This is a genomic window from Streptomyces sp. DS1-CR2 (assembly GCF_055760475.1).
Genome location: NZ_CM147085.1, coordinates 3,310,531 through 3,541,216 on the forward strand (window position 1 = coordinate 3,310,531; position 230,686 = coordinate 3,541,216).

Consider the following 230,686-nt stretch of genomic DNA (forward strand, 5'->3'; position numbering starts at 1 on the left):
ACCGGTGCGTCGGCGAAGGCGGCGTACGCCATCCCCGTGAGCACCTCGAAAAAGGAAAGCCGGAATTCCTCTTTCTGGTCGACCATCTCCACATACGGGGCGATGTCCCGATAGGTCTCGATGAACCGCTCGTAGTCGATCGGCGCGCCGTCGAGACTGATGCGCTCGGTGATCGACTGAACGTGCGGCGACGTATAACGCCCCGTACGCAACTCGAATGCGCCGAGAAGTGCCTCGATCATGCGGGCCGTGGACGTCTTGCCGTTCGTCCCCGTGATGTGGATCGAGGGATAGGCGCGCTGCGGGTCGCCGAGCACGTCCATCAGAGCGGCGATGCGCGAGACGGACGGCTCCAGCTTGGTCTCGCCCCACCGCCCCGCGAGCTCGGTCTCGACCTCTCGCAGGGCCTCGGCCACCTCGGGGTCCTGCGGCCGCGCGGGCACGCCGTCCCCCTGCGGAGCACCCCCCTGCGTGCGGAGGGTACGACTGCCGGCCTCGATCAGTGCCAGATCGGGGTCACGCTCGGTCTCGGCGTCCACGATGTCGTCGAAGCCGTCGGATTCGCCGCTGTCGCGCGGGGGGAGCTCACTCACACAAGCCAGTCTACGGAGAACCACCGACAAGGCCCGGCCCGCACCCCACCCGGCAGGTCAGGGACTCTCGGCCCGTCTGTTTGGGGACCTTGGTCCCTCCGGACCACGGCATCACCCTGCAAACTTGGCGATCACGGACATAGGCATCGATCTCGGCACCGCCAACACTCTTCTCTCCGTACGCGGCAAGGGGATCGTGCTCAATGAGCCCTCAGTCGTGGCGCTGCAACAGAACAAGACAACCGTCGCCGTGGGCACGGACGCCAAGGAGACGCTCGGCCGGACCCCGGGCTCCATCACCACGGTCCGCCCCCTTCGCGACGGTGTGATCAGTTCCCGGCCTGGACCTGCGTATGGCTCAGGCCACAGGCATCCCGGTCTTCCCGGCCGAGGCGCCGCTGGACGTGTGGCGCTGGGCTGCGGCAAGTGCGTGGAGGACTTCGACTCGCTCCAGCGCCGCCTCACGGCGGCGTAAGCGGCCCGAACGGAAGGGTGCGTGGGGGCCACGAAGAGCTGACCCGAACCGGGGACGCCGGGAGAGCCCCCGGCGCGGTGCGCCCCCACCCCCGTACGGAGAAGGTCCAATCGCACCATGTGGTACGCACACAACCCCGGCCGCCGCACACTCCAACTCCTGGGCGACGGCGCCGCCCTGCTGTGGATTGCGCTGTGGGCAGCGGCGGCGCTGGCGGCGCACCGGCTGGCACAGCTGGCGTCCCAGCCGGCCCAGCACCGCCCCCGTATCCCGCTCCTCGGCAGCTCGGTGGACGGAGCGCTGCGGGGCGTGGCCCACGCGGGCGACAGGATCGTGAGCGCGGCACCGGCCCCGCAGAGCCCGGCGGCCGCACAGGCGCTCGCGGTCCTGGGCGCGGTGGCGCTCTTCGTGATCCCGGTGGGCCTGATGCTCACGGTGTGGCTGCCCCGCCGCATCCGCTGGACGCGCCAGGCCGCGGCAGCGCAGGAGCTGGCCTCGACGGCGGACGGCCGTGAACTGCTGGCGCTGAGAGCGCTGTTGCGCCCGCTGGACGAACTGGCGGCGACGGCGGAACAGCTCCCGGCCGCCCCCGGCGGAACCCCGGACCAGGACCCGGACGTGGACCCGGACCGGGAACTGGATCCGGACCTGGACCTGGACGTCCTCCCGGATCCCGGCCCCGGCTCCCTCGCGAAGGGCTGGCGGGAAGCGGACCCTGTGGTGCTGGACGCGCTGGCGGACGCGGAGCTGCAACGCCTGGGGCTGCGTGCATAAAGCCCCCGGCACCCAGGGAAACGCGAAGGCCCCCCGGAACCAAGAGGATCCCGGGGGGCCTTCACCACACATCAGGCACGTCGGGCGCGTCAGGCCTGAGGCAACCGGTCCAACTGCTGCTGGATACGGGCGATGTCCTCGTCCGCCTTGGCGAGGCGCCCGCGGATCTTGTCGACGACGGCGTCCGGCGCCTTCGCGAGGAACGCCTCGTTGCCCAGCTTGCCCGTGGCCTGGGCCTTCTCCTTCTCGGCGGCGGCCAGATCCTTGGCGAGCCGCTTCCGCTCGGCCGCCACATCGATCGTGCCGGACAGGTCGAGCGCGACCTGCGCACCGGCGACCGGCAGAGTCGCGGTGGCCGAGAACGCGTCGCCCTCGGGCTGCAGCCGCAGAAGCTGCCGGATGGCGGCCTCGTGCGGGGCGAGCGCGGTCCCGCCGAGGTCGAGCCGGGCCGGCACGCGCTGACCGGGCTGCAGGCCCTGGTCGGCACGGAAGCGCCGGACCTCGGTGATGACCTGCTGAAGCGTCTCGATCTCGCTCTCGGCGGCGGCGTCGCGGAAGCCACCCGGTGCGTCAGCACCAGGAACAGACACAGCCTTCGGCCACTCGGCGATCACGAGCGTCTCGCCACCCGTCAGTGTCGTCCACAGCGTCTCGGTGACGAACGGGACGATCGGGTGCAGCAGACGCAGCGTCACATCGAGGACCTCGCCGAGCACGCGGCCGGAGACCTTAGCCTGCTCGCCGCCCTCGAAGAACGTCGTCTTCGACAGCTCGACGTACCAGTCGAAGACCTCGTCCCACGCGAAGTGATAGAGGGCGTCGGAGAGCTTGGCGAACTGGAAGTCGTCGTAGAAGGCGTCGACTTCGGCGACCGTCTTGTTGAGCCGGGACAGGATCCAGCGGTCGGTCGCCGTCATCTCCTCCCGCGCCGGCAGCGGGCCCTCGACCGTGGCGCCGTTCATCAGCGCGAAGCGCGTCGCGTTCCAGATCTTGTTGGCGAAGTTACGGGAGGCCTGGACCCAGTCCTCGCCGATCGGCACGTCGACGCCCGGGTTGGCGCCCCTGGCCAGAGTGAAGCGCAGGGCGTCGGAGCCGTACTTGTCCATCCAGTCCAGCGGGTTGACCGTGTTCCCGAACGACTTCGACATCTTCTTGCCGAACTCGTCGCGGACCATCCCGTGGAACGCGATCGTGCGGAACGGCGGCTGACCGTCCATCGTGTACAGGCCGAACATCATCATCCGGGCGACCCAGAAGAACATCAGGTCGTAGCCGGTGACCAGGACCGAGTTCGGGTAGAACTTCTCGAGGTCCGGGGTCTGCTCGGGCCAGCCGAGCGTGGAGAACGGCCACAGGCCGGAGGAGAACCACGTGTCGAGGACGTCGGTGTCCTGCGTCCAGCCCTCGCCCGTGGGCGGCTGCTCGTCGGGACCGACGCAGACCAGCTCGCCGTCCGGGCCGTGCCAGACCGGGATGCGGTGGCCCCACCACAGCTGGCGCGAGATGCACCAGTCGTTGAGGTTGTCGACCCAGTCGAAGTACCGCTGCGACATGTCGGCCGGGTGGATGTCGACCCGGCCGTCGCGGACCGCGTCGCCCGCGGCCTTGGCGAGAGTCTCGACCTTGACCCACCACTGCAGCGACAGGCGCGGCTCCAGCGTCGTCTTGCAGCGCGAGCAGTGGCCGACGGAGTGGACGTAGGGGCGCTTCTCGGCGACGATCCGGTTATCGGCCCGCAGGGCGGCGACGATCGCGGAGCGCGCCTCGAAGCGGTCCAGGCCCTGGAAGGGGCCGTGGACGGTGATCACACCGCGCTCGTCGAGGACCTGGATGGACTCGAGGCCGTGGCGCTGGCCGATGGCGAAGTCGTTCGGGTCGTGCGCCGGGGTCACCTTGACGGCGCCGGTGCCGAACTCCGGGTCGACGTGCGTGTCGGCGACGACCGGGATGGTCCGGTCGGTCAGCGGCAGCTTGATCTGCTTCCCGATCAGGTGGGCGTAGCGCTCGTCGTCGGGGTGGACGGCGACGGCGGTGTCACCGAGCATCGTCTCCGCGCGGGTGGTGGCGACGACGATGGTGTCGTCACCCTCGCCGTACTTCATGGAGACGAGCTCACCGTCGTCGTCCTGGTAGTCGACCTCGATGTCGGAGATGGCCGTGAGACAGCGCGGGCACCAGTTGATGATGCGCTCGGCGCGGTAGATCAGACCGTCGTCGAACATCTTCTTGAAGACGGTCTGGACGGCACGGGACAGACCCTCGTCCATGGTGAAGCGGTCGCGGCTCCACGCCAGTCCCTCACCGAGGCGCCGCATCTGGCCGGCGATCTGCCCACCGGACTCGGCCTTCCACTCCCACACGCGCTCGACGAAGGCCTCGCGGCCCAGGTCGTGGCGGGACTTGCCCTCCTTGCCGAGTTCGCGCTCGACGACGTTCTGCGTGGCGATACCGGCGTGGTCCATGCCCGGCTGCCACAGCGTCTCGAACCCCTGCATCCGCTTGCGGCGGGTGAGGGCGTCGATCAGCGTGTGCTCGAAGGCGTGGCCCAGGTGGAGCGACCCAGTGACGTTCGGCGGCGGGATGACGATCGTGTACGCCGGCTTCTCGCTCTTCGCGTCCGCCTCGAAATACCCGCGCTCTACCCAACGCTCGTACAACGGCCCCTCTACCTCGGCCGGCGCGTACTGGGTCGGCAGTTCGGTGGTGGGCGCTGTCTGCTGCTGAGTGTTCTCGGTCACGGGCTCAGTTTAGAGGCGTGGCAGGGGTGCCCCGAAACCGGATTCCCGTGCGACGCGGCGGCCGCCCCTGCCGTCTGGAACAACCTTTCAACAACCTGGCACCGATCCGCCCCCGGGTTCCCCACACACGGTCACCTTCCGCCAGGATGTTCGGAACGCATAAGCATCGGGAGGGAACCCCAGAAATGAGCTACAACCAGCCGGGCCCGTACGGCGGGCAGCAGCCTCAGCAGCCCGGACCCTACGGCCAGCAGCAGCCGGGCCCCTACGGGCAGCAGCCCCCGGCCGCGCCCCAGCCCGGCTACGGCTACCCGCAGCAGGCCCCGCAGGGCGTGCCGCCGCAGCAGCCTCAGCCCCCGTACGGCCAGCCGCAGCAGCCCCAGTACGGCCAGCAGGGCGGCTACAGCCAGCCCCAGCAGCCGGGCCCCTACGGCCAGCAGCCGCAGGCCCCCTACGGGCAGGTCCCTCCGCCCCCGCCCGGTGGCGGCAAGAAGAAGACGGGCCTGATCATCGGCGCGGTGGCCGTGGTCGCGGCGATCGGCGTGGGCGCGTACTTCGTGTTCGGCGGGGGCGGCTCGTCCGTGGCGGACGACGGCCCGCACAAGCTGACGACGCCGGCGACGGTGCTCGGGGAGTACAAGAAGTCGGCGAGCGGCGACGACTCCAGCATGAGCGACAAGGACGTCAAGGACGCCGAGAAGAACGGCGTCAAGAACGCCCAGGGCGTCGGCGCGGACTACCAGGCCGGAGACAAGACGAACCCGCTCGCGGCCAAGTACCTGAAGTTCATCGGCGTGTACGGCGAGATCTCCGACCCGGAGAAGGTCGTCGACGGGATGTTCGCCGAGATGAGGACGAAGTCTTCGGCGGACGACTCCGACACCGGCAAGCTGGTCGGCAGCCCGCAGAACTTCGACTCCGACGGCGCGGTGATGAAGTGCCAGGAAACGAAGGTCAAGAACGACACGCCCAGCAGCGGCGAGACCTCCTCCGCTCCCAAGGAGATGTCGATGCCGGTCTGCATCTGGGGCGACCACAGCACGCTCGGCATCGTCATCCCCGTCGACCTGGCGACGGCCATGACGGGCAAGAGCGCGGATCTGCAGAGCGCCGCTGACACGGCGACCAAGCTCCGCGCCGAGGTCCGCGTCAAGTCCTGACCTCGCACAGCACGGAAGAAGGGCCCCGGTCACCAGACCGGGGCCCTTCCCACTTCTCCGTACGCGCTGCGGCTTACGCCTTGTGGTTACGCCGACTTCTGCTCGCCGCTGCCCGATCCGCGGGCGTCCCGCGGGATCAGCGTCGGGTTCACGTTCGAGTGAACGGCCTCTGCCGTGATGACGACGCGGGCCACATCCTTGCGGGAGGGGACCTCGTACATCACGGACTGGAGGACTTCCTCCATGATCGCGCGCAGGCCGCGCGCGCCGGTGCGGCGCAGGATGGCCTGGTCGGCGATGGCCTCCAGGGCCTCGCGCTCGAAGTCCAGCTCCACGCCGTCGAGTTCGAAGAGGCGCTGGTACTGCTTGACCAGGGCGTTGCGCGGCTCCAGGAGGATCTGGAGGAGCGCCTCGCGGTCCAGGTTGTGGACCGAGGTGATGACGGGGAGACGGCCGATGAACTCGGGGATCATCCCGAACTTCACCAGGTCCTCCGGCATGACCTCCTGGAACTGGTCCTTCTCCTCCAGCTCGCGCTTGGAGTGGATCGTCGCGCCGAAGCCGATGCCCTTGGCACCCGCCCGCGACTCGATGATCTTCTCCAGGCCGGCGAACGCGCCGCCCACGATGAACAGCACGTTCGTCGTGTCGATCTGGATGAACTCCTGGTGGGGGTGCTTGCGGCCGCCCTGGGGCGGGACGGAAGCCGTGGTCCCTTCGAGAATCTTGAGCAGGGCCTGCTGGACGCCCTCACCGGACACATCGCGCGTGATCGACGGGTTCTCGCTCTTGCGGGCGACCTTGTCGATCTCGTCGATGTAGATGATCCCGGTCTCGGCCTTCTTGACGTCGTAGTCGGCCGCCTGGATCAGCTTCAGGAGGATGTTCTCGACGTCCTCGCCCACATAGCCGGCCTCCGTGAGCGCCGTCGCGTCGGCGATGGCGAACGGAACGTTCAGCATGCGGGCCAGGGTCTGGGCCAGGAGGGTCTTGCCCGAGCCCGTGGGGCCCAGAAGCAGGATGTTGGACTTCGACAGTTCGATCGCGTCGTCACGTCCCTGGGCTCCGCCGTTCTCACCGGCCTGGACCCGCTTGTAATGGTTGTACACAGCGACCGAGAGGGCTTTCTTCGCGGCCTCCTGGCCGACGACATACCCCTCGAGGAACTCGTAGATCTCGCGAGGCTTGGGAAGTTCTTCCCAGCGGACCTCGCTCGTCTCCGCGAGCTCTTCCTCGATGATCTCGTTGCAGAGGTCGATGCACTCGTCGCAGATGTATACACCGGGGCCTGCGATGAGTTTCTTGACCTGCTTCTGGCTCTTTCCGCAGAACGAGCACTTGAGCAGATCGCCGCCGTCACCGATGCGTGCCACGAGGTGCTTCCCCTTCGCCTGGGAGACGCTCGTGTAAGCGGCTCCTGGTGCCTGTATCCGACGGTACCTTGCCGGGCCCCCCGTTCGGGCCCCCCTTGGCACGGTTCACTTTGACGTGAAGCGTGCCAAGGAGCGGCAGACGATACAGCGCTGCGTCACGCGGCCGCGGAGTTGTCCATCTTCCGGGTGGAGATGATCTGGTCGATCAGGCCGTACGCCAGGGCGTCCTCGGCCGTAAGGATCTTGTCGCGCTCGATGTCGTCGCGGATCTTCTCGATCGGCGTCGTGGAGTGCTTGGCCAGCATCTCCTCGAGCTGCTCACGCATCCGGAGGATCTCGTTCGCGGCGATCTCCAGGTCGGAGAGCTGCTCACGGCCGGTGCCGCCGGAGGGCTGGTGGATCAGGACGCGGGCGTTCGGCAGCGCCATGCGCTTGCCCGGCGTACCGGCGGCGAGGAGCACGGCGGCCGCGGAGGACGCCTGGCCCATGCAGACCGTCTGGATGTCCGGCTTCACGAACTGCATCGTGTCGTAGATGGCCGTGAGGGCCGTGAACGAGCCGCCGGGGCTGTTGATGTAGATGGAGATGTCACGGTCCGGGTCCATCGACTCCAGGCACAGGAGCTGCGCCATGACGTCGTTGGCGGACGCGTCGTCGATCTGCACGCCGAGGAAGATCACGCGCTCCTCGAAGAGCTTCGCGTACGGGTCGTACTCACGCACGCCCTGCGAGGTGCGCTCGACGAAGCGCGGGATCACGTAGCGGTTGTCGACCTGCGGGCCGGTGTACAGACCGCTGCCGGGAATGTTGTTCATGGTCGGTGTTCCGTCCTGGTGAGGTGGGCTGGGATGACCGCGTAACCGGGGTTTCAGGCCCCGGTGCCGCCGCCGCCCGGAACACCCGTAGCGGCACTGATGATCTCGTCGATGAGGCCGTACTCCTTGGCCTCTTCGGCGGTGTACCAGCGGTCGCGGTCACCGTCACGGATGATCGTCTCGACGGTCTGCCCGGAGTGCCGGGCCGTGATCTCCGCCATGCGCTTCTTCGTACGCAGCAGGTACTCGGCCTGGATCTTGACGTCCGAAGCCGTACCGCCGATGCCGGCGGATCCCTGGTGCATCAGGATGTCCGTGTTCGGAAGGGCGAAGCGCTTGCCCGAGGTGCCGCCGGTCAGCAGGAACTGGCCCATGGAGGCGGCCATGCCCATGCCGATGGTGACGACGTCGTTCTGGATGTACTGCATGGTGTCGTAGACCGCCATGCCGGCCGTCACAGAACCGCCGGGGCTGTTGATGTAGAGGTAGATGTCCTTGTCCTGGTCGGCAGCGGCCAGGAGGAGCATCTGGGCAGTGATCTTGTTGGCGATCTCGTCGTCGACCTGCTGGCCTAGGAAGATGATGCGGTCGTTGAGCAGTCGGCTGTAGACCTGGTCGCCGAGGCCACCACCGAGGGACGGCTCACCGGCGGCGGAAGGCATCAGATTCGTCACGTATCCACCTGCTCGTCTCTGACGGCAACGCGCCGTCTCGCGTCTTATCCGGAGGGCCGGGGGCCCGCACCTGCACACCGCCCTTCGGCGGCGGCTGCGGGGACTCATCTGCCCTCGTATTCATGGACCCTAACGCGCGGGCCCCTTCGGTGAATCCCGCAAAGGGAACTGTTCGCTGTGAGCGCATGTTGCGCCCCGCCAGGGGCGCGGGGAACTGCGCGGCAGTTCCCCGCCGGGCAGCACCGGGAAACCAAGCGGGAAAGGGGCGGGCCCCCAGGGTGCCGCGAGGCGGCGTCCTGGGGGCCCGTGAAGCGTGCGGAGCCGGGATCGGCTCAGGCCTCGTTCTTGTCCTCGGCCTCGGCGGAGGCGTCCGCCTCGACGGTCTCGCCGGCGGCAGCCGACTCGTCCTCGTCGTCCTCGAGGTCGACGATCTCGCCGTTCGTGTCCTTGACCGTGGCGGCCTCGACGACGACCGCGAGGGCCTTGCCGCGGGCGACCTCGCCGACCAGCATCGGGACCTGGCCGCCTTCGACGACGGCCTGGGCGAACTGGTCGGGGGACATACCGGAGGACTGCGCGCGCCGCATGAGGTGCTCGGTGAGCTCCTCCTGGTTGACGTTCAGCTTCTCCTTGTTGACGAGCTCGTCGAGGACGAACTGCGTCTTGATGCCCTTGACGGCCTGCTCGGCGGTCTCGGCGTCGAACTCCTCGACCGTCTTGCCCTGGATCTCGAGGTACTTCTCGAGGTCGAGGCCCATCTGGCCGAGCTGGTGGTGCTCGAGATTGTGCTTGCGGGTCTTGACCTCGTCCTCGAGCAGCTTCTCGGGAACGGGGACCTCGACCAGCTCGAGCAGCTTCTCCAGGACGCGCTCCTGGGCCTGCGTGGCCTGGTCGTACTGCTTCATGTTCTCGAGGCGCTTGCGGCTGTCGGCCTTCAGCTCGTCGAGGGTGTCGAACTCGGAGGAGAGCTGCGCGAACTCGTCGTCCAGGGACGGCAGTTCACGAGAGGCGACCTGGGTGACCTTGACGGTGACCTCGGCCTCCTTGCCCTCGGCGGAGCCGCCCTTGAGCTCGGAGGTGAAGGTGGCCTCGCCACCGGCCTCCAGGCCCTTCACGGCCTCGTCGATGCCCTCGAGGAGCTCGCCCGAGCCGATCGTGTACGAGACGCCGGACGCGACGCCGTCCTCGAGCACCTCGCCGTCGACCTTGGCCTCGAGGTCGATCGTGATGACGTCGCCGTCCTCGGCGGCCCGCTCGACCGGGGAGGTGGAGGCGAAGCGCTCACGGAGCTGCTCCACCGACTTCTCGACGTCCTCGTCGCTGACCTCGATGGCGTCGACCTCGACCTCGATGCCGGAGTAGTCCGGAATCACGATCTCGGGACGGATGTCGACCTCGGCGGTGAAGTTCAGCGTCTCGCCGTCCTTCAGCTCCGTGATGTCGACCTCGGGCTGGCCCAGCACGTTGAGCTCGGCCTCGTTGACCGCTTCGGTGTAGAACTTCGGAAGCGCGTCGTTGACGGCCTCCTCAAGCACCGCACCGCGGCCGAACCGCTGGTCGATGACGCGGGCAGGGATCTTGCCCTTGCGGAAGCCCTTCACCGTGACCTGCTGGTTGATCTTCTTGTACGCCGCGTCGAGGCTGTCCTTGAGCTCCTCGAAGGGCACCTCGATGCTGAGCCGAACCCGGGTCGGGTTCAGGGTCTCCACGGCGCTCTTCACGGTTCGGTCTCCTTGGGGGCTGACTTCTGGGTTCCTGCCCGGTTAAGAGACACACGGGCACGCAGCTTGCATAGTAACGGCAAGCCGGAGCCGTCCCACAACGCGATCTTGAGGAGGCGCTCAACCGCTTGAGACGCTGCTGTTGCGACGCTGGTCGGGGTGGCGGGATTTGAACCCACGGCCTTCCGCTCCCAAAGCGGACGCGCTACCAAGCTGCGCCACACCCCGTCGGTGCGAACGTAGGGTACATGCACGCGGCCGGTGCGGCTCCCGCATTGCGAGCGGTGTGAATGCGGTGTGCGGCGAGGGTCGGGGACCCGCTACGATGCTTCCCGTTGCCGCGGTCACCGACCTGCGGCGCGAACTGTGCGGGCGTAGCTCAATGGTAGAGCCCTAGTCTTCCAAACTAGCTACGCGGGTTCGATTCCCGTCGCCCGCTCTTGATGGCCCCGGGCCCGGTTCTCATGAACCGGGCCCGGGGTTTTTCACATCCTGGGCGGGACAGACTCCCGAGCGGTCAGAACTGGATCGAGTTGATCGTGTCCGCTATCGAGTTCAGGAACCTCTGGATGTCGTCGGCCATTCCGGTCGAGGCCAGGAAGAACCCGAACAGGACCGCCACTACGGCAGGTCCGGCCTTGATCGACCCTCCCCGGATCAGCACCACGAGAATGATCGCCAACAGCAGTACCACTGACAGCGAAATGGCCACACTGATCACACCCTAGGTCGGTCCGCTCTCCCGGCCCGGGGGGTACGACCCCGCACACCCCCGCCAGAACCATCGTGCCACCAACACGGCCCCCGTATGCGGCGGGTGACGCATCGTCGGCCACTCCCCTGCGGCGGCGCGCCGGCCCCGCACCCGTGGGGCACATGATCAGCGCGTGTCCCCCGGGCAATTTCGCGGGTTCCTGTGGCCGGTAATTCGGCCTGATCGTTTCCATGCACACACAGCACGTCCACATCGTGGGCACGCGGGATCACGCATGTGTTGTTCGTCGTCAATTCGAATTGTCGCGGGGGCCACATCCGAGGTGGTCGAGTGCGGCCGATATGCACTATTTAATCAGGATGAGAGTGGTCATAACGGACTCATCTGGATGCCTCCCGAAGTCCCGTCGGAAGACCTGCGAAAACTTCGCCATCGCTATGCCGACTTCTCCGAATCGGGGGTACTCGCGCGGTAAGGAGGATTTGGCGTGAGGGTTTTACGAAATACCGCGGGCGCCGCTAAGGTGCCTCAGATGTTCCGCGCTGCCCCCACCCGAGCCCCGCTCCCTGCGGCACAGACGGCCCCCGCCCATCAGCCACCGAGTACGGCAGCCGCTCCCCCCACAGCGGCCGCCAAGCCCGCGAAACAGCGGGACGCATTCTTCGACAACGCCAAGTACCTGGCCATCGTGCTGGTCGCGATGGGCCACTCCTGGGAACCACTGACGGATCACAGCCGCGTCGCCGAGGCGCTCTACATGACCGTCTACACGTTCCACATGCCGGCGTTCATCGTGATCTCCGGCTACTTCTCCCGCAGCTTCGACATGCGGCCCGACCGGCTCCGCCGGCTCATCACCGGGGTCGCGGTGCCCTACGTGATCTTCGAGGTCGCGTACACCTTCTTCAAGCGCTGGGCGGACGACGATCCGACGCAGCCCTTCAGCCTGCTCGACCCCTGGTATCTGACCTGGTTCCTGGTCGCCCTGTTCGTGTGGCGGCTCACCACTCCGCTGTGGAAGATCGCCCGCTGGCCGGTGCCGCTCGCGGTCGCCATCGCCGTACTCGCCTCCGTCTCCCCCGACATCGGCGACGACCTCGACCTCCAGCGCGTCCTGCAGTTCCTCCCCTTCTTCGTGGTCGGCCTGTTCCTGAAGCCCGAGCACTTCCAGCTGGTGCGCCGGCGTGAGGTGCGGATCCTGTCCGTGCCGATCTTCGCGGCGGCCCTGGTGCTGGCCTACTGGGCCGCTCCGCGGATGACGTCGGCGTGGTTCTACCACCGCGACAGCGCGCAGGAACTGGGAGCGCCGTGGTGGGCCGGTGCCGTGATGACGTTCGCGCTCTTCGGCTGCTCGGTCGTCCTCACCGCATGCTTCTTCGCGTGGGTGCCGCGGCGGAAGATGTGGTTCACCGTGCTGGGCGCGGGGACGCTGTACGGCTACCTGCTGCACGGCTTCATCGCGAAGGGCTCGCGGTTCTGGGGCTGGTTCGACGACTACGCCTGGCTGCACAAGCCGCTGGGCGAGGTGTTCGTGACGGTCGTTGCGGCCTCCCTGATCACGGCCTTGTGCACTCCCCCGGTCCAGCGCATGTTCCGGTTCGCGATGGAGCCGAAGATGGAGTGGGCGTTCAAGAAGGACGCGGCCGAGGTGGCGCGGGATCGTGGGCAGGTCCGCGCCTGAGGGTGCCGTCGCCGTTGGCCGGGTGCTCGGGTGCGGGTGTGGGTGCGGGTGTGTGAGGGCTTGTCGCGCAGTTCCCCGCGCCCCTTATAGGGGCGCGTTGCCTACGGGGTTTCGTTGATACCCAGCAGGGCCCTCACCCCCGCGTACTTCCTTGTCAGGCGGTCTCTCGTCGGTGCATCCAGAGCCGCCAGGCGGGTGGGGTCGGCGTTGTGGGCCAGGTCCGACTGCTTCACAAGCAGCGCGCCAGGAGTGGCCAGAATTCGTTGCGCGTAGGCCTCTTGAGGCTCTCTGGGGCGCTTGGTGAGGGCGAGGACGACGGCCTTCGTGCGGTCCGTGAGGTCCGCCGCGGCCAGCCACTGCGGCGACAGCACGTCGTCCTCGACCGCGTCGTGCAGCCAGGCCGCCGCGATCTGCTCGTCGTCGCCGCCCCGGGCGCGTACACCTTCGGCGACCGCCTCCAGGTGTTCCGCGTAGGGGCGTCCGGCCTTGTCCGTCTGGGTGGCGTGGGCCCCGCGTGCCAGGGCCTCCACCTCGGCGAGGGTCAGCATGCGGCCGACCCTACGGCCTGCGCAGGGCCGCCCGGGCCGGGAGCGCGGTCGCGGCCAGACCGAGGACCAGGAGCGCCTCCCATCGGTCATGTGCATGGCCTGGCGGGGATGACCGGATTCGCTGTCTCGAACGTACGGATCGAGGGGCCTTGCCGACCACGAGGGCCGCCTGACGAAACGGGGTGGGGAGACCTCCACCCCGGACCCCGAAATGGTTTGGTAAGCTAACTATTGACGCGTTCTTGACTCTCTCTTGACCTGAGCCGGCCATCTGACCAAGCCAAGAACGGAAGGAACGGACCCATCGGACATGCAGACACCTTGATAGCCATGGGCGGCGCCTTTCTCGCCGCCGCCGTCCTCGCCCGCCTCGGCGGACGCATCGGACTCCCCACCATCCCCCTGTTCATCCTGGCCGGGATCCTCCTCGGTCCGCACACACCCGGCATCGTGCTCGTCGCCGACCCGCACGACCTGGAGATGCTCTCCGCGCTGGGCCTGGTCCTGCTGCTCTTCTACCTCGGCCTCGAATTCCATCTGGACGACCTCAAGACCGGCGGCCGGAAGATGGCCGTCGCCGGGGGGACGTACCTCGCGCTGAACGTCGGCGCGGGCCTCGGCTTCGGATTCGCCCTTGGCTGGGGCACCTCCGAGGCCCTGGTCCTCGCCGGGGTCCTCGGCATCTCCTCGTCGGCGATCGTCACGAAGGTCCTGGTCGACACCGGCCGCCTCGGCAATCCGGAGACCAAGCCGATCCTCGGGATCATCGTCGTCGAGGACATCTTCCTGGCCCTCTACCTGGCCGCGCTCCAGCCGATCCTGTCCGGCGCGGACAGCCTGGCGTCGGCGGTCATGGACGGCGGCAAGGCGTTCGGCTTCCTCCTGCTGCTCGCGCTCGCGGCGCGCTTCGGGACCCGCATCGTGGGCCACCTCTTCAACACCAAGGACGACGAGCTCCTCGTCATCTCCTTCCTCGGCGCGGCCGTGTTCGTCGCCGGGGTCTCCGAGTGGTTCGGGGTCGCGGACGCGATCGGCGCGTTCATGGTCGGCCTGATGCTCGGCTCCACCACGTCGGGCGAGCGCATCCGCAAGCTCGTGCACCCCCTGCGGGACGCGTTCGGCGCGATCTTCTTCTTCGCGTTCGGCCTCTCCATCGACCCGGGCGACCTGCCGACGGTGCTGTGGCCGGTCCTCGCGGCCGTCGCGGTGACGCTGGTGATGAACGTGCTCGCGGGCCTCGGGGCGGCGCGCGTGTACGGGTTCGGGCCCGGCCCCGCCGCGAACATCTCCACGACGCTGCTCGCCCGGGGCGAGTTCGCCCTGATCCTCGCCACGATGGCGGCGGGCGCGGGCCTGGACGAGCGGCTGTCGCCGTTCATCGCGGGTTATGTACTGCTGCTCGCCGTCCTCGGACCGATGGCGGCGGGCCGCTCGCAGTGGCTCGCGCGGGTCCTTCCAGGGGGGCGGGCGGATGGGGCGCCCCTCGAGGAGCGGGTTGGGGCCGGCGTGTGACGGCTACACGCCGTGGGGGCTGATCCTTCGCTCCCGGGCGGGGCAGGCCGTCGTGGCCGGTCGCGCAGTTCCCGCGCCCCTGAGATGCGCACTTCGTGCGCCCTCTCAGCGGCGCTGTTGAGGCTGCGGCGCAGCCGCATGCCTTAAGGGGCGCGGGGAACTGCGCGACCAGCCACCGAAGACCCGCGCCCGGCGACGAACCGGCACCCGGCAGAAGAGAACCCGTGTCCGGCGCCCCCGCGGAGCGTCACGCGTCCCGGCAGATCAGCAGCAGCGCGCGGTCGTCGTTGACGTCCTTGGCCACCGCTTCGATGAGGTGCCAGGCCGCGCCGTGGAACCCGCCCGAGACATAGCGGTCCGCCTCGCCGGTGAGGCGGTCGATGCCCTCGGCGATGTCCCGGTCGGACGTCTCGACCAGGCCGTCCGTGAAGAGCATCAGGACGTCGCCGGGGCGCAGGGAGCCCTTTATGGAGTCGAACTGGGCGCCGTCGTAGACGCCGAGGAGCGGGCCCTCGGCGGCCTTCTCCTCCCAGCGGCCGCTGCCCGCGCTGAGCTGGAGGCCCGGCGGGTGCCCGGCGGAGAAGAGTTCGTAGTCGCCCGACTCCAGGTCGAGGACGAGGTGGATGGACGTGGCGAAGCCCTCGTCCCAGTCCTGACGGAGCAGATAGCCGTTGGCGGCAGGCAGGAAGGCGTGCGGCGGCAGGGAGCCGAGGAGCCCGCCGAAGGCTCCGGACAGGAGCAGGGCTCTGGAGCCCGCGTCCATGCCCTTGCCCGATACGTCGGTGAGGACCGCCTCCAGGGTGCGGCCGCCGTTCGTACGGGCCGCGACCACGAAGTCGCCGGAGAAGGACTGGCCGCCGGCCGGACGCAGCGCCATCTCGCGGTGCCAGGCTTTGGGCAGCTGCGGCAGCTTGCTCTGTACGCGGATGCGTTCGCGCAGGTCGAACAGCATCGTGCCGCCGCGCCGCCAGGGCACGCCGACCCGGCTGCGGAACTGGGCGATGAGCAGCCCGAAGAAACCGCAGGCCGCCACGACCAGGACAGTGCCCGGGGTGACCCGGGCGGCGCCCTCCGAGTACGGGCCGAGCCTGACGGACTCCACGATGAGCGCCGCCGCGGCGGCCGCGTACAGGCCGAGGAGGCTGGCCGGGCGCAACAGCAGTCCGCCCGCCACGATCGGCAGGACGAGCGCTGTCGGGGAACACCAGACCGAGTTGAGGAGGGTGCCGCAGGCGATGACCGGGACCGTGAGGAGCAGGCCCACCAGGGCGACCCAGTCGGAACCGTCGCCGCGGAAGTAGTCGACACCCGATTTGCGCAGGCCGATGCGGGCCCGGTGAAGTCTCATCTTCATCCGGGCCGGAAACGTCTCGGCTTGCGCGCGTCGTCCTGCCATTGCTCGTGGACCTTATCCATCGGGCCAGGGGCTTCGCACGGGAGGTCCCACTTGTCCCTCTTCCGGTCACCCCCCGGCGCCTTCCGGCACCTTCCGCGGGCGGGGAAAATCTCTCGCCTCGTCCGCGACGTCCTGGTAGGGATGCCTTATGACGATGGACGTACGGGTGCTGCGCCGGAACGACTGGCACGAGTGGTACGCGAAGCTGGAGCTGGCCTTCGGAGGGGTCCCCGAAGCGCCCGAGGAGCGCGCGCTGTGGGACGACCTCACGGAGTTCGACCGGTCCATCGGCGTGTGGGACGGCGACCGGTGCGTGGGGACGGCGGGAGCATTCACGTTCGGGGTGACGGTGCCGGGCGGGGCCCGGATCCCGGCGGCGGGCGTCACGATGGTGTCCGTCGCGGCGACGGACCGGCGGCGCGGGGTCCTGACGTCGATGATGCGGCGCCAGCTTGACGACGTACGGTCCTGGGGCGAGCCGCTCGCCGTGCTCACCGCGTCCGAGCCCGCGATCTACGGCCGCTTCGGGTACGGGATCGGGACGCGGCAGGCGAGCGTGGAGATCGACTCGACGCGGGTGCGGATCAACGCTCCGGCGGGCACGGACGACGTACGGCTGCGGTTCGCCGACGTCGCCGAGGCCGCCGCCGCGTGCGAGGCCGTGTACGTGCGGACGATCGGCACCCGGCCCGGCATGCTCGCCCGCAGGCCCGGCTGGGAGCGGCTGCCGCTGCTCGACCCGCCGTCGGAGCGCGAGGGCGCGTCGCCGATGCAGTGCGTGCTGGCCGAGCGTGACGGCGAGACGGTCGGCTACGTCCGCTTCCACAACAAGCCCGAGTGGGACGCGGCCGGGCCCAAGGGCCGGATCACGCTCCGCCACATCGACGCGCTCGACCCGGCGGCGTACGCGGCGCTGTGGCGCTTCCTCCTGGACATCGACCTGACGTCGACCGTCCAGGCGCGCAACCGGCCGGTGGACGATCCGCTGTTCTCCCTGGTCAGCGACATCCGGCGGTGCCGGGTGCGGCTGCGGGACTCCCTGCACGTACGGCTCGTGGACCTCGGTGGCGCGCTGGAGGCCCGCACGTATCAGACGCCGGTCGACGTCGTCCTGGACGTGACGGACGAGTTCTGTCCGTGGAACGCGGGGCGGTGGCGGCTGACCGGGGACGCCAAGGGGGCGTCCTGCAAGCGCACGGGGGACAGCGAGGACACAGCCGATCTTGCCCTGTCCGTACGGGAGTTGGCGGCGGCCTACCTCGGCGACACGTCGCTGGCGGCGCTGGCGGCCGCCGGGCGGGTGCGGGAGCTGCGTCCTGGCGCGGTCGACGAGGCGGCGCTCGCGTTCGGGTCTGTCGTGGCGCCCTGGCTGCCGCACGGATTCTGAGCGGGCGGGGTGTGGCGGGCGCCGGTCAGCGGGGCGGCTGGCACCTCGGGCACCAGAAGAGGTTGCGGGCCGCGAGTGACGCCGTGCGGATCTCCGTGCCGCACAGATGGCACGGCATCGTGGCCCGCCGGTAGACGTACACCTCGCCGCCGTGGTCGTCCACGCGCGGCGGGCGGCCCATCGCCTCGGGGGTGTGCTCCGGGCGGACGGTGTCGATGCGGTTGTGCCGGACGCCCTCGCGCATCAGCGCCACCAGGTCCGTCCAGATCGCCGTCCACTCGTCGGGCGTGAGGTCCTTGCCCGGGGTGTACGGGTCGATGCCGTGCCGGAAGAGGACCTCCGCGCGGTAGACATTGCCCACGCCGCCGATCACCTTCTGGTCCATGAGCAGCGCGGCGACGGTGGTGCGGCTGCGGGAGACACGGCGCCAGGCGCGGTCCGGGTCGTCGCCGTTCCTGAGCGGGTCGGGGCCGAGGCGGTCGTGTATCGCCTGCTTCTCGGCGTCCGTGATCAGGGCGCAGGTCGTGGGGCCGCGCAGGTCGGAGTAGTGCGTGTCGCTCAGCAGGCGCAGACGGACGGTGTCCGTGGGGGGCGGGGCGGGGGTCTCTCCGAGGGCGTACTTTCCGAAGAGGCCCAGGTGGATGTGGATCCAGCCGGTTTCCGCGAAGCCCAGGAAGAGGTGTTTGGCGTGGGCCTCCGCGGTGTCCAGGACCAGGCCGTCCAGGAGGGCGGCGCTGTCGGAGAACTTGCCCTGCGGGCTGCGGACCCTCACCGGCCGGCCGGCGAAGCGCTCCGCGTGGTCCTGGGCCAGGCGGTGGATGGTGTGGCCCTCTGGCACGGGTCTTTTTCTCCTGGGGTTGGTGGGGGCAGGCGTGGGGGGATTTCCTCCCCCAGCCCGCCCCTTCCCGGCCGTATCAATATGCGGCTCCGCCGCGTGGCCTGGGGCTCTGCCCCGGACCCCGCTCCTCAAACTCCCCCAGACTCCGTCCGGGGGGACCCCCAAGGGGCTGGGGGTGCTCGAGGGGCTGAATCAGCCCTGCGGGTGGTGGGCCGGGATCGGGGGGAGGTCGCCCGTCTCCTCGTAGCGCGACAGCATCTCGATGCGGCGCGTGTGACGCTCCTCGCCCGAGTACGGGGTGGAGAGGAAGATCTCGACGAACTTCGTCGCCTCTTCCTGCGTGTGCATGCGGCCGCCGATGGAGACCACGTTCGCGTCGTTGTGCTCGCGGCCCAGCGCGGCGGTCTGCTCGCTCCAGGCGAGGGCCGCACGGACGCCCTTCACCTTGTTCGCGGCGATCTGCTCGCCGTTGCCCGAGCCGCCGATCACGATGCCGAGGGCGTCCGGGTCCGCCGCCGTGCGCTCCGCGGCGCGGAGGCAGAACGGAGGGTAGTCGTCCTGGGCGTCATAGATGTGGGGCCCGCAGTCGACGGGCTCGTGGCCGTGGGCCTTGAGCCATTCGACGAGGTGGTTCTTGAGTTCGTAGCCGGCATGATCCGAGCCGAGGTACACGCGCATGGGTCCGAGTGTGGCACGTCCCACCCAGGCACGGCGCGGTCGGGTCGTTGTCGCCGTTCGTTTACGGGCAAACGTCTCGGAGTCGAAAATCACGATACGGAGTCAGGTCTTCCGTCCGGTACGTCCCTGGGTTTGAATGCGTGGGCTCGTGACCCGAGACTTAAGGATTCGTCCATGACCTCGCAACCCTCCCTTGCGAAGGCCGACCAGGCGCCCCACAATCCTGGAGATTCACAGCCTGACGACGGTCAGACCGGAAACAACGGTCCCGACCAGCTGAAGGCCGGCCTCAAGAACCGACACCTGTCGATGATCGCCATCGGCGGCGTGATCGGCGCCGGCCTCTTCGTCGGCTCCGGCTCGGGCATCGCCAAGGCCGGACCCGCCATCCTCGTCTCGTACGCACTCGTCGGCCTGATGGTCGTCATGGTGATGCGGATGCTCGGCGAGATGGCCGCCGCACGGCCGTCGTCCGGCTCCTTCTCCGCCTACGCCGACCAGGCGCTCGGCCGCTGGGCGGGCTTCTCCATCGGCTGGCTGTACTGGTTCTTCTGGGTCGTCGTCCTCGCGGTCGAGGCCACCGCCGGCGCGGTGATCCTCAACGGCTGGGTACCGGCCGTGCCGCAGTGGGGCTGGGCCCTCATCGTGATGGTCGTCCTGACCGCGACGAACCTGGCCTCGGTCGCCTCGTACGGCGAGTTCGAGTTCTGGTTCGCGGGCATCAAGGTCGTCGCGATCGGCGGGTTCGTGATCATCGGCCTGCTCGCCGTGTTCGGCGTGCTGCCGGGCTCGGACAACCCGGGTGCCGGGTTCGCACACCTGACGGACGCGGGCGGATTCATGCCCAACGGCGCCGGGTCGATCCTCACCGGCGTCCTCATGGTCGTCTTCTCCTTCATGGGCAGCGAGATCGTCACGCTGGCCGCCGGCGAGTCCGAGGACCCGCAGCGTGCCGTCACCAAGGCCACGAACAGCGTGATCTGGCGCATCGGCGTCTTCTACCTCGGCTCGATCTTCATCGTCCTGACGCTGCTGCCGTGGAACGACAAGTCGATCGCCAAGGACGGCTCGTACGTCGCGGCCCTGAACTCGATCGGCATCCCCCACGCCGGTCAGGTCATGAACGTCATCGTGCTGACGGCCGTGCTGTCCTGCCTGAACTCCGGCCTCTACACCGCCTCCCGCATGGCGTTCTCGCTCGGCCAGCGCGGTGACGCGCCCAAGGCGTTCGCGAAGACGACCAGGAACGGTGTGCCGCAGGCCGCGATCCTCGGATCCGTCGTCTTCGGCTTCGTCGCCGTCTGGTTCAACTACCAGTGGCCGGACACCGTCTTCAACTTCCTGCTGAACTCCTCCGGCGCCGTCGCCCTCTTCGTCTGGCTCGTCATCTGCTTCACGCAGCTGAAGATGCGCGGCATGATCCTGCGCGAGCAGCCCGAGAAGCTCGTCGTGAAGATGTGGCTCTTCCCGTATCTGACGTGGGCCACGATCGCGATGATCTCGTTCGTGCTCGTCTACATGCTCACCGATGACTCGGGCCGCGAACAGGTCGTCCTGTCGCTGCTCGTGGCGGCCGTGGTGGTCGCTGTCGCGCTCGTGCGCGAGCAGGTGCAGAAGCGGAAGAAGGTCTCCGTCTGACCCTTCCGGGCCCTCCCGGAAAGGTGTCAGCAACAGCTCGTCCTGCGGCCCGGCGACGCCGGGTACGACGAGGAACCTGCCGGTTTCCGGACCGGTTTCGCCCCAGCGGCCCGACGTCATCTTCGCGGCAACCTCCGCCGATGACGTCGTGGCCGCTGTCGCGTACGCGGCCGGTGCCGGACTGCCGGTCGGTGTGCGGGCCGCCGGGCACGGGCTGCCCGGCGGCTTCCAGGGCGGCGTGCTGGTCTCCACGCGGCGCATGGACGAGGTCGTGGTGGACGGGGCGGAGCGCTCGGCGCCGGGCGCGGGCAGGGTGTCGTACACGCTGGGCGGCGAACTCGGCATCCTGGCACGGGAGTTCGGTACGCGGCCGGTCACGCGCGTCGTCACGGGCCTGGAGATCGCAACGGTGCCGGACGCCCGCCTGTACTGCAGACGCGGAAGAGGCTCGCCGATGTGAAGGCCGCGTACGACCCGGCGAGCCTCTTCCGGAGGAACTACACCCTCTGACTCGGGGCTACTTGTTGGCGAACTTCCAGGCGGTGGGCAGCACGCCCATCGCCAGGGCCGCCTTCACCGCGTCGCCGATGAGGAACGGGGTGAGGCCCGCGGCGACCGCCTGCGTGAGGGTCATGCCGGTGGCGGCGGCGAGGTAGGGCACACCGACCGCGTAGATGATCGCGGAGCCGAGGACCATCGTGCCCGCGGTGCGCAGGACCGAGCGGTCGCCGCCGCGCCGGGCGAGCGCGCCCACGACGGTGGAGGCGAGCAGCATGCCGATGACGTAGCCGAAGGAGGCGCCGCCCGCACCGGAGGTGCCCTGGGCGAACCACGGCATGCCGGCCATGCCGACGAGCGCGTACACGGCGAGGGAGAGGAAGCCGCGGCGGGCGCCGAGCGCGGTGCCGACGAGGAGCGCGGCGAAGGTCTGCCCGGTGACCGGGACCGGGGAGCCCGGCACGGGCACGGCGATCTGGGCCGCGATGCCGGTGAGGGCGGCGCCGCCGAGCACGAGCGCGATGTCGCGGGTGCGCGAGGCGGGCAGCAGGTCGGCCAGGACCTTGCCGGGGCGGGTGGAGACGGCAGCCGTACTCATCGGGACTCCGCGGGGGTGAGGGCAGGTGGGGACACCGTGACGCTATCCCAGGGGCCGATCGCCGATCACGGTCACTGCTCGACAAAGGGTGACGGCGGGTGTTGGTCGGGTCTGCACAAAGCGCGCCGCGTATGCGCGAGTTGGCGTGATGCTCGTCACTGGCGCCAGCGCCGAAACGGCCCGTTTTCCACCCGGGGCCGGTCGCCGGGGAGACTGTAGGTTCCCGCCAAAACCCGCGCGAGCCAGAGACCACCCGGCACCACCACCAGGACCGGCGTCACCGACGTGGGCGAACTGCGCGCGCGGCGTGCCTGAACCTTCACGATGTGTGAGCGTCGTGTCCGTATACCGGTCAGCTGTTCCCTGTACCCGGTGCCGCTGCCCAGACTGTGGACCTTTCCCCGTCTCGGCTAATGAACAGGGCACATCCATGTCTCGGACGTCCGCGCCGTCGCCCGTCGACGCGCAGCCGATCGATCAGTCGCCGGCCGAGCCGTCGCTGTCACGCGGTCTCAAGCAGCGTCACCTCTCGATGATCGCGCTCGGCGGTGTGATCGGCGCCGGCCTCTTCGTGGGCTCCGGAACCGCGATCGCGGCCGCCGGCCCGTCGATCATCCTCGCCTACGCGATCTCGGGCGCGCTCGTCATGCTCGTGATGCGCATGCTCGGCGAGATGGCCGCCGCGTATCCCGCCTCCGGCTCGTTCTCCGTGCACGCGGAGAGGGGCATCGGCCCGTGGGCCGGCTTCACCGCGGGCTGGTCGTTCTGGTTCCTGCTGTGCGTGGCGGTGGGCCTGGAGGGCATCGGCGCGGCGGGCATCGTGCACGGGTGGCTGCCCGGCGTGCCCGAGTGGGCGCTGGTCGCGCTGTTCATGCTGCTGTTCACCGGCACGAACCTGGCGGCCGTGAAGAACTTCGGCGAGTTCGAGTTCTGGTTCGCGACGCTCAAGGTCGGCGCGATCGTGCTCTTCCTCGTCATCGGCGTACTGGCGATCCTCGGCGTCCTGCCCGACGTCTCCGCGCCCGGCATGGACAACCTCACCGGCCACGGCGGCTTCATGCCCAACGGCACGGAGGGGCTGATCGTCGGCCTGCTCGCCTCGGTCTTCGCGTACGGCGGTCTGGAGACCGTCACCATCGCCGCGGCCGAGTCCGAGCACCCGGTGCAGGGTGTCGCGAAGGCGGTCCGCACGGCGATGTGGCGCATCGCGCTCTTCTACGTCGGCTCGATGGCCGTCGTCGTGGTCCTGCTGCCGTGGACGGCGAAGGAGATCCCGACCAAGGGCCCCTACGTCGCCACGCTCGACCACCTGGGCATCCCCGGCGCAGGCCAGATCATGAACGTGGTCGTTCTCATCGCGCTCCTGTCCGCCATGAACGCCAACATCTACGGCGCCTCCCGCATGGCGAGCTCGCTGGTCGCCCGCGGCATGGGCCCGAAGGCGATCGGCAAGGTCACCGGTGGTGTGCCGCGCGTCGCGGTGGCGCTCTCCGCCGTCTTCGGCTTCGTCTGCGTCCTGCTCAGCTACTGGCGCCCGGACGACGTCTTCGCCTGGCTGCTCAACACCATCGGCGCGATCATCCTCGTCGTCTGGTTCTTCATCGCCTTCTCGCAGCTGATCCTGCGCCGCAAGCTGGAGCGCGAGGCCCCGGAGAAGCTCGTCGTGAAGATGTGGGCGTACCCGTACCTCACGGTCCTGGCGCTCGTCGCGATGGTCGTCATCTTCGTCCTGATGGCCCGCGAGCACGACACACGCGTGCAGCTGTACTACACGGGCGGCCTGACGATCGTGCTCGCGATCGTCGGCTACGTACGCCAGAAGGCGGCGGAGTCGCGGGCCATCGACTGACCGCCACATTCAGCGCACGTGAGGCCCCGGGCAGATGCCCGGGGCCTCACACATTTGGCCATCTACACGCTCCGCCAACTGCCCCGGAGCGTTGCCGCCCAGGACTTGCACAGCGGGCGCGTCACTGGGTGTCACACGTCGCTTGCGTCCAGCCCCGCATGGCGGGACAGAGGTGATTGACTGCACCCCGCGCCAACACGATCAACACCCCTTGTGAACCGGGTCCACCGGCATGTCGGAGTTGTGCCTTCGAGGGCTCCCGCGTGGGAGCCCCAACATAGCGCATACCAGGGCGAGTTGACCAAAATCGCAGGGTGGGACGGACTCATTGCGCCGTAGGTGGCCGTGCGCACGGGGTAATCGGCCGGGGGTCCGGGGGTCGTCCCCCGGAAAGACGCAGCAAGGCCCAGCTGACCAAGGCCGCCGCGACGACGCAGGGCTCCGGCTGGGGCGTCCTCGCGTACGAGCCGGTGAGCGGGCGCCTCGTCGTCGAGCAGATCTACGACCACCAGGGCAACGTCGGCCAGGGCTCGGTCCCGATCCTGGTCTTCGACGCGTGGGAGCACGCGTTCTATCTCCAGTACAAGAACCAGAAGGTCGACTTCATCGAGGCCATGTGGCGCGTCGTCAACTGGCAGGACGTCGCAAAGCGGTACGCGGCCGCGAAGGACCGGGCGTTCAACCTGCTGATCGCCCCCTGAGCCCCTGAAGCGTCCCGCCTCGTGATCGTCTTCTCAACCTTCGCGACGGCGGGCGGACAAAAGAAAGACCCCCCGCGAGGACGTGACTCGCGGGGGTCTTTCGGTAGCGGCGCCTCCGGGGGATGGTGTCGGCATGTCAAAGCTGCCCTGTCACACCTGCGACTCCCGGGAATCGCATCGCTCGCTGACGCGGGACGAGAAGGACTGGCTCAAGAATCGCCTCGTGAGGAACAACGTCGACGACTGCGTGATGTGCGAGGCACCCGGCTGCAGGCACGTCCGCACCGGCTTCAAGCAGTGCGTCGGCAGCCGTGACCTTCATATCCGCATCCCCGAGCCGGACTGAACTCAGTCGAAGACCGGCCCCTGCGTCCGCGTGCGCTTGATCTCGTAGAAGCCGGGGACCGAGGCGACCAGGAGCGTGCCGTCCCAGAGCTTCGCGGCCTCCTCGCCCTTGGGGGCAGGGGTGACGACCGGGCCGAAGAACGCGACCTGCTCGCCGTCCGCGCCGGGTACGGCGATGACGGGCGTGCCGACGTCCTGCCCGACCTTGTCGATGCCCTCCTTGTGGGAGGCGCGCAGCTCGGGCTCGTACTTCGTGCCGTCCCAGTGGTCGAGGAGGGAGGCGGGCAGGCCGACCTCGTCGAGGGCTGCGGCGACTGCTTCCTTCGTGGGGCCCTCGCCGCCGTTGTGGATGCGCGTGCCGAGCGCGGTGTAGAGGTCGCCGAGGACCTCCGCGCCGTGCTCCTCCTGTGCGGCGATGACGACGCGGACCGGGCCCCAGGCCTTCGTCTCCAGGAGCTCGCGGTACTCGTCGGGCAGGTCGTCGAGCTTGTCCTCGTTCAGGACGGCGAGGCTCATCAGGTGCCACCTGACCTGGATGTCGCGGACCTTCTCCACTTCGAGGACCCACCGTGAGGTCATCCAGGCCCAGGGGCACAGGGGGTCGAACCAGAAGTCGACGGGGGTCTTCTCGGACATGGTTCTCCTCGTGTATTCCGTGTCGTTGACTCACCACCGCAACGTCCCGCACGGGCCTGCCATTCCCGGCTGTCAGGCGTCAGGGGCACATGGCAGGATCGGTCCTGTTCGCACCACAAGTGCAGCCAGTCGAGTCACAAGGGAGTGCCGCCCGTGCCCGGAGAGAATCTTTCCCGCGACGAGGCCCGCGAGCGGGCGGGCCTGCTGTCCGTCGACGGGTACGAGGTCCAGCTCGATCTGCGGTCCGCGATCGGCGAGACCGAGGGCGAGGGTCCCCGGACGTTCCGCTCGGTGACCACGATCCGGTTCCGGGCCACCGAGCCCGGCGCCGCGACCTTCGTGGACCTGATCGCGCCGTCCGTGAACGCGGTGACGCTGAACGGCGAGGACCTCGACACGGCGGCCGTCTTCGACGGGACGCGGATCGCGCTCGACGGCCTGGCCGCCGAGAACGAGCTGGTGGTCGACGCCCAGTGCGCCTACAGCCGCACCGGCGAGGGCATGCACCGCTTCGTCGACCCCGAGGACGGCGAGGTCTACCTCTACACGCAGTACGAGCCCGCCGACTCGCGGCGCGTGTACGCGGGCTTCGAGCAGCCCGACCTCAAGGCGCCCTACCGCTTCAGCGTGCAGGCTCCCGAGGGCTGGACGGTCTGGTCGAACGGGGTGGGGGAACTCGTTGAGGGTGTCTGGAAGTTCGCGGAGACGAAGCCGATCTCGACGTACATCACGGCGATCGTCGCGGGCCCGTACCACTATGTGACGGAACTCTACGAGCGGGTCTTCGAGGACGGTACGAAGCTGGAGATCCCGCTCGGCGCGATGTGCCGCAAGGGGCTCGCGAAGCACTTCGACGCGGACGACGTGTTCCTGGTGACGAAGCAGGGGCTCGACTTCTTCCACGACCACTTCGACTACCCGTACCCCTTCGGGAAGTACGACCAGGCGTTCGTGCCGGAGTACAACCTCGGCGCGATGGAGAACCCGGGCTGTGTCACGTTCCGCGAGGAGTTCATCTTCCGCGGCAAGGTGACGCAGGCGTCGTACGAGCGGCGCGCGAACGTCATCCTGCACGAGATGGCGCACATGTGGTTCGGCGACCTCGTCACCATGCAGTGGTGGGACGACCTGTGGCTCAAGGAGTCCTTCGCGGACTTCATGGGGACGTTCTCGATGGTCGAGGCGACGCGCTTCACCAACGGCTGGATCACCTTCGCCAACAACCGCAAGGCATGGGCGTACCGCGCCGACCAGCTGCCCTCCACGCACCCGGTCACGGCCGACATCCGCGACCTGGAGGACGCCAAGCTCAACTTCGACGGGATCACGTACGCGAAGGGCGCGAGCGTCCTGAAGCAGCTCGTCGCCTACGTGGGGCGCGAGGCGTTCCTCGAAGGCGCGCGGCGCTACTTCAAGCGGAACGCGTACGGGAACACGCAGCTCGGCGATCTGCTGTCCGTCCTGGAGGAGACCAGCGGGCGCGACATGGCCACGTGGTCGCGGGCGTGGCTGCAGACGGCGGGCGTCAACTCCCTCACGCCGCAGGTGACGTTGAGCGCCGAGGGCCGGATCACCGAGCTGGCCGTGATCCAGGAAGCCGCCGAGTCGCACCCCCAACTGCGTCCGCACCGCGTGGCGGTGGGCCTGTACCGCCGCTCCGCCGAGGGAGAGCTGACGCGGTACGCGCGCGCGGAGGTGGACGTCGAAGGACCGCGCACGGTGGTGTCCGAGCTGGCCGGCGAGGAGGCTCCCGAGCTGGTCCTGGTCAACGACGACGACCTCACTTACTGCAAGATCCGCTTCGACGAGAACTCGCTGGCCGCCCTGCGCGAGCACCTCGGTGACATCACGGACCCCCTCGCGCGCGCCCTGTGCTGGTCGGCGCTGTGGAGCCTGACGCGGGACGGGCTCATGCCCGCGCGTGACTTCATCGGCCTCGTGCTGCGATTCGCCGGGCGCGAGAGCGACATCGGCGTCCTCCAGATGCTGCACACCTGGGCGAACTCGGCGGTGACGCACTACGCGGCGCCCGAGTGGCGCGCCGAGGGCAGCCGGCAGCTCGCCGAGGGCGCCCTGCGGGAGCTGCGGTTCGCCGAGCCGGCCAGCCAGAACCAGCTGACGTGGGCGCGGTTCTTCGCCTCCGTCGCGTCCGCCGAGGCCGATCTCCAGCTGCTGCGCGGCCTGCTCGACGGCACCGCGAAGATCGACGGGCTCGATGTCGACCAGGAGCTGCGCTGGCAGTTCGTGCAGGCCCTCGCCTCCACGGGCGCGGCCGACGAGTCGGTGATCGACGCGGAGCTGGCGCGCGACGACACCGCCTCCGGCAAGCGGCACCAGGTGCGCTGCCTCGCGGCGCGCCCGTCCGCGGCGGTGAAGGCGCAGGCCTGGGCGCAGGTCGTCGAGTCGGACGCGCTGTCGAACGCGCTCGTCGAGGCGACGATCGCGGGCTTCCAGCAGCCGGCGCAGCGCGAGCTGACCGCGCCGTACGCGGAGCGGTACTTCGCGGCGATCGAGCGCGTGTGGGAGGAGCGGTCCATCCAGATCGGCATGGACGTGGTGAAGGGTCTCTTCCCCTCGCTCCAGGACTCGCAGGGCACCCTCGACGCGACCGACGCGTGGCTGGCGGCGCACGAGGACGCGGCGCCCGCGCTGCGCCGCCTCGTCCTGGAGGCCCGCGACGACCTGGCCCGCGCCCTGCGCGCACAGGCGTGCGACGCGACGGCCGGGATGTAGCCCCGGCGAGCACAACAGGGCCACTGCGGCCGGGAGTTACCGAACGCGGGTACTTCCGGCCGTAACCCGGCGCCCGCCTGCCCTTCTCGGCAGTCGAACGCCCGTACTTTAGGGCAGGCTTGTCCCTTTTCGTCGACGGGCGTGTAACAGGGGTTAGGAGCCCGGGCGGCGCCGGGAATGGCCGGGTCATGAACCACAACACCCCGCTGTCCCCCCGGCCCCTCCAGCACCTCGACGACTCCCGGCAGCGCGTGCTGAGCGCCGCCCAGCTCAAGGCGCACGGGGTCAACTCCGCGGCCCTGAACGAGCAGTGCAGGCCGGGCGGCCCCTGGCAGCAGCTCCTGCCCGGCGTGTATCTGCTCCACCCCGGCCCGCCCACACCCGACGAGCGGCTGCACGCCGTCCTCCTGTACGCGGGTCGCCCCCAGACCCGTACCGCTGCCGCCGTGCCCACGCAGACCACCCCCGACCAGCCGCACCCCCCGCAGGCCGCGCCCCAGACCCCGTACGCCCACGCGATGGTCACGGGACTTGCCGCGCTCGCCCTGCACCGCTTCGTGTCCGTTCCGCCGCTGCTCTCCCTCGACCGGATCGACGTCCTGGTGCCGCGCACCCGGCGGCTGCGCTCGACCGGCTTCGCACGCCTCGTGCGCACTCACGGGATGCCGACGCCACAGCGGATCTCGGGGGTGCCGGTGGCGCCGGTGCCGCGCGCCCTCGCGGACGCCGTCGCCCAGCTCTCGGAGGCGGGGGCGGTGCGCCGCCTGCTCACCGAGGCCGTCCGCGACGGGCACTGCGAACCCGCCGCCGTGGTAAGGGAGTTGAACCAGGCCGGGCTCCTCACCCGCCCGCACGTCATCGACGCCGTGGACTCGCTGCTCGCCGAGGGGCGCGCCATCGCCGAGGACCGGATGTACGAGATGGTGCGCGAGTACGGCCTGCCCGACCCGCTGTGGCACGTGGACCTGCGCCTGCCCGGCGGGCCGCACCTCGGCGGTGTCGACGCGTACTGGCCGGACCAGGCCGTCGCCGTGGAGCTGGACACTTCCCCAAGCTCTCGGCTGCGCTCGAGCAGGGGAGGCCCCAACGCCCCCCGGCACGGGCTGCGCCCCGAGCTCCAGGAGGAGAGCGACGGCCCGGAGTGGTCCGAGTACGCCCGCAAGCGCGAGCACCTGGAGCGCCTCGGGATCACCGTCGTCCACATCACGCCGCGCAAACTGCGCGAGTCCCCCGAACAGCAGGCTACGGTCGTACGGACCGCGCTGATGGCGTCCGCGGACCGGGAACCGGCGGCGTATGTGATGGTGCTTCCGCGCTGAACACCGCCGGGGCCCGGGCCGCTCAATTCACCGTCTGTCTCGGCTACTTGGGGCAGAACTCGGCCTCGATGACAGCCTGGCTGTCGCCCGTCCAGTCGCCGTTGAAGTTGAACGCGAGGGTGTGGCGGCCGTCGGATGTGGTCACGGCGTCCGAGCTGGAGCCGTGGATGCCGCCGCTGTGGCCCCAGATCTCCTTGCCGCAGCTCAGCTTCTGCCGCATGAGGGCGAGACCGTAGCCGACCTCGGGCTCGCCCTTCCCCGTGGGCACGGGGACGGTTGTCTTCATCTCGGCGAGCTGTGCGGCGGGCAGCACCCGGCCGCCGAGGAGCGCCGAGTAGAAGCGGTTCAGGTCCGCCGAGTCGGAGATCATCTCGCCGGCCGACGAGGCGAGGGTCGGGTTGAGCTCCGTGACGTCGTACGTCTTCTTGTCCGGGTCGTCGGGGAACTTGGAGTAGGCGCGGCTCGCCGGGCGGGGCACGGTGACGGTGGTGCCGGGCAGGCTGGTGGCGCGCAGGTGGAGGGGCTCGATGACGCGGTGGCGGATCTCGTCCGCGTAGGAGTGGCCGGTGACCTCCTTCACGACCATGCCGGCCAGCACGTAGTTGGTGTTGGAGTAGTTCCAGGACGTGCCGGGCGCGAAGTCGGGCTTGTGGGCCATGGCGACCGACACGAGCTTGCCGGGTGACCAGGTGTCGTAGCGGTGCTTCAGGAAGCCGTCGCGGGAGAAGACGGTCTGCTGGAAGTCTTTGTCCGCCGTGACGTTGTAGATCCCGCTCGTGTGGTTGAGCAGCTGGCGGACGGTGATCTTCCTGCCGTCGTGACCGTGGCCGGTGACGACGCCGGGCAGCCACCGGTCGACGGTGTCGTCCAGGCTCAGCCTGCCCTCGGCCTCCAGCTGGAGGAGGACCGTCGCGACGAACGTCTTGGTGATGCTGCCGACGCGATAGCGGTCCCGGTCTCCGCGCGGGGTGTCCGTGCGCAGGTCACCGAGGCCCGAAGTGCCCTTCCAGGTCCCGTACTTGTCCGTCGCCTGCCCCGTCACCCCGGGCACGCCCGCCGCGACGGCGGCGTCCATGGCCTGCTGCGTCGCCCCGTGTCCGTCCTTGGCCGGCGCATCGGCGAGAGCGGGGGTCGCGAGCGCCCCCGCCGTCACCGACACCACTACGGCCACACCCACCAGGCCGGTACGCACTGACATCCCTTGTCTCCTTCGCCGATGTTCTGCAGCTGTGTGCGCTGCGGTCGACCTGGGGGACTCAGGTGTCACGGGCAGGGGTTGAGGACCATGATCGGGTTGGGCGGGATCAGGCCGTTCTCAGGCCTTGCATCTCAGGCCTCGCGTCTCAGGCCTTGCGAAGGACGAGTTCCGTGTTGCGGTCGCCGGGGGTGCCGGAGAGGGTGGCGCGGGATCCGGGGACATTGAAGGAGAGTTCGCGGTAGAGGGCCGCGAGACCGGTCTGGGTGAGGTCGCTGAAGTCGGTGCGGTGCGGGGCCGCGGACTCGATGAGCGTGGTGAACAGGGAGACCGTGCCGTCGTGGTTGTCGGTGATCTCGATGACGCGGGCCAGCTGCGGGAAGTCGACGTGGGACGCCGTCGAGATCTCCCAGAAGGAGCCGCCCTCGGGGCCCGCGTGCGGGGTGATGGCGTTCTTGTGGCTGTGGCCGTTGACCCAGGCCAGGACGCTCCGGTGGCGGCCGAGGAGCGCGAGGAGCTCGTCGCCGCCGTGCCGGGCCTCGCCGGGGTGGTGCGGGTCCTGGCGGAGATTGCGCATGGTCTTGCTGGTGTGGTGGCTGAAGACGAGGACGTGGGAGTCCCCGTTCTTCTCGTTGTCCTTGAGCGTGCGCTCCAGCCAGTTGAGCTGGGCCGTGCCGATGGAGCCTTCGTAGTGGCCGCCGGGGTCCGTCGTGTCGAGGCTGATGCCGAGGATGTCGTCCGAGACGCGGAAGGCGTAGTACTGGGTGCCCGCGTCGACGTTGGCCTGCGTGTAGCCGTGGCCGTGCGGGCCCGGGCCCAGGTGCGCCGGGTCGAGGTGGGCCTTGAGGTACTCGGCCGGGGTGAAGGGGGCGCGGGACTCGTCCGGGGTGACCGAACGCATGTGGCGCGCCTGGGACTTGAGGAGTTCCTTGAAGCCGTGACCCTTCGGGTCGCCGCCGCTCTTCACGTTGTCCCAGATCGCCTTGCCCGCGGAGTCCGGCAGCTCCATGAGCTTGCGCCCGCCCACCGCGAATTCGGCGAAGAAGGAGTCGCCGGGCGCGTAGCAGCCGCCGGGCAGCGCGTCGTGGTTGCCGACGGTCGAGTACCAGGGCAGGTTGAGCCCCGGGCTGCGCAGCTCAGCGATCGCGGCGTCCAGGAAGCCGTGGACGCGGGGGAAGCCGAGCTGCTTGTCGGCGTCGCGCAGGGCGGCGTCCGGGTGCCAGTACAGCTTGAGGCCGCTGTCCTGCACGCCTTCGTAGCGGCGCGGGTCGCCGGTGTTCGGGGTGATGCGGCCGCCGCTCATCGCCGTCAGGAACCAGTCCAGCTCCGACTTGGCGTTGTTGTCGGTGTTGTCGCCGGTCGTCATGACGAAGTGCAGGGGCGACGCGGTGACGGGCGCCCCGCGCAGCGCGTTGACCCGCTCCACGAGGGAGACCGCCCCGGCGACCGACAGGGACTCCTGGGGGCGCCAGGCGCTCGCGGTCTGCGCGCGCAGGTACTCGTAGCGCAGGGGGTGCTGTACGTCGACCAGGTGGAGGTCGGTGAACTGGACGAACGCGGCGAGCGCGGTGCGGCGGCCCTCACGCCCGGACTTGGCGGACGCGAGGTCGCCGCGGACGACGCGCTGCCAGGCGGGGCCGTCGCCGAGGCGCCGGTAGCCCGCGCCGGCCGGGGCCGCGGCGACGGATCCGAGGGTGGTGCCGCGCGTGTAGGGCGCGAGCGGGGCGGCCGGGGCCCGGCGGGAGACGGCGGCCGGGACGGGTGGCGCCGCGGGGCCCGCGGCCGCGCTGCCCGTGCCGGGGCCGAGTGCGTAGCCGATCCCGGCCGTCAGGGAGACGGCTCCGGACGCGGCGAGGAAGGTGCGGCGGTCGAGTGCCGAGGCGATGGAGGCGGCCTTGGCGGCGGTGGCTGAAGCAGCGGTGTCGGCGACAGAGCGTATGCGCGGCATGGCGCGGTCTCCCCGAGTGCTAACGCGTCGGCAGTGGTCGCGGGGCGCTCGCCGTGGCAGAACTACCCGCTCGTACTGGATCGTTGGCATCGGGGATGACCTGCGCGTTAACGCGGCGGCAACGGGCAACGCCGATCACGCCACGTGGATCACCGACCACCCTGCGCGGCCATGAACGCCTCTTGTGCCGTAGAGGAGCCGGTCACTCCGTGTTCACTTTTCGGGGAAGACGTGGCCTGCGGCGGGCCGCTCGCGCCACAGTTCGAGGCCCACGTCGACGAGTTCGACGCGGGCGAGACGGGGCACGTCGTCGAGGGCGTGCCAGGCGGCCATGTCGGTGGAGCCGTTCACTTCGTGGCGCAGTTCGCCGCCGGTGATCCGGCCCTCGTAGACGAGGCGCAGGCCGTGGAAGTCGGCGACGGCGCCGAGCTTGCGCGGGTAGCGGCGCAGGACGGAGTGGACGCCGAGGAGGGTGCCGGGTTCGACCGCGTAGCCGGTCTCCTCGTCGAGTTCGCGGATCACGGTGTCGTACGGGTCCTCCCCGTGGTCCATGCCTCCTCCGGGCAGCGTCCAGCGTCTGGTGCCGTCGCCGGCCACCCAGCGGGCGAGCAGCACCTGCCCGTCCCGTACGCAGACTGCGTAGGCCGCGACCCTCAGTTCCCTGTGCACACGGTGACGTTATGCGGTCCACGGCGGGTCGGGGTGGTGAACGTGCGGGTCGGTGGCGCGGCGGGCGGCTCTCCTCGTGGGGCGCGTGTGCCACACCCCGCTGTGCGCGATTCCCCGAACGCCCCGCTTTGTCCGTGATGACGTATGGCGGAAGTACGCCATGACCTGATCACGTCACGGGCAACTCTCCCCAAACAGGCGCCACTTACGTAAAGCTGAGCGGTCATCCGGCACCGAATTCCGGACCCTTTCCGACCTTTACGTACAGGGATGCTGATGACCCTCGATCCCCAGCGCGCACCGATATCCGGAGCGAGACGGGCGGCCCGGCTCGCGGCCGCGGCCGGCCTCGTCGCAGCGCTCACCGCAGCCGGGCCGATACCCCTGGCCTACTCCGCGGACACGGACACCACCCCGTCGGCCGACGCACCCGTCAAGTCGGCCGGTGACAAGCTCGGTTCGTCCGACGCCCAGCTCCTCGACCAGGCCGAGGCGTCCGGCGAGAAGAACGTGACCATGATGGTCGCGACCGCCCCCGGAGCGACCGAGCAGGTCGCGCACCAGCTCGACGCCGTCAAGGGCGGCTCCGTCGGCCGGACCTACGACAAGCTCGGCTACGTCCGCGCCACCGTGCCGACCGCCAAGGCGGACGCCGCGATCAAGGCGGCCGAGAAGCTCTCCTCCGTGCAGGGCATCGACCTGCGCCACGAGATCGAGCTCGACGACCCGACCCCGGCCGGCGACACCGCCAAGGGCTCGAAGGGCGCCGAGGGCTCGTACGCCGCGCCCGGCAAGTCCACCCCGGCGAAGAACCCGTACAACCCGTCCTTCGAGACGGGCGCCGTCGACTTCGTGCAGGACCACCCGAAGGCCGACGGCCGCGGCGTCACGATCGGCATCCTCGACTCCGGTGTGGACCTCGGTCACCCGGCGCTCCAGAAGACCACCACCGGCGAGCGCAAGATCGTCGACTGGGTCACCTCGACCGACCCGATCGTCGACGGCGACGCCACCTGGCGCGCGATGGTCACCAACGTGAGCGGCCCGACGTTCACGTTCGGCGGCCGGACCTTCAAGGCCGCGGCCGGCTCGTACCAGGTCTCGACGTTCAAGGAGTCCGCCACCACCGGCGGCGACGCCAAGGGCGACCTGAACCGCGACGGCGACACCACCGACTCCTGGGCCGTCCTCTACGACGCCAAGGCCGGCACGGTCACCGTCGACCTGAACGACAACGCAGACTTCACCGACGACACCCCGATGAAGCCGTACAAGGACGGCTACCAGATCGGGTACTTCGGCAAGGACAACCCGGCGACCGACGTCGTCGAGCGGATCCCGTTCGTCGTGGAGATCCGCAAGGACGTCCCGATGGACCCGTACGGCGGCGACTGGGTCGGCAAGAAGGCCGACTTCGTCAACATCGGCGTCATCGAGTCCGAGCACGGCACGCACGTCGCGGGCATCACCTCCGCCAACGGCCTGTTCGGCGGAAAGATGAGCGGTGCCGCGCCCGGCGCGAAGCTCGTCTCCTCGCGCGCCTGCACCTGGTCCGGCGGCTGCACCAACGTCGCGCTCACCGAGGGCATGATCGACCTCGTCACCAAGCGCGGCGTCGACATCGTCAACATGTCGATCGGCGGCCTGCCCGCCCTCAACGACGGCAACAACGCGCGCGCCTTGCTCTACAAGCGCCTCATCGACGACTCCGGCGTCCAGCTCGTGATCTCCGCGGGCAACTCCGGCCCCGGCGCGAACACCATCGGCGACCCCGGCCTCGCCGACAAGGTCATCTCCGTCGGCGCGTCCGTCTCCAAGGAGACCTGGGCGTCCAACTACGGCTCAGGCGTGACGAAGTCGTACGCCATGATGCCGTTCTCGTCGCGCGGCCCGCGTGAGGACGGCGGCTTCACGCCGACCATCACCGCGCCCGGCGCCGCGATCAACACGACGCAGACCTGGCTGCCGGGCTCCCCGGTCGCCGAGGCGGGCTACAGCCTGCCGGCCGGCTACTCGATGCTCCAGGGCACCTCGATGGCGTCCCCGCAGGCCGCGGGCGCCTCGGCCCTGCTGCTCTCCGCCGCGAAGCAGAAGCACATCGCGCTCACCCCGGCGAAGCTGCGCACGGCGCTCACCTCGACCGCGAAGCACATCAGCGGCGAGCAGGCGTACGCCGAGGGCTCCGGCCTCATCGACATCGTCGACGCGTGGGACTCCATCGAGGACGGCGCGAGCGCCCACACGTACACGGTGAAGGCCCCGGTCGACACCGCGATCGACTACGCGCTCAAGGACCCGGGCTTCGGCACCGGCATCTACGACCGCGAGGGCGGCCTCAAGGCCGGCCAGAAGAAGACCTACGACGTCACCGTCACGCGCACGTCGGGCCCGGACCGCGCGGTCCGCCACGAGCTGTCCCTCAAGAACAACTCGGGCTCCACGTTCCGCATCCTCGGCGACGACACCGTCTCGCTGCCGCTGAACAAGCCGGTCACCGTCAAGGTGCAGGCCGCGCCGAAGAGCGCCGGTCTGCGCAGCGCCGTCCTGGAGGTGGACGACCCGCGCACCGAGGGCGTCGACCAGCAGGTCATGGCGACCGTCGTCGTCGCGACGCCGCTCGCGAAGCCGTCGTACACGTTCTCGGACTCCGGCTCCGTGCAGCGCAACAGCACGAAGTCGTACTTCCTGACGGTCCCCGAGGGCGCCAAGTCCCTGGAGGTCGCGATGAGCGGCCTGGCCGACAAGAGCCAGACCCGCTTCATCTCGATCCACCCGTACGGCGTCCCCGTCGACGACACATCGACGCCGAGCTGCTACCCGAACTACAACCCGGCCAACACCTGCCGCCCCGACCTGCGCTCGTACGCGGACCCGCAGGCCGGTGTCTGGGAGATCGAGGTCGAGGCGCGCCGTACGTCGCCGCAGCTCGACAACCCGTACAAGCTGGACGTCGCCGTGCTCGGCGCGGCCTTCGACCCGGCCGTGCAGACCGTCCCCGAGGCCAAGGTCGGCACCCCGGCCGCCGTCTCCTGGAAGGTGACGAACCAGTTCGCCGCGCTCGACGGCAAGCTGAAGGGCGGTCCGCTCGGCTCGTCGAAGACGGCGCGTCCGTCCGTCAAGGAGGGTGAGACGCAGACCTCCACGGTCGTCGTCCCCGCGGGCGCCGAGCGTCTGGACGTCGCCATCGGCGGCGTCTCCGACAACGCCGCCGACCTGGACCTGACGGTCTACGACGAGAACGGCCGGCAGGTCGGGCAGTCCGCCGACGGCGACTCCGAGGAGGCCGTCAGCATCAGCAAGCCGGCCGCCGGCACGTACACGGTCGAGGTCGTGGGCTACTCCGTCCCGTCCGGTTCGACGGAGTACGACTACCGCGACGTGTTCTTCTCCCCGACGCTCGGCCAGGTCAAGGTCGACGAGGCGAAGTCCGTGAAGCTCGGCAACGGTGACACGACCCAGGTCACCGCCGAGGTCGTCGCCGCGGCCGCCGCGCCGGAGGGCCGCGAGTTCTTCGGCGAGGTGCAGCTCCTGAACGGGCGCGGCACGGTCGCCGGGCTCGGCAGCGTGAAGATCGAGAAGGTCACGCCGTAACGGTGACCGGGTAACGGCAGGGGCGGGCGTCCGTACGGGCGCCCGCCCTTTCCCGTCCCGTTCGTACGACGCGTCACACGCCCGGGCCGGGGGCCTTCGAGCACTTCAGGGCGCGGGAGCCGGGCAGCGCGTTGACGACCATGTCGCGCAGGGACGCGCGGTCCGCGGCTTTCGTGGCCCAGTTGTCCGGGTGCTCCCCGCCCTTGGGAATGCTGATCAGCGTGCGGTCGCCCGGCTTCAGTCGCGGGTCGACGTCATGATCCATCCGGAAGGTGACCTTCTCCGGTCCCTCGGCGGGCTTGTAGTAGCGGGTCGCGGTCAGCGTGATCGTGTCGCGTTCCGCGCCGGGCACGGGCTCGACCCGGACGACGGTGCCCTCGACGATGAGCCGCGAGCACGCCACGAAGCCCTCCGGCGTCACGTCCGCGCCCTGCTTCCCGCTGTCCGAGGCCCCGCGATGGTCCGCCGCGGACTTGTCGTCGGCGGCGCCCGGCGCGCCGGCGACGCCCAGCCATACGAGCCCGCCGAGCAGCGAGGCCGCGCACGCGGCGGCGAGCGCCCCGAAGGCGACGGCGAGGGGCCTGCGCCGGGGCCGCGGGGCGACCACCGGCGCGGGGCGCGGCCTTTCCCGCGCGGCCAGCGCGTCCCCGATCCCCCGCACCTGCTCCGCGAGCAGCGCGACATCGGCCACCGCGGCGGCATGCGCGGCCACCGCCCCGGGGTCGGCCGCGTCCTGATCGGGCAGCGGCTCCCCCGTGAGCGCCTGCATCAGCGCCCGGTCCTCGTGCTCCATGTCACACCACCTCCCCTTCGCGCAGCCGCGCCCGCAGCATCCGTACCGCCGTGTGCAGCCTGCTCTTGACCGTGCCCTCAGGGATGCCCAGCTCCTCGGCTATCGCCCGCACCGGGAGATCCGCGTAGAACCGCAGGACGACGACCTGGCGCTGGGTGTCCGGCAGCTCGTCCAGGCCCTGCGCCACGGCCAGCGAGAGGACCCGCGACTCGGCGCCGTCCTCCGCGCGCTGCTCCTGGCGCAGCGAGGCGAGGCGCTCCCCGAGCCGTTCCTGGCGGCGTCGGGCCCGGTGCCAGTCCATCGCGAGGTTCGAGGCGACGACGGCGGCCCACGCCGACACGTCGCGCGGTGCCTCGTCGCCCCGCGCGGCCCGTTCAAGGAGCCGCAGGCGCACCTGCTGCACGCCGTCCTGAAGATCGCCGTGCGGTACCCCGCCGAGCGACAGGACGGCCCGCACCCGGTCCTCCTGTGCGGCATCCAGCGGATCGGCCGCCTCCGCGCGGCGCGTTCTTCTGCGCAGCAATGCCCCTCCCCTCCCCCTGGCTCTCCCGCGTTTCCCCTAGGACGCCGGGACCGGGCGAAACGTTCGCACCGTGAGACAGGGATGAATGTGGCGTCCCGCACCTCGGACAATGGATTGGACAAGGCGGCCGGGGACAGACGCATCATGGAGCGGCACCCCCGCTGTTCTGTTCGTGTACGTACGGAGGAAACCCCTGTGAAGGTCGGAATCGTCGGAGCCACCGGTCAGGTCGGCACGGTCGTGCGCAAGATCCTCGTCGAGCGGGACTTCCCGGTGGACGAGCTGCGCCTGTTCGCCTCGGCCCGCTCGGCCGGGACGGTCATCGACGGTGTGACGGTGGAGGACGCCTCGACGGCCGACTACACGGGCCTCGACATCGTCATCTTCTCCGCGGGCGGCAGCACCTCCAAGGCGCTCGCCGAGAAGGTCGCGGCCCAGGGCGCGGTCGTGATCGACAACTCGTCGGCCTGGCGCAAGGACCCCGAGGTCCCCCTGGTCGTCTCCGAGGTCAACCCGCACGCGATCGCTGACCGCCCCAAGGGCATCATCGCCAACCCGAACTGCACGACGATGGCCGCGATGCCGGTCCTGCGTCCGCTGCACGAGGAGGCCGGCCTCGAAGCGCTGGTCGTCGCCACCTACCAGGCCGTCTCCGGCTCCGGCCTCGCGGGCGTCGCCGAGCTGCACGGCCAGGCGCAGAAGGTCGTCGCCGAGGCGGACAAGCTCACGCACGACGGCTCCGCGGTCGAGTTCCCCGAGCCGCAGGTCTACAAGCGGCCCATCGCGTTCAACGTGCTGCCGCTGGCCGGCTCCATCGTCGACGACGGTCTGAACGAGACGGACGAGGAGCAGAAGCTCCGCAACGAGTCCCGCAAGATCCTCGAGATCCCGGGCCTCAAGGTCTCCGGCACCTGCGTGCGCGTCCCGGTCTTCTCCGGGCACTCGCTGCAGATCAACGCCCGCTTCGCCCGTCCCCTCTCCGTCGAGCGCGCCACGGAGATCCTGTCCGGCGCCCCCGGCGTCGCGCTGTCCGAGATCCCGACGCCGCTCCAGGCCGCGGGCCAGGACGCCTCGTTCGTGGGCCGCATCCGTGGCGACGAGACCGTGGAGAACGGCCTGTCGCTGTTCGTCTCGAACGACAACCTCCGCAAGGGCGCCGCGCTGAACGCGGTGCAGATCGCGGAGCTGGTGGCGGCCGAGCTCAAGGGCTGACGCCCGCCCACCGCGGACGCGCGGCGGTTCTACCGCGACCTGCGCACCTCGAACTGGAAGCAGCCGTACTCCAGGGCCCGCACGTGGACGAGCGCCACGTGCGGGTCTTCGAACGCCTCGGCGAACGCCGCGTCGAAGCCGGCCGTCGTGTCCTCGGGGATCTCCAGGAGGCGCCCGCCGACGATGTGCCCCTCGGCGTCGTAGCGGCGCACGGTGCGCAGGGCGCCGGGCCGGTCGAAGGGGTAGCCGCCGGCGTCCGCCGCCGGTCCATCGCAGTCGTCGGCGTGGATGAAGACCGGGCCCTGCTCGTCGTACGCGCCCGGGTGCGCGCCCGTGGCCTCGCTCCAGCGCCGAAGCGGCGCGTACGAGACGAGCGCGATCCGCTCGCCGGGCTCGACGGAGCGCAGACAGCAGCGCAGCGGGGACCCTACGGCCGCGTCTTCGGTGGCGGTGAACGCGACGCAGGGGCGGCCCGCGTCGTCGGTGTCCCGCAGCTCCTTGAGAGTGGCCGGTGCGATGGGCTGTGCGGTGTACGTGGTCATGTACTCCAGGCTCGTCCCGCGCACGCGGGTTCACCGGCGGAAAACGGACATCGCGCTCTCCGCTTCCCTCGTGGAAGGATGACCGGAACGTCAAAAACGTAGACCGGATCTAGGAGATGACCGCGTGCCTGGCACCAATCTGACCCGTGAAGAGGCGCAGCAGCGGGCGAAACTGCTCGATGTCGAGTCGTACGAGATCGATCTCGACCTCTCGGGAGCGCAGGAGGGCGGCACCTACCGGTCCGTGACCAGCGTGCGGTTCGAGAGCGCCGAGGCGGGCGCCCACACGTTCATCGACCTGGTCGCCCCGGCGGTCCACGAGGTCGTCCTGAACGGTCATTCGCTCGATGTCGCCGCCGTGTTCCGCGACTCGCGGATCGAGCTCAAGCACCTGGAGGCGGGGCCGAACGAGCTGCGGGTCGTCGCCGACTGCGCGTACACCAACACGGGTGAGGGTCTGCACCGCTTCGTCGACCCGGTCGACCAGCAGGCCTATCTGTACACGCAGTTCGAGGTCCCGGACGCGCGCCGCGTCTTCGCCTCCTTCGAGCAGCCGGACCTCAAGGCCACCTTCCAGTTCACCGTGAAGGCGCCGACGGGCTGGACGGTCATCTCCAACTCCCCGTCCCCGGAGCCCAAGGACGACGTCTGGCGCTTCGAGCCGACGCCGCGCATCTCCACGTACATCACGGCCCTGATCGTCGGCCCGTACCACTCGGTGCACTCCTCGTACGAGGGCCCGGGCGGGCAGTCCGTGCCGCTCGGCATCTACTGCCGGCCCTCGCTCGCCGAGTTCCTCGACTCGGACGCGATCTTCGAGGTCACGCGGCAGGGCTTCGACTGGTTCCAGGAGAAGTTCGACTACGCGTACCCCTTCGCCAAGTACGACCAGCTCTTCGTGCCGGAGTTCAACGCGGGCGCGATGGAGAACGCGGGCGCGGTCACGATCCGCGACCAGTACGTGTTCCGTTCGAAGGTGACGGACGCGTCGTACGAGGTGCGTGCGGAGACGATCCTGCACGAGCTGGCCCACATGTGGTTCGGCGACCTCGTGACGATGGAGTGGTGGAACGACCTCTGGCTGAACGAGTCGTTCGCCACGTACACGTCGATCGCCTGCCAGGCGTACTCGCCGGACAGCCGCTGGCCGCACTCGTGGACGACGTTCGCCAACACCATGAAGACATGGGCGTACCGGCAGGACCAGCTGCCCTCCACGCACCCGATCATGGCGGAGATCCGCGACCTCGACGACGTCCTCGTCAACTTCGACGGCATCACGTACGCCAAGGGCGCCAGCGTCCTCAAGCAGCTCGTCGCGTACGTCGGCATGGACGAGTTCTTCCAGGGCGTGCAGGCGTACTTCAAGCGCCACGCATACGGGAACACGCGCCTGTCCGACCTGCTCGGCGCCCTGGAGGAGACCAGCGGGCGCGACCTGACCGCGTGGGCGAAGGCCTGGCTCCAGACGGCCGGCATCAACATCCTGCGCCCGCAGATCGAGACGGACGCGAACGGCGTCATCACGTCCTTCGCCATCCGGCAGGAGGCGCCCGCGCTCCCCGCCGGCGCCAAGGGCGAGCCGACGCTGCGCCCGCACCGCATCGCGATCGGCTTCTACGACCTCGATGACGACAGCGGCAAGCTGGTGCGCGTGGAGCGCGTCGAGCTGGACGTCACGGCCACCGAGCTGACCCAGGTCCCGCAGCTGGCCGGCAAGCGCCGCCCGGCCGTGATCCTCCTCAACGACGACGACCTGTCGTACGCGAAAGTCCGCCTGGACGAGGAGTCGCTCGCGTTCGTCACCGAGCACCTCGGCGATTTCGAGGCGTCCCTGCCGCGCGCCTTGTGCTGGGCCTCGGCCTGGGACATGACGCGCGACGCCGAACTGCCCACCAGCGCCTACCTGGAGCTGGTCCTCTCGGGCATCGGCAAGGAGACGGACATCGGCGTCGTGCAGTCCCTGCACCGCCAGGTGAAGCTGGCCATCGACCTGTACGCGGCCCCCGTGGGGCGCGATGCGGCGCTGGCGACCTGGACCGAGGCGACGCTGGCGCACCTGCGGGCGGCGGAGGCGGGCAGCGACCACCAGCTGGCGTGGGCCCGCGCGTTCGCGGCGACGGCCCGCACGCCAGAGCAGCTCGACCTGCTCGAGGCGCTCCTGGAGGGCACGCAGACCGTCGAGGGCCTGGCCGTCGACACGGAGCTGCGCTGGGCGTTCGTGGAGCGGCTCGCCGCGGTCGGCCGCTACGACGAGGCGGAGATCGCGGCGGAGTACGAGCGGGACCGGACCGCGGCGGGCGAGCGCCACGCGGCGACGGCCCGCGCGGCGCGCCCCACCGAGGAGGCGAAGGCGGAGGCCTGGGCGTCGGTCGTCGAGTCCGACAAGCTCCCGAACGCGGTCCAGGAAGCGGTCATCGCCGGCTTCGTCCAGACCGACCAGCGCGACCTTCTCGCCCCGTACACGGAGAAGTACTTCGCCGCGGTGAAGGACGTCTGGGAGTCCCGCTCCCACGAGATGGCCCAGCAGGTGGCGGTCGGCCTGTACCCGGCGATCCAGATCTCGCAGTCCACCCTGGACGCAACGGAATCCTGGCTCACCACAGCCGAACCGAACGCGGCCCTGCGCCGCCTGGTGTCGGAATCGCGGGCGGGCGTGGAGCGTGCGCTTCGTGCGCAGGGGGCTGACGCGTAGCACTCGCGGGCACAGCGCAAGGCGCCCGGCACCGGATTCCTCGGTGCCGGGCGCCTTCGCGTGTGCGAGTGATCAGCCGTTCAACTCGGCGTGACGGGTGCGCAGTCGGTCGCGGCCCGTTTCCGTCAGGGAGCCGTGCAGGCGCATCCGGGCTACGCCGCCGTCCGGGAAGGCGTCCAGGCGTACGTGGGTGGCTATGGCCTGGGCGGCGAGTGGGAAGCGGTGGAGGGTGTCGGGCTGGAGGCGGGTGCGGGGGATGATGTCGAACCATTCGCCCGTGTCGCCGTTGCGGCCGCTCAGGGCGATCCAGCCGGCCGCGTTCCCCTTCAGGTACGCCGTGTCGATCTCCACCGCACGGATCGCACCCTGCGCGGCGAGGCGGAAGCGGACCCAGTCGTTCGTGCCGTGCACCCGGCGCCTGCGGTTCTCCCAGCCGTCGTCCATCTTGCGGGACGTGCCGGGCAGGATGATCTGCGTCGGCGAGGAGTAGAACGTGTCGGACGCGTCCTCGTACGTGCCGCCGTTGAGGACCGAGAGCAGGTCGAACGTGCCGAGCAGGTCGAGCCACTCGGGGTCCGGGACCACCTCGCCGTGCACGCGCAGGCGGGCCACACCGCCGTCGGGGTGCTGGCAGAGGCGCAGGTGCGTGTAGCGGCGTTCCGACGTGATCGTGAAGCCGTTCGCCGCGTGGCCGCGCACCGGCGTCGGGGCGATCAGCTCCTCCCACTTCACGTCGGCCGCGGTGACGTCCTCGGGGCTCGGGGAGCCTTCCACGCACGCCGCCTGGACGCTGATGCGCTGCGGGTAGTTGCCGCGGAAGTGCGCGGTGTCCACGACGATGCCGCGGATCACGCCGGGCGCGCCGAGCCGGACGATCGCCCAGTCGTGGTCCCCGGGCGCGGGGAAGGGGGACTCGGCGGTGCCGCGGCGGCGGCGGGTCTCCCAGCCGTCCATGATCTTGCCCTTGTGCCCGAAGTGCTCGGGGTCGAACACCGCGGGCTCGCGGACGAGGAGGTTCTCGCGCTGGGCGAAGAACTCGTCGTTCGCGGCGATGACTCCCGCGCCCAGGCGCCGGTCGGCGAGGTCCACCAGCTCCGCGTAGCTCTCGGTGTCGCCGAAGTGGCGGTAGTCGGCGTACGGGTCGCCGCCGGAGTAGGGGGCGGCGTCGTTGGCGTGCGGGTCCTCGTGGGCTTCGAGCGGCGTGGCGTCAGATGTCGTCATGCGTCCACTGTCGGACCCGCCGAGCCCTTAGGTCCATCGAAACTTTTCGACATATACGTTCAGGTGAGCTGAACGGTCCGGGCCGATCTCAGCGCTCCGCGGCGGCTTCCCTCAGGGCTTCCAGCACCCTCGACACCCCCGGCGCCTCCTCCGAACCCCTGCGCACCGCCGCCACCACGTGCCTGACCGGCCGGTCCTCGCCCAGCGCGCACATCACGACGCCCTCCCGGCCCGCCGCCGCCATGCGCGGGACCAGGGCGATGCCCATCCCCGCCTCGACCATCGCCAGGATCGCCGTCCAGCCGGCCGCGCTGTGCGCCTGCTCGGGCACGAATCCGGCGGCCTCGCACGCGGCCCGCGTGATCTCCGACCAGGGTCCGGAACCGCCGAAGATCCAGTGCTCGCCGGCCAGCTCGGCCAGGCGCGGGCTTTCCGCTCCCGCCAGCGGATGCCCGGTGGGCAGGGCCACATCGAGCGGGTCGGCGAGGAGCGGCACCCGCGTGAACTTGGGGTCCCGCGCGGTGGGCGCGTGCGCGGCGAGCGACAGGGCCAGGTCCACGTCACCGGCCGAGAGCAGCTCGTACGCCTGAGCGGCCTCGGCCTCGCGCACGCGGACCGCGATCCCGGGGTGGGCGGTGCGCAGGGCGCGTACGGCGGGCACCACCAGCGCGGGCACGGCCGTGGAGAACGCGGCGACCCGCACCTCTCCCGACTCGCCCTGCAGATATGCGTCCAACTCCGCGTCGGCGCACTCCAGTTGGGCGAACACGGCTTCGGCGTGCCGCAGGACGAGGTGGGCGGCGTCGGTGAGGCGTACGCGCCGCCCGTGCGCCTCCAGGAGCGGCACGCCGAGCTGTTTGGCCAGGTTGGTCAGCTGCTGCGACACGGCCGACGGGGTCATGAGCAGCGCCTGCGCGGTGGCCGTGACGGTTCCCCGGTCCCGCAGGGCCCGCAGGATCGCGAGCTTCTTGATGTCCCAGTCGGTGGCGCGCATGGGGTCAACGTATCCGGGTCTCGCCCCGGGTCGCGGAGCCGAGGGCCACCCCCGCCAGGATCAGCGCCATGCACGCGATCCGCAGCCCGCCCATGGCCTCGCCGAGGGCCGCGTACGAGAGCAGGGCCACGCAGACAAGGAGCAGGCCGGCCAACTCGCCGACCTGCTGCAACAGTTGATGGCGGGCGCACAGCCCTCCTGATACCCGACCGAACCCCCGGATGCCCCGGCCCCGGCCGGCCGCCTATCCCCGGAACGCGTACGAGTCGATGCTGTCCGGGATACCGGCGGAGATGACGCCCCCGTCCACCGGCTCGTCGTCCGACGCCCAGGCCACGTAGCCGTCGGGGCGCACCAGGAGTGACGTGCGGCGGTCGCCCGCCCAGTGGGTGACGGCATAGCGGTCGCCGCCCTTGTCGTGGGCGCCCTCGGGGACGATCAGGACGAACGTGCCCTGACGCAGGGCCTCGTAGAGGCGCCCCTCCTTGAGGGCGACATCGGGGACGCGGGTGCCGACGAGGCGGTGCGCGCCGCGCGGGGCCGGGTAGGCGACGCCGATGCCGGTGAGCTGGCCGAGGAAGCGGGTGCGGGCGGGGCGGACGCGTCCGAGGAACGTGGTGAGGGCGGCGCGGGCCGCAAGCGTCCAGGGGCGGTTGGCCATCGCGAGCCTGACGATGCCGCCGCTGCTGCGCAGGACGGCCTTCCCGACGGGGTGGCGCTCGGCCTCGTAGGTGCCCAACAGGGCGTCTTCCGCACGCCCGTTGACGACGGCGGCGAGCTTCCAGCCGAGGTTGGCGGCGTCCTGGAGGCCGGTGTTCATGCCCTGGCCGCCGGCCGGGGTGTGGACGTGCGCGGCGTCCCCGGCGAGCAGGACGCGGCCGACACGGTACGCGGGCGCCTGGCGCTCGTCGCTGTGGAATCGGGACATCCAGCGGGCCTCGCGCATCCCGTAGTCGCGGCCGAGGGCGAGGCGGGTGACCTCCTTGATCTCGTCGAGGTCGAGGGGCGCGGACTCGGGGACGTTGCGCGCGCGGTTCCAGCCGATGACGCGGTAGTAGCCGTCGCCGAAGGGCGCGATGAAGGCGAAAGCGTCGCCCACGGCGTTGACCGTGAGGACGTTCTCGGGCTCCTCGGCGAGCTTCACGTCAGCGAGGACGACGGAGCGGATGACGGACTTGCCGGGGAACGGGAGGCCGACGCTCTCGCGCACGGCGCTGCGCATGCCGTCGGCCCCGACGACGTACGCGGCCCGCATCGTCGTCGGCTCACCGTCCCCTGTGCGGACTTGGAGCGTCACCCCGTCCGCGTCCTGGGTGAGGCCGGTGACCTCGGTCTCGTACGCGAACTTCACGCCCGCGTCGGTGGCGCGCAGCTGGAGCGCGGCCTCGACCTCGTACTGCGGCAGGACCAGGAGGTGGCGGAAGCGCGACGGGAGGACGGTCAGGTCGACGGCGAGGCGGCCGAAGAGCTGGAGCGTGTCGAGGGCCTGCCCCTTGGCCTCGATGCCGTCGGCGAGGCCGCGGGCGTCGAGCTGCTCCAGGGTGCGGGCGTGCAGGACGAAGGCCCGGGAGAGGTTACTGATCTTGTGGGGGCGCCGCTCGACGACGGTGACGGGGACGCCCGCGGCGGCGAGGTCGCCGGCCAGGAGCAGGCCGGTGGGGCCGGAGCCGACGACGATCACGGTGCGAGGAGCGGTGCCGTTCATGGTGGCCTCCTGGTGCCGTCGAGCTCAGGTCGGTTGTACCCGGTCACTCATTGCCAACGCTCGTTGGTCAACGTCTGTTGGCAAAGCTAGGCGCCCCGCTCTGGACTGTCAACAGGTGTTGGCCTACGTTTGTTGGCATGACAGGAACCACCCAGCAGGCACGCCGCTCGGACACCACCCGCACCGCGATCCTCGCGGCTGCCCGCGAGCGCTTCGCCACCGACGGGTACGAGCGGGCCACGATCCGCGCCATCGCCAAGGACGCGGCGATCGACCCGTCGATGGTGATGCGCTACTACGGCAACAAGGAGGGTCTCTTCGCCGCGGCCATCGACCTCGACCTGCGGCTTCCGAACTCCGAGGAGATCGCGGTGGCCGACATGGGCCGCACCCTCGTACGGCACTTCCTCGACCTGTGGGAGGAGAACGAGGTGCTCACCGCGCTGCTGCGCGTGGGCGTCACCAACGCCGCGGGCGCCGAGCGCATGCAGGACATCTTCAGGAAGCAGATACTGCCACTCGCCCTGCGCGTCTGCCCCGACCCCGCCGAGGCCCCGGTGCGGGCCGCGCTCTGCGCGTCACAGGTCCTCGGTCTCGCGCTCACCCGCTATGTGCTGCGCTTCGGCCCCGCCGTCGGGCTCAGCCGCGACGAGATGGTGGAGTGGCTGGCGCCGACCCTCCAGCGCTATCTGACGGCCGAGCGGCCGTAGGACACCCAGGCCGAACGTCGGCTGAACTCCCCCGGCCGGACGTCGGCCGAACTCCCCGGCCGGGCGACCGCGGAACGGACCGGGAACGCACCGAGGGCGCCCTCGGTGCGCGGTGCACACGAAGACGCCCTCGGCAAAGACGTAAGTGAGAGGTGCGGTGGTCAGCCCTGCTTCTGCGGCTTGCGGGACTTGTCACCGACCATCACGAGGCCGGCGATCACCAGGAACAGCACGATCGGCGCCACAACATAGAGGCCAAGGGTCTCGATGACGGTGAGGCCCTTACCGGGGTCGTCGCCGTCGTCGCGCGCCAGCGCGAGCGCGGGGGACGTCATGAGCAGCATCATCAGCGTCGTACCGGCAGCCAGGGCGCCGGCGCGCAGGGCGTTCTTCTTGTCCACGGTGCAAACGTAGCGAACACCTAAACGGGCCGCGCGCCCGGGGGTGCCGTACGGGGCAGTCCGGACCGCAGGACCTCGATCAGCGCGTGCGCCCTCGGCGAGGCCGTGAGCTCCTCGAAGGTGACCGGACGGCCGGTGGCGTCGGCGATCGGGAGCCGCCAGTTCGGGTACTCGTCCGAGGTCCCCGGCAGGTTCTGCGGGCGCCGGTCGCCGACCGCGTCGGGCAGCCAGACGCCGACCATGCGGGCCGGGGTGAGCAGCAGGAAGCGGTGGACGGCGCGGATCTCCTCCTCCTCGGACAGGCCCTGTCCCCCGCCGCCGGGCAGCAGGCCGAGGCGCGCGAACAGGGCGGTCCACTCGGCGACTTCCGCCGTGGCCTCGGCCTGTTCCCGCGCGAGCGGCCGCCCGAGGAGGCCGAGGCTGTCACGCAGCCGCACATGGTCGCCGGTCAGCCGGGCCGCGGTGGACGGCAGGTCGTGGGTGGTGGCGGTGGCCACGCAGTCCGTACGCCAGCGCTCCGGCGGCACCGGGCGGCCCGTGCCGTCCCAGTCGCGCTCGAACCACAGCACGGAGGTGCCGAGCACGCCGCGCGCGTGCAGGGCCTCGCGGACGCCGGGCTCGACCGTGCCGAGGTCCTCGCCGATCACCAGGGCGTCGGCACGGCCGGCCTCCAGGGCGAGTACGGCGAGCATCGCCTCCGCGTCGTAACGGACGTACACCCCCTCGGTGGGCGGCTGTCCGGCCGGCACCCACCACAGCCGGAACAGGCCCATGACGTGGTCGATGCGGACCGCGCCCGCATGGGCGAGCAGGCTGCGCAGGAGCGCGCGGTAGGGGGCGTAGCCGGCGGCGGCGAGCCGGTCGGGGCGCCAGGGCGGCAGACCCCAGTCCTGGCCACGGGAGTTGAAGGCGTCCGGGGGCGCGCCGATGGACATGCCCGCGGCGAAGATGTGCTGCTGGGCCCAGGCGTCGGCGCCCTCCGGGTGCACGCCCACAGCCAGGTCGTGGACGAGTCCGACGGGCATGCCCGCGTCGCGCGCGGAGCGCTGGGCGGCCGCCAGTTGGGCGTCGGTGAGCCAGGCGAGGTGGCTGTGGAAGTCGACGCGGTCCATCAACTCGGTGCGGGCGCCGGCCGTTTCGCTGGATCCGGGGTCGCGCAGGGGCTCGGGCCAGGTGTGCCAGTCGGGGCCGTGCCGCTCGGCGAGCGCGCACCAGGTGGCGTGGTGGTCCAGTTCCGCGCCCTGCTCGGCGAGGAAGTCCCAGTAGGCGGCGCGGCGGCCGGGGCTGAGCGGGACGCGCACGACGAGGTCGAGGGCGCGGCGCTTGAGGTCCCACACGGCGTCGCGGTCGATCAGGGCGCCCTTGCGCAGGACGCCGTCGCGCAGCCGGGCGGCCTCGGCGAGCAGTTCACGCACGCGGTCGCGGTCGGCGTCGGGCAGATAGGCGTACTCGGGGATGTCCTCGACGCGCAGGTGTACCGGGTCGGGGAAGCGGCGGGACGACGGGCGGTACGGGGAGGGGTCGGTGGGTCCTTCTCCGCGGGGTACGGCCGCGTGCAGCGGGTTGACCTGCACGAACCCGGCTCCGGCGGTACGGCCCGCCCAGGCTGCGAGATCGGCCAGGTCACCGAGGTCGCCCATGCCCCAGGATTTCGCCGACAGGAGGGAGTAGAGCTGCACGAGCAGCCCGTGCGTGCGTTCGCCCGGGGTGCGCATGCGCGGCGGGGCGACGATCAGGTGGGCGTCGGCCGTTGTCCCGTCGGGGGCGGTGGCCCGCAGCCGGTGGACGCCGAGGGGTACCGGTCCGGGTGGCCGCCAGTCGTCGACGCGTTCACCCTGCTCGGTGGACAGCTCGAGCGTCACACCTTCGGGTAATTCCCGCGCCCAGCCCGGGGCGGGCTCACCGGACCACAGCACGACCGTCGGCGGCAGCAGCCACGCCGCGGTCTCCGCCTCGCGCGCGGCCAGCGCGTCCCGTACGGACTCCGGGGTGCGCGCGTCGACACCGAGGGCGGCGAGGACGGCGACGAGCGCGGCGTCCGGGGCCTCGACCGTGCGACCGGGCGACGGCGAGTAGGACGGGGCGATCCCGTGCAGCGCGGCGAGCCGGGCCAGCGTCACCTAGGGCCTTCCGTTCGGATCGGGCTGGATCAGGGAGTGGGGTCTGGTGCGTGCAGCTGCAAGGCGGAGGAGGGAGTCGACGCGGAGCGTCGGCGACTGACGACAACGCCGCAGATGGGCGTGCCAGACCGCGCGAGCCCAGCATGATCCGAACGGAAGGCCCTAGGCCCCCGAGGCGTCCAGGCCCGCGACCGGACCCGAAGGGGTCGGCTCGCTCGTGAGGGGTGCTACGTCGATGAGGGCGGGCTCGCTGGTCAGCGGCTCCGTGTCGGCGAGGGGCGGCTCGCTGGTGAGGGGCAGTTCGGCGCCGAACGCGAACTCGTCCGGCAGCGGCAGGGCGGGGGCGGGCAGGATCACGTCCGCCTGTTTGGACAGGGCCGAGAGCAGAAGGTGCGCTGATGCGGCCATGAAGGCCTCCTTTTCGCGGTTCTTCGCGGGTCTTGTCGTCGATCTTTTCGTGGGCGACGGTCTCGGCAGCTCTACCCAGCGAACGCGGCGGCAGACATGAACGGCCCGACAACGTGTTACTGGTCACATTCTGTTCCATGGGCGGGACTCGGCCGGTGAGCGGCGCGAATCACCCCGTCCCGGTACTCCCGGCCGGGCAATTGCGGGCACACCGGCCACTCCCGTTGACACTCCGACTCGCCAAATGGTGGGCTCGGTTGCCACCCTGGGACACCCATGACCGGCCCCACCACCGAGCCGAGACCAACCGAGCCAAACCGAGACCAACCGAGACCAACGAGGAGTGAGCCGTGCAGCTCCGGCGCCACAGGAAGGGGGCGGCGGCCATCGCTGTCGCCGTCATCGCCAGTGCGCTCGGGGGAGCCTCCGGAGCGGTGGCGGCCCCGCCCGGGCCCACGCTCTCCACGGGTGACCGGGACAGCGACACGGGAACGCCCGCGGTGTGGCCCCGGCCGCAGTCGCTGCGTACCGCCCCCGGCGCGGAGTCCGTGACCGTGACCGACGAGGTCGTCCTCGTCACCGGCCGCGGCGCCGACCGGTACGCGGTGGACGCGCTGCGCACCGTGCTGCGCGGGGCAGGCGCCCGGCACATCACCGAGGTCGACGACGAGAAGGCCGTGCCCGGCGGTCCCACGCTCGTGGTGCGGATCGGCTCCGTGGCCGCCGGGACCGCGTCCGGTGACGGCTGGGGAGCGGCGGACGCCCGCCCCGGCCGCGGACAGGGCCTCGAGACGGCGCTCGGCGCTCTCGGCGCGTCGGCCCGCAAGGACCTGCCGTCCGGCGGGTACCGGCTCGCCGCCGGGCACACGGACGGCCGGGACACCGTCGCCATGGAAGGCGTCGGCGACGACGGCCTGTTCCACGCCGTGCAGACGTTCCGGCAGCTGGTGAACGGGCACAAGGTCGCCGGGGTCGTCGTGCGCGACTGGCCGGGGACGGCCGTGCGCGGCATGACGGAGGGCTTCTACGGAACCCCGTGGACCCGTGAACAGCGGCTCGACCAGCTGGACTTCATGGGACGCACCAAGCAGAACCGCTATCTGTACGCGCCGGGCGACGACCTGTACCGGCAGGCGCGGTGGCGCGAGACGTATCCGGCCGCCCAGCGCGACGACTTCCGGGCCCTTGCCGAGCGGGCGCGCGCCAACCACGTGACGCTGAGCTGGGCCGTGGCGCCCGGGCAGGCCATGTGCATGTCGTCGGACGACGACGTCAGGGCCCTGAACCGCAAGCTCGACGCCATGTGGGCGCTCGGCGTGCGGGCTTTCCAGCTGCAGTTCCAGGACGTGTCGTACAGCGAGTGGCACTGCGAGGCGGACGCGAGGACGTTCGGCTCGGGGCCGAAGGCGGCGGCGCGGGCGCAGGCGCGCGTGGCGAACGCGGTGGCGCGGCACCTCGCCGCGCGGCACCCGGGCGCGGGGCCGCTGTCGCTGATGCCGACGGAGTTCTACCAGGACGGGTCGACGGAGTACCGCGGGGCGCTCGCGGGCGGGCTCGACGACTTGGTCGAGGTGGCGTGGACGGGCGTCGGCGTGGTCCCGCGCACGATCACCGGGCGCGAACTGGCGGGCGCGCGGGCCGCGTTCGGCTCCGGGCACAGCCTCGTCACGATGGACAACTACCCGGTCAACGACTACGCGCAGGACCGCATCTTCCTCGGTCCCTACACGGGCCGCGAGCCCGCGGTGGCGATGGGTTCGGCGGCGCTGCTCGCCAACGCGATGGAGCAGCCCGCGGCCTCCCGCATCCCGCTGTTCACGACGGCGGACTACGCGTGGAACCCGCGCGACTACCGCCCGCAGGAGTCCTGGAAGGCCGCGCTCGACGACCTGGCGGGCGGTGACGCGCGCACCCGTGAGGCACTCGCCGCGCTGGCGGGCAACGACGCGTCGTCCGTGCTCGGCGAGGACGAGTCCGCGTATCTGAAGCCGGTGCTCTCCGGCTTCTGGGACTCGCGTACGAAGGTGCTCACCGACCGCGCGCGGTACGAGGCGGCGGCGAAGAAGCTGCGGGACGCGTTCACCGTGATGCGGCGGGCTCCGGAGCGGCTCGAGGCCACGCCGGTGGACTTCGAGGTGCGGCCCTGGAGCGACCAGTTGGCGCGGTACGGGGAGGCCGGGGAGACGGCCGTCGACATGCTGGACGCGCAGGCCCGCGGCGACGGGGCGGCGGCGTGGCGGGCGGCGCGGCTCCTGGAGCGACAGCGCGCCGGTCTGGAATCCCGTCAAGTCACCGTCGGCAAGGGCGTACTGGACCCGTTCCTCGACCGGGCGCAGAAGGCGTACGCGGCGTGGGCGGGGACGGGTCGCGCGGACGCGACGCGTGACGGGGAGGCGAAGATGCCGCGGGCGCGGCGGCTCACGGCGGTGACGGTCCTGGCCGACCCCGGCACCCACGGCACCGTGCAGGTCCATGTGCCGGGCGAGGGCTGGAAGTCCGTCGGCACGCTCACCGGCAGCGGGTTCACCGAACGCAGGCCGAAGGACGTGAGGGCGGACGCGATCCGGGTGTCCGGTGCCTCGAAGGGCGCCGTGCGCCATGTCGTCCCCTGGTTCGCGGACTCCCCCGACGCCTCGTTCGAGCTGGCCCGCACGGAGCTGGACGCGGAGATCGGCGGCGGCGCGCGGCGGGTCACGGCACGCCTGACACCGCAGCGGCCCGGCTCCGTGGAGGGGCGCCTCAGCGCGGAGGGCCCGCACGGCATCAAGGTGACGCTGCCCGCCCAGGCGACGCTCCCGCGCGGCACGCAGGTGAGCGCCCCGGTCGACATCGCGGTCCCGGAGGGCACCCCGGCGGGCACGTACGACGTGCCGGTCAGCTTCGCCGGCACGACGCGCACGGTGTCGGTGCGGGCGTACCCGCGTACGGCGGGCCCGGACCTGGCCCGCGAGGGCAGGCCCTCGTCCTCGGCCGACGAGACCACGGACTTCCCGGCGTCCGCCGCGAGCGACGGCGACCCCAAGACCCGCTGGTCGTCGCCCGCCGAGGACGGCGCCTGGTGGCAGGTCGAACTGGCGAAGCCGGTACGCCTCGGCCAGGTGGTGCTGCACTGGCAGGACGCGTACGCGAAGGGCTACCGCGTCCAGACGTCCGCCGACGGAAAGTCGTGGCGCACGGCCGCGACGGTGAAGGACGGCCACGGCGGCCGCGAGTCGGTCCGCATGGACGCCCGCGACACCCGCTTCATCCGGATCCAGGGCGACCAGCGGGCCACGCGGTACGGCTACTCGCTGTGGTCGGTGGAGGCGTACGCGGTCGCGGAGTAGGCCGAACCGGAATCTGACACCCCCACTTTCAGCACTCTCGGACGAAGACGCGACCAGCTATTTACTCAGTACATATACCGAGTACATACTGGCGATCATGAGCACCCGCCACATCCTTCTCGGGCTGCTCGCTGGAGGGCCGAGCCATGGCTACGACCTCAAGCGGCGCTACGACGAACGATTCCCGCAGGCCCGCCCGCTGGCCTACGGGCAGGTCTACACCACCCTGCAACGCCTGGTCCGCGACGGCCTCGCCGAGGTCGAGGGGACCGACTCCGACGGCGGCCCGGAGCGCACGCTGTACCGGTCCACCGAAGAAGGCGGCCGTGAACTCGCCCGGTGGTCCGGGGAGATCACCCCACCCGCACCCTTCGTGACGAACGAGATCTTCGCCAAGGTCGTCGTGTCGATCCTCGTCACGGCGGCGGACGAAAAATCCGGAGCCGCGGAGCCGGCCGACGCGGGCGCCCTCCTGAACGCCCAGCGCGCCGCCCACATGGCCCGGATGCGCGAGCTCACCGCGCTCAAGTCCGACCCCGGAGCCGATCTGACCACGGTCCTCTCCGCCGACTACGCACTGGCCCACCTCGACGCCGACCTGCGGTGGATGTCCACCACAGCGAGTCGGCTCACCACCCTGACCGCGGAGGTCAACGCAGCATGAGCACGCAAGCCGAGCAGCCGGCGAACGGGGCACCGATCCTCGCCGCCCGCGGCCTCACCAAGTTGTACGGGAAGAGCGAGGCCCTGCGCGGCGCCTCCGTCGACCTGCGCGCCGGCGAGATCCTCGCCGTCACGGGCGCCAGCGGCAGCGGGAAGTCCACGCTCCTGCACTGCCTCGCCGGGATCGTCCGGCCCGACAGCGGATCGGTGTCGTACGGCGGCGAGCAGATCGACCGGCTCCACGAGGAGCGGCTCAGCGAGCTGCGGCGCACGGACTTCGGCATCGTGTTCCAGTTCGGGCAGCTCATCCCGGAGCTGACGGTGCTCGACAACGTGGCGCTTCCGCTGCTGCTCGCGGGCACGAAGCGGGCCGCCGCGCACGCGCGGGCCGACGAGTGGCTGGAGCGGTTCGGGGTGCGCGCCCAGGCGGCCCTGCGGCCAGGCGAGATGAGCGGTGGGCAGGCCCAACGAGCCGCCCTTGCACGGGCGTTGGTGACCGGGCCGCGCATCGTCTTCGCCGACGAGCCGACCGGCGCCCTCGACTCCCTCGCGGGCGAGCAGGTCATGGCGGCGCTGGCCCGCACGGCCCGCGAGACCGGCGCCGCGGTCGTCCTGATCACGCACGACGCCCAGGTCGCGGCCTACGCGGACCGCGAGGTGCAGCTGCACGACGGGACGGTCCAGGGGACGGCCACACCGGCCACGGCGGTGCGCCATGATTTCTGAGACGAAGCCGGCGAAGAAGCGGCGGGTCGACAAAGGGTCGCTCCTCGGGGCCCTGCGCCTCGCCGTGCTGCTCATCCGGGGGTCGGACCGCCGCGAGTGGTGGCGGCTCTCGCTCACGGCGCTCGGCGCGTTCACGGCGACCGGGTTCGCGCTGCTCGCCGTCGCGCTCGGCTCCGTCCGCGGCTGGGTCCGCTTCCCGTACTGGAACGGTCTCCTGAACGATTCGGGCGCGCGCAGCGGTACCGTCACGGCCCTGCTCCTGTTGCTCATCCCGGTGCTCGGATTCCTCGGGCAGTGCGCCCGTATCGGCGCCGTGCACCGCGACCGGCGCCTTGCCGCGCTGCGGCTCGCGGGGGCCGGGCCGCGGCAGGTGCGGCGGATCGCGGCGCTCGAGTCGGGACTCGCCTGCCTCGCCGGTTCGCTGCTCGCCTTCGCCGCCTTCTGGGTGTCGGTGCTGCTGCTCGGCCGTTTCCCCGACGCGATCGCCTGGGCCGGTTTCGCCGCCGTCGTCGTGCTGATCCCCCTCCTGGCCTCCGGGGTGAGCCGCTTCGCGCTGCGCCATGTCGTGGCATCGCCGCTCGGTCATGTGCGGCGGGTACGGCCCCGGCGGGGTCCCGGCGCGCTGCTCGGGCTGTTCGCACCGGCCGCGCTGATCATCACGGGCGCCGCGCCCCTGGGGGGCCTGCGGTGGGGGATCGACTCGTTCCCGATGTTCGTGCTCGCCGCGGTGATCCTCACCGGTGCCGGATCCGTGTGGGCCGCGGGCTCCGCCGCCAAGGTGATCGGCCGCAGGCTCGCGGACCGTACCGAGAACCCGGCCGTCCTCATCGCGGCCGAGCGGCTGCGGGACGACCCGTGGGCCGCCGCCCGCACGCACGCGGCACTGCTCCTGGTCACGGTCGTCGGCGTCGGCTTCGTCGGCGTACGGGAGATCCTCGTCGACGACCTGGACCGGTCGCAGCGCGCGGGCACCCTGTGGAACAGGGGCTTCTACGACGCCGGGATCAACCTCGCCGGGGGCGCCGTCCTGATCGCGCTCGTGATCAGTCTCGCCGGGCTCGCGGTGGGCACGGCCGAGTCGCTCGCCACCCGGCGCAGGACGCTCGCCGCGCAGGCCGCCGCGGGCGTGCCGCACCACGTCCTGGCCCGCACGCTGCTCCTGGAGACGGCACTCCCGCTGGCCCCCGCGCTCGTCCTTGCGGGCATCGGCGGGACGGCCGTGTACGTGGCGTACGGGAGCTTCCTCGGCGAGAGCATCCCCCTGGTGCTGCCGCTGCTCGTGCCCTTCGCCGTGTACGCCGCATGCCTGGCGGCCGCCGCCACCTCCCTACCTCTGTTGCGGCGCTCGCTCCACCCTTCGGAGCTGCGGGTCGCCTGACCAGCGGGCCGCGCAACGGGGAAGCCGGGGGATACGGGGAAAACGGAGGGGCGCCCGGAACCGGAGTTCCGGGCGCCCCTCCTCGCACGTATCGCCTACTTCGACACGCCGCCCACGATGCGGATGCTCAACGACCGCGTACGCACCACGAGCCACAGCCGGCCTGGGCGTGAGCCCACTCAAGCGGGGGACGACATCAGCGCAGGGAAGCTGTGAAGTCGGCCCAGGCGGTGGGGGTCAGGCGGAGTATCGGGCTGTCGGGGTCCTCGTCCTTGGAGTCGCGGACGGCGACGGTTCCGGGGGCGTTGAGGGCGACTTCGATGCATTCGCCGCTGCCGCTGCTATAGCTGGATTTCACGAAATCGAAGCCGTTCATCAATGCATGTCCTTGCTGATGCTCTCCATGAGGCTGAGCGAGTCTCTGGGGGCCAGGCTCAGTCTTGCGGTTCGGTCGAAGAACGAGCTGTACGTGGTGGATTCGGCTTCGTTCTCGACCCACACCGTAGCCGCGATGCTGTCGACGTGGACCACGTCCACTGCCTCGGTTTCGGCGAAGGAGATGATGTTGAAGGAGCCCGCCATGCATGCATGGCCGCCTGCCCGAAACGGCAGTACTTGGACGCGCACATTGGGGAGTTGGGCTGACTTCCGCAGGTGCTGCAACTGTGCGCGCATCACCTCGGGGCCGCCGACCTGCTGCCGTAGCGCCCCCTCGCCGATCACCGCGTAGACCTGGAGTGGTTCGTGCCCTGACAGCCGGGCCTGGCGCTTCATGCGTACGCTCACGACCCCCTCGATCTCGTCCGGGTCCTGCCAGAGGCCCTCGCTGACTACGACTGCTCGCGTGTACTCGGGCGTTTGCAGCAAGCCGGGGACGAAGGCTTGCTGCCAGGTCCGGACGCCGCTCGCGATGTCCTCCATCGCGATGTACTCCGCCATCGAGCCCGCTTGCGGAGAATGCTGCCACCAGCCTTTGGCCTTGCGGCGTTCCCGGTCCAGCCGTGCGAGCCCGAGCAGCCGGCCAAGGGTCCTCGGATCGTCCATGCCATAGAACTCGCACAGCACGCGGATGTCCGGGTCCCTCATTGGTACCCAGCCCCGTTCCATCTTCACGATCTTCGTGCCGGTCGCGTTGATGGACTCGGCGGCCTGCTGTTGCGTCCTTCCCGCGGCATCGCGCAGGCGCAGCAGCTCTCCACCGAGCCTGCGAGCCAGGACAGTTGAGACCTGGCCCTGACGGGGCTGAGTTGATCGCATCACGGTCACAGTGTGTCCCACGGCCATCTATGAGTCGACGACTTTCACCCTCTCAGGAATATCTTCCTGAAGCTGATTGCGCTCAGAGCTACTGGATCGCTACGGTCAGTACTCAACCACCCACCCAGCGCAGCCAGTTGGCGGAAGCGCACCGCCCTCCCCGTACGCAGGAGCGGCACAGCCACCGCCAACTCGCCGACCACACAAGGAGACGCGAGCTCCATGGCCGAACCCGAGCCCGAACCTCACGCCGTACCCCGGCCCCCTTTACGCGAAGACGTGCTCGACTACACCCCGACCTCGCGCAGCGCCCCCCTCGCCCGCCGACGAACCGCGAGGCTCGTCACCGAGTGGGGTCACCCCGCCCGCGCGGGAGACACGGCACTCGTACTGTCCGAGCTGATGACGAACGCCCTCCTGCACGGCAGCCTCCGCGACCGCCTCATCCGCGTACGGGTCTCCCTGACTGCCGCCACGCTCTGTGTCGAGGTCAGCGACCCCAGGGGCGAACGCCTGCCAAGATCGCGTCCCGAGGACGGAACCCATCAGTTCGGGCGGGGGCTGCTCCTTGTCGGGGCGCTGGCCGACCGGTGGGGGTGCGAGCCGCGAAACGGCCCCGGCAAGACCGTGTACGCGGAGTGGCGTCTCAGTGACGGCACGTATCCGCCCGTGAGCGAGAGGGAGTGACAGGAATGGCGCTAGCGTGGGCACGTGCCGAAGCGGCACTCGATGAGCGGAAGGGGCGACCGATGACTGTGCCGTACGCGGACGGGGGCGCTCCGCTGATTCCCCGGCCCGAACTCACCCTTCCGGCGCTGCGCCAGGCCGTGGCGACCGTCGCGCCGTCCCGCCTTCCGGAGTTCTTCGAGGACCTTCAGAGGGCCTTCGTACGGGCCGGGGACGAGGACAGCGTGGTCCCGATCCGGATGTTCTACCGGCAGTGGGGCGTCATCGTCGAGATCGAACGCCACCCGGAGACGGCTCGTCGTCTGCATGCCGCCGAGCAGGCGGTGAACAGCCCGGACCCGGAGGAGCGCGATCGGGCCGTCCGCGAGGCAGGCGACATCGTGCGCGCCGCCCATCGCGAGGTAGCAGGTGGCTGACTGGCGCTGGGAGTGCTTCCGCGACGACATGCTGGAAGGCCTCCCTGGTGAGGCGCGAGCCGAAGCCGAACGGCTCGCCCTCGAGATCGCCGTACGCGAGTCCATGGTCTTCCTGGAAGGACCCGCCTACACGGGACCGGGTCCCAGTGTGCGTACCGAGAGCCGGGGGCCGCTCATGCTCGACTACCTGACAGACGTACGAGGGGAGCGGATCGTGCTGGTCCAGGTCACCTGGTTCGGCTGATCCGGGACCGAGCAGTTCCGCCCCTCGCCTGTCCCCGTGACGCGCCTACTTCGACAGATTCGGCGGCTGGATCGGGGAGGCCGCGAGGGACTGCGGGGACGTGCTCGACGCGTAGGCGGACGGGGCCGAGACGCCGGCCGTCGGGTCGGCGGTGGCCTCGTCGCCGGCCTGCAGGGGCAGGCGGCCCACGATGCGGATCCCGGCCTCGTCGAAGGCCAGCTTGATGCGCCAGCGCAGCTCGCGCTGCACGGTGAGGGACTTGCCGGGCATGGTCTTCGCCGAGACGCCGACGACCATGGAGTCGAGGAGCACGCTGTCCAGGCCGAGGACCTCGACCGGGCCCCACAGCATCTCGTTCCAGGGCTCGTCCTTGCTCATGGCGACGCCGACCTCGGTCAGGGTCTCCTTGACCTTGACCAGGTCCTCGTCCGAGCGGACGGTGACGTCGACGTTCGCGGTGGCCCAGCCCTGCGAGAGGTTGCCGATGCGCTTGACCTCGCCGTTGCGGACGTACCAGATCTCGCCGTCGGCGCCCCGCAGCTTCGTGACGCGCAGGCCGACCTCGATCACCTCGCCCGAGGCGACGCCCGCGTCGATGCTGTCCCCGACGCCGTACTGGTCCTCGAGGATCATGAAGACGCCGGACAGGAAGTCCGTGACGAGGTTGCGGGCGCCGAAACCGATCGCCACACCCGCGACACCCGCCGAGGCGAGCAGCGGGGCCAGATTGATCTGGAACGTGCCCAGGATCATCAGGGCGGCTGTGCCGAGAATCACGAAGGAGGCGACCGAGCGCAGCACGCTGCCGATGGCCTGCGAGCGCTGCCGGCGGCGCTCCACATTGACCAGCAGGCCCCCGAGCGCCGTGCCGTCGACGGCCTGCGCCGTGCGGTTCATGCGCTCTATGAGCTTGGTGATGGCGCGCCGGACGGCCACTCTGAGGACCACGGCGACGACGACGATGAGCAGGATGCGCAGGCCTATACCCAGCCAGGTGGACCAGTTCTGCTCGACCCAGCTGGCGGCGTTCGTGGCTTGCTCCTGGGCGTCCTTGAATGTGGCCGGGTCCGAGGACGGGTCGGACGCCAACAGGACGGACAAGATCACGGCAGAAACCTCCAGGCATAGCGGCCGCCCGCGAAAGCGAAGTTACGGGCAGACCCACCACACTAACGGGGCATTGTGTATGGATCGTTGTCATGTTCGAGGGAGAGGCGGTCCTCACCTGGGGATGAAGGGGATGTGGTCGAAAACACTCCCAGCCCGTTACCGGGACATGGTGGCGCTTGTGCAGGCCATGAGGGGAAACTGACTACAGATCGTCCCGGCGCGAGCCACGCGCCGCCGGCGTACAAGGAGGCATCCGTGCCGCATGTCCTGGTCCTCAACGCGTCGTACGAGCCACTCGGCGTCGTACCGCTCCGCCGCGCGCTCGTTCTGGTCCTCGAGAACAAGGCCATGTGCCTCGAGGAGTCCGGCGCCTATATGCACAGCGCAACCTGTACTGTCCCTGCACCCAGCGTGGTCCGCCTCAAGCGGTTCGTCCGGGTCCCTTACAGGGGGCCCGTTCCTCTGACCCGGCGGGCGCTGTTCGCCAGGGACGGCGGGCGGTGCATGTACTGCGGTGGCGTCGCAACCAGCGTCGACCACGTCATTCCCAAGAGCCGCGGCGGCCAGCACGCGTGGGAGAACGTGGTCGCGTCCTGCCGCCGCTGCAACCACGTCAAGGCCGACCGTCACCTGGTCGAGATCGGCTGGCGCCTGCGGCACAAGCCGGCCCCGCCGACCGGGCTCGCCTGGCGCATCATCGGGACCGGGCATAGGGATCCGCGCTGGCTGCCGTACTTGCAGCCGTTCGGCGCGGACGAGGCCCTGGCCCGGATCGAAGGCATTTCCGCCTGACCATCGATCCGGGTCTTCGCGTTTTTGGGCTCGCGTCACGAGGTGGCCGTACGTCGCCCGGCGTACGGCCACTACGCGTGCCCGGCGGGCCCGGACGGCGTGGGTAACGACTTGGCTGCCTGACGGCCGTCGGCTATTGACGCCCCCTTCACCCACGGCTTACGTTCCTCGCACATCAATAGGAAACCTTCCTAACAGTACTGCGAGGAGACAGGTCATGGCCGGTACGGCCCCGGGAATCCCCGGTACCCCGAGCGTCCTGCGCGCCATGAACGACCGCGCGGCCCTCGACCTCCTCGTCGCGCACGGCCCACTGACCCGCACCCGGATCGGAGAGCTGACCGGCCTGTCCAAGCCCACCACCTCCCAGCTGCTCAGCCGGCTGGAAGCGGTGGGCCTGGTGCGCACCACGGGCAGCCAGACCGGCCGGCCCGGGCCGAACGCCGTGCTGTACGAGATCCACCCCGGCGCCGCCCACATCGTGGCCGTCTCCGCTGACCCCACCGGGATCACCGCCGTGGTCGCCGACATCGCCGGCGCCGAGCGCGGCCGCTGCCGTATCGAGGCCGTCGCCGTCGCCGACGACGTGCGCAACCGCACCGCCCAGCTCGTCGCCGAGGCCTTCGACGGCGCCCTGCGGCGGGCCGGGCTCGGCCATGGCGACATCACGGCCACCGTGATCGGCACCCCCGGCGCCATCGACCCGCACACCGGCCAGCTCCGGTACGCCCCGCACCTGCCGGGCTGGCACTCGCGCACCCTGCTCGCCGAGCTCGCCGAGGTCCTCGGCACCCCGGTCTCCATCGAGAACGACGTCAATCTCGCCGCCATCGCCGAGCAGTACGAGGGCGCGGCGCAGGACCACGACGACTTCGTGCTGGCTTATGTCGACGAGGGTGTCGGCGCGGCGATCGTGCTCGGCGGCGTGCTCCTGCGGGGCGCGACCGGCGGCGCGGGCGAGATCGGCTACATGCCGCTGCCCGGTGCCCCGCTGGCGCGCGGCGGCGAGGAGGAGATCGCCGGGGAGGACGCGGGGGGCGGCTTCCAGAGTCTGGTCGCCGCGCCCGCCGTGCGGCTGCTCGCCGGGGGCACCAAGGACCTCGGCGAGGCCCTCGCCGACCCCGCCGTGCTCGACGAGGTGGCCCGCCGCCTGGCCACCGGGCTCGCCGCCGTCGTCGCCGTCGTCGACCCCGAACTCGTCGTCCTGTCGGGACAGGTGGCCCAGGCCGGCGGCGAGGCGCTGCGCGTCCGCGTCGAAGGCGAACTCACCGGGCTCGCCCTGCCGCGGCCCCAGCTGCGTATCAGCGATCTCGACGACGACCCGATCCTCACCGGCGCCCTGCGCTCGGCGCTCACCCAGGCCCGCGACATCGTCTTCGACACCAGCAACGTCTGACCCCGCTCCACTCTCCCTCCCCCCACTTCTCGCCACTTCCCCCAACTCCCGTACAGGTAAAGGACGTTCGCCATGCCGCGATGGCGTATACCCCTGCGTGCGCCCGTAGCGCTCGCCGCGGCCGGACTGCTGCTGTCCGGCTGCGCCAACCCGAGTGTCGGCAGCGCCGACGACGACCCGACGAAGCCCGTGACGCTGAAGTTCTGGCACGGCTGGTCGGCCCCCGGCGAGGTGAAGGCGATCAACGACTCGATCGCCCGCTTCGAGAAGCTCCACCCGAACATCAGGGTGAAGGCCACCGGGAACGTCACGGACGCCACCATCAACCAGGCCCTGCGGGCCGGCGGCGACGAGGCCCCCGACGTGGTGACCTCGTTCACCACCAACAACGTGGGCCAGTACTGCGACTCCGGCATGTGGGCCGACCTCGACCCGTTCATGAGGAAGAGCGGCCTCGACAAGGCGAAGGTCTTCCCCAAGACCCTCCTGGACTACACGAGTTACGACGGCAACCAATGCGCCCTGCCGCTGCTCGCCGACGCGTACGGGATGTACTACAACAAGGACGCGTTCAAGGAGGCGGGCATCAGCCGGCCGCCGCGGACCATGTCCGAGTTCGAAGCCGACGCCAAGAAGCTCACGAAGCGTGCGGGCAGCTCCTACGAGCGCGTCGGCTTCATGCCGAACTTCCGCCTGTACCAGAACAGCCCCGACCGGCTCTTCGCCCAGTGGGGTCCCACCTACTTCGACGCCAAGGGCGACTCGCGGCTCGCGAAGGACCCGGCGACGTACCAGTTCTTCGACACCGCCCACAAGCTCGTCGAGGCGCAGGGCGGCTACGACGCCCTGGAGCGCTTCCGCACGTCCTTCGGTGACGAGATGTCCACGCAGAACGCGTTCATGAACGGCAAGCTGGCGATGCACCTCGACGGCGAGTGGCGCGGCCTGATGATGAACGAGGCCAAGGTCGGCTTCGACTGGGGCGTGGCACCGCTGCCGGTCCCCGACGACCAGGCCGGGACGTACGGGCGCGGCTATCTCACCGGTACCGTCGCGGGCATCGCGCACAGCAGCAGGCATCAGAACGCGGCCTGGGAGCTGGTGAGGTTCCTGACCGCCGACACCGATCAGGTGGTCGGTTTCGCCAACGCGATCCACAACGTGCCGTCCACGTTCGCCGCCCTCAAGTCGCCGAAGCTGGACGCCGATCCGACGTTCCGCACCTTCGTGGACATCGCGCAGAACAAGAACAGCCAGGTCATGCCGCCCTCCACCAACGGCGGCATGTACGTCACCTCGCTGCAGGACTTCTCGTACTCGGTCGAGGCGGGCAAGGTCCACGACCTCAAGAAGGGTCTGCGCGAACTCGACCGGCAGATCGACGCCGACACCCTTCAGTCGAAGAACTGAGGAGCGGGAGTCCCCTCATGGCCTTGACACTGTCCAGTCCCGCGCGGCGCAGACTGCGTACGCTCGGCTTCCTCTCCCCCTGGCTGATCGGCTTCAGCGTCTTCTTCGCGTACCCGCTGATCGCCACCGTCTACTTCTCGTTCATGCACTACAACCAGATCCAGAAGCCCGACTTCGTGGGGCTGCGGAACTGGACGTACGTCTTCGAGCAGATGCCGCTGTTCGGCCCCGCCCTGTGGAACACGCTGTGGCTGGTCGTCGTGATGGTGGCCCTGCGGGTGGTGTTCGGGCTCTCCCTCGGACTGCTCATCACGAAGATCAAGACCGGCGCCGGCTTCTTCCGTACGGCCTTCTACCTGCCGTACCTGGCCCCGCCGGTGGCGGCGACCGTCGCCTTCGTCTTCCTGCTCAACCCGTCGACGGGACCGGTCAACGAGGTCCTCGCGCACCTCGGCATCACCGGACCGAACTGGTTCAACGACGCCGCCTGGGCCAAGCCGTCCCTGGTGATGCTCTCGCTGTGGGGCATCGGCGACCTGATGGTGATCTTCATGGCCGCGCTGCTCGACGTACCCAGGGAGCAGTACGAGGCCGCGGAGCTGGACGGCGCGGGCGCCTGGTCGAAGTTCCGGTACGTGACCTGGCCGTCGATCACTCCGATCGTGATGTTCGCCGTCGTCACCGGCGTCGTACAGACGATGCAGTACTACACGCAGGCCCTGGTCGCCGGAAAGATCGCCTCCGGCGTCTCCATCGGCCCCGGCAGCGTCATCCAGCCCGGCTACCCGGACCACTCGACGCTCACCGTCCCGCAGCTCGTCTACTCGATGGGCTTCCAGAACTTCAACACCGGCGCGGCGTGCGTCCTCTCGCTCGTGCTCTTCGCCATCGCCATGGCCGTGACCATGCTGCTCATGCGCAAGCGCTCGGGCCTGCTCGCGGCGGAGGACTGATCAAGATGACGACTACGACACTCAGCCCCACCCCGGCCGCGACTACGACACTCAGCCCCACCCCGGCCGCGGCTCCCGCGAAGGCCCCGCATGAACGCGGCCCCGCCGCCGCACGCGCCCGCCGCAAGCGCGTCCTGCACTGGATCGCCGTGCACAGCGTCGCGATCGCCGTCGCGCTGCTGTTCATCCTGCCGTTCGTGTTCGTCTTCCTGACGTCGTTGATGAGCGACAGCCAGGCGATGAGCGGCGACCTGTGGCCGGACTCCTGGCACTGGGAGAACTACAAGGCCGTCTTCGAGACCGACGGCTTCCTCGACTGGTGGAAGAACTCCCTGCTCTACGCGGGCCTCGGGACCCTGTTCACCGTGTGCTCGGCGATCCCCGTCGCGTACGCACTCGCCAAGTTCCGCTTCCGCGGCCGCCGGACGGCGATGATCCTCGTCATCTCGACGATGATGCTGCCGCCGCAGGTCATCGTGATCCCGATGTATCTGGTGTGGGCCCAGCAGTTCCATCTGTCGGGCACGCTGTGGCCTCTGATCATCCCGATGGCGTTCGGCGACGCGTACTCGATCTTCCTGCTCCGTCAGTTCCTCCTGACGATCCCGAAGGAGTACATCGAGTCGGCGAAGGTCGACGGCTGCGGTGAGCTGCGGACCCTGCTCAAGATCATCGTGCCGATGGCCAAGCCTGGCATCGCCGCGATCGCGCTGTTCCAGTTCTTCTACTGCTGGAACGACTACTTCGGGCCGCAGATCTACGCGGCGCAGAACCCGGCGTCCTGGACGCTGTCGTACGGTCTCGAATCGTTCAAGTCGGCACACAGCGTCAACTGGAACCTGACGATGGCCGCGACACTCCTCGTGATGGCGCCGGTCTGCATCGTCTTCTTCTTCGCACAGAAGGCCTTCGTCGAAGGCGTCACCCTCACCGGAGTAAAGGGCTGAGAACCGATATGAAGCTCGCTGTGGTCGGCGGAGGCTCGACCTACACACCCGAACTCATCGACGGATTCGCGCGGCTGAGGGACACCCTGCCGATCGAGGAGCTCGTGCTCGTCGACCCGGCGGCCGACCGTCTGGAACTGGTCGGCGGCCTCGCGCGGCGCATCTTCGCCAAGCAGGGCCACCCCGGAGTCATCCGTACGACGAGCGATGTGGACGCCGGTGTCGCCGGCGCCGACGCGGTCCTGCTCCAGCTGCGCATCGGCGGTCAGGCCGCCCGCAACGAGGACGAGACCTGGCCGCTGGAGTGCGGCTGCGTCGGCCAGGAAACGACGGGCGCGGGCGGCCTCGCGAAGGCGCTGCGCACGGTGCCGGTGGTCCTCGACATCGCCGAGCGGGTGCGCCGCGCGAACCCGAACGCCTGGATCATCGACTTCACCAACCCGGTCGGCATCGTGACCCGCGCGCTGCTCCAGGCCGGGCACAAGGCCGTCGGTCTGTGCAACGTCGCGATCGGCTTCCAGCGGAAGTTCGCGCGGCTGCTCGACGTGACGCCGTCCCAGGTCCACCTCGACCACGTCGGCCTCAACCACCTCACCTGGGAGCTGGGTGTCCGCCTCGGCGGCCCGGACGGCGAGAACGTGCTGCCGCGCCTGATCGGCGAGCACGGCGACGCCATCGCCGAGGACCTGCACATGCCGCGCGCGATCGTGGACCGCCTCGGGGTCGTGCCCTCCTACTACCTGCGCTACTACTACCAGCACGACGCGGTCGTGCGGGAGATGCGCACGAAGCCGTCACGTGCCTCCCAAGTCGCTGAGATGGAGCGGGAGTTGCTGGAGATGTACGGCGACCCGACGCTCGACGAGAAGCCGGAGCTGCTCGCCAGGCGGGGCGGCGCCTTCTACAGCGAGGCGGCCGTGGACCTGGCGGCGGCCCTCCTCGGGGGCGGTGGCTCCCCGCACCAGGTCGTCAACACGTACAACAACGGCACGCTGCCGTTCCTGCCCGACGACGCGGTGATCGAGGTACAGGCGGCGGTCGACGGCAAGGGCGCGACGCCGCTGGCCGTGCCCGCGCTCGACCCGCTGTACGCGGGCCTCATCGCGAACGTCACCGCTTATGAGGACCTGGCGCTCGAAGCCGCCCTGCGCGGCGGCCGCGACCGCGTCTTCAAGGCGCTGCTCGCGCACCCGCTGGTGGGCCAGATCGACTACGCAGAGCAGCTCACGGACCAGCTGATCGCCCACAACCGGGAGCACCTCGCGTGGGCCTGAGCTCTTCTGTGAACGGCTGGGTGCTGGCGATCGACGCCGGCAACAGCAAGACCGACGTCGCGGTGGTCGCGGCCGACGGCACCGTCGTCGGCGCGGCCCGCGGCGGCGGGTTCCAGCCGCCCAAGGTGGGCGTCGAGGCCGCCGTCGACGTGCTCGCCGAGGCCGTCGACCGTGCGCTCGCCGAGGCGGGCACGACCACGGTGGGACACGTCTCGGCGTGTCTCGCCAACGCCGATCTTCCCGTCGAAGAACGGCAGTTGGCGGCGGAGCTGCGCACGCGCGGCTGGGCCGCCTCCGTCGACGTACGCAACGACACCTTCGCCGTCCTGCGCGCCGGGCTCCTCAAGGACTCCGAGCCGCGCGGCGTCGCTGTCGTGTGCGGCGCCGGCATCAACTGCGCCGGGATGCTGCCCGACGGGCGCACCGCCCGCTTCCCCGCGATCGGCAAGATCTCCGGCGACTGGGGCGGTGGCGGCGGCCTCGCCGAGGAGGCCCTGTGGTACGCGGCGCGCGCCGAGGACGGCCGTGGCGAGAGAACCGCCCTGATGCGCTCCCTGCCCGCCCACTTCGGGCTGCCCTCCATGTACGCGCTGATCGAGGCGCTGCACCTGGGCCGCATCCCGATGGAGCGCCGGCACGAGCTGACGCCGGTGCTCTTCGCCACGGCGGCGGACGGCGACCCGGTGGCCAGGTCCCTGGTGGACCGCCTCGCCGAGGAGGTCGTGGCCATGTCCGCGGTGGCCCTGGACCGGCTCGGCCTGCTCGACGAGGAGACGCCGGTGCTCCTGGGCGGCTCGGTGCTCGCCGCGCGCCATCCCCAACTCGACGACCGGATACGGGAGATGCTCACCGCGCGCGCCCCGAAGGCGGTACCGCGCGTGGTCACCGCCCGCCCCGTCCTGGGCGCGGCTCTGCTCGGCCTCGACGCCGTGGGGGCGCCCGAGGACGTGCACGCGCGCGTGCGGGGGTATTTCGGGGGGTGAGCGGGCCCCGGCGGCACATGCCGGCACGACCGGCGCGCGGGGAGGGAACCGATCGGATGCGCCTCACGTGTTCAAGAGCAGGGGCTGCACGACGGCGTGCGAGGGGGCGGTCGGTCCGGTGTGTTCGCACGTCGATCCGAACAAGATCCAGTCAATGGCTGTGCGGATGTCAGTCCCTGCGGCAATACTTGCGGCCGTGCACCTTCGCCCGCGCTCCCCGCACGCCGGACGGAAGTGACGGACCGATGACCATGGGGGAGGTCGAGTGAACAACCCGCCGAACGGCAGCGCGGCGCCGCCGGGGACGGTCGGCGCGCCCACGATGCCGTCCGTGCCGCCGCAGGTACGGCCGCCGCACGCGCAGGGCCCCGAGCCCGCCGCGCCCGCGCGCGGCACCGCGTGGGCGGAGGGCGTCGACCGGGTGCGCGCCGCGGCGACGACGGAGCCGGGGCGCCTGCGCATCATCGGCGCCGTGCTCGCGCTGCTCGTCGTCGCGTTCGGCGCGGTCACGGCGTGGCAGATGACCGACCGCTCGGCCGCCGCGGACGATGTCCTGCACAGCAGCCAGCCCCTGAGCGCCGACGCGGCGGACATCTACCGCTCGCTCGCCGACGCCAACACGGCGGCGTCCAGCGGCTTCCTCGCGGGCGGCCAGGAGCCGGCCGAGACGCGGGACCGGTACGAGAGGGACATCAGGACGGCCGCGGCCAAGCTCGTGACGGCGGCGGCGAACTCGGACCCCGACTCCCCCTCCACGGCCGCCATTTCGAAGCTGAACAAGCTGCTGCCGCAGTACAAGGGCCTCATCGAGCGCGCGCGGGCGAACAACCGGCAGGGCTTCCCGCTGGGCGGCGCCTACCTGCGGTACGCGAACGAGACGATGCAGGAGCAGATGCTCCCCGCGGCCGAGGACCTGTACAAGAAGGAGAACGAGCGGCTCCGCTCGGACTACGACAGCGCCACGCCCTACCCCTGGGCCGCGATCGGCCTCGGCGTCGTCGCGCTCGGCGCTCTCGCCTGGGCCCAGCGGCGCACCTACCGCCGCACGAACCGCGTGCTCAACCACGGCCTGGTCGCGGCGACGGCCGCGTCCACGGTCGTCCTCCTCTGGCTCGTCGTCGGCCACAGCGTCGCCCGCGCGGGTCTCCACGAGTCGTACGACCACGGGGTCCGCTCGCTGAACGTGTTGCACGACGCCCGCATCGCCTCCCTCAAGGCGCGGGGCAACGAGAATCTGACGCTGGTCAGCCGCGGCGCCGAGACCGTCGAGGTGAAGGGCGTGCCCAAGGACGCCTTCGACGTGGACTACCAGAACCAGATGAAGACGCTCGCCACGAAGCTCGGGGACGCGACGAAGCTCGCCGACGACAGCAATGGCAAGCGGCCCGTCCTGGCCGCGGGTGACAACATGCGGGTGTGGCAGAACCGCCACAAGGACGCCCGCGAGCAGGACGACGCGGGCAACTACCAGGGGGCGCTCGACAAGGTGATCGGCTCCGAGCAGGACAAGCCGACCCGCGAGTGCTTCGACAACGTCGACAAGGAACTGCAGTCCGCCCTGACGCACGAGCAGGCGGAGTTCAAGCAGGCGGCCACCGACGGGCGCGGCGCGATGACGGGGCTCCCGGTGGGCGCCGCTCTGCTCGCCGTACTCGGCGCGGCGGGCGCCGTGCTCGGCATCGGGCGCAGGCTTTCGGAGTACCGGTGAGAGGGGGCGGGACAGCGATGAGCGCACGGCGTACGCGGATCAGCCTGCGTGGCTGGGGCGGGGTGGCGGCCATGGCGGTCGCCTGCGCCCTGACCGCGGTCTTCGCGCTGCTGCTCCCCCTGACGCGAGGCGCCGGCGGCGACGGCAGCACGGGCGTCGGCGGCCCCGGTGTGGCCACGGGCGTGCAGGCCGGAGCCGACGACTGCACGGAACCGGAGCGCAGCCTCTCGCCGTCCGGGAGCGAGTCGGGGGCGGCGGTCAAGGCCATCAAGAAGCGCGGCTACCTCATCGTCGGCGTCGACCAGAACAGCTACCACTGGGGCTACCGCGACCCGAACAAGAAGTCCAGCGAGCTCGAGGGCTTCGACATCGACCTGGCGCACGAGATCGCCCAGAAGATCCTCGGCGACCGCGACCTGATCCGGTTCCGCGCGATCCCGACCAACCAGCGCATCCCGGCGATACAGCACGGGAACGTCGACATGGTGGTCCGCACGATGACGATCAGCTGCGAGCGGCTCAAGGACGTCGCCTTCTCCACGGCGTACTTCCAGACCGGGCAGCAGGTCCTCGCGCCCAAGACCTCTTCGATCACGGGGTACGACAAGTCGCTCGCGGGCAAGCGGATCTGCACGGCAGCCGGCTCGACCGCCTTCGACCGGCTCGACGCGGACCGGAAGGCGGGCACGCTGGCCCCCGGCGCCGACATCTCCACGACGGTGCCGAACCAGCTGGACTGCCTCGTCAGGCTGCAGCTCGGCGAGGTGGACGCCGTGGTCACGGACAGCGCCCTCGCCGCGGGCCAGGCCGCGCAGGACCCCACGGTCGAGCTGAAGGGCACGCCGTTCACCAAGGAGTTCTACGGCGTGGCGATGAAGCGGGGCACGGACGACCTGGTACGCCGGGTCAACCAGGTCCTGGAGGACTTCCGCAAGGACGGCGGCTGGCAGGACTCGTACGACGCGTGGCTCAAGGACGGTCTCGGCGCGGCCTCCGGGCCGCCCGCACCGAAGTACAAGTAGGCCCGGCCGGGCGCTGCTTGCGGCACTTGCACAGCGGCGGCCGGCGGCAGCCGGTGGCATCGATGTGAACGGAGAGGTGATCGATGGGCGTCACGGGACCCCCCGGTCCGGTGATGGACCGGGACGAGGTGGACCGTGCGCTGGCGCGGCTCGGCGCGGAGCACGAGGCGATCGAGACGTCGCTGTTCGCCCTCCAGGACCACGCGGGCCGCAGGCTCCTCGAAGGCGCGCGGCTGACCGGCACCACGCAGGAGCGCTGGGCCGCCGCGGACCAGGCGATCACCCTGCTGTGGACGTACTTCGACGCGTACACGGCCGCCCTGCGCTCCGCCCGTGAGATACGGGCGCGGCGCCGCTGGTCGAGCCGTGAGGACCTCGTCGAGCTGACCGAGCTGCTGCGCGGCGAAGGCGTGACCGTCGCCGGAAGCGGACCCTCCACGCCCGCTTCGCTCACCGGTCCCGCCCGGCTCAGCGACCGGTTCACGCTCGCCGACCTGGTCGAGCGGATGAACGACCTGTACGCGAGCTCGCTCGACATGGTGGTCGCCGCGGACGCCGTCTGGTCGGCGCTGCCGGCCCGTATAGACCTCCTCGCCGCCGAGCTCGCCCGCACGCGTCAGCTCGCGCACTCCGTCGGCGTACGGCCGGGTGAGCATCCCTCGGGCGACGATCTGGAGCGGATCACGCACGCGCTGACGCGGCTGCGGGAGGACGTCGTGTCCGATCCGCTGGCGTACTGGCGTTCCGCGCCCGGCAGTTCGGCGCCCGGCGGCGGCCGGCCCGACACGACGGCGTACGACCGTGAGGCGCGGGCGCTGGAGGAGGTGCGCCGCGAGATCGACGCGGTGCTGACCGTGCGGCAGGACGCGGAGGTCCGGCTCGGCAGGCTGCGGGACGTCCTCTCGCGCGCCGACCGCACGCTCGCCGAGGCGCGGTCCGCGCGCGGCGAGGTCCTCGCCAAGATCGCCGCGTTCGAGGTGCCCGCGGTCAGCGGCCCGCCGACGGCGCTCCAGGAGCAGCTGGCGACGGCGGCCGAGTACCGGCGATCCGCCCAGTGGCACCGGCTCTCACCGCTTCTGGAGTCCCTGGAGACGAAGGCCGAGGACGAACTCCTGCGGGCGCGCGAGTCGTTGACGGAGGTCACACAGCCTCTGGCGGTCCGTGCCGAGCTGCGCGGCCGTCTCGACGCGTACAAGGCGAAGGTGGCGCGGCTCGGGTTCGCCGAGGACCCGCTGCTCGTGGAGCGTTACGACGCGGCCCGGCGGATGCTGTGGAGCGCGCCCTGCGATCTGCGCGCGGCCGAGGACGCGGTCCTGCGGTACCAGCGGGCGGCCGCCGACGTATTGGTCCCGCGGGTGCCCGAACAGGGCGGTCCCGCCGACCGGAGGGGGGAAACATGAGCGAGCAGCGGCAGTGCCAGCGTCCCGGGTGCGTGGGTTCGTACGAGGACGTGGGCGGCGGGGAGCTGTACTGCGACACCTGCGGTCTGGCCCCGGTGGTCTCGCCGACGGGCATGGTGGGGTCGTCACCGACGGGCATCACGGGCGGCGGCCGGGGTTCCAGCAGCTCGAGCGCACGCGGCAGTTCGCGGTCGTCGCGGGCCAGCTCGCGCTCCTCGTCGCGCTCCTCGCAGTCGCGCCGGTCGGTCTCGGGCCGGCTGTCGCGCTCCCTGTCGGGGCGGTCCGGTTCACAGGGGTCCCGGTCGGTGTCGGTGCGCAGTTCGGGCGCCTCGGCCGCGTCGTCGGGCCGCGGGCGCCTCGGCGTCGGCCTGGTCCAGGTGCCGGACGTGCCGCGGCCCGACCCGCGGGCGATGGTGCAGGAGAACCCCGAGGTTCCCGAGCGGAAGCGATTCTGCTCGCGCTCGGACTGCGGGGCGCCGGTGGGCCGCGCGCGCGGCGAACGCCCGGGCCGCACGGAGGGGTTCTGCACGAAGTGCGGCCACCCGTACTCGTTCGTGCCGAAGCTGCGTACGGGCGACATCGTGCACGGCCAGTACGAGGTGGTGGGCTGCCTCGCGCACGGCGGGCTCGGCTGGGTCTATCTCGCCGTGGACCGCGCGGTCTCCGACCGCTGGGTCGTCCTCAAGGGCCTCCTCGACACGGGTGACCAGGACGCCATGGCGGCGGCGATCTCGGAGCGGCGCTTCCTCGCCGAGATCGAGCACGCGAACATCGTCCGCATCTACAACTTCGTCGAGCACCTCGACCAGCGCACCGGCTCCATGGACGGCTACATCGTCATGGAGTACGTGGGCGGCAAGTCCCTCAAGGAGATCGCCAACGGGCGCCGCACCCCGACCGGCAAGCGCGACCCGCTCCCGGTCGAGCAGGCCTGCGCGTACGGGATCGAGGCGCTGGAGGCGCTCGGGCACCTGCACAGCCGCAACCTCCTGTACTGCGACTTCAAGGTCGACAACGCGATCCAGACGGAGGACCAGCTCAAGCTCATCGACATGGGCGCGGTCCGCAGGATGGACGACGACGAGTCGGCGATCTACGGGACCGTGGGCTACCAGGCGCCCGAGGTCGCGGACGTCGGCCCCTCGGTCGCCTCCGACCTGTACACGGTGGCGCGCACGCTGGCCGTCCTGACCTTCGACTTCCAGGGCTACACGAACGTCTTCGCGGACTCCCTGCCCGACCCCGACAGCATCGAGGTCTTCCGCACGTACGAGTCGTTCTACCGGCTGCTCGTACGCGCCACCGACCCCGACCCCGCCCGCCGGTTCGCGTCCGCGCAGGAGATGGCGGAGCAGCTCACCGGCGTACTGCGCGAGGTCGTGGCCCTCCAGACGGGCCGTCCGCGGCCTGCGCTCTCGACGCTGTTCGGGCCCGAAGTCAAGGTCACGGACACGGAGTTGTTCGCGCAGCTGACGGGCGATGTGTCGCGGTTCGGGGTGCGGGCGGAGCCGGTGCGGCGGAAGGGACGGGGCGCCCTCGCACCCGCCGGGGCGCGGGGGAGCGCGGCCGCCGCGCTGCCCGGCGCCCCGGGTACCCCTGGCGCCCCCGCCTCGTTGGTGAAGCCCCTCGACGCCGCCGCGACCGCGCTCGCGCTCCCCGTGCCGAGGGTCGACCCCGGCGACCCGAACGCCGGGTTCCTCGCGGGGCTCATGGCGTCCGCGCCGGGCGAGCTCATCACCGCGCTGCGCGCCGCGCCCGCCACCTCCTTGGAGCTGCGCCTGCGCGAACTGCGGGCCCGCCTCGAAATGGGTGAACTGGTCTCCGCCGCTCATGCGCTGGCGGAGCTGGAGGCGCAGCACCCGGACGACTGGCGGGTCGTCTGGTACCGCGGGGTCGCGGCGCTCGCGACCGGCGACCACACGAACGCGGCCCTGTCGTTCGACGCGGTCTACGACGCGTTCCCGGGTGAGCCCGCCCCGAAGCTCGCGCTCGGCGTGTGCGCGGAGGTACTCGGCCAGCTGGACAACGCGGCGGAGTACTACCGCCTCGTCTGGGCCACCGACCCCAGCTATGTGAGCGCCGCGTTCGGCCTGGCCCGGGTGCAGCTCGCCGCGGGCGACCGGCACGGCGCCGTGCGCACCCTGGAGTCCGTACCGGAGTCGTCGATCCACTACACGGCGGCCCGGGTCGCCGCGGTGCGGGCCAGACTGCGGCAGCGGATGGCGGAGGCGGCCGCCGCGCACGGGACGCTGCTCGACGACCTGACGGCCGCGGCGGGCCAGGTCGAGGCGCTGGACGGGTTCGGCCTCGACGCGGTGCGCCGGGAGCGGTTGTCCACCGAGGTCCTTGGCACGGCGCTCGACTGGGTACTCTCCGGTAGTCAAGGTTCCGCTCCGAGCCAGGGGCCCGTGAGGACGCTGGTGCTCGGAAACGATCTGGACGAGCGCGGGCTGCGTCTCGGCCTCGAGCGCTCGTACCGGACACTGGCCAGGCTCGCTCAGGTTGGCGAGGAGAGGATCGAACTGGTGGAGCGGGCGAACCGTTACCGTCCACGGACGTGGGTGTGAGTTGATGTCGCAGATGCCTCGGCCGACGGCCATGTCGACGTGCCCCAGCTGCGAGGAGCCCCTCGAGTCGGGTGACCGCTTCTGCGGCGCGTGCGGGTACGACCTGTCGGCGGTGCCGGCCCCGCCGGACGACCTGCCGACGGTCACCCTGAGCACGGACGGCGCGGTGCCGGCGGAGAATCCCGCCGTGGACTGGCCCTGTGCCCCCGAGCTCGACAGCTCCGACACCCCGGCGCCCGTGCATCTGCCCACCGACCTCCAGGGCACCGACTCGGGCGGCTCCGAACTGCCGTCGGCCGTGCGCTTCGACGGGGTACCCGAGCAGGCCGGTGAGTCCGCCGCCGGCGACTACACGCTGCCCGCCCCCGATCCCCGTACCGCGCCGCCCGAGTCGTTCGCGACCCCGCCCGCGGGCACGAAGCTCTGCGTGGCGTGCCGCGCCGGGCAGGTCGACCGGGACGGCTACTGCGAGAACTGCGGGCACGCGCAGCCGCGCGAGCGCGATCACATGGAGCAGGAACTGGGCGCGGTCGCCGCGGTCAGCGACCGGGGGCTGCGCCACCACCGCAACGAGGACGCGTTCGCGATCGCTTCGGCCGCGCTGCCCGACGGGACGCCGTCCGTCGTCTCGATCGTCTGCGACGGCGTCTCCTCGGCGACCCGCCCCGACGAGGCGTCCCTCGCCGCGTCGCGCGCCGCGAGTGAGGCGCTCCTGGAGTCCCTGCCGCGCGGCACGCATCCGCAGCAGGCCATGCACGACGCGATCGTCGTGGCCGCCGAGGCGGTCAACGCCCTGGCTCAGGAGCCCGGTTCGGCCCATGAGCACGCCCCGCACCAGAACGCGCCCGCGTGCACGCTGGTCGGCGCGATCGTCGCCAAGGATCTGCTGATCGTCGGCTGGGTCGGCGACTCGCGCGCCTACTGGGTGCCCGACGACCGCACGGCCCCCGCGGCCCGCCTCACCGAGGACGACTCGTGGGCGGCGCAGATGGTCGCGGCGGGCCTGATGAACGAGGCGGAGGCGTACGCGGACGCGCGCGCCCACGCGATCACGGGCTGGCTCGGCGCGGACGCCTACGAACTGGAGCCGCACACGGCCTCGTTCAAGCCGGACCGTCCCGGTGTGGTCGTGGTGTGCACGGACGGGCTGTGGAACTACGCGGAGGCCGTGGAGGAGATGGCCAGGGTCATCCCGGCCGACGCGGCGCACCGTCCGCTGCACAGCGCCCAGGTCCTGGTGGGCCACGCGCTCGACGGCGGCGGCCACGACAACGTAACAGTGGCCGTGCTGCCGTTCCCCGTACCGCCCGCGGGGGCAGGATCGGCGTAGACCGGGCGGCGCGGGGAAGTCGCCGGGTCGTCGGGGAAGTTCCACGGAGGTGCACGAAGGTGCAGGGGGGACCAACAACCATGGCCAAGTTCTCTAAGTCGAACGTTCCGCAGTTCTCGGTCGACGTCTACCAGAACGAGTTCCTGCCGGAGGGCGGCCGCGAGGTCAACGCAATCGTGACCGTGACGTCGACGGGCGGCGGCACGGTCGGCGGCGCGGTGGCCGCTGAGCAGTTCTACGCCGCGGGCCGGGGGGCCGACGCGGCGGTCGCGCTGATGGTCGACTGCTCGGGCTCGATGGACTACCCGCCGACGAAGATGCGCAACGCCCGTGACGCCACCGCCGCCGCGATCGACACCCTGCGCGACGGTGTGCACTTCGCCGTGATCGGCGGGACGCATGTGGCGAAGGAGGTCTTCCCTGGAGGTGGCCGGCTCGCGGTCGCCGACGCGCAGACCCGCGACCAGGCCAAGCAGGCCCTGCGCAAGCTGTCCGCGGGCGGCGGCACCGCGATCGGCACCTGGCTGCGCCTCGCCGACCGGCTGCTCTGGGCCGCCGACGTCCCCGCGTCCTCGGTGCGGCACGGCATCCTGCTGACCGACGGGCGCAACGAGCACGAGTCGCCCGAGGACCTGAAGGCCGCGCTCGACGCGTGCGCGGGCCGCTTCACGTGTGACGCGCGCGGCGTGGGGACGGACTGGGAGGTCAAGGAGGTCACGGGGATCGCCTCGGCCATGCTCGGCAGCGCCGACATCGTCGCGGACCCGGCGGGCCTGGCCGCCGACTTCACGCGGATGATGGAGACGGCGATGGGCAAGGAGGTCGCGGACGTCGCGCTGCGGCTGTGGACGCCGCTCGGCGCCGAGATCAAGTTCGTGAAGCAAGTGGCGCCCACCGTCGAGGAGTTGACGGACCGTCGCGTCGAGGCGGGGCCCCGCGCGGGCGACTACCCGACGGGTTCATGGGGCGACGAGTCCCGCGACTACCACGTCTGTGTACAGGTCCCGAACGCCGAGCTCGGCCAGGAGATGCTGGCGGGCCGCGTCTCGCTGGTGATCCCGGGGGCCGACGGCGGCGTGCAGAACCTGGCGCAGGGACTCGTACGGGCCGTGTGGACGGACGACATGACGGCGTCCACGTCGATCAATCCGCAGGTCGCGCACTACACGGGCCAGGCGGAACTGGCACAGGTCATCCAACAGGGTCTGGATGCCCGCAAAGCGGGCGATGCGGACGGAGCGACGGCCAAGCTGGGACGCGCGGTGCAGCTCGCCGCGGCCTCCGGGAACGCGGATACGGCCAAACTGCTCTCGAAGGTGGTGGACGTGGTCGACGCCGCGGAAGGTACTGTTCGATTGAAGGCCAGGGTCGCCGAGGCTGACGAAATGACCCTCGAGACCCGGTCCACGAAGACTGTCCGTGTCAAGAAGTGATGACGTAGCGAAGTAACGGAGGGGGAAGCGCCGACATGCCGACCTGCCCGAACGGACACCAGTCGGGTTCCGACGACTGGTGCGAGGTCTGCGGTCACCGCATGGCCGGTGCCGTACCCCCGCCCCCTCCGCCGCCGCCTCCGGCCGCCGGTTACGGCTACCCCCAGGGCGGCCAGACCCCGCCTCCCGGCTACGGCTACCCGCCGCCGGGGAACGCGGCGCAGCCCGCTCCACCGCCGCCCGGCGCCGGCGCCGAGCTGTGCCCGCAGTGCCGCACGCCCCGTGAGGGCGGCGCGCCGTTCTGCGAGGAGTGCCGGTGGAACTTCCTGACGAACACGGCCACGTCCTACACGCCGGCCGCGCCGAACCCTACGACTCCCGGCCCCGGTCAGGGTCAGGGTCCCGGTCAGGGCCCCGTCGGCCCGAACCCGGCGCTCCGCTTCCAGCAGCAGCCGCCCGGTCCCGGTGACTCGTTCGAGTACCAGGGCTCGCGGCCCTCGCAGATGAACCGGCCCGCCGAGCCGATCCCGCCGTTCGGCGGCGACCCGGCGCAGGGCCCGCCGCCCCCGCCGGGCCCCCGCACGGGTGGCGCCCCGCAGGCATTCCAGCAGCCGGGTCCGCCCGCCCCGCCCGCGTTCCCGCAGGAGACCGGCCGCCCGCAGGGTCCGCCGCCACCCTCGGGTCCCTCGGGTCCGTCCTTCGGCGGCGGTGACGACTGGGTGCTCTCACCCCCGTCGGCCCCGGCGCAGCAGGGTCCGGGTCCCGGTGCGACCGAGGCGCCGGGCGGCCCGCAGGGCTTCCCGCCGCCGCAGCAGACCCAGGCCCCTCAGGCGCCCCCGGGTTTCCAGCAGCAGCAGCCGGTTTCCTGGAGCGCGACGATCGGCCCGGACCGCGAGTACTTCATGGCGATGATGCACCGCAGCGGGCCCGAGGCCTCGGGCCTGAACCTGCCGGCGTACTCGCCCGAGCAGCAGCGCCGGCTCACCGGGAACCAGCTGACGATCGGCCGTCGCCGCCACTCCACGGGCGACACCCCCGACATCGATCTGTCGGTGCCGCCGGAGGACCCGGGCGTCTCGCATCAGCACGCGGTGCTGGTACAGCAGCCGGACGGATCATGGGCGGTCGTCGACCAGAACTCGACGAACGGCACCACGGTCAACGGCGGCGACGAGCCCATCCAGCCCTTCGTCCCCGTGCCGCTCCAGGACGGCGACCGGGTGCACGTGGGCGCCTGGACGACGATCACGATCCACCGGGGCTAGCACCCTCTGCATCTGCATCCGGTCTGTATCTGCGTCCGGTCCGGCATCTACATCCGGTCCGGCCGCAGTGACCAGGCGTACGGCCCTTCGGGGTCGTCCAGCCAGGCCCACTCGTGCTCGCCGCTGACCGTGATGCCGAACCGTTCCCGCTCGGGCCGTCCCTCCCGCTCCCACAGGGCGAGGGCCTCGTGCGGGTCGAGCCGGCCCGCGGTCAGCGAGAGCAGGAACCGGAACAGGTCGTCGGCGAGGACCCTGCGGGGCAGCCCGCCGATGTGCTGCACCGGTTCTTCGCCCTGCGTCGCTCCGCGCAGGGGCACGAAGTAGGCGGGCGTGTGCAGGAAGCGGCCCTCGGCGTGGCCGGCCTCGCGCACCGTGAGCAGGATCAGACCGGTCGCGAGGGGCGCCAGGATGCGCGCCCCTGGCCTGCACTGCGCGGGCCAGGCACTGGGCACGTTCCGCAGCGCGCAGGTCGCGATGATCCGGTCGTACGGGGCGTGCTCGGGACACCCGGTCGCACCGTCGCCCGTGACGACGGCCGGCCGGAAGCCCGCCGCGGCGAGGTGCCGGCGCGCGGTCTCGGTGATCTCCGGGTCCAGGTCGACCGTGGTGACGTTCTCGTCGCCTGCGCGGCGGGCGAGCAGCGCGGCGTTGTAGCCGGTGCCCGCGCCGATCTCCAGGACACGGTGCCCTTCGTGTACGTCCAGCTCGATGAGCATCCGTGCCATCAGGGACGGCTGGCTGCTGGACGAGACCAGTTCCCCGTCGCGGACCCGGGTGGCGAGCGGCTCGTCGGCGTAGGCGCCGCGCAGCCAGCGCTCCCGCTGCCGCGGGTCGGGGTCCTCGCGCCACAGCCGCCGATAGCCGGTCGGCGCCGGAAGGTAGTAGTAGGGCACGAACACATGGCGCGGGACCTGCTCGAACACCTCGCGCCAGGCGGGGTCGCCGTCGAAGGCCCCGCTCACGGCGATCTCCCGCACGAGCGCGGCCCGCGCCGCCTCGGCTCCCGCCTCCGGGTCCGTGCCCTGTGCGCCCATACGTCCACTGTGCTGTGCCCGGGACGTAAGAGCGAGCCCCCGTCCGGGGTGTACTCCGGTGCTGGAAGGGCAGGGCCGCCGGGCGGGTCGGCGGGCAGGGCCTAAGCCTCAAGTCCTCGTCCCGGTCGTCTGAGACGATGGACACATGCTGCATTTCCCGGGGGACCACCCCGGGGCCCCGGCCGGACAGGCATCGGGGTGACCCGAGCGAGAGTTGTGAGGCCCACCGACGTGACCGAGATTCCGCGCGGCACGCTCCAGGAGCAGACCTTCTACGAGCAGGTCGGCGGCGAGGAGACCTTCCGGCGCCTGGTCCACCGCTTCTACGAGGGGGTCGCCCAGGACCCGCTGCTGCGGCCGATGTACCCGGAGGAAGATCTGGGTCCGGCCGAGGAGCGTCTCACGCTGTTCCTGATGCAGTACTGGGGCGGTCCCCGCACCTACAGCGACAACCGGGGCCACCCGCGTCTGCGGATGCGGCACGCGCCGTTCACCGTGGACCAGGCGGCGCACGACGCGTGGCTGCGGCACATGCGGACCGCGGTCGACGAGCTCGGCCTGTCCGAGGAGCACGAGCACACGCTCTGGAGCTACCTGACGTATGCCGCGGCTTCGATGGTGAACACGGCGGGCTGACACGCCGCTGTCCGGTACGCCGTTATCCGATGCGGCGCCCCCGATATCCGGTTCGAACCCCTTCCCCAACTCCGTTCGCTCTGAAAGCATCCGGACAGACTTTCGGGGGATGTGCAGAGCGGGTACGGGGGCAGGGGTGTCGGGATTTGTCCTACTCAGGGTGCGCGCGCACCGGTTGCTCCTGACCGCTGCGCTTCTCGCGGTTCTGCTGACGGCGTCCGTTCTCGCGATGCTCAGCGCCTTCTCGGGCGCGATCGGTGACGCCGCTCTGCGCAGCAGCCTGCGCACCCGCGACGCCGCGACCACGGCGCTGACGGTCAAGGCCGATGTGCCCGCCGGGGGCCGCGAGGCGGCGGACGCCGCGGTCCGCTCCGGGGCGCGGGACATCTTCGGCGGGCTGCCGGTGAGCGTGCAGGCGCTGATGAGGTCGGGCCCGTACGCGCTGCCGCGCTCGCTCCAGCCGCCGGACGCCCGCTCCGGGAACCCCGACCTGACCCAGTTCGCGGCGCTGGAGCGCGGCGAGGTCCGCATCACGAAGGGCCGCGCCCCCGAGGCGGCGCAAGGATCCAAGGCACCACACGGATCCAAGGCGCCCGTCGAGGCTGCGCTCCCCGAGGCCGCCGCCCGGCAGCTGAAGCTGCACCCCGGCGACAAGCTCACGCTGAAGGACCGCTTCGGCGGCCCCACGGTGCCGGTCGTGCTCACCGGCGTGTATCAGCCCGTCAGGCCGACCGCCCCCTACTGGAAGCTCGACGACCTCGGCGGCCGCGGCATCCAGAAGATCTCCTTCACGACGTACGGGCCCCTGCTCGCCGACCCCTCCGTCCTCGCGGCAGGCCGGGTCTCCGCCGGGAAGTCGGCCTGGCTGGCGTCCGCCGACTTCTCGTCGGTGACGACGGCGGACATCGACGCGCTGCGCGCCGGCGCCCGCGAAGGCACCAAGGCGCTCCTGCGCGAGAAGGCGCTCGCCGGCACGACCGGGGTCAACACCTCGCTGCCGGAGACCCTCGACCGGGCGGAGCGCGCCCTGCTCGTCTCCCGCTCCACCCTCCTCATCGTCGCGCTCCAGCTCGTCCTGCTCGCCACGTACACGCTGCTCCTGGTCGCCCGGCTGCTGAGCACGGAGCGCGCGGGCGAGACGTGGATGCTGCGGGCGCGCGGCGGTTCGCGGGCCCGGGTGACCTCGCTCGCGGCGATCGAAGCACTGCTGCTCGCGCTGCCCGCGGCCGTGTGCGCGCCGCTCCTCGCGGGCCCACTGATCCGGCTGCTGTCCTCCTGGGGTGCCCTGTCGCGGATCGGGCTGCGGCTCGACGTGGGGGCGAGCCGCGGGGTGTGGCTCGTCGCCGTGGCGGTCGCGGTGGGCTGCGCGCTCGCCGTGACGGTGCCCTCGCTGAGCGCCGCAGGTCCCGAGCGCGGCCGCGCCAGGTCGCTGCCGGCGCCGCTGCGGGCGGGCGCCGACGTGGGCCTCCTGGTCATCGCGGCCGTGGCGTACTGGCAGTTGGACCGGCAGACGTCCGGTTCGGGCGCGCTCAGCAGCAACACCTCGGGCACCCTCGGCATCGACCCGCTCCTCGTCACGGCCCCCGCCCTGGCCCTGCTCGCCGGAACGGTCCTGACGCTGCGGCTGCTGCCGCCCGCCGCGAAGCTCGCGGAGCGGCGCGCGGCCGGCGGGCGCGGACTGTCGGCGGCGCTCGCGGGCTGGCAGTTCAGCCGCCGCCCGCTGCGCGGCGCGGGCCCCGTCCTGCTCCTCGTACTCGCGGTCGCCATGGGCATGTTGGCGATCGGACAGGGAGCGTCCTGGAACCGCTCGCAGGAGGACCAGGCGGACTTCCGTGCGGGCGCCTCCCTCCGCGTCCTCGCACCGGGAGGCGGGCTCGGCCAGGCCGGGATCTACGCGGCGGCTCCTGGCGTACGGGACGCGGCGCCCGCCGTGCGCGCCACGATGCCCCTGAGCGGAGGCCGGGAAGCGACGCTCCTGGCCCTCGACACGGCGCACGCCACGGACCACTTGATGCTGCGCGACGACCTGTCGGAGAAGTCCCCTTCGCGGCTGCTGTCATCGCTGCGCACCGGCGACGACGACCGCTCCCCCGGCGTCGTACTGCCCGCCGACGCGACCGGCGCCTCCCTCACCCTGCGCCTGAGCACGGCCGCCCGTCCGCACGACGCCTCGCCGTCCGATGTGAAGGGCAGCGTCACCGCGACCGTCGAGGACCGCTACGGAATCCCGTACCAGGTGTTCCTGGACGACCTGCCCGCCGACGGGCGCGCGCACCGGCTCCCCATGAGCCTCGGCGGGGGCGGCTCCATCTCCCTCGACCGGCCCGCGACCCCGCTGACCCTGACCGGCCTGGCCCTCGACATCGACCAGCCCGTCACCGAGACGGTGAAGCACCGCCTGACGTTCGAGGGACTGCGGTCCGTGAACGCGGCGGGGGCGCAGCAGTCGCTGAAGCCGGGCACGCGGTGGCGGGCGTCCGTGCAGGGAGGCGCGGAAGGAAGCGGTGACACCCGGCCCAGCGCCCCGGTGCTCGGGCGGCCGTCGGGCGGCCATGTGTCCGTCGGGTTCGACACCGGGCAGCTCGACCCGCTGCACATCCCGTTCGGGGCGCCGCCCAGCATGAGCGTCCGGCTCACCGCGAAGCGCCCCGCGGTCAAGGAGGTCACCGCCGTGGCCACCGACCGCTTCCTGCGCTCGTCCGGCGCGAAGGTCGGGTCCACCGTCGCGGTCCCCGTCAACGGCTCGCCCCTCAAAGTGCGGATCTCCGCGAGCGTACGCGCCCTGCCGACCACGGGACCCGAGGCCGGGGCCGACACCACGGCCGGGGCGGACACCGGCCCCAAGTCCGCCGACGGGGGCGCCCTGTTGCTCGATCTGCCCACCCTGAACCGGGCGCTCGCCGACCGGCACAAGGAGAGCGTCCTGCCCGACGAGTGGTGGCTGAGCAGCGAGCCCGGCCGCAGTGCCGAGGCCGCCGCCGCGCTGCGCGCCCGCCCCGACGCCGACCCGGCGCAGGTCGTCGTGCGGTCCGAGATCGCCGAGTCGCTGCGCGACGACCCGCTCGGCGCGGGACCGCAGTCGGCGCTCGCCGCGGCCGCCGTCGCCGCCGCCCTCCTCGCCGCGGTCGGGTTCGCCGTGAACACGGCGGGCTCGATGCGCGAACGCGGCGACGAGTTCGCGATCCTGCGGGCGCTCGGCGCGCCCCGGCGCCGGCTCGCCCGTCTCGTCGCCGCCGAGCAGGGCATCCTGGTCGCGCTCGCCCTCCTGGTGGGACTGGCCCTCGGGACGTTTCTCACGAGAGCCGTCGTGCCGCTGGTCGTACTGACCGGGCAGGCCGTCCAACCGATGCCCCGGGTCCTGGTCGAACTGCCGTGGGGGCAGGTCCTGTTGCTCCTCGCGGGCGTCGCGGTGACGCCCGTCCTGATCACCGCGGGCCTCGCCCTGCGCCGGCCACCGGACGCTGCCCTCACGCTGCGCCGCCAGGGGAGTGAGTGACATGACGCCACCGAACGTCGCCCCCTGGGTGCGCACCCGCCTGCGCACCGCGCCCGGCGCCGCCTGCGCGCTCGCCCTCCTGGTCGCCCTCACGTCGTGCCTGGCCGCCGTGTTCCCGCGCGCCGTCCAGGACTACGAGGACGCGGGCCTGCGCCACGCGGTCTCGGCCGCGGCACCCCAGCGCACCGTCCTCCAGCTCACCACCGCGGAGCCCGGCCTCGGACAGGAGCCGGGCACGCGGGACGAGATGATGCGCACCGAGTCCATGCGCGCCGTGTACGAGGAGATCGTCGACTCGCTGCACGCGCCGCTCGCCGTGGACAAGGCGCAGTCCTCGTACGGGCTGCGCACCACCACGCAGCTGAAGGCGGCCACCGACATGTGGCTGCCGCGGCCCGACGGGCTGCCCGCCGAGTTCACGCTCTCCGCGCAGAGCGGCCTCGCCCGGCACAGCACGGTCGCGGCGGGACGGCTGCCGCGCGCGACGGGCAAGGTCACCTGGGAGACGACCGAGGTGGAGGGCGCCGTGACGGCCGCGACCGCGAAGGCGCTGCACATCGAGCCCGGTTCGGTGATCCACGTGCCCGCCCTGATGAAGGGCAACGTGTCCGTGCGCATCACCGGTGTTCTGAAGCCGAAGGACCGCAAAGCCTCGTACTGGGCGGCCACTCCGCTCCTCGCCGCCCCGTCGCTGCGCCAGACCGAGACGAGACCTCCGTCGGATTTCTGGGTCGGCGGGATCCTCCTCGCGCCCGACGCGGCGCCCGCGCTGCTCGGCACGGCCGGCGACCCCGAGCAGTTCTGGCAGCTCGCGCCCGACCTGGGTTCCCTCGACGCGCGCACCATGCCCGCCCTCAAGTCCGCTCTCGCCTATACGAAGGACGGCCCGGGCCTGCTCGCGGTGCGCGGGGCCACGGGCGGCGACACCGAGGTCGCCACCGGCCTCGACGAGTTCATCACCGGCTACCAGGAACTGCGGTCCCGTATCGGCCCGGTCGTCTCCGTCGCCGCGTACGGCACCGGCACGGTCGCCTGCATCGTGCTCCTGATGGCGGGCGGCCTGGCCGCCGAGCGGCGCCGAGCCGAGTTCACCGTCCTGCGCTCGCGCGGCGGTTCGGTGCGCGGGCTCGCCGGGCGGCTGCTCGCCGAGACGGCGGTCGTGGCGGTGCCCGCGGGCGCGGCCGGACTCGCGCTCGCGCTGGTCGCGGTCCGGCACGGCCGCTGGCAGCCCGCCGTGCTCGCGGCTGCCGCGGTCGTCCTGCTCACCTGCCTGGCCCTGCCCCTGCGGGCCGCCGCCGCGCACCGCCGCGTCCAGGTGGGCGGCGCGCGCGACGACCTCGCCCACGCCCGCCCCTCGCGCCGCCGCACGGTCGCCGAACTCACCCTGCTCGTCCTGGCCGTCGCCTCCATCGTGGCGCTGCGCCGCCGGGGGACCGCCGACGGCGGGGACAGCCTGGTCGCGCTCGCGCCGGTCCTGGTCGGGGTCGTCGCCGCGCTCGTCCTCGTGCGCGTGTATCCGCTGCCGCTGCGCTGGCTGGCCCGCCCGGCAGGCCGGCTGCGCGGCGTCGTCGGCTATCTGTCGCTCGCGAGGACGGGCCGCGCGACGGCCGGTGCCGGTACGGCGGTACTCCCCCTGCTCGCGCTGCTCACGGCGCTGACGACGGCCGCGTTCGGCGGTTCGGTCCTCTCGGGGATCGATCACGAGCGGGACCGGGCGGCGGTCCTCGCTATCGGGGCGGACGCCCGCGTCGAGTCCGGCTCCGCGCTGCCCACCGCACTCACCGGACAGGTCAGGAAGATCCCCGGGGTGCGGGACATGTCGCCGCTCACGCTGCGGTACGACGCCGAGCCGGAGGACGGACGGCGCCAGGTGCCGCTCGCGGCCGTGGACACGGCGTCGTACGCGCGCCTGGCCGCCCGTACGGGCCTCGGGGCGTTCCCCGCCGGAGCCCTGACGACGAACGCCGCGCGGCCCGGCACCGCCGCGTCCCCGCTCCCCGTACTGGCCTCCCCCTCGATGCGGGACGTCTTCGGGACCGGGCCGTTCTCGCTGTGGATGGACGGCGAGGACGTCGTGCTGCGCATCTCCGAGGTCCGTACGACGACGCCCGCCCTGTCCGACGACTTCCTCGTGGTCGACAGGACGGCCCTGGCCCGCCGGGTCGGCATCGGCCAGAAGGCCAACGAGGACATCGCGTACCGCTACCTCCCCACCTCCCTCCTCGTCACCGGCGACCACATCGACGGGGCCGCCCTGCGCAAGGCCGCGGGCTCCCAGGTGTCGGTGCGGCTGCGCGCCACCGAACGCGCCCGGTACGTCGACTCGCCCCTCCAGACCGGCGCCGCCCGCGTCTACGCGGCGGCCGTCGTCATCGGCGCGGGCTACGCGGCCCTGACCCTGCTTCTCGCCCTGGCCCGCGCCGCCCCCGAACGCACCGCGCTCCTCGCGCGCCTGCGCACCATGGGCCTCACCCGCCGCCAGGCCCGCCGCCTCCTGATCCTCGAAGCGCTCCCCCAGGCCGTGCTCGCCGGGGCGGGCGGCGCCCTCACCGGGTGGGCCGCGATCCGGCTCCTCGCGGCGGGCCTCGACCTGACGGGGCTGGCCCTGGCGTCGGCGGGCGGCGGGGGCCCGGTGGCACAGCTGCGTACCGACGCCCCGTCGCTCCTGCTGCCCGCGCTGTGCGTCGTTCTGCTCGCCACGGCCGTGGCGGCCGGACAAGCCTGGTGGACCGGACGGCGGGGATTCGTACGGGAGCTGAGAGCGGGGGAAACGTCATGAACCGATGCGGGCAGCAGGTATACGACCACGACCTCACGGCAGCAAAAGGATCAGCCACGGCGAGGGCCGAAGGGACACCGGGAGAGACCTCATGACCACCAGCGACCCCACCCTCGCCGATCTCGAACGGCGCGCCGCGGACCGCCGCGACCGGCCCGCGTACGGCCATGACGCCCTGATCACCTGCGACCGGCTGGTGCGGATCTTCTCCACCGACGGCGTCGAGGTACAGGCGCTCCAGGGGCTCGATCTCCTGGTGCGCGAGGGCGAGTTGATGGCTCTGGTCGGCGCGTCGGGCAGCGGCAAGTCGACCCTGATGAACATCCTCGCGGGGCTCGACGAGCCGACGGCGGGAGCGGCGAAGGTCGCGGGCTGCGACCTGCTCACCATGGGCGCGAAGGAGCGCCTGCGCTACCGCAGGGACGTCGTCGGCTTCGTCTGGCAGCAGACGGCCCGCAATCTGCTCCCCTATCTGACGGCAGCTCAGAATGTGGCGCTCCCGATGCAGTTGAGGGGCGGCACCAGGCGCTCGCACAAGTCCCGACGGGCCGTGGAACTCCTCGATCTGCTGGGGGTCGGCGACTGTCGCGACCGGCGTCCGCAGGCGCTGTCGGGCGGCCAGCAGCAGCGCGTCGCCATCGCGGTGGCGCTCGCCAACGAGCCGTCGGTCCTGCTCGCCGACGAACCGACCGGCGAGCTGGACTCCCACACGGGCGAGCAGATCTTCGCCGCGTTCCGCACGGCGAACGAGGAGCTGGGCACCACCATCGTGATCGTCACGCACGACCAGACCGTCGCCTCCGAGGTCCGCCGCACCGTCGCCATCCGCGACGGCCGCACCTCGACGGAGGTCCTGCGCCGCACGGAGGTCGACGCGGCGACGGGCCAGGAGTCCCTGATCTCACGGGAGTACGCGATGCTCGACCGCGCGGGCCGGCTCCAGCTCCCCGCGGACCACACGCGGGCGCTGGGTATGCGGGACCGGGTGCTCCTGGAGCTGGAGGAGGACCACATCGGGGTGTGGCCGGACGACACCGAGCCGGGCTGATCCTGATCCGTACCGGGAGGCACGTGTCCGGCGCGGTCGGTCAGACGGGCGACACGGAGAGGCCGGAGATCCCGTTGCCGCGCCGCAGCGCCACGGAGCCGTAGGCCGTGCGCAGCCGCAGCCACGGGCCGCTGCTGAGAAGGTCGAGCGCGTCCCCGCGGAGGAATCCGAGGGACTGGGCCGCGTGGGCGGCCCGCACCGGAACCCCGGTGCCGCCGATGGTCCGCGACCAGATCTCGCGCCCGGTCCGGTCCAGTTCGGCGCGCGTGCGCGCGTCGGGAGCCAACGCGTCGACCCGCGCCTTGAACTCGGCGACAGCGGCCCGTACGAGCCCGCGTACGACGTCCACGTCCGGGAAGCCGGGAACCAGCTCCCAGCCGCCGCGCGGGGGCAGGACACCGGCCCACGGAGGACCGGTCACCGCGGCGGGCACGCGCGCGGTCCCGGCCCGCTCGTCGATCGACTCGAGCAGCTCACCGGCCGACACGGTCACGTCCAGCGAGCTGTCGAGCCCGTACTCGTACGGCTTCAGGAGGCGGGCCGTGCGGATCGCGAGTACCTCGAACGACGGTGGCCGCCCGAAGACGGCAAGGGTCTGTCCGCCGGCCTGGAGCCGCACGGCGGCGGCCCGGTCGTAGTGCACGAGCCGGCCGAGGAAGGCGGCGAGGTCCGCCCCTTCCCCGGCGTCGGCGAAGTGCAGCACGGGTGCCGTCATGCGGCCAGCGCCCCCGAGCCGCTGTCGGCACTGTCGTCCATGTACTCCTGGAGGTACGCCTTCTCCTCGGCGGTGATCCGCCGGGGCCGCTGCGCCTCCAGGTTGAACGGCACGACCACGGTCGAGGCCCGCACGTAGACCTGGTCCTCGTCCTTGATCTCGTACGCGATCGTGAGCGACGCGGCGCTGATCTTCGTCACCCACGATTCGATGGTGACCGGCGTGTGCCGGTGCACCAGCGGGCGTACATAGTCGATCTCGTGGCGGGCCACGACGGACCCGCCGGAGAACGACGGCGACCCGTCCCCGGGCGCCAGCTGGAACATGAAGTCGATCCGCGCTTCTTCCAAGTACCGCACGAAGACAGCGTTGTTGACATGCCCGAAGGCATCCATGTCCGACCAGCGCAGGGGGCAGGCGTAGATATGACGCACGATCAGCCTCGCGTCAGCTTCTTGTACGTGGCACGGTGCGGGCGCGCGGCGTCCGCGCCGAGGCGCTCGATCTTGTTCTTCTCGTACGACTCGAAGTTGCCCTCGAACCAGTACCACTTGGAGTCACCCTCGTAGGCGAGGATGTGCGTGGCGACCCGGTCCAGGAACCAGCGGTCGTGGGAGATGACCACGGCCGCGCCCGGGAACTCGAGCAGCGCGTTCTCCAGCGACGACAGAGTCTCGACGTCGAGGTCGTTCGTCGGCTCGTCGAGGAGCAGCAGGTTGCCGCCCTCCTTGAGCGTCAGGGCGAGGTTGAGGCGGTTGCGCTCACCGCCGGACAGGACGCCGGCCGGCTTCTGCTGGTCCGGGCCCTTGAAGCCGAAGGCGCTGACGTACGCGCGCGACGGCATCTCGACCTGGCCGACGTTGATGTAGTCGAGCTCGTCCGACACGACGGCCCAGAGGGTCTTCTTCGCGTCGATGTTGGCGCGGCTCTGGTCGACGTAGGAGATCTTGACCGTGTCGCCGACCTTGATCGAGCCGTTGTCCGGCGTCTCGAGGCCCTGGATCATCTTGAACAGCGTGGTCTTGCCCGCGCCGTTCGGACCGATGACGCCGACGATGCCGTTGCGCGGCAGCGTGAACGACAGGTCGTCGATGAGGACCTTGTCGCCGAAGGCCTTGGAGAGGTTCTCGACCTCGACGACGATGCTGCCCAGGCGCGGGCCCGGCGGGATCTGGATCTCCTCGAAGTCCAGCTTGCGCATCTTGTCCGCCTCGGCGGCCATCTCCTCGTAGCGGGCGAGACGGGCCTTGGACTTGGTCTGGCGCCCCTTGGCGTTGGACCGCACCCACTCGAGCTCTTCCTTGAGCCGCTTGGCGCGCTTCTCGTCCTTGCGGCCCTCGACCTTGAGGCGCGTGGCCTTCTTGTCGAGGTACGTCGAGTAGTTGCCCTCGTAGGGGAGCGCGCGGCCGCGGTCCAGCTCGAGGATCCACTCGGCGACGTTGTTCAGGAAGTAGCGGTCGTGGGTCACGGCGACCACGGCGCCCGCGTACTTGGAGAGGTGCTGCTCCAGCCAGTTCACCGACTCGGCGTCGAGGTGGTTGGTGGGCTCGTCGAGGAGCAGCAGGTCGGGGGCCTCGATGAGGAGCTTGCACAGCGCCACGCGGCGCTTCTCGCCACCGGAGAGGTTGTTGACGGGCCAGTCGCCGGGCGGGCAGCCCAGGGCGTCCATGGCCTGCTCGAGCTGCGCGTCCAGGTCCCATGCATTGGCGTGGTCCAGGTCCTCCTGGAGCTTGCCCATCTCCTCGAGGAGGGCGTCCGAGTAGTCGGTCGCCATGAGCTCCGCGACCTCGTTGAAGCGGTGGAGCTTCTTCATGGTGTCGGCGGCGCCGTCCTGCACGTTCTCCAGGACCGTCTTCGACTCGTCGAGCTGCGGCTCCTGCATGAGGATGCCGACGCTGAACCCGGGCGAGAGGTAGGCCTCACCGTTCGACGGCTGCTCGAGACCCGCCATGATCTTCAGCACCGTGGACTTACCGGCACCGTTGGGACCCACGACACCGATCTTCGCGCCGGGCAGGAAGTTCAGGGTGACGTCATCGAGAATCACCTTGTCGCCGTGCGCCTTGCGCGTCTTGCGCATGGTGTAGATGAACTCAGCCAAGAGAAACCGTCCGGCAATCGATGTGTGGGCAGATACACCCCATCTTGCCTGACGTCCATCCCCGGATGGAAACCGCGTGGCGTGCGTCACTCTTGGTGACGCTCCGGGTTCGGTCGGGGACGCATACGGCCCCGGCCGCCGTGGAGGCGGGCCGGGGCCGGCGTCGGGCGAGGTGGGGGTCAGTCCTGGGTCGGGGCCTTCTTCTTACGGACCAGGAAGACCGCGCCCCCGCCGATCACCACGAGGGCTATGGCGATGCCCGCGATCAGCGGGGTGGCGTTGGAGCTGCCGGTCTCGGCGAGGTCGCCGGCCTTGGTGCCGGTGCCGCCCACGGAAGCCGGGCTGGGCTGCGACGACGGCTGCTCGCCGACGCCCGTGGTGCTCTCGGTCTTGCAGTCGAGGACGCCCTTGAAGCGCTTCTCGAAGCCGTTCGGACCCTTGATCGTGAAGTCGTACGCCTGGTCCTCCTGCAACGGGATCGTCACCGTCTGCGAGGCACCCGCCGCGATCGTGTGCTCGAGGCCCATCAGCTTGAAGGTGAACGCCTCGTCGCCCTTGTTGGTCGCCGTGATGTCCACGCCGCCCTTGGCGCAGTTCTTCTGCGCCGACAGCGCGGGGGCCGCACCCTTCTTCGCCCAGTTCGCCGTGGCGGTCGCGGAGACCGTCGACTCGCTGGAACCGGCGAGAATCTGCGTCTGGCTGCGGGTCTCGGAGGCGAAGGCCCGGCCGACCGGCACGGTGGTCGAGGCCTGCACCGTCAGCGCGGCCGTGCCGTCGGCGGCGCCCTCGGGGACGTCGAAGAACAGCTGCCCGCCGTCGGCGGCGGACGTCACGGGCTTGCCGTCCTTGTCGACGACCTTCACCCCGCTGGCGGCCGCGTCGGCGGGCGGCGTCACGCTCACGCTGCCGGCGTTCGTACGGACCGTGACCGGGCCGAGCCGGTCACCGGCGCGGCCGGAGACGGCAGAGGGCTCCAGGTTCAGCGAGGCCTTCGGCTCGGCGAGGGACTGGGCGCTTTTCTGCAGGTAGTCGGCGAGCTTCTCGGCCGCGGGGCTGACCGCGTCCACGTCCGCGCCGTCCGAGTAGCGCCAGATGGCGACCTGGGTACCGGCCGCGGCGTCCTTCTCGGTGAGGCTGCCGGCGCCGGCCTTGCGGGCCAGCTCGGCGAGGTCGTTGACCTGGGGGTAGGAGTTCTGCAGGATCCAGCGGATCTTGCCCGCGTCCGCGTTCCCGTTCAGCGACGTGCCGCTCCAGGGGGTCTCCTGGTACTTGGCGTCCCGCTGGGTCGGGTTGTGGATGTCGATGCAGTACGTCTGCAGCGTGCCGCCGTTGTCGACGGACATCTCGAACAGTCCGGCGGAGACGGGCTGGTCCTTGCCGTTGTCGTGGATGACGGCCTGACCGTAGGTCTTGAGCCCGCCGATCGTGGCGGTCGCGCCACCCTGCTGCTGGGGGACCTCGTCCGCAGAGGCCGCACCAGCGCCGGATATCGCGACGGTGGCCACGAGTCCGGAGACCAGGGCCGCCGCGGCGAGGCGGGCGGCGCCCCGCCCGCGTGGGGTGACCGCCGACAACACAGATACCGCAGAGAACACAGAATTCCCCTTCAGGCGGGAGACATTGGCACGAGGGGGGTGACGTCCCGCCGACAGAACGATGTGTGAATCAGACGCTTGAGCAGACATCCGAAACAATGGCCCCGTGGGCTACGCCCGGCATACTAAGGAAGCGGCGCACCACAGTCCCCAGGTCAGAGCGGTACGAGAGCGATCCGACTCGGAATCGTTATCGCCGCTAATGATTGCGGCCCTGGCTTATCGACAAATCAACGGCACGGAACCGGTGTTCATTCGCAGATAAGCCGCACTTCGGGCCGCATTCGCCCCGCGACTCGGCCTGAGGGCTCAGCGGTCTGTTTCAGCCGACGGCGGCCGGTTCTCGCTGTTCAGTCTGTTCACTCTGTTCGTCCAGTTCACCCTGTCCACCCTGCTCACCCTGCTCCTCGGGTGCGCCATCCGCTTGCGGCTCGATCTCGAACGACGGCTCGTCGCCGTCCGGTTGGCGCCCCGGCCGGGTCTGCCGGCTCCGCCGGAACGCGGTCGTCCCGCGCGACAGGTCATGCCCGACGGCCGACGCCTGGATGTCCGCCGACGTCCAGTGCTGCCCGCCCCGCTCTTCGTCCCGCACCCGCAACCTCCCCTGGACCAGCACCGGTTCGCCAATGGACAGCGAGCCCTGCACGTTCGTGCCGAGCGTGCCCCACGCCCACACCGTGAAGAAGTTCGTGTGCCCGTCCACCCACTCGTTGCGCACCCGGTCGAAGCGCCGGGCCGTCGCCGCGAGCCGGAACCGCGCCACCGGCCCCTTCGGCAGCTCCCGGTACACCGGCGTCGTCGCGACGTTACCCACGACCGTCACCGTCATCTCGCTCATGTCGGTCCACCCCTCCCCTGCGCACGGACGCGTGCGGGCCCGTCCCGCACGGCCTCGTCCGTACCGCGTTCCCGGTCGGTTCCGGGCCGCGATCTCAGAGTGCCTGTGCCGGGACGAGCCCGCTGGTGCCTGTGTTCTACCGGCCAGTTGTGGAAATCCCCGTCACCCGGCCAGGTGGCGACTCACGTCCGCGGGGTCACCCCATCACCTTCACGTACTGCTCCCGGACCTCCCGGTACCGCAGCAGCTCGGCGGCCACCGGATCGAGGACGCGGGCTCGCCCGCACCCCGCAGCCGCCTCCCGAAGGCGCCGTTCCGCGTCGAGCCCGTAGCGCCGCGCCGGCCCCTTCGCCGCCATCCGGCACGACCACTCCACACACGGTCCGCCGATGATGCCGCACAGCATCAGCAGCACCGGCACTGCGAGATTCGGATCGAGAACCCCGATGATCTGCCCCAACAGCCATAGCCCGCCGATGACCTGAATGATCGTCATGGAGACCTGTGCGAGGACCGCGACCGGCCACCAGCCGGGCCTCGGCAGCCGAGGCGGCGGCGACCCCGCCGAGACCGCCAGGTCGTCGAGCGCCAGGTCGTCGAGCGCCTCCGGGAGCCCCTCGGCTCCCCGCGTCGCCGCCTCCCGCACCGCCTGTCCCCATGGCCGCGGCAGCCCCGCCGACGCCCGCTCGCCGACGATGCGCACCGCGTGCTCCACGCGCTGGCGCGCCGTCGCCTCGTCGTCGCAGGGCGAAGGCCTGACCGTCAGCGTGTCGCCCGGGCTGCGCCGGGACTCGTACCAGCGCCAGAGCCGCAGCCAGGGGGTGCCGCACGCCTTGTTGGCGTTGCGGCGCCAGGCGCGTTCGGCCGCCTGTCCCGCGGCCTCGGCGCCCACGGCGTCGGCGAGCCGGTCGGTGAACTCCTCGCGGGCGTCCTCGCTGAGCCCGCTCTTGCGTCCGGTCGCGTAGACGGGCCGCAGCCGCAGCGCCACCGCGTCGATGTCGGCCGCGATCCGGCGGGCGGCGGTGCCTTGTTCGCGCGTGAACTGGTCCAGGGACTCGCGCAGTTCATCGACGCCGTCGCCGGTGAGGGCGGACAGGGAGAGCACGGTCGCGCCCGGTTCGCCGTGCTCGCCGAGCGCGATCCCGTCCTCGTCGAGCAGGCGGCGCAGATCGTCGAGTACGAGGTCGGCGGCCTCGCCGGGCAGCCGGTCCACCTGGTTGAGGACGACGAAGGTGACCTCCGCGTGTCCGGCCAGGGGCCGCAGATAGCGCTCGTGCAGCATCGCGTCGGCGTACTTCTCGGGGTCGACGACCCAGATGACGGCGTCGACGAGCGCGAGGATCCGGTCGACCTGCTGACGGTGCTCGACGGCCGCCGAGTCGTGGTCGGGCAGGTCCACCAGGACGAGCCCCTTGAGGGGCGTGTCCACGTCCTGGGGACCCTGGCCCTGGAGCGGGCGGCGGCGCAGCCGGCCGGGGATCCCGAGCCGGTCGAGGAGCCCCGCGGCGCCGTCCGTCCAGCTGCACGCGATGGGCGCGGAGGTGGTGGGCCTGCGCAGTCCCGTCTCGGACAGGGGCACGCCCGCGAGGGCGTTGAAGAGAGTCGACTTGCCACTGCCGGTGGCACCCGCGATGGCGACGACGGTATGCCGGACGGAGAGCCTGCGCCGGGCGGCCGCCTCGTCGAGCACGTGGCCCGCCTCGGCGAGGACCGCGCCGTCGACGCGGGCCCGGGAGAGCCCGACGAGTTCGCGCAGCGCGTCGAGGCGCTCGACGAGCGCCGCGTCGGCGCCGTGCAGCTCGTCCTCATGGCCGTACGGGCCGGGTAGTGCCTCCACGTCGAAGACTCCGGAGTCCGCGACGCGCCGGGCGATGAGCCCGTCGTCCCAGGCGCCACCGTAGCCGTCCACGTCCTCCCGGGGTGGATCCACGCGCCCGGCCGGCTCCGTGCCATCGGCGTGCCCGGCGTGCCCGGCGTGATCGGTGTGATCGGTGTGATCGGTGTCGGTGTGGTCCGTGTGGTCCGTGACGGCGGTCACCGCGGTCACCTCTCCTTCTGCAGTACGGACAGCGCGGCGATCAGTTCGGCCTGGGACTCGGGATGTACGTCGAGTGCGTCGAGCGGCGCGAGCCTGCGCTCGCGCTCCACTGCGAGCACCTTGTCCAGGTATTCGGTGAGCAGCCGCCCGCCCCGGTCGCGCAGGCGCAGGGCTCCTTGGGCACCGATGCGTTCGGCGAGGCTCTCGCCGGCGCTGCGGGCGCGGTTCCCGCCGAGGAGGGCGGTGGCAAGGAGGGCGGCGACGAGTTCGGTGTCGGGCGGCGGAGTGGTGTCGAGGATGCGTACCTGTTCCTCCGCGTACTCCTCGAGCATGCGGCGCCAGCGGCGTACGGCGATGCCGATGCGGTGTTCCGCGGTCTCCAGGTCGGGGTCGCGGTCGGCGAGTCCGTCCGCGGCGCCCGCGGGGTCGCGGTGCCAGGCCTCGTCGATGCGTTCGTCGGCGGCGGTGACGGCGCACAGGAGGAGCGCGCCGAGGCTCTCGGTGAGCGCGTCGAGCAGTTCGGCCGGCGCGCAGTCGAGGGGGTAGCTGCGCCACCGCTTGAGGGCGTCCCCGGCAAGCACGCCGCCGCTCTGGAGCCGGGTGCGCACGCGCGCGTGCTCCTTCGCGTACGTCTCGTCGACGGTGGCGGTGAGGCGCAGGGCGGCGGCGTACTGGGAGGCGACGGCGCCCGCGAGTCCGGGGGTGCGGACCCGGAGGGAGTCGATGACTCCGTCGGCGGTGCGGGCGATGGCGGCGCAGCGAGCCGTGGGGTCCTGCACGCGGTGGCTGAGCCAGGCCCGCAGCGGGGCGACGGCGGTGGCCGGCAGGAGGCCGCCGCCGCCGGTGGACTCGGGCAGTTCGGGGACGGTGAAGCGCGGTACGTCGCCGAGTCCGGCCTTGGCGAGCAGGGCCCCGTACTGGCGGGAGACCTCGGCGACCATCTGGTGGGGCACGCGGTCGAGGACGGTGACGAGGGTCGCGTTGTTCTCCTTGGCGCTGCGCAGCAGGTGCCAGGGCACGGCGTCGGCGTAGCGGGAGGCGGTGGTGACCATGATCCAGACGTCGGCGGCGCTGATCAGCCGGGCGGCGAGTACGCGGTTGCGGGCGACGAGGGAGTCGACGTCGGGCGCGTCGAGGAGGGCGAGCCCGCGGGGCAGGTTGCCGGAGGTCTCGACACGCAGGACGTGTTCGTCGTCGTCGGCGGGGGCGGCGGCGCCGAGCTCGATGTCGTCGGGGCGGCGGGGCGTCCATACGCGGGTGAGGTCGGGCAGGACGCGGGCGCCGGAGAACCAGCGGTGGTCCTCGGGGTGGCACACGAGTACGGGGGTACGGGTCGTGGGCCGCAGCACACCGGCTTCGCTGACCTTCCGCCCGACGAGGGAATTGACGAGGGTCGACTTCCCGGCGCCGGTCGACCCGCCGATGACGGCGAGCAACGGGGCTTCGGGGTCTCTCAGCCGGGGCACGAGATAGTCGTCGAGCTGCGCGAGGAGCTCCACCCGGTTGGCACGCGCACGCGGCGCCCCCGGGAGAGGGAGGGGAAAGCGCGCGGCGGCGACACGGTCGCGCAGCGCGGAGAGTGCGTCGAGCAACTGAGGCCGTACGTCCAAGGTCACCACATGCGAAGAATGCCCAATTTTGGCGGCTTTCTGAAGCATATGGGCGTCTCTGCGCGCCGATGCGGCCCATCCGGTCCATGGGACGGAAGGGACGACTGGGGCGCAGGCATAACGAGTGCACAACACCCGGGGCGTGAGACGCCAAAAGCGGTGCAGGATTCGTACCTGCCTGCGATTATCAGGACCGCTTCACCGAACCTCCACATCGTGCCACGGAGGCGAAGCAGCAGGGACAGGGATCCGGGAGCCCTATCCTTGGTCCCGGCAAGGTCACGGATCTCCCCCACATCCGTCCCGAGCCACCGGCCACACACCGGCCCCCGTAGCTCAGTGGATAGAGCAGGCGCCTTCTAAGCGCTTGGCCGCAGGTTCGAGTCCTGCCGGGGGCACCTCTCATCAGCCCCACTTCGGTGGGGCCTTTCTGCTGCGCAGGGGGCGTACTGGGCGCGACACACGCAGAAGCCTCGCCCGCCCGGGAGATCGGGACTGGGGAGATCCCCGGCCGCTTCAAGCCGCCATGGATGTCCCGCATCTGCCAATCGACGCACCGGACGTAGGCGGCGAGCGGCACGGGGACGCCGCTGCCGGCCCACTCAGCAACGTGGGCTCGTCGCCTCACCCGCCCGCCCCGCGGAGTGCGACGTCACCGCAGCACCTCTGAGCGCAGTGCCGGTGCGGGCGCCGGCGGGGGCGGCGGGGCCGAGGACTCGCGAAAGCCGCACTTCGGCCACCAGCGGGCCAGTGGGGCCGGTGCCCACCAGGCCCACTTGCCCAGGAGTGCCATCGTCGCGGGCACCAGCAGGCCTCGTACGATCGTCGCGTCCACGAGGACCGCGATGACCAGGCCGACCCCGATCATCTTCATGAAGAGGATCGAGGAGGCCATGAAGCCGCCGACGACCACGACGAGCAGCAGCGCCGCGCTCGTGATGATCCGGGCTGTGCGCTGGACGCCGAGCGCCACCGATTCGACCGGGTCGCCACTCACCTCCCACTCCTCGCGGACGCGGGAGAGCAGGAACACCTCGTAGTCCATCGCGAGGCCGAACGCGATCGCCACCACCAGGACGGGGAAGTTGGCGTCCACCGCGCCGATCGGCTCGAAGCCGAGGAGCCCTGAGAGGTGGCCGTCCTGGAAGATCCACTTGATCGCTCCGAACGCGGCCAGGAGCGAAAGGAGGTTGAGGATCACCGACTTGAGCGGGAGGAGCAGGGAGCCGAAGGCCATGAAGAGGACCAGAAACGAGACGACGGCTATGAACAGGGCCATCCACGGGAGGCGGTCGCCGATCATGCCGACGATGTCGGCCCGGGACGCCGGCATACCCGTCAGGAGTGCGTCCGCGCCGGCCGGGGGCGCCGTGGCGCGCAGGTCGTGGACCATGCTCTGCGCGGCGTCGGACATGGCGTCCGGCTTGTAGCGGAGCGTGATGCGCGCGTCGTTGCCCTCGAACGCCGTGGGGGTCGCCGAGGCTACGCCGTCCACGTGGGCCAACTTGGCTGCGTAGGCCGTCACTTCGGCGCGGTCCACGGGGCCGGTGGAGCCCTGGATCACCGACGTCATGATCTGTGCGGGGTTTGTGCCGAAGTCCGACGCCAGTGACTTGCTGACCACCTTCGCGTCCGAGTCGGAGGGCAGCACCCACTCGCCGGGGCGTGCCCAGTTGACGCCCAGGAGCGGTGCGCCCAGTCCTACGAGGACGGCGACGATCGTCAGGGTGGAGATCAGCGGCTTCCGCATGACCGCGTGCGCTGCGCGGTACCAGCGGCCTTCGTTCTCCGGCTTGGCGTCGCGGTTCCTGCCGCCCAGCGGGATGCGCCACCTGTCGATGCTGTGCCCGGTGTAGCGCAGGAGGGCGGGCAGGAGGGTCAGGGAGCCGACCATCGCGAACGCCACTACGGCGACCGCCGCGTACCCCATCGAGGAGAGGAAGCGGGAGGGGAAGAAGGCCAGTCCCGCGAAGGAGATCGCCACGGCGATGCCGGAGAAGGCGACCGTGCGGCCCGCCGTCGCGGTGGCGCGCTCCACGGCCGTGTCGACGTCGGCGCCCGCGTGGAGTTCTTCGCGGAAGCGGTTGACGAGGAAGAGCGCGTAGTCGATCGCGAGGCCGAGGCCGAGGATCGTGATGACGTTGATGACCGCGCTGGAGATCTCGGTGAACATCGTCAGGACGCGGAGCACGACGAAGGAGCCCAGCGCCACGAACGAGCCGACGGCCAGCGGCAGGAGCGCCGCGATCGCGCCGCGGAAGATCAGGACCAGGAGGATCAGCAGGATCGGGACCGAGAGCATTTCGGCACGCGCGATGTCCGAGCCGGTGAGGGTGTTGACCTGGTTTGTCATCGCGGCGACGCCGCCGTAGCGGACGGTGACGCCGTCGGCCGCGAAGTCGTCCTTGATCTTCTCCAGCGCCTCGACCTGCTTCTGGTCGTCGTCGCTGGTGAACTGGACTGTGGCGTAGGTCTGTTGGTCGTTCTTCGATACGTAGGCGCTCGGTTTCTGGGTGCCGGGGTGCCAGAACGAGTCCAGGCGGGCGATGCCGGCACGCGGGACGTCGTCGAGTGCGGCACGGACTGCTGCGCCGAAGGAATCGACCGTGGCGCCCTCGTTCGTCGACTCGTACAGCACGATGAGGTCGTTGGACTCGCGGCCGAGCGAGCCGTCGAGAACCTTGTCGGCCTGGACGGACTCGCTGCCCGGGTCGTCGAAGCCGGCTCCGCCGGTGAACGAGCCGAAGACCCCGGTGCCCCACACGCCGGCGAACAGCGTGAAGACGGCTGCCGCGATGACCACCCATTTCCGGCGCCGTGCGGTGAACTTTCCGATAGCGGCAAACACTTCTTTCCCCCTGAATCAATCAAATGGCGTGTGGCAAACTTCTATGTCGCGTGACGTCGGCGCTGGTGGTCGGCGGTGGTCGGCGAAAATATATTTCGGCCCTCAGCACACGATTTCCGAGACTTCCAGGAAACGCGTGTCCGATATCCGCGTTACGGGGACTGCCCTATCCCCCCTTCGAAACATTGGCCGCCCGTGAGGTGGCCCTGCGCTGAGCGAGCGCCGCCACGGCGCCGACGGCGACCGACAGGCCGAGGCCTGTCGCGACGGAGAACACGGGGTCGTCGCTGACCGCCCCGCCGACGTAGCCCACGCCCACCGAACAGGCGGCCCAGACGACTTCGGCGAGCGCGGCGCCGATCGCGAACTTGTGGGCCGGGTAGCGCGCCGCACCGGCCGCGAGCCCGCCGAGGAGGCGCCCGCTGGGCAGGAAGCGGACGCCCACGACGAACGGGATGCCGCCGCGCTGCACCCGCCCCGCGGCCCAGTCGAACAGCTCGCCCCTGCGTCCGCGCCCCGCGGCGCCGCCGCGCACCCTGCGGCCGGCGAACCAGCCGAAGCGGTGGATGAGGACGTCACCGGCGAGCGCGCTGCCGGCCACCGAGAGCAGGACCAGGACGAGGGACATCTCGCCGCGCGCGGCGAGCATCCCACCGGTGATCAGGAGCACCGCGTTGGGCAGCAGGGGCGGCAGCGTGGTGACGGCGAGGATCGCGTACGCCCAGCAGGCGGCGCCCGACATCCGGGTGGACAGGCCGGACGTGAAGTCGACCCACGACACGAGTGAGGCGAAGTCCATCGGTCTCCCTTTCCCTGGGCCCGATGCCTCTTCGGAGGCATGTGCCGGGTCTTTGGTGAGGCGTGTCCCCAGGTCAGAGACCCACTGGCGGCGATGCGGGCAGCGGCTGGGCGTGTCCTGAGCTCCAACAGTAACCTATGCTATCGATAGTTTCACTATCACTAATGACCCAGGTGGCCATGACCGATGTGACGCTGTTCCTCCGAGAGTTCGCCCGCACCCGCCGGGACACCGGGGCCATCGCGCCCAGCAGTCCCCTGCTGGCGCGGACCCTGCCCCGCCATGTCATCCCCAGCCCGGGCCGCGCCCGCGCCGTCCTCGAGGTCGGCCCCGGCACGGGCGCCGTGACTCGGCGCATCAGGGCCTCGCTCGGCGCCCTGGACACCCTCGACCTCGTCGAGGCCAACCCCCGTTTCGCCGAGCTCCTGTACCGCGACTACGGCGGCGACGAGCGGGTGCGGCTGCTCACCGGGCTCGTGCAGGAGCACGAACTGGGGAGCTACGACACCATCGTGTGCGGGCTGCCGTTCGCCAACTTCGAGGCGGGCACGGTCGAGGACATCTTCGGCAGGCTCCTCGCGGCGCTGCGTCCCGGCGGCACCCTGTCGTTCTTCGCCTACGCGGGGATGCCGCCGCTGCGCCGGGCGTTCACGACGGGCGGGGCTCGCGAGCGGACCCTCGCGGTGCAGGCCGTCGTCGGACGGGCCCTGGACCGGCACCGGTTCCGCACGGAGACGGTGTTCGGGAATCTGCCGCCCGCCCATGTGCACCATCTGGCGCCGGTGGCGCCACTGCTGGCGTACGCCGGGTGAGCCGGCGGGGGCTACGCGCTGTGCTTGCGCCCGCCGCTGATCCGGCCGGAGGCGTCCTCCTGGGCGATTCGGCGCAGCGCCGCCATGGCCGCGTCGCCGAGGACCGTGCCGAGGACGACGCCCTCGACCTTGCCGTCGGCGCTCGGCACATCGGCGAGCGCGCCGAGCTCGGCGACGGCCAACTCCCCTGCCGCGGCCGCGTACTTGTCGAGCAGGGTGAGCAGGTCGCCCCGGTCGAGGTCGCGGTAGGTGAGCACGATCTGGACGAGCGCCTGCCAGCCCGGATTCTCCGGCTTCGCCGCCCAGCCGTGCCGGAGCACCAGCTCACGGACCTCGCCCTCGGCCCGCTCCCGGTCCTCGTCGGTGCCCCGCTCGACGGCGGCCCTGGTCACCGCGGACTGGGCGACGCCGAGCATGCCGTGGACCGTGCGGGTCGGGGAGTCGACCTCGGACAGGACGTCGCGTGCGGCCGCGATGGACAGGCCGCCGACCTCCAGCATGGCGCGGATCAGCTTGAGCCTGCGGACATGGGAATCGTCGTACGCGACCTGGTTCGGGCTGGTGCGCTCGCCCGGGGGCAACAGGCCCTCGCGCGAGTAGTACTTGATGGTGGGGACCGGAACTCCGGTACGCCGCGCCAGCTCTCCGATACGCATTCCACGAGGATACTGCGCTTTCCCCGCGGCGTGCTCCCCGCCGTCCACAGGAATACGAAGACGCTTTTATCGCTGTTAAATTCCCCCACCATCACACTTCCATGCGCCGCTGCGACGCTCATTCGGTAACGAACCCCCGTCCTCTCCGGAGATTCCTTCGGCGCCCGCCGAACTCATTTACCCGGTAGAGGGCCTCGATCTCCCGCTCGTACGCGGCCGCGACCGCATTCCGCTTGATCTTCCGGGAGGGCGTGAGCAGCCCGTTGTCCTCGGTGAACTCGCCTTCCAGTCTTCGCGCGCATGGAGCGGCAGTTCAAGCCGGAGACGGCGGGCTCGCTCCAGGCGCTGATCCGCTGGGCGGTCACGAGCGCCGGTGACCAGGAAGAGGCCGTGTACGGAGACGGCGATCGCGGACGGGGCCTGCACGGTCACCGAGGGCCGCTCGGACGCCACGCCCCGCGTCACGCTCGCCATGGGCGACGCGGACTTCCTGAAGCTGGTCTCGGGCAATCTGAGCCCCGTCATGATGTTCATGATGCGCAAGGTCAGGATCACCGGCGATGCCGCGCTCGTCGCGGGCCTCAACCGCTACTTCGACATCCCCAAGCCGTGAGTCCGCGGCCTACGAGTCCGCGGCCTACGCTGCCCGTGTGACTACACCACCACACGCGCACACCGACCAGGACCGGCTGATCTACGGATGCATGGGGCTGGGCGGGAGCTGGGATTCCGCACCCTTCCGGCCCTCCGACATCGACGCCGCCGAGGCCGCCGTACAGGCGGCCCTGGACAGCGGCATCACCGCGTTCGACCACGCCGACATCTACCGCGACGGCAAGGCCGAGGCCGTGTTCGGCGAGGTGCTCGCCCGCACGCCCGGGCTGCGCGGGCGCATCACCGTACAGACGAAGTGCGGGATCCGCCTCGCCGACGGCGACCGTCCGGGCGTGTACGACCTGCGCGGCGCCCGCATCGTGCGGTGCGTCGAGGAGAGTCTGGCCCGGCTGCGGACCGACCACGTCGACGTCCTGCTGCTGCACCGCCCCGACCCGCTGGCGGACCCGGGCGATGTCGCCAAGGCCCTCACCTCGCTCCAGGAGCAGGGCCTCGTACGGAGTTTCGGCGTCTCCAACATGAGTGCCCAACAGATCGCGCACCTCCAGTCCCACCTGGACTTCCCTCTCGTCGCCAACCAGCTGGAGATGAGCCTCAAGAGCCGGGACTGGGTGGAGGCGGGAGTGCTGGTGAACACGCCCGAGGCCGCCTCGAACGGCTTCCCGCTCGGCACCCTGGAACACTGCGCCGAGCACGGGATCCGCCTCCAGGCGTGGGGCCCGCTCGCCCAGGGCAGTTACACGGGCCGCGAGGCGACGCCCGCCGAGTACGCCACGGCTCGCCTGGTCGCCGACCTCGCCGAGAAGAAGAACACCACCCCGGAGACGATCATCCTCTGGTGGCTCCAGCGCCACCCGTCCCGCATCGCCCCGGTCATCGGCACCGCGAACCCGTCCCGCATCCGAGCCTGCGCCGACGCCGCCCGCCGCGCCCCCGAACTCACCCACGAGGAGTGGTACGAGCTGTGGGTGACGGCCCGGGGCGCGGCGCTCCCCTAGGGGGACGGGGGAGGGGCCCGCCGAGGCCGGAAGGTGATCGTCCGGAGATCTACGAGACGATGTCCTTGCGCCGGAAACCCCTGAAGGCCAGGGCGAACAGGATGACGGCGTACGTTACCGAGACAGCCGTCCCCTGGATCATGCCGCCCCACTCCGGGCGCGGCTGGATGGCGTCCGCCCACGCGAACTGCCAGTGCGCGGGCAGGAAGTCGCGCCAGTCGCCGAGTGCCGTCACCGCGTCGAGCACATTGCCCACGATGGTGAGACCGACCGCGCCGCCGACCGCGCCGAGCGGCGCGTCCGTCTTCGTCGACAGCCAGAACGCGAGCCCCGCGGTGACCAGTTGGGACACGAAGATGTACGCGATCACGACGAGCAGCCGCTGCGCCGCGGTGCCCGCGGAGAGCGCGCCGCCGGTCGGGATCTCCAGCGGGCCCCAGCCGTACGCGGCCGTGCCGACCCCGAGGGCGACGACGGGGAGCAGGACCATCGCGGCGAGGCTGAGGGCGAGCGCGACGGTGAGCTTGCTCCACAGGAGGCGGGCGCGGGGCACGGGCGCCGCGAGGAGGTAGCGCAGGCTGGACCAGCCGGCCTCGGAGGCGACCGTGTCGCCGCAGAACAGAGCCACGGGGATCACCAGCAGGAACCCGGCCGAGACGAACAGGCATGTCGCGGCGAAGTTGGCGCCGGACGCGGTGGCCGTGTCCATCAGCGTCACCTGGCCGTTGCGCGCGCCCGGGTCACCGCCGATGGCGAACGCGACGGTCAGGACGAACGGCAGCAGGGCGAGGACGGCGCCCATGACGAGCGTGCGGCGCCGCTTCAGCTGGCGTACCGCCTCGACCCGCAGGGGCAGGGTGCGGCGCGCGCGGTATCCGGGCGCAGCCTCTTTGGGCTCCGTGGACTCGACGAGCGCGGTCATCCGGCTTCGCCTCCGATCAGGGTCAGGAACGCGTCTTCGAGGCGGCGGTGCGGGCCGAGGGATGCGACCGGCACGTCCAGACGGACCAGCTCGACGAGGAGCCCGGCGGCGGCCGTCTCCCGGTCGGCGGAGGGTGGCATGAGGGCCGCGGACTGTGCCGGACCGTCGGGTGTCGCCGCCGCGGTCGCCGTGGCAGCCGCCGCCGGAACCGTCGCCGGGACGCCCGCGTGCGCGGGAGCCGCGAGCCGTACCAGGAGTCCGCCGTCCGCGCGGGCCGCCGACTCCACGTCGGGCAGCGCCTCCACCTTCTCCACCAGCGCGTCGGAGATGTCCGCCGCGAGGCCGACCAGGAGCGTGTCGCCGGCGCCGATGATGTCGGCGACCGGGCCCGCCTGCACCAGGCGCCCGCGGTCCATCACGACCAGGTGCGTACAGGTCTGCTCGACCTCGGCGAGGAGATGGCTGGAGACGATGACGGTGCGGCCCGCTGCCGCGTACCGGATCATCACCTCGCGCATCTCGCGGATCTGGGGCGGGTCGAGGCCGTTCGTCGGCTCGTCGAGGATGAGGAGGTCCGGCATGCCCAGCATGGCCTGCGCGATGGCGAGCCGCTGGCGCATGCCCTGCGAGTAGGTGCGCACCGCGCGGGCGAGGGCGTCGCCGAGCCCGGCGATCTCCAGCGCCTCGTCCAGGTGGGCGCCCTCGGCGGGACGGCCCGTGGCCGCCCAGTACAGCTCCAGGTTCTCGCGGCCGGACAGGTGCGGCAGGAAGCCCGCGCCCTCGACGAACGCGCCGACCCGCGACAGGACGGGCGCACCCGGCCTGATGGCGTGCCCGAAGACGCGGATCTCGCCGCCGTCGGGCCTGATGAGGCCCATGAGCATGCGCAGGGTCGTGGTCTTGCCCGCGCCGTTCGGCCCGAGGAGGCCGAGGACCTGGCCCTTGTCCACGCGGAAGGACAGATCACGGACCGCGTACCGGTCGGCGGACTTCGCGTACTTCTTGCTCAGGTCGGTGATCTGGAGCGGGACTTCGGCGAGGTCCGGGTCGGGGGCTCCCGCGCTCGCGCGGCGGCGGCCGGTGAGCAGCAGGGCGAGCGCCGCCAGGACGCCGGCGAGGGGCAGCCACCACACCCAGGCGGGCAGCGGCGCGGCGGCCGTCCGCACGGCGGGGGCGGTGGGCACGGACAGGTCGCTCTTGAGGGAGACGGTGTACGTGGCGGGGTGCGTCGGGGACGCGTAGCCGAGGTCCGTGGAGGACAGGACGAGGCGCAGCCGGTGGCCCTTCTGCACTTCGTGGTCGATGGCGGGGAGCGTGAGGGTGACGTCCTTGCCGCCGTCCGCTCCGGAGCCCACCACCCTTATGGGTGAGGCGAGTTGGGAGGGCAGCACGGGCTGGGACCCGCCGCCCGGCCCGACGTCGTACACCTTGCCGAACAGAACCGCGTCGTCGCTGTCGGAGGCGACGTGCACCGTCACCTTCGGGGACCCGGTGATGCGCAGGTCGTCGCGCAGGGGCGCCGAGTCGAAGCGGGCGAACTGCCCGGGGAAGTCGAGGGAGAGGCCGACGCCGAGGGAAGACAGCTGGCCGAGTCCACCGCCTCCGCCGCCTCCGAGCCCCGGCAGGTTCGAGATGGCGGGCGGGCTCGCGCCGGCGGGATTGGTGACGCGCTGCTCGCGCCCGGTCAGGGGCACGCGCCGGGGGTCGTTCGCGAGGCCCGGGTACGTGTCGCCGCTCGCGCCGCGCAGCTGGGCGGCGCCGTCGGTGGAGTCGATGCCTCCGGTGCGGGTGACGCGGAAGGCGGGGCCGGTGTCGGCGCCCTTGTCGTCCTTCAGATAGCGGTCGAACCAGGAGTCGACGCGGGCTTCGACGCGTCCGGTCTCCCGGTCTCCGCCGTCGTGCCCGCCCGCGATCCAGTCGACGTCGACGGGCGCGCCGTTGGCCCGGATCGCCTTGGCGGCGGCGTCGGCCTGGCCGAGCGGGAACAGGGAGTCGGTCTGGCCCTGCGTCAGGAGCGTGGGCACCTTGATGCGCTTGCCGACGGCGACCGGCGAGCGTTCTTCGAGGAGTGCGCGGGCCGCGGTGTCCGGCTTCCCGGCCTCGGCGACCCGCTCGTACATGCGGCACAGCTGCGGCTCGAACCGGTGGCAGCCGCCGCCGGTGTTGATGAAGAGCCCGGCCCAGAGCTTCTTGTAGACGCCCTGGGGGAACAGTGCGTCGGCGAGGTTCCAGTACGTGATCTGCGGGGCGATGGCGTCGACCCGGTCGTCGTATCCGGCGGCGAGCAGCGAGACCGCGCCGCCGTACGAGGCGCCGGTGACGCCGACGCGCGGGTCGCCCTTCTTGTCGAGCTGGACCTCGGGCCGCTTCGCCAGCCAGTCGATGAGCCGGGACGCGTCGGCGACCTCGCCCTTCGGGTCGTTGAGCCCGATCTTGCCGGTGGAGCGGCCGAAGCCGCGCGCCGACCAGGTCAGCACGGCGTATCCGTCGCGGGCGAGGTCCTCGGCCTGGGCGCGCAGCTCGTCCTTGCTGCCGCCGAAGCCGTGGGCGAGCAGGACGGCGGGGCGGCGCTCGGAGCCGGGCGTCGTGAAGTACGACGTGTCGATCCTGGCTCCGCCCGTGTCCATCATCGTGTCGCGGCGCTGCACGGGGGGCGCGTCGTCCGAGGCGGCCGCGGCCGTAGCCATCGATGGACCGGCGCCCGCGAGCACCACGACGGCAGCGGCGGTGGCCGCCCACCGCCGCTGCCTGGCCCGCGGACCGGTCAGTCGTAGATCCATGCGTCAACGGTACGGGCGACTGCCGACAACGGGGGCAGCCCCCGGTCTGAACCGCCGGACCTCCCTGAGGAGTAGGGTCCCGCCTCCGTGTACACCGCTCGTGGTACGAAGCGTCATGACGCGAGGCCCCGGTCCCGGCCACGCGAAAGGGCGCGCGGCCCCGGAAGAGTCCGGTCCCGCGCGCCCCTGCGTGCCGGTTGAGGTCAGGCCTGAACGTCCTGCGTGTCCTGCTCGTCCTCGGGGATCGACACCAGCCAGCGGGTGTCCTTGCGCGGCCGCAGGTAGAGCGCCCAGTAGAGGGTGGCGACGGCGGTGATGCCACCGGTCCACAGCAGGTAGGAGACCTCCTGCTGGCTGAGGATGTAGGCGAGTACGGCGATCAGGACCACCGGCACCGCGGGCCACAGCGGCATGCGCCAGGCCGGCTGGTCGCGGTGGGAGCCGCGGCGGGCGAGCAGGGCGGCGACGGCGACCAGGAGGTACATGCCGGTGACGGAGACGCCGGTCACGCCGTACAGGGTGTCGAGGTTGACGAAGCACAGGGCCGCGCCGGGCACGCCCACGACGAGGGTCGCGACCCACGGGGAGCCGAAGCGGCCGAGCTTGGAGAGCGCGTTGTTGACCGGCTCGGGCCAGGACTTGTCGCGGGCGGAGGCGAACAGGACGCGGGAGTTCTGGATGACCATGACGATGCCCGCGTTGATGATCGCGAGGGCGACGCAGAGGCTGACGAACGTGCCGACGGCGGAGTTGGACCAGGCCTCGACCATGCCGCTGATGTCGCCGCTGGTGAGGGTGGCGAGGTCGGGGGCGCCCATGGTGATGGCGACGACCGGCACCAGGATGACCACGGTGGAGATGGCGAGGGTCAGGAGCACCGTGCGGGCCACGTTGCGGCGCGGGTTCTCCAGCTCCTCGGAGAGGTAGACCGCGGTCGAGAAGCCCTGCGTGATGAAGAGGGCGATGGCGAGCCCGGAGATGATCAGCATTGCGGTGACGGTGTCGGTGTGGCCGCCCGCCCCGGTGACGTGCAGGTCGACGAGGGATCCGGCGCCGCGCTCGGAGTGCGAGAAGCCGAGGACGGCGACGACTCCGGCGGCGATGACCTCGAGGACGAGGAAGATGCCGGTGATCCAGGCATTGGCGCGCAGGTCGAGCAGGCCCGCGAGGGTGGCGAGGAGCATGACGCCCGCTCCGGCGCCGGCGGCGGGCAGGTGCACGAGCGGGGCCAGGTAGTCCGCGGTGCCCATCGCGATGACGGGCGGCACGATCATGACGACGAGCAGCGAGAGCACGAAGACGAGCCAGCCGGCGAGGCGGCCCGCGAGCGTCGACACCATGGCGTACTCGCCGCCCGCACTGGGGATGAGGGTGCCCAGCTCCGAGTAGCAGAACGCGACGGCTATGCAGAGCAGCGAGCCGATCCCGATGGTGAGCGCGGTGGCGGTGCCGAGCGAGGAGAAGAGGTCGGGGACGACCACGAAGAGCGTGGAGGCGGGCGTCACGCACGAGAGCGTGAGCAGGGTGCCGCCGACGACGCCGATGGAACGCTTGAGCTTCTGGGGACTGGCCGTGTTGCCGAGGGGAGCGAGGGGCTCCTCGGCGACGGTCGTGGGGCTGGTGCGAAGCGTGTCGGACATTGAGGGAGCGGTTCCGATCGACTCGTGCGGCAGATGTTTCCGATACTCGGGCCGGGAGCGCTATCGCCTCCGAAGGGCTGTCGCGATGGGGGGTTGTTCATCCGCTCCCGGCGCGTCATTGCACCCTGCGAAATCCGGAACGTCAACGGCCGTTTAGCTGCGGATTCCGCACCGGGCTCTTGATCCAACTACGGCCACTTCCAAGCCGGTTCGACGCAACAGATGGATTCCATCAGGTAGCTCGGATTAATGACCTTGCTTTCTCAGGTGAACAGACGGCTTCGGCTGGGACATCCGATACATCCCCTACGTACGGGAACCGCAGCCCCCGCCCCGAAGTCCGTCCGAATCTGTCCGCACTCCGGACACTCTCCCGGCGCCCCGGGCACATACAGAGGCACATACAGAGGTGCATATACGAGGTGCACACAGAGGTGCCCCGGCCGCGCTGCACAGCGGCCGGGACACCTGGTACTGCTGTGACCTCAGTGGTTGCGCGGGAAGCCCAGGTCCACGCCCGCGGGGGCGTCGGACGGGTCGGGCCAGCGCGTGGTGACGACCTTGCCGCGGGTGTAGAAGTGCGTGCCGTCGTTGCCGTAGATGTGGTGGTCGCCGAAGAGCGAGTCCTTCCAGCCACCGAAGGAGTGGTAGCCCACCGGGACCGGGATCGGCACGTTCACGCCGACCATGCCCGCCTCGATCTCCAGCTGGAAGCGGCGGGCGGCGCCGCCGTCCCGGGTGAAGATCGCGGTGCCGTTGCCGAAAGGCGAGGCGTTCATGAGCGCCACGCCCTCCTCGTACGTGTCGACGCGCAGGACGCACAGGACCGGGCCGAAGATCTCGTCCCGGTACGCCTTGGCGGTCGTGGGGACGCGGTCGAGCAGGGAGAGGCCGATCCAGTGGCCGTCCTCGTGGCCCTCTACGCGCAAGCCGGTGCCGTCGAGGACGACCTCGCAGCCCTCGGCCGCGGCGCCGGTGACGTAGGACGCCACCTTGTCGCGGTGCGCGGCGGTGATGAGCGGGCCCATCTCCGAGGTCGGGTCGTTGCCGGGGCCGATCTTGATCTTCTCGGCGCGGTCCTTGATCCTGGCGACGAGCTCGTCGGCGACGGAGCCCACGGCCACGACGGCCGAGATGGCCATGCAGCGCTCGCCCGCGGAGCCGTACGCGGCGGAGACCGCCGCGTCGGCGGCGGCGTCCAGGTCGGCGTCGGGCAGGACCAGCATGTGGTTCTTGGCGCCGCCGAGCGCCTGCACGCGCTTGCCGTTGGCGGAGGCGGTGGTGTGGATGTGGCGGGCGATCGGGGTCGAGCCCACGAAGGAGACGGCCGCGACGTCCGGGTGCTCCAGGAGGCGGTCCACGGCGACCTTGTCACCGTGCAGGACGTTGAAGACGCCGTCGGGCAGACCGGCCTCGGAGAGCAGCTCGGCGATCTTCATGGACGCCGACGGGTCCTTCTCCGACGGCTTCAGCACGAAGGTGTTGCCGCAGGCGATGGCGAGCGGGAACATCCACATCGGCACCATGGCCGGGAAGTTGAACGGCGTGATGCCGGCGACGACGCCGAGCGGCTGGCGGATCGACGACACGTCGACGCGCGAGGCGACCTCGGTGGACAGCTCGCCCTTCAGCTGCACGGTGATGCCGCAGGCCAGGTCGACGATCTCCAGGCCGCGGGCGACCTCGCCGAGCGCGTCCGAGTGGACCTTGCCGTGCTCGGCCGTGATCAGCTCGGCGATCGCGTCGCGGTTGGCGTCGAGAAGGGCGCGGAACTTGAAGAGGATCGCGGTGCGCTTGGCGAGGGACGAGGTGCCCCACGTCGCGTACGCGGCCTTGGCCGAGGCGACCGCGGCGTCGACCTCGTCGATGTCGGCAAAGGCGACCTGCGTCGTGACAGCGCCGGTCGCGGGGTCGGTGACCGGGCCGTAATTGCCCGAGACACCCTCGACGGTCTTCCCGCCGATCCAGTGGTTGACGGTCTTGACGTCGGTCGTCATGAGGGCAAGCTCCTTTGGGGTCCTACGGGTGTTCCGGGTGTTTCACAGCCGACGGCGCCGGGCGGTGACGTGGCGGTCGTACTCCTCGCGGGCCTTGACCGCCGACGGTCGCGTCGCTGTCTCGGCCACGGGCACATCCCACCACGCCTGGGCGGGGGGCGCGCCCGACACTGTGTCTGCCGTTTCGGTCTCCACGTAGACACATGTGGGGCCGTCCGCCGCGCGCGCCGCCGCGAGGGCTTCCCGCAGATCGCGGACGGTTTTCGCGCGCAGCACCGTCATGCCGAGGCTGGCCGCGTTGGCCGCGAGGTCGACGGGCAGCGGAGCGCCCGTGTACGTGCCGTCGGCGGCCGGGAAGCGGTAGCCCGTACCGAACCCCTCGCCGCCCACGGAGGCCGAGAGCCCGCCGATGGACGCGTACCCGTGGTTCTGCAGGAGTACCAATTTGACCGGAATGTTCTCCTGGACGGCGGTGACGATCTCGGTCGGCATCATCAGATACGTGCCGTCGCCGACGAGCGCCCACACCGGGCGGCCCGGCGCGGCGAGCGCCACGCCGATCGCGGCCGGGATCTCGTAGCCCATGCAGGAGTAGCCGTACTCGACGTGGTACTGGTCACGGGACCGCGCGCGCCACAGTTTGTGCAGGTCACCGGGGAGTGAACCGGCCGCGTTGATCAGGATGTCGTCCTCGGTGACGAGTTCGTCGAGCGCGCCGAGCACCTGCGGCTGGGTCGGGTGCACCAGATCGTCGTCGGTCGTGAAGCAGGCGTCGACGCGGTACTCCCAGCGCTCCTTGTCGTCGGTGTACTCCATGACGTAGGAGGGTTCGGTGCGGTGGCCGCGGAGCCCGGCCGTGAGCTCCTCCAGACCCGTGCGTGCGTCCGCGACCAGGGGCAGGCCCGCCATCTTGTGGCTGTCGAAGGCCGCGATGTTGAGGTTGAGGAAGCGCACGGAGCCGCCGCCGAAGAGGGTGCCGGACGCGGTCGTGAAGTCGGTGTAGCGGGTGCCGACGCCGATGACGAGGTCGGCGGTGCGGGCGAGTTCGTTCGCGGTCGCGGTGCCGGTGTGGCCGACGCCGCCGACGTCCGCGGGGTGGTCCCAGCGCAGGGAGCCCTTGCCGGCCTGGGTGGACGCGACGGGGATGCCGGTCGCGTCGGCGAACTCCTTCAGCGCCTCCTCGGCGCGGCTGTGGTGGACGCCGCCGCCCGCGACGAGCAGCGGCCTGCGCGCGGCGCGCACCGCGCGGACGGCTTCGTCCAGCTCGCGCGGGTCGGGCGCGGGCCTGCGCACGCCCCACACCCGCTCGTCGAAGAACGCGTCGGGCCAGTCGTACGCCTCGGCCTGCACGTCCTGCGGCAGCGCGAGCGTGACCGCGCCCGTGTCGACCGGGTCGGCGAGGACGCGCATCGCGGCGAGAGCCGCGGGGATCAGTGCCTCGGGCCGGGTGATCCGGTCGAAGTAGCGGGAGACGGGGCGCAGGCAGTCGTTGACGGACACGTCGCCCGCGTAAGGGACTTCGAGCTGCTGGAGGACGGGGTCCGCGGGCCGGGTCGCGAAGGTGTCGCCGGGCAGCAGCAGGACGGGCAGGTGGTTGATGGTGGCGAGCGCGGCGCCGGTGACGAGGTTGGTGGCGCCGGGCCCGATCGACGTGGTCACGGCCTGCGCCGAGAGCCGGCCGCTCTGCCGGGCGAAGCCGACGGCCGCGTGCACCATGGCCTGTTCGTTGCGGCCCTGGTGGTAGGGCATGTCGTCGGCGTACTCCAGGAGGGCCTGGCCGATCCCGGCGACGTTCCCGTGCCCGAAGATGCCCCAGGTCGCGTCGATCAGGCGGCGCCGCTCGCCGTCCCGCTCGGTGTACTGCCGGGACAGGAACCGCACGAGCGCCTGTGCTGTGGTGAGCCGCGTCATCGGTATGCCTCCGTCAGGTGATCGGGGTGGAAGCAGATCCGCCACTCCCGTTCCTCGCCCGGTCCCGCCATCACGTTCAGGTAGTACATCGTGTGCCCCGGCTGCGCGATCGACGGGCCGTGCCACCCGTCGGGGACGAGGACCGCGTCGCCCGTACGGACCTCGGCGAGCAGGTCGGTGCCGCCGGGCCTGGACGGCGAGACGCGCTGGTACCCGTACCCGCCGGGCCCCTCGATCTCGAAGTAGTAGATCTCCTCCAGCTCGCTCTCGACGCCCGGCCGGTGCTCGTCGTGCTTGTGGGGCGGGTACGAGGACCAGTTGCCGCCGGGCGTGATCACCTCCACGGCGATGAGCTGGTCGCACTCGAAGGCGCCGGCCGCTGCGAAGCCCCGCACCTGGCGGGCGCTGGTGCCGGAGCCTCGGTGCTCGACGGGAACCTCCGGCGCGGGGCCGTAGCGGGCGGGGAGCTGACGCTCGCACTTCGCTCCTGCCAGGGCGAAGCGGCCTCCCGCGCCGGAGGCGATCTGCGCATGGGCGTCGCGGGGCACGTACGCGAAGTCGCTGACCCCGCCGAACACGCTCTCCCGGCCCAGCAGTTCGATGATCCGGCCTTGCGTACGCACCGTGCAACCACCTGTCAGGGGCAGCACGATCCATTCACTCTCGCCGGTGTCCAGATCGTGCGTTTGTCCGGGCCCCAGTTCGATCACTCGCAGCCCCGCACGGGACCAGCCGGCCCGCTCGGGGCCGACGGCCAGGGCGTAGGGCCCGTCGGAGGCGCTCCCCCGCGGCAGGTACGGGTTCATGGGGTCCTTCGCGTTCGTCACCGTCTCCTCCTACAGCAGCGACGCGGCGGTGTCGACCGCGCCCGCCACATCCCCGTCGGCCGGGTAGAGCAGCGAGCGCCCCACCACCAGGCCCTGAACGGTGGGCAGTTGGAGCGCGTGCCGCCACTTCTCGTACGCCGCGTCCTGGTCGTCCCCCACATCGCCGCCGAGCAGCACCGCGGGCAGCGTCGAGGTCTCCATGACGCGCGCCATGTCGTCGGGGTTGTCGGTGACGGGCACCTTGAGCCAGGTGTACGCGGAGCTGCCGCCGAGGCCGGAGGCGATGGCGATGGACGTGGTGACGGCCTCCGCGCTCAGGTCACTGCGCAGGGTCCCGCGCGCAGAGTCGCGCCGGCACAGGAACGGCTCGACGAACACGGGCAGGCGAAGCTCCGCCATCGCGTCGACGGCGCGGGCCGCGGACTCCATGGTGCGCAGCGAGCCCGGGTCGTCGTAGTCGATACGCAGGAGCAGCTTGCCGGCGTCGAATCGCAGCCGGTGCAGGTCCGCGGGCCGGTGTCCGGTGAACCGGTCGTCGAGTTCGAAGGAGGCCCCGGCGAGCCCGCCGCGGTTCATCGAGCCGAGGACGACCTTGCCGTCGAGCGCGCCCAGCAGGAGCAGGTCGTCGAGGATGTCGGCGGTGGCGAGCACCCCGTCGACGCGGGGCCGCGACAGGGCGAGGCAGAGCCGTCCGAGGAGGTCGGCGCGGTCGGCCATGGCGAAGGGCCGCTCCCCCACGGCGAGGGCGCCGCGCGCGGGGTGGTCGGCGGCGACGATCAGGAGGCGCCCGGCGTCGTGCGTGATCAGCGGCCTGCGCGCCCGCCGCGCCGCCGCCTCGGCGACGGCCTCGGGATGGTGGGCCCGCAGCCGCACCAGCTTCAGCGGATCGACGCTCACGCCCCGGCCGCTCCGCTCGGGAACGTGCCCCGGGCTGCTTCCGCCGACCTTGCCCGCACGGCTCATCGGACCTCTCCCGCCGTGAGTGCGGCCTCTACCTCTTCGGGGGTGGGCATCGCCGACGAGCATTCGAGGCGGGACGCGACGATCGCGCCCGCCGCGTTCGCGTACCGCATGACCTGCTCCAACTCCCAGCCGGCGAGCAGCCCGTGGCACAGGGCGCCACCGAACGCGTCGCCCGCGCCCAGTCCGTTGAGGACGTCGACGGGCAGCGGCGGCACCTCCGCGTAACCGCCGTCCTCACTCATGGCGAGTACGCCCTTGGGCCCTTGCTTGACGACGGCGAGGCGCACCCCGGCGGCGAGCAGCGCCCGGGCCGCAGCCGCCGGTTCGCGCTCGCCGGTGGCGATCTCGACCTCGTCGATGTTGCCGACGGCGACGGTCGCGTGGCGCAGGGCCTCGGTGTAGTGGGGCCTCGCCTGTTCGGGGTCCTCCCAGGCCGCGTCTCCCCAAAGCGTCGGCCGCCAGTCGAGGTCGAAGACGGTGATGCCCGCCTTCGCCCGGTGCGCGAGCGCGGCCAGAGTCGCCGAACGGCTCGGCTCCTGGCTCAGCCCGGTCCCCGTCATCCAGAACACGCGGGCCGCCCTGAGGGCGTCCAGGTCGAGTTCGGCGGCGTGGATCTCCAGATCGGGCGCCTTGGGCAGGCGGTAGAAGTAGAGCGGGAAGTCGTCCGGCGGGAAGACCTCGCAGAAGGTGACGGGCGTCGGCAGGCCCGGCACGGGGGTGACCCAGCGGTCGTCGACGCCGAACTCCCGCAGCTGCCGGTGGAGATACTCCCCGAAGGGATCCGCCCCGGTGCGGGTGACCGTCGCCGTGCGGCGCCCGAGCCGGGCGGCGGCCACCGCGACGTTCGACGACGAACCGCCCAGGAACTTCCCGAACGTGTCCACCTCCGCCAGCGGCACGCCCGTCCGCAACGGATAGAGGTCCACGCCGATCCGGCCCATCGTGATGAGGTCGTACGGCTCGCCGGGACTGGGCTGCATACGGATTCCCTTCGGCGGGGCGCGGGCCCCTTCGGCGGTCTCAGGCTCAGGTCTAGCCCTGCCACAAGACCCTGTCAACATTTTGTCCGGACATTCGGACCACGTCTTGACACTCGTCCGCGGCGCCCTGAAGGCTGGCTCCATGACGACGATGTCACCCCGTATCCGCATCGGCTCGGCACCCGACTCCTGGGGCGTGTGGTTTCCCGACGACCCCCGCCAAGTCCCCTGGCGGCGCTTTCTCGACGAGGTGGCCGAAGCGGGCTACGAGTGGATCGAGCTCGGCCCGTACGGCTATCTGCCCACGGACCCGGCCGTGCTCGCCGAGGAGACGGGACGGCGCGGCCTGAAGGTCTCGGCGGGCACCGTCTTCACGGGCCTGCACCGCGGCCCCGGCGTCTGGGACGCGACATGGGAGCACGTCTCGGCCATCGCGGACCTCACGCGCGCGACCGGCGCCGGGCATCTCGTCGTCATCCCCGCGTTCTGGCGCGACGACAAGACGGGCGAGGTCATCGAGGACTCCTCGCTCACCGCGGCGCAGTGGCGCGACCTGACCACGCAGACCGAGCGGCTCGCCCACGAGGTCCGCGAGCGGTACGGCCTGCGGACCGTCGTCCACCCGCACGCCGACACGCACATCGACTCCGAGGAGAACGTCGCCCGCTTCCTCGACTCCACGGACCAGGACCTCGTCTCGCTCTGCCTCGACACGGGCCACTACGCGTACTGCGGGGGCGACAGCGTCAAGCTCATCGAGACGTACGGCGAGCGCATCGGCTACCTCCACCTCAAGCAGGTCGACCCGGCCGTGCTCGCCGAAGTCCGCGCGGGCGGGATCCCGTTCGGGCCCGCCGTGGCGCGCGGCGTGATGTGCGAACCCCCGGCCGGGGAACCCGCGTTGGAGCCGGTCATCGCGGCGGCCCAGCGTCTGGACGTCGACCTCTTCGCGATCGTCGAGCAGGACATGTACCCGTGCGAGCCGGACCGCCCGCTGCCCATCGCCCGCCGCACCAGGGGTTATCTGAGGTCGTGCGGGGTGTAGGGATTCTTCAGGGGGCCGATCACCCCCGCGTACGCACCGTCCATGCGCCGCGAATGCGTCACTCGCGTCACAAACACCCTCTTCCTGTCACACATGTCCCGGATACGCGGGTCTTGCGTCACACCCCGTCGACAGCCCCTCGCCTCCGCTCTGGGCGGGTCGTTGTCCGGGCACAGGCTGACTGATCGCCAGCGTTTCGCGCCGCAGCTCCCCCGACGGCCATCCGAGCCGCCGCTGCGGCACCCGCAGCAAGGAGCCACAGATGACCGACCGAAGGCTCTGGTCGTACAAGGACATCGCCGCGCACATCCGGGTTCAGCCGGACACCGTGCGCTCGTACCGCAAGCATGGTCTGCTGCCCCCGCCGGACCACGTGGAGGCGGGAAAGCCGTACTGGTACGTGGACACCGTCCACGCCTGGGTCGCCTCCCGCCCCCGTAACCGCGGCCTCAATCAGTGACCACCCCACCGCACCGGCGCCGCCCCGCACGCATGCCACCGTGCGGGGAGGCGCCCGCGCTATTCGATTGCCGCGCGCGGCCGGCCCTGCGGACAATCCCCGGATGACCCAAGAACCCCTGGTTACCGGCTTCTCCGTCAAGCCGGTGCTGACCGGCGAGAAAACCGTCCTGCGGCCGTTCACCGCCGCGGACGCGGACACGATGGCCGAGATCATCGACGACCCGGAGGTACGCCACTTCACCGGGGACCCGTCGAACGAGCTCACCCTGGACTCCCTGCGCGCCTGGTACGGCTCACGCTCCGCGCAGCCCGACCGCCTCGACCTCGCGGTGACCGACCGCGCCACGGGCCGGCTCGTCGGTGAGGTCGTCCTGTACGACTGGGACCCGGTCCACCGCAGCTGCACGTTCCGCACGCTCGTCGGCCCCGAGGGCCGCGGCCGGGGCCTCGGCACCGAGGCGGTCCGCCTCATCGTGGGCCACGGCTTCGAGAGCCTGGGCCTGCACCGCATCGCCCTGGACCTCTTCAGCCACAACCACCGGGCCCGCCGCGTCTACGAGAAGGCGGGCTTCGTCGAGGAAGGCGTGGCCCGGCAGTCGGTACTGCGCGACGGCCAGTGGTACGACCAGACACTGATGTCGGTACTGGCCCCGGAGTGGGCGGAGCACGGCGGGCGGCCCTGACCAGGAGTCAGAGGGCTCAGGCCCACGGCTCGATGATCGTCACGCCCGCGCCCGGCGTCGTACCCATCGCTTCGAGCGCTGCGGGTGCCGCGTCCAGGGTGATCGTGGAGGTGACCAGGAGCTCCGGGCGCAGTGCCCCGGCGCGGACCGTCTCCAGCATCTGCGGATAGGCGTGCGCCGCCATTCCGTGGCTGCCGAGGAGTTCGAGTTCGAGGCCGATCACCCGGCTCATGGGGACGACCGGGTCCTGCGGCAGCAGGCCGACCTGCACATGGCGGCCCCGGCGCCGCAGGCCGCCCACCGAGGCGGCGCACGTGAGCGGTGAGCCGAGCGCGTCGAGCGACAGGTGCGCGCCGCCGCCGGTCAACTCCCGTACGGCGGCGGCCACATCGGGCACCTCGGAGGCGTTCAGGCAGTGGGCGGCGCCGAAGGTGCGGGCGAGGTCCAGTGCGGCGGGCGAGACGTCGACCGCGACGACCCGCGCCCCGCTCGCCGCCGCGATCATCACGGCGGACAGGCCGACGCCTCCGCACCCGTGCACGGCGACCCACTCACCGGCGGCCACCCGGCCCTGCGCGACGACGGCGCGGAACGCGGTCGCGAAGCGGCAGCCGAGCCCCGCCGCCGTCGCGAACGACAGCTCGTCCGGTACGTCCACCAGGTTCACGGCGGCGTGGTCCAGGGCGACGTACTCGGCGAAGGAGCCCCAGTGCGTGAAGCCGGGCTGGGTCTGGCGCTCGCACACCTGGTGGTCGCCGGCCGCGCAGGACGCGCAGGTGCCGCAGGCGCACACGAACGGGACGGTGACCCGGTCGCCCGGCCGCCGGTCCGGTACGTCGGCGCCCACCGCCTCGATCACTCCGGCGAGTTCGTGCCCGGGGACGTGCGGCAGCCGGATGTCGGGGTCGTGGCCCATCCAGCCGTGCCAGTCGCTGCGGCACAGGCCCGTCGCCTCGACCCGTACGACGACGCCGTGCGGCGGGGGCACCGGATCGGGCACCTCCCGGACCTCGGCCCGCTCCCCGAACTTCTCGAACACCACAGCCCGCATCGCCCTCGTGCCTCACTTCCGACCAGCCGTCACCCGACCGGACGAACGTACGGGTACGGTCACTCGCCCGCTACGGCCGCTCTTGGAGAAGTACCCCCTAGGGGTATACAGTCGTGAGCGTCAGGAGGTCCCGGGGATGCCCCGGCGCCTCACTCGCACGGTACGCCGCACGCCTGCGCAGTCCGGGACGCACGCGGCCTTCGACAAGGAGAACGACATGAGCGCCCAGAGCGAGCTCCCCCAGATCGGCACCGAGTCGTCCGGTTCCTGCTGCTCGCCCAGCGGTTCCTGCCACTCGGACGCCGCCGGGAGCGCCGAGGGAGCCGTCACCACCGTGTACCAGGTGACCGGCATGACCTGTGGCCACTGCGAGGGCGCGGTGTCGGACGAGGTCTCGGGGCTGGCGGGCGTCATGTCGGTGAAGGCCGTGGCCTCCACGGGACAGGTGACCGTGGTCTCCGCGGCACCCCTCGACGAGGAGGAAGTCCGGGCCGCCGTCGACGAGGCGGGCTACGAGCTGGCCGGCAGGGCCTGAGACTTCAGAGAGCGGAGGTGCGCGTACCGGTCGGGCGGCTGAGGCCTGGCGACCGGTTCGTCGTGCGCGACACCGTCGTACTCGACAAGACCGGCACGGTGACGAGTGGCCGGATGACGCTCCAGGACGCGTACGCCGCCGAGGGCATCGAGGAGAAGACGTTGCTGCGGCTGGCCGGGGCCGCGGAGCACGCCTCCGAGCACCCCGTCGCCCGTGCCGTCGCGGAAGGCGCCGCCGACCGGGCCGGAGCGCTGCCCGCCGTCAGCCGCTTCACCGCGCTCGCCGGGCTCGGTGTCCGCGGCGTGGTGGACCGGCACGACGTGCTCGTCGGCCGGGAGCGGCTCCTCGCCGAGCACGGGATCGCCCTGCCTCCCGCACTCGCCGCCGCCAAGACCGCCACCAAGACCGCCGCCGAGGCCGCGGGCCGTACCGCCGTCGCCGTCGCGTGGGACGGGGTGGCACGGGGTGGCACGGGGTGGCACGGGGTGGCATCACGGTCGCCGACGCGGTTCGCCCGACGAGCGCCCAGGCCGTCGCGGAACTGCGCGCGCTGGGCCTCACTCCGGTGCTCCTGACCGGCGACAACCGGATCGTCGCCGAGTCCGTGGCGCGGGCCGTCGGGATCGCCCAGGACGCCGCCTACGCGGAGGTCCTGCCACAGGAGAAGGTCGACGTGATCCGGCGCCTGAAGGCCGAGGGGCGCACCGTCGCCATGGTCGGTGACGGCGTCAACGACGCGGCGGCGCTCGCCACCGCCGACCTGGGGCTCGCGATGGGCATCGGCACGGACGCCGCGATCGAGGCGGGCGACCTGACGCTGGTGCGCGCGGACCTGCGCGTGGCCGCCGACGCGATCCGGCTCTCCCGCCGCACCCTCGCGACCATCAAGGGCAACCTCTTCTGGGCGTTCGGCTACAACGTGGCGGCGCTGCCGCTGGCCGCCGCGGGGTTCCTGAACCCGATGATCGCGGGCGCCGCGATGGCGTTCTCGTCGGTCTTCGTGGTGACGAACAGCCTCCGGCTGCGGATGTTTTCCTGAAGGTGAGGGTCCTTTTTCTGGAAGGACTTCACATCGCCCCTGCTCTGGCCCATCATCAAGGGGTCTTCACATTCGCCTCACATCACAACCGCAGCATTCTCACGTCCGAACCTCGATCTACATATGGGGTCTCTTGCGCACGATCAGGACATATGCAAGAGACGCAGATCACAGTGATCCGAACGTAACCATGTGAGGTCCTCGTGAGTCTAAGGAGGCGATGCAGGAACGTCTTGGGGGGCGTTTCTGTGTTGACCGGGGCCGTCTTGGGGGACGGACCCGACTGCGTTGGCCGGGACACGTGCCACGGAGAGCTTGAGCGGCCCTCCCGTGTACGCGTCCCGGCAGACCGCACCGCAGACGCCCGGACGGATCCCGTGGGGGGAATCCGCACCGGGACAAAGGAAAGCGCCCCGACTGCCGGCCCGTGGGGGGACTGGCAGCGGGGCGCTTTCCGCTTTTCCGTTTCTACGGAGCCGACAGGGCTCCGGGGTGCGCTGCGTGGTGTGCGGTCACGCAGCGCGGGGGGTGCGGTGTGAGGTCTCAGCGACCCTCGACCGGGACGAAGTCGCGCAGGACCTCGCCGGTGCTGTGCTGACCCGGAGGACAACCCCCGGACCCCCGGCCGAGGATCAGCGGGCCTCTACGGGGACGAAGTCACGCAGGACCTCGCCGGTGTAGATCTGGCGCGGGCGGCCGATGCGCGATCCCGGCTCCTTGATCATCTCGTGCCACTGGGCGATCCAGCCCGGCAGCCGGCCGAGGGCGAACAGGACCGTGAACATCTCGGTCGGGAAGCCCATGGCCCGGTAGATGAGGCCCGTGTAGAAGTCGACGTTCGGGTAGAGGTTGCGCGAGACGAAGTACTCGTCGGAGAGCGCGTGCTCCTCCAGCTTGAGCGCGATGTCGAGCAGCTCGTCGGACTTGCCGAGGGCCGAGAGGACATCGTGCGCCGCGGCCTTGATGATCTTGGCGCGCGGGTCGAAGGACTTGTACACCCGGTGGCCGAAGCCCATCAGGCGGACGCCGTCCTCCTTGTTCTTCACCTTGCGGATGAAGGTGTCGACATCGCCGCCGTTGGCCTGGATGCCCTCGAGCATCTCCAGGACCGACTGGTTGGCGCCGCCGTGCAGCGGGCCCCACAGCGCGGAGATACCGGCGGAGATCGAGGCGAACATGTTCGCCTGCGAGGAGCCGACCAGACGCACGGTGGACGTCGAACAGTTCTGCTCGTGGTCCGCGTGCAGAATGAGCAGCTTTTCGAGCGCGGCGACGACGACCGGGTCGAGGTCGTACTCCTGCGCCGGCACGGAGAACGTCATACGCAGGAAGTTCTCGACGTAACCGAGGTCGTTGCGCGGGTAGACGAACGGGTGGCCGATCGACTTCTTGTACGCGTACGCCGCGATGGTCGGCAGCTTGGCGAGCAGCCGGATCGTCGACAGGTGGCGCTGCTGCTCGTCGAACGGGTTGTGGCTGTCCTGGTAGAACGTCGACAGGGCGCTGACCACGGAGGACAGCATCGCCATCGGGTGGGCGTCACGCGGGAAGCCGTCGAAGAACCGCTTGACGTCCTCGTGGAGCAGCGTGTGCCCGGTGATCTCGTTCTTGAAAGTGGAGAGCTCGTCGACGGTCGGAAGCTCGCCGTTGATCAGCAGGTAGGCCACCTCGGTGAAGGTGGAACGCTCGGCCAGCTGCTCGATCGGGTAGCCGCGGTACCGGAGGATGCCCTGCTCACCGTCGAGATAGGTGATCGCGGATTTATAGGCGGCGGTGTTGCCGTATCCGCTGTCGAGGGTCACCAGACCTGTCTGGGCCCGGAGCTTCCCGATGTCGAAGCCCTTGTCGCCGACGGTGCTGTCGATCACCGGGTAGGTGTACTCGCCATCGCCGTACCGCAGTACTACAGAGTTGTCGCTCACGTCATCCCTCACCGACGTAGTGCCTCTTCTTCGAGGTGCCCTGACTGTCTCTACCATCCCCCACTTGGCCCAGCAGAGTGCACTCGGGGTCGACCATTGGGCCTATTCGCGGCACTGAGTGCCGCCAACCTGCTCATCCTGCCCCCTTCGCCCCGCTTCCGGAAACCCCGTGTGACGTTTCCGACTTATTTGATCGATCGAAAGTTACCAAACCGAAGGATGTGCCCCCGGAGAGCCGGAAACGGAGCGCTGTGCAACGCCTTCCCGCGGAGACCGTGCGCACCGCCTGGCCGAGCGCTTTGCGTGAACCGACGAGCACCACCAGCTTCTTGGCCCGAGTGACCGCCGTATAGAGGAGGTTCCTCTGCAGCATCATCCAGGCGCCGGTCGTGACCGGGATCACGACGCACGGGTACTCACTTCCCTGGGAGCGATGGATCGTCACCGCATACGCGTGAGCCAGCTCGTCCAGCTCATCGAATTCGTATACGACTTCCTCGTCCTCGTCGGTGAGTACGGTCAGCCGCTGCTCGTCCGCGTCGAGGGAGGTGACGACGCCGACGGTGCCGTTGAAGACGCCGTTCACCCCCTTCTCGTAGTTGTTCCTGATCTGGGTGACTTTGTCGCCCACGCGGAAGACCCGGCCGCCGAAGCGCTTCTCGGGGAGGTCGGGGCGGGCGGGCGTGACGGCTTGCTGGAGCAGGCCGTTGAGGGTGCCGGCACCGGCCGGCCCGCGGTGCATCGGGGCGAGGACCTGGACGTCGCGCCGCGGGTCGAGGCCGAACTTGGCGGGGATGCGGCGGGCGGCGACATCGACGGTGAGCCGGCCCGCCTCCTCCGTGTCCTCCTCCGCGAACAGGAAGAAGTCCTTGAGGCCCTGGGTGAGCGGGTGCTGACCCGCGTTGATGCGGTGCGCGTTCGTGACGACGCCGGACTCCTGGGCCTGGCGGAAGATGCGGGTGAGGCGGACCGCGGGGACCGGGCTGCCGTCACCGAGCAGGTCGCGCAGCACTTCGCCCGCGCCGACGCTCGGCAACTGGTCGACGTCGCCCACGAAGAGCAGATGGGCGCCCGGCGGCACGGCCTTGACCAGCTTGTTGGCCAGCAGGAGATCCAGCATTGACGCCTCGTCGACCACGACTAGGTCGGCGTCGAGCGGCCGGTCCCTGTCGTACGCCGCGTCACCGCCGGGCTTGAGTTCGAGCAGGCGGTGGACCGTGGACGCCTCCGCGCCCGTCAGCTCGGCCAGGCGCTTGGCGGCGCGGCCCGTGGGGGCGGCGAGGACGACCTTCGCCCGCTTGGCGCGGGCCAGTTCGACGATCGAGCGGACCGTGAACGACTTGCCGCAGCCGGGCCCCCCGGTGAGGACGGCGACCTTCTGCGTCAGGGCGAGCTTCACCGCCTCCTCCTGCTCGGGCGCGAGCTCGGCCCCCGTACGCCCCGCGAGCCAGGTCAGGGCCTTGTCCCACGCGACGTCCCGGAACGCCGGCATCCGGTCCTCGTCGGTGCGCAGGAGGCGCAACAGCTGGGCGGACAGGGAGAGTTCGGCGCGGTGGAAGGGGACGAGATAGACCGCGGTCACCAGCTCCTCCCCGCCTTCCGGGCCCGGCACCCGCTCCCGTACGACGCCCTCCTCCTCGCCCGCCAGCTCGCCCAGGCAGTCGATGACCAGGCCCGTGTCGACCTGGAGGAGCTTGACCGCGTCGGAGATCAGCTGCTCCTCCGGCAGGAAGCAGTGCCCCTGGTCGGTGGACTGCGAAAGGGCGTACTGCAGGCCCGCCTTGACGCGCTCCGGGCTGTCGTGCGGGATGCCGACGGACTGCGCGATGCGGTCGGCGGTGAGGAAGCCGATGCCCCAGACGTCAGAGGCGAGCCGGTAGGGCTGGTTCTTGACGACGGAGATCGACGCGTCGCCGTACTTCTTGTAGATGCGCACCGCGATCGACGTGGACACCTCCACGCTCTGGAGGAAGACCATCACTTCCTTGATGGCCTTCTGCTCCTCCCAGGCGTCGGCGATCTTCTTCGTGCGCTTGGGGCCGAGGCCCGGCACCTCGATCAGGCGCTTCGGCTCCTGCTCGATGATGTCGAGGGTGTCCAGGCCGAAGTGACGGGTGATCCGGTCGGCGAAGACCGGGCCGATGCCCTTGACCAGGCCGGAGCCGAGATAGCGGCGGATGCCCTGGATGGTGGCGGGCAGGACCGTCGTGTAGTTCTCCACGGTGAACTGCTTGCCGTACTGCGGGTGGGAGCCCCAGCGGCCCTCCATGCGCAGCGACTCGCCGGCCTGCGCGCCGAGCAGCGCGCCGACGACGGTGAGCAGATCGCCGCCACCGCGTCCGGTGTCCACGCGGGCGACCGTGTACCCGCTCTCCTCGTTGGCGTAGGTGATCCGCTCGAGGACCCCCTCGATCACCGCCATCCCTGGGTTCGGCATGAGGCGACCGTACCGGTGGGGTCGGACACCCGGGGAGCGGTGCCCTGATGACGGACTACAGGCCGCCCATGGGTTCGATGTCCACCTTGACGGGCGTGCCCCAGACCCGCACCACCTCGTAGTCCGTGAAGGCGTGGACCAGGCGGTACGCCGAGGCCGCGCGGGGCTCCCTGCGCTGGGCCGCGAGATAGTGCTCGGCCTCCCTGCGGTCGTGCCGCGGGGTGCCGCACAGCTGCCACACCTGGCCGTTCCACTTCTCGGGGAGCCAGCGCTGCTGGGGCTGCGGGCGGTCCTCCCGGATGCCGTACCGCGACATCGACGGGGCGTCCGCGGCCTCGCCCTGCCGGGGTCTGGCGGGGTACGCGCCGTTGATCTCGGAGCGGCGGGCGACTCGGCGGCGGGTCTCGCAGAGGAGGCACAGGTCCTGCGCGTTCTCGTCGACGGGGCCCGTCGGGTGCTCCGGGCAGCGGGTGGTGGGCGCGTCGCCCGTGACGGAGTCCTCGACGAGGTCCAGCGCGCGCTTCACGTCCGCGCGCATCTCGTGCAGCTTGCTGTCGGGCGTGTCGGTGCTGAGGCCCTCGCCGTGCTCGCCGAGGAGGCGCAGGGCCCGGCCGAGCGCGGTGAGCTGTGCGTGGTTCACGGGCGTGTGCCCCTTCCGTGCGGGTTGCGTGGCTGACTCCGCCAGCGTCTCACGCACCACTGACAGGGCCGTCCGGCGCCGGCCGCGAGCGCGGCGTACATCACGATCCGGTCTCGATAAGCGGAACGAGGGTTGCCAACAGCTCGTGTAATCGATTCCAATCCTCCGTGTAATCGATTCCATGAGGTGTCGGACCAGGTTTCGGATCCGTTCCGGACCAAGCAGCCACAAGGAGGTGGTCCTGCGATGGCGAGCATCAAGGACGTCGCCGCGGCGGCGGGTGTCTCCGTCGCCACGGTCTCGCGGGTGCTGAACAGCCACCCGTCCGTGAGCCCGGACGCCCGAGCACGCGTGCTCGGGGCCGTCGAGTCGCTCGGCTACCGCCCGAACGCCGTGGCGCGCTCCCTGCGCACCGCCCAGACCCGCACGCTCGGCCTGGTCATCAGTGACGTACTCAACCCGTACTTCACCGAGCTGGCCCGCTCCGTGGAGGAGGAGGCCCGCGCGCTGGGCTACAGCGTCATCATCGGGAACGCGGACGAACAGCCCGACATCCAGGACCACCACGTACGCACGCTCGTCGACCGGCGCATCGACGGCCTCCTCGTCTCCCCCACCGACGGCGGCTCGCCGCTGATGCTGGAGGCCGCCCGGGCCGGTACGCCGATGGTCTTCGTCGACCGCTGGATCCCGGGCGTGGACGTGCCCGTGGTCCGGTCCGACGGGCGCGCCGCCGTGCGCGACCTCGTGGCCCATCTGCACGCCCTCGGCCACCGCCGCCTCGCCATCATCGCGGGGCCCGCCGCCACCACGACGGGCAGCGAGCGCGTCGAGGCGTTCCGCGAGGCACTCGCGGCGTTCGGGATCGCACTGCCGGACGCCTACATCGGGCAGGGCGACTTCCAGGCGGACAGCGGCCGGCGCGCGACGGAGCGCTTCCTCGCCCTGTCCGAGGCGCCCGAGGCCGTGTTCGCCGCCGACAACCTGATGGCGCTCGGCGCGCTCGACGCGATCAGGGCCGCCGGGCTGCGCGTGCCGCACGACATCGGGCTCGCGGCCTTCGACGACATCCCCTGGTTCGTGCACACCGACCCGCCGGTGACGGCGATCGCCCAGCCGACCAAGGACCTCGGCCGGGCCGCCGTACGGGCCCTGATCGACCGCATCGAGGGCAGGCCCCCGCGGTCGGTGACGCTGCCGGCGCGTCTGGTCGTCCGCCGGTCCTGCGGCGAGGCAGGGGCCTTTGAGGCCCAGGCCCCGGCCTCCACGGCTCCCGCAGACACCCCCACCGCCACGACCTCAACGAGGAGGAACCCGTGAGCAACCCGGAAGAGCGGCCCGGCCAGGAGCCGGCCGAGCCGGCCGACGAGCTGCTGCGCATCGAGGGGATACGCAAGACGTTCCCCGGCGTCGTCGCGCTCGACAGCGTCGACTTCGATCTGCGCCGCGGCGAGGTGCACGTCCTGCTCGGCGAGAACGGCGCGGGCAAGAGCACCCTCATCAAGATGCTCTCCGGCGCCTACCGGCCCGACGCGGGCCGGATCGTCGTCGACGGCCAGGAGGCCCGTATCCACGGGGCGCAGGACGCCGAGCGTCTCGGGATCGCCACCATCTACCAGGAGTTCAACCTCGTCCCCGATCTGACGGTCGCCGAGAACATCTTCCTGGGCCGCCAGCCGCGCCGCCTCGGGATGATCGACCGCAAGAAGATGGAGGCCGACGCCGAGGAGCTGCTGCGGCGCGTCGGGCTGACGGTGTCGCCCCGCGCCCGGGTGCGCGAACTGGGCATCGCCCGGCTCCAGATGGTCGAGATCGCGAAGGCTCTGAGCCTGGACGCCCGCGTCCTGATCATGGACGAGCCGACGGCCGTGCTCACCTCCGAGGAGGTGGACAAGCTCTTCGGGATCGTGCGCGCGCTGCGCGAGGACGGCGTCGGCGTCGTCTTCATCACCCACCACCTGGAGGAGATCGCCGCGCTCGGCGACCGCGTCACGGTCATCCGCGACGGCAGGAGCGTCGGCCAGGTCCCCGCGTCCACCCCCGAGGCCGAGCTCGTACGGCTCATGGTGGGCCGCAGCATCGAGCAGCAGTACCCGCGCGAGCGGCCCCGGCTCGACGCCGCCGACGCCCCGTTGCTGCGGGTCGAGGGACTGACCCGCGACGGGGTCTTCCACGACGTGCACTTCGAGGTGCGGGCCGGCGAGGTCGTCGGCATCGCGGGCCTCGTGGGCGCGGGCCGTACCGAGGTCGTCCGTGCCGTGTTCGGCGCCGACCCGTACGACAAGGGCACGGTCGAGGTCGCGGGCGCGCGGCTGCCGCGGCACGACGTGAACGCGGCGATGGCCGCCGGGGTCGGGCTCGTGCCCGAGGACCGCAAGGGGCAGGGCCTCCTCCTGGACGCCTCCGTCGAGGAGAACCTGGGCCTCGTCACCCTGCGTTCGGCGACCCGCGCGGGCCTCGTGGACCGCAAGTCGCAGCGTGTCGCGGCCGCCCGCATGGCCGAGCAGCTCGGCGTGCGCATGGCCGGGCTCGGCCAGCACGTACGCACCCTGTCCGGCGGCAACCAGCAGAAGGTCGTCATCGGCAAGTGGCTGCTCGCCGACATCAAGGTGCTCATCCTCGACGAGCCGACGCGCGGCATCGACGTCGGCGCGAAGGTCGAGATCTACCAGCTCGTCAACGAACTCACCGCGGCCGGTCACGCCGTCCTGATGATCTCCAGCGATCTGCCGGAGGTCCTCGGGATGAGTGACCGGGTCCTCGTCATGGCGCAGGGCCGGATCGCGGGCGAACTCGCGGCCGGCGAGGCGACCCAGGACTCCGTGATGGCGCTCGCCGTCAGCACCGCGGCATCCCCGGCGACCCCGGCGTCCCCGGCAACCACCCCCGAACACAATGAAGTGGAGGGCTCCCGTGGCCACTGACACGCTCAAGAGCAGCAGGGCCGGCGCGGGTGGCCTGCGCCGCGTGCTGCTCGACAACGGCGCGCTGAGCGCCCTGGTCGTCCTGGTCATAGCGATGTCGCTGCTGTCCGGCGACTTCCTGACCACGCAGAACCTGCTCAATGTCGGCGTGCAGGCCGCCGTGACCGCGATCCTCGCGTTCGGCGTCACCTTCGTCATCGTCTCGGCGGGCATCGACCTGTCGGTCGGCTCCGTGGCGGCGCTGTCGGCGACGGTCCTCGCGTGGGCCGCGACCAGTGAGGGCGTCCCGGTGTGGATCGCCGTGATCCTCGCCGTCGTCACCGGTGTCGCCTGCGGATTCGTCAACGGCGCGCTGGTCTCGTACGGCAAGCTCCCGCCGTTCATCGCGACGCTCGCGATGCTGTCGGTGGGGCGTGGTCTGTCGCTCGTCATCTCGCAGGGCAGCCCGATCCCGTTCCCGTCGTCCGTCTCGCGGGTCGGGGACACGCTGGGCGGCTGGCTGCCGGTGCCGGTGCTCGTGATGATCGTCATGGGGCTGATCACGGCGCTGATCCTGGGCCGTACGTTCATCGGCCGGTCCATGTTCGCGATCGGCGGCAACGAGGAAGCGGCGCGCCTGTCGGGTCTGCGCGTCAAGCGGCAGAAGGTCGTCATCTACGCCCTGTCGGGCCTGTTCGCCGCGGTCGCGGGCATCGTCCTCGCCTCGCGTCTGACCTCCGCGCAGCCGCAGGCCGCGCAGGGTTACGAGCTGGACGCCATCGCCGCGGTCGTCATCGGCGGCGCCTCGCTGTCCGGCGGCGTCGGCAAGGCGTCGGGCACGTTCATCGGTGCGCTGATCCTCGCCGTGCTCAGGAACGGCCTCAACCTCCTTTCCGTGTCCGCGTTCTGGCAGCAGGTCGTCATCGGTGTCGTCATCGCGCTCGCCGTACTCCTCGACACCGTGCGCCGCAAGGCGGGCGCGACCCCGACAGCCGCCGGCGCCGGGTCCGGGCCGGGCGGCTCCAAGGGCAGACAGGCCGCCCAGTACGTGATCGCGGCCGTCGTCGCGGCGGCGGTCATCGGCGGCATCTCCCTCTGGAACAACGGCTCTTCAGGTACGTCGACCAAGCTCGGCCTGTCCGTCTCGACGCTGAACAACCCCTTCTTCGTACAGATGAAGGCGGGCGCGCAGGCCGAGGCGAAGAAGGAGGGCGTCAAGCTCACGGTCACCGATGCCCAGAACGACGCGTCCCAGCAGGCCAACCAGCTCCAGAACTTCACCAGTGAGGGCATGAGCTCGGTCATCGTGAACCCCGTCGACTCCGACGCCGTCGGTCCCGCCGTGCGCGGCGCCAACAAGGCCGGCATCCCCGTCGTCGCCGCCGACCGCGGCGTCAACAAGGCGAAGACGGCCACGCTTGTCGCCTCCGACAACGTCGCGGGCGGCCGCCAGGCGGCGAAGACCCTCGCCGACAAGCTCGGCGGCAGCGGGAAGATCGCGATCCTCCAGGGCACGGCCGGCACCTCCGCCAGCCGGGAGCGCGGCCAGGGCTTCGCCGAGGGCATCAAGGCGTACCCCGGCATCAAGGTCGTCGCCAAGCAGCCCGCGGACTTCGACCGCACCAAGGGCCTCGACGTCATGACGAACATGCTCCAGGCCAACGCGGGCGTCGACGGCGTCTTCGCCGAGAACGACGAGATGGCCCTCGGCGCGATCAAGGCGCTCGGCTCCAAGGCCGGCAAGTCCGTCGCCGTCGTCGGCTTCGACGGCACGCCGGACGGTCTCAAGGCCGTCGAGGCGGGCACGCTGTACGCGTCCGTCGCGCAGCAGCCGAAGGAGCTCGGCCGGATCGCCGTGCAGAACGCGGTCAGGGCGGCGAAGGACAAGGAGGTCGCACAGATGGTCAAGGTGCCGGTGAAGGTCGTCACCTCGAAGAACGTCGCGAGCTTCAAGTGACCGTCGCCAGTTCCACGTCGCCCGTCGAGAGCACGGAGAAACGGAGAAAGTGACAGCGATGCACGACTACGACCTGTTGGTGGTGGGGTCGGCCAACGCCGACCTGGTGACCGTCGTCGAGCGCCGCCCGGGCGCCGGGGAGACCGTCCTCGGCTCGGACCTCGCCGTCCACCCGGGCGGCAAGGGCGCCAACCAGGCCGTCGCCGCCGCGCGCCTCGGGGCCCGTACGGCGCTGCTCGCACGGGTCGGCGACGACGGGCACGGGCGGCTGCTTCTCGACTCGATGGAGTCGGCGGGTGTCGACCCGGTCGGTGTCCTCGTCGGCGGTGCGCCCACCGGGGTCGCCCTGATCACGGTGGACCCGTCCGGGGACAACAGCATCGTGGTGTCACCGGGTGCCAACGCCCGGCTCACCCCGCAGGACGTCAAGGCCGCGGGCAGTCTCTTCCAGGCGTCGCGGGTCGTCTCGGCGCAGCTGGAGATCCCGCTCGACACGGTCGCGGAGGTCGTACGGGCCCTGGCGCCGGGCAGCCGGTTCGTCCTCAACCCGTCCCCGCCCGCTCCCCTGCCCGCCGAGGTCCTCGCGGCCTGCGACCCGCTTATCGTCAACGAGCACGAGGCGCGGGTCGTGCTCGGAGGGGACGCCACCGGCGGGCCCGAGGACTGGGCGTCGGCGCTGCTCGCCCTCGGACCGCGCTCCGTCGTGATCACGCTGGGCGCCGAGGGCGCGCTGGTGGCCGACGGCACGGGGACGCGCCGCGTGCCGTCCGTCCAGGTGACGGCCGTGGACACGACCGGTGCGGGGGACGCCTTCACGGCGGCCCTGGCATGGCGGCTCGGCGCGGGCGAGAGCCTCGCGGACGCGGCGGCCTTCGCGGCCCGCGTCGGCGCGGCGGCGGTCACGAAGGAGGGCGCGCAGGCGTCGTACCCGACGACTGCCGAGGTCAGGGCGCTGTGAGGAAGGCCGGAATACTCAACCGCCACCTGGCCGGCGCGCTCGCCGAGCTGGGCCATGGCGACGGCGTGCTCGTGTGCGACGCGGGCATGCCGATCCCGGCGGGGCCGCGGGTCGTGGACCTGGCGTTCCGGGCCGGTGTCCCGTCGTTCGCCGAGGTCCTCGACGGGCTCCTGGACGAGCTGGTCGTGGAGGGCGGGACGGCCGCCGAGGAGATCCACGAGGCCAACCCGAAGGCGTCCCGCCTACTGACGGAACGCCTCCCGTCACTGGCCCACGTCCCCCACGAGACCCTGAAACACCTCTCACGCAACGCCCACCTGATAGTCCGCACAGGCGAGGCCACCCCTTACGCGAACGTACTGCTGAGGTGCGGGGTCTTTTTCTGAACAGCGGCCCGACATGAGTGGTACCGTTTATTGCACCACTCACCGGAACGGGGTACGGCATGTCGATAACCGCCAGCGAAGCCCGCAAGCACCTCTTCCCGTTGATCGAGAAGGTCAACGAAGATCACGCACCGGTGCACATCACCTCCCGCAAGGGCAATGCGGTACTCCTCTCCGAGGAGGACTTCGCCTCGTGGCAGGAGACGATCTACCTGATGCGCTCCCCGGCCAACGCCCGGCGCCTGCTGGACTCCATCCAGGAGGCCGAAGCGGGGAACGTCTCGTACCGCGAACTCGTCGACGTGGGGGATGACGAGTGAAGGTGGCCTTCACCTCACGGGGGTGGGACGACTACACGTACTGGGCGGAGAACGACCGCCGTATGACCCGGCGCATCAACAAGCTCGTCGCGGACATACTCCGTGATCCGTTCGACGGCGTTGGAAAGCCCGAGCCACTGCGGGGCGACCTCAGCGGCTACTGGTCACGCCGCATCGACGACGAACACCGCCTGGTCTACAAGGCCACCGACGGTGAACTCCTGGTCGTGCAGGCGCGTTACCACTACACGTGACCCGTAAGAGGGGCCCGGTCGCTCGACCGGGCCCCTCTTACGACGCCGTCAGCAGGCGTGGGCCGCGAAGCGTTCCGCTGTCTCCGCGAGGACTTCCCTGCCGTCCCTTGCCCATAGGGCGTCGTTGAACAGCTCCACCTCGACGGGCCCCGTGTATCCGGCGGCCTCGACAAGGCCGCGCCACGCGCGCATGTCGATCGCGCCGTCGCCGATCTGGCCCCGCCCGTTGAGGACACCCTCGGGCAACGGCGTGGTCCAGTCGGCCAGTTGGAACGCGTGCAGCCGCCCGCCCGCCCCCGCGCGCGCGATCTGCGCGGGCGCTCGGTCGTCCCACCAGATGTGGTACGTGTCCACGCAGACGCCGACCTGCTCGGCGGGGAAGCGCTCGGCCAGGTCGAGCGCCTGCGCCAGCGTCGACACGACGCAGCGGTCGGAGGCGTACATCGGGTGCAGCGGCTCGATCGCGAGCCGGACGCCCCGCTCGACGGCGTACGGGCCGAGCTCCGCGAGCGCGTCGGCGATCCGCTCCCGCGCGCCGTGCAGGTCCTTGCTGCCTTCGGGGAGGCCGCCGGAGACCAGGACGAGGGTGTCCGTGCCGAGGGCCGCCGCCTCGTCGACGGCCGCGCGGTTGTCCTCGATGGCCCGCACCCGCGCGTCCGGTTCGATCGCGGTGAGGAAGCCGCCCCGGCACAGCGTGGTGACGGCGAGCCCCGCGCGCCGTACGAGCTTCGCCGCGGCCTCGACCCCGTACGTCTGCACGGGCTCGCGCCACAGGCCGACACCCGGGACGTCCAACTCGACGCAGGCCGCCACGAGTTCTTCGAGGCCGAGCTGCTTGACGGTCATCTGGTTGAGGGAGAAGCGGTCGAGTGCGTGGCTCACTGGTCGACTCCGTACACGCTGAGCAGGGACTTCATCCGGGTCTCGGCGAGGGCGGGATCCGGGAACAGGCCCAGGCCGTCGGCGAGTTCGTAGGCGCGGGCGAGGTGCGGGAGCGGGCGGGCCGACTGGAGGCCGCCGACCATCGAGAAGTGGGACTGGTGGCCCGCGAGCCACGCGAGCAGGACGACGCCCGTCTTGTAGAAGCGGGTCGGCGTCTCGAAGAGATGCCGGGACAACTCGACGGTCGGATCGAGCAGTTCACGGAACTTGGCGGTGTCCCCCGTGTCGAGGACGCGCACCGCCTCCGCCGCGAGCGGGCCCAGCGGGTCGAAGATGCCGAGGAGCGCATGGCTGAACCCCTGCTCGTCGCCCGCGATCAGCTCGGGGTAGTTGTAGTCGTCCCCCGTGTAGCAGCGCACGCCCCGCGGGAGGCGGCGGCGCAGCTCGACCTCGCGCCGGGCGTCCAGGAGCGAGACCTTGATGCCGTCGACCTTGTCCGGATGCGCGGCGATGACGTCGAGGAACGTCTCGGTGGCGGCGTCGAGGTCCGGCGAACCCCAGTAGCCCTCCAGGGCGGGGTCGAACATCGGGCCGAGCCAGTGCAGGATGACGGGCTCGGCGGCCTGGCGCAGCAGATGCCCGTAGACGTCGAGGTAGTCCTCGGGTCCGGACGCCGCGGCCGCCAGGGCCCGCGAGGCCATGAGGATCGCCTGCGCGCCCGTCCCCTCCACGAGCGCGAGCTGCTCCTCGTAGGCCGCGCGGACCCCGGCGAGCGTGGCGGGCCCGGACAGCTGGTCGGTGCCCACCCCGCACGCGATGGCGCCGCCGGCCGACTTCGCCTCGGCGGTCGAGCGCCGGATCAGCTCGGCCGCGCCCGCCCAGTCGAGGCCCATGCCGCGCTGGGCGGTGTCCATGGCCTCGGCCACGCCCAGGCCGTGCGCCCACAGATGTCGGCGGAAGGCGAGCGTGGCATCCCAGTCGACGGCGCCCGCATCGGCGAGCGGGTCCGCGACGACGTGCGCGGCCGAGAAGACGGTCCGCGAGACGAGAGGGGCGCCCGTGGTGAAGGAGGCGGGCTCGGCGCGCGGGGTGTAGGCGCGCAGCGAACCTCCGGGGCCGGGGAGTCGGATCGTCACAGGCTGATCTCCGGAACGTCCAGGCGGCGGCCCTGTGCCGACGACTTCAGGCCGAGCTCGGCGAGCTGCACGCCGCGGGCGCCGGCGAACAGGTCCCAGCGGTAGGGCGCGTCGGCGTACACGTGCTTGAGGAACAGCTCCCACTGCGCCTTGAAGCCGTTGTCGAACTCCTGGTTGTCCGGGACCTCCTGCCACTGGTCGCGGAAGGAGTACGTGGCCGGCAGGTCCGGGTTCCATACGGGCTTCGGGGTCGAAGCACGGTGCTGGACACGGCAGTTGCGCAGCCCGGCGACCGCGGAGCCCTCCGTGCCGTCCACCTGGAACTCGACGAGCTCGTCCCGGTTGACCCGCACCGACCAGGAGGAGTTGATCTGCGCGACGGCGCCGCCGTCGAGCTCGAAGATGCCGTACGCCGAGTCGTCGGCGGTCGCGTCGTAGGGCTTGCCGCCCTCGTCCCAGCGCTGCGGGATGTGCGTCGAGGCCAGTGCCTGCACGCTGGTCACGCGGCCGAACAGCTCATGGAGCACGTACTCCCAGTGCGGGAACATGTCGACGACGATGCCGCCGCCGTCCTCGGAGCGGTAGTTCCAGCTCGGCCGCTGCGCCTCCTGCCAGTCGCCCTCGAAGACCCAGTAGCCGAACTCGCCGCGCACGGACAGGATCCGCCCGAAGTAGCCGCCGTCGATGAGGCGCTTGAGCTTGAGCAGGCCCGGCAGGAACAGCTTGTCCTGGACGACGCCGTGCTTGATGCCCTTCGCCTTGGCCAGACGGGCCAGCTCGAGCGCGCCGTCGAGGCTCGTCGCCGAAGGCTTCTCCGTGTAGAGGTGCTTTCCGGCGGCGATGGCCTTCTTGAGCGCCTCCTCGCGGGCGGAGGTGACCTGCGCGTCGAAGTAGATGTCGACCGTGTCGTCGGCGAGGACGGCGTCGAGGTCGGTGGAGATGTTCGCCGGGTCGAGGCCGTGCTGCTCGGCGAGCGCGAGCAGCGCGTGCTCGCGGCGGCCGACGAGGACCGGCTCGGGCCACAGCACCGTGCCGTCGCCGAGGTCGAGGCCGCCCTGTTCGCGCAGGGCGAGGAGGGAGCGGACGAGGTGCTGGCGGTAGCCCATGCGCCCCGTCACCCCGTTCATGGCGATGCGCACCGTCTTGCGTGTCACGAGATTCCCTTCGTGCGGATTCGTACTGACCGGACCGAGACGCCGATGGAGAACACGCTCGTCGTAGCAAGCGCTTTCTACACGGGAAGAAGCTAGCCTCTGCACAGCCGGTCGGACAAGACCGGCGGCTGATGAAACGGGATGCGAGGCCGAACGGGCACCGGACGGCCGACCGGAGGATGATGCGATGACCGTGACCCTGGCGGACGTGGCGGCACGCGCCCAGGTCTCCCCCGCCACCGTGTCCCGCGTGCTGAACGGCAACTACCCCGTGGCCGCGGCCACGCGCGAGCGGGTGCTGCGCGCGGTGGACGACCTCGACTACGTGCTGAACGGGCCGGCCAGCGCCCTGGCCGCCGCTACCTCCGACCTGGTCGGCATCCTCGTGAACGACATCGCCGACCCGTTCTTCGGGATCATGGCGGGGGCCGTGCAGTCCGAGATCGTGGGGCCCGGCGGGCGCGCGGGCGGCGAGCGGCTCGCGGTCGTGTGCAACACCGGCGGGTCGCCCGAGCGCGAACTCACCTATCTGACGCTCCTGCAGCGCCAGCGGGCCGCGGCCGTCGTCCTCACGGGCGGCGCGGTCGAGGACGCCCAACACGCCAAGGCGATCTCCGCCAAGCTGCGGCGGCTCGCGGACGCCGGGACGCGGGTCGTCCTGTGCGGGCGGCCACCCGTGCCGGACGCGGACGCGGTGGCGCTCGCCTTCGACAACCGCGGCGGCGGCCGGGCCCTCACCGACCACCTGCTCGACCTCGGCCACCGCAGGATCGGGTACATCGCGGGCCCCGAGGAACGGACGACGACCCGCCACCGCCTGGAGGGACATCGCGCGGCGCTGGCGGCGCGGAGCGTGCCGGACGACGCCGGGTGGACCGTGCACGGCCCGTACGACCGGCGGTCCGGTTACGAGGCGACGGTCGAACTCCTGCGCCGCGAACCGTCGTTGACGGCGGTGGTCGCCGCGAACGACACGGTGGCGCTCGGCGCGTGCGCCGCGCTGCGGGAGGCGGGCCTGAGCATTCCGGGCGACGTCTCGGTGGCCGGCTTCGACGACCTCCCGTTCAGCGTGGACGCGGTACCGGCCCTGACCACGGTCCGGCTGCCACTGGCGGAGGCGGGGGCCCGCGCGGGCCGCATCGCGATGGGCCGCGAGGCGGCGCCCGCCGGGGGGATGGCTGTGGTGCAGGGGGAATTGATGGTGCGGGGGTCAACGGGGGTGCCGTCCGGGGGGTCGGGCTCGGGTGGGTGAGCGGGGCCTGCGTCCGCTGCTGGGTTCGGCCGCGGGCGCGCTCGGAGGCGCCGCCGCCCTCTCGCTGCTGCCGCCTTGATCCGTGGAGGGGATGGCGCCGGACGCCGTCAGATGTCGTCCCGTCATCGGAGCGCGTCACGCGGCTCCTTCACCCGGCCGCCGCACCCGCGCCCGGCGTGCCCTTGACCCGTGCCCGGGGGCCGGTAGCGTCCCCGCCATGAAACTGGCCTTCTCCACGCTCGGGGTTCCCGGGCTTCCCCTCGCCGATGTCGTGCGGCTCGCCGGCGAGCACGGCTATCACGGTGTCGAGCTGCGCGCCCATCCCGAGGAACCCGTACACCCGGGGCTCGGGCCCGCCGAACGGGCCGACGCCGCCGCCGAGTTCAAGGCCGCCGGGGTCGAGATCCTCGGGCTCGCCGGGTACGCGCGCGCGGCCGCTCCCGGCGAGGACGAACCGGTGATCGCGGAGATCAGGTCACTCCTCGAACTCGCCCGCGACGTCGGCGCGCCCTATGTACGCGTCTTCCCGGGCGGCGGCACGGAACAGAGCCGCGCCGAGGCCGACGCGACGGCCGCCCGGCGCCTGGGCACCGCCGCCGAGTACGCCGCGGACCTCGGCGTCCGCATCCTCCTGGAGACGCACGACTCGCACCGCACCGGAGCCGACGCGACGCGCGTGCTCGGCCCGGTCGGGCACCGGCAGGTCGGCGCCCTGTGGGACGTCATGCACACCTGGCTCGGCGGCGAGCAGCCCGTGGCGTCGTACGCGGCGCTGTCCCCGCACCTGGGCTACGTACAGGTGAAGGACATCGCGGGCCCCGACGACACGACGCCGCTCGCGCTGGGCGCGGGCGTGCTGCCGCTCACCGAGGTCGTGGACGTGCTGTGCCGCGAGGGCTGGGACGGGTGGCTGTGCTGGGAGTACGAGAAGCGCTGGTATCCGGACGCCGCCCCGCTGCCCGGGCTCCTGACGGCCGGGCGTGAGCATCTCGCCCGGCTGCTCAACGAGTCCGCATAGTCCGCCGGGCGGCCATCCGAACGGCTATCCGAACACCTTCGCGAACGCCTCGTGGAAGTCGGGGAACGTCTTCCGCACGCACCCCGGGTCGTCGAACGTGACCCCGCCGGGGATCCGCAGGCCCGTCACCGCGAAGGACATCGCGATGCGGTGATCCCCGTACGTGGTGATCTCCGCCGGGGCCGGGGTGCCCGGCTGGATCTCGATCCAGTCGGGTCCCGTCGCGACCGTCACCCCGAGCCCGCGCAGGTTCTGCGCGCAGGCCTCCAGGCGGTCGCACTCCTTGACGCGCGTGTTGTGCACGTCCTCGATGCGGACCGGGCCGCTCGCGTACGGCGCGATCGCCGCGAGGGTCGGCATCGTGTCGGAGATGTCCCGCATGGTGACCGTGATGCCGGACAGGCCCGCGGGGCCGGGCGCGGTGACCGTGGTGCGGTCCGCCGTCATCGTCACCCCGGCGCCCATGCGCCGCAGGACGTCGACGAACGCCAGGTCGCCCTGGAGCGCGTTCTTGCCGAGCCCTTCTACGGTGACCTCGCCGCCGGTGACGGCCGCCGCAGCGAAGAAGTAGCTCGCGGTCGAGGCGTCGGGCTCGACCGCGTAGGTGGTGGCGCGGTAGCCGCCGGGCGCGACCTCGAACACGTTGCCGTCGCGGCGGACTTCGGCCCCGAAGCTGCGCATCATCGCCAGGGTGATCCCGATGTACGGCGCCGAGACCAGGTCGGTGACCGTGATGCGCAGGCCGGTCCTGGTCAGCGGGCCGAGCAGCAGGAGCGCGGTGAGGTACTGGGACGACTGGCCCGCGTCCAGGGTCACGTCACCGCCCTCCACCCCGCCCGCCGTGACCGTGAGCGGGTGGTGCCCCTCGGCCTCCTCGTGACGGAGGTCCACACCCAGGTCGCGCAGGGCCCTGCTGAGCGGAGCGAGGGGACGTCGGCGCATCTGGGGCGAGGCGTCGAAGCGGTACGTGCCGTGCGCGGCGGCCGACGTGAGCGTGGGCAGGAAGCGGGCGGTGGTCGCGCCGTCGCGGCAGTACACGTCGGCGTCGGTCGTGGCGGGGCCGGTCGGCCGGCCCTCGATGTGCCAGGCGTGCGGGCCGCGTTCGACGCCGTAACCGAGCCGGAGCAGCCCTTCGGCGAAGCCCTCGGTGTCGTCCGAGCTGAGGGGGCGCACGAGGGTGGTGGTGCCCTGCGCGGCCGCGGCGAGGAACAGCGCCCTCGCCGTCACGGACTTGGAACCGGGGATCTCAACGACTGGCATGCGCTTCATGGTCCTCGACGGGCAGCGCGGGCGCCGGAGTGTCCACACGCTGGACGGCCCGTTTCCGGGGAGCGGGCGCGAGCGACGCGAGAGCGACACCGCCGACGAGGAGCGCGGCGGCGCACCAGCGCAGGGGGCTGACGCTCTCGCCGAGGAAGAGCGCGGCGGACGACATCCCGAACACCGGGACGAGCAGCGTGAACGGGGCGACCGACGAGGCGGGGTGGCTGCGCAGCAGGAAGCTCCAGGCGCCGAATCCGAAGAGCGTGGTGACCCAGGCGACGAACGCGATGATGCCGACGCCGGTCCAGTCGAGCGAGGCGAGCGCCCGGCTGTCGCGGTCCCAGCCCTCGAAGGCGAGGGAGAGCGCGAACAGCGGCAGGACGGGGACGGCCGAGGTCCACACCATGAAGTTGAAGGGGGCGGACGGTGCCGCCTTGCGGGTGAGGACGTTCGAGACGCCCCAGCCGACGGCGGCCACGACGACGAGCGTGAAGCCGAGCAGGGGGCCGCTCGCGCCCTCGTCGGCGGCCGCGACGCCGATCCCGGCGAGCGCGACGACCATGCCGGCCAGGCGGATCCGGCCGGGCCGTTCGCCGAGCGCGACGAAGGCGAACAGGGCGGTGAACACGGCCTGGATCTGCAGGACGAGGGAGGAGAGCCCGGCGGGCATCCCCTGGTTCATGCCGACGAAGAGGAGGCCGAACTTCATGACGCCGAGGGCCAGTCCGACACCGGCCACCCACTTCCACGCCACTTTCGGCCGCCCCACGAAGAACACCGCGGGCAGCGCCGCGACGAGGAAGCGCAGGGCCGAGAAGAGCAGCGGCGGGAAGTGGTCGAGGCCGACCTCGATGACGACGAAGTTGACGCCCCAGATGGCGGTGACGAGTACGGCGAGCGCGATGTGGGGCGGGCGCATGGGAAGCGTGGAAGCCATGCGTCGAGGATCACCGGCCCGGACCATACAGCACCAGCGCGCATCTCTGCATGGTTGAATTCAGGAACGCTAATCAGTGCCAGGTCTGCGGGAGGTCCCGGACATGCTCGACCTGCAGCGCCTGCGCGCCCTGCACGCCGTCTCCGTGCACGGCACGGTCGGGGCCGCAGCAGCGGCGCTCGGCTACACGCCGTCCGCGGTCTCGCAGCAGATCTCCAAGCTGGAGCGGGAGACGAGGACCGTGCTCCTCGAACGGTACGGGCGGGGCGTCCGCCTCACCGACGAGGCCCTCGAACTCGCCCGTACGGCACAGGACTTGATGGTCATCGTCGAGCGCGCCGAGACCGGTCTTGAGGAGCGGCGCGGTCTGCCGGCGGGGCGTCTGACGATCGCCGCGTTCGCCTCGGCGGCACGCGGCCTGCTGCCGTCCGTCCTCGCGGATCTCGCCGTCCGGCATCCCGCGCTCGACGCCCGGCTCACGGAGGTCGACCCGCACCTGTCGGTCGACCTGGTCGCCAAGGGGGCCGTCGACCTGGCCGTCGCACACGACTGGGACATCGCCCCGCTGCCGGCCCCCGCCGGGGTGGAACAGGCCGCCATCGGGGACGACCTGTGCGATCTGCTCGTGCCCGCCGGGCATCCGCTCGCGGGCCGTGCCGCGGTGCGCCGCGAGGAGCTCGGCGGCGAGCGCTGGGTGTCGCAGCCGCCGGGGCGGGTTTGCCACGACTGGCTGGTGCGGACGTTGCGGGCGGCCGGCTTCGAGCCCGACATCAGGCACCAGGCGGAGGAGAACCCGACGCTGACCGCGCTCGTCGCGGCCGGGCTCGGGGTGGCGCTGATCCCCCGGCTCGGCCGCGGCCCGCTGCCGGACGGCGTCGTCGCGGTGGCGCTGGACCCCATGCCCGTACGGCACTTGTACGCGCTGTGGCGGACGGGGGCGTCGCGCAGGCCGGCCATCGCGGAGGCGGTGCGGACGCTGCGGGAGCGGTGGGGAGAGGCCACGCGGGAGCGGGATCAGACGGATCAGGCCCGCTGACCGGTGCTCAGGAGCGATGCCGCTCCCCTGCTTTCGCCGGCGCACCACTTTCCGGCGATCCCCGCGAAGTGGGGAACCCGCTCGCGTACCGCTCCGTCAGAACGGCATGCTGCCGGAGAGTCTCCGCCAAGCGGTGTCGGCCTCGCTGCTGGCTGCGAACGCTGACCACCCTCTCCGCCGCCTGCGGCCGGCAGCACGCCGTCACCGGCGCGCCCCCTCCCTTGCGCCGGTGACGGCCCCTCCCCTCACCCTTCTGCCGCCCCGACTGCGCGCACCCTTGACTGGCAGAAACTTTCCGGATAATCGTGACCCTCGGAAGTTTCTTTCAGGGCATGGATCACCAGTTCTCCTCCGGAAGGAGTGCGCACGTGCACCACAGCGTCTCTGATCAGTTCCGTGGTCCCGTGTCGGACGCAGAGCCCGGCAGCGCGCCTTCCCATCGTGGAGGGGTGGCGTGGGCGTGGAGATGGAAGCCCGCGCCCAGCGCTGCCCCTCGCGGCTGATGGCCGTGAAGGGGTCTCCCCTGCCCGAGCTGGGCCGGGAGTCCGGGGAGGGGTGTGCTGATCGTCGTCGCGCCCTGGTGCCGGTGGGCTGCGCGAGGCAGCTGGGGCCGGTCCGTGTGAGCGTGTCCCTCCGGACGCTTGCCCGCCAGTCCTTGCGGCCCGGTGGGGGAGGGTGCCCTGCGTCGCCTGGGCGCGGGGCGTGTTGCTTGTCGCCGGGTGGGTCCGGTCTTGGACCGGTCGTTCCGGCTGGTCTTCGGCGTGCTCGGCGTGATGACCGCGCTCGCCTCAAGTTTGTCCACGACCGTGCGGATCGCCATCGTGCCCGCGGTGCGGTCGGTGACGGTCTTGGCCTGATGGGTCAGGCCACGGGCGGCGATACGCCGCCACGCGCCCTGGTCGCGGTCCCCCTGCCAGCGGCAGGACAGGCAGACAGCCCATTTCCAGCCGGATGCTGTGGGGCGGTCAGGTGCCTTGCGGTGCCGCAGCGGAACGAGGCACTGCGGGCAGTGTTTGGAGGTGTTGCGGGCCGGGACGGTGACGACGGCGATACCCACTTCGGCGGCGAGGTGCCGCATGCGGTCCACGATCTTCCCGCGCACCTGCTGGGAGAGGCGGGTGTTGACGCTGCGTCCCATGCCCCGCGCTTCCATCGAGCGGAGGTCTTCGATGAAGATGACCGTGGCCGAGGCGGCGATGGCCTGGTCTACGGCCCAGCGGGCGGCGGCCCACGCCAGGGCGTCGTTGAGGTTCGAACGGCGGTCGGACACACGGCGGATCTCCTCGGCCAGTACGGCATGCCTGGCCACCAGGGGATGACCGGCATCTCCGCTGGTGAGCCGCTGGTAGTGGTCGGCCTTAGCGTGCAGGTACTCACTCTCGCGGCGCAGGCGGTGCTGCTTCGCCAGGACACCAGCGGCTCGGAACATGCCTCCGGCGCCGAGGGTGGTGATCCGACCGTCGTCGAGCAGTCGAGCCGCCCCGGCGGACAACAGGGTGTTCAGCCCCCAGTCCACCCCCAGCGCAACCCGGTGACCAGTGCGGACGGCCTTCGCAACCGGATGGCTGAACGCCAGGTCAGCGCGGACGCGACCCTGTCGGATGCGCAGAGTGGGCAGGTGCAGCACCGCGCCCGGAGGAATCGTCGGGGGCAGTTTGATCGGGCAGGCCACCCAGGTCCAGTCCCGGTACGAGCGCGGGTCGCGCCGGGTGGGCAGCTGAAGGCGCAGCAGCGCCCGGTCCGGCTCGTCGGCCCGTTCGATCGAGGCCTGCTGCCCGTCGCACGCCGCCAGCAGCAGCATGCGTGCAGCGCGGGGCACGGCCTCCGCCTCGAACAGATCGACCGGCATCCGGCCATGCTTCCTCGCGAACACGGCGATCTGCCGAGTCCGGGAGACGATGGCGCTGGACGGCACAGATCGCCCGCCAGGCACCGCATCACGCACCACGTCCCACTCGCCCGCAGTCCGCTTAGCCGGATCGGCCGGCCACGTGCCGAGGACCCCTGCGGCAAGGTCGGCACGCCACTTCGCCGCACGCAATACGCGTCCGGCCTGCTCCTGCGCCATGCGCACGATCCGGTCATTGACCCTGACGCCCTCTTCCGGCGCGGCGGTCCAGCCCAGGCGGCGCAACGCCATCCACGCATTCGACGGCAGACGCCGACCCCCGGCATCCTCCCCCGAGGCCAGCACATCAACATCAGCGGCGTTCCAGTGCCCGGCCAGCAGACCGGCGCTCATACCTGCCACCAGAGCGGCACACCAGCCGACCCGCTCCGCCAGCACAGGCGCGGGCAGGAGTTCACCGGACCTCTCATCAACACCCGTACGCAGCAGGCCACGGGCACACGCGGTCCGAGCGGTCTCGCCCACGGCAAGCGGCACCTTACGACTCACCGCCCCTCCCCTCCCCTCCCCACCACCGGTGCTGTCATCCGATCAACGACACCACTCGTGGAAGGTCACTCATTCGATTCACGAACCCCTGCCCGGCACGCCCAGAGATCGGCACCACCACGCCGCACAGCAGTGCGGGAACCCAAGGAGCCACATGAGCCTGTCCAGACGCACCCTGCTCGCCGCCGCCACCGCGGGCGCCGCCGCGGTCACCCTGTCCGGCGTCCCGGCCCAGGCCGACGACGCGTCACGCAAGGGCAAGGACGCGCGACTCAAGCAGCTCATCTCCAAGATGAGCCTCGAGGAGAAGGTCGGCCAGCTCTTCGTGATGCGGGTCTACGGCCACTCCGCCACCGACCCCGACCAGGCCGACATCGACGCCAACCTCGCCGAGATCGGCGTGCGCACCGCGGCCGAACTGATCGACAAGTACAAGCTCGGCGGCATCATCTACTTCACCTGGGCGCACAACACCCGGGACCCGCACCAGATCGCCGACCTCTCGAACGGCATCCAGCGCGCGGGCCTCGCCCAGCCGAGCCGTATCCCGCTGCTCATCTCCACCGACCAGGAACACGGCATCGTCTGCCGCGTCGGCGAGCCGGCGACGCTCTTCCCCGGCGCCATGGCCATCGGCGCGGGCGGCTCCCGCTCCGACGCCCGCACCCTGGGCCGGATCGCCGGCGCCGAACTGCGCGCGGTCGGCATCCGCCAGAACTACGCACCCGTCGCCGACGTGAACATCAACCCGGCCAACCCGGTCATCGGCGTGCGCTCCTTCGGCGCCGACCCCGAGGCCGTCGCGGGCCTGGTCGCCGCCGAGGTCAAGGGCTACCAGAGCAGCGACATCGCCTCCACGGCCAAGCACTTCCCCGGCCACGGCGACACCGCCACCGACAGCCACTTCGGCTTCCCGGTCATCACGCACACGCGCGAGCAGTGGCAGCAGATCGACGCGCCGCCGTTCAAGGCCGCGATCGCCGCGGGCATCGACTCGATCATGACCGCGCACATCATGGTCCCCGACCTCGACGGCTCGGGCGACCCGGCGACGCTCTCGCACCCGATCATGACGGGCATCCTGCGCGAGGAACTCGGCTTCGAGGGCCTCATCGTGACCGACTCCCTCGGCATGCAGGGTGTACGCGACAAGTACGGCGACGACCGCGTGCCGGTGCTCGCCCTGAAGGCGGGCGTGGACCAGCTCCTCAACCCGCCCTCCCTGGAGGTGTCCTGGAACGCCGTCCTCGACGCCGTGAAGAACGGCGAGCTGACGCAGGCGCGCCTCGACGAGTCGATCCTGCGCGTCCTGCGCCTCAAGGAGAAGCTGGGCCTGTTCGACGAGCCGTACGTCACCGGCCGCGGCGTCGACAAGACCGTCGGCACCCGGGAGCACCTGGCTGCCGCCGACCGCGTCGCCGAGGCCACCACGACGCTCCTGCTCAACAAGAACGGGCTGCTCCCGCTGTCGCGGCGCACCCACAGGAACATCCTGGTCGTCGGCGCCGACCCGGCCTCGCCCTCCGGCACGACAGGCCCGCCCACGACGACACTCGGCCAGGCACTGACCGAACTCGGCTTCACCGCAACGGTGTTGTCGACCGGGACCGCGCCGAACCAGGCGAAGATCGACGAGGCGGTGGCCGCCGCCGAGGGCAAGGACGCGGTACTGGTGGGCACGTACAACGTCGCTGCGGGCAGCAGTCAGCAGCGGCTCGTGAACGCCCTGGCCGCCACCGGCGTCCCCGTCGTCGCGCTCGCGATCCGCAACCCGTACGACATCGCGCAGGTGCCCGGCGTCGGCGCGTCGCTCGCCGCGTACTCATGGACCGACGTCGAACTGCGGGCCGCGGTCCGGGTGATCGCGGGCCAGGTCAGGCCGCGGGGCAAGCTGCCCGTGCCCGTCCAGCGGGCCGACGATCCGGCGCAGGTTCTGTATCCGATCGGCTACGGGTTGTCGTACTAGACGTACGCCGCACACCCGGCGCACCACCCCCAAGTGGCCCGAACCACCCTGCACACCTGGCGTGCGCCCGCCCCGGCGGGTCACGCTGGGGTGTGTATCGGGGGGATTGCCATGCTTGCGTGGAACAGGGCGCGGTGGGTGGGGGCGGTGTGCGCGGCGTTGCTCGCCGCGACGCTCGTGGGGTGTCAGGGATCGCCGCATGCGGGGTCCGGCGGGCCTTCGCCGGGGGCGAGCCGGTCGCCGTCGGGGTACGGGGCGGTGTTCCTCGCCGTGGACGAGTGCAGCTCGCGGGGGCGCGACACGTTCACCGAGGTGCCGTGCAGAAGCGAGCGGGCGGTGGCGCGGGTCACCGCGCGCCACGACGGAAAGGTGGCGGCCGGGCCCCTGTGCCCGGCCCGCACCGACTTCGTCCTCCACATCAGCGAGAACCGGCCCGCGCTGGGCGGGACCGACAAGACCCATGCCGGGGAGATCCCGCAGGGCTACGCCTGCATGCGCAACCTGGAGCCGCCGCACCCCGGCGATCCGGGGGGCGGCGGCGGGCCCCGCACGATCGTCGGGGACTGCGTGTACGCGGCGGGCCGCGGTCAGGTCCGCGAGACCGCCTGCGACGGCTCCGGCACCGAGAAACCCCAGTACCGGGTGGCCGCCGCGGCGGCCGACCGCGCCAAGTGCCCTGCGCTCACGGCGCTGTACGTGACGCTGGGCGGGTCCGAACCGGTGGGATGCGCGGTCCGGGTGTAGACCCGACGGTCGCGGTCAGGGCCGCAGGGTCAGCTCGCGCTGGACGTCACGCTTGTCGAGCCCGGCGTCGTACGGGGCGAGCGGCTTGGCGGCCTGCGCGGCGGGGGCGGAGACGCCGGCCCACTTCAGGATCCGCTCCGTGGCGAACGTCTTGTCGTCGGCGTTCAGACCGGCGACGTTCGCCCCGTGGTTGGCGCCGGGGGCGGTGAGCACGTGCGAGTCCGTCGAGCCCTTGCCCGGGCGGAACCGCTCGGCGCCCCACGGGTCGTTGGAGCCGTAGACGTACAGCATCCGCGTCGCGTGGTGGCGCACCCAGGAGTCCACGTCGCGCATCGCCGACGGCTGGAACTTCATCGGGATGGAGCGCGGCACGAAGTTGCGCGGCGGCTGGTAGCCGTAGCGCGACAGGCTGCCCAGCCAGGGCTGCTTGATGTCGGGGGAGCCCAGCTGCGTACCCGCCTGGTAGTAGTACGGCGTGTACGTGGCGAGGCTCTGGTCCGCGTACGAGGACCAGCCGCCGACCGCGTCGACGTAGTCGAAGAGCGCCTGGTCCGTGACCGTCGCGGCGTCGGGCACCTCGGCGCACGCCGTCTGCGACGGCTGGTACTGCCAGAGGCCCCACACCAGGTCGAGGACGGTGGCCTCGTAGGCCTTGTCCAGCGAACCGACCGTGTCCACGGTGTAGTTGTTGGCCTTCAGGTAGTCCGCGTACTTCTTCTCCAGGGCGTCGCGGCGCACCAGCGTCTCGCGCTGCACGTTCTGCAGCGCCACGCGGCAGTCCTTCGGGCCGACCGTCTTGAAGAAGTCGTCGTACGCCGAGTCCTCCTTGTTCACCACGTCGTTCGGCGCGACGTACGCGACGACGCCGTCCATGTCGCGCGGGTAGAAGCGCTCGTAGTACGTGGCCGTCATGCCGCCCTTGGAACCGCCGGTGGTCAGCCAGTTCTTGCCGTAGATCGGCTTGAGGGCCTGGTAGATGCCGTGCTGGTCGCTGGCCGCCTGCCAGATGTCGAGCTTGGACCAGTCGGCCGGCGCGGGCCGGGACGGGGTGAAGTAGCGGTACTCCACGGAGATCTGGTTGCCGTCGACGATGCGGGTCGGCTCACTGCGGCCGGGCGTCGTGGAGACGTTGTAGCCGCTGGTGAACATGACCGTCGGGCGGCTGACGTCCTTGTGCAGCACGGTGATGCGCTGCTGGAAGGTGCCCTTGGACGGGTGCCGGTGGTCGACCGGCTGGGTGTAGTTGAGGACGAAGTAGCGGTAGCCCGTGTAGGGCTTCTCCTCCACCAGGCTCATGCCGGGTATGGCGAGGAGCCGGTCCTTGATATCGGTACTGGTGTCGGAGGCCGCCGGCCGGGCCTGAGCGGCGGTGGCCGCTGTGGCCGTACTCACGGTGCCTATCAGCACCACGAGCGCGAGCAGCCATCTCAGCGCATTGCGCATGCATACTCCCCTGTAGAACACAGATGCGCACCGGAACCTAGCGGAGGAACATCTGTTCTGTCAGGGGTTCTTGGTGTTCTGTCAGCGCACGGGGCGCGCGTTCAGCAGAGGATCCAGCCCGAGCTCACCGAGGCCCCGCCGACCGTGCCCCTCACCCACACGCAGCGGTGGCCCGTGTGGACGGTCACCGGGCCCGCGTGGTGCATGTAGCGCCCGCTGTCCTGAACCGGCCTGCTGCCGCGTGCCTGCACGCTGACCGACATCTTCTGCCGTACGCCTTCGCGCTTGGTGAGGGTGTACGCGCAGAGGTAGTTGCCGCTGCGGTAGAGAACCGTCCTGCCGGTGGAGAACGGCAGGGTGCGCACCTTGTGGCCGGGGCAGATCGCCGCGGCCTGCGCCGTGCCGACGGCCGGCCCCGCCAGCGCCAGCAGCGCCGAGGAGATCAGTACCGCTGCCCCGGCCGCCAGCCGTCTGCGTATCGCGCCCTCGCTCATGCCTCCACCCACCGTCGCCCCTCCAGTCACGTGTGCCACAGCGTACTGATGAACGGACGCAGCACACAGGGCCGGTGGTTGCACCGGTCCCCCGTCACAGCGAAGAGCTGATCCCGGCCTCGGGCTCGGGCTCGGGCTCGCCGGCGAAGGTCCGCCACAGCTCGGCGTACCGTCCGCCGAGTGCGAGGAGCTCGGTGTGCGTGCCGTCCTCCGCGACGCGCCCGTCCGCCATCACGACGACCCGGTCGGCGCGGGCCGCGGTGGTGAGCCGGTGCGCGACGACGAGGGTGGTGCGCTTGCCCGCTACGCGGTCCGTGGCCTGGTTGACCTGGGCCTCCGTGGCGAGGTCGAGCGCGGCGGTCGCCTCGTCGAGCAGCAGGATGTCGGGGTCGACGAGCTCGGCGCGGGCCAGGGCGATCAGCTGCCGCTGCCCTGCCGACAGGTTGCGGCCGCGCTCGGCGACCTCGTGGAGGTAGCCGCCCTCAAGGGTGGCGATCATCTCGTGCGCGCCGACCGCGCGGGCCGCCGCCTCCACCTGGGCGTCGGTCGCGTCGGGGCGTCCGTAGGCGATGGCGTCACGCACGGTGCCCTGGAACAGGTATGCCTCCTGCGGCACGACGCCGAGGCGGTGGCGGTAGCTCGTCAGGTCGAGGTCGCGCAGGTCGGTGCCGTCGACGGTGACGCGGCCCCCCGTCGGGTCGTAGAAGCGGGCGACGAGCTTGACGAGGGTCGACTTGCCCGCGCCGGTCTCGCCGACGAAGGCGACGGTCTGCCCGGCGGGGATGCGCAGGGCCACGTCGCTGAGTGCCGCCTCGGAGCCGTCGGCGGCCCCGTACGCGAAGTCCACGTCCTCGAAGGCGATGTCGCCGCGCAGGGAGAGGACGTCGAGGGGTTCGTCGGCGTCCTTCGTGGACGTCGGCTCCTGGAGCAGCTCCTGGATGCGGCCGAGCGAGACGGTGGCCTGCTGGTAGCCGTCGAACACCTGGGAGAGCTGCTGCACGGGCGCGAAGAACAAGTCGATGTAGAGGAGGTACGCGACGAGCGCACCGGTCGTCAGGGTGCCCGCCTCGACCCGGCCCGCGCCCACCATCAGGACCGCGGCGGCGGCGACGGACGACAGCAACTGAACGAACGGGAAGTACACCGAGATCAGCCACTGGCCGCGGATACGGGCGCTGCGGTAGGCGCCGCTGCGCTCGGCGAACCGTGCGGCGCCCGAACGCTCGCGCCGGAACGCCTGCACGATACGCAGCCCGGCGACGGACTCCTGGAGGTCGGCGTTGACCACCGAGACGCGCTCGCGGGCGAGTTCGTACGCCTTGACGCTGGCGCGGCGGAAGAAGAACGTGCCGACGATCAGCGGCGGGAGCGTCGCGAAGACGACCAGGGCGAGCTGGACGTCGATGACGAGGAGGGCGCCCATGATGCCGAAGAAGGTGACGACGGAGACGAAGGCGGTGACCAGGCCGGTCTGGAGGAACGTCGACAGGGCGTCCACGTCGGTCGTCATGCGGGTCATGATGCGCCCGGTCAACTCCCGCTCGTAGTAGTCGAGTCCGAGCCGCTGGAGCTGGGAGAAGATCTTCAGCCGGAGCGAGTAGAGGACCCGCTCACCGGTGCGTCCCGTCATGCGGGTCTCGCCGATCTGCGCGCACCACTGGACGAGGACGGTGACGAGGCCGAGCGCGGCGGCCGCCCACACGGCGCCGAGCGCCAGCTGCGAGACACCCTGGTCGATGCCGTGCCGGATCAGTACGGGGAGCAGCAGGCCCATGCCGGCGTCGAGGGCGACGAGGGCGAGGCTGATCAGCAGGGGCGCGCCGAATCCGCGCAGCAGGCGGCGCAGCCCGTACGACTCCTCGGGCGTCACCGCGCGCGCCTCGTCGATGTCCGGGACGTCGGTCGCGGCGGGCAGGGCGTCGACCTGGGCGAGCAGTTCGGGCGTCGCGGGCATCCCGGAGAGCGCGGTGTCCTTCGGCTCTCGGTCGCCCGTCCACAGGGTGGGCGTGATCCCGCGCTCGGCGTCGAACTCGGCGTCCAGCTCGTCGCGTACGGAGGTGTCCTCGTCGGGGAGCGCGGGCGCGACGTGGCCCGGTGAGACCCCGCCGAGCTCGTCGGGGTCGGTGAGCAGGCGCCGGTAGAGGGCCGATCCGGCCTCCAGCTCCTCGTGGGTGCCGACCGCGGCGAGGCGCCCGCCGTCGAGGACGGCGATGCGGTCGGCGAGGCCGAGGGTGGAGCGGCGGTGGGCGATGAGGAGGGTGGTGCGGCCGGCCATCACCTGCTTGAGGGCTTCGTGGATCTCGTGCTCGACGCGGGCGTCGACGGCGGACGTGGCGTCGTCGAGGACGAGGAGGCGGGGGTCGGTGAGGATGGCGCGGGCGAGCGCGATGCGCTGGCGCTGGCCGCCGGAGAGCGTGAGGCCGTGCTCGCCGACGGTCGTGTCGTAGCCGTCGGGGAGCTCGGCGATGAAGCGGTCGGCCTGGGCGGCGCGGGCCGCCGTCTCGATCTGCTCGTCGGTCGCGTCCGGGGTGCCGTACGCGATGTTCGCGCGGATGGTGTCGGAGAAGAGGAAGGAGTCCTCGGGCACGAGACCGATGGCGGCCCGCAGCGAGTCGAGGGTCAGTTCGCGCACGTCGTGGCCGCCGACGAGGACGGCGCCGTGCGTGACGTCGTAGAAGCGCGGCAGGAGCAGCGAGACGGTGGACTTGCCGGAGCCGGAGGAGCCTACGACGGCGAGCGTCTGGCCGGCCGGGATCTCGAAGGAGAGCCCGCCCAGGACGGCCCGGTCGGCACCTTCGTAGGAGAAGGAGACATCGTCGAACTCGACGGTCGCGGGGGCGTCGGCGGGCAGTTCCTTCTTGCCGTCCTCGATGACCGGCTCCGTGTCGATCAGTTCGAGGACGCGCTCGACGCCGGCGCGGGCCTGCTGGCCGACGGTCAGGACCATGGCGAGCATGCGGACCGGGCCGACGAGCTGGGCGAGGTAGCTGGAGAACGCGACGAACGTGCCGAGCGTGATCTGGCCGCGGACCGCGAGCCAGCCGCCGAGGGCGAGCATCGCGACCTGGCCGAGGGCCGGCACGGCCTGGAGCGCGGGGGTGAACTTGGAGTTCAGGCGGATGGTGCGCAGGCGCCCGGCGAACAGCCGCCGCCCGACCTCCCTGAGCTTCCCGGTCTCCTGGTCCTCCTGCCCGAAGCCCTTCACTACGCGCACGCCGGAGACGGCCCCGTCCACGACCCCGGCGACGGCGGCGGCCTGCGCCTGCGCGTACCAGGTGGCGGGGTGGAGGCGGGAGCGGCTGCGCTTGGCGATGAACCAGAGGGCGGGGGCGACGGCGAGAGCGACGAGGGTGAGCGGCAGGGACAGCCACGCCATGATCCCGAGGGAGATCAGGAAGAGCAGGACGTTCCCGATGGTCATCGGGAGCATGAAGAGCAGGCCCTGGATGAGCTGGAGGTCGCTGGTCGCGCGCCCGACTACCTGGCCGGTGGACAGGTCGTCCTGGCGCCGGCCGTCGAGCCGGGTGATCGTTCCGTACATCTCGTTGCGCAGGTCGTGCTGGACGTCGAGTGCGAGGCGGCCGCCGTAGTAGCGGCGGATGTAGGTGAAGACATAGACGACGAGGGCGGCGCCGATCAGGGCGCCCGCCCACGGGCCCATGGAGCGGGTGTGGTCCTGGACCACGTCGTCGATGATCACCTTGGTGATCAGGGGCACCAGCGCCATGACGGCCATGCCGCCCAGGGACGCGCCGAGCGCGAGCACGACGTCCTTCGGGTACCGCCACGCGTACCCGGCGAGACGCCGACCCCAGCCCCGTTGCTCCGCCACGTGTCCGCCTCCTGTTGTCCTGACCTGCCGAGAGGCCCAACGCGGAGAACGGCGGATTTCATCCCGCCGCAACACATCGGGGAGCAGACCGGGACCAAGGACGGAGTTCCCCCGGTCCTTTGGTCCTCGGCCGGCCCCGTCCGCCGGTCAGGTCCGCGGTGTCCCTGCCGGTCAGTTATGCGGTCACTTCTGCGGTACGGCGACGAACGCCTCCTTGGGCGAACTGGTCGGGGTGTACCGGGACGCCGCGGGCGCAGTCGGCGTCAGGTCCTTGTGGATGACCCGTGCGACACCCTGAATCGTGTCCACGCCGTAACTCATAGTGCTGTTCCCGTGCGTCAGAACCGAAATGGTGTAGTCGTGCCCGGCGCCCTGAAAGGCCCCGATGCTGTGCACGCGCCAGCCGTACGTGGAGCGCTCCAGCCAGCCGTTCTTGACGTGCACGGCGACGGACGAGGGCGCGCCTGCCGGGGTCCCCCACCGCTGCGAGGACACGACCTTCCCCATGAGCTTGAGGATGTAGGCGCGGGAGTTGTCACTGAGGACGGAGTTCTTGGCGGTGACCAGCGAGAGCAGCTTCTGCTCGTCCTGGACGTTGATCTGGGTCAGCCCCCAGTACCCGCCGGACCCCGGCACGGTCCGCGTCATCCCGGCGGCCTGGAGGAAGCCCTTCACCTTGGTCGTGCCGAGCTGCTTCCACAGCGATGTGGTGGCCGCGTTGTCCGACTTGGTGATCATGGCGGTGGCGAGGTTCGCCTCGCGCGTCGTCAGATACCGGTTGGTCTTCTTGGCGTCCCAGAGCAGCGTGGCGAGAACGGTCACCTTCACGACACTGGCGGAGTCGTACGAGGACGTGGCCCGAAGCGAACACGTGGTGTTCGTGGTCCGGTCGTGGAGCCCGACGGCGACGGTGCCCTTACGGCTCGCGAGGGCGGCGGTGATGTCCTGCTGAAGCTTCGCGGCGAGGTCGGCCTTGTCCGAGGTACAGGTGACCTGCGGCGGGGTCGCGGCGGACGCGGGCGCGGCACCCGCGACGACCGGCACGAGCACGCCGGCGGCGATGACCGCCGGGAACACGCGGGTGCGCAGGGATATTCGGTGAGTCATGTGATTCCCCCCTGGAACGGAACGAGCACGCCTCCAGCGCACTCGCCTCACATGACTCTTGGGCGGGGGCGAAGGGTTGTACGCATCGCAACACTCCCGTCGGCATCTCAGGCGGTGCTGCGGATCAGTCCGCGGTGCCGGTGTCGTCGTCCGCCTCGCAGGGACGGTCGCGGGGGTCTTCCATGTCTGAGGGCAGGTCGACCTGCATGGACATCGCTGTGTAGCGATCCGCTCCGCAGGACATACGACGGAGTGGCAAACAGCCGCCCACCGAGACCAATTGGCAGACTTGGGCCAACTCGCCCATCCGCGTCGCCGGGTGAGGTGGCCAGCCTGACGCCGGTGGCGCCGCCCACCCGCCCGGAGCGCACGGCGAGGCCCGCATTCCAGGAGCCGCGCAGCCGGCGAACTCCCCGATGCCGGCGGCCTGCTGACCGCGTTCAGTCCAGATCAGGTGCCACTAGCAGGTGCCACTAGCGCTCGGCCATCCAGAAGAAGACCGCCGTCATCCGCTTGTCCTGCAGAGTGGTTCCGCAGTAGCCGGTGGCGCTGTGGATGGTGTTGGCGGTGTAGAGGAGCAGGCGGTTGTAGCGGTACGGGACGGCGACGTCTTCGATGAATGAGTCCGGCGGGACGAAACGCGTCCCCAATGCGTCCACGAGGCTGTTGTGCGGAGCCGCCACCGTGTTGCCGCCGAGCATGCCGCCGGGCAGGCGCTGGCGGTAGAAGCCGGTGCCGCAGTTCTTGGGTGCGGTGGGGGTGAGGTAGAGCACCGCCGCGTACCGGCACACGGCCCGCGAGTCCGTGTGCGGCCGCGGCTCGGACTCTCCCTCGCCGACCACCTGGATGCAGTTGTGGTCGGTGGCTCCGCCCAGGGCAGAGGCCGGCGCCCCTATCCTGCGCGCACCGGTCGCCTTCCTGACCAGCCTCTCCACCTGAGCCAGCTCCCCGGGCTCCAGTCCCGGCTTCGTACGCAGCCCCGGCCAGGTCTCGGGCCGATGCGGATAACCCTGCGTCCAGTCGTCTGTGGTCAGGCAGCGCTCACGGACCGCGTCGGGGTCCGGAAGCACGTCGTCCAACACCCAATAGTCCCGGCCGGGCGTGGGCTTGCGGTACGGAAGTGTCGGGAGCCCCGGCTTACGGGGCGGGCGCTGCGGCATGCCCAGAACCTAGGAGCGGACATGCCCCGGAAGGATCATGCGCAGGTCAAACTTCCGCCAAGGTCTGCCGGGACCCAGGGGCGGCAGCGCGCACCTTCTGCCTGAAATCCGACCCGGGTCGGGGAACAGCCGACACAGACGAGCCGAGGATCGTGCCAGGGCCTCGGCGGGCGCAGAGGATTTCCTTGCGCCCGCGCCGGCCGGCTCAGGCCCCGCCCAGATGCGTAGGCGCGAACATCTTCAGGATCGCCGGGAGCACCACGACCGACGGGCCCGGTTCCGCGAGGGCCTTGGCCAGGTCGTCCTGCAGTGTCTCCGGCGACGTCCGGACGCCACGTACCCCGAACGACTCCGCCAGGGCCACGAAGTCCGGGCGGGCGAGCTCCGTCGCCGTTGCTTCGCCGAACGCGTCCGTCATGTACTCGCGCAGGATGCCGTAGCCGCCGTCGTCCACGATCAGCCAGGTCACCGGCAGGTTGTACTGCTTCGCCGTGGCCAGTTCCGCGATCGAGTACATCGCGCCGCCGTCGCCCGATACCCCGAGGACCGGCTTCGACGGGTCGGCCGCTGCGGCGCCGAGCGCGGCCGGGAAGCCGTAGCCGAGGCCGCCCGCGCCCTGTGCCGAGTGCAGCGCGCCCGGCCACGCCGACCAGGCCCAGTACGCCAGGATCGTCATGTCCCAGAAGGACGGGGAGGAGGCCGGAAGGGCCGCCCTCACAGAACCCAGGATCTCGCGTTCGAAGGACAGGTCCTGGCCGTCGAGGCGTTCGCGGACCGCCGCCAGGAGGCTCGCGACCCGTTCGGGCGCCGACGCGTCCGGGCGTTCCGCGACCGTCTCCAGGAGCGCCGACAGCGCGAGGCGCGCGTCCGCGTGGATGCCGAGCGCCGGGTGGTTGGACTCCAGCTTTCCGGCGTCCGCCTCGATCTGGATCACCCGGCCGCGCGGCGCGAACGTGTGGTAATTGGAAGAGAGTTCGCCCAGGCCCGAGCCGATGACCAGCAGGACGTCCGCGTCTTCCAGGAGGTCCGTCGTGTGGCGGTCCTCCATCCAGGACTGGAGCGAGAGCGGGTGCTCCCAGGGGAACGCGCCCTTGCCGCCGAAGGTCGTGACGACCGGGGCGTTGATCTTCTCCGCGAGCGTGACCAGCTTGCCGCTCGCGTCCGACCGTACGACGCCGCCGCCCGCGATGATCACGGGACGTTCGGCGCGCGACAGCAAGTCGGCTGCCACGGCGGTCAGTTCGGGGCGGGGCACCAGGTCGCGCGGGGTCGCGTCCATCGCCGTGACGACCGGAAGGGTGGTCGCCGCGAGGAGTACGTCCTGGGGGATCTCCACCCAGACCGGGCCGTGCGGCGCGGTGAGGGCGGACTCCCAGGCGGCGGCGATCGCGGAGGGGATCTGCGACTGCGTCCGCACGGTGTGGACGGACTTGACCACGTCCCGGAACGAGGCCTGCTGGTCGCGGAGTTCGTGCAGATAGCCGTGGCGTCCGCCGCCGAGCCCGGCGACCGGGATCTGGCTGCCGATGGCCAGGACCGGCGCCGACGCGGCCGCCGCCTCCTGGAGCGCGGCGAGCGACATCAGCGCGCCGGGTCCGGTGGAGAGCAGGAGGGGCGCGACCTCACCGGTCACGCGCCCGTAGGCGTCGGCCGCGAAGCCCGCGTTGTTCTCCACGCGCAGGCCCACGTACCGCAGGTCCGAGCGGCGCAGCGCGTCGAACATGCCGAGCGCGTGCTGGCCGGGGAGCCCGAAGACGGTGGCCGCGCCGAGGCCGTGCAGGGTCTCGACGACGAGGTCGCCGCCGTTGCGGCCGGGCGGCGGGTTCAGCGCGGCTGCGGTCTGCGCCTCGGTGGGCAGCAGTTCCAGGTCGTGGTCGTGGGTCATGGGTCCCTCGGGGCGTGGCGTGGCGTGGTCGGTCGGGTGCGGCCCGGTGGCCGGGTTGCGCCCACCCGTTCCTCCCCCAGTGTCTGAAGGACCTGGGGGGACCCCCAGAGGAACGACTGCCCGCAACCCGGCGGGGACTACTTCGCCGCGCGGCTCTGCGCGATCTGGCGGGACATGATCGTCGTCAGCTCGTACGCGGTGTGCGAGGCGGCGACGGCCGTGATCTCCGCGTGGTCGTAGGCGGGGGCGACCTCGACGACGTCGGCGGAGACGAGGTTGCAGGACGACAGTCCGCGCAGGATCTCCAGGAGCTCGCGCGAGGTCATGCCGCCGGCCTCGGGGGTACCGGTGCCGGGCGCGTGCGCCGGGTCGAGGCAGTCGATGTCGATGGAGATGTACAGCGGGCGGTCGCCGATGCGCTGGCGCAGCTGGTCGGCGACCTCGTCGGCGCCGCGGCGGTAGATGTCCGCCGAGGTGACGATGCCGAAGCCCATCTTCTCGTCGTCGGTCAGGTCCTGCTTGCCGTAGAGCGGACCGCGCGTACCGACGTGGGAGAGGGCGGAGGTGTCGAGGATGCCCTCCTCCACCGCCCGGCGGAACGGCGTGCCGTGCGTGTACTCGGCGCCGAAGTACGTGTCCCACGTGTCGAGGTGCGCGTCGAAGTGGAGCAGCGCGACCGGGCCGTGCTTCTTGGCGACCGAGCGAAGGAGCGGCAGCGCGATCGTGTGGTCGCCGCCGAGCGTCATCATGCGGGCGCCGGTGCCGAGGAGGTCGTCGGCCGCGGCCTCGATCGTCTCGACGGCCTCGTTGATGTTGAACGGGTTGGCCGCGATGTCACCGGCGTCCGCGACCTGCGCGAGGGCGAACGGGGAGGCGTCCTGCGCCGGGTTGTAGGGGCGAAGGAGACGGGACGCCTCGCGGATCGCGTTGCCGCCGAAGCGGGCGCCCGGCCGGTACGAGACGCCCGTGTCGAAGGGCACGCCGACGACGGCCACGTCCGTGGTGCCCACCTCGTCGAGGCGGGGCAGCCGGGCGAAGGTGGCGGGACCGGCGTACCGCGGGACGCGGGAGGAGTCGACCGGACCGCGGGGCGTCTCGTTGCTGCTCATGCGAATTGCCTTCTTTCCTACGCTTCTTGGCGCTGCGTAGCCCTAGGCGGGGCTATGCGCGCTGTGCGACTTTACTGAGTGGCGGTGGCCGGCTCCGCGTCCGTCTCCGCCTCGGCCTCGCGCCCGGCGAGCCGCTCGCGCCAGGTGGCGAGCACCGCGGCGTCGGTCGGCTTGGTGGCGAGCGAGACGATGACGTAGGCGACGAGGGAGAGCAGGAGGCCGTAGTAGACGGGCTCGTTGGCGAGGATTCCGTACCCCCACATCAGGCCGATGACGGAGAGTCCGCCGACGGTGACGGCGGCGAGGGCGCCGGTGACGGTGCCGCGCTTCCACAACAGGCCGCCGAGGATCGGCACGAGGAGCCCGGCGACGAGCAGGTTGTAGGCGACGGTCAGGGCCTCGACGACGTTGTTGAGCGCGATGGCGATGCAGATCACCGCGACGCCCATGATCAGGATGAAGAGGCGGTTGCCCTTCACCTCGTCGTGGGGCTCGTCCTTGTCGCCGCCGGAGGGCTTGACGGCGCCCCGCAGCCGCGACCAGATGTCGTTGTTGGCGACGGTCGCGCAGGCGATCAGCGCGCCGGACGAGGTCGACATGACGGCGGCGAGCGCGGCGGCGAGCACCAGGCCGCGCACACCGATGGGGAGCTCGTCCTTGACGATGGTCGCGAACGCGGCGTCGGCGCTGGGCAGCTTCGGGTACATGACCTTCGCGGCGGTGCCGATGACGGCGCCGGCGACGGCGTAGACCAGGCAGTAGGTGCCGGCGACGGTGCCGCCGACGCGGGCGACCTTGTCGCTGCGGGCGGTGAACACGCGCTGCCAGATGTCCTGGCCGATCAGCATGCCGAACGTGTAGATCAGCACGTACGTGAAGATCGTCTCGCCGCCGATGCCCAGCGGGTCGAAGTACTCGGTGGGCAGCTTGGCCTTCATCTCGCTGAAGCCGCCGGCCTTGATGACGGCGATCGGCAGCAGCAGGAGCAGCACGCCGATGGTCTTCACCACGAACTGCACCATGTCGGTGAGGGTGATGGACCACATGCCGCCGAGCGTCGAGTACGCGACGACGATCGAGCCGCCGAGGATGATCGCGATGGTGCGGTTCATGTCGAAGAGCACGTCGAAGATCGTGGCGTAGGCGATGGTCGAGGTGACGGCGAGCATCAGCGTGTACGCCCACATCACGACGCCGGAGATGAGCCCGGACCGGCCGCCGTAGCGCAGGTCGAGCATCTCGGAGACGGTGTAGACCTTCAGGCGGGCGATGCGCGCGGAGAAGAACACGGACAGCGCCAGCAGGCCGAGGCCGATGGTGAAGACCATCCACGCGCCGGACAGGCCGTACTGGTAGCCGAGGCCCACGCCGCCGATGGTGGAGGCGCCGCCGAGGACGATCGCGGCCATGGTGCCGGAGTACATCGTCGGGCCGAGCCTGCGGCCCGCCACGAGGAACTCGCTCTTGGACTTGGCGCGGCGCATGCCCCACCAGCCCATGGCGAGCATGCCGACGAGATAGACGACGATCACTGTGTAGTCGACGGCCATGTGGCAGTCCTCCTTCGCGCACCTCAGTGGCGTGTCGTGCAGATGGGGGAGAGAGCGGGGTGACCGGCCGTGGGGACATCCGCCCGTACCCGAGGCCTGCGGTCGGCTCGACCTTAGGTGGCCTGAAAGCAACGCTGAAGTGTACTTTTTATCCACCCTCACGCGACTGGATGGAGAAAACATCCACCATGCCGGACGCAACCCGGCCGGCGACGGGCCCGTCAGTACCCTCCGGGCCTGCCGCACCGGCCGTCCCGCCCACCCCGCCGGTGCCGCTCACCGCGCTGCTCGCCCGCGAGGACCTGGGCCTGCGCCAGATCGCGGGCCCGCCCGTCGGCCCCGACACGGTGATCCACTGGGCGCACACGTCCGAGATGGCCGACCCGTACCCGTACCTGCTCGGCGGTGAGCTGCTGCTGACCGCCGGGGTGCACGCGACGGAGTCGGCGGGCACGGGTCCCTATTACGACGACTATGTGGCGCGGATCGTCGCGGCGGGCGGCGCGGCGCTCGCCTTCGGTGTCGCGCCGGTGCACGACACGGTGCCGCGCGCCCTGGTCGAGGCCTGTGAGCGGCACGGGCTGCCGCTCCTCGAGGTGCCGCCGCACTCCACGTTCAGCGGGGTGACGCGCGCGGTGTGGCAGCTGATGGCCCAGGCGCGCCACGCTGAACTGCGCAGGGTGAGCGAGGCGCAGCAGGGCCTCGCCACGGCGGCGGCGCGCCCCTACCCGGTGCCCGCGGTGCTGCGGCAGCTGGCGCAGCGCACCGGCGGCTGGGCGGTGCTCACCGCGCCGGACGGCTCGGAGGTCGGCCGGGCGGGCCCCGAGCCGGCGGCCGGGGTGAGCGCGGCGATGGCCCAGCTGATGCGGATCGTGCGCCCCGGCGAGACGCGCCTCTTCCCCGCGCCCACGTCGGCGGCGGACACGGTGGGCGGCGCGCATCTGGCGGCGTACGCGCTGGGCGGCGGCCAGGGTTACGCGCTGGGGACGGCGGTCGGGCGGCGCGACCCCGGCGACCACACGATCGCGGGGGTCGCGGTGGTCCTGCTCTCCCTGCTCACGGGCGAACACCAGACGACGGCCGAGGCCGCGCGCTCGGCGGCCCTGGTCCGGCTCCTGCTCGGCGAGGAGCCGGCCGGCGTCGCGGCGCTGCTCGGCGACGGCACCTGGCGGGTGGTCCACGCCGCGCCGGACCGTCCGTCCCCGCCGCCCGTCTCCCTCGGCACGCCCCTGGTCGACACCACCGACTCCCTCGTACGCGCCCTGCTCCCCGCGGACCAGGAGGTCATCGCCCAGGAGGGCTGGGTGATGGGGGTGAGCGGCGCGGCTCCCCCGGAGGACCTGGCGGCGGCCGACGCGCAGGCGTCCCGCGCCCTGACCCGGGCGAGGGCGACCCATGCCCCGCTCGTCCACCACCACGCGGGCGCGCGGGGACTCGCCTCGCTCCTCGACCCCGGAGAGGCGACGGCCCACGCCCGGACGCTCCTCGCCCCGATCTCCCCCACGCCCGCGCTGACCGAGACGCTGCGTACCTGGCTTTCCCTGCACGGGAGTTGGGACCGTACGGCCACCGCGCTCGCCGTCCACCGCAACACCGTGCGCCAGCGCATCGCGAAGTGCGCGACGCTCCTGGACACCGACCTGGACGACCCCGACGTGCGCATGGAGCTGTGGTTCGCTCTGCGCCACGCAGAGTGACGCCCGTCCCACCCCCCGGGACGTCGGGGCCCGTCACAGCGCCCGACGGCACAATGGGGTGCATGCCGATACCCGGGACCCCCAGCCGCGCCGCGCTCGTCGACCATCTGATCCGCACGCGCATCGCGGGCGACGTGGCCACACCCCGCGACAACAACCTCTCCCACTACCGCAGGCTCGCGAACGGCGACCGCCACTACTGGCTCGGCCTGGAGCTCGGCGACCGCTGGACCGACGAGCAGGACGTCCTCGCGGTGATGGCGGAGCGCTGCGGCGTGAACGACGATCCCGAGTACCGCTTCGGCCAGGACACCATCGACCCGCAGCTCACGGTCGACGCCTTGGAGCGCATGGGCGCCCGGCTGCGCAAGGCGGCGGCCGGCAAGGAGCGCGTCCTGTTCGCGACCGGGCACCCGGGCGGCCTTCTCGACGTCCACCGTGCGACGGCCGCGGCGCTGCGCGCGGCGGGCTGCGAGATCGTCGTGATCCCCGAGGGCCTTTCCACGGACGAGGGCATGGTCTTCCAGTTCGCGGACGTGGCGATGCTGGAGCGTGGCGCGACGCTGTGGCACACGCATTCCCCGGACCCCATGGCGCGGATCCTCGACGGCCTGGAGCGCGAGGAGCGCGCCCTGCCGAACCTGGTCGTCGCCGACCACGGCTGGGCGGGCTGCGCGGGGCAGCGCGGGATCGACTCCATCGGTTACGCGGACTGCAACGACCCGGCGCTGTTCATCGGCGAGGCGGAGGGCACCCTTCAGGTGACGGTGCCGCTCGACGACCACGTCACGAGCCCGCGCCACTACGACCCCATGACGGCGTATCTCCTCGACGCGGCGGGCCTGAGCGCCTGACTTTGAACCCGCGCCTGGCGGGGGTTCAAAGTCGGGCTCTAGCCCCACGGGTTGAGCCCCTCCTCGCGCCGCTGCGCGAAGCCGGGCGTCGGGTCGAGGTAGACCCGGGTCACGTGCGGGAACCGCTCGCGCAGCCGGCGGGCCGCCTCCTCGCAGGCCCACTCGATCTGTGCGGCGGTGGAGGTGTCGCGCAGGTCGACCTTCGCCGCGACGAGCGCCTCGCGAGGCCCCTGGACGAGGGTGGTCAGTTCGAGTACGGCCTCGATGTGCTCGACGCCTGCGAGGATTTCGCGGATCTCCCCTCGGACCGGCTTGGGCAGCGGGCGCCCGATGAGGAGTTCGGCGTTGGACCGTCCGAGGACCCAGGCGACGTACAGGAGCAGGGCGCCGATGCACAGGGAGGCGATGGCGTCCCAGACGCCGGAGCCGGTGAGCTGACCGCCGAGCAGTCCGCCCGCGGCGAGGACCAGGCCGACGAGGGCGGCCGAGTCCTCCATGACGACGGCCTTGACGGCGGTGTCGGGGGTGCGCTGCAGATACCGGCCCACGGGCGCCCCCATGCGCTCGGCCTCGCCCCGGACCTGCTTGACGCCCGTACGCAGCGAGAAGCCCTCCAGGAGGAAGGCGACGGCGAGGACGATGTACGAGATGAGCGGGTTGCCGAGCTCCTCGCCGGCGATCAGGGTGTGGATGCCGTCGTAGATCGCGAAGACGGCGCCGCCGACGAAGGTGGCGACGGCGGCGAGCATGGCCCAGATGTACCGTTCGGGCCCGTAGCCGAGGGGGTGTTCCTCGTCCGCGGGCTTCTCGCTGCGCTTGAGCGCGGTGAGCAGCAGCACCTCGGTGACCGTGTCGGCGACCGAGTGGGCGGCCTCCGAGAGCATGGCGCTCGACCCGCTGATGATGCCTGCGACGGCTTTGGCGAGGGCGATCCCGAGGTTGGCCGCGGCCGCGACGAGGACGGTGGCGACGCTCCCGCCCCCGCCGTTGTCCTCCATGTCCCCGGCCGTCCCACTCTGCTCAGCGCTCGTGCCCATGCACGTGACGGTATGTCCGATTCCCGCGCGCCGCGAACGAGTCGCGGTCACCGTGGGACGCGGACGACGCCCTCCTGGATCACGGAGATGGCGAGCTGTCCGTCGCGGGTGTAGATGCGGGCCTGGCCGAGGCCGCGCCCGCCCGAGGCCGACGGCGACTCCTGGTCGTACAGGAGCCATTCGTCCGCGCGGAACGGCCGGTGGAACCACATCGCGTGGTCGAGCGAGGCGCCGACCACGTCGCCCACGGCCCATCCCCCGCGCCCGTGCGCGAGCAGCACGGAGTCCAGGAGCGTCATGTCGGAGACGTACGTGGCGAGGCAGACGTGCAGCAGCGGCTCGTCGATGACGCCGTCGAGCTTGCCGTTCGTACGGAACCAGACCTGCGAGCGCGGCTTCTGCGGGGTGCCGACGCTGGCGAACGGCGGCGCGTCCACGTACCGCAGGTCGACGGCCTCGCGCGCTTCGAGGAGCCGCTCGGCGACGCCGGGCTCGACGAACGCGTCGGCGTAGCGCGGCAGCATCTCGGCGGCGGTGGGCAGCGTCTCCGGGTCGGGCGCGGGCGGCATGGCCGCCTGGTGCTCCAGGCCCTCCTCGTACGTCTGGAAGGACGCCGAGAGATGGAAGATCGGCTGCCCGTGCTGGACGGCGACGACGCGGCGCGTGGTGAAGGAGCGCCCGTCGCGGATCCGGTCGACGGTGTAGACGATGGGCGCGCCCGGGTCGCCGGCCACGAGGAAGTACGCGTGCAGCGAGTGGGCGTGCCGGTCGCCGGGGACGGTGCGCCCGGCGGCGACGAGCGCCTGGGCCGCCACCTGTCCGCCGAAGACCCGGGGGACGACGGCGGAGCGGGACTGCCCGCGGAAGATGTCCTGCTCGATCTGCTCGAGGTCGAGCAGATCGAGCAGGGACTCCAGTGCCTGATTCATACAGCCAGTTCTACAGAATGCGGAGGGGTGGGCGGGTTACAGGCCCATGTCCTTCGCGATGATCGTCTTCATGATCTCGCTGGTGCCGCCGTAGATGCGGTTGACGCGGTTGTCCGCGTACAGGCGGGCGATCGGGTACTCGTTCATGAAGCCGTAGCCGCCGTGCAGCTGGAGGCAGCGGTCGATGACGCGGTGCGCGACCTCGGTGCAGAACAGCTTGGCGCTGGCGGCCTCGGCGGGGGTCAGCTCGCCCGCGTCGAGGGCCTCGAGGGCGCGGTCGGCGACGGCCTCGGCGGCGTCCACCTCGGCCTGGCAGGCGGCCAGTTCGAACTTGGTGTTCTGGAAGGACGCGACGGGCTTGCCGAAGACGGCGCGCTCCTGGACGTACTCCTTGGCGAACCGGACGGCGGCCTTGGCCTGCGCGTAGGCGCCGAAGGCGATGCCCCAGCGCTCGGAGGCGAGGTTGTGGCCGAGGTAGTAGAAGCCCTTGTTCTCCTCGCCGAGGAGGTCCTCGACAGGGACCTTCACGTCGACGAACGCCAGCTCGGCGGTGTCGGAGGTCTTCAGGCCGAGCTTGTCGAGCTTGCGGCCTATCGAGTAGCCCTCGGACTTGGTGTCCACCGCGAAGAGGGAGATGCCGTGGCGGCGGTCCTCGGCGGTGGGCGCGTCGGTGCGGGCGCAGACGATCACCTTGTCGGCGTGGACGCCGCCGGTGATGAAGGTCTTGGCGCCGTTGAGGACGTAGTGCGTGCCGTCCTCGGAGAGCTTGGCGGTGGTCTTCATGCCCGCGAGGTCGGAGCCGGTGCCCGGCTCGGTCATCGCGAGGGCCCACATCTCCTCGCCGGAGACGAACTTCGGCAGGAAGCGCTTCTTCTGCTCGTCGGTGGCGAGCATCTTGATGTACGGCAGGCCGAGCAGCACGTGCACACCGGAGCCGCCGAACTGGACACCCGCGCGCGCGGTCTCCTCGTACATCACGGCCTCGAACTTGTACGAGTCGATGCCGGCGCCGCCGAACTCCTCGGGCACGCGGATGCCGAAGACGCCCAGCTCGGCGAGCTTGTAGTAGAAGTCGCGCGGGGCCTGCCCGGCCGCGAACCACTCGTCGTAGACGGGGACGACCTCGGCCTCGATGAAGGCGCGGATGGTGTCCCGGAACGCCTCGTGGTCCTCGTTGTAAACGGTACGGCGCACGACCTGCTCCTTCGGAAACGGCATCACTGCACGACTAAGCGCTTGCTCAGCTTAGGTTACCCGCCAGTTTCTGGAGCGTCCAGAGACGCACGTCACGCTCCGGACAGCACCCAGGGCCTGTCTCAGGCCGCCTCGAACGCCCCGCGCGCCATGCGGTGCAGCAGCGCGGCCGTCGCCTCGCGGCCGGGCAGTCCGCCGGACCTGCCGAGGTGCGGGGTCGAGTTGAGCAGGCCGAAGACGGCGTGCACGGCGGCCCGCGCGGGCTGCTCGACCAGGCCCGGATAGACCTCGCGCACCGCCTCGACCCACAGCTCGACGTACTGGCGCTGGAGCTGGCGCACCAGCTTGCGGTCGCTGTCGCGCAGGCGGTCCAGCTCACGGTCGTGCAGGGTGATCAAGGGGCGGTCGTCGAGGGCGAAGTCGATGTGCCCCTCGATGAGGGAGTCCAGCAGCGCCTCGGGGTCGCCGCCGTCGGACTCGGCGAGCCGGCGCTTGCCGCCGGTCAGGAGCCGTCCGCTGATGCCGACGAGCAGCTCGGCGAGCATCGCGTCCTTGCCCGCGAAGTGCCGGTAGAGCCCGGGGCCGCTGATGCCGACCGCGGCGCCTATCTCGTCGACGCCGACTCCGTGGAACCCGCGCTCGGCGAAGAGCCGCGCGGCCTCCTTGAGGATCTGCTCGCGGCGGGTGGGGGCGTCGGTTCTGGTGGCCATGAAAGTAATTCTAGACAGCGACGTTAGCGGTCGTTAACCTGAGGGAAACGCGTTAACGCTCATTAACCGAGCGGGAGCCCAACGACGCGAGCCGAATGAGGGGACTGCGCGATGCAGGAGGCACCGGAGCTGACGAGCGCGGCGGATCCCGCGTCGGAGGCCTGGAAGGCCAACGAGGCGGCGCACGAGGCGCTGGCCGACGAGCTGCGCGGCAAGCTGGCCGCGGCCCGGCTCGGCGGCGGCGAGCGGGCCCGCGCCCGGCACACCGCGCGCGGCAAGCTGCTGCCGCGCGACCGCGTGGACACCCTGCTCGACCCGGGCTCCCCGTTCCTGGAGCTGGCCCCGCTGGCGGCCGACGGGATGTACGGGGACCAGGCCCCGGCCGCCGGGGTGATCGCCGGGATCGGGCGGGTCAGCGGCCGCGCGTGCGTGATCGTCGCCAATGACGCGACGGTCAAGGGCGGCACGTACTACCCGATGACGGTGAAGAAGCACCTGCGCGCCCAGGAGGTGGCCCTGGAGAACAGGCTGCCGTGCGTCTACCTGGTGGACTCGGGCGGCGCCTTCCTGCCGATGCAGGACGAGGTCTTCCCCGACCGCGAGCACTTCGGGCGGATCTTCTACAACCAGGCGCGGATGTCGGGCGCCGGCATCCCCCAGATCGCCGCGGTCCTCGGCTCGTGCACGGCGGGCGGGGCGTACGTCCCGGCGATGAGCGACGAGGCCGTGATCGTGCGCAATCAGGGCACGATCTTCCTGGGCGGCCCGCCCCTGGTGAAGGCCGCCACCGGCGAGGTCGTCACCGCCGAGGAGCTGGGCGGCGGCGAGGTGCACTCCCGGGTCTCGGGCGTCACGGACCATCTCGCGGAGGACGACGCGCACGCGCTGCGGATCGTGCGGACGATCGTCTCGACGCTCCCGGAGCGCGGCGAGCTGCCCTGGTCGGTCACCCCGGCGATCGAGCCGAAGGTCGCCCCGGCGGGGCTCTACGGCGCGGTGCCGGTCGACTCCCGCACCCCGTACGACGTGCGGGAGGTCATCGCGCGTGTGGTGGACGGCTCGCGCTTCGCCGAGTTCAAGGCGGAGTTCGGGCAGACCCTCGTCACCGGCTTCGCCCGCATCCACGGCCACCCGGTCGGGATCGTCGCGAACAACGGCATCCTGTTCTCCGAGTCCGCCCAGAAGGGCGCGCACTTCATCGAGCTGTGCGACCAGCGTGGCATCCCGCTGGTGTTCCTGCAGAACATCTCGGGCTTCATGGTGGGGCGGGACTACGAGGCGGGCGGGATCGCCAAGCACGGCGCCAAGATGGTCACGGCCGTCGCCAGCACCCGCGTGCCGAAGCTGACCGTCGTCGTCGGCGGGTCGTACGGGGCGGGCAACTACTCGATGTGCGGCCGGGCCTACTCGCCACGCTTCCTGTGGATGTGGCCCAACGCCAAGATCTCCGTGATGGGCGGCGAGCAGGCCGCCTCCGTCCTCGCGACCGTCAAGCGCGACCAGCTGGAGGCACGCGGCGAGGCGTGGCCCCCCGAGGACGAGGACGCCTTCAAGGCGCCGATCCGCGCCCAGTACGAGCACCAGGGGAACGCCTACTACGCGACGGCCCGGCTCTGGGACGACGGCGTGATCGACCCGCTGGAGACCCGGCAGGTCCTCGGCCTCGCCCTGACCGCCTGTGCCCACGCGCCGCTGCCGGAGAAGTCCGGCGGCTTCGGCGTCTTCCGGATGTGAGGGGAGGGAACCCCAATGAGCACGAGCATGTTCGACACCGTTCTTGTGGCCAACCGCGGCGAGATCGCCGTCCGCGTCATCCGTACGCTGCGGGCGCTCGGCATCCGCTCGGTGGCCGTGTACAGCGACGCGGACGCCGACGCCCGCCATGTGCGCGAGGCCGACACGGCGGTCCGCATCGGGCCGCCGCCCGCGGGCGAGAGCTATCTCCGCGTGGACCGGCTCCTCGAAGCGGCGGCGCGCACGGGCGCGCAGGCCGTCCACCCGGGCTACGGATTCCTGGCGGAGAACGCCGCCTTCGCACGGGCCTGCGCCGACGCGGGCCTCGTCTTCATCGGCCCCTCCGCCGACGCGATCTCCCTCATGGGCGACAAGATCCGCGCCAAGGAGACCGTGCGGGCGGCCGGGGTCCCGGTCGTGCCCGGCTCGTCCGGCAGCGGCCTGACCGATGCCCAACTGGCCGACGCAGCGCGGGAGATCGGCATGCCCGTACTGCTCAAGCCGTCCGCGGGCGGCGGCGGCAAGGGTATGCGCCTGGTCCGTGACGAGGTGCTGCTCGGCGACGAGATCGCGGCCGCACGCCGCGAGGCCCGCGCCTCCTTCGGCGACGACACGCTCCTCGTGGAGCGCTGGGTCGACCGCCCCCGGCACATCGAGATCCAGGTCCTGGCCGACGGCCACGGGCACGTGATCCACCTGGGCGAGCGCGAGTGCTCCCTCCAGCGCCGCCACCAGAAGATCATCGAGGAGGCGCCGAGCGTCCTGCTCGACGAGGCGACGCGCGCGGCGATGGGCGAGGCAGCGGTGCAGGCGGCCCGCTCGTGCGGGTACCGCGGCGCGGGCACGGTGGAGTTCATCGTGCCGGGCAACGACCCGTCCTCGTACTACTTCATGGAGATGAACACCCGCCTCCAGGTGGAGCACCCGGTCACGGAGCTGATCACCGGCGTCGACCTGGTGGAGTGGCAGCTGCGGGTCGCCGCCGGTGAGCAACTGCCCTACGCGCAAGGCGACATCGAGCTGACCGGGCACGCGGTCGAGGCGCGGATCTGCGCCGAGACTGTGTCCGTCAAGGAGGGTTCGCGCGGCTTCCTGCCGTCGGGCGGCACGGTTCTCTCGCTGCGCGAGCCGCAGGGCGACGGGGTGCGCACCGACTCGGGGCTCAGCGAGGGCACGGAGGTCGGGAGCCTGTACGACCCGATGCTGTCGAAGGTCATCGCGTACGGCCCGGACCGGGCGACCGCCCTGCGCAAGCTGCGCGCCGCCCTCGCGGAGACGGTCACGCTGGGCGTGCCGACGAACGCCGGGTTCCTGCGGCGGCTGCTCGCGCACCCGGCGGTGGTGGCGGGCGAGCTGGACACCGGACTCGTGGAGCGGGAGGCCGACGGACTGGTCTCCGGGGAGGTACCTCCGGAGGTGTACGAGGCGGCGGCCGCGGTTCGCGCGGCACGCCTCGCCCCTTCGGGAGGCGGCTGGACGGACCCCTTCTCCGTCCCCAGCGGATGGCGCCTGGGAGGCGAACCGGCACCCCTCGACCTCCATCTGCGAGTCCCGGGACTTGAGCCCGTCACTCACCGGGCGCGGGGCACGGGCACGGTCGGCGCCGACAGCGTCACCGTCCACCTCGACGGCCTCACCCACACCTTCCACCGCTCCGGCGACTGGCTGGGCCGGGACGGCGACGCCTGGCACGTGCAGGACTTCGACCCGGTGGCGGCCTCGCTGACCGGCGCCGCGCACGGTGGCGCCGACTCCCTCACCGCCCCGATGCCCGGCACGGTCACCGTCGTCAAGGTGGCCGTAGGGGACGAAGTGGTCGCCGGCCAGAGCCTGTTGGTGGTCGAGGCGATGAAGATGGAGCACGTCATCTCCGCCCCGCACGCCGGCACCGTGGCCGAGCTGGACGTCACACCGGGCACGACCGTCGCGATGGAGCAGATCCTCGCGGTCGTCACACCGCACGAGGAGACGACGACATGAGCACCCCCGCATCCCCCTCATCCCCCACCTCCCCCGCGCCCACCACCCTGCCCATGGTCGTGCCCTCGCAGGATCTGCCCGCGCGCGTGCGGATCCACGAGGTCGGCGCGCGCGACGGACTGCAGAACGAGAAGGCGACCGTTCCCACGGAGGTGAAGGCGGAGTTCGTGCACCGCCTCGCGGCCGCGGGCCTGACCACCATCGAGGCCACCAGCTTCGTGCACCCCAAGTGGGTGCCCCAACTGGCGGACGCGGAAGCCCTGTTCCCGATGCTCCGGAACTTCGGCGGCGCGCCCCGCCCGCACCTGCCCGTCCTCGTGCCGAACGAGCGGGGTCTGGACCGGGCCCTCGCGCTCGGGGCCCGCCGCGTAGCCGTGTTCGCCAGCGCCACGGAGTCGTTCGCCAAGGCCAATCTGAACCGGACGGTGGACGAGGCGCTCGCCATGTTCGAGCCGGTCGTGGCCCGCGCCAAGGAGGGCCGGGCGCATGTGCGCGGCTATCTCTCCATGTGCTTCGGGGACCCCTGGGAGGGCGCCGTCCCGGTCCACCAGGTCGTCCGGGTCGCCAAGGCCCTGATGGACATGGGGTGCGACGAGCTGAGTCTCGGCGACACGATCGGCGTAGCGACGCCGGGCCACGTCCAGACGCTCCTGGCCGAGCTCAACGAGGAGGGCGTGCCGACCAACGCGATCGGCGTGCACTTCCACGACACGTACGGCCAGGCCCTGTCCAACACCCTCGCGGCGCTCCAGCACGGAGTGACCACCGTGGACGCCTCCGCGGGCGGCCTCGGCGGCTGTCCGTACGCGAAGAGCGCCACCGGAAATCTCGCCACCGAAGACCTCGTGTGGATGCTTCAGGGCCTCGGTATCGAGACCGGGGTCGACCTCGGCCGTCTCACCGCCACCAGCGCGTGGATGGCCGAACAGCTGGGCCGGCCCAGTCCGTCCCGTACCGTCCGCGCCCTCGTGAAAACGGCACAGCCCCTACAGGAGCAGTGAACAAGATGGACCACCGCCTGAGCAGCGAGCACGAAGAACTCCGCCGCACCGTCGAGGAGTTCGCGCACGACGTCGTCGCCCCGAAGATCGGCGACTTCTACGAGCGGCACGAGTTCCCCTACGAGATCGTGCGGGAGATGGGCCGCATGGGCCTGTTCGGACTGCCCTTCCCGGAGGAGTACGGCGGGATGGGCGGCGACTATCTGGCCCTCGGGATCGCCCTTGAGGAGCTGGCACGCGTCGACTCGTCCGTGGCGATCACGCTGGAGGCGGGCGTCTCGCTCGGCGCGATGCCCCTCCACTTGTTCGGGACCGAGGAGCAGAAGGCCGAGTGGCTGCCGCGGCTGTGCTCCGGCGAGATCCTCGGCGCGTTCGGCCTGACCGAGCCCGACGGCGGCTCGGACGCGGGCGCGACCCGTACGACGGCGAGGATCGACGAGGCGAGTGGCGAGTGGGTGATCAATGGCACGAAGTGCTTCATCACCAACTCCGGTACGGACATCACCGGTCTGGTCACCGTCACGGCGGTCACCGGCCGCTCCCCCGAGGGCAAGCCGCAGATCTCCTCGATCATCGTGCCGTCCGGGACGCCGGGCTTCACGGTCGCGGCGCCGTACTCGAAGGTCGGCTGGAACGCGTCGGACACGCGTGAACTGCACTTCGACGACGTACGGGTCCCGGCGGCGAACCTGCTCGGCGAACAGGGCCGCGGATTCGCCCAGTTCCTGCGGATCCTGGACGAGGGCCGCGTCGCGATCGCCGCGCTGGCGACGGGTCTGGCGCAGGGCTGCGTGGACGAGTCGGTGAAGTACGCCAAGGAACGGCACGCGTTCGGCCACAACATCGGCTCGTACCAGGCGATCCAGTTCAAGATCGCCGACATGGAGATGAAGGCGCACACGTCCCGCCTCGCGTGGCGTGACGCGGCGTCGCGGCTGGTGAGCGGGGAGCCGTTCAAGAAGGAGGCGGCGCTCGCCAAGCTCTACTCGTCGACGATCGCCGTGGACAACGCGCGCGAGGCGACCCAGGTCCACGGGGGCTACGGCTTCATGAACGAGTACCCGGTGGCCCGCATGTGGCGCGACTCGAAGATCCTCGAGATCGGCGAGGGCACGAGCGAGGTACAGCGGATGCTGATCGCGCGGGAGCTGGGCCTGACGGGCTGAATCGGCGGCTGCGAGGGGGCCCTCTGGACAGCAGCTTAGGTTAGGTTAACCTAAGCCAGATCCGGCCAGCGGCCCTCCGTACGTCACGAAAGCAGCCACTGTCATGCCCTATGCCCGTCTCACCACCCCTTCCCGTCGCGGCATCCTCGCCGCGGGCGCTCTCGGTCTCGGAGCCGCGCTCGCCGCCTGCGGCAGCGACTCCAAGGACGGCGGCTCGGGCGCCAAGTCGGGCAGCGCCAAGTCCGGCCCCTGGTCCTTCAAGGACGACCGCGGCACGACGGCGAAGGCCGACAAGGTCCCGGCGAACGTCGTCGCGTTCACCAGCGTCGCCGCCGCCCTGTGGGACTACGGCATCGAGTGCAAGGGCGTCTTCGGCCCGACGAAGACCTCGGCCGGCAAGGCCGACGTCCAGGCCGGCGACATGGACGTCGACCAGGTGACGATCATCGGCAACGAGTGGGGCCGCTTCAACATCGAGAAGTACGCGGGCCTCGCCCCGGACCTCCTCGTCACCACCGTGTACGACACCGCCGGCACGCTCTGGTCCGTCCCGCCGGAGTCGAAGGACAAGATCCTCAAGCTGGCCCCGAGCGTCGGCATCTCCGTCTACGACCGCCAGATGACGCAGCCGCTACAGCGCCTGCTCTCCCTGGCCGAGTCGCTCGGCGCCGACGTGAAGGCCGACAAGGTCGTCAAGGCCAAGCAGCGTTTCGAGACCGCGGCCGCGCGCCTGCGCAAGGCCGCCAAGGCGCACCCCGAGATCAGGGTCCTCGTCGGTTCCGCGAGCCAGGACATCTTCTACGTCTCCGGCACGAACCTCTCCGCCGACCTGGAGTACCTCAAGTCGCTCGGCGTGAACTTCGTCGAGCCGTCGGAGAAGGCGAAGACGGCGTCCGGCGGCTGGTTCGAGAACCTGAGCTGGGAGAACATCGACAAGTACCCGGCCGACATCATCATGATGGACAACCGCACGGCCACCATCCAGCCCGCGGACCTCGACCGCGACAAGGCCACCTGGAAGAAGCTGCCCGCCGTCAAGGCCGGCCAGGTCATCCCGCGCGTCACCGAGCCCATCTACTCGTACGACAAGTGCGCCCCGATCCTCGAGGACCTCGCCGAGGCCATCGAGAAGGCGAAGAAGGTCGGCTGACACAGATGACGACGACCGAGTCGCCCGCGATCGCACCTTTCCGATTCTTCGACCTCCAGGTAGCGCGGACGCGGCGGCTCGGTCCGTCGCTGCGGCGCGTCACGTTCACGGGGCCCGGCCTCGTGGACTTCCACGCCGGAGGCCGCGACCAGAGCCTGTCGCTGTTCCTGCCGCGGCCGGGCCAGGAGGCCCCCGTCCTGCCGGCCGCCGAGCCGGGTGACGACGGCCGCGCCTGGCACGCCGCGTACCGGGCGCTCCCGGACGACGTGCGCGCCGTGATGCGTTCCTACACGGTCAGCGGGCAGCGCCGCGCGCCCGCTGAACCCGGCGAACCCGGTGAACCCGGTGAAATCGACATCGACTTCGTGCTCCACCACGACGGCCCCGGCGACGCGGGTCCCGCCTGCGTCTGGGCCGAGGCGGCGAAGCCCGGTGACCGCGTGACGGTCCTCGGCCCGGCTGTCGCCGACAACACGGCCGTACGCTGCCGCCCCCAAGAGGGCGCCGACCACGTCCTGATGTGGGGCGACGAGACCGCCCTGCCCGCCGCCCTCGGCATCCTCGCCTGGCTGCCTTCGGGGTTGCGCGCGCACGTCTGGCTCGAGGTCCCGCACCGCGAGGACATCCCGGCCGTCGAGACCGCGGGTGACGTCACCCTCACCTGGCTCGTGCGTGACGAGAAAGCGCCGTCCGCGCTGGAGGCGATCCGCGCCGCCGAACTGCCGGACGCGTCGAGTCCGTACGCCTGGCTCGCGGGCGAGTCCGGAGTGATGAAGGAGCTGCGCCGCCATCTCGTGCGCGAACGCGCCTACGACAAGCGGTCGGTGACGTTCGTCGGCTACTGGCGCAAGGGACTCAGCGAGGACGGGCTGCGCGTCGCCGAGGCTCAGGAGGCGGCCGCCGAAGGCTGACGGGCAGTACATTCCGGCCACTCATGAGGGGCGGGGTCGCAAGCGCAACTTAGGTTAGGCTAACCTAAGTCACGTGCTGGGACCTCGCCCCTCTTCCCATGCCGCCCGTCTTCCCGCTCACCCGCATTCCTGCCCCCACCCGGAGGACCGTCCATGCGCTCGCACCTGCTCAACGCCACGACCGCGGAGCACTACCGCCGCTGCGTGACCGAGGGAATCGAGCGGGTGGCGGCCAAACTCGCCACCACCGACCGTCCGTTCACCGGGGTCACGGTCGACGAGCTCTCGCCCCGGATCGACGCCGTCGACCTGGACACGCCCCTCCTCGACACGACCGCCGCCCTGGACGAGCTCGAAGAGGTCTACCTCCGGGACGCCGTCTACTTCCACCACCCGCGCTACCTCGCCCACCTCAACTGCCCGGTCGTCATCCCGGCCGTGGTCGGCGAGGCCGTCCTCTCCGCGGTCAACTCCTCCCTCGACACCTGGGACCAGTCCGCCGGCGGCACCCTCATCGAGCGCAAGCTCATCGACTGGACCACGAGCCGCATCGGCCTCGGCCCCGCCGCCGACGGCGTCTTCACCTCCGGCGGCTCCCAGTCCAACCTCCAGGCGCTGCTGCTCGCCCGCGACGAGACCAAGTCCGAGAACGCCGAACACCCCACGAAAATGCGGGTGTTCGCCTCCGAGGTCAGCCACTTCAGCGTCAAGAAGTCCGCCACGCTCCTCGGCCTCGGACCCGACGCCGTGGTCACCGTCCCCGTGGACCGCGACAAGCGGATGCAGACCGTCGCCCTCGCACGTGAGCTGGAGCGCTGCCGCGAGGAGGGCCTCGTGCCCATGGCGGTCGTCGCCACCGCCGGGACCACCGACTTCGGCTCCATCGACCCGCTCCCCGAGATCGCCGAGCTCTGCGACCGGTACGGCACCTGGATGCACGTCGACGCCGCGTACGGCTGCGGACTCCTCGCCTCCGTCAGGAACCGTCACCTCCTCGACGGCATCGAGCGCGCCGACTCCGTCACCGTCGACTACCACAAGTCGTTCTTCCAGCCCGTGAGTTCGAGCGCGGTCCTCGTCCGGGACGCGGCCACCCTGCGGCACGCCACGTACCACGCCGACTACCTCAACCCGCGCCGCATGGTCACCGAGCGCATCCCCAACCAGGTCGACAAGTCCCTCCAGACGACCCGCCGCTTCGACGCGCTCAAGCTGTGGATGACCCTGCGCGTGATGGGCGCCGACGGTGTCGGGCAGCTCTTCGACGAGGTGTGTGACCTGGCGGGCAGGGCCTGGGAGCGGCTCGCCGCGGACCCCCGGTTCGACGTCGTCGTCGAGCCGCGGCTGTCCACCCTCGTCTTCCGCCACATCCCGGCCGGCGTCACCGACCCCGCCGAGATCGACCGCGCCAACCTGTACGCCCGCAAGGCCCTGTTCGCCTCCGGCGACGCCATCGTGGCGGGCACCAAGGTGGGCGGCCGCCACTACCTGAAGTTCACCCTGCTCAACCCCGAGACCACCGTCGACGACATCGTCGCGGTCCTCGACCTGATCGCCGGCCACGCCGAGCAGTACCTGGGAGAGAACCTTGCCGAAGCTTCCTGAGTCCCCCGATCCCCTCGACTTCATCGGGATCGGCCTCGGCCCCTTCAACCTCGGCCTGGCCGCCCTCACCGAGCCGATAGCCGAACTGAACGGTGTCTTCCTGGAGTCCAAGCCGGACTTCGCATGGCACTCCGGGATGTTCCTCGAAGGCGCCCACCTCCAGACCCCGTTCATGTCGGACCTCGTCACACTCGCCGACCCGACCTCCCCGTACTCCTTCCTGAACTACCTCAAGGAATCGGGGCGGCTTTACTCCTTCTACATCCGCGAGAACTTCTATCCCCTGCGAACCGAGTACAACGACTACTGCCGCTGGGCCGCCGCGAAACTCACCAGCATCCGCTTCGGCGCGACCGTCACACAGGTCTCATACGACGAGAGCGCCGAGGTGTACGTCGTCAGCACCGAGGGCGGCGAGACGTACCGCTCGCCGCGCCTCGTCCTCGGCACCGGCACCCCGCCGCACATCCCCGAGCCCTGCCGGGGCCTCGGCGGCGACGCGATCCACAACTCCCGCTATCTGCACCACAAGCAGGAGCTCCAGCAGAAGGACTCGATCACCCTCGTCGGCAGCGGCCAGTCCGCCGCGGAGATCTACTACGACCTCCTCAGCGAGATCGACGTCCACGGCTACCGCCTCAACTGGGTCACCCGCTCCCCGCGCTTCTTCCCCCTCGAATACACGAAGCTGACGCTGGAGATGACCTCGCCCGAGTACGTGGACTACTTCCACGCGCTGCCCGAGGAGACCCGCTACCGCCTGGAGACCCAGCAGAAGAACCTCTTCAAGGGCATCGACGGCGACCTCATCAACGAGATCTTCGACCTGCTCTACCAGAAGAACCTGACCGGGCCCGTCCCCACCAGACTCCTCACCAACTCGTCGCTCCAGAGCGCGAGTTACGAGAGCGGCACGTACACGCTCGGCCTGCGCCAGGAGGAGCAGGGCAAGGACTTCGAGCTGCGCACCGACGGCCTGATCCTGGCCACGGGCTACAAGTACGAGACGCCCGCCTTCCTCGAGCCGGTCCGCGACCGGCTCAACTGGGACAGCCGGGGCCGCTTCGACCTCGCCCGCAACTACTCCGTCGACACCACGGGCCGCGGCGTGTTCGTCCAGAACGCCGGCGTCCACACGCACTCGATCACCTCGCCCGACCTGGGCATGGGCGCGTACCGCAACGCGTACATCATCCGTGAGCTGCTCGGCACCGAGTACTACCCCGTAGAGAAGACCATCGCGTTCCAGGAGTTCGCCGCATGAGCACCCCCACCGGCTCCCCCACCGGCACCTTCAGTATCCGCCCCCTCGACCCCGTCCCGGACGCCGAGCTGCTGCACCGCTGGGTCACCGACCCCAAGGCCGCGTTCTGGCTGATGCAGGACGCGAAACTGCAGGACGTGGAGCGCGCGTACATGGCGATAGCCGCCGCCGAGCACCACGACGCGCTCATAGGCCTCCACGACGGCGAGCCCGCCTTCCTCATGGAGCGCTACGACCCGGCGCACGTCGAACTCGTCGGCCTGTACGAGCCCGAGCCCGGCGACGTCGGCATGCACTTCCTGACGGCGCCCAGCGACGTCCGCATCCCCGGCTTCACCCGCGCCGTGATCACCACGGTGATGGAGTTCCTGTTCGCCGACCCGGCGGCCCGGCGCGTCGTCGTCGAGCCCGACGTGCGCAACAAGGCCGTGCACGCCCTGAACGAGGCCGTCGGCTTCGTCCCCGACCGCGTCATCCAGAAGCCGGAGAAGCAGGCGCTGCTCAGCTTCTGCACGCGCGAGCAGTTCCTCGCCGCCGCGGAGGTGGCCGCCGTATGACGCTCTCCGACGCCCTCACCCACCTCTCCCCCGAGCGCTGGGCCGAGGCCAACCGCCTCCTCATCCGCAAGGCTCTCGCCGAGTTCACCCACGAGCGCCTCCTCACGCCCGAGTCCCTCGGCGACGACCGGTATGCGGTGCGCTCCGACGACGGCGCGACCGAGTACCGCTTCACCGCCCGCCGCCTGCGCCTCGACCACTGGCAGGTGTCCGCGGACTCCGTCTCGCGCCACCGCGACGGCTCCGAACTCCCGCTCAGCGCCCTGGAGTTCTTCATCGAGCTGAAGACCTCGCTCGGCCTGAGCGACGCGATCCTGCCGGTCTACCTGGAAGAGATCTCCTCCACCCTCTCCGGCACCTGCTACAAGCTCGCCAAAACCCCCGTCACCGCGGCCTCCCTCGCCCGCGACGGCTCCTTCCAGGAGATCGAGACAGGCATGACCGAGGGCCACCCCTGCTTCGTCGCCAACAACGGCCGGCTCGGCTTCGGCGTCCACGAGTACCTCTCGTACGCCCCGGAGACAGCGAGCCCCATCCGGCTGATCTGGCTGGCGGCGACGCGGGAGCGGGCCGCGTTCACGGCCGGTGCCGGACTCGACTACGAGTCCCATCTGCGCGCCGAGCTCGGCGAGGAGACCCTCGCGCGGTTCGCCGCCAAGCTCACCGACCAGGGCCTGGACCCGGACGACTACCTGCTCATCCCCGTCCACCCCTGGCAGTGGTGGAACAAGCTGTCGGTCACCTTCGCGGCCGAGGTCGCCCAGCGCCGCCTGGTGCTCCTCGGCGAGGGCGACGACGAGTACCTCGCGCAGCAGTCGATCCGCACGTTCTTCAACTCCTCGCACCCGGACCGGCACTACGTGAAGACGGCCCTGTCCGTCATCAACATGGGCTTCATGCGCGGCCTTTCGGCCTCGTACATGGAGGCCACGCCCGCCATCAACGACTGGCTCGCGCAGCTCATCGAGAACGACGAGGTCCTCAAGGCGACCGGCCTGACGATCATCCGCGAGCGCGCCGCCGTCGGCTACCGGCACCTGGAGTACGAGGCCGCGACCGACCGCTACTCCCCGTACCGCAAAATGCTCGCCGCCCTGTGGCGCGAGTCGCCCGTCGCGTCCCTGGCCGAGGGCGAGCGCCTCGCCACGATGGCGTCCCTGCTCCATGTCGACGCCGACGGCCGCTCGTTCGCCGCGGCCCTCATCGAGCGCTCGGGCCTGACCCCCGCCGAGTGGCTGCGCCCCTACCTGCGGTCGTACCTCACGCCGCTGCTGCACAGCTTCTACGCGTACGACCTCGTGTACATGCCGCACGGCGAGAACGTCATCCTCGTACTCGGCAAGGACGGCACGGTCCAGCGGGCGATCTTCAAGGACATCGCCGAGGAGATCGCGGTCATGGACCCCGACGCGGTCCTCCCGCCGGGCGTCGACCGCATCCGGGTCGAGGTCCCCGACGACCAGAAACTGCTGTCCCTCTTCACGGACGTCTTCGACTGCTTCTTCCGCTTCCTCGCGGCGAACCTGGTCACGGAGGGCGTACTCGACGAGGACACGTTCTGGCAGGCGGTCACCGACTGTGTCCGCGACTACCAGGAGTCGGCTCCCCAACTGGCCGACAAATTCCGGCAGTACGACCTGTTCGCCCCGGAGTTCACGCTGTCCTGCCTCAACCGGCTCCAGCTGCGCAACAACGAGCAGATGGTGGACCTCGCGGACCCGGCGGGCGCGCTCCAGCTGATCGGGACGCTGCGGAACCCGATCGCGTAGACGTGAGTGGGGCTCTGCAGACGCTGCAGTTCATAGCGACTGCGTCGCGGGTCCGGAGCCCCACTCGCTTGCCTGTCCGCCCTCAGCCCACGGGCCAGGGCACCTGCGCGGACCCGTAGTAGCCGACGCCGAGCGCGTCCCAGCGCGGGCCCTGTGCCGCGAGCCGCACCTTGTACGTGTTCCAGTCGTGCGTGGCCTCAGGCGACCAGCCGAGCTCGGCGACCCCGTCGACACGAACACACCATGAGCGGGTCAAGGGTGTAGACCAATTCCACCGGGGTGGATGACGGAACCCCGGGTGGGCCCGCCCCTTCGGGGAGGCGCGGGCCCAGCAACAGGACCCGCCCCCCTGCAAGCGGGGGCACGCATCAAACTTGCCCACCGCAACCCCAAGAACCCCGGAGTTCCCTCCGGATAGCGCACCCCTGCCCGAAATCGGGCAGAATTCTTGCGAACGGTCCCCTCTTCCTCCAGGATCATCCGAGTGCACGACGAACTTGTTGATCATCTGACGCGCAGTTCGCCCCTGAACCGGGGCGAGGCACTGCGGGTGATCCAGGACGTGCTCGCCTACTTCGACGAGACGACCGAGGTGTTCGTCCGTCGCCGCCACCGCGAACTCCAGGGTCAGGGCCTGGTGAACCCGGAGATCTTCGAACGGATCTCGGCGGACCTGAAGTACCGCGCGGTCGCGCCGCCCGAGCTGTCCCTGCGGCAGCTGCGGCGCATCGTCTACGGCTAGAGGGGATCAGTACACATATGTGCGGAATTGTCGGTTACATCGGTAAGCGTGACGTGGCACCACTGCTGCTCGAAGGGCTGCAGCGCCTGGAGTACCGCGGCTACGACTCGGCGGGCGTCGTCATCACCAGCCCGAAGGCCAGTGGCCTGAAAATGGTGAAGGCCAAGGGCCGCGTGCGCGACCTGGAGGCCAAGGTGCCCGCCCGCTTCAAGGGCACCACGGGCATCGCCCACACCCGCTGGGCCACCCACGGCGCACCGTCCGACGAGAACGCGCACCCCCACATGTCCGCGGACAACAAGGTCGCCGTCGTCCACAACGGCATCGTCGACAACGCCTCCGACCTGCGCGCCAAGCTGACCGCCGAGGGCGTCACCTTCCTCTCCGAGACGGACACCGAGGTCCTCACCCACCTCATCGCCCGCTCCCCCGCCGAGAAGCTCGAGGACAAGGTCCGCGAGGCGCTCCGGCTGATCGAGGGCACGTACGGCATCGCCGTGCTGCACGCCGACTTCCCCGACCGCATCGTGGTGGCCCGCAACGGCTCCCCGGTCGTCCTCGGCATCGGCGAGAAGGAGATGTTCGTCGCCTCGGACATCGCCGCCCTCGTCGCCCACACCCGCCAGATCGTCACCCTCGACGACGGCGAGATGGCCACCCTCAAGGCGGACGACTTCCGCACCTACACGACGGAGGGCACGCGCACCACCGCGGCGCCGACCACCGTCGAGTGGGAGGCCGCCTCGTACGACATGGGCGGTCACGACACGTACATGCACAAGGAGATCTTCGAGCAGCCGGAGGCCGTCGACCGCGTCCTGCGCGGCCGCATCGACGAGCGCTTCTCCGCCGTGCACCTGGGCGGCCTCAACCTCGACGCCCGCGAGGCGCGCAGCGTGCGCCGCGTGAAGATCCTCGGCTGCGGCACCTCGTACCACGCGGGCCTGATCGGCGCGCAGATGATCGAGGAGCTGGCGCGCATCCCCGCGGACGCCGAGCCGGCCTCCGAGTTCCGCTACCGCAACCCGGTCGTCGACCCCGACACCCTGTACATCGCCGTCTCCCAGTCCGGCGAGACGTACGACGTCCTCGCCGCCGTGCAGGAGCTGAAGCGCAAGGGCGCCCGCGTCTTCGGCGTCGTGAACGTCGTCGGCTCGGCGATCGCCCGCGAGTCGGACGCCGGTGTGTACGTCCACGCGGGCCCCGAGGTCTGCGTCGTGTCGACCAAGTGCTTCACCAACACCACGGTCGCGTTCGCGCTCCTCGCCCTCCACCTCGGCCGCATCCGCGACCTGTCCGTCGCCGACGGCAAGCGGATCATCGAGGGCCTGCGCAAGCTGCCCGGGCAGATCACGCAGATCCTGGAGCAGGAAGAGCAGATCAAGAAGATCGCCGAGGAGTACGCCGACGCCCGCTCGATGATGTTCATCGGCCGGGTCCGTGGCTACCCCGTCGCCCGCGAGGCCTCGCTCAAGCTCAAGGAGGTCTCGTACATCCACGCCGAGGCCTATCCCGCCTCCGAGCTGAAGCACGGCCCGCTCGCCCTGATCGAGCCGGCGCTCCCCACGGTCGCGATCGTCCCGGACGACGACCTCCTGGAGAAGAACCGCGCCGCCCTCGAGGAGATCAAGGCCCGCTCGGGCCGCATCCTCGCGGTCGCGCACCAGGAGCAGGAGAAGGCCGACCGCACGATCGTCGTCCCGAAGAACGAGGACGAGCTCGACCCGATCCTCATGGGCATCCCGCTCCAACTCCTCGCCTACCACACGGCGTTGGCCCTGGGCCGCGACATCGACAAGCCCCGTAACCTGGCGAAGTCCGTCACGGTCGAGTAGGCAGCCCCCGCAGTACGAGTACAGAAGCTGCGAGTAGAGAAGAACGGGTCCCTGTGCGCGCCACCAAGCGCACAGGGACCCGTTCCTTCGAGGGGGCCAGGGGGCCCATTCCCCGGCCCCCGGCTGTCAGCCGGTGGCCGTCACCCCCCGGCCGGCAGCACGCCCCGGCAGGGCCGTGGGCAGCCCGCCCAGCGCGGCCGTCGCCGCGTACCAGGCGAGCAGCCCGCCTGCCGCGGCGAACCAGCCGCCGGCCTTGGCGAGCCCGGCCGTGTCACCGAACGCGGCCACGGCGAGCAGCAGCAGGGCCACACACAGCGCCCCGTACGCCGCGCGTACGAGAGTCCCGGAGCCGGTGGCCCCGAGGGTCAGGCTCAGGGCGAGCAGCGCGAAGAGAAGCAGGAACAGCCCTTGTGCGTTGGCCGACATGGGATCGCCGGCCGTGACGCCCCAGGTGAACCAGAACGCGCCGAGCGCGGCGAAGGCCGTACCCGTCGAGGCGTCACTGGCGCGGTAGGCGAGCAGGCCGGCGACGAACAGGGCGATGCCACCGACGTACGTCGCGAGGGATACGGCGTTCGCGGCGCTCACGCCGTCGATCACTTCGGTATGACCGAGGCCGAAGGCCAACAGGGTGAGTCCCAGGGCGAGATGGCCGAGAGTGGAGGTCGTGCTTCCCGCGGAGACGTCTTTGTCCACGGCGGGCTCCCTTCGTGCGGGTGCAGTTGTGCTGCGCGCGGTACTGGGCCCTGCGATGGTCCAGCGACCGGTATGTACCCTTCACAAAGGCACAAAGCACCTCTACGCGCGAGTAGGATTCGCCCATCTCACCTGGGGCTCAAGGGAGTTACGGGATGACGATGACCGGGCGCCTGGCGCGCCGCGCGAGCCGTCCCGCGACCGAGCCGAAGATCCGGCCTACGATCCCGTGCGTGGAGCCGACGACGATCGCGTCGGCCTCGTACTCCCGGCCCACCTCTTCGAGTTCGTGGCAGATGTCGCCGCCGCGCTCGACGAGAATCCAGGGCACCTCGGACAGATACTCCGCACACGCGAGTTCGAGCCCGAGCACCTCGGTGCGGTGGTCCGGCACATCGACGAAGACCGGCGGCTCGCAGCCCGCCCACACCGTGGTGGGCAGCCGGTTGGCGACGTGGACGATGATCAGGCCGGAACCCGAACGGTGTGCCATGCCTATGGCGTAGGCGAGGGCCCGCTCACTGGAGGTCGAGCCGTCGAAGCCGACGACCACTCCGTGCTTGAAGGCGGGATCGCAGGACTGACGTGCTTCTTCCGCCGCCAGGGGGGTCGCCGTGGGATCGGCGACCTGCCGCTTGCGGTCCGCGGGTTCAGGGAATTCGTGACCGGCCATGGGTATCTCGGCGATTAGGTCCTCTGGATCCTGGACGGATCCTTGGTGGAGGGGACGACAGGGAGCGGCGGAGCTGTGTCCGGGAATCATCTTCCCAAGCCCATACCCCCAAGGGTACGGCGACACTCCTCCTCTGCCCAGAGTCGTCTGCCCGGTTAAGCGCACGCTCCGCGGCGTTCAGGGGAGCATGCACGAGGCCGCGCCCGTATGGCAATGGTTGCTGCCCGGTACAGACGGTTTGGGTACGGTTCCGGCGCCCCCGGTTCGGCCGAGTGACCGGTCGCACGACCACGCGTTGAACGTGCGTACCCACAGCAACAGGGAGCGCGCCGTGCCCGGACCGTCCATCGTGCACCCGTCCGGCGACGCCCCGTGCGAGGAGCCGCCGCCCGAGGTCCGGCGGGAGGCGACGCAGGCGTACGGCACGGACACGGTGAGCGACGTCGTCCGCTGGGCGGCGTTCAGCTGCGTCGTGGTCCCGGTCGTCCTGGTGGGATACGGCATCTCACTGGCCGGGGCGATGGGCGCGGCGCTCGGGCTCGCCGCGGTGACCGGGGTCTGCCGGGTGCTGCTGCGCCAGTCCGAACGGGGCGCGGCACGGCCGGCTCCGGTACGGTCCTGCGACCACAGGGGCCGGCGCGGCAGAACGGCGCCGGGGGCGCGCAAGGGCGGTCGCCGCACGGGATGATGTGCGCCGGAGGGCTGACTGGTTCCCGCGCACTACCGCGTAGATTTTCAGCCAACTTCACCCGGCCATGCATTTCTTGCCGCCACCCGCCTCCAACCCCCGTGCCACCAGGCATGAAAGGACCGTAGAAGGCGCTTGCACCCTACGGGGACCGGCCACTGAGTTGAGGCGCACTTCCCTGCAACGCCCCTGAGTGCCACGCTTCGTGATCGAATGCTTCACGCCAAGTTGCCATGTCGACAATCTGCCGGATCCTCAACTGGTCACGCCGGGACCACCGGACACAGTAGATTCGATCATGACTGTCCATCGGCGGGGGACTCTGCAGGACCGAGGGGAAACGTGCTGGAGCGACAAGCCCGTCACACCACAAAGGGCGCCGCGACCACCGAGGGGGGCTTAGCGGGATGAGCCACGACTCCACTGCTGCGCCGGAGGCCGCAGCTCGGAAGCTTTCCGGGCGACGCCGCCGGGAAATAGTCGCGGTGCTGCTGTTCAGCGGCGGACCCATCTTCGAAAGTTCCATTCCGCTCTCCGTGTTCGGCATCGACCGCCAGGACGCCGGTGTACCGCGTTACCGGCTGCTGGTGTCCGCCGGCGAGGAGGGCCCGCTGCGCACGACGGGCGGCCTCGAACTCACCGCGCCCCACGGGCTCGACGCGATCTCGCGGGCGGGCACCGTCGTCGTGCCCGCGTGGCGGTCGATCACGTCGCCGCCACCGGAGGAGGCCCTCGACGCGCTGCGCCGCGCGCACGAGGAAGGCGCGCGCATCGTCGGACTGTGCACCGGCGCCTTCGTGCTCGCCGCGGCCGGCCTGCTCGACGGCCGGCCGGCGACCACCCACTGGATGTACGCGCCGACGCTGGCCAAGCGCTACCCGTCGGTCCACGTGGACCCGCGCGAGCTCTTCGTGGACGACGGTGACGTCCTGACGAGCGCCGGAACCGCGGCCGGTATCGACCTGTGTCTGCACATCGTGCGCACGGACCACGGCAACGAGGCGGCCGGAGCGCTCGCCCGCAGGCTCGTGGTCCCGCCGCGCCGCAGCGGCGGCCAGGAGCGCTACCTCGACAGGTCTTTACCTGAGGAGATCGGCGCCGACCCGCTGGCCGAGGTCGTCGCCTGGGCGCTGGAGCACCTCCACGAGCAGTTCGACGTGGAGACCCTCGCCGCGCGCGCCTATATGAGCCGCCGCACCTTCGACCGCCGGTTCCGCTCCCTGACCGGGAGCGCCCCCTTGCAGTGGCTGATCACCCAGCGGGTGCTGCAGGCCCAGCGGCTCCTGGAGACCTCCGACTACTCGGTCGACGAGGTCGCCGGGCGTTGCGGCTTCCGTTCGCCGGTCGCCCTGCGCGGGCACTTCCGGCGCCAGCTCGGCTCGTCCCCGGCCGCGTACCGCGCGGCCTACCGGGCGCGCAGACCGCAGCCGGAGAAGCCGGTGGAGATCGCGGCGCCGACACCGGAGACCCCGGTCCCGGCCCAGTCACGGCGCACCGCGGCCGCCGGAACCTACCCGGGACCCACCGCCTCACTGCCGACAGATCCGGGCAAACCCAGCTCGGATGCGTATGCGGCGGGGCGCGCGAGTCTGCCCGGGCAGAGGAGTGCGCCGTAGGGTAAGGCACATGAACGATCGCATGGTGTGGATCGACTGCGAGATGACCGGGCTCTCGCTGGCGAATGACGCGCTCATCGAGGTGGCCGCACTGGTCACCGACTCTGAGCTGAACGTACTCGGCGACGGCGTGGACATCGTGATCCGCCCGCCCGCCGAGGCCCTGGAGACCATGCCCGAGGTGGTGCGGCAGATGCACACCGCCTCGGGCCTCCTCGACGAGCTCGCGGGCGGCACGACGCTCGCCGACGCCGAGGAGCAGGTCCTCGCGTACGTACGCGAGCACGTCAAGGAACCGGGCAAGGCGCCCCTGTGCGGGAACTCGGTCGGCACCGACCGCGGCTTCCTGCTCCGGGACATGCCGACGCTGGAGGACTACCTCCACTACCGGATCGTCGATGTGTCCTCGGTCAAGGAACTGGCGCGCCGCTGGTACCCGAGGGCGTACTTCAACAGTCCGGAAAAGAACGGCAACCACCGCGCGCTCGCCGACATCCGCGACTCCATCGTCGAGCTGCGCTACTACCGCGAGGCGGTCTTCGTCCCGCAGCCGGGGCCCGACTCCGACACCGCGAAGAAGATCGCGGCCAAGCACACGCCGCCTGCGGAATAGCGCCTCGCACCGCATTTCCGACCCCTGTGTACGGGGTCCGGGAAAGGGGTGCGCGAGCATCCCTTCGGACCCTGTACACTTTTTCTCGGCCGGTCGGAAGAACGACAAACGACCGGACATGGTGGGTGTAGCTCAGTTGGTAGAGCACCTGGTTGTGGTCCAGGTGGCCGCGGGTTCAAGTCCCGTCACTCACCCTGAATGATCAAGGCCCCGGTTCGAAAGAACCGGGGCCTTGATCGTTGTGGCACCCCGCGCCGCTCAGGACGACACGCACGCCTGAGGCCGACGCGCACCTCTCAGGACGAAGCGCGCTCCACCAGTTCGTTCGGAAGGACCAGCTGGCGGCCGTCGAGTGCGCGGGACGCGACCGGGCGGCGGTCGGCGATCTCGGCGAGGAGCAGGTCGATCATGGCGCGGCCCATCTCCTCGATCGGCTGGCGCACGCTCGTCAGGGGCGGGTCCATGTGCCGGGCGATCGCCGAGTCGTCGTAGCCGACCAGGGCGACGTCGTCGGGGACACGGCGTCCCGCCTCGCGCAGCACCTGGCGGGCGCCCGCTCCCATCACGTCCGACCCGGCGAACACCGCGTCCACTTCGGGGCAGTGCTCCAACAGCTCGGTCATCGCGCGCCGGCCGCCCTCCTCAGTGAAGTCCCCCGGCACTATGAGCCGCTCGTCCACCTCTCGGCCGGCCGCGTCGAGGGCGGCGCGGTAGCCGTCGACGCGGCGCTGGGCGCCGTACACGTCGAGCCGGCCCGTGATCGTGGCGATGGCGGTGCGGCCGCGGCTCAGGAGGTGCTCGACGGCCGAGTACGCGCCCGCGAAGTTGTCGGAGTCCACCGAGGGCAGCGTCTCGGCGGCGGAGCGGCGGCCGCTGATGACGGCGGGGATCTCCAGCTGGCTGAGCAGATCGGGCAGCGGGTCGTCGGCGTGGACGGACACCAGCAGGACGCCGTCGACGCGGTGGGCCGCGAGGTACTGGGCGAGGCGCTGCCGCTCCCGGTCGTTGCCCGCGAAGATCAGCAGGAGCTGCATCTCGGTCTCGGCGAGCTGGGCTCCGACACCGCGCAACATGTCGGAGAAGTAGGGCTCGGCGAAGAAACGTGTCTCCGGTTCGGGCACGACGAGGGCGATGGCGTCGGTGCGGTTGGCGGCCAGGGCGCGGGCCGCCGTGTTCGGTACGTAGCCGAGTTCCGCGACGGCGACCTCCACCGCCGCGCGGGTCGCGTCGCTCACCCGGGGCGATCCGTTGATCACCCGGGAGACCGTGCCCCGGCCCACGCCCGCGCGGGCGGCGACCTCCTCGAGAGTCGGACGCCTGCTGTGTGTGCCGCGAGCCGCCATGACTCCCACCTCCCCAAGTCTCATGCGGAATCTAACAGCCCGATAACCGCACCAAGTTGTCGCTGCCAGGTGTCTTGACACTCCCGGGCCGAGCGACGACTCTTCAACACATCACCGGTGGGAGCGCTCCCACTCTATGGGATGTATACAGAAGCCGCACGTTCCCCGCCCGAGCCGCGCATGAACAAACGGGTCCAGCAAGGCAGTTGGCCGGGGTTGGCACTTCAGAGCAAGTGAGTTCCTTGGAGGATGCAATGCGCACGACTGCCCGTACGTCCCGACGCGCGATGACCTTTGCGGTCGTCGCCGCCCTGGCCACAGGGCTGCTCGCCGGGTGCGCGAGCGATGACGACGCAGGATCCGACGGCGGTTCGAGCGGGGGTGGCGGCAACAAGGGCGGCACCACGGTCACGATCGGCACGTTCGGCGTCTTCGGTTACAAGCAGGCCGGGCTCTACGACGAGTACATGAAGCTGCACCCGAACATCACGATCAAGGAGAACGTCACCACCCGCACCGACGTCTACTGGCCGAAGACCCTCACCAGGCTGCAGGCAGGATCCGGGACCGACGACGTCCAGGCCATCGAGGTCGGCAACATCACGGAGGCCGTCCAGACGCAGGCCGACAAGTTCGTGGACCTCGGCAAGGAGGTCGACAAGTCGCAGTGGCTGGACTGGAAGAACGCCCAGGCCACCACCAAGGACGGCAAGCTCATCGGGCTCGGCACGGACGTCGGCCCGATGGCGATCTGCTACCGCAAGGACCTCTTCGAGAAGGCCGGTCTGGAGACCGACCGCACCAAGCTCGCCGCGCAGTGGAAGGGCGACTGGAACAAGTACGTCGACCTCGGCAAGCAGTACATGAAGAAGGCGCCGGGCAAGACCAAGTACGTGGACTCCGCGTCCTCCGTGTACAACGCGGCGCTCGGCGGCGAGAAGGAGCGGTACTACGACAAGGACGGCAGCGTCATCTGGGACAAGTCCACGGGGGTGAAGAAGTCCTGGAACGCCGCCATGGAGGTGGCGACCAGCAACATGTCGGCCAAGCTGAAGCAGTTCGACAAGCCGTGGCAACAGGGCTTCGCCAACGGCACCTTCGCCACGGTGGCCTGCCCCGCGTGGATGCTCGGCTACATCCAGGAGAAGTCCGGTGACGCCGGCAAGGGCAAGTGGGACGTGGCCGCCGCGCCGACCGCGGCCAACTGGGGCGGTTCGTTCATCGGTGTGCCGACGGCGAGCAAGCACCAGAAGGAGGCCATCACCCTGGCGAAGTGGCTGACCGCGCCCGCGCAGCAGGCGAAGGTCTTCGCCAAGCAGGCCAGCTTCCCGTCGATGCCTTCGGCGTACGCCGACCTGAAGCCGCAGGCCGCGACGACCACGTACTTCTCCGACGCGCCCCTGACGCAGATCTTCTCCGACTCGGCGAAGACCATCCCGGTCCAGGTCTTCGGCATCAAGGACCAGCCGATCGGCACGGCGATCACCGACACCGGCATCCTCCAGGTCGAGCAGAAGGGCAAGTCGCCCGCGCAGGGCTGGGACGCGGCCACCAAGGAAGTCAAGGACGTGCTCGACCAGTGACCAGCTCCGACGAGGCTCTCGCGCAGTCCGCGACGAGCGCCGACACCGCGCCCGGCTCCCAGGAGCCGGGCGCGGCCCGGGGCGCTCAGGGGCGCGGTACGGCGCCGACGGGCGCCGGCACCTGGCGCAGCCGGCTGTACCGCTGGGACATGAAGGCGTCCCCGTACGCGTTCATCTCCCCCTTCTTCATCATCTTCGGCGCCTTCTCACTGGTGCCGCTGCTCTACACCGCCTGGTACTCGCTGCACCATGTGCAGCTGTCGAACCTGGACGGCCAGACCTGGGCGGGCCTGGACAACTACACGAACCTCTTCCAGTCGGACTTCTTCTGGAACGCGCTGAAGAACACGTTCACCATCGGCGTGATCTCGACCGTGCCGCAGCTGATCGCGGCGATCTGGCTCGCACACATGCTCAACTACCGGCTGCGTGGCTCCACCGTGTGGCGCGTCGTGATGCTCACCCCGTACGCCACCTCGGTGGCGGCGGCGACGCTCGTCTTCGTGCTGCTCTTCTCGCCCGACACCGGCATGATCAACTGGGCGCTCGACCTGGTCGGCATCGACCCGGTCAACTGGCGTGAATCCGACTGGGGTTCGCAAGCAGCGGTCTCCTCGATCGTGATCTGGCGGTGGACCGGATACAACGCGCTGATCTATCTGGCGGCGATGCAGGCCATCCCGGCCGACCTGTACGAGTCGGCGGCCCTGGACGGCGCGAACCGCTGGCAGCAGTTCCGGCACGTGACCATTCCGATGCTGCGTCCGACGATCCTGTTCACGGTGGTCGTCTCCACGATCGGCGCGACCCAGCTCTTCGGCGAGCCCCTGCTGTTCGGCGGGGTCAGCGGCACCAAGGGCGGGTCCGAGCACCAGTACCAGACGCTCGGCCTGTACATGTACGACCAGGGCTGGATCGTCGGCAATCTCGGCAAGGCGTCCGCGATCGCCTGGTCGATGTTCCTGATCCTGATCATCGTGGCCGCGGTCAACCTGCTGATCACCCGACGGCTGAGGAAATCCCAATGACCACCATCACCGACGCGATACCGCCTCAGGTCGCGCAGGACGCCGAACCGCCGCGTCGGCGGCGGATCCTGGGCGCGGGCAAGCAGCTGCACGCGGGTCCGGTCACGTACCTCGTGCTGACCCTGTTCGCCGTGATCTCGCTCGCCCCGCTGCTGTGGACGGCGATCGCGGCCTCACGCACCAACACCCGCCTCGCGCAGACACCACCCCCCTTCTGGTTCGGCGGAAACCTGTTCAAGAACCTGGAGACCGCCTGGAACCAGGCCGGCATGGGCACCGCGATGTGGAACACCATCCTCGTGGCGGCGACCATCACCGTCGGCACGGTGCTGTTCTCCACGCTCGCCGGTTTCGCCTTCGCCAAACTACGCTTCCGGTTCTCGACCACGCTGCTGCTGATGACCATCGGCACGATGATGATCCCGCCCCAACTTGCTGTAGTCCCGCTGTACTTGTGGATGACGGACCTGGGCTGGGCGAACCATCTGCAGACGGTCATCCTGCCGACCCTGGTCAGCGCCTTCGGCACGTTCTTCATGCGCCAGTACCTGGTCCAGGCGCTGCCCACCGAACTCATCGAGGCCGCCCGGGTCGACGGGGCGAGCAGCCTGCGGGTCGTCTGGCACGTGGTCTTCCCGGCCGCGCGCCCGGCGATGGCGGTGCTCGGGCTGCTGACGTTCGTGATGGCGTGGAACGACTTCCTGTGGCCGATCATCGCGCTCAACGGAGAGAACCCGACGGTCCAGGTGGCCCTCAACCAACTGGGCACCGGCTACATCCCCGACGACTCGGTGATCATGGCCGGCGCCCTGCTGGGCACGCTGCCGCTACTGATCGCGTTCTTGCTGTTCGGCAAGCAGATCGTGGGCGGGATCATGCAGGGCGCGGTAAAGGGCTGACGTCTTGGGGGCCGCCGTGAGCGGCGGCCCCACCTCACAATTTTCCAACCATGGGAGCGCTTCCATGCCTGAGCCCATTACGCAGTCCACAACACTGCCCACCTCCACCCCCACATCCACCCCCACCTTCCCGCCGGGCTTCCTCTGGGGCGCGGCGACATCGGCGTACCAGATCGAGGGAGCGGTGCGGGAGGACGGCCGTACGCCGTCGATCTGGGACACGTTCAGCCATACGCCGGGCAGGACGGCGGGCGGGGACACGGGCGACATCGCCGTGGACCACTACCACCGCTACAAAGACGACGTGGCGCTCATGAAGGACCTGGACCTGGGCACGTACCGCTTCTCGGTCTCGTGGCCGAGGGTGCAGCCCACGGGCCGGGGCCCCGCGGTACAGCGGGGCCTGGACTTCTACCGGCGCCTGACGGACGAACTCCTGGACAAGGGCATCAAGCCGGCCCTGACCCTCTACCACTGGGATCTGCCGCAGGAGCTGGAGGACGCGGGCGGCTGGCCGGCACGCGACACGGCGTACCGCTTCGCGGAGTACGCGGGCATGGTCGGCGAGGCACTGGGCGACCGGGTGGACTTCTGGATCACGCTCAACGAGCCCTGGTGCAGCGCGTTCCTGGGCTACGGCTCCGGGGTGCACGCGCCGGGCAGGACGGACCCGGCGGCCACCCTGCGAGCGGCGCACCACCTCAACCTGGGGCACGGCCTGGCGACACAGGCACTACGCCGGACCCTGCCGTCCCGGGCAGAGATTGCGGTGAGCCTCAACTCCTCGACGGTCAGGCCCCTTTCACCCGACGACCCCGCCGACCAGGACGCCCGCCGCCGCATCGACAACCTGGCGAACGGCGTGTTCCACGGCCCGATGCTGCACGGGGAGTATCCGGCGGACCTGATCACGGACACCGCAGGCATCACGGACTGGTCCTTCGTGGAAGGCACAGACCTGGCAACGATCCACCAGCCGCTGGACGCGCTGGGCCTGAACTACTACACCCCGTCCCTGGTCTCCTCGGCCCCGTCAGCACCCACCACCCGATCCGACGGCCATGGGGCGAGCGACCACTCCCCCTGGCCGGGAGCGGATGACGTCGCGTTCCACCAGTCTCCGGGCGAGCGCACGGAGATGGGCTGGACGATCGACCCGACGGGCCTGCACGACCTGATCATGCGCTACACCAGGGAGGCACCTGGCCTGCCGCTGTACATCACGGAGAACGGCGCGGCGTACGACGACAAGCCGGACCCTGACGGCCGGGTCCACGACCCGGAGCGCATCGCGTACCTCCACGGCCACCTGTCAGCCGTACACCGCGCGATCAGGGACGGCGCGGATGTCCGCGGCTATTACCTCTGGTCGCTGATGGACAACTTCGAGTGGGCGTACGGCTACGAGAAGCGCTTCGGGGCGGTCCACGTGGACTACGCGACCCAGAAACGTACGCCGAAGTCGAGCGCGCACTGGTACGCACAAGCGTCCCGCACCAACCAACTCCCGCCGGCGAACTAGCAGCACCCACCGGCGGTCAGCCGCGTACGGGACGGGAGGGGACCGTGGGGGCATGTGCGCGCGCAGCCACCAGCACCACGTACAGGCAATTGGCTGGCTGACGAGCACCCTTAGAACAGCGAGCACGTACCTGCCCCCGCGGCCCCGCACCCGACAACAATCCCGGCGAGACGGCGGCGCACCCGAAGAACGAACCTCGACGCACTCAAAGAACGCGCGCCCCGGCCGAGTGGGGGGACAAAGATCCGGCCGGGGCGCGCAGCTTCCCGCGGGGGCTACTCGAAGGAGGCGAAGGCCTTCTGGAAGGCGCCTGCCGACTGCTCGATCGAAGAGCAGGTCGGCTGGGCCGAGCCGGACGCCCCGCCCTCGCACGCCTTGTCACGGGTGGCGGACCACATCGACAGACCGCCCAGGCCCTTCTCCTTGGCGAAGGCGACCAGCTGCGTGGCATCGTCGACCTTGAAGATCTCGGACGAGACGTCGTTGACGCCGATCATCGGGGTGACCGCGACCGCGCTCCAGGCAGCGGCGTCGGACAGCCCGAGCGCGCTCTTGATCTGCGCCTGCGTGGCGGTGGCGGCCTGCTCGGCGTACGCGCCCATGTCGCCGCTGTACGAGGCGCCGTAGTCCATCGCCATGATGTTGACGAGGCCGGTCGAGACCCCGTTCTCCTTGGCGTTCTTGAGGAAGTTCACGCCGTCCGAAGTGAGGCCCTCGGGCATCACCGGGAGCGTGAAGGAGACGTTCAGCTTCGGGTTGTTCTTCTGCAGCGTGGCGATGGCCTGGGCGCGCTTGGTGTTGGCGGCGGTGTCCGGCAGGGCGCCGCCCTCGACGTCGAAGTCGACCTTGGTGAGCTTGAACTGGTCGATGACCTTCTGGTACGCCGCCGCGAGGTCGGAGGCCGAGGAGCAGGCCTGCGCCAGCTCGGTGCCGGAGGCGCCACCGAAGGAGACCCGGACGTCGCCACCGGAGGTCCTCAAGTCCCCGATCTGCGCGGCGACTTCGTCACTGCCGAGGTCGGTGACGCCGCCCCACTTCGGGGTGCAGGAGCCGCCGGAGGTGATGAAGGCGAGGTTGAACTCCTTGACGCCGGTGGCCTTGGAGGAGGCGACCAGGTCGAACTTCGGGTAGAGCGATGTGTCGACGTACGGGGCGAAGCCGCCCGCGGCCGCCGTGCCGGAACCCGTACCGGAGGACGAGGACTCCGACGGGCCGGCCGTCGGCGTGGCGGTCGCGGTGGGCTTCGCGGTCGCTGAAGCGGAGGCGCTGGGGGTGGGGGTCGGGGACTCCGTGGGCCGGCCGCTGGGCTCCGGAGTGGCCCCGTCGTCCACGGAGCACTTGGCCCCGTTGATGAGGCACCCGGCCGGATCGGAGTCGCCGGTGACGACGAACCCGACGGTCACGGACTTCCCGGCGGCGATACCTTCCTTGCCCCAGGAGGCGGGCTTCACGGTGACGTGCGAGCCGGAGACGGACGACTCCGCGTTCCAGAGGGAGCCGAGCCTGGTGCCGGACGGCAGGTCGAACTCCAGCTTCCAGCCCGACTGGACCTTGTCCGAGTCGTTCTTGACGACGTACTGGGCGGTGTACCCGCCGGACCACTCACTGGTCTTGGTGTACGCGGCGCCGACGCCGGCGGCCTGCGCCGTACCGGAGAACAGGAAGGCGCCGCCGCCCACGACGGCCGCGGCGACGAGTCCGCCTATCGCCTTGTTCCTGCCGCTGACCCTGCGCCGGTGCGTGCTGCTCATCGCGTGCCTGCCTTAGCTGTACGGGGGTGGGGGTGCGGCAGCACGCTAGCGATCCGGAACCCGGCAAATGGGGCACCAGTACCGGCGGTTGAGGTTCTTATGGAGGGCTTAAGGAAGCTATCGGAACGGATTAAAGGTAGAGACCAACTCCGAAACGATGAGGTCCCACCCGACTACACAGCGGCACCGGACCCGGCGCCGGCCCCCCGCTTCCGGCCACGCCGCACCCCACCCCGGTGCCCCCGCCGCACAGCCCCACCGGACCCGGGCCCCCGCCCGTCCAGCTGCACCCAGATCCGCACCTCGGTCCCCCCGAGCACGGAGGACCCGATGCGCACATCACCGCCGGTCGACTCGGCGAGCCGTCGGACGATGTCGAGCCCGAGCCCGGTGGACCCGTCGCTGCCGGAACCCCGCCCACGGGCCATCGCGGCGTCCGGGTCCAGAATCCCGGGCCCCGCATCCGATACGAGCACGATCACGGCGTCCTCGCCGCTGTGCACGTCGACGGCGAAGGCGGTGCCTTCAGGCGTATGCCGAAAGACATTCCCGAGCAGCGCATCGAGCGCGGCGGCCAGCTCCCCCCGGGCCACGGGGATACGGACAGGCCGGTCGACGCCGGCAACGCGCACCTTGCGCCCCTCGTCCTCGGCGAGCGCGGACCAGAAGTCCATGCGCTCACGGATGACCTCGGCGGCATCGCACCCGGCCCCCGGCCCCGCGGCGGCGGTCTGCGGCTTGGCGTCGCGGGCGGTACGGATGATGGTGTCCACCTCGCGCTCCAGCTGCTCGACGGCGGAACGGGTCTGCTCGGCGGCGGCGCCCTCACCCAGCGAGACGGCGTTCAGCCGCAGAACGGTGAGGGGTGTACGCAGCCGATGGGAGAGATCGGCGGCCAACTCCCGCTCGTTGGCGAGCAGTTGAACGACCTGATCGGCCATGGAGTTGAACGCGACGGCCGCCAGCCGAAGTTCCGTGGGCCCGTCCTCCGGAACACGCGCCCCGAGCTTCCCCTCGCCCAGATCGTGCGCGGCGGAGACGAGCCGCCGGGCGGGCTGCACCATGCGCACCCCGAGCCGGTCGGCGACGGCGACGGACCCTATGACGAGGGCGATGCCGACGCCGGCCAGGACGAGCCACGCGGTGGCGACGCCGTTGGTGACCTCGGACTCCGGCACGAACACCTCGACGACGGCGATGCCGGCGCTGACGGCGATGGGCTGGAGCCACACGGACCCGCCGGGCACATCGGCGACGGTGGCCTGCCGGAGGCCGACGTGAACGCCACCGGCGCGCGACGTGCCGACCTGGATCGCCGGGGCGCCACCGGAGGCCGGAATGTACACGGCCATGCGGCCGTCGGCGCCGGCCTCGGTGGAGGCGACGGCGCGGGTCAGTTGGTCACGGTCGGTGGTGATGGAGAGGGGGGGCCCGATCGCGGCGGCGGTCCGCTCGGCGTTGGAGAAGGCGCGGTCCCGGGCCATCTCCTTGATGACGAGGCCGAGAGGAACCGCGAAAGCGACGACAACCATGGCGGTGACAGCGAGGCACACCTTGACCAGGGCCCACCTCATGCCGGCCCGCCCTCCGGCCGCGGCGGCTCCAGTTTCACGCCGACGCCCCGCAGGGTGTGCAGATAGCGCGGCCGGGCGGCCGTTTCGCCCAGTTTCCTGCGCAGCCACGACAGATGCACGTCGATGGTCTGATCGTCCCCGTACGACTGCTGCCACACCTCGGCGAGGAGTTCCTTGCGGGGTACGACGACACCCGGCCGGCCCGCGAGGAAGGTGAGCAGGTCGAACTCGCGCCGGGTGAGATCGAGCCGCGCCCCGTCCAGCTCGGCCTGGCGCCGCAGCGGGTCTATCGCGAGGCCGCCGACCCGGAGGAGTCGCGAGGGCGGCTCGGCGGCGGCGCTGGAGCGCGCGCGGCGCAGCACGGCGGCCATGCGGGCGGACAGGTGCTCGGGCGAGAACGGCTTGGTGAGGTAGTCGTCGGCGCCGTCGTTGAGGAGCCGGACGATCTCGGTCTCGTCGTCGCGGGCCGTGGCGATGATCACCGGTACGTCGGTGATGCCGCGCAGCATCTTCAATGCCTCGGAACCGTCCAGATCGGGCAGACCGAGGTCGAGAATCACGACGTCGAAACGGAAATGGGCGACCTCGCGCAGCGCCTCCAGGGCCGTGCCGACGCTCCGTACGGTGTGGGAGGCCTCGGTCAGGTGCCGGATGAGAGCCGAGCGCACGAACTGGTCGTCCTCGACCACTAGCACACTTGCCATGGGCGGCACCGTACGCCATACGGGTTGCCCCGGTCCTCCTTCCGCCCAGGTCCGGGGCAACCCCGGTCCCCCGGGGACACGGGTGGGGCGGGTGCGGCAGTATGGCCGCGATGCACCCCATGCGCAGAGGACTTGTTCACACGGCGGCCTGGCTGCTGGCCACCGGCGCGGCCGTCACGCTGTCGTGGTGGGGCGTGCACACGGTGATGGCGGGCACGGCGTACGACCCGCCGCGTGCGGTGCCGATCGCGGCGGGAGCGGTAGAGGCGCGGTCGTCGTCGACGCACCGCCCGGAGCCGTCACCGTCAGGGTCGCCGTCCCGCTCCGCATCGCAGAAGCCGTCACACTCCCCCGCCTCGGCCGCCCCTTCCCCGAGCCGCACGGCGAAACCGAGCACCTCCGCGAAGCCGCCCGCGTCTCCGTCGGCGTCCGGCACGGTGAAGGGCTACGCGACGCAGGGCGGCCGCGCCGTGTTCGACCTGGGCAAGGACTCGGCGACGCTGGTGTCGGCGACACCCGCGGCCGGCTGGTCGATGCAGGTGTGGAAGGACCCGACGTGGATCAGGGTGGAGTTCACCTCGGGCACGGACAAGGTCTCGGTGTTCTGCACGTGGCACGACCATGCGCCGAGTGTGGAAGTCGCCAAGTACTGAACGTCTACCGGAAAACGGAAGGCGGAGGAGCGGGCGAGGCGACGGCATCCGAGTCGCTGACGGCACCGGCGCCCCCGGTGAAGTCCGAGAGGGCCTTGCCGTGTTCGACGCGGGCGGGATGCGGATCGCCGGCCGCGCGCCGGGTCAGTTCGGCTACGGGAAGGACCTGGGCGGAGGCGACGAGCACCGCGTTGCCGAAGCGCTTTCCGCGCAGGACGGCCGGGTCGGCGACGAGGGCGAGCTCGGGGAAGACGGCCGCGGCGGTGGCGATCTGGCCGCGCAGATGCGCGAGGGGCGGCCCGTCGGCGAGGTTGGCGACGTAGCAACCGTCGGGCTTGACCACGCGGCGTACCTCGGCGAGGAACTCGGTGCTGGTGAGGTGCGCGGGGGTACGCGCGCCGCTGAACACGTCGGCTATCAGGAGGTCGGCCCAGCCGTCGGGGAGTTTCGCGAGGCACTCGCGGGCGTCGCCCGCGCGGACGCGGATCCGGGTGCCGGGGTCCAACGGCAGTTCACGGCGCACCAGTTGGACGAGCGCCTCGTCGCGTTCGACCACTTGCTGGGTGGAACGGGGGCGGGTCGCGGCGATGTAGCGGGCTAGGGTGAAGGCGCCGCCTCCCAGGTGCACGGCGTGCACGGGGCGACCCTTGTCCACGGCGAGGTCGATGACATGGCCGATCCTGCGCTGGTACTCGAATGCGAGGTGCCCGGGATCGTCGAGGTCGACGTGCGACTGCGGGGCGCCGTCCACGAGCAGCGTCCAGGCGCGCGGCCGGTCCCGGTCGGGCATCAGCTCGGCGAGCCCGCCGTCGACGGCCTCGACGACGGCCTCCCGGCCACCACGGGCCGCTCCGGCCTGCTTGTTCTTTGCCCTTGACCTTGCCATCCGTCCATTATCGACGGGCGGCGGCGAGTCGGCCCAGCGGCCGGGGAGCCAAGGGCCGCGGGGGCCTGGCAGGCGGCCTCAGCAGCAGTTGTCCGCGGCTTCGATCATGCGGGCCGCCTCGTCGAGCGCCGCCCGCAGGACCGCCGGGTCGGTGACGAGCTCGGCCTCGCCGGGCGGGAGAAGCCAGCCGCCGCCCTCGACGGGGGCGGGCGGCACGGGGCCCGCACCGGGACCGCGCTCCGGCGAGGGCGACGCGGGGGTGTGGGTGCAGTCGCTGCCGGGGACGTCCCAGCCGTCGGCGGTGCCGGGCGGCACGAGGAAGCCGAGGGTGTCGCAGTCCCCGTCGTGCAGGACCGGGCCGACGGCCTCGGTGGCGCCGCGGCGCAGGATGTCGACCGCTTCGAGGCCCTGCCGGGCCGGGACGGTCACCACGTCGCAGAACGCGCTGTCACGGGGTGGCGCGCTGTGGTCCTGGGTCGGCCGGTGCCGCGCCGTCGAAAGTGATGCCTCCAACACGTCAGCCCCTCCTCGCTCTCGCGTACGGGTTGCACGACCGGAACGCGACCGCTCCGGCCCCGCAAGGTTCAACGCCCGTAAGCGTCAACAGCTACGGCGGTACGCCGCCGCAAAGGATGGCACTTCATGGCGGATGCGGGGTGAGATATCCGGTTTGTAGCTAAACACTGTGTGTCGGAGTCGTTACAGCAGGTACCTTCGTGCCCCGTCGGAACAAGGGTGGCACCAGGGCTCACAGAGACCCAACTCCCCGGTGATCCGGCACGGTTCGCACGAGAGGGCCCGGTCATGACGCCGTCATCGGTGGCATCGTCAGCGCAGTCCCCGCGGCCGAATCTCGCCTTCAGGCGGCTGCGTGGGCAGCGCTCTCCGGGCGAGTTCGCGGCCGCGGTGCGACGCGCCGCCCGGGAGATCGGCGAGCGGGTCAGCTGCGACGCGCGCTACATCGGGCGAGTGGAGGCCGGCGAGATCCGCTGCCCCAACTACGCGTATGAGCGGGTGTTCCTGCACATGTTCCCCGGGCGCTCGCTCACGGACATGGGGTTCGCGCCCCGCTCGGCCGTACGCGGCCGGGCGGCGCGCCCCGCAGATCCCGTACCCCTCGCGCACACCGAGTTCGAGTACCCGCACCACGACGAGGAGAGCGACGTGCGGCGTCGCGCATTCATGACCGGAGGGACGGCCACCGTGGCCATCGCCTCCCTGGCGCCCTTCGGCATCGCGGCCGACGGCACGGCAGCCCCCGCGGCGAAGTCGACCGCGGCGGGGCACGGCGGGCGCGCGGCGCCCGAGGCCGGTGTCGGCGCGGTCGAGGAGGCCATCCGCCGGATCCGGCTGCTCGACGACCGGCACGGCGCCGACGGGCTCTACAGGAGGGCCGCGGCCCCGCTGCGTACGGCGTTCGCGCTGCTCGACGCGGCGACGGCGGCGCCCGGCACGGCCGAGCGGCTCCAGGCCGGGGCGGGTGAACTGGCCATCTCCGTAGGCTGGTTGGCGCACGACTCGGGCCGCTTCGACGACGCGCGCTCGCACTACGCGGAGGCGCTGGCCACCGCGCGCGTGGCCGGCGACCCGGCCCTTGAGGCGCACGCGTTCTGCAACACGGCGTTCCTGGCGCGGGACGCCGGGCGGCCGAGGGAGGCGGTGCGGGCGGCGCAGGCGGCCACGCGCGTCGCGGCCCAGCTGGCCTCGCCACGACTGCTCTCGCTGCTCGCGCTGCGCGAGGCCGGCGGCTGGGCGGGCCTCGGGGACCGTACGGAGTGCGAGCGGGCGCTGGCCCGGGCGCAGGCCCTCTTCGCGCGCGGGCGGTCGGACGACGACCCGGAGTGGATGACGTTCTACGGCGAGGCCGAGCTGGAGGGCCTGGAGGCGCAGTGCTACTCGGCGCTCGGCGACTGGACGCGCGCCGCCCGGCACGCGCATCGCGCCGCGGCCCTCCAGGACCCGCACTTCACCCGGAACATCGCCCTGTACACGGCGGAGCTGGCCGACGACCTCGCGCGCGCCGGACAGCCCGACGAGGCCGCGTCCGCGGGGATGCGGGTCCTGCACCTGCTGACCGAGGTCCAGTCGTCGCGCATCCAGTCGATGCTGGCGACCACCGCGCGCGTGCTCCTTCCGCACCGCAGGGCGTCGGGCGTCTCGGCGTTCCTGGAGCAGCACGCGTCGGCGCCGCGCACGACGTGAGCCCTGCTGGCGCCGCTGTCGCCTAGCCCGCGCCTAGCCCTCGTGGCCCGCGAGGTGGCCGATGTCGTTCCACGACTCGATCGCCGGATCCCCGTAGGCCCAGCCGAGGACCGACAGGGACGTCGGGTTGAGGCGGATGCGGGCCGCGAAGTCGAGCGGGAGGCCCAGCCAGCGCGCGCCGATGGAGCGCAGCATGTGGCCGTGCGCGAACACCAGGGCGTCGCGGTTCTCGGATCTGGCCCAGGCGACGACCTCGTCGGCGCGCGCGGTCATCTGCTCCAGGGTCTCGCCCTCGGGGACTGCGTCGCGCCAGATGAACCAGCCGGGGCGCCGCTCCTGGATCTCGGCGGGGGTCAGCCCCTCGTACGCGCCGTAGTCCCACTCCATGAGCGTGTCCCACTCGGTGGCCCGGTCGCCGAAGCCGGCGAGGTCGCAGGTGTCGCGCGCGCGGGAGAGGGGGCTGGTGCGCACCTCGGCCCCGGGGAGTCCGCCGAGGGGCGACCGGTGCAGACGTTCGCCGAGGAGCTTCGCGCCGCGCCGTCCCTCTTCGAGGAGGGGGATGTCGGTCCTGCCGGTGTGCCGCCCGGACAGTGACCATTCCGTCTGTCCATGCCGGGCCAACAGGATGCGCGGTGCCATGGGTGACCTTTCCGAGGGCGGGTGAAAAGGGCTGCCATGTACCGATAAGTCAGGCCAGGCGCGCCCGCTCGTTCCATCATCGCTCACCCGGGATTCAGGCAACCCACCGGGCGATGGCTGCGTCTTCGTGGATCGGAGATGCCCCCTCCCAGCGATCACATACACCGTAAAGTGGGCCACCTGGCCACGGGCCGCCGTACAAGGAGTTAAGGGGGAGCGGCCGGATGTCGCAGACCGAGGCACCGCCCACTGCGGCGACAGGCGGCGACCGGCTGCGCTGGTGGACCGAACTGCCGCTGATCGTGCTGGTGTACGCCGCCTATTCGGCGGGCCGGCTCATGGTGCGCGGGGACGAGCCGAGCGCCGTCGAGCACGGCCTCGCGATACTCCGGGCCGAGAAGGCACTCCGTCTCAACCTCGAACACCCGCTGAATCGTCTCTTCACCTCCGAGGCCTGGATCGGTGTCCCCGCCGACTTCTGGTACGCCTCACTGCACTACCTCGTCACGCCGGGCATCCTGATCTGGCTCTTCCGCAGCCGCGCCGTCCACTTCCGCGCCGCCCGGACCTGGCTGATGGCCTCCACCGTGATCGGCCTGATCGGCTTCACCCTCGTACCGACCTGCCCGCCGCGCCTGCTTTCTCCCGGCCACGGCTTCGTCGACACCATGGCCCAGTACAGCTCGTGGGGCTGGTGGGGCGGGCAGGCGAGCGCCCCGCGCGGGCTCGGCAGCATGACCAACCAGTACGCGGCGATGCCCAGCCTGCACGTCGGCTGGGCGCTGTGGTGCGGGGTCACGCTGTGGCGCCACGGCCGTACGCCGCTGGTCAGAGCGGCCGGTATCGCCTATCCGCTGATCACCGCCTTCGTGGTGATGGGCACCGCGAACCACTACTTCTTCGACGCGCTCGCCGGGGTGGCCGTGATGGGCCTCGGATTCCTGGTGAGCCGGCGCGTGACGCGGGCCGCGGACCTCGTACGGGCCCGGGTGCGCCGGGCCCCGACGGCCGTTTCGGTACGGCCCCGCCGCACCTCTCCCGCCCCGGCCTCCACGGCGGTGTCCTCGATTGTCAGTGGGGAGTGCCAGACTTCTGCGGGTGAGCGAATTCCCCGACAGCGCAAGGTCAGTACAGGACCGGGCGGCGGCCCGCGTGCCCGCTCCTCCGACGCGGGGGACGGCGCTGCGGATTGGGGCCTCCCCTGCTCGAGCGAAGCCGAGAGTTTGGGGAAAGCTCGCTGAGCTGCGTGGCGCCGACATACCGCCACGGGCGCTCGACGCGCGGGCGCTGGCGGCGCTCGCCGCGAACCCGGGGTGCAGGCGGCGCGCGCTGCTCGACGGGGCGGGCGTCGACAAGGCGCGGCTCGCGGACGCGCTCGGGGCGCCGTCCGGATTCGGCCAGTCGCAGTTCGCGTTCATGCGGGGGAACGCGTTCGAGGCGAAGGTCAAGGCCGACGGGGGCGCGGAGCTGCTCCGGCTCGTGCACGAGCGCATGGGCGGCGGGCCCGAGCCAGTGCCGGGCGAGGCGCGGACGCCGGATCTGACGGCGGCCGGACCCGAGGGCCGCACGGCCCGTACGGTGCTCGCGCTGCGCGAGGCGACGGCGGAGGCGGCAGGTTCCGGCGCCTGGACGTTCCTCGAGCACCCGATGCTCTCGCTCGACGTCGCGGGCACCCCTGCCTTCCTCGAACCGGACGCGGTGGTCGTGCACCCCGACGGGACATGGACGGTCGTCGAGATCAAGTCCTTCCCGATGATCGACGGCAGCGCGGACGCAGCGAAGGTCGGCGCCGCGGCCCGCCAGGCCGCGGTGTACGTGCTGGCCCTCGAGCGGGTCGCCGGACACCTGGACCCGGCGCCCGAGGTCAGGCACCGGATCCTGCTCGTCTGCCCCAAGGACTTCAGCAACCTTCCGGCGGCGTCCGCCGTCGACGTACGCAAGCAGCTGTCGGTGACGCGGCGGCAGCTGGAGCGGCTCACCCGCATCGAGGACATCGCGGACGCGCTGCCCGAGGGCACCTGCTTCGATGTCACGCGGCCCGCGGAGCAACTGACGGAAGCCGTCGAGTCGGTGCCCGCGACGTACGCGCCGGAGTGCCTGGCCACGTGCGAGCTGGCGTTCCACTGCCGCGGCCGGGCCCGTGAGGAGGGCGCGGTCACCTCGCTCGGCCGCGGCCTGCGCGCCGAGCTGGGCGGTCTGACCACGGTGGACGAGGTCCTCTCGGCGGCCCACGGCCACTGTGGCGATCCGCTGGACCCGGCGGTCGCCGCGCTGCGCCGGGCGGCGCGGCTGCGGGCCGAGGCGCTCGGCACGCGCGCAGAGGCGGCACCGGCATGCCGCTGATCAACGATCTGGCCCGCCTCGAGGCCGTGCAGAGCGGGCGCGCCCAGCCGGTCGCGACCGTGCGGCACCGCCATCTGTCGCAGCGGCCCCTCGTCCTGGTCCCGCTCATCACGGCCGGCGAGGCGGGCGCTCCGCTCGGCGCGCTCGTCGGCACGGAGCGCACCTCGCCCCGGCTCCTCGTGGTGCCCCAGCCCCGCGACCGCGACCTGCGCTTCGCGTTCCTCGCCGAACTGGCGGGGATCGTCCTGCCGTACGTCGACGGGTTCGCGGCCGACGTCGAGGCCGCCGAGCGCGCCGAGACGGACCCGACGACCGGAAAGCGGGTCAAGGTGGAGGTCGAGCTGTGCGCGGACGCGCCCCAGCTGATCCTGCCGAGCCGGTCCGGCATCGAGTTCGTGCGGCTGCTCGGGCGCTCGATGCGGTTCCGCCGCACCGCCGAGCAGGAGCCCGAGGCGCCCTATCCCGCTCCGCCCCACGTCCCGCTGCTCGGCCGCTGGCTGACGCACTTCGGGGAGCGGGCCAGAGTTCCCGGTTCCGCTCTCCTGCTCGCCATGACGGACCTGCTGTCCCGGCACTGGGCGACGGGCCAGTCCACTCTGGAGGACCAGCATCTGGGCGCGCTGCTCGCCTGGATCGAGGCCCCGGAGGGCACGTCGGGCGCCGAGGCCGCGCTCCGCGCCGAGCTGGCCCGGGACAAGGGCGGCCAGCTCGTCTGCCCGCCCGCGGGCCCGGCCACCGACCCTGCGTTCGACAACAAGCTGCTGGCGCCCGCGATCGAGCGCTACGACAAGGCCCGCACACTCCTGGCCGCCGCCGAGGACGGCATCGAGGCGGACGCGAGGCTCGCCGCGCTGACTGCGGCCGAGCGCGACATCCACGCGCTCGTCGAGAGCCGCACCCGGCCTACGTGGGACGCGGTGTGGCGCGGCCTGGACGCGCTGTGCACGCTCCCCGAGGGGCCGCGCGCCGCGGAGCGCTGGACGCGCGACCGCTGGTCGTTCACCGGCCACCGGGACCGCGTCGCCGCGGGCGAGCCGCCGCAGCCGCGCCGCGACGACGCGGTGACGGCGGCCAACAAGCTGGCGACGCGCGAGCGCGAGCAGGCCAGGCTGGAGGCGCAGGAGGCGCTCGACGACCCGCTGGTCATGGCGGGCCGCCGGCTCACCGGGGAGGCGTTCGCGGGCGAGGTGACGGAGTCGGTCCCGGCGTACAACGAGAAGAACCGGCCGCGCCCCCTGATCACCGTCCGCACCGACGACGTGCCGCATCTCGGCGAGCGCACGAAGGTGTACCGCTCGCTCGACGGCAAGCCTCAGGCCGCGGAGTTCGTGTCGTACGACGCCGGGGGCGGGGTCGTCCTGCGCGTCCTGGACAAGATGGGCCGCGGCAAGGAACCGGAGCCGGGATCCGTCCCTCAGAAGGGTGACCAGGTGTGCTTCACGCTCTTCGAGCACGAGCAGCGGGGCGGTCCGAAGCTGCCGGACCCGCAGGAGACGCCGTGGACGCACGGCGGCCCGCCGCGTACGGACAGTTCGGGTGTGCCGGTGCCTGAGGCGCCGGACGCCGTGACCACGGAGGATCTGCTGTGACGGCCGCACCGCATGCGCTCGGCCGCTCCGGCACGGGCGGCGACACCCCGTTCGACCCGGGTGCGGCGGCCGGCCGCGCCACCGACGACATCCTCCGCGACACCCTGCACGGCACCGCCCGCGGCATCGTCGTGGACTCCCCGCCCGGCGCCGGGAAGTCGACGCTCGTGGTCCGGGCCGCGCTCGAACTGGCCGGGGCGGGCCGCCCGTTGATGGTCATCGCGCAGACGAACGCGCAGGTCGACGACCTCGTCCTGCGCCTCGCCGAGAAGAACCCCGAACTGCCCGTCGGACGCCTGCACAGCAGCGACCCCGACCCGTACGACAAGGCGCTCGACGACCTGGCGAACGTGCGCAAGTCGACCAAGGCCGGCGATCTCGCCCCGCTCCCGGTCGTCATCTCGACGGCCGCGAAGTGGGCGCACGTCAAGGACATCACCCCCTGGCAGCACGCCATCGTCGACGAGGCGTACCAGATGCGCTCGGACGCGCTGCTCGCCGTGGCGGGCCTGTTCGAGCGGGCCCTGTTCGTGGGCGACCCGGGCCAGCTGGACCCGTTCGCGATCGTCGGGGCCGAGCAGTGGGCGGGCCTGTCGTACGACCCCTCGGCGTCCGCCGTGACGACGCTCCTGGCGCACAACCCCGAGCTGCCGCAGCACCGGCTCCCGGTCTCCTGGCGCCTCCCGGCGTCCGCCGCGCCACTGGTCTCCAGCGCCTTCTACCCCTACACGCCGTTCCGCAGCGGCACGGACCACGGCGACCGCAGCCTGGGGTTCGAGGTCGCCTCCGACGGCTCGGGCCCGGACCGGGTGATCGACGAGGCGGCGGAGTCGGGCTGGGGCCTGCTCGAACTCCCGGCGAGGCACACGCCCCGCACCGACCCCGAGGCCGTACGGGCCCTGGCCCAGGTGGTCCGGCGCCTGCTGGACCGCGGCGGGGCCACGGTCTCGGAGCGCGGCCCCGGCCCGTCCCCCCTCACGGCGGACCGCATCGCGGTCGGCACGGCGCATCGCGACCAGGCCGCGGCGGTGCGCTCGGCGCTCGCGGACCTCGGCGTCACGGACGTCACCGTGGACACGGCGAACCGGCTGCAGGGCCGCGAGTTCGACGTCACGGTCGTCCTGCACCCGCTCTCGGGCCGCCCCGACGCGACGGCGTTCCACCTGGAAACGGGCCGCCTGTGCGTCCTGGCGTCCCGCCACCGCCACGCGTGCATCGTGGTCTGCCGCGCGGGCGTCCCGGCCCTACTGGACGACCACCCGTCGACGGAACCTGTCCAGCTGGGAGTCACGGTGAAATTCCCGGACGGCTGGGAGGCGAATCACGCGGTACTGGCCCGCCTCGCGGAACACCGGGTGGGGTGGATGCCTTGAGGTGGGAGGGCACTCTTGCGGGCCTGCGGAGAATAGAAGGTGGGCCCGGCGGGGACGTGGGGCTGCACACCGTACGAGGAGGAACATCATGGCCGAGCCCGAGCGGGCCCGTACCGAGAGGCGGATGCGTCCGGCCCCGCTGCTCTTCGAGCCGGCCGAGGCCGCCGCGGACCCGGAGCACTTCTTCGACCTGGAGGCGATCGAGGACCCGCGTGAGCTGCTCGCCCGCGCGACGGAGCTGGCGCTCGCGTTCAGCGCCGCGGCCGACCGGTCCGTGGAGTTCCAGGCCCTGGCGGCGGCCCAGCTCGCCGACCCGCGCCGCTTCGACCGCCTGACGCCCGCGGCGATCGCCGAGCGGGCGCAGTGGACCGAGGACTACGCGAAGAAGATGGTCGAGTTCGGCCGCGACCTGATGCGCGGGCCGGCCGAGAACCGGCCGTAGCGGAGCGCGGCAGCGGTGCAACCGCACCCGTAAAGATCGTTTGGCATATGCCAGGGGGCAAGATACTCCACCCCGCCCCCTCCTGTCCCCATTTCCGGCAACTCTGGGAAGTCGCGCGCTCACGGCCGGTAGATGTAAGTGCATGAGCGCCACACCCTCCCGGCACAGCGCCGGCCAGCTGACCCGGTCCGACCGATTCGACATCGCGGGCGCCACCCGGGAGGGCGCCGCGTGGCTGGCCTCGGCGGGAACGTATCCGCGCAGCACCCTCGCCTTCTGGGAGTCACGGCCGGACGCCCCCGTGGTGCTGCCCTGCGGTGCCGCCTTCGACGTGGTGAACGTGCCGTCGATGTTCGGGCGCCGGATGTTAGACACGCTCTGGGAGGACGGCCCCGGCTCCGGCCCGGTCGCCGCGCACCGCGGGCGCATGCTCCTGTTCGCGGCCCCCGGCACCGCTCACCGGCTGCCCTCGCTCCTGGAATGGGAGGAGTGGGGCCCGGCGGTGCCGCCGCTGCTGTGCCACGGAAGCGGCGACGCGGTGACCGTCCCGCCGCCGGCCGGGGGCGCCGACCGCGCCGGGGGACCGCGCGCCGACTCACGCTGGGTGGTCGCCCCCGACACCCGCCACCCATGGCTGCCGGGACCCGAGGTAATGCTCTGGGCCTGCGTCCGCGCGGCCCGCGCGAGCGCCAAACCTTCAGTACGGATATCGATTTTTCCTGGCCCGGATCAGGGTGCTAAGGTCTACGACGTCAGCAGGCGCCGCTAGCTCAGTTGGTTAGAGCAGCTGACTCTTAATCAGCGGGTCCGGGGTTCGAGTCCCTGGCGGCGCACAGACACGGTGATGGCCCTCCACGCGAGTGGGGGGCCTTCGCCATATGCGGGCCCGCCCCGACCCAGCAAAGGCGGCTGGGGGTCCGGGGGTCATCCCCCGGAAAGACACAGCATCAGCGGGTCCGGGGTTCGAGTCCCTGGCGGCGCACAGACACGGTGAAGGCCCTCCACGCAAGTGGGGGGCCTTCACCATGTGCGGGCCCGCCCCGACACAGCAAAGGCGGCTGGGGGTCCGGGGGTCGAATCCGGCGACGCACAGGCGGTAAGAAGCCGGTGCCTTCCCGGAAGGCGTTCAGCCCTTGCCCACACCCACCTTCACCGTCCACGACCCCGACCGCGTACGCCCCTCGGCCTTGATCCGTACGTTTTCGCCCGGCACCCTGTAGCTCTCGCCCACCCGTACCGGTGCGTCCGCGAGCGCCGGGTACACCGAGTCGCCGGAGCACGCATCCGTGTCGGGGTGTGCGTCGAGCACCTCGACCGGGCCGCTGCCGGAGGCGGTCTCGCTGCGTACCCGGTAGACGAGGATGCCCTCGGAGCACGTCGCCGCGTCGTTGCCGTCGGCGCTGCGGGCCTCCAGGGCGATCGCGCTGTCCTCCCCGGTGCGCACGACGGCCAGCTTCGTCCCGTAGCCCGAGCCGAACGGCGCCCCGTTGGTTCCGGGCGCCGCGCCCGGCCGCGCGGGCGCGGACGTCAGGGGTTCGAGGGTGACCCGCCGGCTGCTGGTCACGCACACCACCTGCCGCCGGTCCAGCCACCCCAGCTTCCACTTGTGCCAGCCGAGGAAGTCGGGCGCGAGCCCGAACTGACTGCCCATGACGTCCCAGTCACCGACGTACGTGTCCCAGTCACCCTTGCCGTCGGTCGGCCGGTGGTAGAGGTCCGGCAGGTCGAAGACGTGGCCCGTCTCGTGGGCGAGGACGTTGCGGTCGGGCGGGTGCTGCTCGAAGACGGTGACGACGCGCTTGATGTCCCTGCCGTCGGCCCGCATCGGCCGGTCGAAGTTGACGACCTTCGTGGCGTCCGAGTCGACGCCCGGGGCGTCGGGGTCGGCGACGAAGTAGACGACGTCGAACTTCCTGAAGTCGGTGTGCCGGTCGGCCGTGGCGAGGGCGTCGCGCAGATAGGCGCCGCGGTGCGCGGCGTCCCAGTCGCGCTCTATGGCGTACGAGGTCGAGGTGTGCGGCATGCGGAGCCAGCGGCGCTGCGGGTGCGGGACCAGGTGGAACTTCCCGTAGGAGGCCCGGTCGTAGAAGTCGCTGGTGGCGGGGAAGTAGTCGGCCGTGAGTTCCTTGGGAGTCGTCGTCGGCCGGGAGTCGGGGAAGGAGAGGAAGACCATCACCGCGTTGAGGGTCCTGACCGGGCGCGGATAGGCCTTGTTCCAGGTGTCGAGGCCCTCCGAGTGGTGGGCCGTCGTGCGCTCCAGCGTGCAGGGGCCCGCGTAGGGGGCGGAAATCGCGGGACCCGCGACCAGCGACGTGGCGGCCATGGCGGTGAGCGCGGTGAGGGCCGCACCGACGGAGCGCAGGCGCGGTCTCTCCACTCCCCCGGGTGGCAGCGGACGCGGCAAGTCGACCTCCGGATCGGGAAAGCGGGACACCCAACCCAGAGTGTGGGGATTTGTAGTACTACGCCCTGTTTATCTGGCCCGGTCGGGTGAGGGGGCGACACCCCGGGCGGTCACGGAACGTCACGCGCGATCGCGGGAAGCCAGAAGCTGTGCCGGGCACGAGCAGAAACGATCTGCCGGCTGCCCCGGGATGCCGCCGAACCGGCGGATCGGGCGGGCAAGGCTGGCTCGCGCCTCGGGGCTGCCTCTATGATCGGCACACTTTCCTGCGCGGGCCCGGCTGCGAAGGCCGTCCGCCACCCAGGCTGTGATGACCCGGGAGCAACCCTCCCGGACCCCCGGAACGACTGCACTGCGGGAGTGAGCGGTGAGCGGAATGTCCGAAGGGCCGACGACCGCGGCCGACGCGGCACCCGACTCCGCCCGCCGCGCCGTCACGGAGAGTTCGGCAGCGGGGGCGGCGCCCTCGCACGCCCCCGCTCCCGACTCCGTACGCGCGGGCCAGGACGCCCGGGCCCACGAGCCGCTCGGCGTCGAACCCCCTCCCCCGCCGGCGGCCCCGCCCGCCCCCTACCTCTCGGCCTTCCTCGCCGCACCCCTCGCCCTGGCTGTCGTGGACCGCCAGGGCCAGGTGGTCACCGCCAACACCGCGCTCGCCGCGATGCTCGGCGTGGAGGACCCCGGCGGGCTCACCGGGCACACGGCGGCGGAGCTCGTGGACCTGGCGTCCGACTCCCGTACCTGGCACACGTACCACGAGGTGCTGCGCGGACGGCAGGCGCGGCTGACGTGCACCCGCATGATCAAGCACCCCGACGGGCACTCCGTGTGGGTCCAGGTCACCGTCTCGCCGGTGCCGGGCGGCCGTACGGTGCTGCTCTCCGTCGCCGACATCAGCGCCCGCCGTGAACTCCAGGCGCGGCTGCGGCACTTGCAGATGCACGACCCGGTGACCCGGCTGCCGAACCGCACGCTGTTCTTCGAGCGGCTCTCCGCCGCGCTGGAGGCGGGTGCGTACGACGGGGCGGGCAGCGGACGGATCGGGCTGTGTTACCTCGACCTCGACGGGTTCAAGGCGGTCAACGACTCACTCGGGCACGGCGTCGGGGACCGGCTGCTCGCCGCCGTCTCCGAGCGCCTCACACGCTGCGCCGACCGGATCGGCTACGGCCGTGGGACGGCGGCCCCGCTGGTCGCGCGGCTCGGCGGCGACGAGTTCGCGCTGCTCGTCGAGGACTCGGCCGGCACGGAACAGCTCTCGGCGCTCGCCGAATCGGTGCTCCGGGCGATCCAGGAACCGTTCGACCTGTCGGGGCAGCGGCTCGCCGTGTCGGCCTCGATCGGGGTCGTGGAGCGGCGCATGGAGGGCACGACGGCGACGTGCCTGATGCAGGCCGCGGACACCACGCTGTACTGGGCGAAGGCCGACGGCAGGGCGCGCTGGACGCTCTTCGACCCGGAGCGCAACGCGCACCGGATGACCCGGCAGGCCCTGTCGTCGAGCCTGCGCCCCGCGGTGGAGCGCGGCGAGTTCGTCCTCGAGTACCAGCCGCTGGTGAATCTGGGCGACGGGGTGCTGCGCGGCGTCGAGGCGCTCGTGCGCTGGGATCACCCCCAGTTCGGAATGCTCACGCCGAATCGGTTCATCGGACTGGCCGAGGAGGACGGCTCGATCGTGCAGCTGGGCCGGTGGATCCTGCGCACGGCGTGCCGGCAGGCGCGCAGCTGGCAGCTGGAGCACCCCCGGACTCCGCCGGTCTATGTGAGCGTGAACGTGGCGGTGCGTCAGGTGTGGGACTCGGACCTGGTGGCGGATGTCGCCGAGGTCCTCGCGGAGACCGGACTCGCCCCGGAACTCCTGCAGTTGGAGCTGACCGAGTCGGCGGTGATGGGCTCGGCGGGCCGCCCCCTCCAGGCCCTGCAGTCGCTCAGCGACATGGGCGTGCACATCGCCATCGACGACTTCGGCACCGGCTACTCGAACCTCGCGTACCTGAGCAGGCTCCCGGTGTCGGTCCTGAAGCTGGACGGCTCGTTCGTGCGCGGATTCCAGTACGACGAAGGGGGCGGGCACGCGACCCCCGCGGACGCCGTGATCGTCGAGGCCATGGTGCAGCTCGCGCACCGGCTCGGCCTCACGGTCACCGCCGAGTGCGTGGAGACGGCGGCACAGGCGGCGCGCCTGCGCCGGATCGGCTGCGACACGGGCCAGGGCTGGCTGTACTCGCGCCCGGTGGCGCCGGATCGTATCTCCGCGCTGCTGACGGCTTCCTGACGGCTTCCGACGCGTCGGGAAAGAACGCGGGGGTGCCGCCTCCCCCCGTGCGAGGCGGCACCCGTTCGTCCGGGTCAGGCCTGCGGCAGCCCGTACGCGTCGGCGACGAGTTCGTAACTGCGCAGGCGGATCTCTGCGGTGTGGGCGTTGGCGGTGAGCATCAGCTCGTCGGCTCCGGTGCGCTTGTGCAGGTCGTCGAGGCCGGCGCGGACCTCGTCGGCGGTGCCGTGGATGACGTTCGCGTTCCAGCTGTCGACGAACTCCCGCTCCATCGGGCTGAATTCGTAACGCTCGGCCTCCTCGGGGGTCGGTACGAGGCCGGGGCGGCCGGTGCGCAGGCGGACCATGTTGAGGGCGGCCGCGAGGACCTGGCGGCGGGCCTCCTTCTCCTCGTCCGCGGCGAGCGCGGAGACGCCGATGAGGGCGTACGGGGAGGACAGCACCGCCGACGGCTTGAAGGACTCGCGGTAGAGGTCGAGGGCCGGGACCGTGTTCTGCGCGGAGAAGTGGTGCGCGAACGCGAAGGGCAGGCCGAGGACGCCGGCGAGGCGGGCGCTGAAGCCGGAGGAGCCGAGCAGCCAGACGGGCGGGCGGTGCGGGGACTGCACGCCGCCGGGGGACGTCGCCTGGACCGGGCCCGGGACCGCGTGGATGCGGGCGTAGGGATGGCCGTCCGGGAAGTCGTCGTCGAGGAAGCGGGTCAGCTCGGCGAGCTGCTGGGGGAATTCGTCGGCGCCCTCGCCCAGCCGGTCCGTGCGGCGCAGGGCGGCGGCCGTCGCGCCGTCGGTGCCGGGGGCTCGGCCGAGGCCGAGGTCGATGCGGCCCGGGGCCATCGCCTCCAGGGTGCCGAACTGCTCGGCGATGACCAGCGGCGCGTGGTTGGGCAGCATGACGCCGCCCGAACCGAGGCGGATGCGCTCGGTGTGGGCGGCGAGATGGGCCAGGATCACGGCCGGGGACGAGGACGCCACTCCGGGCATGGAGTGGTGTTCGGCGACCCAGTAGCGGTTGAAGCCGCGGTTCTCGGCGAGCTTGGCGATCTTCACGCTGGTGCGGAGGGCGTCAGTGGCGGTGCGGCCGGCGCCGACGGTCACCAGATCGAGGACCGAAAGGGGCACGGGGGCGGTGCCCTGGGCGGTTGCCCGGATCTCGTCGTTTCCGGCCACTGAGTCCTCCTGTAAGTACGGTGCTGTCTGCACCGGGCCTTAACGGAGGATAGCTCCGGTTTATTCCGGACACCTTGATCCGGACGCCTTGATCCGGACACCTTGGTTCGGACGCCTTGATCCGGACACCTTGGTCCGGACTCCTTGATCCGGACGCCGGACAAGCCTCAGACCTGCACCAGCGGTTCCTTCGTGAAGAGCGCGCCGAGCGCCGGCGCGTTCACCCGCCGCCCCGCCAGCCGCAGCGCCTCCCACACGGTGACCTGGTTGGCCGTCAGGACCGGCTTGCCTAGCTCCTGCTCCAGGTCACGGACGTAGGCCGCCGTGTGCAGGGCCGTGTCCGGCAGGAGCAGCGCCTGCGCGTCCTGGTGATCGCCCGCCGCGGCCATCGCCCTGACCTCCGGCCACCCCCAGGTTCCGACCTCGGCCGCCGTGATGATGCCGCTGCCGCACACCGAGACGACCTCGATGCCCCCTGCCTTCAGGAACGTACGGAAGTGCTCCGCCACGTCCTCCGGGTACGTCGCCGCGATCGCGACGCTGTGCGCGCCGACCTCCGGTGCGGCGTGGGCGAACGCGAACGACGTACTGGAGGCGGGCAGGCCCGCGGCCCTGGCCAGGTCCCGCACCTGTTCGTGCGCACCCTCCCAGCCACGGACGAAGCTGCCGCTGGTGCACGCCCAGACCACCGCCTCGGCGCCGGACAGGCGCAGCTCCTCGACCCCGGCGGCAAGCCGCTGCGGGGAGCCCATCTCGATCAGCGCGTCGACACGGTGCGCGTCCTCACCGATGTCCGTGTGGACGACCGGCAGCCTCACATCGCTGTCGATCAGCATTTCGATTCGCGGATAGTCGTCCTCGGCCGAGTGTCCCGGGTAGAGAAATCCGACTGCGGTCATGCCCACCCTTCCTGTTCTTCCGGCAGCTCATGGGCCGGTTCCTGCGGCATCTGCGGCAGCTCGGGGGTCGGCCAGTGCCGCGCCGACTCGTCGAGCAGCGCCTGATACGGCCCCACGGCACGGGTACCCAGCCTGCGCAGCGCTGCCCACACCGTGACCTGATTGGCTGAGATCACCGGGATCCTCAGCTCGGCCTCCAGCTGCGGGATGACGTCGTACGTCGGCAGGTTCGTGCAGCTGATGAACAGCGCGTCGGCGCCCTGGCGGGCGGCGCCCCTGGCCATGTCTGCCACGTCCCGGTACGGCACCTTCCAGATGTGCCGGGTCAGGCCGAGGAAGGCGCGGCCCGTGACGATGATGCCGGCCTCGGCCAGATACTCCTCGAGCGACTCGGTCACCGACCGCGTGTATGGGGTGACCAGGGCGATCCGGCGGGCGCCCAGCTCGGCGAGCGCTTCGAGGAGAGCGCCCGACGTGGTGACGGAGGGGCGTTCACCGGACCGGAACATCGCCTCGCACATGGCGCGTTCGCCCGCGATGCCGCCGACGAAACTGCCCGATGTACAGGCGTACGCGAGAACCTCGGGTTCGGCGGTGCTCAGCGCGCGCACCGCTTCGCCGAGGGTTTCGTGCTCACTGACCAGACGGGCCAGGTCGAGGCTGACCTCGACGGGCACGTACGGGGTACGGGTGAGGTGCAGTGACACCTCGTCCGGAACCCAGCGCCACAGCTCGCGGTCGAGGGCGAAGTCGAAGGGTGCGACGACACCGACACCGCGTTGCGGGTGCGGTCCACCGAGGAAGGAGACGTCCATGACAGGCCCCAAGTCTCTTGAGACGTTCGAGACAATGCTGCGGAGAGCCGGCCGGCGGGCCGGGACGTCGGGATATGGCCGGGGCAACGGAAAAAGTGCCTCTGTTGACGAAGGTAGGTTCCGGTGCCAGCGTGGTCAATCCGCATCTTTTCCTACCAATGAAGCGGACCATCGTTACGAAACGGTTTCTGCCGATGACCGGCCCGATGACCGGCCCGACGACCAGCCGGATTCCCGGCCCGATGCCCCCCAGTGCGCGGCCCGACGACCGGAGCGAACGTGTCTGAAGTGACTTTGCTGGTGCTCGACGACGACCCCCCGCCGCGCCTGGGCCGGCTCATGGGCCGGGCGCGCGTCGTGCACGCCGACGAGTCGACGCTCGCCGCTCAACTCCCCTCGGCCGACGTGCTGCTGGTCTGGGACTTCCTGTCCGACGCGGTGCGCCGCGCCTGGCCGGGCGAGGGACCGCGCCCGCGCTGGGTGCACACCGCGAGCGCGGGCGTCGACCGGCTGATGTGCCCGGAGCTCGCCGCGTCGGACACGGTCGTGACGAACGCGCGCGGCGTCTTCGACCAGCCGATCGCCGAATACGTGGGCGCGCTCGTCCTGGCCATGGCGAAGGACCTGCCGCGCACCCTCGCTCTCCAGGGTGAGCGCGAGTGGCGCCACCGTGAGACGCAGCGCGTCTCGGGCACCCGGGCCTGCGTGGTGGGTTCAGGGCCGATCGGCCGGGCGATCGTCGCGACGCTGAAGGCGCTCGGGATCACGACGGCGCTGGTCGGGCGCACCGCGCGAGCCGGAGTGCACGGGCCGGCGGACCTCGGGCGGCTGATGGCCCGCGCGGACTGGGTGGTGTGCGCGGCGCCGCTGACCGACGACACGCGCGGCATGTTCGACGCGCGGCTCTTCGGGATGATGCAGCCGTCCGCTCGCTTCATCAACGTGGGCCGCGGACAGCTCGTGGTCGAGGACGATCTCGCGGACGCGCTGGCCAAGCGGTGGATCGCGGGCGCGGCGCTCGACGTCTTCGAGCACGAGCCACTGCCGCGCGACAGCGCCCTGTGGACGGCGCCCGGCCTGATCGTCTCGCCGCACATGAGCGGCGACACGGTCGGCTGGCGGGACGAACTGTCGCGCCAGTTCGTGGAGTTCTACGAGAAATGGGCGTCCGGGGATCCGCTTCCGAACGTGGTCGACAAGAAACGTGGGTATGTCCCCGGGCACTGACCGATCCGGCAGAACGGACTGATCCACGAGGGTCCCGGATCGGCACTCCCCGACCGACCCTGAGGAGAGCGGATGACCGAGCTCACCGAGCTGAGCGCGCAAGCGCTCGTCGACGGCTACCGCAAGGGCGGGTTCAGCCCCGTCGATGCCACGCGGGCCGTCCTGCGCCGCATCGAGGAGGTGGATCCCGCGGTCAACGCCTTCGTGCGGCTCGACGCGGAGACCGCCCTCGCGCAGGCGCGGGCGAGCGCGGAGCGCTGGCGCAGAGGTGAGCCACAGGGCCTGGTGGACGGGGTCCCGGTGTCGGTGAAGGACATCCTGCTGATGCGCGGCGGGCCGACGCTGCGCGGTTCGCGCACGGTGCGGGCCGAGGGCGCGTGGGACGAGGACGCGCCGTCCGTGGCGCGGCTGCGCGAGCACGGCGCTGTGTTCGTGGGCCGTACGACGACGCCGGAGTTCGGCTGGAAGGGCGTCACGGACTCGCCGCTGTCCGGCGTGACCCGCAATCCCTACGACCTCTCGCGCACCTCGGGCGGATCGAGCGGCGGCAGCGCGGCGGCGGTGGCGCTCGGGGCGGGCCCGCTGTCGCTCGGCACGGACGGCGGCGGCTCGGTGCGGATCCCGGCGGCGTTCTGCGGGATCTTCGGTCTGAAGCCGACGTACGGGCGGGTGCCGCTCTATCCCGCGTCCGCGTTCGGGACGCTCGCGCACGTCGGGCCGATGACGCGGGACGTGGCCGACGCGGCGCTGATGATGGACGTGATCACCGGCGCGGACTGGCGTGACTGGTCGCAGCTCGGCCCGGTGGAGGGCGGTTTCCGCGACGGGCTGAGCGGCGGGGTGCGGGGACTGCGCGTCGCGTTCTCACCGGCGTTCGGCGGGCAGGTCGCGGTGCGGCCCGCGGTCGCGGCGGCGGTCCGCAAGGCCGTTGAGGGGCTCGCGGGGCTCGGGGCGTACGTCGAGGAGGCCGATCCGGACGTCACGGACCCGGTGGAGGCGTTCCACACGCTGTGGTTCAGCGGGGCGGCGCGCGTGACACAGAACCTCTCGCCCGCGCAGCGCGCGCTGCTCGATCCGGGCCTGCGCGAGATCTGCGCGCAGGGGTCCGGGTACAGCGCGCTCACGTATCTCGCGGCGGTCGACGTGCGGGCCGAGCTCGGGCGGCGGATGGGCCGGTTCCACTCGACGTACGACCTGCTGGTGACGCCGACGCTGCCGCTGACGGCGTTCGAGGCGGGCGCCGAGGTGCCCAAGGGGTCGGGGCTGCGGCGCTGGACGGGGTGGACGCCGTTCACGTACCCGTTCAACCTGACGCAGCAGCCCGCGGCGACCGTCCCGGTGGGGGTGGACGCGGACGGGCTGCCGGTGGGGCTGCAGATCGTGGGCGCGCGGCACGCGGACGCGCTGGTCCTGCGTGCCGCGCACAGCTTGTACGAGGCGGGGGTCGCCGGGGTTCCGGCGCCTACGCTCGCCTGAAGGCGAGGGGGCGAGGTCGACGACGGCCGCGCCGGGCTCCAGCTCGGCGCCGGATTCATGGCCGTATGCCTGGGTCCCCAGTTCCGTACCGGAAAAGGAGAAAGAGCAGAGGTTCCCCGGAATGGGGGTGATGGTCGAATTCTCCAGGAGTGGCTCCCGGTCCGCGAATGCCGGGAAAAGGGCGTAGATCTCATTGCGTGCGTATTTCGCTTGATAGGCGTCGGAGCCCAGTGGAAGCGCGTCCCACACCGTCGCACAGGTCAGCGGAGCGCGGTTCGCCGAGCAGCTTTGCCGTGCACTGAACTCCCCGCTTGGCGAGGGAGAGTTCGATGTACCGGTCGGCCATGCCCTCCATGTTCCGCCCCACGCTCCCCTCTGAGGCAAGGGCGCCCCGCGCGCATCAGGGGCTTGAACTGATACGCATAGGTTGTGTCTGGTCGGGTAGCCGCGCGCCCATGGCTCCACCTATTTGGAATGTCACAGAAGGAACACAAAGCCTAGAAAGCGACAGAAAGGGCATACGACGACGATCCCTGCTCATCGGTGCCACCGCGGTCGGAGCGGCCGGCGCCCTCGGGGCCGCGGGTTGCAGCCGTGTCCCCAACGGCGACACCCTCGCCCGGCTCCAGGGGCAGGGCACGGTGCGTCTCGGGATCGCGGGCGAGGTGCCGTACGGCTACATCGACGAGCGCGGCAAGTTCACTGGTGAGGCAGTCGAAATCGCCAAGGTCATCTTCAAACGGCTCGGTGTCGGCCATGTCCAGCCCGTGGCCACCGACTTCAGCTCCCTGATACCCGGCCTGCAGACCCAGCAGTTCGACGTGGTGTCGGCCGGGATGTACATCAACAAGGAACGCTGCCAGCAGGTCATCTTCTCGGACCCCGAGTACCAGATGCTGGACTCCTTCATCGTCCGCAAGGGCAACCCGAAGGACCTGCACGACTACGCGGACTGCGTGAAGGCGAAGGCGAAGCTCGGCACGGGCACCGGCTACGCGGAGATCGCCTTCGCGGTCGAGGCGGGCTACAAGGAGAGCGACATCGTCATCCTCCAGGACCAGGTCGCCGGCCTGAACGCCGTGGAGGCAGGGCGCATCGACGTGTTCGCCGCCACCGCACTCACCGCGCGTGAGGTGACGAAGAAGAGCCGCAAGGCCGAGCACACCGAGCCGTTCGCACCCCTGGTCGGAGGCAAGAAGCATGTCGACGGCGGCGGGTTCACGTTCCGTTCGAACGACACGAAGCTGCGCGACGCCTTCAACAAGGAGATCCACAAGATGAAGGCGAGCGGCGAACTCTTCCGCATCATGCGGCCGTTCGGCTTCACCCAGGCCGAGATGACGAAGCTGACCGCAGAGGAGCTGTGCAAATGACAGCGGGACTGTGGGAACACTGGATCCTTCCGGGCATCTGGGTCACGATCCAGCTGACCGTGTACAGCGCGGCCCTCGCGACCGTCGTCGCCTTCGGTGTGGGCATGGCCCGCACCCACAGGCTGTGGATCGTGCGCTTCGTCGCGGGCTTCTACACCGAGGTCTTCCGCGGCACGTCGGCGCTGATCCTGATGTTCTGGATCTTCTTCGTCCTGCCGCAGCTCGCCGGCTGGTCCCTGGTCCCGATGTGGGCCGCGGTCCTGGCGCTCGGCCTGTCCTACGGCGCGTACGGCGCCGAGGTGGTGCGCGGCGCGCTGAACGCGGTGACGCCCGCCCAGCGCGAAGCGGGGGTCGCACTGAGCTTCACCCCCTGGCAGCGGATGCGGCTGATCATGCTGCCGCAGGCAGTGCCGGAGATGATCCCGCCGTTCTCGAACCTGCTGATCGAACTCCTCAAGGGCACCGCCCTGGTCTCGCTGCTCGGCATCGGTGACGTCTCCTTCGCCGCGTACCTGGTGCGCCTCGCCACCCAGGAGAGCGCGCAGATCTACGCGATCACCCTCGTCATCTACTTCGTGATCGCCTTCCTGCTCACGCGCGGGATGCGCGCGCTCGAGCGCAAGACCAAGGCCGGCATCGGCCAGCGCCCCGACCCGGGAATCGGCATCATGCGCAAGCTCAACATCCGTCAGACGGCGGAGACCGCACCCGTTCCCACGAGCGCGGGAGGTGGCGGCGCGTGATCACCACCGCATCCGGCACCTGGGACTGGTCGGCCGTCGCCGACTTCATGCCGCACTTCTGGGACGGCGTGCTCGTCACGCTTCAGGCTCTCGTCCTCGGCTCGCTGATCTCCTTCAGCGTCGGCCTGGTCTGGGCGCTCGCCTTCCGCGCCCCGACGCGCTTCGTGCGCTGGCCGGTGGGCATCGTCACCGAGTTCATCCGCAACACCCCGCTGCTCGTGCAGCTCTTCTTCCTGTACTTCGTGCTGCCGGAGTGGGGCATCCAGTTCTCCGCCCTGACCACCGGCATCGTCGCCATCGGCCTGCACTACTCGACGTACACGGCGCAGGTCTACCGCGCGGGCATCGAGGCCGTGCCCGTCGGCCAGTGGGAGGCGGCACGGGCGCTGAGCCTGCCGTACGGCAGGACGTGGACGGCGGTGATCCTTCCGCAGGCGATCCGCCGCGTGATCCCCGCGCTCGGCAACTACGTGATCGCGATGCTGAAGGACACCCCGCTGCTCGCCGGGATCGGCGTGCTCGAACTGCTGCAGCGGTCCCGCCTGGAAGCGGCCCAGACCTTCCAGTACACGGAGGCCCTCACGGTCGTGGGTGTCGCCTTCGTCGTCATCGCCTACCCCTCCTCCCTCCTCCTCCGAGCCCTGGAGCGACGCCTTGTCCGCTGACCAGAACCTCACCAACGAACAGCCGAACCCCAAGGTGGACGGCAGCGAGCTGATCCGCTTCGACAAGGTCGTCAAGCGCTTCGGCGGGAACACCGTCCTCGACGAGCTCGACTTCTCCGTCGACTCCGGCAAGCACGTCACGCTGATCGGCCCGTCCGGCTCCGGCAAGACGACGATCCTGCGGCTCCTGATGACCCTGATCAAGCCCGACGAGGGCACGATCAAGGTCAACGGCGACTACCTCACGCACGAGTCGAAGAACGGCTCCCTCGTGCCGGCCGGCGAGAAGCACATCCGCGAGGTCCGCAAGAACATCGGGATGGTCTTCCAGCAGTTCAACCTCTTCCCGAACATGAAGGTCCTGCGCAACATCATGGAGGCGCCGGTCACGGTGCTCGGCCTCTCCAAGGACGAGGCGGAGCAGCGCGCCCGCGAGCTGCTCGACCTGGTCGGGCTCGGCGACCGCTGCGACGCGTACCCGACGCAGCTCTCCGGCGGGCAGCAGCAGCGCGTCGCCATCGCCCGCGCCCTCGCGATGCGCCCGCAGGTACTGCTCCTCGACGAGGTCACCTCCGCGCTCGACCCGGAGCTCGTCGCCGGCGTCCTGGACGTGCTGCGCGACATCGCGCACACCACGGACATCACGATGCTCTGCGTGACCCACGAGATGAATTTCGCCCGGGACATCTCGGACCAGGTCCTGATGTTCGACGCGGGCCGGGTCATCGAGTCGGGGCCGCCGGAGAAGATCTTCAGCGATCCGGAGCACGAGCGGACGCGGGAATTTCTCAGCGCGGTTCTGTGACCACGATCGGTGAGGTCCGCTAAGTCCGAGGTCCCGAACCTGGGGCATGACTTTGGCATATGCCAGGGTGGTGCGCTCCTGCTGACAGGCCCGGAGCGCGCCACCGAAGTCGCCAACAGGCGCCCCACAAAGGCCCCTTGGCAGCTATCGTGGACCGAGGCCAGCTGTCCGGAACCGGTCCTTGCAGGGGGATGCCGTGGCGCTGAAGCACGAGCCGATCGCGCAGCACCAGTCGGTGCAGCACGCCCTTCGTGTGCTCGAAACCGTTGCACGACGCGGCGTCGGCGCCACCGACACCGAGCTCAGCAACGAGACCGGACTGCCCGCCGACCGGCTCGCCCCGCTGCTGCGCATGCTGCGCCGCGAGGGGTACGTGGAGCAGACCTCCGACGGCGCGTATGTCACGGGCCAGACGCTGACCAGCCTCGGCTCGGCGCAGGGCCGCGAGGACGCGCTCACCGCGAGCCTCCAGCACACCCTCGACCGGCTGCGCGAGACGGTGGGCGCGGCGGTCTATCTCAGCCGGTACGTGGACGGCGAGATCCGCATCACCCAGCTCGCCCAGGGCCCCACGACCCCGGCGGTCAACGAGTGGGTGGACTTCCGCTCCGCGGCGCACGCCAGCGCGATCGGCAAGAGCCTCCTCGGCCAGCTCGACCTCAACGGGCGGCGCGACCACCTCTCCCGCCACAAGATGGCCCGCCTCACCTCGCGCACGATCACGAACGAGCGCGTCCTGCTCTCCAAGCTCGACGCCCAGCCGGCGACGGTGCCGGTCCTCGACCTCCAGGAGTACGCGGTGGGCACGGTGTGCGCCGCCGTCCCGCTCACGGCCGGCTCCTCAGTGGGCGCACTGGCCCTCTCGCTCCCCGTCGAGCACGCCCACCGCCTGCACCACGCGGCAAACACGCTGAACCGCGGAGCGGCCCCGGTCCTGCTCTCCCTGGCGCTCTAGGCACCGGCCCCGGATGTGTCAGGAGCACCCCTCAGGACCAGGTATTATTTTCGAGTCAGCAAGCGCCGCTAGCTCAGTTGGTTAGAGCAGCTGACTCTTAATCAGCGGGTCCGGGGTTCGAGTCCCTGGCGGCGCACAGACACGGTGATGGCCCTCCACGCGAGTGGGGGGCCATCGCCATATGCGGGCCCGCCCCGACACAGCGAAGGCGGCTGGGGGTCCGGGGGTCATCCCCCGGAAAGACACAGCATCAGCGGGTCCGGGGTTCGAGTCCCTGGCGGCGCACGTTGTCGTTGGCGAGACGTGTTCGCGTAAAGCGCGAACCGTCTCGCCAACGTTGTTTCTGCGCGGCTGCGCCGCGCGTTGCGGGAGGCTCCGCCACCCACACCCCCGCCCTGGGTGGGCGCCCCTCAAGCCCTCAGGTACGCCAGCACCGGTGCACACGCCTCATCGGTCCAGCAGCTCCGATCTCCCGTGTGCCGCGTACTCCTGCGAGAGCGCCGTGACGTCGGCATCGGTGAGGCGCCGGTACCCGCTCTCTCCCGGCGGCCGCCACCACACGGGGTCCGCGCACCGGAACCCCTCGCGGCGCAGCCCCACCCGGTGCACCTTGTTCGTCGCGGTGACGGGCATCCGCCCCACGATCCGCACGAAGCGAGGCGCCATCTTCGTCCCCAAGTCGGCCTGGGAGAGCAGGAATTCGGCGAAGCCGAGCGGGTCGAAGGGTTCGGCCGGGTCCGTCCCGCGCAGGGCGAGCGTCGCCATCACCTGGTCGCCGGCCACCGGGTCGGGCACGCCGTACACGGCGACCGCGGCAGCGTGTTCGTACCGGGCGAGGATGTTCTCGATCATCGCGGGCGCCAGGTTCTCGCTGTCGACGCGGAGCCGGTCGTCGGTGCGGCCCGCGAAGTACAGGAACCCCTCGCGGTCACGGTAGAAGAGATCCCCCGTCCAGTACCAGCCGTCCCGTACCCGCTGTGCGTGCGCGTCCTCGTTACGCCAGTACCCCTCGAAGGACGTGCGGCCACGGTTGACCAACTCCCCTATCGCGGCAGCCCCGTTGAGAAGACGTCCGTCCGCGTCGAACTCCGCGGGCGGGCACTGACGACGGGTGGCCGCGTCGACGACGGCCAGGTCGTCCCCCGGTGTCGCCCGCCCTATCGCCCCGGCCGGTGTCCCCGCCGAGCGCTGGATGGCGGCGCCGCCCTCGGACGACCCGTACCCCTCCACGAGCCGCACCCCGAAGCGCTCGGCGAACCGCTCCGCGTCCACCGCCCCCGCCTCCGTACCGAAGCCCGTCCGCAGCGGGTTGTCCCGGTCGTCGGGCCGCTCGTCGGTGGCCAGGATGTACTGCACGGCCCGCCCGACATACGTGAAGTACGTGGCCCCGTACGCCCGTACGTCGTCCAGGAAGCGGGACGCCGAGAACCGGCGCCGCAGCGCCACGCCCGCGCCCGCCGCGACGGCCGGCGCCCAGTCGGCGATCACTGCGTTGCCGTGGAACAGCGGCATGCAGATGTAGTGGACGTCGTCGCGGCGCACGCCGAACTGGCCGACGAGCGACTGTCCGGCCGCCGCAAGGCGCCCCTGCGAGCAGATCGCGGCCTTGGGCGCGCCCGTGGAGCCGGAGGTGAAGTAGAGCAGCATGCGGGTTTCGGGTGTGGCGCGCGCGGGGTCGGGCTTGGCTCCCTCGTACGGCGCGAGCAGCTCACCGTAAGCGTCGGAGTCCGTCACCAGGATGCGTACGCCCGGGAGTTGGAGCCCGTCGAGCAGCGGCAGATGAGACCGCTCGGTGACGAGGACGCGGCAGTCGGTGTGGAGGATGTCGCGGGCGAGTTCGGGGCCGCGCCGGGTCGGGTTGACGCCGGCGACGGCGGCACCCGCGAGGGCCCCGGCGCTCAGCCAGAGCGGGAACTCCGGGGTGTTGTCGAGGAGTACGCCGATGTGCGGCTCCGCTCCCCTGGGCAGCAGGTCGGCGAGGAGCGCGGCCCGGGCGGCGGCGCCCGCGGCCACCGCGTGATGACTGAGGACCTGATCCTCGCACCACAGTCCGGGGCGGTGGTCGCCCCAACGCTCCTGTACGAGTTCCGCGACGGTACGCCTCATGGGACCCATGACCGGGCACCATAATTGACGCATCGTCAGAAGTGGAGACCTTGGCGACGGATCCCCCGACACCACGTTCCGTGCACGCCGCCCCGGTCGGAACGGCGTGCACGGAACGCACCCGCGCGAAGGCCCCGGGAGCCTCAGGACAGGCTCAGAACTGAACGTCCGAGCACGCGTAGAACGCGTTGGCCGTGTCCGCGATCGTCCACACCGCGAGGATCACGTGGTGGCCGCTCTTGCCGGAGGGCAGGGTGCCGGTGTGCGAGAGCGTGGCCGGGGGCTGCCCGCTGAACGGCACGGTCAGGAACGGCGCGGTGTCCAGGTCGGCCCTGGTCAGCGGCTTGCTGTCGTCCCAGCCGTTCTTGGTGATGTAGTAGCGGAAGTCCGTGGTGGAGTGCCGCGCGGTGAACTGCCAGCGGAAGGTCTGACTTGCCCCCGCGGTGACCTTGGTCGTCGGCCAGGCTGTGCCATTGGGCGCTTTCGCGCCGTTGAGGGCGCCGAACTCTGCGTGGTTGGCGGAGCAGATCGTCCCGTCGGCGGGGCCGGCGGCCGGGAAGCCCTTGGGGCCCTCGACGCTCTGCGGCTCCCACTGGATGTTGCCGCATCCGGTGACGGTGCCGTCGGCACAGAGCTTCTGCCGGCTGATGGGGAGGTCGGTGTAGCCGTGGCTGCTCGCGCCGCCCGACGAGAGCACGAAGGCCCCGGCGGTGGTGAGGCCGAGCAGGGCCGCGTACATCTTTTTTCGCATGCTGCCGCTCCTGGAGAACGTGGGGGAGTTCCGGTGAGCCGTGCGCACAGCGCCAGTCAGGTCTAGACCAGGCCCCAGATTATTGCCAGGAGTTGACCGTGTCCATATCAAAAGACATGTCCATACCAATAGTGGAGAGGATCCTGTCGCATCTCCCCCGGGAGGTCTCGACCAGCTCGCCGTTCGGCGTGTCATTTCCGGCCACCCACGCACTGGCCCCGTCCGCGTCCCGCCCGCCCGCCAACTGCCGCTCCACAAGCCGGACTTGACGCACCTTTGGCGGAGCCTCGACATACCAGCACCGCGCCATCAGCTCCCGCGCCTCCCGCCAGCCCGGCAGGTCGCACGCCAGATAGTTCCCCTCGGTCACGACGAGCCGCGCCGCCGGCGACACCACGTGCCGCGCCGCGACGGGCTCGTGCAGCGTGCGGTCGTAATCGGGTACGTAGATGTCCTCGGCGGTGTCGTCGAGGACCCGGCGCAGCAGCGCCACGTAGCCCCGCACGTCGAAGCTCGGCTCGGAGCCCTTGCGGTCGGTCAGCCCGAGGCGCTCCAACTGGGCGTTGGCCAGATGGAATCCGTCGAGCGGCAGATACGCGGCCCGCTCGCCGATCCGCTCCACGAGGGCCCTGGCGAGCGTGGACTTCCCGGCGCCGGGCGGGCCCGCTATCCCCAGCAGGACACGCGGGCCCGACGCGGTGAGCTTCCAGGCTTCGGCCGTCAGTATCGAAATCCCCATGGGCAGGGACTCTACGACCCGTCGCCGCCCCGGCCGGTGCAGAAGGCCACCGTCAGATCCTTGACCAGCGCCTTGCGTTCGTAGTCGTCCAGCTCGATCAGACCGCGCGTCGTCAGCCGCGTCACCGTGTCCTCGACGGAGTCGACCACGGACGTGAGCACGCTGTCGCGGTGCTGCGCGTCGAGCGCCGCGATCCGGCGGCGCTGCATCGCGGCGGCGACCTCGGGCGCGTACTCGATCCTGGTCGGCTGCGCCGAGAACACCTCGATGCCGACGGGCGCTGCATCGGCGGCGAGCTGCCGGGTGAGCGCGTCGCCGACGGCCTCGGCGTCGCGCAGGGTCGGGGCGTCCTGGTGGATGGGGGTCCCCCCAGCGTTAGCTGGGGGAGCGTCGACAGGGAACTGCGAGAGCACCCGCGCCATCGCGGCCTCCACGCACTCGCGCAGATACTCCTGGTGGCTCTCGACGGCAAGCGCGGCGCGCGCGGTGTCCTTGATGCGCCACACGACAAGGACGACGACGCGCAGAGCGACCCCGTTCGCGTCGACCGCGGGCATCGCCTCACTGCGCCAGTGCCGCAGGCGTACGTCGGTACGGCGGCGCAGGTGCAGGGGGTTCACCCACAACAGGCCGGTGCGGCGGACGGTTCCGCGGTAGCGGCCGAAGAGGGTGAGCACCCACGCCGCGCCGGTCTGGCCACGCGCGAGACCGCCGAACCCGAACAGGGCGAGAGTGAAGCCCGCGACCGCCGCCCACCGGACGGGCCCGGGCTGCGCGCCCGCGGGAGCGGGCAGCGCCGCGATGTGCGGCAGCACCCCGCCCCACCACAGCGACGCCGCACCGCCCGCCGCGCCCGCGAGGCCGCCGAGGACTCCGAGGACTCCGGGCAGCGTGCGCCCGGGGCGCTCGACGAGCTCCGGGTCGACGACCGGCTCCGGGCGCGAGGGCGCGCGCGGCGGCATCCGGCGCGGTACGCGCGGCTCCTCGCCGCTGCTCTGCCTGCGCTCGACAATGGCCGGCGGCAGCGGCAGCGAGACGGTCTCGGACCCGTCCCGGTAGAGCAGATGGACCGGGATCTCCGTGGTGGACTCGCTGTGAATCAGCCGGGGTGGGTGGCCGCCGGACGTCTCGGTTCCCGGCTCGTCGAAACCCGCGGCGCGGAAGCCTCCGAGCACCCCTTGACCGTCACGCGCATCACCTCCGTCGGCCTCCTCGGGCAGCTCGGGTCCCTCCGGCCGCTCCGTCGTCGTACTCATCCTTGCCTCCGTGCTGGATCCGTACATCCGCGATGACCTCCGGCCTGGCGGGGCCGGAGGGTTCGGGGTGTGCGGCGAGGCGAGTCGCCGCACACCCCCGGGGCCGCGTGCGGCCGGCGGGGCCTCACGCCCCGCCGGCGGCCGGCCGGTGGGCGATCACGAGAAGAGCCGTCGCCAGGTCTCGGGCCCCGGGTAGCCGTCGGCCGCGCCGCCGCGCCAGCCCTGGGATCGCTGGAACGCCTCGACACCCCGCCGGTCGGCCTCACCCCAGCGGGGCCCCGGGCCCTTCGTGTAGTTCTTGCCGAACCCCTTCTTCACGAGTTGCCTGCCGAGCTGGGTGACGTATGCGTTGCTCGCGCCCGGCCGGAACGTGCCGCGCCCGGGATAGGGCGGCACCTTGGACGCGGCGGAGCCGGAGCCGGAAGCGCCGGTGGTGGGCGGGATGTCCTTGCCCTTGCCGCCGACGAGATAGGCCCAGGTCTTGGGGCCGGGCAGGCCGTCGGCTTGCGTGCCCGTCCAGCCCTGCGCGCGCTGGAACGCCTGCGTGGCGAGCCGGTCGGCCTCACCCCAGCGCGGCCCGGGCCCGGTCCTGTAGAACCGGCCGCCGCCCCGGTCGACGAGCATCTTCCCGAGCCGCGTGACGTTCGCGCTGTCCGTCCCGGGACCGAACGACTTGACGCCCGGGAACTCCGTCGACGGCGAACCGCCGACCGCCACCTTCTCCTGCTTCAGCCCCTTGTAGCGATAGGGCACATAGTGGGACGAGTTGCTCCAGTAGGCATAGGGCGTGGACTGCTTGCGGGTGCGGGGCGGCGTCTGCTCGTACGCGACGTAGTAGGTGTGCGTGTAGTCGGTCCAGCCGCCGAAGATGACGACGTGCGAGCCCTTCTGAGGGTCCGCCGGATTATGGAAGAGCAGCATGTCGCCGGGCTGGAGCTGCTCGCGCGTGATGCGCGTCCCGAATTTGTTGAGACTCCCGGTCCATTCGTTGCTGCCGAGCTTCCACACCATGGAGACGAAGCCGGAGCAGTCCTGCCGGTAGCCGTCGCTCCAGTACTTGACCATGCTGTACGGCACCTTGGCGGCGATCCAGAGCTTGGCCCGGTTGATGATCGCCGCGCGGGTCGTGGCCGGCAGCGCGGTCCCCTGGCCCAGAGGCGCGGCCGGGCTGCCCGCCGGTCCGTGCAGCGGGCCCGAACCGCCCTGCGGGGTCGGGGACTCGTCCGAGGCCGGCAGCCCCGGTCTGGCCGGTCCGTGGGCGGACGCGACGGCGGGCACCGTGTGCGCGCCGCCGATGACCGTGCCGGCCGCGGCGGCGAGGACGAGGGCGCGCCGGGCGCCGCGGGCGGCGGGGTGGCCGCCGAGCCCGATCGTCAGCGATGACGGAGAGCTCCTGGCGGCACGCCGCCAGTGAAGGCACCCCGGGCAGTCACAGTCGCTCGCAGGATCGAATTCCTCGAACACCGGAGCTTCCATGCGATTCCCCTCACACTCCAGAATGAAATGTCCAACTATCAGTACAAACGGAAGCCTCTCAACTCTCCGGTGATATCGCATGTTGACGGTCCGAATGATGTATTTACCTGACAAATAGGGCAATACGGACAGGCGTGGCGGTCCGGAGCACCCCAGGGATTCAGGTAGAGTTCTCCAGGTCAGCAGGCGCCGCTAGCTCAGTTGGTTAGAGCAGCTGACTCTTAATCAGCGGGTCCGGGGTTCGAGTCCCTGGCGGCGCACAGACACGGTGAAGGCCCTCCACGCAAGTGGGGGGCCATCGCCATGTGCGGGCCCGCCCCGACACAGCGAAAGCGGCTGGGGGTCCGGGGGTCATCCCCCGGAAAGACACAGCATCAGCGGGTCCGGGGTTCGAGTCCCTGGCGGCGCACAGACACGGTGAAGGCCCTCCACGCAAGTGGGGGGCCATCACCGTGTGCCGACCCGCCCCGACACAGCAAAGGCGGCTGGGGGTCCGGGGGTCACCCCCCGGAAAGACACAGCATCAGCGGGTCCGGGGTTCGAGTCCCTGGCGGCGCACAGACACAGCAATCGCCATTTGCGGGCCGGCCCAGACGCAGCGAGTGTGGCTGGGGGGGGTGCTACCGCCATCGCCGGCCCCTCCGCGTAAGCGGGAGTCTTTCTGCTGTTCGGGGGGCGTACGGACGCCGTTCCTGCCGATAACGTGGGGGCCATGGCGCGCGACCTCCAGGAGCGGATCAAAAAGCTCATCATCGACCGGCGGCTTCCCTCCGGTGCCTCCCTGCCCACCGAGCCCGAGTTGATGGAGCTCCTCGGCGTCAGCCGGAACTCCGTGCGCGAGGCGCTCAAGGCTCTCCAGGCGATGGGCATCGTGGAGATCCGGCACGGCTTCGGCACGTACGTCGGGCCGATGTCCATGGCCCCCATGATCGAGGGGCTCACCTTCCGCACCGTCGCCGGGCACTACCGCGGCGAGGACAGCCTGCTCCAGCTCCTCGAACTGCGCGAGGCCGTCGAGACCGGCCTCATCGCGCGCCTCGCCGGCCGCGTCCCCGACGCCGACCTCGCCGAACTGGACGCCCTCGTCGACCGCATGGACACCGAGGCCGCAGCCGACGGCGCCGTGAGCCCGGGCACCGACCGCGCCTTCCACGCAACGCTCTACCGCGGCCTCGGGAACCCGCTGCTCGGCGAGGTCATGGAGGCGTTCTGGGACGCCTTCCACCGCGTGCGCACCGACCTCGTCGCCATCCCGCACGACCCGAAGGTCACCGGACTCCAGCACCGCGAGATCGTCGACGCGGTGCGCTCCGGCGACCCGCTGCGGGCGGAGCGCGCCATAAGGGAGCACTTCGGCGACATCCGCGCCCGGCTGAGCACCCCGGCGAACACCCCCGGCGAGCGCCCCGCGAGCAACACCTGAGCACCCCGGCGAGCAGTCGAGGGGCACCCCCGGCGAGCAGCACCCGAGCACCTCGGCCAGCGCCCCGCGAGCGACACCTGAGCACCCCGACGGGCACCCCCGGCGAGCAACACCTGAGCACCCCGGCAAGCACCCCGACGGGCACCCCCCGCGAGCAGCGCCCGAGCACCCCGGCAAGCAGCCCGACGGGCACCCCCGGCAAGCAGCGCCCGAGCACCCCGGCGAGTACCCCGGCAAGCAGCCCCGCGGGCACCCCCGGCGAACGCTCCGGCGCGCGCCCGATGCGCAACACCTGAGCCCCCGGCGCGCGCCCGGTGGGCGAGGTCGGCGGCCCCATCCGCCCCAACAGGCCCACCAAATCGTGCGTATGACCGGTAAACAGCTTGTTTCGCTTCCTATCGCCCTTGCGATCATGATGAGGTGCGTAGAACCCTGTCCTGGAGCCGTTGGCTCCGATGAGGCAGGCGGCACACGGCAGTTGGGGCCGGCACGCGGCCAGCGCCGGTTGCGCTCGATTCAGGGGTGGGGGCCCCGTTCATGAAGCGATGCCGAGGGGGGCATCATGCAACCGGAAGGCCGTCGTCTCAGTCTTAGACGGGGGACGGTGGCCTGCCACTGACACGTCCGGCAAGGTCGAGGGGGACCGAACCGGACGGATGACCGACGACCACGCGGTGACTCGCGTGCGGGGGGAATGACTCATGACGTCGACGCCGTCAGGCGCCCGGCAGGACTTCGACCCGTCCCAGACCACCCAGCTACGGGTGCCGCCGCATCGGACCGGCGGCTTCCGGCGCATCAAGAAGGCCCTGCCGCGCTACGACTACGAGCATTACAGCCGCCTGGCCGGGCCACTGACACAGCCCGAACCCGGCAAGCCGTACAAGGTGCAGTACCGCTCGCTGCTCTCGCAGGAGCCGCACCGGCTGCGGGCCGCGCTGATGCTGGGCGCCGCGCCGCTCCTCTCTCTCATACTGCTCTTCTGGCTGCTCCAGCCCGAGCACTGGACGGAGCGGGACTACCCGGCGTACGACTTCCTGCCCGCGCTCGACGTCGTGATGCTGGTGTCGATCGGCCTGATCGAGTTCTTCCGCTGCATGAACGTGCTGTCGAACGCGCACGCCACGCTCGTCGCCCGTGACCCGATCCCGGTGGTGCCCGAGACCGGCACGAGAGTCGCGTTCCTGACCTCGTTCGTGCCCGGCAAGGAGCCGATCGAGATGGTCACGAAGACCCTGGAGGCGGCGGTCAAGCTGCGCCACCGGGGCCTGCTGCACATCTGGCTCCTCGACGAGGGCGACGACCCCGAGGTGAAGGCGGTCTGCGAGCGCCTCGGCGTGCACCACTTCTCCCGCAAGGGCGTCGCGCGGTGGAACCAGGCCAAGGGCCCGCACCGCGCCAAGACCAAGCACGGCAACTACAACGCCTGGCTGGACGCGCACGGCGACGACTACGACTACTTCGCCTCCGTCGACACCGACCATGTGCCGCTGCCCAACTACCTGGAGCGGATGCTCGGCTTCTTCCGCGACCCGGACGTCGGCTTCGTCATCGGCCCCCAGGTGTACGGCAACTACGACAACTTCGTCACCAAGGCCGCCGAGTCGCAGCAGTTCCTCTTCCACGCGCTGATCCAGCGCGCGGGCAACCGCTACGGCGCGCCCATGTTCGTCGGCACGTCGAACGCCGTACGGATCAGGACCCTCAAGCAGATCGGCGGTCTGTACGACTCGATCACCGAGGACATGGCGACCGGCTTCGAGATCCACCGCGCCAAGAACCCGGCCACCGGCAGGAAGTGGCGTTCCGTCTACACCCCGGACGTGCTCGCCGTCGGTGAGGGCCCGAGCGCCTGGACGGACTTCTTCACCCAGCAGATGCGCTGGTCGCGCGGCACGTACGAGACGATCCTCAAGCAGTACTGGAAGGGCTGGTACTCGCTCCCGCCGAGCAAGCTCTTCAACTACACGATGATGATCATCTTCTACCCGATGTCGGCCCTCAACTGGATCCTGGCGGCGCTGAGCTGCGCCCTGTTCCTGGGCCTCGGCGCCTCGGGTGTGAACATCGACCCGACGGTCTGGCTGATGCTGTACGGCAACGCGTCGGCGCTGCAGATCGGCCTCTACATCTGGAACCGCCGGCACAACGTCTCACCGCACGAGCCCGAGGGCTCCGGCGGTGTGGCCGGCATGGTGATGTCCGCGCTGTCCGCACCGCTGTACGCGAAGGCGCTGTTCGACGCGGTCCTGCGCCGCAAGAGCAAGTTCGTCGTCACACCGAAGGGCGACTCGGCCAGCCCCGACCGCTGGTTCGGGACGTTCCGGTACCACTGGTACTTCATTCTCGTCTTCGCCGGGTCGATCGCCGCCGGCTTCGTGTACGGCCACTCACACCCGGCGATGATCACCTGGGCCTGCTTCGCCCTGCTGATCACGGCACTGCCGATGTTCGCCTGGCGGTACATGCTGCGCCAGGACGGGAAGAAGCCGAAGCCGCCCGCCGCCGGAGCGTCCGGGCCGCCGCAGCCGGCTCAGCAGGCCGGCGCGCATGCCGCGCAGCCGCACGCCGTGCCGCAGCAGAAGCCCACCTGGGCCGCCGACGGGAGCAACGACCAGACCATGCAGATTTCCCTGGGGGGACGTAACAAGTGAAAGACGGTGCCAGCCGCCGCCGTGCCCGACGCATAGCCATCGGCTCGGTGGTGGTGCTAGCGCTTGCCGGGATGAACGGGCCGTGGGTCTACCGGTTCGGGTCGGCGAAGTACCACGAGTACAAGATCAACAAGCCCGAGTACAAGGCCGAGAACGGCAAGTGGGACATCGTCGAGTTCCCCAAGGAGTACCGGCAGAACACCATCCACGCCGCCCTGCTGCACACGGGCAAGATCCTGCTCGTGGCCGGCTCCGGGAACAACCAGGACAACTTCGACGCGAAGAAGTTCGACACCCGGCTGTGGGACCCGGTGAAGGGGACGATCAAGAAGATCCCCACGCCCAGCGACCTGTTCTGCACGGGCCACACGCAGCTGGCCAACGGCAATCTGCTCATCGCCGGCGGCACCAAGAACTACGAGAAGCTCAAGGGCGACGTCACCAAGGCCGGCGGTCTGATGATCGTCCACAACGAGGACCCGGACGAGCCGAAGACGATCCCAAAGGGGTCCAGGTTCACC

186 protein-coding genes, 7 tRNA genes and 6 pseudogenes (2 of these 199 running past the window's edge) are annotated in these 230,686 nt (G+C 71.1%); 108 read left to right on the forward strand and 91 right to left on the reverse strand.

The window, feature by feature from the left end:
* A protein-coding gene (gene folC, locus ACY0PA_RS16295; RefSeq protein WP_473085303.1) for a bifunctional tetrahydrofolate synthase/dihydrofolate synthase crosses the window boundary here: on the reverse strand, positions 1-593 show its start. 919 nt of this gene lie to the left of the window's left edge; only the first 593 of its 1,512 coding nucleotides appear in the window; the start codon lies at positions 591-593; its stop codon lies beyond the left edge, outside the window.
* Positions 594-717: 124 nt separating this feature from the next.
* Between folC and ACY0PA_RS16300 the strand changes: the two are divergent.
* Together ACY0PA_RS16300 and ACY0PA_RS16305 are read left to right on the forward strand one after the other, a co-directional pair.
* A pseudogene (locus ACY0PA_RS16300) lies at positions 718-927 on the forward strand (rod shape-determining protein); the annotation flags it as partial.
* A 258-nt stretch (positions 928-1,185) separates the two neighbouring features.
* Entirely contained in the window at positions 1,186-1,842 is a 657-nt protein-coding gene (locus ACY0PA_RS16305; protein ID WP_473085304.1) for a hypothetical protein, read from the forward strand.
* Between the two features lie 89 nt (positions 1,843-1,931).
* On the opposite strand, the gene ACY0PA_RS16310 is transcribed toward ACY0PA_RS16305, so the two are convergent.
* Positions 1,932-4,580: a valine--tRNA ligase gene (locus tag ACY0PA_RS16310; protein WP_473085305.1), complete on the reverse strand. Its 2,649-nt coding sequence runs from the start codon at positions 4,578-4,580 to the stop codon at positions 1,932-1,934.
* Positions 4,581-4,765: 185 nt separating this feature from the next.
* Here ACY0PA_RS16310 and ACY0PA_RS16315 point away from each other — a divergent pair, with 185 nt between their 5' ends.
* Positions 4,766-5,740: a hypothetical protein gene (locus ACY0PA_RS16315; RefSeq protein ID WP_473085306.1), complete on the forward strand. Its 975-nt coding sequence runs from the start codon at positions 4,766-4,768 to the stop codon at positions 5,738-5,740.
* 86 nt (positions 5,741-5,826) lie between these two features.
* Here ACY0PA_RS16315 and clpX read toward each other — a convergent pair whose 3' ends face one another.
* The 5 genes from clpX to ACY0PA_RS16340 all read right to left on the reverse strand — a co-directional run bounded on the left by clpX (position 5,827) and on the right by ACY0PA_RS16340 (position 10,551).
* Complete coding sequence (clpX, locus tag ACY0PA_RS16320) at positions 5,827-7,113, reverse strand: ATP-dependent Clp protease ATP-binding subunit ClpX (RefSeq protein ID WP_266564255.1); 1,287 nt, start codon at positions 7,111-7,113, stop codon at positions 5,827-5,829.
* A gap of 155 nt (positions 7,114-7,268) precedes the next feature.
* Positions 7,269-7,928, reverse strand: coding sequence for an ATP-dependent Clp protease proteolytic subunit (locus ACY0PA_RS16325; protein WP_473085307.1), 660 nt, complete (start codon positions 7,926-7,928; stop codon positions 7,269-7,271).
* 53 nt (positions 7,929-7,981) lie between these two features.
* Positions 7,982-8,590 (reverse strand): ATP-dependent Clp protease proteolytic subunit, encoded by a 609-nt coding sequence (locus ACY0PA_RS16330; protein ID WP_473086336.1) that lies wholly within the window; start codon positions 8,588-8,590, stop codon positions 7,982-7,984.
* Positions 8,591-8,934: 344 nt separating this feature from the next.
* The gene (gene tig, locus ACY0PA_RS16335) at positions 8,935-10,323 is read right to left on the reverse strand and encodes a trigger factor (protein ID WP_473085308.1); all 1,389 of its coding nucleotides are present in this window, start codon (positions 10,321-10,323) and stop codon (positions 8,935-8,937) included.
* A gap of 151 nt (positions 10,324-10,474) precedes the next feature.
* Positions 10,475-10,551, reverse strand: a tRNA-Pro gene (locus tag ACY0PA_RS16340).
* Between the two features lie 140 nt (positions 10,552-10,691).
* Here ACY0PA_RS16340 and ACY0PA_RS16345 point away from each other — a divergent pair.
* Positions 10,692-10,762 (forward strand) — tRNA-Gly (locus ACY0PA_RS16345).
* Between the two features lie 78 nt (positions 10,763-10,840).
* On the opposite strand, the gene ACY0PA_RS16350 is transcribed toward ACY0PA_RS16345, so the two are convergent.
* Positions 10,841-11,035: a hypothetical protein gene (locus ACY0PA_RS16350; RefSeq protein WP_100594330.1), complete on the reverse strand. Its 195-nt coding sequence runs from the start codon at positions 11,033-11,035 to the stop codon at positions 10,841-10,843.
* A gap of 535 nt (positions 11,036-11,570) precedes the next feature.
* On the opposite strand from ACY0PA_RS16350, the gene ACY0PA_RS16355 reads away from it, so the two are divergent.
* Positions 11,571-12,719: an acyltransferase family protein gene (locus tag ACY0PA_RS16355; protein ID WP_473085309.1), complete on the forward strand. Its 1,149-nt coding sequence runs from the start codon at positions 11,571-11,573 to the stop codon at positions 12,717-12,719.
* Between the two features lie 101 nt (positions 12,720-12,820).
* On the opposite strand, the gene ACY0PA_RS16360 is transcribed toward ACY0PA_RS16355, so the two are convergent.
* Positions 12,821-13,267, reverse strand: coding sequence for an HD domain-containing protein (locus ACY0PA_RS16360; protein WP_473085310.1), 447 nt, complete (start codon positions 13,265-13,267; stop codon positions 12,821-12,823).
* Positions 13,268-13,597: 330 nt separating this feature from the next.
* Between ACY0PA_RS16360 and ACY0PA_RS16365 the strand changes: the two genes are divergently transcribed.
* Positions 13,598-14,779, forward strand: coding sequence for a cation:proton antiporter (locus ACY0PA_RS16365; protein ID WP_473085311.1), 1,182 nt, complete (start codon positions 13,598-13,600; stop codon positions 14,777-14,779).
* A gap of 247 nt (positions 14,780-15,026) precedes the next feature.
* On the opposite strand, the gene ACY0PA_RS16370 is transcribed toward ACY0PA_RS16365, so the two are convergent.
* Positions 15,027-16,175: a PP2C family protein-serine/threonine phosphatase gene (locus tag ACY0PA_RS16370; RefSeq protein WP_383097180.1), complete on the reverse strand. Its 1,149-nt coding sequence runs from the start codon at positions 16,173-16,175 to the stop codon at positions 15,027-15,029.
* A gap of 148 nt (positions 16,176-16,323) precedes the next feature.
* Here ACY0PA_RS16370 and ACY0PA_RS16375 point away from each other — a divergent pair, with 148 nt between their 5' ends.
* A complete protein-coding gene (locus ACY0PA_RS16375; RefSeq protein ID WP_473085312.1) occupies positions 16,324-17,562 on the forward strand; it encodes a GNAT family N-acetyltransferase in 1,239 nt (412 codons plus the stop codon).
* Between the two features lie 25 nt (positions 17,563-17,587).
* Here the strand turns inward: ACY0PA_RS16375 and ACY0PA_RS16380 are convergent, their stop codons facing one another.
* Together ACY0PA_RS16380 and ACY0PA_RS16385 are read right to left on the reverse strand one after the other, a co-directional pair.
* Positions 17,588-18,400: an Fpg/Nei family DNA glycosylase gene (locus ACY0PA_RS16380; protein ID WP_473085313.1), complete on the reverse strand. Its 813-nt coding sequence runs from the start codon at positions 18,398-18,400 to the stop codon at positions 17,588-17,590.
* 192 nt (positions 18,401-18,592) lie between these two features.
* Positions 18,593-19,078, reverse strand: coding sequence for a ribose-5-phosphate isomerase (locus tag ACY0PA_RS16385; RefSeq protein ID WP_116512982.1), 486 nt, complete (start codon positions 19,076-19,078; stop codon positions 18,593-18,595).
* A 174-nt stretch (positions 19,079-19,252) separates the two neighbouring features.
* Here ACY0PA_RS16385 and ACY0PA_RS16390 point away from each other — a divergent pair, with 174 nt between their 5' ends.
* On the forward strand, positions 19,253-20,716 hold the full coding sequence (locus tag ACY0PA_RS16390) for an amino acid permease (protein WP_473085314.1): 1,464 nt from the start codon (positions 19,253-19,255) through the stop codon (positions 20,714-20,716).
* Between the two features lie 42 nt (positions 20,717-20,758).
* A pseudogene (locus tag ACY0PA_RS16395) lies at positions 20,759-21,080 on the forward strand (FAD-binding protein); the annotation flags it as partial.
* 153 nt (positions 21,081-21,233) lie between these two features.
* Here ACY0PA_RS16395 and ACY0PA_RS16400 read toward each other — a convergent pair.
* Positions 21,234-21,812, reverse strand: coding sequence for a biotin transporter BioY (locus ACY0PA_RS16400; protein WP_329057854.1), 579 nt, complete (start codon positions 21,810-21,812; stop codon positions 21,234-21,236).
* A gap of 430 nt (positions 21,813-22,242) precedes the next feature.
* On the opposite strand from ACY0PA_RS16400, the gene ACY0PA_RS16405 reads away from it, so the two are divergent.
* The 3 genes and pseudogenes from ACY0PA_RS16405 (at position 22,243) to ACY0PA_RS16415 (ending at position 24,708) form a co-directional block, all read left to right on the forward strand.
* Positions 22,243-23,661: an amino acid permease gene (locus ACY0PA_RS16405; RefSeq protein WP_473085315.1), complete on the forward strand. Its 1,419-nt coding sequence runs from the start codon at positions 22,243-22,245 to the stop codon at positions 23,659-23,661.
* A gap of 401 nt (positions 23,662-24,062) precedes the next feature.
* Positions 24,063-24,362, forward strand: a pseudogene (locus ACY0PA_RS16410) (superoxide dismutase); the annotation flags it as partial.
* 133 nt (positions 24,363-24,495) lie between these two features.
* Positions 24,496-24,708 carry a hypothetical protein gene (locus ACY0PA_RS16415; protein ID WP_100594190.1) on the forward strand — a complete coding sequence of 71 codons (213 nt, stop codon included), beginning with the start codon at positions 24,496-24,498 and terminating at the stop codon, positions 24,706-24,708.
* Positions 24,709-24,710: 2 nt separating this feature from the next.
* Here ACY0PA_RS16415 and ACY0PA_RS16420 read toward each other — a convergent pair whose 3' ends face one another.
* Positions 24,711-25,343 (reverse strand): mycothiol-dependent nitroreductase Rv2466c family protein, encoded by a 633-nt coding sequence (locus ACY0PA_RS16420; RefSeq protein ID WP_473085316.1) that lies wholly within the window; start codon positions 25,341-25,343, stop codon positions 24,711-24,713.
* A 153-nt stretch (positions 25,344-25,496) separates the two neighbouring features.
* Between ACY0PA_RS16420 and pepN (ACY0PA_RS16425) the strand changes: the two genes are divergently transcribed.
* On the forward strand, positions 25,497-28,076 hold the full coding sequence (gene pepN / locus ACY0PA_RS16425; protein ID WP_473085317.1) for an aminopeptidase N: 2,580 nt from the start codon (positions 25,497-25,499) through the stop codon (positions 28,074-28,076).
* Positions 28,077-28,264: 188 nt separating this feature from the next.
* The gene (locus ACY0PA_RS16430) at positions 28,265-29,395 is read left to right on the forward strand and encodes a hypothetical protein (RefSeq protein WP_473085318.1); all 1,131 of its coding nucleotides are present in this window, start codon (positions 28,265-28,267) and stop codon (positions 29,393-29,395) included.
* 43 nt (positions 29,396-29,438) lie between these two features.
* Here ACY0PA_RS16430 and ACY0PA_RS16435 read toward each other — a convergent pair whose 3' ends face one another.
* From ACY0PA_RS16435 to ACY0PA_RS16445, 3 genes are all read right to left on the reverse strand, one after another.
* Complete coding sequence (locus ACY0PA_RS16435; protein ID WP_473085319.1) at positions 29,439-30,593, reverse strand: serine hydrolase domain-containing protein; 1,155 nt, start codon at positions 30,591-30,593, stop codon at positions 29,439-29,441.
* Positions 30,594-30,738: 145 nt separating this feature from the next.
* Positions 30,739-32,538, reverse strand: coding sequence for a TIGR03767 family metallophosphoesterase (locus ACY0PA_RS16440; RefSeq protein ID WP_473085320.1), 1,800 nt, complete (start codon positions 32,536-32,538; stop codon positions 30,739-30,741).
* A 213-nt stretch (positions 32,539-32,751) separates the two neighbouring features.
* The gene (locus tag ACY0PA_RS16445; RefSeq protein WP_329573376.1) at positions 32,752-33,207 is read right to left on the reverse strand and encodes an NUDIX hydrolase; all 456 of its coding nucleotides are present in this window, start codon (positions 33,205-33,207) and stop codon (positions 32,752-32,754) included.
* A gap of 276 nt (positions 33,208-33,483) precedes the next feature.
* Here ACY0PA_RS16445 and ACY0PA_RS16450 point away from each other — a divergent pair, with 276 nt between their 5' ends.
* Positions 33,484-36,798, forward strand: a complete 3,315-nt coding sequence (locus ACY0PA_RS16450; protein WP_473085321.1) for a S8 family serine peptidase — start codon at positions 33,484-33,486, stop codon at positions 36,796-36,798.
* Positions 36,799-36,871: 73 nt separating this feature from the next.
* Here ACY0PA_RS16450 and ACY0PA_RS16455 read toward each other — a convergent pair whose 3' ends face one another.
* Together ACY0PA_RS16455 and ACY0PA_RS16460 are read right to left on the reverse strand one after the other, a co-directional pair.
* The gene (locus ACY0PA_RS16455) at positions 36,872-37,591 is read right to left on the reverse strand and encodes a hypothetical protein (RefSeq protein WP_473085322.1); all 720 of its coding nucleotides are present in this window, start codon (positions 37,589-37,591) and stop codon (positions 36,872-36,874) included.
* Between the two features lies 1 nt (position 37,592).
* The gene (locus tag ACY0PA_RS16460) at positions 37,593-38,114 is read right to left on the reverse strand and encodes a sigma-70 family RNA polymerase sigma factor (protein ID WP_100594182.1); all 522 of its coding nucleotides are present in this window, start codon (positions 38,112-38,114) and stop codon (positions 37,593-37,595) included.
* A 195-nt stretch (positions 38,115-38,309) separates the two neighbouring features.
* Here ACY0PA_RS16460 and ACY0PA_RS16465 point away from each other — a divergent pair, with 195 nt between their 5' ends.
* A complete protein-coding gene (locus ACY0PA_RS16465) occupies positions 38,310-39,326 on the forward strand; it encodes an aspartate-semialdehyde dehydrogenase (protein WP_473085323.1) in 1,017 nt (338 codons plus the stop codon).
* Between the two features lie 29 nt (positions 39,327-39,355).
* On the opposite strand, the gene ACY0PA_RS16470 is transcribed toward ACY0PA_RS16465, so the two are convergent.
* Positions 39,356-39,868 (reverse strand): DUF1203 domain-containing protein, encoded by a 513-nt coding sequence (locus tag ACY0PA_RS16470; RefSeq protein WP_473085324.1) that lies wholly within the window; start codon positions 39,866-39,868, stop codon positions 39,356-39,358.
* A gap of 124 nt (positions 39,869-39,992) precedes the next feature.
* Between ACY0PA_RS16470 and pepN (ACY0PA_RS16475) the strand changes: the two genes are divergently transcribed.
* Positions 39,993-42,563 carry an aminopeptidase N gene (pepN, locus tag ACY0PA_RS16475; RefSeq protein ID WP_473085325.1) on the forward strand — a complete coding sequence of 857 codons (2,571 nt, stop codon included), beginning with the start codon at positions 39,993-39,995 and terminating at the stop codon, positions 42,561-42,563.
* 72 nt (positions 42,564-42,635) lie between these two features.
* Here the strand turns inward: pepN (ACY0PA_RS16475) and alc are convergent, their stop codons facing one another.
* The 4 genes from alc to ACY0PA_RS16495 form a co-directional block, all read right to left on the reverse strand.
* A complete protein-coding gene (gene alc / locus ACY0PA_RS16480; protein WP_473085326.1) occupies positions 42,636-43,784 on the reverse strand; it encodes an allantoicase in 1,149 nt (382 codons plus the stop codon).
* Positions 43,785-43,872: 88 nt separating this feature from the next.
* On the reverse strand, positions 43,873-44,778 hold the full coding sequence (locus ACY0PA_RS16485) for a LysR family transcriptional regulator (protein WP_473085327.1): 906 nt from the start codon (positions 44,776-44,778) through the stop codon (positions 43,873-43,875).
* A 4-nt stretch (positions 44,779-44,782) separates the two neighbouring features.
* A complete protein-coding gene (locus tag ACY0PA_RS16490) occupies positions 44,783-44,950 on the reverse strand; it encodes a hypothetical protein (protein WP_473085328.1) in 168 nt (55 codons plus the stop codon).
* A gap of 72 nt (positions 44,951-45,022) precedes the next feature.
* The gene (locus ACY0PA_RS16495) at positions 45,023-46,483 is read right to left on the reverse strand and encodes an FAD-dependent monooxygenase (protein WP_473085329.1); all 1,461 of its coding nucleotides are present in this window, start codon (positions 46,481-46,483) and stop codon (positions 45,023-45,025) included.
* Between the two features lie 137 nt (positions 46,484-46,620).
* Here ACY0PA_RS16495 and ACY0PA_RS16500 point away from each other — a divergent pair, with 137 nt between their 5' ends.
* The gene (locus ACY0PA_RS16500) at positions 46,621-47,193 is read left to right on the forward strand and encodes a TetR/AcrR family transcriptional regulator (RefSeq protein ID WP_473085330.1); all 573 of its coding nucleotides are present in this window, start codon (positions 46,621-46,623) and stop codon (positions 47,191-47,193) included.
* Positions 47,194-47,354: 161 nt separating this feature from the next.
* Here ACY0PA_RS16500 and ACY0PA_RS16505 read toward each other — a convergent pair whose 3' ends face one another.
* The 3 genes from ACY0PA_RS16505 to ACY0PA_RS16515 form a co-directional block, all read right to left on the reverse strand.
* Positions 47,355-47,594: a hypothetical protein gene (locus ACY0PA_RS16505; RefSeq protein ID WP_473085331.1), complete on the reverse strand. Its 240-nt coding sequence runs from the start codon at positions 47,592-47,594 to the stop codon at positions 47,355-47,357.
* Between the two features lie 20 nt (positions 47,595-47,614).
* Positions 47,615-49,714 (reverse strand): 4-alpha-glucanotransferase, encoded by a 2,100-nt coding sequence (gene malQ, locus ACY0PA_RS16510; RefSeq protein WP_473085332.1) that lies wholly within the window; start codon positions 49,712-49,714, stop codon positions 47,615-47,617.
* A gap of 162 nt (positions 49,715-49,876) precedes the next feature.
* On the reverse strand, positions 49,877-50,122 hold the full coding sequence (locus ACY0PA_RS16515) for a hypothetical protein (RefSeq protein ID WP_356278834.1): 246 nt from the start codon (positions 50,120-50,122) through the stop codon (positions 49,877-49,879).
* 350 nt (positions 50,123-50,472) lie between these two features.
* Between ACY0PA_RS16515 and ACY0PA_RS16520 the strand changes: the two genes are divergently transcribed.
* The 4 genes from ACY0PA_RS16520 (at position 50,473) to ACY0PA_RS16535 (ending at position 56,215) form a co-directional block, all read left to right on the forward strand.
* Positions 50,473-53,448 carry a beta-N-acetylglucosaminidase domain-containing protein gene (locus ACY0PA_RS16520; protein ID WP_473085333.1) on the forward strand — a complete coding sequence of 992 codons (2,976 nt, stop codon included), beginning with the start codon at positions 50,473-50,475 and terminating at the stop codon, positions 53,446-53,448.
* A gap of 97 nt (positions 53,449-53,545) precedes the next feature.
* Complete coding sequence (locus ACY0PA_RS16525; protein WP_473085334.1) at positions 53,546-54,112, forward strand: PadR family transcriptional regulator; 567 nt, start codon at positions 53,546-53,548, stop codon at positions 54,110-54,112.
* A complete protein-coding gene (locus ACY0PA_RS16530; RefSeq protein ID WP_473085335.1) occupies positions 54,109-54,837 on the forward strand; it encodes an ABC transporter ATP-binding protein in 729 nt (242 codons plus the stop codon). The genes ACY0PA_RS16525 and ACY0PA_RS16530 overlap by 4 nt, the downstream gene beginning before the upstream one ends.
* Positions 54,827-56,215 carry an FtsX-like permease family protein gene (locus ACY0PA_RS16535; RefSeq protein WP_473085336.1) on the forward strand — a complete coding sequence of 463 codons (1,389 nt, stop codon included), beginning with the start codon at positions 54,827-54,829 and terminating at the stop codon, positions 56,213-56,215. The genes ACY0PA_RS16530 and ACY0PA_RS16535 overlap by 11 nt, the downstream gene beginning before the upstream one ends.
* A gap of 196 nt (positions 56,216-56,411) precedes the next feature.
* On the opposite strand, the gene ACY0PA_RS16540 is transcribed toward ACY0PA_RS16535, so the two are convergent.
* A complete protein-coding gene (locus ACY0PA_RS16540; RefSeq protein WP_473085337.1) occupies positions 56,412-56,591 on the reverse strand; it encodes a DUF397 domain-containing protein in 180 nt (59 codons plus the stop codon).
* On the reverse strand, positions 56,591-57,472 hold the full coding sequence (locus tag ACY0PA_RS16545; protein ID WP_473086337.1) for a helix-turn-helix domain-containing protein: 882 nt from the start codon (positions 57,470-57,472) through the stop codon (positions 56,591-56,593). The genes ACY0PA_RS16540 and ACY0PA_RS16545 overlap by 1 nt, the downstream gene beginning before the upstream one ends.
* 222 nt (positions 57,473-57,694) lie before the next feature.
* On the opposite strand from ACY0PA_RS16545, the gene ACY0PA_RS16550 reads away from it, so the two are divergent.
* The 3 genes from ACY0PA_RS16550 to ACY0PA_RS16560 all read left to right on the forward strand — a co-directional run bounded on the left by ACY0PA_RS16550 (position 57,695) and on the right by ACY0PA_RS16560 (position 58,819).
* Entirely contained in the window at positions 57,695-58,159 is a 465-nt protein-coding gene (locus ACY0PA_RS16550; RefSeq protein WP_473085338.1) for an ATP-binding protein, read from the forward strand.
* Positions 58,160-58,221: 62 nt separating this feature from the next.
* On the forward strand, positions 58,222-58,575 hold the full coding sequence (locus ACY0PA_RS16555) for a hypothetical protein (RefSeq protein ID WP_473085339.1): 354 nt from the start codon (positions 58,222-58,224) through the stop codon (positions 58,573-58,575).
* Positions 58,568-58,819 (forward strand): hypothetical protein, encoded by a 252-nt coding sequence (locus ACY0PA_RS16560; RefSeq protein WP_473085340.1) that lies wholly within the window; start codon positions 58,568-58,570, stop codon positions 58,817-58,819. Before ACY0PA_RS16555 ends, ACY0PA_RS16560 begins: the two co-directional genes overlap by 8 nt.
* A 45-nt stretch (positions 58,820-58,864) precedes the next feature.
* On the opposite strand, the gene ACY0PA_RS16565 is transcribed toward ACY0PA_RS16560, so the two are convergent.
* A complete protein-coding gene (locus tag ACY0PA_RS16565; RefSeq protein WP_473085341.1) occupies positions 58,865-59,926 on the reverse strand; it encodes a mechanosensitive ion channel family protein in 1,062 nt (353 codons plus the stop codon).
* Positions 59,927-60,184: 258 nt separating this feature from the next.
* On the opposite strand from ACY0PA_RS16565, the gene ACY0PA_RS16570 reads away from it, so the two are divergent.
* The 14 genes from ACY0PA_RS16570 to ACY0PA_RS16635 all read left to right on the forward strand — a co-directional run bounded on the left by ACY0PA_RS16570 (position 60,185) and on the right by ACY0PA_RS16635 (position 78,409).
* A complete protein-coding gene (locus ACY0PA_RS16570) occupies positions 60,185-60,721 on the forward strand; it encodes an HNH endonuclease (RefSeq protein WP_100594167.1) in 537 nt (178 codons plus the stop codon).
* Between the two features lie 217 nt (positions 60,722-60,938).
* A complete protein-coding gene (locus ACY0PA_RS16575) occupies positions 60,939-62,117 on the forward strand; it encodes an ROK family transcriptional regulator (protein WP_473085342.1) in 1,179 nt (392 codons plus the stop codon).
* 72 nt (positions 62,118-62,189) lie between these two features.
* Positions 62,190-63,527, forward strand: a complete 1,338-nt coding sequence (locus ACY0PA_RS16580; RefSeq protein WP_473085343.1) for an ABC transporter substrate-binding protein — start codon at positions 62,190-62,192, stop codon at positions 63,525-63,527.
* A gap of 17 nt (positions 63,528-63,544) precedes the next feature.
* On the forward strand, positions 63,545-64,480 hold the full coding sequence (locus ACY0PA_RS16585) for a carbohydrate ABC transporter permease (RefSeq protein WP_356286311.1): 936 nt from the start codon (positions 63,545-63,547) through the stop codon (positions 64,478-64,480).
* A gap of 5 nt (positions 64,481-64,485) precedes the next feature.
* Entirely contained in the window at positions 64,486-65,427 is a 942-nt protein-coding gene (locus ACY0PA_RS16590) for a carbohydrate ABC transporter permease (RefSeq protein WP_473085344.1), read from the forward strand.
* An 8-nt stretch (positions 65,428-65,435) separates the two neighbouring features.
* On the forward strand, positions 65,436-66,701 hold the full coding sequence (locus ACY0PA_RS16595; protein WP_473085345.1) for a 6-phospho-beta-glucosidase: 1,266 nt from the start codon (positions 65,436-65,438) through the stop codon (positions 66,699-66,701).
* On the forward strand, positions 66,692-67,684 hold the full coding sequence (locus ACY0PA_RS16600; protein ID WP_473085346.1) for an N-acetylglucosamine kinase: 993 nt from the start codon (positions 66,692-66,694) through the stop codon (positions 67,682-67,684). The genes ACY0PA_RS16595 and ACY0PA_RS16600 overlap by 10 nt, the downstream gene beginning before the upstream one ends.
* A gap of 265 nt (positions 67,685-67,949) precedes the next feature.
* On the forward strand, positions 67,950-69,392 hold the full coding sequence (locus ACY0PA_RS16605; protein ID WP_473085347.1) for a hypothetical protein: 1,443 nt from the start codon (positions 67,950-67,952) through the stop codon (positions 69,390-69,392).
* Between the two features lie 17 nt (positions 69,393-69,409).
* Positions 69,410-70,414: a glutamate ABC transporter substrate-binding protein gene (locus ACY0PA_RS16610; RefSeq protein ID WP_473085348.1), complete on the forward strand. Its 1,005-nt coding sequence runs from the start codon at positions 69,410-69,412 to the stop codon at positions 70,412-70,414.
* 83 nt (positions 70,415-70,497) lie between these two features.
* Positions 70,498-71,814, forward strand: a complete 1,317-nt coding sequence (locus ACY0PA_RS16615; protein WP_473085349.1) for a coiled-coil domain-containing protein — start codon at positions 70,498-70,500, stop codon at positions 71,812-71,814.
* Positions 71,811-74,381 (forward strand): serine/threonine-protein kinase, encoded by a 2,571-nt coding sequence (locus tag ACY0PA_RS16620; RefSeq protein WP_473085350.1) that lies wholly within the window; start codon positions 71,811-71,813, stop codon positions 74,379-74,381. The genes ACY0PA_RS16615 and ACY0PA_RS16620 overlap by 4 nt, the downstream gene beginning before the upstream one ends.
* 1 nt (position 74,382) lies before the next feature.
* Positions 74,383-75,711, forward strand: a complete 1,329-nt coding sequence (locus ACY0PA_RS16625; protein ID WP_473085351.1) for a PP2C family protein-serine/threonine phosphatase — start codon at positions 74,383-74,385, stop codon at positions 75,709-75,711.
* An 80-nt stretch (positions 75,712-75,791) separates the two neighbouring features.
* Positions 75,792-77,144 carry a vWA domain-containing protein gene (locus ACY0PA_RS16630; RefSeq protein WP_473085352.1) on the forward strand — a complete coding sequence of 451 codons (1,353 nt, stop codon included), beginning with the start codon at positions 75,792-75,794 and terminating at the stop codon, positions 77,142-77,144.
* A 35-nt stretch (positions 77,145-77,179) separates the two neighbouring features.
* Positions 77,180-78,409, forward strand: a complete 1,230-nt coding sequence (locus ACY0PA_RS16635) for an FHA domain-containing protein (RefSeq protein WP_473085353.1) — start codon at positions 77,180-77,182, stop codon at positions 78,407-78,409.
* A gap of 47 nt (positions 78,410-78,456) precedes the next feature.
* On the opposite strand, the gene ACY0PA_RS16640 is transcribed toward ACY0PA_RS16635, so the two are convergent.
* Positions 78,457-79,443 carry a methyltransferase domain-containing protein gene (locus ACY0PA_RS16640; RefSeq protein WP_473085354.1) on the reverse strand — a complete coding sequence of 329 codons (987 nt, stop codon included), beginning with the start codon at positions 79,441-79,443 and terminating at the stop codon, positions 78,457-78,459.
* 231 nt (positions 79,444-79,674) lie between these two features.
* On the opposite strand from ACY0PA_RS16640, the gene ACY0PA_RS16645 reads away from it, so the two are divergent.
* From ACY0PA_RS16645 to ACY0PA_RS16660, 4 genes are all read left to right on the forward strand, one after another.
* Positions 79,675-80,079: a globin gene (locus ACY0PA_RS16645; RefSeq protein ID WP_473085355.1), complete on the forward strand. Its 405-nt coding sequence runs from the start codon at positions 79,675-79,677 to the stop codon at positions 80,077-80,079.
* A 136-nt stretch (positions 80,080-80,215) separates the two neighbouring features.
* Entirely contained in the window at positions 80,216-83,575 is a 3,360-nt protein-coding gene (locus ACY0PA_RS16650; RefSeq protein WP_473085356.1) for an FtsX-like permease family protein, read from the forward strand.
* 1 nt (position 83,576) lies between these two features.
* A complete protein-coding gene (locus ACY0PA_RS16655; RefSeq protein ID WP_473085357.1) occupies positions 83,577-86,354 on the forward strand; it encodes an FtsX-like permease family protein in 2,778 nt (925 codons plus the stop codon).
* Positions 86,355-86,445: 91 nt separating this feature from the next.
* Positions 86,446-87,402, forward strand: a complete 957-nt coding sequence (locus ACY0PA_RS16660; RefSeq protein WP_473085358.1) for an ABC transporter ATP-binding protein — start codon at positions 86,446-86,448, stop codon at positions 87,400-87,402.
* 40 nt (positions 87,403-87,442) lie between these two features.
* Here the strand turns inward: ACY0PA_RS16660 and ACY0PA_RS16665 are convergent, their stop codons facing one another.
* The 7 genes from ACY0PA_RS16665 to ACY0PA_RS16695 all read right to left on the reverse strand — a co-directional run bounded on the left by ACY0PA_RS16665 (position 87,443) and on the right by ACY0PA_RS16695 (position 96,347).
* Positions 87,443-88,117 (reverse strand): DUF8010 domain-containing protein, encoded by a 675-nt coding sequence (locus tag ACY0PA_RS16665; RefSeq protein WP_473085359.1) that lies wholly within the window; start codon positions 88,115-88,117, stop codon positions 87,443-87,445.
* Positions 88,114-88,554 carry an acyl-CoA thioesterase gene (locus ACY0PA_RS16670; protein WP_469988183.1) on the reverse strand — a complete coding sequence of 147 codons (441 nt, stop codon included), beginning with the start codon at positions 88,552-88,554 and terminating at the stop codon, positions 88,114-88,116. Before ACY0PA_RS16670 ends, ACY0PA_RS16665 begins: the two co-directional genes overlap by 4 nt.
* Entirely contained in the window at positions 88,554-90,218 is a 1,665-nt protein-coding gene (gene ettA / locus ACY0PA_RS16675) for an energy-dependent translational throttle protein EttA (RefSeq protein WP_326712961.1), read from the reverse strand. The genes ACY0PA_RS16670 and ettA overlap by 1 nt, the downstream gene beginning before the upstream one ends.
* A gap of 179 nt (positions 90,219-90,397) precedes the next feature.
* A complete protein-coding gene (locus ACY0PA_RS16680) occupies positions 90,398-91,813 on the reverse strand; it encodes a Cys-Gln thioester bond-forming surface protein (RefSeq protein ID WP_473085360.1) in 1,416 nt (471 codons plus the stop codon).
* 322 nt (positions 91,814-92,135) lie between these two features.
* Positions 92,136-92,651 (reverse strand): single-stranded DNA-binding protein, encoded by a 516-nt coding sequence (locus tag ACY0PA_RS16685; RefSeq protein ID WP_473085361.1) that lies wholly within the window; start codon positions 92,649-92,651, stop codon positions 92,136-92,138.
* Positions 92,652-92,847: 196 nt separating this feature from the next.
* The gene (locus ACY0PA_RS16690; protein ID WP_473085362.1) at positions 92,848-94,689 is read right to left on the reverse strand and encodes a YfjP family GTPase; all 1,842 of its coding nucleotides are present in this window, start codon (positions 94,687-94,689) and stop codon (positions 92,848-92,850) included.
* 5 nt (positions 94,690-94,694) lie between these two features.
* Positions 94,695-96,347, reverse strand: a complete 1,653-nt coding sequence (locus tag ACY0PA_RS16695) for a dynamin family protein (protein ID WP_473085363.1) — start codon at positions 96,345-96,347, stop codon at positions 94,695-94,697.
* 277 nt (positions 96,348-96,624) lie between these two features.
* Between ACY0PA_RS16695 and ACY0PA_RS16700 the strand changes: the two genes are divergently transcribed.
* A tRNA-Arg gene (locus ACY0PA_RS16700) sits at positions 96,625-96,697 on the forward strand.
* A gap of 254 nt (positions 96,698-96,951) precedes the next feature.
* Here ACY0PA_RS16700 and ACY0PA_RS16705 read toward each other — a convergent pair.
* Both ACY0PA_RS16705 and ACY0PA_RS16710 read right to left on the reverse strand, forming a co-directional pair.
* Positions 96,952-99,147 carry an MMPL family transporter gene (locus ACY0PA_RS16705; protein WP_473085364.1) on the reverse strand — a complete coding sequence of 732 codons (2,196 nt, stop codon included), beginning with the start codon at positions 99,145-99,147 and terminating at the stop codon, positions 96,952-96,954.
* A 166-nt stretch (positions 99,148-99,313) separates the two neighbouring features.
* The gene (locus ACY0PA_RS16710; protein ID WP_473085365.1) at positions 99,314-99,946 is read right to left on the reverse strand and encodes a DedA family protein; all 633 of its coding nucleotides are present in this window, start codon (positions 99,944-99,946) and stop codon (positions 99,314-99,316) included.
* A gap of 164 nt (positions 99,947-100,110) precedes the next feature.
* On the opposite strand from ACY0PA_RS16710, the gene ACY0PA_RS16715 reads away from it, so the two are divergent.
* Positions 100,111-100,758: a class I SAM-dependent methyltransferase gene (locus ACY0PA_RS16715; protein WP_473085366.1), complete on the forward strand. Its 648-nt coding sequence runs from the start codon at positions 100,111-100,113 to the stop codon at positions 100,756-100,758.
* An 11-nt stretch (positions 100,759-100,769) separates the two neighbouring features.
* Here the strand turns inward: ACY0PA_RS16715 and ACY0PA_RS16720 are convergent, their stop codons facing one another.
* Positions 100,770-101,414, reverse strand: a complete 645-nt coding sequence (locus tag ACY0PA_RS16720) for a MerR family transcriptional regulator (RefSeq protein ID WP_473085367.1) — start codon at positions 101,412-101,414, stop codon at positions 100,770-100,772.
* Between the two features lie 288 nt (positions 101,415-101,702).
* On the opposite strand from ACY0PA_RS16720, the pseudogene ACY0PA_RS16725 reads away from it, so the two are divergent.
* Together ACY0PA_RS16725 and ACY0PA_RS16730 are read left to right on the forward strand one after the other, a co-directional pair.
* A pseudogene (locus ACY0PA_RS16725) lies at positions 101,703-102,027 on the forward strand (SCP2 sterol-binding domain-containing protein); the annotation flags it as partial.
* Positions 102,028-102,064: 37 nt separating this feature from the next.
* A complete protein-coding gene (locus tag ACY0PA_RS16730) occupies positions 102,065-103,027 on the forward strand; it encodes an aldo/keto reductase (RefSeq protein ID WP_473085368.1) in 963 nt (320 codons plus the stop codon).
* Positions 103,028-103,076: 49 nt separating this feature from the next.
* Here the strand turns inward: ACY0PA_RS16730 and ACY0PA_RS16735 are convergent, their stop codons facing one another.
* The 8 genes from ACY0PA_RS16735 to iolC all read right to left on the reverse strand — a co-directional run bounded on the left by ACY0PA_RS16735 (position 103,077) and on the right by iolC (position 115,047).
* The gene (locus ACY0PA_RS16735; protein ID WP_473085369.1) at positions 103,077-103,949 is read right to left on the reverse strand and encodes an ABC transporter permease; all 873 of its coding nucleotides are present in this window, start codon (positions 103,947-103,949) and stop codon (positions 103,077-103,079) included.
* Positions 103,946-106,729 (reverse strand): alpha/beta fold hydrolase, encoded by a 2,784-nt coding sequence (locus ACY0PA_RS16740; RefSeq protein ID WP_473085370.1) that lies wholly within the window; start codon positions 106,727-106,729, stop codon positions 103,946-103,948. Before ACY0PA_RS16740 ends, ACY0PA_RS16735 begins: the two co-directional genes overlap by 4 nt.
* 203 nt (positions 106,730-106,932) lie before the next feature.
* Entirely contained in the window at positions 106,933-108,369 is a 1,437-nt protein-coding gene (locus ACY0PA_RS16745; RefSeq protein ID WP_473085371.1) for an APC family permease, read from the reverse strand.
* 485 nt (positions 108,370-108,854) lie between these two features.
* Positions 108,855-110,366: a CoA-acylating methylmalonate-semialdehyde dehydrogenase gene (gene mmsA, locus ACY0PA_RS16750; RefSeq protein ID WP_473085372.1), complete on the reverse strand. Its 1,512-nt coding sequence runs from the start codon at positions 110,364-110,366 to the stop codon at positions 108,855-108,857.
* A 42-nt stretch (positions 110,367-110,408) separates the two neighbouring features.
* Positions 110,409-112,277 (reverse strand): 3D-(3,5/4)-trihydroxycyclohexane-1,2-dione acylhydrolase (decyclizing), encoded by a 1,869-nt coding sequence (gene iolD, locus ACY0PA_RS16755; RefSeq protein WP_473085373.1) that lies wholly within the window; start codon positions 112,275-112,277, stop codon positions 110,409-110,411.
* The gene (iolB, locus tag ACY0PA_RS16760) at positions 112,274-113,083 is read right to left on the reverse strand and encodes a 5-deoxy-glucuronate isomerase (RefSeq protein ID WP_473086338.1); all 810 of its coding nucleotides are present in this window, start codon (positions 113,081-113,083) and stop codon (positions 112,274-112,276) included. The genes iolD and iolB overlap by 4 nt, the downstream gene beginning before the upstream one ends.
* Before the next feature lie 30 nt (positions 113,084-113,113).
* A complete protein-coding gene (locus tag ACY0PA_RS16765; protein WP_473085374.1) occupies positions 113,114-114,001 on the reverse strand; it encodes a Cgl0159 family (beta/alpha)8-fold protein in 888 nt (295 codons plus the stop codon).
* 62 nt (positions 114,002-114,063) lie between these two features.
* Positions 114,064-115,047, reverse strand: a complete 984-nt coding sequence (iolC, locus tag ACY0PA_RS16770) for a 5-dehydro-2-deoxygluconokinase (RefSeq protein WP_473085375.1) — start codon at positions 115,045-115,047, stop codon at positions 114,064-114,066.
* Between the two features lie 142 nt (positions 115,048-115,189).
* Between iolC and ACY0PA_RS16775 the strand changes: the two genes are divergently transcribed.
* From ACY0PA_RS16775 to ACY0PA_RS16785, 3 genes are all read left to right on the forward strand, one after another.
* Complete coding sequence (locus ACY0PA_RS16775) at positions 115,190-116,092, forward strand: sugar phosphate isomerase/epimerase family protein (protein WP_383084893.1); 903 nt, start codon at positions 115,190-115,192, stop codon at positions 116,090-116,092.
* A 262-nt stretch (positions 116,093-116,354) separates the two neighbouring features.
* Entirely contained in the window at positions 116,355-116,552 is a 198-nt protein-coding gene (locus ACY0PA_RS16780) for a helix-turn-helix transcriptional regulator (RefSeq protein WP_473085376.1), read from the forward strand.
* Positions 116,553-116,655: 103 nt separating this feature from the next.
* Positions 116,656-117,237 (forward strand): GNAT family N-acetyltransferase, encoded by a 582-nt coding sequence (locus ACY0PA_RS16785; protein ID WP_473085377.1) that lies wholly within the window; start codon positions 116,656-116,658, stop codon positions 117,235-117,237.
* A 16-nt stretch (positions 117,238-117,253) separates the two neighbouring features.
* On the opposite strand, the gene ACY0PA_RS16790 is transcribed toward ACY0PA_RS16785, so the two are convergent.
* On the reverse strand, positions 117,254-118,288 hold the full coding sequence (locus tag ACY0PA_RS16790) for a zinc-dependent alcohol dehydrogenase family protein (RefSeq protein ID WP_473085378.1): 1,035 nt from the start codon (positions 118,286-118,288) through the stop codon (positions 117,254-117,256).
* A gap of 217 nt (positions 118,289-118,505) precedes the next feature.
* Between ACY0PA_RS16790 and ACY0PA_RS16795 the strand changes: the two genes are divergently transcribed.
* Positions 118,506-118,823, forward strand: coding sequence for a heavy-metal-associated domain-containing protein (locus ACY0PA_RS16795; protein ID WP_473085379.1), 318 nt, complete (start codon positions 118,506-118,508; stop codon positions 118,821-118,823).
* A gap of 68 nt (positions 118,824-118,891) precedes the next feature.
* A pseudogene (locus ACY0PA_RS16800) lies at positions 118,892-119,862 on the forward strand (HAD-IC family P-type ATPase); the annotation flags it as partial.
* Between the two features lie 632 nt (positions 119,863-120,494).
* Here the strand turns inward: ACY0PA_RS16800 and ACY0PA_RS16805 are convergent.
* The 3 genes from ACY0PA_RS16805 to ACY0PA_RS16815 all read right to left on the reverse strand — a co-directional run bounded on the left by ACY0PA_RS16805 (position 120,495) and on the right by ACY0PA_RS16815 (position 124,861).
* Positions 120,495-121,784, reverse strand: coding sequence for a citrate synthase (locus ACY0PA_RS16805; RefSeq protein ID WP_473085380.1), 1,290 nt, complete (start codon positions 121,782-121,784; stop codon positions 120,495-120,497).
* Between the two features lie 133 nt (positions 121,785-121,917).
* Positions 121,918-124,221 (reverse strand): SF1B family DNA helicase RecD2, encoded by a 2,304-nt coding sequence (gene recD2, locus ACY0PA_RS16810; RefSeq protein WP_473085381.1) that lies wholly within the window; start codon positions 124,219-124,221, stop codon positions 121,918-121,920.
* A gap of 55 nt (positions 124,222-124,276) precedes the next feature.
* The gene (locus ACY0PA_RS16815) at positions 124,277-124,861 is read right to left on the reverse strand and encodes a hypothetical protein (protein WP_406106576.1); all 585 of its coding nucleotides are present in this window, start codon (positions 124,859-124,861) and stop codon (positions 124,277-124,279) included.
* A 246-nt stretch (positions 124,862-125,107) separates the two neighbouring features.
* Here ACY0PA_RS16815 and ACY0PA_RS16820 point away from each other — a divergent pair, with 246 nt between their 5' ends.
* Genes ACY0PA_RS16820 through ACY0PA_RS16850 form a run of 7 tightly spaced genes read left to right on the forward strand, consistent with a single transcriptional unit; the run spans position 125,108 to position 131,639 of the window.
* Entirely contained in the window at positions 125,108-126,181 is a 1,074-nt protein-coding gene (locus tag ACY0PA_RS16820; RefSeq protein WP_473085382.1) for a LacI family DNA-binding transcriptional regulator, read from the forward strand.
* Positions 126,178-127,785, forward strand: a complete 1,608-nt coding sequence (locus tag ACY0PA_RS16825; RefSeq protein ID WP_473085383.1) for a sugar ABC transporter ATP-binding protein — start codon at positions 126,178-126,180, stop codon at positions 127,783-127,785. The genes ACY0PA_RS16820 and ACY0PA_RS16825 overlap by 4 nt, the downstream gene beginning before the upstream one ends.
* Positions 127,775-129,721 (forward strand): ABC transporter permease/substrate-binding protein, encoded by a 1,947-nt coding sequence (locus tag ACY0PA_RS16830; protein ID WP_473085384.1) that lies wholly within the window; start codon positions 127,775-127,777, stop codon positions 129,719-129,721. The genes ACY0PA_RS16825 and ACY0PA_RS16830 overlap by 11 nt, the downstream gene beginning before the upstream one ends.
* Before the next feature lie 58 nt (positions 129,722-129,779).
* Positions 129,780-130,679, forward strand: coding sequence for a ribokinase (locus ACY0PA_RS16835; protein ID WP_473086339.1), 900 nt, complete (start codon positions 129,780-129,782; stop codon positions 130,677-130,679).
* Positions 130,676-131,065, forward strand: coding sequence for a D-ribose pyranase (rbsD, locus tag ACY0PA_RS16840; protein ID WP_473085385.1), 390 nt, complete (start codon positions 130,676-130,678; stop codon positions 131,063-131,065). Before ACY0PA_RS16835 ends, rbsD begins: the two co-directional genes overlap by 4 nt.
* 59 nt (positions 131,066-131,124) lie before the next feature.
* On the forward strand, positions 131,125-131,385 hold the full coding sequence (locus tag ACY0PA_RS16845; protein ID WP_473085386.1) for a type II toxin-antitoxin system Phd/YefM family antitoxin: 261 nt from the start codon (positions 131,125-131,127) through the stop codon (positions 131,383-131,385).
* Entirely contained in the window at positions 131,382-131,639 is a 258-nt protein-coding gene (locus tag ACY0PA_RS16850; protein WP_473085387.1) for a Txe/YoeB family addiction module toxin, read from the forward strand. The genes ACY0PA_RS16845 and ACY0PA_RS16850 overlap by 4 nt, the downstream gene beginning before the upstream one ends.
* A 48-nt stretch (positions 131,640-131,687) precedes the next feature.
* Here the strand turns inward: ACY0PA_RS16850 and ACY0PA_RS16855 are convergent, their stop codons facing one another.
* The 3 genes from ACY0PA_RS16855 to ACY0PA_RS16865 are packed head-to-tail and all read right to left on the reverse strand — an operon-like array spanning position 131,688 to position 134,811.
* Positions 131,688-132,485, reverse strand: coding sequence for a sugar phosphate isomerase/epimerase family protein (locus tag ACY0PA_RS16855; protein WP_473086340.1), 798 nt, complete (start codon positions 132,483-132,485; stop codon positions 131,688-131,690).
* A gap of 32 nt (positions 132,486-132,517) precedes the next feature.
* On the reverse strand, positions 132,518-133,657 hold the full coding sequence (locus ACY0PA_RS16860) for a dihydrodipicolinate synthase family protein (protein WP_473085388.1): 1,140 nt from the start codon (positions 133,655-133,657) through the stop codon (positions 132,518-132,520).
* Positions 133,654-134,811, reverse strand: coding sequence for a Gfo/Idh/MocA family protein (locus ACY0PA_RS16865; RefSeq protein WP_473085389.1), 1,158 nt, complete (start codon positions 134,809-134,811; stop codon positions 133,654-133,656). The genes ACY0PA_RS16860 and ACY0PA_RS16865 overlap by 4 nt, the downstream gene beginning before the upstream one ends.
* Positions 134,812-134,998: 187 nt before the next feature.
* Here ACY0PA_RS16865 and ACY0PA_RS16870 point away from each other — a divergent pair, with 187 nt between their 5' ends.
* Both ACY0PA_RS16870 and ACY0PA_RS16875 read left to right on the forward strand, forming a co-directional pair.
* The gene (locus tag ACY0PA_RS16870) at positions 134,999-136,063 is read left to right on the forward strand and encodes a LacI family DNA-binding transcriptional regulator (protein WP_473085390.1); all 1,065 of its coding nucleotides are present in this window, start codon (positions 134,999-135,001) and stop codon (positions 136,061-136,063) included.
* 217 nt (positions 136,064-136,280) lie between these two features.
* Positions 136,281-137,081 carry a sugar phosphate isomerase/epimerase family protein gene (locus ACY0PA_RS16875; RefSeq protein WP_473085391.1) on the forward strand — a complete coding sequence of 267 codons (801 nt, stop codon included), beginning with the start codon at positions 136,281-136,283 and terminating at the stop codon, positions 137,079-137,081.
* Positions 137,082-137,105: 24 nt separating this feature from the next.
* Here the strand turns inward: ACY0PA_RS16875 and aroA are convergent, their stop codons facing one another.
* Positions 137,106-138,341 carry a 3-phosphoshikimate 1-carboxyvinyltransferase gene (gene aroA / locus ACY0PA_RS16880; RefSeq protein WP_473085392.1) on the reverse strand — a complete coding sequence of 412 codons (1,236 nt, stop codon included), beginning with the start codon at positions 138,339-138,341 and terminating at the stop codon, positions 137,106-137,108.
* Positions 138,328-139,263, reverse strand: a complete 936-nt coding sequence (locus ACY0PA_RS16885) for an EamA family transporter (protein ID WP_473086341.1) — start codon at positions 139,261-139,263, stop codon at positions 138,328-138,330. Before ACY0PA_RS16885 ends, aroA begins: the two co-directional genes overlap by 14 nt.
* Before the next feature lie 121 nt (positions 139,264-139,384).
* On the opposite strand from ACY0PA_RS16885, the gene ACY0PA_RS16890 reads away from it, so the two are divergent.
* Entirely contained in the window at positions 139,385-140,317 is a 933-nt protein-coding gene (locus ACY0PA_RS16890; protein ID WP_473085393.1) for a LysR family transcriptional regulator, read from the forward strand.
* Between the two features lie 388 nt (positions 140,318-140,705).
* On the opposite strand, the gene ACY0PA_RS16895 is transcribed toward ACY0PA_RS16890, so the two are convergent.
* On the reverse strand, positions 140,706-142,715 hold the full coding sequence (locus ACY0PA_RS16895) for a zinc ribbon domain-containing protein (RefSeq protein ID WP_473085394.1): 2,010 nt from the start codon (positions 142,713-142,715) through the stop codon (positions 140,706-140,708).
* 154 nt (positions 142,716-142,869) lie between these two features.
* On the opposite strand from ACY0PA_RS16895, the gene ACY0PA_RS16900 reads away from it, so the two are divergent.
* Together ACY0PA_RS16900 and ACY0PA_RS16905 are read left to right on the forward strand one after the other, a co-directional pair.
* Positions 142,870-144,681, forward strand: coding sequence for a glycoside hydrolase family 3 protein (locus ACY0PA_RS16900; protein WP_473085395.1), 1,812 nt, complete (start codon positions 142,870-142,872; stop codon positions 144,679-144,681).
* 111 nt (positions 144,682-144,792) lie between these two features.
* Positions 144,793-145,425 (forward strand): hypothetical protein, encoded by a 633-nt coding sequence (locus ACY0PA_RS16905; RefSeq protein WP_473085396.1) that lies wholly within the window; start codon positions 144,793-144,795, stop codon positions 145,423-145,425.
* 15 nt (positions 145,426-145,440) lie between these two features.
* On the opposite strand, the gene ACY0PA_RS16910 is transcribed toward ACY0PA_RS16905, so the two are convergent.
* From ACY0PA_RS16910 to ACY0PA_RS16945, 8 genes are all read right to left on the reverse strand, one after another.
* Positions 145,441-146,868: an aminopeptidase gene (locus ACY0PA_RS16910; RefSeq protein ID WP_473085397.1), complete on the reverse strand. Its 1,428-nt coding sequence runs from the start codon at positions 146,866-146,868 to the stop codon at positions 145,441-145,443.
* 101 nt (positions 146,869-146,969) lie between these two features.
* Positions 146,970-147,362, reverse strand: coding sequence for a hypothetical protein (locus ACY0PA_RS16915; RefSeq protein WP_473085398.1), 393 nt, complete (start codon positions 147,360-147,362; stop codon positions 146,970-146,972).
* 94 nt (positions 147,363-147,456) lie between these two features.
* Positions 147,457-151,194, reverse strand: coding sequence for an ABC transporter ATP-binding protein (locus ACY0PA_RS16920; RefSeq protein ID WP_473085399.1), 3,738 nt, complete (start codon positions 151,192-151,194; stop codon positions 147,457-147,459).
* 183 nt (positions 151,195-151,377) lie between these two features.
* Entirely contained in the window at positions 151,378-152,301 is a 924-nt protein-coding gene (locus ACY0PA_RS16925) for a serine hydrolase (protein ID WP_473085400.1), read from the reverse strand.
* Between the two features lie 473 nt (positions 152,302-152,774).
* A complete protein-coding gene (locus ACY0PA_RS16930; RefSeq protein ID WP_473085401.1) occupies positions 152,775-153,461 on the reverse strand; it encodes a DUF6445 family protein in 687 nt (228 codons plus the stop codon).
* A 205-nt stretch (positions 153,462-153,666) separates the two neighbouring features.
* Positions 153,667-155,346, reverse strand: a complete 1,680-nt coding sequence (locus ACY0PA_RS16935; RefSeq protein WP_473085402.1) for a thiamine pyrophosphate-binding protein — start codon at positions 155,344-155,346, stop codon at positions 153,667-153,669.
* A 137-nt stretch (positions 155,347-155,483) separates the two neighbouring features.
* A complete protein-coding gene (gene speB / locus ACY0PA_RS16940; protein ID WP_473085403.1) occupies positions 155,484-156,455 on the reverse strand; it encodes an agmatinase in 972 nt (323 codons plus the stop codon).
* A gap of 71 nt (positions 156,456-156,526) precedes the next feature.
* The gene (locus ACY0PA_RS16945; protein WP_473085404.1) at positions 156,527-158,005 is read right to left on the reverse strand and encodes a sodium:solute symporter family protein; all 1,479 of its coding nucleotides are present in this window, start codon (positions 158,003-158,005) and stop codon (positions 156,527-156,529) included.
* A 188-nt stretch (positions 158,006-158,193) separates the two neighbouring features.
* Between ACY0PA_RS16945 and ACY0PA_RS16950 the strand changes: the two genes are divergently transcribed.
* Both ACY0PA_RS16950 and ACY0PA_RS16955 read left to right on the forward strand, forming a co-directional pair.
* On the forward strand, positions 158,194-159,702 hold the full coding sequence (locus ACY0PA_RS16950; RefSeq protein WP_473085405.1) for a PucR family transcriptional regulator ligand-binding domain-containing protein: 1,509 nt from the start codon (positions 158,194-158,196) through the stop codon (positions 159,700-159,702).
* Between the two features lie 62 nt (positions 159,703-159,764).
* The gene (locus ACY0PA_RS16955; protein ID WP_473085406.1) at positions 159,765-160,556 is read left to right on the forward strand and encodes a phosphatase; all 792 of its coding nucleotides are present in this window, start codon (positions 159,765-159,767) and stop codon (positions 160,554-160,556) included.
* A gap of 38 nt (positions 160,557-160,594) precedes the next feature.
* Here the strand turns inward: ACY0PA_RS16955 and ACY0PA_RS16960 are convergent, their stop codons facing one another.
* The 4 genes from ACY0PA_RS16960 to ACY0PA_RS16975 form a co-directional block, all read right to left on the reverse strand.
* A complete protein-coding gene (locus ACY0PA_RS16960) occupies positions 160,595-161,593 on the reverse strand; it encodes a cation diffusion facilitator family transporter (protein WP_473085407.1) in 999 nt (332 codons plus the stop codon).
* A gap of 47 nt (positions 161,594-161,640) precedes the next feature.
* Complete coding sequence (locus ACY0PA_RS16965) at positions 161,641-162,522, reverse strand: acyl-CoA thioesterase (RefSeq protein WP_473085408.1); 882 nt, start codon at positions 162,520-162,522, stop codon at positions 161,641-161,643.
* Between the two features lie 36 nt (positions 162,523-162,558).
* On the reverse strand, positions 162,559-163,716 hold the full coding sequence (locus ACY0PA_RS16970) for an acyl-CoA dehydrogenase family protein (protein ID WP_473085409.1): 1,158 nt from the start codon (positions 163,714-163,716) through the stop codon (positions 162,559-162,561).
* A 122-nt stretch (positions 163,717-163,838) separates the two neighbouring features.
* Positions 163,839-164,426: an SACE_7040 family transcriptional regulator gene (locus tag ACY0PA_RS16975; RefSeq protein WP_473085410.1), complete on the reverse strand. Its 588-nt coding sequence runs from the start codon at positions 164,424-164,426 to the stop codon at positions 163,839-163,841.
* Between the two features lie 111 nt (positions 164,427-164,537).
* Between ACY0PA_RS16975 and ACY0PA_RS16980 the strand changes: the two genes are divergently transcribed.
* The 10 genes from ACY0PA_RS16980 to ACY0PA_RS17025 all read left to right on the forward strand — a co-directional run bounded on the left by ACY0PA_RS16980 (position 164,538) and on the right by ACY0PA_RS17025 (position 177,563).
* The gene (locus ACY0PA_RS16980; protein ID WP_473085411.1) at positions 164,538-166,160 is read left to right on the forward strand and encodes a carboxyl transferase domain-containing protein; all 1,623 of its coding nucleotides are present in this window, start codon (positions 164,538-164,540) and stop codon (positions 166,158-166,160) included.
* A 15-nt stretch (positions 166,161-166,175) separates the two neighbouring features.
* Positions 166,176-168,140, forward strand: coding sequence for an acetyl/propionyl/methylcrotonyl-CoA carboxylase subunit alpha (locus tag ACY0PA_RS16985; RefSeq protein ID WP_473085412.1), 1,965 nt, complete (start codon positions 166,176-166,178; stop codon positions 168,138-168,140).
* Positions 168,137-169,141, forward strand: a complete 1,005-nt coding sequence (locus ACY0PA_RS16990; protein ID WP_473085413.1) for a hydroxymethylglutaryl-CoA lyase — start codon at positions 168,137-168,139, stop codon at positions 169,139-169,141. Before ACY0PA_RS16985 ends, ACY0PA_RS16990 begins: the two co-directional genes overlap by 4 nt.
* A 5-nt stretch (positions 169,142-169,146) precedes the next feature.
* Entirely contained in the window at positions 169,147-170,307 is a 1,161-nt protein-coding gene (locus ACY0PA_RS16995) for an acyl-CoA dehydrogenase family protein (RefSeq protein WP_473085414.1), read from the forward strand.
* A gap of 103 nt (positions 170,308-170,410) precedes the next feature.
* Positions 170,411-171,457, forward strand: a complete 1,047-nt coding sequence (locus ACY0PA_RS17000; protein ID WP_473085415.1) for an ABC transporter substrate-binding protein — start codon at positions 170,411-170,413, stop codon at positions 171,455-171,457.
* A gap of 5 nt (positions 171,458-171,462) precedes the next feature.
* Complete coding sequence (locus ACY0PA_RS17005; protein ID WP_473085416.1) at positions 171,463-172,368, forward strand: siderophore-interacting protein; 906 nt, start codon at positions 171,463-171,465, stop codon at positions 172,366-172,368.
* 153 nt (positions 172,369-172,521) lie between these two features.
* The gene (desA, locus tag ACY0PA_RS17010; RefSeq protein ID WP_473085417.1) at positions 172,522-173,973 is read left to right on the forward strand and encodes a lysine decarboxylase DesA; all 1,452 of its coding nucleotides are present in this window, start codon (positions 172,522-172,524) and stop codon (positions 173,971-173,973) included.
* Positions 173,957-175,237, forward strand: a complete 1,281-nt coding sequence (locus ACY0PA_RS17015; protein WP_473085418.1) for a lysine N(6)-hydroxylase/L-ornithine N(5)-oxygenase family protein — start codon at positions 173,957-173,959, stop codon at positions 175,235-175,237. The genes desA and ACY0PA_RS17015 overlap by 17 nt, the downstream gene beginning before the upstream one ends.
* Positions 175,234-175,794: a GNAT family N-acetyltransferase gene (locus ACY0PA_RS17020; protein WP_473085419.1), complete on the forward strand. Its 561-nt coding sequence runs from the start codon at positions 175,234-175,236 to the stop codon at positions 175,792-175,794. Before ACY0PA_RS17015 ends, ACY0PA_RS17020 begins: the two co-directional genes overlap by 4 nt.
* Positions 175,791-177,563, forward strand: coding sequence for an IucA/IucC family protein (locus ACY0PA_RS17025; RefSeq protein ID WP_473085420.1), 1,773 nt, complete (start codon positions 175,791-175,793; stop codon positions 177,561-177,563). Before ACY0PA_RS17020 ends, ACY0PA_RS17025 begins: the two co-directional genes overlap by 4 nt.
* 82 nt (positions 177,564-177,645) lie before the next feature.
* Here ACY0PA_RS17025 and ACY0PA_RS17030 read toward each other — a convergent pair whose 3' ends face one another.
* The gene (locus ACY0PA_RS17030) at positions 177,646-177,819 is read right to left on the reverse strand and encodes a hypothetical protein (RefSeq protein ID WP_473086649.1); all 174 of its coding nucleotides are present in this window, start codon (positions 177,817-177,819) and stop codon (positions 177,646-177,648) included.
* Positions 177,820-178,047: 228 nt separating this feature from the next.
* Here ACY0PA_RS17030 and ACY0PA_RS17035 point away from each other — a divergent pair, with 228 nt between their 5' ends.
* Both ACY0PA_RS17035 and glmS read left to right on the forward strand, forming a co-directional pair.
* Entirely contained in the window at positions 178,048-178,305 is a 258-nt protein-coding gene (locus tag ACY0PA_RS17035) for a hypothetical protein (RefSeq protein ID WP_473085421.1), read from the forward strand.
* A 17-nt stretch (positions 178,306-178,322) separates the two neighbouring features.
* Complete coding sequence (gene glmS, locus ACY0PA_RS17040; RefSeq protein ID WP_473085422.1) at positions 178,323-180,140, forward strand: glutamine--fructose-6-phosphate transaminase (isomerizing); 1,818 nt, start codon at positions 178,323-178,325, stop codon at positions 180,138-180,140.
* Positions 180,141-180,266: 126 nt separating this feature from the next.
* Here glmS and ACY0PA_RS17045 read toward each other — a convergent pair whose 3' ends face one another.
* Together ACY0PA_RS17045 and ACY0PA_RS17050 are read right to left on the reverse strand one after the other, a co-directional pair.
* Positions 180,267-180,836, reverse strand: a complete 570-nt coding sequence (locus tag ACY0PA_RS17045; RefSeq protein ID WP_473085423.1) for a GPR1/FUN34/YaaH family transporter — start codon at positions 180,834-180,836, stop codon at positions 180,267-180,269.
* Positions 180,837-180,984: 148 nt separating this feature from the next.
* Positions 180,985-181,509 carry a universal stress protein gene (locus tag ACY0PA_RS17050; RefSeq protein ID WP_473085424.1) on the reverse strand — a complete coding sequence of 175 codons (525 nt, stop codon included), beginning with the start codon at positions 181,507-181,509 and terminating at the stop codon, positions 180,985-180,987.
* Between the two features lie 331 nt (positions 181,510-181,840).
* On the opposite strand from ACY0PA_RS17050, the gene ACY0PA_RS17055 reads away from it, so the two are divergent.
* The 4 genes from ACY0PA_RS17055 (at position 181,841) to ACY0PA_RS17070 (ending at position 184,620) form a co-directional block, all read left to right on the forward strand.
* A complete protein-coding gene (locus ACY0PA_RS17055) occupies positions 181,841-182,197 on the forward strand; it encodes a hypothetical protein (RefSeq protein ID WP_473085425.1) in 357 nt (118 codons plus the stop codon).
* 407 nt (positions 182,198-182,604) lie between these two features.
* The gene (locus ACY0PA_RS17060; protein ID WP_473085426.1) at positions 182,605-183,813 is read left to right on the forward strand and encodes a helix-turn-helix domain-containing protein; all 1,209 of its coding nucleotides are present in this window, start codon (positions 182,605-182,607) and stop codon (positions 183,811-183,813) included.
* Positions 183,814-183,823: 10 nt separating this feature from the next.
* Positions 183,824-184,426, forward strand: a complete 603-nt coding sequence (gene orn / locus ACY0PA_RS17065) for an oligoribonuclease (protein WP_473085427.1) — start codon at positions 183,824-183,826, stop codon at positions 184,424-184,426.
* A gap of 121 nt (positions 184,427-184,547) precedes the next feature.
* Positions 184,548-184,620 (forward strand) — tRNA-His (locus tag ACY0PA_RS17070).
* 102 nt (positions 184,621-184,722) lie between these two features.
* On the opposite strand, the gene ACY0PA_RS17075 is transcribed toward ACY0PA_RS17070, so the two are convergent.
* On the reverse strand, positions 184,723-185,769 hold the full coding sequence (locus ACY0PA_RS17075) for a LacI family DNA-binding transcriptional regulator (RefSeq protein ID WP_473085428.1): 1,047 nt from the start codon (positions 185,767-185,769) through the stop codon (positions 184,723-184,725).
* A 254-nt stretch (positions 185,770-186,023) separates the two neighbouring features.
* Here ACY0PA_RS17075 and ACY0PA_RS17080 point away from each other — a divergent pair, with 254 nt between their 5' ends.
* From ACY0PA_RS17080 to ACY0PA_RS17095, 4 genes are all read left to right on the forward strand, one after another.
* Positions 186,024-187,352 (forward strand): ABC transporter substrate-binding protein, encoded by a 1,329-nt coding sequence (locus tag ACY0PA_RS17080; RefSeq protein WP_473085429.1) that lies wholly within the window; start codon positions 186,024-186,026, stop codon positions 187,350-187,352.
* On the forward strand, positions 187,349-188,380 hold the full coding sequence (locus tag ACY0PA_RS17085) for a carbohydrate ABC transporter permease (RefSeq protein WP_473085430.1): 1,032 nt from the start codon (positions 187,349-187,351) through the stop codon (positions 188,378-188,380). The genes ACY0PA_RS17080 and ACY0PA_RS17085 overlap by 4 nt, the downstream gene beginning before the upstream one ends.
* Positions 188,377-189,279, forward strand: coding sequence for a carbohydrate ABC transporter permease (locus ACY0PA_RS17090; RefSeq protein WP_473085431.1), 903 nt, complete (start codon positions 188,377-188,379; stop codon positions 189,277-189,279). Before ACY0PA_RS17085 ends, ACY0PA_RS17090 begins: the two co-directional genes overlap by 4 nt.
* A gap of 64 nt (positions 189,280-189,343) precedes the next feature.
* Positions 189,344-190,801, forward strand: a complete 1,458-nt coding sequence (locus ACY0PA_RS17095) for a GH1 family beta-glucosidase (protein WP_473085432.1) — start codon at positions 189,344-189,346, stop codon at positions 190,799-190,801.
* Between the two features lie 275 nt (positions 190,802-191,076).
* Here the strand turns inward: ACY0PA_RS17095 and ACY0PA_RS17100 are convergent, their stop codons facing one another.
* From ACY0PA_RS17100 to ACY0PA_RS17110, 3 genes are all read right to left on the reverse strand, one after another.
* Entirely contained in the window at positions 191,077-192,552 is a 1,476-nt protein-coding gene (locus ACY0PA_RS17100) for a glycoside hydrolase family 18 protein (protein ID WP_473085433.1), read from the reverse strand.
* 173 nt (positions 192,553-192,725) lie between these two features.
* Positions 192,726-194,126 (reverse strand): sensor histidine kinase, encoded by a 1,401-nt coding sequence (locus tag ACY0PA_RS17105; RefSeq protein ID WP_473085434.1) that lies wholly within the window; start codon positions 194,124-194,126, stop codon positions 192,726-192,728.
* Positions 194,123-194,830, reverse strand: coding sequence for a response regulator transcription factor (locus tag ACY0PA_RS17110; RefSeq protein WP_473085435.1), 708 nt, complete (start codon positions 194,828-194,830; stop codon positions 194,123-194,125). The genes ACY0PA_RS17105 and ACY0PA_RS17110 overlap by 4 nt, the downstream gene beginning before the upstream one ends.
* A gap of 119 nt (positions 194,831-194,949) precedes the next feature.
* Between ACY0PA_RS17110 and ACY0PA_RS17115 the strand changes: the two genes are divergently transcribed.
* Positions 194,950-195,483, forward strand: coding sequence for a hypothetical protein (locus ACY0PA_RS17115; protein ID WP_473085436.1), 534 nt, complete (start codon positions 194,950-194,952; stop codon positions 195,481-195,483).
* A 4-nt stretch (positions 195,484-195,487) separates the two neighbouring features.
* Here ACY0PA_RS17115 and ACY0PA_RS17120 read toward each other — a convergent pair whose 3' ends face one another.
* Together ACY0PA_RS17120 and ACY0PA_RS17125 are read right to left on the reverse strand one after the other, a co-directional pair.
* Positions 195,488-196,369 carry a spermidine synthase gene (locus tag ACY0PA_RS17120; RefSeq protein ID WP_473085437.1) on the reverse strand — a complete coding sequence of 294 codons (882 nt, stop codon included), beginning with the start codon at positions 196,367-196,369 and terminating at the stop codon, positions 195,488-195,490.
* 78 nt (positions 196,370-196,447) lie between these two features.
* The gene (locus ACY0PA_RS17125; RefSeq protein ID WP_473085438.1) at positions 196,448-196,885 is read right to left on the reverse strand and encodes a hypothetical protein; all 438 of its coding nucleotides are present in this window, start codon (positions 196,883-196,885) and stop codon (positions 196,448-196,450) included.
* A gap of 288 nt (positions 196,886-197,173) precedes the next feature.
* Between ACY0PA_RS17125 and ACY0PA_RS17130 the strand changes: the two genes are divergently transcribed.
* Positions 197,174-198,571 carry a tetratricopeptide repeat protein gene (locus ACY0PA_RS17130; RefSeq protein ID WP_473085439.1) on the forward strand — a complete coding sequence of 466 codons (1,398 nt, stop codon included), beginning with the start codon at positions 197,174-197,176 and terminating at the stop codon, positions 198,569-198,571.
* Positions 198,572-198,604: 33 nt separating this feature from the next.
* Here the strand turns inward: ACY0PA_RS17130 and ACY0PA_RS17135 are convergent, their stop codons facing one another.
* Entirely contained in the window at positions 198,605-199,210 is a 606-nt protein-coding gene (locus ACY0PA_RS17135; protein ID WP_473085440.1) for a histidine phosphatase family protein, read from the reverse strand.
* A 224-nt stretch (positions 199,211-199,434) separates the two neighbouring features.
* Here ACY0PA_RS17135 and ACY0PA_RS17140 point away from each other — a divergent pair, with 224 nt between their 5' ends.
* The 7 genes from ACY0PA_RS17140 to ACY0PA_RS17170 all read left to right on the forward strand — a co-directional run bounded on the left by ACY0PA_RS17140 (position 199,435) and on the right by ACY0PA_RS17170 (position 205,790).
* Entirely contained in the window at positions 199,435-200,451 is a 1,017-nt protein-coding gene (locus ACY0PA_RS17140) for a phosphatase PAP2 family protein (protein ID WP_473085441.1), read from the forward strand.
* Positions 200,363-201,553, forward strand: a complete 1,191-nt coding sequence (locus ACY0PA_RS17145) for a hypothetical protein (RefSeq protein ID WP_473085442.1) — start codon at positions 200,363-200,365, stop codon at positions 201,551-201,553. The genes ACY0PA_RS17140 and ACY0PA_RS17145 overlap by 89 nt, the downstream gene beginning before the upstream one ends.
* Complete coding sequence (locus ACY0PA_RS17150) at positions 201,544-203,142, forward strand: hypothetical protein (RefSeq protein ID WP_473085443.1); 1,599 nt, start codon at positions 201,544-201,546, stop codon at positions 203,140-203,142. The genes ACY0PA_RS17145 and ACY0PA_RS17150 overlap by 10 nt, the downstream gene beginning before the upstream one ends.
* A complete protein-coding gene (locus ACY0PA_RS17155) occupies positions 203,139-204,515 on the forward strand; it encodes an AAA domain-containing protein (protein WP_473085444.1) in 1,377 nt (458 codons plus the stop codon). Before ACY0PA_RS17150 ends, ACY0PA_RS17155 begins: the two co-directional genes overlap by 4 nt.
* A gap of 88 nt (positions 204,516-204,603) precedes the next feature.
* Positions 204,604-204,957 (forward strand): hypothetical protein, encoded by a 354-nt coding sequence (locus ACY0PA_RS17160; RefSeq protein WP_473085445.1) that lies wholly within the window; start codon positions 204,604-204,606, stop codon positions 204,955-204,957.
* Positions 204,958-205,099: 142 nt separating this feature from the next.
* The gene (locus ACY0PA_RS17165; RefSeq protein ID WP_473085446.1) at positions 205,100-205,726 is read left to right on the forward strand and encodes a bifunctional DNA primase/polymerase; all 627 of its coding nucleotides are present in this window, start codon (positions 205,100-205,102) and stop codon (positions 205,724-205,726) included.
* A tRNA-Lys gene (locus ACY0PA_RS17170) sits at positions 205,717-205,790 on the forward strand. The genes ACY0PA_RS17165 and ACY0PA_RS17170 overlap by 10 nt, the downstream gene beginning before the upstream one ends.
* 293 nt (positions 205,791-206,083) lie before the next feature.
* Here the strand turns inward: ACY0PA_RS17170 and ACY0PA_RS17175 are convergent.
* The gene (locus tag ACY0PA_RS17175; RefSeq protein WP_473085447.1) at positions 206,084-207,391 is read right to left on the reverse strand and encodes a M6 family metalloprotease domain-containing protein; all 1,308 of its coding nucleotides are present in this window, start codon (positions 207,389-207,391) and stop codon (positions 206,084-206,086) included.
* A 346-nt stretch (positions 207,392-207,737) separates the two neighbouring features.
* Here ACY0PA_RS17175 and ACY0PA_RS17180 point away from each other — a divergent pair, with 346 nt between their 5' ends.
* Entirely contained in the window at positions 207,738-209,636 is a 1,899-nt protein-coding gene (locus ACY0PA_RS17180) for a putative bifunctional diguanylate cyclase/phosphodiesterase (RefSeq protein WP_473086342.1), read from the forward strand.
* A 74-nt stretch (positions 209,637-209,710) separates the two neighbouring features.
* On the opposite strand, the gene ACY0PA_RS17185 is transcribed toward ACY0PA_RS17180, so the two are convergent.
* The 3 genes from ACY0PA_RS17185 to ACY0PA_RS17195 all read right to left on the reverse strand — a co-directional run bounded on the left by ACY0PA_RS17185 (position 209,711) and on the right by ACY0PA_RS17195 (position 212,516).
* The gene (locus ACY0PA_RS17185; RefSeq protein WP_473085448.1) at positions 209,711-210,802 is read right to left on the reverse strand and encodes an LLM class flavin-dependent oxidoreductase; all 1,092 of its coding nucleotides are present in this window, start codon (positions 210,800-210,802) and stop codon (positions 209,711-209,713) included.
* A gap of 167 nt (positions 210,803-210,969) precedes the next feature.
* Positions 210,970-211,701 (reverse strand): maleate cis-trans isomerase family protein, encoded by a 732-nt coding sequence (locus ACY0PA_RS17190; RefSeq protein ID WP_473085449.1) that lies wholly within the window; start codon positions 211,699-211,701, stop codon positions 210,970-210,972.
* On the reverse strand, positions 211,698-212,516 hold the full coding sequence (locus ACY0PA_RS17195) for a maleate cis-trans isomerase family protein (RefSeq protein WP_473085450.1): 819 nt from the start codon (positions 212,514-212,516) through the stop codon (positions 211,698-211,700). The genes ACY0PA_RS17190 and ACY0PA_RS17195 overlap by 4 nt, the downstream gene beginning before the upstream one ends.
* A 339-nt stretch (positions 212,517-212,855) precedes the next feature.
* Between ACY0PA_RS17195 and ACY0PA_RS17200 the strand changes: the two genes are divergently transcribed.
* Both ACY0PA_RS17200 and ACY0PA_RS17205 read left to right on the forward strand, forming a co-directional pair.
* Positions 212,856-213,743: a D-2-hydroxyacid dehydrogenase gene (locus ACY0PA_RS17200; protein ID WP_473086343.1), complete on the forward strand. Its 888-nt coding sequence runs from the start codon at positions 212,856-212,858 to the stop codon at positions 213,741-213,743.
* Between the two features lie 72 nt (positions 213,744-213,815).
* A complete protein-coding gene (locus tag ACY0PA_RS17205; RefSeq protein WP_473085451.1) occupies positions 213,816-215,219 on the forward strand; it encodes an amidase in 1,404 nt (467 codons plus the stop codon).
* A 9-nt stretch (positions 215,220-215,228) separates the two neighbouring features.
* On the opposite strand, the pseudogene ACY0PA_RS17210 reads toward ACY0PA_RS17205, so the two are convergent.
* Positions 215,229-215,565: pseudogene (locus ACY0PA_RS17210) on the reverse strand (DUF3830 family protein); the annotation flags it as partial.
* A gap of 109 nt (positions 215,566-215,674) precedes the next feature.
* On the opposite strand from ACY0PA_RS17210, the gene ehuB reads away from it, so the two are divergent.
* The 6 genes from ehuB to ACY0PA_RS17240 all read left to right on the forward strand — a co-directional run bounded on the left by ehuB (position 215,675) and on the right by ACY0PA_RS17240 (position 219,896).
* Complete coding sequence (gene ehuB / locus ACY0PA_RS17215; RefSeq protein ID WP_473085452.1) at positions 215,675-216,592, forward strand: ectoine/hydroxyectoine ABC transporter substrate-binding protein EhuB; 918 nt, start codon at positions 215,675-215,677, stop codon at positions 216,590-216,592.
* Complete coding sequence (gene ehuC, locus ACY0PA_RS17220) at positions 216,589-217,335, forward strand: ectoine/hydroxyectoine ABC transporter permease subunit EhuC (protein ID WP_473085453.1); 747 nt, start codon at positions 216,589-216,591, stop codon at positions 217,333-217,335. Before ehuB ends, ehuC begins: the two co-directional genes overlap by 4 nt.
* A gap of 47 nt (positions 217,336-217,382) precedes the next feature.
* Entirely contained in the window at positions 217,383-218,000 is a 618-nt protein-coding gene (ehuD, locus tag ACY0PA_RS17225; RefSeq protein ID WP_473086344.1) for an ectoine/hydroxyectoine ABC transporter permease subunit EhuD, read from the forward strand.
* A gap of 34 nt (positions 218,001-218,034) precedes the next feature.
* On the forward strand, positions 218,035-218,805 hold the full coding sequence (gene ehuA / locus ACY0PA_RS17230; protein ID WP_473086345.1) for an ectoine/hydroxyectoine ABC transporter ATP-binding protein EhuA: 771 nt from the start codon (positions 218,035-218,037) through the stop codon (positions 218,803-218,805).
* Between the two features lie 196 nt (positions 218,806-219,001).
* Complete coding sequence (locus ACY0PA_RS17235; protein WP_473085454.1) at positions 219,002-219,760, forward strand: IclR family transcriptional regulator; 759 nt, start codon at positions 219,002-219,004, stop codon at positions 219,758-219,760.
* Positions 219,761-219,822: 62 nt separating this feature from the next.
* Positions 219,823-219,896, forward strand: a tRNA-Lys gene (locus tag ACY0PA_RS17240).
* Between the two features lie 311 nt (positions 219,897-220,207).
* Here ACY0PA_RS17240 and ACY0PA_RS17245 read toward each other — a convergent pair.
* The 5 genes from ACY0PA_RS17245 to ACY0PA_RS17265 form a co-directional block, all read right to left on the reverse strand.
* Complete coding sequence (locus ACY0PA_RS17245) at positions 220,208-221,875, reverse strand: long-chain-fatty-acid--CoA ligase (RefSeq protein ID WP_473085455.1); 1,668 nt, start codon at positions 221,873-221,875, stop codon at positions 220,208-220,210.
* A 145-nt stretch (positions 221,876-222,020) separates the two neighbouring features.
* Positions 222,021-222,617: a lytic polysaccharide monooxygenase auxiliary activity family 9 protein gene (locus ACY0PA_RS17250; protein WP_356273198.1), complete on the reverse strand. Its 597-nt coding sequence runs from the start codon at positions 222,615-222,617 to the stop codon at positions 222,021-222,023.
* Positions 222,618-222,696: 79 nt separating this feature from the next.
* Positions 222,697-223,356, reverse strand: a complete 660-nt coding sequence (locus ACY0PA_RS17255; RefSeq protein WP_473085456.1) for a nucleoside/nucleotide kinase family protein — start codon at positions 223,354-223,356, stop codon at positions 222,697-222,699.
* Between the two features lie 11 nt (positions 223,357-223,367).
* Positions 223,368-224,612, reverse strand: coding sequence for an SPFH domain-containing protein (locus ACY0PA_RS17260; protein ID WP_473085457.1), 1,245 nt, complete (start codon positions 224,610-224,612; stop codon positions 223,368-223,370).
* A 156-nt stretch (positions 224,613-224,768) separates the two neighbouring features.
* Complete coding sequence (locus tag ACY0PA_RS17265) at positions 224,769-226,088, reverse strand: peptidoglycan-binding protein (protein ID WP_473085458.1); 1,320 nt, start codon at positions 226,086-226,088, stop codon at positions 224,769-224,771.
* Between the two features lie 186 nt (positions 226,089-226,274).
* On the opposite strand from ACY0PA_RS17265, the gene ACY0PA_RS17270 reads away from it, so the two are divergent.
* The 4 genes from ACY0PA_RS17270 to glxA form a co-directional block, all read left to right on the forward strand.
* Positions 226,275-226,348: transfer RNA gene (locus ACY0PA_RS17270), tRNA-Lys, on the forward strand.
* 452 nt (positions 226,349-226,800) lie between these two features.
* Positions 226,801-227,511, forward strand: coding sequence for a FadR/GntR family transcriptional regulator (locus ACY0PA_RS17275; protein WP_473085459.1), 711 nt, complete (start codon positions 226,801-226,803; stop codon positions 227,509-227,511).
* Positions 227,512-228,212: 701 nt separating this feature from the next.
* Positions 228,213-230,165: a glycosyltransferase family 2 protein gene (locus ACY0PA_RS17280; RefSeq protein WP_473085460.1), complete on the forward strand. Its 1,953-nt coding sequence runs from the start codon at positions 228,213-228,215 to the stop codon at positions 230,163-230,165.
* Positions 230,162-230,686: the start of a radical copper oxidase GlxA gene (glxA, locus tag ACY0PA_RS17285; RefSeq protein ID WP_473085461.1), read on the forward strand. Its footprint extends 1,413 nt past the window's final position; the window shows 525 of its 1,938 coding nt (coding positions 1-525); it begins with the start codon at positions 230,162-230,164; its stop codon lies beyond the right edge, outside the window. Before ACY0PA_RS17280 ends, glxA begins: the two co-directional genes overlap by 4 nt.

Bases quoted from the DNA above. Each gene is read 5' to 3' on its own strand.
- ACY0PA_RS17255 (WP_473085456.1), bottom strand. From the start codon at position 223,356: ATGGGGATTTCGATACTGACGGCCGAAGCCTGGAAGCTCACCGCGTCG.
- ACY0PA_RS16555 (WP_473085339.1), top strand. From the start codon at position 58,222: ATGACTGTGCCGTACGCGGACGGGGGCGCTCCGCTGATTCCCCGGCCC.
- mmsA (WP_473085372.1), bottom strand. From the start codon at position 110,366: ATGACGACCGACGTCAAGACCGTCAACCACTGGATCGGCGGGAAGACC.
- ACY0PA_RS16545 (WP_473086337.1), bottom strand. From the start codon at position 57,472: ATGCGATCAACTCAGCCCCGTCAGGGCCAGGTCTCAACTGTCCTGGCT.
- ACY0PA_RS17160 (WP_473085445.1), top strand. From the start codon at position 204,604: ATGGCCGAGCCCGAGCGGGCCCGTACCGAGAGGCGGATGCGTCCGGCC.
- ACY0PA_RS16915 (WP_473085398.1), bottom strand. From the start codon at position 147,362: ATGAGCGAGGGCGCGATACGCAGACGGCTGGCGGCCGGGGCAGCGGTA.
- ACY0PA_RS17165 (WP_473085446.1), top strand. From the start codon at position 205,100: ATGAGCGCCACACCCTCCCGGCACAGCGCCGGCCAGCTGACCCGGTCC.
- ACY0PA_RS16360 (WP_473085310.1), bottom strand. From the start codon at position 13,267: ATGCTGACCCTCGCCGAGGTGGAGGCCCTGGCACGCGGGGCCCACGCC.
- ACY0PA_RS16495 (WP_473085329.1), bottom strand. From the start codon at position 46,483: ATGAACGGCACCGCTCCTCGCACCGTGATCGTCGTCGGCTCCGGCCCC.
- iolB (WP_473086338.1), bottom strand. From the start codon at position 113,083: ATGAACCCGTACCTGCCGCGGGGGAGCGCCTCCGACGGGCCCTACGCC.
- ehuB (WP_473085452.1), top strand. From the start codon at position 215,675: ATGGCTCCACCTATTTGGAATGTCACAGAAGGAACACAAAGCCTAGAA.
- ACY0PA_RS16745 (WP_473085371.1), bottom strand. From the start codon at position 108,369: ATGTCCGACACGCTTCGCACCAGCCCCACGACCGTCGCCGAGGAGCCC.
- ACY0PA_RS16775 (WP_383084893.1), top strand. From the start codon at position 115,190: ATGACGACGATGTCACCCCGTATCCGCATCGGCTCGGCACCCGACTCC.
- ACY0PA_RS16420 (WP_473085316.1), bottom strand. From the start codon at position 25,343: ATGTCCGAGAAGACCCCCGTCGACTTCTGGTTCGACCCCCTGTGCCCC.
- iolD (WP_473085373.1), bottom strand. From the start codon at position 112,277: ATGACGCGGCTCACCACAGCACAGGCGCTCGTGCGGTTCCTGTCCCGG.
- ACY0PA_RS17105 (WP_473085434.1), bottom strand. From the start codon at position 194,126: ATGAGGTGGGCCCTGGTCAAGGTGTGCCTCGCTGTCACCGCCATGGTT.
- ACY0PA_RS16870 (WP_473085390.1), top strand. From the start codon at position 134,999: ATGACCGTGACCCTGGCGGACGTGGCGGCACGCGCCCAGGTCTCCCCC.
- ACY0PA_RS17120 (WP_473085437.1), bottom strand. From the start codon at position 196,369: ATGGCAAGGTCAAGGGCAAAGAACAAGCAGGCCGGAGCGGCCCGTGGT.
- ACY0PA_RS16695 (WP_473085363.1), bottom strand. From the start codon at position 96,347: ATGCTTCAGAAAGCCGCCAAAATTGGGCATTCTTCGCATGTGGTGACC.
- aroA (WP_473085392.1), bottom strand. From the start codon at position 138,341: ATGCCAGTCGTTGAGATCCCCGGTTCCAAGTCCGTGACGGCGAGGGCG.
- orn (WP_473085427.1), top strand. From the start codon at position 183,824: ATGAACGATCGCATGGTGTGGATCGACTGCGAGATGACCGGGCTCTCG.
- ACY0PA_RS16615 (WP_473085349.1), top strand. From the start codon at position 70,498: ATGGGCGTCACGGGACCCCCCGGTCCGGTGATGGACCGGGACGAGGTG.
- ACY0PA_RS17135 (WP_473085440.1), bottom strand. From the start codon at position 199,210: ATGGCACCGCGCATCCTGTTGGCCCGGCATGGACAGACGGAATGGTCA.
- ACY0PA_RS17000 (WP_473085415.1), top strand. From the start codon at position 170,411: ATGCCCTATGCCCGTCTCACCACCCCTTCCCGTCGCGGCATCCTCGCC.
- ACY0PA_RS16945 (WP_473085404.1), bottom strand. From the start codon at position 158,005: ATGGCCGTCGACTACACAGTGATCGTCGTCTATCTCGTCGGCATGCTC.
- ACY0PA_RS17280 (WP_473085460.1), top strand. From the start codon at position 228,213: ATGACGTCGACGCCGTCAGGCGCCCGGCAGGACTTCGACCCGTCCCAG.
- ACY0PA_RS16470 (WP_473085324.1), bottom strand. From the start codon at position 39,868: ATGACCACGTACACCGCACAGCCCATCGCACCGGCCACTCTCAAGGAG.
- ACY0PA_RS17050 (WP_473085424.1), bottom strand. From the start codon at position 181,509: ATGGCCGGTCACGAATTCCCTGAACCCGCGGACCGCAAGCGGCAGGTC.
- ACY0PA_RS16735 (WP_473085369.1), bottom strand. From the start codon at position 103,949: ATGACCGCGCTCGTCGAGTCCACGGAGCCCAAAGAGGCTGCGCCCGGA.
- ACY0PA_RS16795 (WP_473085379.1), top strand. From the start codon at position 118,506: ATGAGCGCCCAGAGCGAGCTCCCCCAGATCGGCACCGAGTCGTCCGGT.
- ACY0PA_RS16630 (WP_473085352.1), top strand. From the start codon at position 75,792: ATGGCCAAGTTCTCTAAGTCGAACGTTCCGCAGTTCTCGGTCGACGTC.
- ACY0PA_RS16965 (WP_473085408.1), bottom strand. From the start codon at position 162,522: ATGAATCAGGCACTGGAGTCCCTGCTCGATCTGCTCGACCTCGAGCAG.
- ehuC (WP_473085453.1), top strand. From the start codon at position 216,589: ATGACAGCGGGACTGTGGGAACACTGGATCCTTCCGGGCATCTGGGTC.
- ACY0PA_RS16935 (WP_473085402.1), bottom strand. From the start codon at position 155,346: ATGACCCACGACCACGACCTGGAACTGCTGCCCACCGAGGCGCAGACC.
- ACY0PA_RS16620 (WP_473085350.1), top strand. From the start codon at position 71,811: ATGAGCGAGCAGCGGCAGTGCCAGCGTCCCGGGTGCGTGGGTTCGTAC.
- ACY0PA_RS16665 (WP_473085359.1), bottom strand. From the start codon at position 88,117: ATGACGGCACCCGTGCTGCACTTCGCCGACGCCGGGGAAGGGGCGGAC.
- ACY0PA_RS16910 (WP_473085397.1), bottom strand. From the start codon at position 146,868: ATGCGCAATGCGCTGAGATGGCTGCTCGCGCTCGTGGTGCTGATAGGC.
- ACY0PA_RS16575 (WP_473085342.1), top strand. From the start codon at position 60,939: ATGGCCGGTACGGCCCCGGGAATCCCCGGTACCCCGAGCGTCCTGCGC.
- ACY0PA_RS17100 (WP_473085433.1), bottom strand. From the start codon at position 192,552: ATGAGCAGCACGCACCGGCGCAGGGTCAGCGGCAGGAACAAGGCGATA.
- ACY0PA_RS17150 (WP_473085443.1), top strand. From the start codon at position 201,544: ATGCCGCTGATCAACGATCTGGCCCGCCTCGAGGCCGTGCAGAGCGGG.
- ACY0PA_RS16370 (WP_383097180.1), bottom strand. From the start codon at position 16,175: ATGGCAGGACGACGCGCGCAAGCCGAGACGTTTCCGGCCCGGATGAAG.
- ACY0PA_RS16440 (WP_473085320.1), bottom strand. From the start codon at position 32,538: ATGCCGCGCATACGCTCTGTCGCCGACACCGCTGCTTCAGCCACCGCC.
- ACY0PA_RS17110 (WP_473085435.1), bottom strand. From the start codon at position 194,830: ATGGCAAGTGTGCTAGTGGTCGAGGACGACCAGTTCGTGCGCTCGGCT.
- ACY0PA_RS16875 (WP_473085391.1), top strand. From the start codon at position 136,281: ATGAAACTGGCCTTCTCCACGCTCGGGGTTCCCGGGCTTCCCCTCGCC.
- ACY0PA_RS17080 (WP_473085429.1), top strand. From the start codon at position 186,024: ATGCGCACGACTGCCCGTACGTCCCGACGCGCGATGACCTTTGCGGTC.
- ACY0PA_RS16365 (WP_473085311.1), top strand. From the start codon at position 13,598: ATGGGCGGCGCCTTTCTCGCCGCCGCCGTCCTCGCCCGCCTCGGCGGA.
- ACY0PA_RS16890 (WP_473085393.1), top strand. From the start codon at position 139,385: ATGCTCGACCTGCAGCGCCTGCGCGCCCTGCACGCCGTCTCCGTGCAC.
- ACY0PA_RS16375 (WP_473085312.1), top strand. From the start codon at position 16,324: ATGACGATGGACGTACGGGTGCTGCGCCGGAACGACTGGCACGAGTGG.
- ACY0PA_RS16550 (WP_473085338.1), top strand. From the start codon at position 57,695: ATGGCCGAACCCGAGCCCGAACCTCACGCCGTACCCCGGCCCCCTTTA.
- ACY0PA_RS17140 (WP_473085441.1), top strand. From the start codon at position 199,435: ATGTCGCAGACCGAGGCACCGCCCACTGCGGCGACAGGCGGCGACCGG.
- ACY0PA_RS16790 (WP_473085378.1), bottom strand. From the start codon at position 118,288: ATGCGGGCTGTGGTGTTCGAGAAGTTCGGGGAGCGGGCCGAGGTCCGG.
- ehuD (WP_473086344.1), top strand. From the start codon at position 217,383: ATGCCGCACTTCTGGGACGGCGTGCTCGTCACGCTTCAGGCTCTCGTC.
- ACY0PA_RS16485 (WP_473085327.1), bottom strand. From the start codon at position 44,778: ATGCGCGCCACCGACTGGGACATCAAGAAGCTCGCGATCCTGCGGGCC.
- ACY0PA_RS17025 (WP_473085420.1), top strand. From the start codon at position 175,791: ATGACGCTCTCCGACGCCCTCACCCACCTCTCCCCCGAGCGCTGGGCC.
- ACY0PA_RS16720 (WP_473085367.1), bottom strand. From the start codon at position 101,414: ATGCGTATCGGAGAGCTGGCGCGGCGTACCGGAGTTCCGGTCCCCACC.
- ACY0PA_RS16780 (WP_473085376.1), top strand. From the start codon at position 116,355: ATGACCGACCGAAGGCTCTGGTCGTACAAGGACATCGCCGCGCACATC.
- ACY0PA_RS16685 (WP_473085361.1), bottom strand. From the start codon at position 92,651: ATGAGCGAGATGACGGTGACGGTCGTGGGTAACGTCGCGACGACGCCG.
- ACY0PA_RS16540 (WP_473085337.1), bottom strand. From the start codon at position 56,591: ATGAACGGCTTCGATTTCGTGAAATCCAGCTATAGCAGCGGCAGCGGC.
- ACY0PA_RS16985 (WP_473085412.1), top strand. From the start codon at position 166,176: ATGAGCACGAGCATGTTCGACACCGTTCTTGTGGCCAACCGCGGCGAG.
- ACY0PA_RS17060 (WP_473085426.1), top strand. From the start codon at position 182,605: ATGAGCCACGACTCCACTGCTGCGCCGGAGGCCGCAGCTCGGAAGCTT.
- ACY0PA_RS17075 (WP_473085428.1), bottom strand. From the start codon at position 185,769: ATGGCGGCTCGCGGCACACACAGCAGGCGTCCGACTCTCGAGGAGGTC.
- ACY0PA_RS17245 (WP_473085455.1), bottom strand. From the start codon at position 221,875: ATGGGTCCCATGAGGCGTACCGTCGCGGAACTCGTACAGGAGCGTTGG.
- ACY0PA_RS16885 (WP_473086341.1), bottom strand. From the start codon at position 139,263: ATGCGCCCGCCCCACATCGCGCTCGCCGTACTCGTCACCGCCATCTGG.
- ACY0PA_RS16905 (WP_473085396.1), top strand. From the start codon at position 144,793: ATGCTTGCGTGGAACAGGGCGCGGTGGGTGGGGGCGGTGTGCGCGGCG.
- ACY0PA_RS16305 (WP_473085304.1), top strand. From the start codon at position 1,186: ATGTGGTACGCACACAACCCCGGCCGCCGCACACTCCAACTCCTGGGC.
- ACY0PA_RS16580 (WP_473085343.1), top strand. From the start codon at position 62,190: ATGCCGCGATGGCGTATACCCCTGCGTGCGCCCGTAGCGCTCGCCGCG.
- ACY0PA_RS16405 (WP_473085315.1), top strand. From the start codon at position 22,243: ATGTCTCGGACGTCCGCGCCGTCGCCCGTCGACGCGCAGCCGATCGAT.
- ACY0PA_RS16530 (WP_473085335.1), top strand. From the start codon at position 54,109: ATGAGCACGCAAGCCGAGCAGCCGGCGAACGGGGCACCGATCCTCGCC.
- ACY0PA_RS16640 (WP_473085354.1), bottom strand. From the start codon at position 79,443: ATGGGCGCACAGGGCACGGACCCGGAGGCGGGAGCCGAGGCGGCGCGG.
- ACY0PA_RS16435 (WP_473085319.1), bottom strand. From the start codon at position 30,593: ATGTCAGTGCGTACCGGCCTGGTGGGTGTGGCCGTAGTGGTGTCGGTG.
- ACY0PA_RS16525 (WP_473085334.1), top strand. From the start codon at position 53,546: ATGAGCACCCGCCACATCCTTCTCGGGCTGCTCGCTGGAGGGCCGAGC.
- ACY0PA_RS17005 (WP_473085416.1), top strand. From the start codon at position 171,463: ATGACGACGACCGAGTCGCCCGCGATCGCACCTTTCCGATTCTTCGAC.
- ACY0PA_RS16315 (WP_473085306.1), top strand. From the start codon at position 4,766: ATGAGCTACAACCAGCCGGGCCCGTACGGCGGGCAGCAGCCTCAGCAG.
- ACY0PA_RS16710 (WP_473085365.1), bottom strand. From the start codon at position 99,946: ATGGACTTCGCCTCACTCGTGTCGTGGGTCGACTTCACGTCCGGCCTG.
- ACY0PA_RS16845 (WP_473085386.1), top strand. From the start codon at position 131,125: ATGTCGATAACCGCCAGCGAAGCCCGCAAGCACCTCTTCCCGTTGATC.
- ACY0PA_RS17205 (WP_473085451.1), top strand. From the start codon at position 213,816: ATGACCGAGCTCACCGAGCTGAGCGCGCAAGCGCTCGTCGACGGCTAC.
- ACY0PA_RS16995 (WP_473085414.1), top strand. From the start codon at position 169,147: ATGGACCACCGCCTGAGCAGCGAGCACGAAGAACTCCGCCGCACCGTC.
- ACY0PA_RS16635 (WP_473085353.1), top strand. From the start codon at position 77,180: ATGCCGACCTGCCCGAACGGACACCAGTCGGGTTCCGACGACTGGTGC.
- glmS (WP_473085422.1), top strand. From the start codon at position 178,323: ATGTGCGGAATTGTCGGTTACATCGGTAAGCGTGACGTGGCACCACTG.
- ACY0PA_RS16515 (WP_356278834.1), bottom strand. From the start codon at position 50,122: ATGGCCGCATCAGCGCACCTTCTGCTCTCGGCCCTGTCCAAACAGGCG.
- ACY0PA_RS16975 (WP_473085410.1), bottom strand. From the start codon at position 164,426: ATGGCCACCAGAACCGACGCCCCCACCCGCCGCGAGCAGATCCTCAAG.
- ACY0PA_RS16740 (WP_473085370.1), bottom strand. From the start codon at position 106,729: ATGGATCTACGACTGACCGGTCCGCGGGCCAGGCAGCGGCGGTGGGCG.
- ACY0PA_RS16820 (WP_473085382.1), top strand. From the start codon at position 125,108: ATGGCGAGCATCAAGGACGTCGCCGCGGCGGCGGGTGTCTCCGTCGCC.
- ACY0PA_RS16610 (WP_473085348.1), top strand. From the start codon at position 69,410: ATGAGCGCACGGCGTACGCGGATCAGCCTGCGTGGCTGGGGCGGGGTG.
- ACY0PA_RS16835 (WP_473086339.1), top strand. From the start codon at position 129,780: ATGCACGACTACGACCTGTTGGTGGTGGGGTCGGCCAACGCCGACCTG.
- ACY0PA_RS17250 (WP_356273198.1), bottom strand. From the start codon at position 222,617: ATGCGAAAAAAGATGTACGCGGCCCTGCTCGGCCTCACCACCGCCGGG.
- ACY0PA_RS16430 (WP_473085318.1), top strand. From the start codon at position 28,265: ATGAACCACAACACCCCGCTGTCCCCCCGGCCCCTCCAGCACCTCGAC.
- ACY0PA_RS17020 (WP_473085419.1), top strand. From the start codon at position 175,234: ATGAGCACCCCCACCGGCTCCCCCACCGGCACCTTCAGTATCCGCCCC.
- ACY0PA_RS17180 (WP_473086342.1), top strand. From the start codon at position 207,738: ATGTCCGAAGGGCCGACGACCGCGGCCGACGCGGCACCCGACTCCGCC.
- ACY0PA_RS16390 (WP_473085314.1), top strand. From the start codon at position 19,253: ATGACCTCGCAACCCTCCCTTGCGAAGGCCGACCAGGCGCCCCACAAT.
- ACY0PA_RS16330 (WP_473086336.1), bottom strand. From the start codon at position 8,590: ATGCCTTCCGCCGCCGGTGAGCCGTCCCTCGGTGGTGGCCTCGGCGAC.
- ACY0PA_RS17200 (WP_473086343.1), top strand. From the start codon at position 212,856: ATGGGCCGGGCGCGCGTCGTGCACGCCGACGAGTCGACGCTCGCCGCT.
- ACY0PA_RS17265 (WP_473085458.1), bottom strand. From the start codon at position 226,088: ATGGAAGCTCCGGTGTTCGAGGAATTCGATCCTGCGAGCGACTGTGAC.
- ACY0PA_RS16950 (WP_473085405.1), top strand. From the start codon at position 158,194: ATGCCGGACGCAACCCGGCCGGCGACGGGCCCGTCAGTACCCTCCGGG.
- iolC (WP_473085375.1), bottom strand. From the start codon at position 115,047: ATGCAGCCCAGTCCCGGCGAGCCGTACGACCTCATCACGATGGGCCGG.
- alc (WP_473085326.1), bottom strand. From the start codon at position 43,784: ATGACGACATCTGACGCCACGCCGCTCGAAGCCCACGAGGACCCGCAC.
- ACY0PA_RS17190 (WP_473085449.1), bottom strand. From the start codon at position 211,701: ATGACCGCAGTCGGATTTCTCTACCCGGGACACTCGGCCGAGGACGAC.
- ACY0PA_RS16450 (WP_473085321.1), top strand. From the start codon at position 33,484: ATGACCCTCGATCCCCAGCGCGCACCGATATCCGGAGCGAGACGGGCG.
- ACY0PA_RS16930 (WP_473085401.1), bottom strand. From the start codon at position 153,461: ATGCCGCAGCGCCCGCCCCGTAAGCCGGGGCTCCCGACACTTCCGTAC.
- ACY0PA_RS16715 (WP_473085366.1), top strand. From the start codon at position 100,111: ATGACCCAGGTGGCCATGACCGATGTGACGCTGTTCCTCCGAGAGTTC.
- ACY0PA_RS16500 (WP_473085330.1), top strand. From the start codon at position 46,621: ATGACAGGAACCACCCAGCAGGCACGCCGCTCGGACACCACCCGCACC.
- ACY0PA_RS16415 (WP_100594190.1), top strand. From the start codon at position 24,496: ATGTCAAAGCTGCCCTGTCACACCTGCGACTCCCGGGAATCGCATCGC.
- ACY0PA_RS16595 (WP_473085345.1), top strand. From the start codon at position 65,436: ATGAAGCTCGCTGTGGTCGGCGGAGGCTCGACCTACACACCCGAACTC.
- ACY0PA_RS16355 (WP_473085309.1), top strand. From the start codon at position 11,571: ATGTTCCGCGCTGCCCCCACCCGAGCCCCGCTCCCTGCGGCACAGACG.
- ACY0PA_RS16655 (WP_473085357.1), top strand. From the start codon at position 83,577: ATGACGCCACCGAACGTCGCCCCCTGGGTGCGCACCCGCCTGCGCACC.
- ACY0PA_RS16385 (WP_116512982.1), bottom strand. From the start codon at position 19,078: ATGCGCGTGTACCTCGGCTCGGATCATGCCGGCTACGAACTCAAGAAC.
- ACY0PA_RS16325 (WP_473085307.1), bottom strand. From the start codon at position 7,928: ATGAACAACATTCCCGGCAGCGGTCTGTACACCGGCCCGCAGGTCGAC.
- ACY0PA_RS16960 (WP_473085407.1), bottom strand. From the start codon at position 161,593: ATGGGCACGAGCGCTGAGCAGAGTGGGACGGCCGGGGACATGGAGGAC.
- ACY0PA_RS17260 (WP_473085457.1), bottom strand. From the start codon at position 224,612: ATGAGTACGACGACGGAGCGGCCGGAGGGACCCGAGCTGCCCGAGGAG.
- ACY0PA_RS16785 (WP_473085377.1), top strand. From the start codon at position 116,656: ATGACCCAAGAACCCCTGGTTACCGGCTTCTCCGTCAAGCCGGTGCTG.
- ACY0PA_RS16955 (WP_473085406.1), top strand. From the start codon at position 159,765: ATGCCGATACCCGGGACCCCCAGCCGCGCCGCGCTCGTCGACCATCTG.
- ACY0PA_RS16900 (WP_473085395.1), top strand. From the start codon at position 142,870: ATGAGCCTGTCCAGACGCACCCTGCTCGCCGCCGCCACCGCGGGCGCC.
- recD2 (WP_473085381.1), bottom strand. From the start codon at position 124,221: ATGCCGAACCCAGGGATGGCGGTGATCGAGGGGGTCCTCGAGCGGATC.
- ACY0PA_RS16855 (WP_473086340.1), bottom strand. From the start codon at position 132,485: ATGACCGTCAAGCAGCTCGGCCTCGAAGAACTCGTGGCGGCCTGCGTC.
- ACY0PA_RS16990 (WP_473085413.1), top strand. From the start codon at position 168,137: ATGAGCACCCCCGCATCCCCCTCATCCCCCACCTCCCCCGCGCCCACC.
- ACY0PA_RS16455 (WP_473085322.1), bottom strand. From the start codon at position 37,591: ATGGAGCACGAGGACCGGGCGCTGATGCAGGCGCTCACGGGGGAGCCG.
- ACY0PA_RS17275 (WP_473085459.1), top strand. From the start codon at position 226,801: ATGGCGCGCGACCTCCAGGAGCGGATCAAAAAGCTCATCATCGACCGG.
- ACY0PA_RS17090 (WP_473085431.1), top strand. From the start codon at position 188,377: ATGACCACCATCACCGACGCGATACCGCCTCAGGTCGCGCAGGACGCC.
- ACY0PA_RS16535 (WP_473085336.1), top strand. From the start codon at position 54,827: ATGATTTCTGAGACGAAGCCGGCGAAGAAGCGGCGGGTCGACAAAGGG.
- ACY0PA_RS17095 (WP_473085432.1), top strand. From the start codon at position 189,344: ATGCCTGAGCCCATTACGCAGTCCACAACACTGCCCACCTCCACCCCC.
- ACY0PA_RS16400 (WP_329057854.1), bottom strand. From the start codon at position 21,812: ATGAGTACGGCTGCCGTCTCCACCCGCCCCGGCAAGGTCCTGGCCGAC.
- ACY0PA_RS16590 (WP_473085344.1), top strand. From the start codon at position 64,486: ATGACGACTACGACACTCAGCCCCACCCCGGCCGCGACTACGACACTC.
- ACY0PA_RS17115 (WP_473085436.1), top strand. From the start codon at position 194,950: ATGCGCAGAGGACTTGTTCACACGGCGGCCTGGCTGCTGGCCACCGGC.
- ACY0PA_RS16925 (WP_473085400.1), bottom strand. From the start codon at position 152,301: ATGACTCACCGAATATCCCTGCGCACCCGCGTGTTCCCGGCGGTCATC.
- ACY0PA_RS17130 (WP_473085439.1), top strand. From the start codon at position 197,174: ATGACGCCGTCATCGGTGGCATCGTCAGCGCAGTCCCCGCGGCCGAAT.
- ACY0PA_RS17195 (WP_473085450.1), bottom strand. From the start codon at position 212,516: ATGGACGTCTCCTTCCTCGGTGGACCGCACCCGCAACGCGGTGTCGGT.
- ACY0PA_RS16980 (WP_473085411.1), top strand. From the start codon at position 164,538: ATGCAGGAGGCACCGGAGCTGACGAGCGCGGCGGATCCCGCGTCGGAG.
- desA (WP_473085417.1), top strand. From the start codon at position 172,522: ATGCGCTCGCACCTGCTCAACGCCACGACCGCGGAGCACTACCGCCGC.
- ACY0PA_RS16585 (WP_356286311.1), top strand. From the start codon at position 63,545: ATGGCCTTGACACTGTCCAGTCCCGCGCGGCGCAGACTGCGTACGCTC.
- ACY0PA_RS16660 (WP_473085358.1), top strand. From the start codon at position 86,446: ATGACCACCAGCGACCCCACCCTCGCCGATCTCGAACGGCGCGCCGCG.
- speB (WP_473085403.1), bottom strand. From the start codon at position 156,455: ATGAGCAGCAACGAGACGCCCCGCGGTCCGGTCGACTCCTCCCGCGTC.